Origin of the sequence: Roseivirga sp. (assembly GCF_965216855.1) — a bacterium.
Lineage (GTDB): Bacteria > Bacteroidota > Bacteroidia > Cytophagales > Cyclobacteriaceae > Roseivirga.
This window is the reverse complement of record NZ_OZ244204.1, coordinates 4,312,572-4,543,257: the sequence shown is the minus strand read 5'-3', so window position 1 is coordinate 4,543,257 and position 230,686 is coordinate 4,312,572. Positions and strand designations below refer to the sequence as shown.

Annotated in this window: 196 protein-coding genes and 1 pseudogene (2 of these 197 only partly in view); 102 read left to right on the top strand and 95 right to left on the bottom strand. The window is 43.1% G+C overall.

Translation table 11 applies throughout. The features are described from left to right. Positions 1-363 carry the 5' portion of a sterol desaturase family protein gene (locus ACOOEY_RS20005; RefSeq protein WP_420386503.1) on the bottom strand. 540 nt of this gene lie to the left of the window's left edge, so 363 of the gene's 903 nt are visible here — the first part of the coding sequence; its start codon is at positions 361-363; the stop codon falls past the left edge of the window. A gap of 112 nt (positions 364-475) precedes the next feature. Here ACOOEY_RS20005 and ACOOEY_RS20000 point away from each other — a divergent pair, with 112 nt between their 5' ends. Then, positions 476-2,959, top strand: coding sequence for a zinc-dependent metalloprotease (locus ACOOEY_RS20000; protein ID WP_420386502.1), 2,484 nt, complete (start codon positions 476-478; stop codon positions 2,957-2,959). 136 nt (positions 2,960-3,095) lie between these two features. On the opposite strand, the gene ACOOEY_RS19995 is transcribed toward ACOOEY_RS20000, so the two are convergent. The 4 genes from ACOOEY_RS19995 to aceK all read right to left on the bottom strand — a co-directional run bounded on the left by ACOOEY_RS19995 (position 3,096) and on the right by aceK (position 8,665). Continuing rightward, positions 3,096-4,046, bottom strand: a complete 951-nt coding sequence (locus tag ACOOEY_RS19995; RefSeq protein WP_420386501.1) for a LamG-like jellyroll fold domain-containing protein — start codon at positions 4,044-4,046, stop codon at positions 3,096-3,098. Positions 4,047-4,146: 100 nt separating this feature from the next. Further along, the gene (locus tag ACOOEY_RS19990) at positions 4,147-4,911 is read right to left on the bottom strand and encodes a LytR/AlgR family response regulator transcription factor (protein WP_420386500.1); all 765 of its coding nucleotides are present in this window, start codon (positions 4,909-4,911) and stop codon (positions 4,147-4,149) included. A gap of 6 nt (positions 4,912-4,917) precedes the next feature. Beyond that, the gene (locus tag ACOOEY_RS19985) at positions 4,918-6,831 is read right to left on the bottom strand and encodes a tetratricopeptide repeat-containing sensor histidine kinase (RefSeq protein WP_420386499.1); all 1,914 of its coding nucleotides are present in this window, start codon (positions 6,829-6,831) and stop codon (positions 4,918-4,920) included. 145 nt (positions 6,832-6,976) lie between these two features. Continuing rightward, a complete protein-coding gene (gene aceK, locus ACOOEY_RS19980; protein ID WP_420386498.1) occupies positions 6,977-8,665 on the bottom strand; it encodes a bifunctional isocitrate dehydrogenase kinase/phosphatase in 1,689 nt (562 codons plus the stop codon). Between the two features lie 197 nt (positions 8,666-8,862). Here aceK and ACOOEY_RS19975 point away from each other — a divergent pair, with 197 nt between their 5' ends. Genes ACOOEY_RS19975 through ACOOEY_RS19965 form a run of 3 tightly spaced genes read left to right on the top strand, consistent with a single transcriptional unit; the run spans position 8,863 to position 13,280 of the window. Beyond that, positions 8,863-10,554, top strand: coding sequence for an amidohydrolase family protein (locus ACOOEY_RS19975; protein WP_420386497.1), 1,692 nt, complete (start codon positions 8,863-8,865; stop codon positions 10,552-10,554). Positions 10,555-10,566: 12 nt separating this feature from the next. Next, positions 10,567-11,937 (top strand): amidohydrolase, encoded by a 1,371-nt coding sequence (locus tag ACOOEY_RS19970; protein ID WP_420386496.1) that lies wholly within the window; start codon positions 10,567-10,569, stop codon positions 11,935-11,937. 8 nt (positions 11,938-11,945) lie between these two features. Next, the gene (locus ACOOEY_RS19965; RefSeq protein ID WP_420386495.1) at positions 11,946-13,280 is read left to right on the top strand and encodes an amidohydrolase family protein; all 1,335 of its coding nucleotides are present in this window, start codon (positions 11,946-11,948) and stop codon (positions 13,278-13,280) included. Positions 13,281-13,430: 150 nt separating this feature from the next. Here the strand turns inward: ACOOEY_RS19965 and ACOOEY_RS19960 are convergent, their stop codons facing one another. Continuing rightward, on the bottom strand, positions 13,431-13,943 hold the full coding sequence (locus ACOOEY_RS19960) for a hypothetical protein (protein ID WP_420386494.1): 513 nt from the start codon (positions 13,941-13,943) through the stop codon (positions 13,431-13,433). A 79-nt stretch (positions 13,944-14,022) separates the two neighbouring features. Beyond that, on the bottom strand, positions 14,023-16,620 hold the full coding sequence (locus tag ACOOEY_RS19955; protein WP_420386493.1) for a WD40/YVTN/BNR-like repeat-containing protein: 2,598 nt from the start codon (positions 16,618-16,620) through the stop codon (positions 14,023-14,025). 189 nt (positions 16,621-16,809) lie between these two features. Here ACOOEY_RS19955 and mnmA point away from each other — a divergent pair, with 189 nt between their 5' ends. After that, positions 16,810-18,015 carry a tRNA 2-thiouridine(34) synthase MnmA gene (gene mnmA, locus ACOOEY_RS19950; protein ID WP_420386492.1) on the top strand — a complete coding sequence of 402 codons (1,206 nt, stop codon included), beginning with the start codon at positions 16,810-16,812 and terminating at the stop codon, positions 18,013-18,015. A 66-nt stretch (positions 18,016-18,081) separates the two neighbouring features. Continuing rightward, positions 18,082-18,495: a hypothetical protein gene (locus ACOOEY_RS19945; RefSeq protein WP_420386491.1), complete on the top strand. Its 414-nt coding sequence runs from the start codon at positions 18,082-18,084 to the stop codon at positions 18,493-18,495. Between the two features lie 141 nt (positions 18,496-18,636). Here ACOOEY_RS19945 and ACOOEY_RS19940 read toward each other — a convergent pair whose 3' ends face one another. The 8 genes from ACOOEY_RS19940 to ACOOEY_RS19905 all read right to left on the bottom strand — a co-directional run bounded on the left by ACOOEY_RS19940 (position 18,637) and on the right by ACOOEY_RS19905 (position 36,343). Continuing rightward, positions 18,637-19,248: a hypothetical protein gene (locus ACOOEY_RS19940; RefSeq protein WP_420386490.1), complete on the bottom strand. Its 612-nt coding sequence runs from the start codon at positions 19,246-19,248 to the stop codon at positions 18,637-18,639. Between the two features lie 114 nt (positions 19,249-19,362). Further along, positions 19,363-21,807: an ABC transporter permease gene (locus ACOOEY_RS19935; protein WP_420386489.1), complete on the bottom strand. Its 2,445-nt coding sequence runs from the start codon at positions 21,805-21,807 to the stop codon at positions 19,363-19,365. A gap of 26 nt (positions 21,808-21,833) precedes the next feature. Further along, positions 21,834-24,203 carry an ABC transporter permease gene (locus ACOOEY_RS19930; protein ID WP_420386488.1) on the bottom strand — a complete coding sequence of 790 codons (2,370 nt, stop codon included), beginning with the start codon at positions 24,201-24,203 and terminating at the stop codon, positions 21,834-21,836. Between the two features lie 22 nt (positions 24,204-24,225). Then, positions 24,226-26,637 carry an ABC transporter permease gene (locus ACOOEY_RS19925; RefSeq protein ID WP_420386487.1) on the bottom strand — a complete coding sequence of 804 codons (2,412 nt, stop codon included), beginning with the start codon at positions 26,635-26,637 and terminating at the stop codon, positions 24,226-24,228. 20 nt (positions 26,638-26,657) lie between these two features. Next, a complete protein-coding gene (locus ACOOEY_RS19920) occupies positions 26,658-29,075 on the bottom strand; it encodes an ABC transporter permease (protein ID WP_420386486.1) in 2,418 nt (805 codons plus the stop codon). Positions 29,076-29,090: 15 nt separating this feature from the next. Next, positions 29,091-31,541 carry an ABC transporter permease gene (locus ACOOEY_RS19915; RefSeq protein WP_420386485.1) on the bottom strand — a complete coding sequence of 817 codons (2,451 nt, stop codon included), beginning with the start codon at positions 31,539-31,541 and terminating at the stop codon, positions 29,091-29,093. A gap of 4 nt (positions 31,542-31,545) precedes the next feature. After that, positions 31,546-33,957 (bottom strand): ABC transporter permease, encoded by a 2,412-nt coding sequence (locus ACOOEY_RS19910; RefSeq protein ID WP_420386484.1) that lies wholly within the window; start codon positions 33,955-33,957, stop codon positions 31,546-31,548. A 1-nt stretch (position 33,958) separates the two neighbouring features. Beyond that, positions 33,959-36,343, bottom strand: coding sequence for an ABC transporter permease (locus ACOOEY_RS19905; RefSeq protein WP_420386483.1), 2,385 nt, complete (start codon positions 36,341-36,343; stop codon positions 33,959-33,961). A gap of 205 nt (positions 36,344-36,548) precedes the next feature. Here ACOOEY_RS19905 and ACOOEY_RS19900 point away from each other — a divergent pair, with 205 nt between their 5' ends. The 4 genes from ACOOEY_RS19900 (at position 36,549) to ACOOEY_RS19885 (ending at position 41,820) form a co-directional block, all read left to right on the top strand. Beyond that, positions 36,549-37,922 (top strand): sigma-54-dependent transcriptional regulator, encoded by a 1,374-nt coding sequence (locus ACOOEY_RS19900; RefSeq protein ID WP_420386482.1) that lies wholly within the window; start codon positions 36,549-36,551, stop codon positions 37,920-37,922. Positions 37,923-37,989: 67 nt separating this feature from the next. Further along, entirely contained in the window at positions 37,990-38,460 is a 471-nt protein-coding gene (locus tag ACOOEY_RS19895; protein WP_420386481.1) for a hypothetical protein, read from the top strand. Beyond that, positions 38,460-39,815 (top strand): sensor histidine kinase, encoded by a 1,356-nt coding sequence (locus ACOOEY_RS19890; RefSeq protein WP_420386480.1) that lies wholly within the window; start codon positions 38,460-38,462, stop codon positions 39,813-39,815. The genes ACOOEY_RS19895 and ACOOEY_RS19890 overlap by 1 nt, the downstream gene beginning before the upstream one ends. A gap of 103 nt (positions 39,816-39,918) precedes the next feature. Continuing rightward, positions 39,919-41,820: a peptidase M61 gene (locus ACOOEY_RS19885; RefSeq protein ID WP_420386479.1), complete on the top strand. Its 1,902-nt coding sequence runs from the start codon at positions 39,919-39,921 to the stop codon at positions 41,818-41,820. A gap of 139 nt (positions 41,821-41,959) precedes the next feature. On the opposite strand, the gene ACOOEY_RS19880 is transcribed toward ACOOEY_RS19885, so the two are convergent. Next, a complete protein-coding gene (locus ACOOEY_RS19880) occupies positions 41,960-42,382 on the bottom strand; it encodes a hypothetical protein (protein WP_420386478.1) in 423 nt (140 codons plus the stop codon). A gap of 324 nt (positions 42,383-42,706) precedes the next feature. Here ACOOEY_RS19880 and ACOOEY_RS19875 point away from each other — a divergent pair, with 324 nt between their 5' ends. From ACOOEY_RS19875 to ACOOEY_RS19845, 7 genes are all read left to right on the top strand, one after another. Further along, entirely contained in the window at positions 42,707-44,425 is a 1,719-nt protein-coding gene (locus ACOOEY_RS19875) for a phospho-sugar mutase (RefSeq protein WP_420386477.1), read from the top strand. Continuing rightward, the gene (locus tag ACOOEY_RS19870) at positions 44,422-44,874 is read left to right on the top strand and encodes a DinB family protein (protein WP_420386476.1); all 453 of its coding nucleotides are present in this window, start codon (positions 44,422-44,424) and stop codon (positions 44,872-44,874) included. Before ACOOEY_RS19875 ends, ACOOEY_RS19870 begins: the two co-directional genes overlap by 4 nt. Before the next feature lie 5 nt (positions 44,875-44,879). Then, positions 44,880-45,887: a UDP-N-acetylmuramate dehydrogenase gene (gene murB / locus ACOOEY_RS19865; RefSeq protein ID WP_420386475.1), complete on the top strand. Its 1,008-nt coding sequence runs from the start codon at positions 44,880-44,882 to the stop codon at positions 45,885-45,887. A 94-nt stretch (positions 45,888-45,981) separates the two neighbouring features. Further along, a complete protein-coding gene (locus ACOOEY_RS19860) occupies positions 45,982-47,229 on the top strand; it encodes a TCR/Tet family MFS transporter (protein WP_420386474.1) in 1,248 nt (415 codons plus the stop codon). A 64-nt stretch (positions 47,230-47,293) separates the two neighbouring features. After that, positions 47,294-48,166, top strand: a complete 873-nt coding sequence (locus tag ACOOEY_RS19855) for a dimethylarginine dimethylaminohydrolase family protein (RefSeq protein ID WP_420386473.1) — start codon at positions 47,294-47,296, stop codon at positions 48,164-48,166. A gap of 44 nt (positions 48,167-48,210) precedes the next feature. Continuing rightward, positions 48,211-49,227 carry a helix-turn-helix domain-containing protein gene (locus ACOOEY_RS19850; protein WP_420386472.1) on the top strand — a complete coding sequence of 339 codons (1,017 nt, stop codon included), beginning with the start codon at positions 48,211-48,213 and terminating at the stop codon, positions 49,225-49,227. Between the two features lie 77 nt (positions 49,228-49,304). Then, positions 49,305-50,870: a CRTAC1 family protein gene (locus ACOOEY_RS19845; RefSeq protein ID WP_420386471.1), complete on the top strand. Its 1,566-nt coding sequence runs from the start codon at positions 49,305-49,307 to the stop codon at positions 50,868-50,870. 112 nt (positions 50,871-50,982) lie between these two features. Here the strand turns inward: ACOOEY_RS19845 and ACOOEY_RS19840 are convergent, their stop codons facing one another. The 4 genes from ACOOEY_RS19840 to ACOOEY_RS19825 all read right to left on the bottom strand — a co-directional run bounded on the left by ACOOEY_RS19840 (position 50,983) and on the right by ACOOEY_RS19825 (position 55,945). After that, complete coding sequence (locus ACOOEY_RS19840) at positions 50,983-53,070, bottom strand: OmpA family protein (RefSeq protein WP_420386470.1); 2,088 nt, start codon at positions 53,068-53,070, stop codon at positions 50,983-50,985. A 120-nt stretch (positions 53,071-53,190) separates the two neighbouring features. Then, entirely contained in the window at positions 53,191-54,156 is a 966-nt protein-coding gene (locus tag ACOOEY_RS19835) for an ABC transporter ATP-binding protein (protein ID WP_420386469.1), read from the bottom strand. Between the two features lie 49 nt (positions 54,157-54,205). After that, positions 54,206-54,724 (bottom strand): hypothetical protein, encoded by a 519-nt coding sequence (locus tag ACOOEY_RS19830; RefSeq protein WP_420386468.1) that lies wholly within the window; start codon positions 54,722-54,724, stop codon positions 54,206-54,208. 51 nt (positions 54,725-54,775) lie between these two features. Continuing rightward, positions 54,776-55,945: a PQQ-dependent sugar dehydrogenase gene (locus tag ACOOEY_RS19825; protein WP_420386467.1), complete on the bottom strand. Its 1,170-nt coding sequence runs from the start codon at positions 55,943-55,945 to the stop codon at positions 54,776-54,778. A gap of 93 nt (positions 55,946-56,038) precedes the next feature. Between ACOOEY_RS19825 and ACOOEY_RS19820 the strand changes: the two genes are divergently transcribed. Beyond that, positions 56,039-57,955 carry an ABC-F family ATP-binding cassette domain-containing protein gene (locus ACOOEY_RS19820; protein WP_420386466.1) on the top strand — a complete coding sequence of 639 codons (1,917 nt, stop codon included), beginning with the start codon at positions 56,039-56,041 and terminating at the stop codon, positions 57,953-57,955. Between the two features lie 8 nt (positions 57,956-57,963). Here the strand turns inward: ACOOEY_RS19820 and ACOOEY_RS19815 are convergent, their stop codons facing one another. After that, the gene (locus ACOOEY_RS19815) at positions 57,964-59,322 is read right to left on the bottom strand and encodes a hypothetical protein (RefSeq protein WP_420386465.1); all 1,359 of its coding nucleotides are present in this window, start codon (positions 59,320-59,322) and stop codon (positions 57,964-57,966) included. Next, entirely contained in the window at positions 59,322-59,876 is a 555-nt protein-coding gene (locus tag ACOOEY_RS19810; RefSeq protein WP_420386464.1) for an RNA polymerase sigma factor, read from the bottom strand. Before ACOOEY_RS19810 ends, ACOOEY_RS19815 begins: the two co-directional genes overlap by 1 nt. A 95-nt stretch (positions 59,877-59,971) precedes the next feature. Here ACOOEY_RS19810 and ACOOEY_RS19805 point away from each other — a divergent pair, with 95 nt between their 5' ends. Next, on the top strand, positions 59,972-61,234 hold the full coding sequence (locus tag ACOOEY_RS19805; protein WP_420386463.1) for a type IX secretion system plug protein domain-containing protein: 1,263 nt from the start codon (positions 59,972-59,974) through the stop codon (positions 61,232-61,234). Here the strand turns inward: ACOOEY_RS19805 and cas6 are convergent. From cas6 to ACOOEY_RS19790, 3 genes are all read right to left on the bottom strand, one after another. Continuing rightward, positions 61,224-62,036, bottom strand: a complete 813-nt coding sequence (gene cas6, locus ACOOEY_RS19800; RefSeq protein WP_420386462.1) for a CRISPR-associated endoribonuclease Cas6 — start codon at positions 62,034-62,036, stop codon at positions 61,224-61,226. The genes ACOOEY_RS19805 and cas6 overlap by 11 nt on opposite strands. A gap of 122 nt (positions 62,037-62,158) precedes the next feature. Beyond that, positions 62,159-63,256, bottom strand: coding sequence for a redox-regulated ATPase YchF (gene ychF, locus ACOOEY_RS19795; protein ID WP_420386461.1), 1,098 nt, complete (start codon positions 63,254-63,256; stop codon positions 62,159-62,161). A 123-nt stretch (positions 63,257-63,379) separates the two neighbouring features. Further along, positions 63,380-63,712, bottom strand: a complete 333-nt coding sequence (locus tag ACOOEY_RS19790) for a DUF3276 family protein (RefSeq protein ID WP_420386460.1) — start codon at positions 63,710-63,712, stop codon at positions 63,380-63,382. Positions 63,713-63,899: 187 nt separating this feature from the next. On the opposite strand from ACOOEY_RS19790, the gene ACOOEY_RS19785 reads away from it, so the two are divergent. Together ACOOEY_RS19785 and ACOOEY_RS19780 are read left to right on the top strand one after the other, a co-directional pair. Beyond that, positions 63,900-64,805, top strand: coding sequence for a DUF58 domain-containing protein (locus tag ACOOEY_RS19785; RefSeq protein ID WP_420386459.1), 906 nt, complete (start codon positions 63,900-63,902; stop codon positions 64,803-64,805). Positions 64,806-64,823: 18 nt separating this feature from the next. Then, positions 64,824-65,510, top strand: a complete 687-nt coding sequence (locus ACOOEY_RS19780; protein WP_420386458.1) for a hypothetical protein — start codon at positions 64,824-64,826, stop codon at positions 65,508-65,510. 118 nt (positions 65,511-65,628) lie between these two features. Here the strand turns inward: ACOOEY_RS19780 and ACOOEY_RS19775 are convergent, their stop codons facing one another. After that, on the bottom strand, positions 65,629-65,973 hold the full coding sequence (locus tag ACOOEY_RS19775; RefSeq protein WP_420386457.1) for a 4Fe-4S binding protein: 345 nt from the start codon (positions 65,971-65,973) through the stop codon (positions 65,629-65,631). A 144-nt stretch (positions 65,974-66,117) separates the two neighbouring features. Here ACOOEY_RS19775 and ACOOEY_RS19770 point away from each other — a divergent pair, with 144 nt between their 5' ends. The 6 genes from ACOOEY_RS19770 (at position 66,118) to ACOOEY_RS19745 (ending at position 72,942) form a co-directional block, all read left to right on the top strand. Then, positions 66,118-67,125, top strand: a complete 1,008-nt coding sequence (locus tag ACOOEY_RS19770; protein WP_420386456.1) for an acyl-CoA reductase — start codon at positions 66,118-66,120, stop codon at positions 67,123-67,125. Between the two features lie 58 nt (positions 67,126-67,183). Then, positions 67,184-68,527, top strand: a complete 1,344-nt coding sequence (locus ACOOEY_RS19765; RefSeq protein ID WP_420386455.1) for a short-chain fatty acid transporter — start codon at positions 67,184-67,186, stop codon at positions 68,525-68,527. A 3-nt stretch (positions 68,528-68,530) separates the two neighbouring features. Then, positions 68,531-69,280, top strand: coding sequence for a hypothetical protein (locus ACOOEY_RS19760; protein WP_420386454.1), 750 nt, complete (start codon positions 68,531-68,533; stop codon positions 69,278-69,280). Positions 69,281-69,388: 108 nt separating this feature from the next. Then, positions 69,389-71,650, top strand: a complete 2,262-nt coding sequence (locus ACOOEY_RS19755; protein ID WP_420386453.1) for an aconitate hydratase — start codon at positions 69,389-69,391, stop codon at positions 71,648-71,650. A gap of 186 nt (positions 71,651-71,836) precedes the next feature. Next, a complete protein-coding gene (locus tag ACOOEY_RS19750) occupies positions 71,837-72,550 on the top strand; it encodes an ATP-binding protein (protein WP_420386452.1) in 714 nt (237 codons plus the stop codon). 44 nt (positions 72,551-72,594) lie between these two features. Beyond that, positions 72,595-72,942 carry a VOC family protein gene (locus tag ACOOEY_RS19745; RefSeq protein WP_420386451.1) on the top strand — a complete coding sequence of 116 codons (348 nt, stop codon included), beginning with the start codon at positions 72,595-72,597 and terminating at the stop codon, positions 72,940-72,942. Between the two features lie 76 nt (positions 72,943-73,018). Here the strand turns inward: ACOOEY_RS19745 and ACOOEY_RS19740 are convergent, their stop codons facing one another. Both ACOOEY_RS19740 and ACOOEY_RS19735 read right to left on the bottom strand, forming a co-directional pair. Further along, positions 73,019-73,993: a cyclase family protein gene (locus tag ACOOEY_RS19740; RefSeq protein ID WP_420386450.1), complete on the bottom strand. Its 975-nt coding sequence runs from the start codon at positions 73,991-73,993 to the stop codon at positions 73,019-73,021. Positions 73,994-74,070: 77 nt separating this feature from the next. Further along, the gene (locus tag ACOOEY_RS19735; protein ID WP_420386449.1) at positions 74,071-74,676 is read right to left on the bottom strand and encodes a Crp/Fnr family transcriptional regulator; all 606 of its coding nucleotides are present in this window, start codon (positions 74,674-74,676) and stop codon (positions 74,071-74,073) included. A gap of 311 nt (positions 74,677-74,987) precedes the next feature. On the opposite strand from ACOOEY_RS19735, the gene ACOOEY_RS19730 reads away from it, so the two are divergent. From ACOOEY_RS19730 to ACOOEY_RS19675, 12 genes are all read left to right on the top strand, one after another. Then, entirely contained in the window at positions 74,988-75,956 is a 969-nt protein-coding gene (locus tag ACOOEY_RS19730) for a c-type cytochrome (protein WP_420386448.1), read from the top strand. Between the two features lie 102 nt (positions 75,957-76,058). Beyond that, entirely contained in the window at positions 76,059-77,195 is a 1,137-nt protein-coding gene (locus ACOOEY_RS19725) for a Re/Si-specific NAD(P)(+) transhydrogenase subunit alpha (RefSeq protein WP_420386447.1), read from the top strand. A 3-nt stretch (positions 77,196-77,198) separates the two neighbouring features. Further along, positions 77,199-77,510 (top strand): NAD(P) transhydrogenase subunit alpha, encoded by a 312-nt coding sequence (locus tag ACOOEY_RS19720; RefSeq protein ID WP_420386446.1) that lies wholly within the window; start codon positions 77,199-77,201, stop codon positions 77,508-77,510. Positions 77,511-77,516: 6 nt separating this feature from the next. Then, entirely contained in the window at positions 77,517-78,926 is a 1,410-nt protein-coding gene (locus tag ACOOEY_RS19715) for an NAD(P)(+) transhydrogenase (Re/Si-specific) subunit beta (protein WP_420386445.1), read from the top strand. 94 nt (positions 78,927-79,020) lie between these two features. Continuing rightward, positions 79,021-79,770 carry an HNH endonuclease gene (locus tag ACOOEY_RS19710; protein ID WP_420386444.1) on the top strand — a complete coding sequence of 250 codons (750 nt, stop codon included), beginning with the start codon at positions 79,021-79,023 and terminating at the stop codon, positions 79,768-79,770. 204 nt (positions 79,771-79,974) lie between these two features. After that, positions 79,975-80,778, top strand: a complete 804-nt coding sequence (locus ACOOEY_RS19705; RefSeq protein ID WP_420386443.1) for a hypothetical protein — start codon at positions 79,975-79,977, stop codon at positions 80,776-80,778. Between the two features lie 116 nt (positions 80,779-80,894). Beyond that, positions 80,895-81,116, top strand: a complete 222-nt coding sequence (vap15, locus tag ACOOEY_RS19700) for a type II toxin-antitoxin system VapB15 family antitoxin (RefSeq protein ID WP_420386442.1) — start codon at positions 80,895-80,897, stop codon at positions 81,114-81,116. Positions 81,117-81,268: 152 nt separating this feature from the next. Beyond that, entirely contained in the window at positions 81,269-82,297 is a 1,029-nt protein-coding gene (locus ACOOEY_RS19695) for a serine hydrolase domain-containing protein (protein ID WP_420386441.1), read from the top strand. A 54-nt stretch (positions 82,298-82,351) separates the two neighbouring features. Further along, positions 82,352-82,690 carry a n-acetylglutamate synthase gene (locus ACOOEY_RS19690; RefSeq protein WP_420386440.1) on the top strand — a complete coding sequence of 113 codons (339 nt, stop codon included), beginning with the start codon at positions 82,352-82,354 and terminating at the stop codon, positions 82,688-82,690. After that, entirely contained in the window at positions 82,690-82,884 is a 195-nt protein-coding gene (locus ACOOEY_RS19685; RefSeq protein WP_420386439.1) for a YwbE family protein, read from the top strand. Before ACOOEY_RS19690 ends, ACOOEY_RS19685 begins: the two co-directional genes overlap by 1 nt. Positions 82,885-84,077: 1,193 nt before the next feature. Further along, positions 84,078-84,389: a GIY-YIG nuclease family protein gene (locus tag ACOOEY_RS19680; protein ID WP_420386438.1), complete on the top strand. Its 312-nt coding sequence runs from the start codon at positions 84,078-84,080 to the stop codon at positions 84,387-84,389. A gap of 107 nt (positions 84,390-84,496) precedes the next feature. Beyond that, positions 84,497-85,210, top strand: coding sequence for a pseudouridine synthase (locus ACOOEY_RS19675; RefSeq protein WP_420386437.1), 714 nt, complete (start codon positions 84,497-84,499; stop codon positions 85,208-85,210). On the opposite strand, the gene ppk2 (ACOOEY_RS19670) is transcribed toward ACOOEY_RS19675, so the two are convergent. From ppk2 (ACOOEY_RS19670) to ACOOEY_RS19660, 3 genes are all read right to left on the bottom strand, one after another. After that, on the bottom strand, positions 85,164-85,958 hold the full coding sequence (gene ppk2 / locus ACOOEY_RS19670) for a polyphosphate kinase 2 (protein WP_420386436.1): 795 nt from the start codon (positions 85,956-85,958) through the stop codon (positions 85,164-85,166). The genes ACOOEY_RS19675 and ppk2 (ACOOEY_RS19670) overlap by 47 nt on opposite strands. Then, on the bottom strand, positions 85,955-86,854 hold the full coding sequence (gene ppk2 / locus ACOOEY_RS19665; protein WP_420386435.1) for a polyphosphate kinase 2: 900 nt from the start codon (positions 86,852-86,854) through the stop codon (positions 85,955-85,957). Before ppk2 (ACOOEY_RS19665) ends, ppk2 (ACOOEY_RS19670) begins: the two co-directional genes overlap by 4 nt. A 94-nt stretch (positions 86,855-86,948) precedes the next feature. Beyond that, on the bottom strand, positions 86,949-87,971 hold the full coding sequence (locus ACOOEY_RS19660; RefSeq protein WP_420386434.1) for a DUF1573 domain-containing protein: 1,023 nt from the start codon (positions 87,969-87,971) through the stop codon (positions 86,949-86,951). Positions 87,972-88,087: 116 nt separating this feature from the next. Between ACOOEY_RS19660 and trpS the strand changes: the two genes are divergently transcribed. After that, a complete protein-coding gene (gene trpS, locus ACOOEY_RS19655) occupies positions 88,088-89,059 on the top strand; it encodes a tryptophan--tRNA ligase (protein ID WP_420386433.1) in 972 nt (323 codons plus the stop codon). Positions 89,060-89,139: 80 nt separating this feature from the next. Then, positions 89,140-89,664: a hypothetical protein gene (locus tag ACOOEY_RS19650; RefSeq protein ID WP_420386432.1), complete on the top strand. Its 525-nt coding sequence runs from the start codon at positions 89,140-89,142 to the stop codon at positions 89,662-89,664. 50 nt (positions 89,665-89,714) lie between these two features. Here ACOOEY_RS19650 and ACOOEY_RS19645 read toward each other — a convergent pair whose 3' ends face one another. Beyond that, the gene (locus ACOOEY_RS19645; protein ID WP_420386431.1) at positions 89,715-92,720 is read right to left on the bottom strand and encodes a T9SS type A sorting domain-containing protein; all 3,006 of its coding nucleotides are present in this window, start codon (positions 92,718-92,720) and stop codon (positions 89,715-89,717) included. Positions 92,721-93,113: 393 nt separating this feature from the next. Between ACOOEY_RS19645 and ACOOEY_RS19640 the strand changes: the two genes are divergently transcribed. Beyond that, positions 93,114-95,153 carry a M3 family metallopeptidase gene (locus ACOOEY_RS19640; protein ID WP_420386430.1) on the top strand — a complete coding sequence of 680 codons (2,040 nt, stop codon included), beginning with the start codon at positions 93,114-93,116 and terminating at the stop codon, positions 95,151-95,153. Further along, entirely contained in the window at positions 95,154-96,338 is a 1,185-nt protein-coding gene (locus tag ACOOEY_RS19635) for an MFS transporter (RefSeq protein ID WP_420386429.1), read from the top strand. It begins immediately after the preceding gene. Positions 96,339-96,345: 7 nt separating this feature from the next. Here the strand turns inward: ACOOEY_RS19635 and ACOOEY_RS19630 are convergent, their stop codons facing one another. Then, positions 96,346-96,936, bottom strand: a complete 591-nt coding sequence (locus ACOOEY_RS19630) for a peptidylprolyl isomerase (protein ID WP_420386428.1) — start codon at positions 96,934-96,936, stop codon at positions 96,346-96,348. 68 nt (positions 96,937-97,004) lie between these two features. On the opposite strand from ACOOEY_RS19630, the gene mog reads away from it, so the two are divergent. The 4 genes from mog to ACOOEY_RS19610 all read left to right on the top strand — a co-directional run bounded on the left by mog (position 97,005) and on the right by ACOOEY_RS19610 (position 104,901). Continuing rightward, complete coding sequence (gene mog / locus ACOOEY_RS19625) at positions 97,005-97,553, top strand: molybdopterin adenylyltransferase (RefSeq protein WP_420388672.1); 549 nt, start codon at positions 97,005-97,007, stop codon at positions 97,551-97,553. A 90-nt stretch (positions 97,554-97,643) separates the two neighbouring features. Continuing rightward, positions 97,644-100,493: a TonB-dependent receptor gene (locus ACOOEY_RS19620; RefSeq protein WP_420386427.1), complete on the top strand. Its 2,850-nt coding sequence runs from the start codon at positions 97,644-97,646 to the stop codon at positions 100,491-100,493. Between the two features lie 13 nt (positions 100,494-100,506). Next, positions 100,507-102,003 (top strand): hypothetical protein, encoded by a 1,497-nt coding sequence (locus tag ACOOEY_RS19615; RefSeq protein WP_420386426.1) that lies wholly within the window; start codon positions 100,507-100,509, stop codon positions 102,001-102,003. Positions 102,004-102,054: 51 nt separating this feature from the next. Further along, on the top strand, positions 102,055-104,901 hold the full coding sequence (locus ACOOEY_RS19610) for a TonB-dependent receptor (protein WP_420386425.1): 2,847 nt from the start codon (positions 102,055-102,057) through the stop codon (positions 104,899-104,901). Here the strand turns inward: ACOOEY_RS19610 and ACOOEY_RS19605 are convergent. Continuing rightward, complete coding sequence (locus ACOOEY_RS19605; RefSeq protein ID WP_420386424.1) at positions 104,898-105,782, bottom strand: TolB family protein; 885 nt, start codon at positions 105,780-105,782, stop codon at positions 104,898-104,900. The genes ACOOEY_RS19610 and ACOOEY_RS19605 overlap by 4 nt on opposite strands. A gap of 115 nt (positions 105,783-105,897) precedes the next feature. On the opposite strand from ACOOEY_RS19605, the gene ACOOEY_RS19600 reads away from it, so the two are divergent. Next, the gene (locus tag ACOOEY_RS19600) at positions 105,898-106,914 is read left to right on the top strand and encodes a pirin family protein (protein WP_420386423.1); all 1,017 of its coding nucleotides are present in this window, start codon (positions 105,898-105,900) and stop codon (positions 106,912-106,914) included. Between the two features lie 73 nt (positions 106,915-106,987). Here the strand turns inward: ACOOEY_RS19600 and ACOOEY_RS19595 are convergent, their stop codons facing one another. Then, on the bottom strand, positions 106,988-108,115 hold the full coding sequence (locus ACOOEY_RS19595; RefSeq protein ID WP_420386422.1) for a PQQ-dependent sugar dehydrogenase: 1,128 nt from the start codon (positions 108,113-108,115) through the stop codon (positions 106,988-106,990). Between the two features lie 126 nt (positions 108,116-108,241). Here ACOOEY_RS19595 and ACOOEY_RS19590 point away from each other — a divergent pair, with 126 nt between their 5' ends. From ACOOEY_RS19590 to ACOOEY_RS19555, 8 genes are all read left to right on the top strand, one after another. Then, positions 108,242-108,745 (top strand): flavodoxin family protein, encoded by a 504-nt coding sequence (locus ACOOEY_RS19590; RefSeq protein ID WP_420386421.1) that lies wholly within the window; start codon positions 108,242-108,244, stop codon positions 108,743-108,745. A 57-nt stretch (positions 108,746-108,802) separates the two neighbouring features. After that, a complete protein-coding gene (locus ACOOEY_RS19585; protein WP_420386420.1) occupies positions 108,803-109,747 on the top strand; it encodes a formylglycine-generating enzyme family protein in 945 nt (314 codons plus the stop codon). A gap of 41 nt (positions 109,748-109,788) precedes the next feature. Further along, positions 109,789-111,087, top strand: a complete 1,299-nt coding sequence (locus ACOOEY_RS19580) for a Gfo/Idh/MocA family protein (protein ID WP_420386419.1) — start codon at positions 109,789-109,791, stop codon at positions 111,085-111,087. Between the two features lie 25 nt (positions 111,088-111,112). Next, the gene (locus ACOOEY_RS19575; RefSeq protein WP_420386418.1) at positions 111,113-111,559 is read left to right on the top strand and encodes a hypothetical protein; all 447 of its coding nucleotides are present in this window, start codon (positions 111,113-111,115) and stop codon (positions 111,557-111,559) included. Positions 111,560-111,638: 79 nt separating this feature from the next. Next, positions 111,639-113,996 (top strand): glycosyl hydrolase family 95 catalytic domain-containing protein, encoded by a 2,358-nt coding sequence (locus tag ACOOEY_RS19570; RefSeq protein ID WP_420386417.1) that lies wholly within the window; start codon positions 111,639-111,641, stop codon positions 113,994-113,996. A gap of 429 nt (positions 113,997-114,425) precedes the next feature. Further along, positions 114,426-114,989, top strand: coding sequence for a hypothetical protein (locus ACOOEY_RS19565; RefSeq protein ID WP_420386416.1), 564 nt, complete (start codon positions 114,426-114,428; stop codon positions 114,987-114,989). A 305-nt stretch (positions 114,990-115,294) separates the two neighbouring features. Then, entirely contained in the window at positions 115,295-115,594 is a 300-nt protein-coding gene (locus ACOOEY_RS19560) for a GIY-YIG nuclease family protein (RefSeq protein ID WP_420386415.1), read from the top strand. 572 nt (positions 115,595-116,166) lie between these two features. Beyond that, positions 116,167-116,328 carry a hypothetical protein gene (locus ACOOEY_RS19555; RefSeq protein WP_420386414.1) on the top strand — a complete coding sequence of 54 codons (162 nt, stop codon included), beginning with the start codon at positions 116,167-116,169 and terminating at the stop codon, positions 116,326-116,328. 1,350 nt (positions 116,329-117,678) lie between these two features. Here the strand turns inward: ACOOEY_RS19555 and ACOOEY_RS19550 are convergent. After that, positions 117,679-119,103 (bottom strand): glutamate synthase subunit beta, encoded by a 1,425-nt coding sequence (locus tag ACOOEY_RS19550; protein ID WP_420386413.1) that lies wholly within the window; start codon positions 119,101-119,103, stop codon positions 117,679-117,681. Continuing rightward, the gene (gene gltB / locus ACOOEY_RS19545; RefSeq protein WP_420386412.1) at positions 119,103-123,566 is read right to left on the bottom strand and encodes a glutamate synthase large subunit; all 4,464 of its coding nucleotides are present in this window, start codon (positions 123,564-123,566) and stop codon (positions 119,103-119,105) included. Before gltB ends, ACOOEY_RS19550 begins: the two co-directional genes overlap by 1 nt. Positions 123,567-123,763: 197 nt before the next feature. Here gltB and ACOOEY_RS19540 point away from each other — a divergent pair, with 197 nt between their 5' ends. The 4 genes from ACOOEY_RS19540 to ACOOEY_RS19525 all read left to right on the top strand — a co-directional run bounded on the left by ACOOEY_RS19540 (position 123,764) and on the right by ACOOEY_RS19525 (position 128,035). Further along, positions 123,764-125,308 carry a hypothetical protein gene (locus ACOOEY_RS19540; RefSeq protein WP_420386411.1) on the top strand — a complete coding sequence of 515 codons (1,545 nt, stop codon included), beginning with the start codon at positions 123,764-123,766 and terminating at the stop codon, positions 125,306-125,308. Positions 125,309-125,386: 78 nt separating this feature from the next. Continuing rightward, positions 125,387-126,223, top strand: a complete 837-nt coding sequence (locus tag ACOOEY_RS19535) for a glucosaminidase domain-containing protein (protein WP_420386410.1) — start codon at positions 125,387-125,389, stop codon at positions 126,221-126,223. Next, positions 126,207-127,235: a polysaccharide deacetylase family protein gene (locus ACOOEY_RS19530; protein ID WP_420386409.1), complete on the top strand. Its 1,029-nt coding sequence runs from the start codon at positions 126,207-126,209 to the stop codon at positions 127,233-127,235. Before ACOOEY_RS19535 ends, ACOOEY_RS19530 begins: the two co-directional genes overlap by 17 nt. Positions 127,236-127,240: 5 nt before the next feature. Continuing rightward, positions 127,241-128,035, top strand: coding sequence for a DUF6597 domain-containing transcriptional factor (locus tag ACOOEY_RS19525; protein WP_420386408.1), 795 nt, complete (start codon positions 127,241-127,243; stop codon positions 128,033-128,035). Here ACOOEY_RS19525 and ACOOEY_RS19520 read toward each other — a convergent pair. Both ACOOEY_RS19520 and ACOOEY_RS19515 read right to left on the bottom strand, forming a co-directional pair. Beyond that, entirely contained in the window at positions 128,032-128,583 is a 552-nt protein-coding gene (locus ACOOEY_RS19520; protein ID WP_420386407.1) for a sigma-70 family RNA polymerase sigma factor, read from the bottom strand. The two genes, ACOOEY_RS19525 and ACOOEY_RS19520, sit on opposite strands and share 4 nt — an antisense overlap. After that, positions 128,580-129,002, bottom strand: a complete 423-nt coding sequence (locus tag ACOOEY_RS19515) for an ArsI/CadI family heavy metal resistance metalloenzyme (RefSeq protein WP_420386406.1) — start codon at positions 129,000-129,002, stop codon at positions 128,580-128,582. Before ACOOEY_RS19515 ends, ACOOEY_RS19520 begins: the two co-directional genes overlap by 4 nt. 120 nt (positions 129,003-129,122) lie before the next feature. Here ACOOEY_RS19515 and ACOOEY_RS19510 point away from each other — a divergent pair, with 120 nt between their 5' ends. Both ACOOEY_RS19510 and ACOOEY_RS19505 read left to right on the top strand, forming a co-directional pair. After that, positions 129,123-129,599: a DUF6265 family protein gene (locus tag ACOOEY_RS19510; protein WP_420386405.1), complete on the top strand. Its 477-nt coding sequence runs from the start codon at positions 129,123-129,125 to the stop codon at positions 129,597-129,599. Positions 129,600-129,671: 72 nt separating this feature from the next. Beyond that, the gene (locus ACOOEY_RS19505; RefSeq protein ID WP_420386404.1) at positions 129,672-130,364 is read left to right on the top strand and encodes a hypothetical protein; all 693 of its coding nucleotides are present in this window, start codon (positions 129,672-129,674) and stop codon (positions 130,362-130,364) included. 502 nt (positions 130,365-130,866) lie between these two features. Here ACOOEY_RS19505 and ACOOEY_RS19500 read toward each other — a convergent pair. From ACOOEY_RS19500 to ACOOEY_RS19460, 9 genes and pseudogenes are all read right to left on the bottom strand, one after another. Then, positions 130,867-133,317, bottom strand: coding sequence for an ABC transporter permease (locus ACOOEY_RS19500; RefSeq protein ID WP_420388671.1), 2,451 nt, complete (start codon positions 133,315-133,317; stop codon positions 130,867-130,869). 42 nt (positions 133,318-133,359) lie between these two features. Then, positions 133,360-133,548: pseudogene (locus tag ACOOEY_RS19495) on the bottom strand (permease prefix domain 2-containing transporter); the annotation flags it as partial. Between the two features lie 3 nt (positions 133,549-133,551). Next, on the bottom strand, positions 133,552-133,878 hold the full coding sequence (locus ACOOEY_RS19490) for a PadR family transcriptional regulator (protein WP_420386403.1): 327 nt from the start codon (positions 133,876-133,878) through the stop codon (positions 133,552-133,554). Between the two features lie 339 nt (positions 133,879-134,217). Beyond that, positions 134,218-134,679 carry a phage tail protein gene (locus tag ACOOEY_RS19485; protein ID WP_420386402.1) on the bottom strand — a complete coding sequence of 154 codons (462 nt, stop codon included), beginning with the start codon at positions 134,677-134,679 and terminating at the stop codon, positions 134,218-134,220. A 3-nt stretch (positions 134,680-134,682) separates the two neighbouring features. Continuing rightward, positions 134,683-135,276 carry a phage tail sheath family protein gene (locus tag ACOOEY_RS19480; protein ID WP_420386401.1) on the bottom strand — a complete coding sequence of 198 codons (594 nt, stop codon included), beginning with the start codon at positions 135,274-135,276 and terminating at the stop codon, positions 134,683-134,685. Then, on the bottom strand, positions 135,276-136,262 hold the full coding sequence (locus tag ACOOEY_RS19475; protein ID WP_420386400.1) for a hypothetical protein: 987 nt from the start codon (positions 136,260-136,262) through the stop codon (positions 135,276-135,278). The genes ACOOEY_RS19480 and ACOOEY_RS19475 overlap by 1 nt, the downstream gene beginning before the upstream one ends. Positions 136,263-136,320: 58 nt before the next feature. After that, positions 136,321-138,726, bottom strand: coding sequence for an ABC transporter permease (locus tag ACOOEY_RS19470; protein ID WP_420386399.1), 2,406 nt, complete (start codon positions 138,724-138,726; stop codon positions 136,321-136,323). A 21-nt stretch (positions 138,727-138,747) separates the two neighbouring features. Then, positions 138,748-141,162 (bottom strand): ABC transporter permease, encoded by a 2,415-nt coding sequence (locus ACOOEY_RS19465; RefSeq protein WP_420386398.1) that lies wholly within the window; start codon positions 141,160-141,162, stop codon positions 138,748-138,750. Positions 141,163-141,165: 3 nt separating this feature from the next. After that, positions 141,166-143,556 carry an ABC transporter permease gene (locus tag ACOOEY_RS19460; RefSeq protein ID WP_420386397.1) on the bottom strand — a complete coding sequence of 797 codons (2,391 nt, stop codon included), beginning with the start codon at positions 143,554-143,556 and terminating at the stop codon, positions 141,166-141,168. Between the two features lie 242 nt (positions 143,557-143,798). Between ACOOEY_RS19460 and ACOOEY_RS19455 the strand changes: the two genes are divergently transcribed. Genes ACOOEY_RS19455 through ACOOEY_RS19430 form a run of 6 tightly spaced genes read left to right on the top strand, consistent with a single transcriptional unit; the run spans position 143,799 to position 148,994 of the window. Continuing rightward, positions 143,799-145,169, top strand: a complete 1,371-nt coding sequence (locus ACOOEY_RS19455; protein WP_420386396.1) for a sigma-54-dependent transcriptional regulator — start codon at positions 143,799-143,801, stop codon at positions 145,167-145,169. Beyond that, complete coding sequence (locus ACOOEY_RS19450; RefSeq protein WP_420386395.1) at positions 145,159-146,487, top strand: sensor histidine kinase; 1,329 nt, start codon at positions 145,159-145,161, stop codon at positions 146,485-146,487. Before ACOOEY_RS19455 ends, ACOOEY_RS19450 begins: the two co-directional genes overlap by 11 nt. A gap of 55 nt (positions 146,488-146,542) precedes the next feature. Then, positions 146,543-147,058 carry a signal peptidase II gene (gene lspA, locus ACOOEY_RS19445; protein ID WP_420386394.1) on the top strand — a complete coding sequence of 172 codons (516 nt, stop codon included), beginning with the start codon at positions 146,543-146,545 and terminating at the stop codon, positions 147,056-147,058. Between the two features lie 19 nt (positions 147,059-147,077). Beyond that, positions 147,078-147,812: a carboxypeptidase-like regulatory domain-containing protein gene (locus ACOOEY_RS19440; protein ID WP_420386393.1), complete on the top strand. Its 735-nt coding sequence runs from the start codon at positions 147,078-147,080 to the stop codon at positions 147,810-147,812. 51 nt (positions 147,813-147,863) lie between these two features. Next, a complete protein-coding gene (locus tag ACOOEY_RS19435; RefSeq protein WP_420386392.1) occupies positions 147,864-148,451 on the top strand; it encodes a YdeI/OmpD-associated family protein in 588 nt (195 codons plus the stop codon). A 42-nt stretch (positions 148,452-148,493) separates the two neighbouring features. Beyond that, positions 148,494-148,994 (top strand): DUF6265 family protein, encoded by a 501-nt coding sequence (locus ACOOEY_RS19430; protein ID WP_420386391.1) that lies wholly within the window; start codon positions 148,494-148,496, stop codon positions 148,992-148,994. 2 nt (positions 148,995-148,996) lie between these two features. Here the strand turns inward: ACOOEY_RS19430 and ACOOEY_RS19425 are convergent, their stop codons facing one another. Next, positions 148,997-149,158, bottom strand: a complete 162-nt coding sequence (locus tag ACOOEY_RS19425; RefSeq protein WP_420386390.1) for a zinc ribbon domain-containing protein — start codon at positions 149,156-149,158, stop codon at positions 148,997-148,999. Positions 149,159-149,185: 27 nt separating this feature from the next. On the opposite strand from ACOOEY_RS19425, the gene ACOOEY_RS19420 reads away from it, so the two are divergent. The 5 genes from ACOOEY_RS19420 to ACOOEY_RS19400 all read left to right on the top strand — a co-directional run bounded on the left by ACOOEY_RS19420 (position 149,186) and on the right by ACOOEY_RS19400 (position 156,334). Further along, positions 149,186-149,554 (top strand): glyoxalase/bleomycin resistance/extradiol dioxygenase family protein, encoded by a 369-nt coding sequence (locus ACOOEY_RS19420; RefSeq protein WP_420386389.1) that lies wholly within the window; start codon positions 149,186-149,188, stop codon positions 149,552-149,554. A gap of 10 nt (positions 149,555-149,564) precedes the next feature. Continuing rightward, entirely contained in the window at positions 149,565-150,020 is a 456-nt protein-coding gene (locus tag ACOOEY_RS19415; protein WP_420386388.1) for a nuclear transport factor 2 family protein, read from the top strand. A gap of 67 nt (positions 150,021-150,087) precedes the next feature. Continuing rightward, on the top strand, positions 150,088-151,629 hold the full coding sequence (locus ACOOEY_RS19410; protein WP_420386387.1) for a M20/M25/M40 family metallo-hydrolase: 1,542 nt from the start codon (positions 150,088-150,090) through the stop codon (positions 151,627-151,629). Positions 151,630-152,144: 515 nt separating this feature from the next. Continuing rightward, a complete protein-coding gene (locus tag ACOOEY_RS19405) occupies positions 152,145-155,408 on the top strand; it encodes a S41 family peptidase (RefSeq protein WP_420386386.1) in 3,264 nt (1,087 codons plus the stop codon). 656 nt (positions 155,409-156,064) lie between these two features. Then, positions 156,065-156,334, top strand: coding sequence for a hypothetical protein (locus tag ACOOEY_RS19400; protein ID WP_420386385.1), 270 nt, complete (start codon positions 156,065-156,067; stop codon positions 156,332-156,334). Positions 156,335-156,336: 2 nt separating this feature from the next. Here ACOOEY_RS19400 and ACOOEY_RS19395 read toward each other — a convergent pair whose 3' ends face one another. The 3 genes from ACOOEY_RS19395 to ACOOEY_RS19385 all read right to left on the bottom strand — a co-directional run bounded on the left by ACOOEY_RS19395 (position 156,337) and on the right by ACOOEY_RS19385 (position 160,278). Continuing rightward, on the bottom strand, positions 156,337-157,209 hold the full coding sequence (locus ACOOEY_RS19395; RefSeq protein ID WP_420386384.1) for a zinc-dependent peptidase: 873 nt from the start codon (positions 157,207-157,209) through the stop codon (positions 156,337-156,339). Between the two features lie 126 nt (positions 157,210-157,335). Further along, a complete protein-coding gene (locus ACOOEY_RS19390; RefSeq protein WP_420386383.1) occupies positions 157,336-159,945 on the bottom strand; it encodes an ABC transporter permease in 2,610 nt (869 codons plus the stop codon). Positions 159,946-159,948: 3 nt separating this feature from the next. Further along, a complete protein-coding gene (locus ACOOEY_RS19385) occupies positions 159,949-160,278 on the bottom strand; it encodes a PadR family transcriptional regulator (protein WP_420386382.1) in 330 nt (109 codons plus the stop codon). A gap of 118 nt (positions 160,279-160,396) precedes the next feature. On the opposite strand from ACOOEY_RS19385, the gene ACOOEY_RS19380 reads away from it, so the two are divergent. After that, on the top strand, positions 160,397-161,098 hold the full coding sequence (locus ACOOEY_RS19380; RefSeq protein WP_420386381.1) for an SGNH/GDSL hydrolase family protein: 702 nt from the start codon (positions 160,397-160,399) through the stop codon (positions 161,096-161,098). 1 nt (position 161,099) lies between these two features. Here the strand turns inward: ACOOEY_RS19380 and ACOOEY_RS19375 are convergent, their stop codons facing one another. Further along, on the bottom strand, positions 161,100-163,292 hold the full coding sequence (locus ACOOEY_RS19375) for a T9SS type A sorting domain-containing protein (RefSeq protein ID WP_420386380.1): 2,193 nt from the start codon (positions 163,290-163,292) through the stop codon (positions 161,100-161,102). 103 nt (positions 163,293-163,395) lie between these two features. Further along, complete coding sequence (locus tag ACOOEY_RS19370; protein ID WP_420386379.1) at positions 163,396-164,877, bottom strand: YfcC family protein; 1,482 nt, start codon at positions 164,875-164,877, stop codon at positions 163,396-163,398. Between the two features lie 134 nt (positions 164,878-165,011). Between ACOOEY_RS19370 and ACOOEY_RS19365 the strand changes: the two genes are divergently transcribed. The 5 genes from ACOOEY_RS19365 (at position 165,012) to ACOOEY_RS19345 (ending at position 167,652) form a co-directional block, all read left to right on the top strand. Further along, positions 165,012-165,428 (top strand): GNAT family N-acetyltransferase, encoded by a 417-nt coding sequence (locus ACOOEY_RS19365; protein ID WP_420386378.1) that lies wholly within the window; start codon positions 165,012-165,014, stop codon positions 165,426-165,428. 234 nt (positions 165,429-165,662) lie between these two features. Next, complete coding sequence (locus tag ACOOEY_RS19360; protein ID WP_420386377.1) at positions 165,663-166,223, top strand: Crp/Fnr family transcriptional regulator; 561 nt, start codon at positions 165,663-165,665, stop codon at positions 166,221-166,223. Positions 166,224-166,325: 102 nt separating this feature from the next. Beyond that, a complete protein-coding gene (locus ACOOEY_RS19355) occupies positions 166,326-166,520 on the top strand; it encodes a tautomerase family protein (RefSeq protein WP_420386376.1) in 195 nt (64 codons plus the stop codon). A 9-nt stretch (positions 166,521-166,529) separates the two neighbouring features. Next, positions 166,530-167,276 carry an SDR family NAD(P)-dependent oxidoreductase gene (locus ACOOEY_RS19350; protein ID WP_420386375.1) on the top strand — a complete coding sequence of 249 codons (747 nt, stop codon included), beginning with the start codon at positions 166,530-166,532 and terminating at the stop codon, positions 167,274-167,276. A 22-nt stretch (positions 167,277-167,298) separates the two neighbouring features. Next, positions 167,299-167,652: a nuclear transport factor 2 family protein gene (locus ACOOEY_RS19345; RefSeq protein WP_420386374.1), complete on the top strand. Its 354-nt coding sequence runs from the start codon at positions 167,299-167,301 to the stop codon at positions 167,650-167,652. A 1,034-nt stretch (positions 167,653-168,686) separates the two neighbouring features. Here the strand turns inward: ACOOEY_RS19345 and ACOOEY_RS19340 are convergent. Beyond that, the gene (locus ACOOEY_RS19340; RefSeq protein ID WP_420386373.1) at positions 168,687-172,178 is read right to left on the bottom strand and encodes an amidohydrolase family protein; all 3,492 of its coding nucleotides are present in this window, start codon (positions 172,176-172,178) and stop codon (positions 168,687-168,689) included. Positions 172,179-172,272: 94 nt separating this feature from the next. Here ACOOEY_RS19340 and ACOOEY_RS19335 point away from each other — a divergent pair, with 94 nt between their 5' ends. After that, positions 172,273-173,316 carry a DNA/RNA non-specific endonuclease gene (locus ACOOEY_RS19335; protein WP_420386372.1) on the top strand — a complete coding sequence of 348 codons (1,044 nt, stop codon included), beginning with the start codon at positions 172,273-172,275 and terminating at the stop codon, positions 173,314-173,316. A gap of 188 nt (positions 173,317-173,504) precedes the next feature. On the opposite strand, the gene ACOOEY_RS19330 is transcribed toward ACOOEY_RS19335, so the two are convergent. The 3 genes from ACOOEY_RS19330 to ACOOEY_RS19320 all read right to left on the bottom strand — a co-directional run bounded on the left by ACOOEY_RS19330 (position 173,505) and on the right by ACOOEY_RS19320 (position 175,672). Continuing rightward, the gene (locus ACOOEY_RS19330) at positions 173,505-173,900 is read right to left on the bottom strand and encodes a hypothetical protein (protein WP_420386371.1); all 396 of its coding nucleotides are present in this window, start codon (positions 173,898-173,900) and stop codon (positions 173,505-173,507) included. A 93-nt stretch (positions 173,901-173,993) separates the two neighbouring features. Continuing rightward, entirely contained in the window at positions 173,994-174,593 is a 600-nt protein-coding gene (locus ACOOEY_RS19325) for a tetratricopeptide repeat protein (protein WP_420386370.1), read from the bottom strand. Between the two features lie 266 nt (positions 174,594-174,859). Further along, positions 174,860-175,672: a 2,3,4,5-tetrahydropyridine-2,6-dicarboxylate N-succinyltransferase gene (locus tag ACOOEY_RS19320; RefSeq protein WP_420386369.1), complete on the bottom strand. Its 813-nt coding sequence runs from the start codon at positions 175,670-175,672 to the stop codon at positions 174,860-174,862. Between the two features lie 35 nt (positions 175,673-175,707). Here ACOOEY_RS19320 and ACOOEY_RS19315 point away from each other — a divergent pair, with 35 nt between their 5' ends. The 6 genes from ACOOEY_RS19315 to mnmE all read left to right on the top strand — a co-directional run bounded on the left by ACOOEY_RS19315 (position 175,708) and on the right by mnmE (position 182,962). After that, entirely contained in the window at positions 175,708-176,826 is a 1,119-nt protein-coding gene (locus tag ACOOEY_RS19315; protein WP_420386368.1) for a glycosyltransferase, read from the top strand. Between the two features lie 127 nt (positions 176,827-176,953). Continuing rightward, positions 176,954-177,613: a metal-dependent transcriptional regulator gene (locus ACOOEY_RS19310; RefSeq protein WP_420386367.1), complete on the top strand. Its 660-nt coding sequence runs from the start codon at positions 176,954-176,956 to the stop codon at positions 177,611-177,613. Beyond that, entirely contained in the window at positions 177,610-178,620 is a 1,011-nt protein-coding gene (locus ACOOEY_RS19305; protein WP_420386366.1) for a DtxR family transcriptional regulator, read from the top strand. Before ACOOEY_RS19310 ends, ACOOEY_RS19305 begins: the two co-directional genes overlap by 4 nt. A 4-nt stretch (positions 178,621-178,624) precedes the next feature. Continuing rightward, the gene (locus ACOOEY_RS19300; RefSeq protein ID WP_420386365.1) at positions 178,625-179,395 is read left to right on the top strand and encodes a FeoB small GTPase domain-containing protein; all 771 of its coding nucleotides are present in this window, start codon (positions 178,625-178,627) and stop codon (positions 179,393-179,395) included. Continuing rightward, entirely contained in the window at positions 179,395-180,816 is a 1,422-nt protein-coding gene (locus ACOOEY_RS19295) for a nucleoside recognition domain-containing protein (protein WP_420386364.1), read from the top strand. Before ACOOEY_RS19300 ends, ACOOEY_RS19295 begins: the two co-directional genes overlap by 1 nt. Positions 180,817-181,579: 763 nt before the next feature. After that, complete coding sequence (gene mnmE, locus ACOOEY_RS19290) at positions 181,580-182,962, top strand: tRNA uridine-5-carboxymethylaminomethyl(34) synthesis GTPase MnmE (RefSeq protein WP_420386363.1); 1,383 nt, start codon at positions 181,580-181,582, stop codon at positions 182,960-182,962. A gap of 70 nt (positions 182,963-183,032) precedes the next feature. Here mnmE and ACOOEY_RS19285 read toward each other — a convergent pair whose 3' ends face one another. The 9 genes from ACOOEY_RS19285 to ACOOEY_RS19245 form a co-directional block, all read right to left on the bottom strand. Next, entirely contained in the window at positions 183,033-184,313 is a 1,281-nt protein-coding gene (locus ACOOEY_RS19285; protein ID WP_420386362.1) for a type II toxin-antitoxin system HipA family toxin, read from the bottom strand. A gap of 2 nt (positions 184,314-184,315) precedes the next feature. Beyond that, complete coding sequence (locus tag ACOOEY_RS19280) at positions 184,316-184,627, bottom strand: helix-turn-helix domain-containing protein (RefSeq protein WP_420386361.1); 312 nt, start codon at positions 184,625-184,627, stop codon at positions 184,316-184,318. A 237-nt stretch (positions 184,628-184,864) separates the two neighbouring features. After that, complete coding sequence (locus ACOOEY_RS19275) at positions 184,865-186,787, bottom strand: ATP-binding protein (protein ID WP_420386360.1); 1,923 nt, start codon at positions 186,785-186,787, stop codon at positions 184,865-184,867. A gap of 444 nt (positions 186,788-187,231) precedes the next feature. Further along, positions 187,232-187,567: a GIY-YIG nuclease family protein gene (locus tag ACOOEY_RS19270; protein ID WP_420386359.1), complete on the bottom strand. Its 336-nt coding sequence runs from the start codon at positions 187,565-187,567 to the stop codon at positions 187,232-187,234. Continuing rightward, entirely contained in the window at positions 187,564-187,983 is a 420-nt protein-coding gene (locus tag ACOOEY_RS19265; RefSeq protein WP_420386358.1) for an ester cyclase, read from the bottom strand. The genes ACOOEY_RS19270 and ACOOEY_RS19265 overlap by 4 nt, the downstream gene beginning before the upstream one ends. Positions 187,984-188,196: 213 nt before the next feature. Next, positions 188,197-189,276 (bottom strand): NAD(P)H-dependent flavin oxidoreductase, encoded by a 1,080-nt coding sequence (locus ACOOEY_RS19260; RefSeq protein WP_420386357.1) that lies wholly within the window; start codon positions 189,274-189,276, stop codon positions 188,197-188,199. An 88-nt stretch (positions 189,277-189,364) separates the two neighbouring features. After that, the gene (locus tag ACOOEY_RS19255) at positions 189,365-190,216 is read right to left on the bottom strand and encodes a hypothetical protein (RefSeq protein WP_420386356.1); all 852 of its coding nucleotides are present in this window, start codon (positions 190,214-190,216) and stop codon (positions 189,365-189,367) included. A gap of 19 nt (positions 190,217-190,235) precedes the next feature. Continuing rightward, entirely contained in the window at positions 190,236-190,646 is a 411-nt protein-coding gene (locus ACOOEY_RS19250; protein WP_420386355.1) for a DoxX family protein, read from the bottom strand. A gap of 101 nt (positions 190,647-190,747) precedes the next feature. Further along, on the bottom strand, positions 190,748-191,311 hold the full coding sequence (locus tag ACOOEY_RS19245; RefSeq protein WP_420386354.1) for a Crp/Fnr family transcriptional regulator: 564 nt from the start codon (positions 191,309-191,311) through the stop codon (positions 190,748-190,750). A 289-nt stretch (positions 191,312-191,600) separates the two neighbouring features. Here ACOOEY_RS19245 and ACOOEY_RS19240 point away from each other — a divergent pair, with 289 nt between their 5' ends. Further along, positions 191,601-194,771, top strand: coding sequence for an AsmA-like C-terminal region-containing protein (locus ACOOEY_RS19240; protein ID WP_420386353.1), 3,171 nt, complete (start codon positions 191,601-191,603; stop codon positions 194,769-194,771). 31 nt (positions 194,772-194,802) lie between these two features. On the opposite strand, the gene ACOOEY_RS19235 is transcribed toward ACOOEY_RS19240, so the two are convergent. The 3 genes from ACOOEY_RS19235 to ACOOEY_RS19225 form a co-directional block, all read right to left on the bottom strand. Further along, positions 194,803-195,285 carry a hypothetical protein gene (locus ACOOEY_RS19235; RefSeq protein WP_420386352.1) on the bottom strand — a complete coding sequence of 161 codons (483 nt, stop codon included), beginning with the start codon at positions 195,283-195,285 and terminating at the stop codon, positions 194,803-194,805. Positions 195,286-195,304: 19 nt separating this feature from the next. Beyond that, a complete protein-coding gene (locus tag ACOOEY_RS19230) occupies positions 195,305-196,339 on the bottom strand; it encodes a hypothetical protein (protein WP_420386351.1) in 1,035 nt (344 codons plus the stop codon). A 64-nt stretch (positions 196,340-196,403) separates the two neighbouring features. After that, the gene (locus ACOOEY_RS19225; protein WP_420386350.1) at positions 196,404-196,925 is read right to left on the bottom strand and encodes a lipocalin family protein; all 522 of its coding nucleotides are present in this window, start codon (positions 196,923-196,925) and stop codon (positions 196,404-196,406) included. A 423-nt stretch (positions 196,926-197,348) separates the two neighbouring features. Here ACOOEY_RS19225 and ACOOEY_RS19220 point away from each other — a divergent pair, with 423 nt between their 5' ends. Next, positions 197,349-198,473, top strand: coding sequence for a DUF2911 domain-containing protein (locus ACOOEY_RS19220; RefSeq protein WP_420386349.1), 1,125 nt, complete (start codon positions 197,349-197,351; stop codon positions 198,471-198,473). A 108-nt stretch (positions 198,474-198,581) separates the two neighbouring features. On the opposite strand, the gene ACOOEY_RS19215 is transcribed toward ACOOEY_RS19220, so the two are convergent. Further along, the gene (locus ACOOEY_RS19215) at positions 198,582-198,983 is read right to left on the bottom strand and encodes a hypothetical protein (RefSeq protein ID WP_420386348.1); all 402 of its coding nucleotides are present in this window, start codon (positions 198,981-198,983) and stop codon (positions 198,582-198,584) included. 394 nt (positions 198,984-199,377) lie between these two features. Here ACOOEY_RS19215 and ACOOEY_RS19210 point away from each other — a divergent pair, with 394 nt between their 5' ends. The 5 genes from ACOOEY_RS19210 (at position 199,378) to ACOOEY_RS19190 (ending at position 203,933) form a co-directional block, all read left to right on the top strand. Further along, on the top strand, positions 199,378-199,662 hold the full coding sequence (locus ACOOEY_RS19210; protein WP_420386347.1) for a DUF1330 domain-containing protein: 285 nt from the start codon (positions 199,378-199,380) through the stop codon (positions 199,660-199,662). A gap of 51 nt (positions 199,663-199,713) precedes the next feature. Then, positions 199,714-200,214: an RNA polymerase sigma factor gene (locus ACOOEY_RS19205; protein WP_420386346.1), complete on the top strand. Its 501-nt coding sequence runs from the start codon at positions 199,714-199,716 to the stop codon at positions 200,212-200,214. Further along, a complete protein-coding gene (locus ACOOEY_RS19200) occupies positions 200,204-200,824 on the top strand; it encodes a hypothetical protein (RefSeq protein WP_420386345.1) in 621 nt (206 codons plus the stop codon). The genes ACOOEY_RS19205 and ACOOEY_RS19200 overlap by 11 nt, the downstream gene beginning before the upstream one ends. A 336-nt stretch (positions 200,825-201,160) precedes the next feature. Beyond that, positions 201,161-202,021, top strand: coding sequence for an alpha/beta fold hydrolase (locus tag ACOOEY_RS19195; RefSeq protein ID WP_420386344.1), 861 nt, complete (start codon positions 201,161-201,163; stop codon positions 202,019-202,021). A gap of 244 nt (positions 202,022-202,265) precedes the next feature. Further along, positions 202,266-203,933 carry a hypothetical protein gene (locus tag ACOOEY_RS19190; protein WP_420386343.1) on the top strand — a complete coding sequence of 556 codons (1,668 nt, stop codon included), beginning with the start codon at positions 202,266-202,268 and terminating at the stop codon, positions 203,931-203,933. Positions 203,934-204,130: 197 nt separating this feature from the next. Here ACOOEY_RS19190 and ACOOEY_RS19185 read toward each other — a convergent pair whose 3' ends face one another. Further along, the gene (locus ACOOEY_RS19185; protein WP_420386342.1) at positions 204,131-204,568 is read right to left on the bottom strand and encodes a hypothetical protein; all 438 of its coding nucleotides are present in this window, start codon (positions 204,566-204,568) and stop codon (positions 204,131-204,133) included. Between the two features lie 197 nt (positions 204,569-204,765). Here ACOOEY_RS19185 and ACOOEY_RS19180 point away from each other — a divergent pair, with 197 nt between their 5' ends. Continuing rightward, positions 204,766-205,107: a hypothetical protein gene (locus ACOOEY_RS19180; protein WP_420386341.1), complete on the top strand. Its 342-nt coding sequence runs from the start codon at positions 204,766-204,768 to the stop codon at positions 205,105-205,107. A gap of 94 nt (positions 205,108-205,201) precedes the next feature. Here the strand turns inward: ACOOEY_RS19180 and ACOOEY_RS19175 are convergent, their stop codons facing one another. From ACOOEY_RS19175 to ACOOEY_RS19125, 11 genes are all read right to left on the bottom strand, one after another. Further along, positions 205,202-205,915 carry a class I SAM-dependent methyltransferase gene (locus ACOOEY_RS19175; RefSeq protein ID WP_420386340.1) on the bottom strand — a complete coding sequence of 238 codons (714 nt, stop codon included), beginning with the start codon at positions 205,913-205,915 and terminating at the stop codon, positions 205,202-205,204. Further along, complete coding sequence (locus ACOOEY_RS19170; RefSeq protein WP_420386339.1) at positions 205,912-206,556, bottom strand: hypothetical protein; 645 nt, start codon at positions 206,554-206,556, stop codon at positions 205,912-205,914. Before ACOOEY_RS19170 ends, ACOOEY_RS19175 begins: the two co-directional genes overlap by 4 nt. Positions 206,557-206,630: 74 nt before the next feature. Beyond that, a complete protein-coding gene (locus ACOOEY_RS19165) occupies positions 206,631-207,197 on the bottom strand; it encodes a Crp/Fnr family transcriptional regulator (RefSeq protein WP_420386338.1) in 567 nt (188 codons plus the stop codon). A gap of 158 nt (positions 207,198-207,355) precedes the next feature. Next, positions 207,356-208,267 (bottom strand): AraC family transcriptional regulator, encoded by a 912-nt coding sequence (locus tag ACOOEY_RS19160; RefSeq protein ID WP_420386337.1) that lies wholly within the window; start codon positions 208,265-208,267, stop codon positions 207,356-207,358. Between the two features lie 376 nt (positions 208,268-208,643). After that, entirely contained in the window at positions 208,644-209,729 is a 1,086-nt protein-coding gene (locus ACOOEY_RS19155; RefSeq protein ID WP_420386336.1) for an NmrA family NAD(P)-binding protein, read from the bottom strand. A 4-nt stretch (positions 209,730-209,733) separates the two neighbouring features. Beyond that, on the bottom strand, positions 209,734-210,294 hold the full coding sequence (locus ACOOEY_RS19150) for a carbonic anhydrase (RefSeq protein ID WP_420386335.1): 561 nt from the start codon (positions 210,292-210,294) through the stop codon (positions 209,734-209,736). A gap of 76 nt (positions 210,295-210,370) precedes the next feature. Next, positions 210,371-211,216 (bottom strand): helix-turn-helix transcriptional regulator, encoded by an 846-nt coding sequence (locus ACOOEY_RS19145; protein WP_420386334.1) that lies wholly within the window; start codon positions 211,214-211,216, stop codon positions 210,371-210,373. Between the two features lie 100 nt (positions 211,217-211,316). Continuing rightward, positions 211,317-211,514: a helix-turn-helix transcriptional regulator gene (locus ACOOEY_RS19140; protein ID WP_420386333.1), complete on the bottom strand. Its 198-nt coding sequence runs from the start codon at positions 211,512-211,514 to the stop codon at positions 211,317-211,319. Continuing rightward, on the bottom strand, positions 211,492-211,923 hold the full coding sequence (locus tag ACOOEY_RS19135; protein WP_420386332.1) for a hypothetical protein: 432 nt from the start codon (positions 211,921-211,923) through the stop codon (positions 211,492-211,494). Before ACOOEY_RS19135 ends, ACOOEY_RS19140 begins: the two co-directional genes overlap by 23 nt. Before the next feature lie 20 nt (positions 211,924-211,943). Then, complete coding sequence (locus ACOOEY_RS19130; protein WP_420386331.1) at positions 211,944-213,077, bottom strand: alpha/beta hydrolase; 1,134 nt, start codon at positions 213,075-213,077, stop codon at positions 211,944-211,946. 221 nt (positions 213,078-213,298) lie between these two features. Beyond that, a complete protein-coding gene (locus ACOOEY_RS19125) occupies positions 213,299-213,805 on the bottom strand; it encodes a GyrI-like domain-containing protein (RefSeq protein WP_420386330.1) in 507 nt (168 codons plus the stop codon). Positions 213,806-214,047: 242 nt separating this feature from the next. On the opposite strand from ACOOEY_RS19125, the gene ACOOEY_RS19120 reads away from it, so the two are divergent. The 4 genes from ACOOEY_RS19120 to ACOOEY_RS19105 all read left to right on the top strand — a co-directional run bounded on the left by ACOOEY_RS19120 (position 214,048) and on the right by ACOOEY_RS19105 (position 217,338). Further along, positions 214,048-215,163 carry an alpha/beta hydrolase gene (locus ACOOEY_RS19120; protein ID WP_420386329.1) on the top strand — a complete coding sequence of 372 codons (1,116 nt, stop codon included), beginning with the start codon at positions 214,048-214,050 and terminating at the stop codon, positions 215,161-215,163. Between the two features lie 120 nt (positions 215,164-215,283). Further along, entirely contained in the window at positions 215,284-215,736 is a 453-nt protein-coding gene (locus ACOOEY_RS19115; RefSeq protein ID WP_420386328.1) for a nuclear transport factor 2 family protein, read from the top strand. A gap of 185 nt (positions 215,737-215,921) precedes the next feature. Further along, a complete protein-coding gene (locus tag ACOOEY_RS19110; RefSeq protein ID WP_420386327.1) occupies positions 215,922-217,019 on the top strand; it encodes a serine hydrolase domain-containing protein in 1,098 nt (365 codons plus the stop codon). A 1-nt stretch (position 217,020) separates the two neighbouring features. Beyond that, positions 217,021-217,338, top strand: coding sequence for a DUF1905 domain-containing protein (locus tag ACOOEY_RS19105; RefSeq protein WP_420386326.1), 318 nt, complete (start codon positions 217,021-217,023; stop codon positions 217,336-217,338). Positions 217,339-217,341: 3 nt separating this feature from the next. Here ACOOEY_RS19105 and ACOOEY_RS19100 read toward each other — a convergent pair whose 3' ends face one another. From ACOOEY_RS19100 to ACOOEY_RS19050, 11 genes are all read right to left on the bottom strand, one after another. Next, a complete protein-coding gene (locus ACOOEY_RS19100) occupies positions 217,342-219,978 on the bottom strand; it encodes an ABC transporter permease (protein ID WP_420386325.1) in 2,637 nt (878 codons plus the stop codon). Further along, entirely contained in the window at positions 219,971-220,306 is a 336-nt protein-coding gene (locus ACOOEY_RS19095) for a PadR family transcriptional regulator (protein ID WP_420386324.1), read from the bottom strand. The genes ACOOEY_RS19100 and ACOOEY_RS19095 overlap by 8 nt, the downstream gene beginning before the upstream one ends. A gap of 93 nt (positions 220,307-220,399) precedes the next feature. Next, positions 220,400-220,795 (bottom strand): DUF5367 family protein, encoded by a 396-nt coding sequence (locus ACOOEY_RS19090; RefSeq protein WP_420386323.1) that lies wholly within the window; start codon positions 220,793-220,795, stop codon positions 220,400-220,402. 63 nt (positions 220,796-220,858) lie between these two features. After that, on the bottom strand, positions 220,859-221,437 hold the full coding sequence (locus ACOOEY_RS19085; protein ID WP_420386322.1) for a Crp/Fnr family transcriptional regulator: 579 nt from the start codon (positions 221,435-221,437) through the stop codon (positions 220,859-220,861). Between the two features lie 67 nt (positions 221,438-221,504). Next, positions 221,505-222,674, bottom strand: coding sequence for an alpha/beta hydrolase-fold protein (locus ACOOEY_RS19080; RefSeq protein ID WP_420386321.1), 1,170 nt, complete (start codon positions 222,672-222,674; stop codon positions 221,505-221,507). Positions 222,675-222,721: 47 nt separating this feature from the next. Continuing rightward, positions 222,722-223,498, bottom strand: a complete 777-nt coding sequence (bla, locus tag ACOOEY_RS19075) for a subclass B1 metallo-beta-lactamase (protein ID WP_420386320.1) — start codon at positions 223,496-223,498, stop codon at positions 222,722-222,724. A gap of 47 nt (positions 223,499-223,545) precedes the next feature. Further along, positions 223,546-224,460, bottom strand: coding sequence for an alpha/beta hydrolase (locus ACOOEY_RS19070; RefSeq protein WP_420386319.1), 915 nt, complete (start codon positions 224,458-224,460; stop codon positions 223,546-223,548). A 79-nt stretch (positions 224,461-224,539) separates the two neighbouring features. After that, on the bottom strand, positions 224,540-224,962 hold the full coding sequence (locus ACOOEY_RS19065) for a hypothetical protein (RefSeq protein ID WP_420386318.1): 423 nt from the start codon (positions 224,960-224,962) through the stop codon (positions 224,540-224,542). Further along, the gene (locus tag ACOOEY_RS19060; RefSeq protein WP_420386317.1) at positions 224,955-225,932 is read right to left on the bottom strand and encodes an NAD(P)-dependent alcohol dehydrogenase; all 978 of its coding nucleotides are present in this window, start codon (positions 225,930-225,932) and stop codon (positions 224,955-224,957) included. The genes ACOOEY_RS19065 and ACOOEY_RS19060 overlap by 8 nt, the downstream gene beginning before the upstream one ends. A gap of 9 nt (positions 225,933-225,941) precedes the next feature. Next, a complete protein-coding gene (locus ACOOEY_RS19055) occupies positions 225,942-226,130 on the bottom strand; it encodes a hypothetical protein (RefSeq protein WP_420386316.1) in 189 nt (62 codons plus the stop codon). Between the two features lie 79 nt (positions 226,131-226,209). After that, complete coding sequence (locus ACOOEY_RS19050; protein ID WP_420386315.1) at positions 226,210-226,533, bottom strand: DUF1330 domain-containing protein; 324 nt, start codon at positions 226,531-226,533, stop codon at positions 226,210-226,212. A gap of 316 nt (positions 226,534-226,849) precedes the next feature. On the opposite strand from ACOOEY_RS19050, the gene ACOOEY_RS19045 reads away from it, so the two are divergent. Then, positions 226,850-227,830: a metallophosphoesterase family protein gene (locus tag ACOOEY_RS19045; protein WP_420386314.1), complete on the top strand. Its 981-nt coding sequence runs from the start codon at positions 226,850-226,852 to the stop codon at positions 227,828-227,830. A gap of 53 nt (positions 227,831-227,883) precedes the next feature. Here the strand turns inward: ACOOEY_RS19045 and ACOOEY_RS19040 are convergent, their stop codons facing one another. Continuing rightward, positions 227,884-228,732: a helix-turn-helix transcriptional regulator gene (locus ACOOEY_RS19040; RefSeq protein WP_420386313.1), complete on the bottom strand. Its 849-nt coding sequence runs from the start codon at positions 228,730-228,732 to the stop codon at positions 227,884-227,886. 93 nt (positions 228,733-228,825) lie between these two features. On the opposite strand from ACOOEY_RS19040, the gene ACOOEY_RS19035 reads away from it, so the two are divergent. The 3 genes from ACOOEY_RS19035 to ACOOEY_RS19025 all read left to right on the top strand — a co-directional run. Continuing rightward, positions 228,826-229,434 (top strand): Crp/Fnr family transcriptional regulator, encoded by a 609-nt coding sequence (locus ACOOEY_RS19035; RefSeq protein WP_420386312.1) that lies wholly within the window; start codon positions 228,826-228,828, stop codon positions 229,432-229,434. A gap of 269 nt (positions 229,435-229,703) precedes the next feature. Next, entirely contained in the window at positions 229,704-230,357 is a 654-nt protein-coding gene (locus tag ACOOEY_RS19030; protein WP_420386311.1) for a DUF4386 domain-containing protein, read from the top strand. 118 nt (positions 230,358-230,475) lie between these two features. Further along, positions 230,476-230,686: the 5' portion of a nuclear transport factor 2 family protein gene (locus tag ACOOEY_RS19025; RefSeq protein WP_420386310.1), read on the top strand. 245 nt of this gene lie beyond the right edge of the window; 211 of the gene's 456 nt are visible here — the first part of the coding sequence; it begins with the start codon at positions 230,476-230,478; the stop codon falls past the right edge of the window.

Genomic DNA, 230,686 nt, shown 5'->3' with positions numbered 1-230,686 from the left:
CAAAATAACCGGCCAGCTTCCTATTTCCAGTGCCACCACATTCGTAAGGCCAAACCAACCGAGGAATTCATTGAAAGCATTCACCACAACTTCGGAAAGCGCATTGAACACAATCAGTGAGAAGAGAAAGAAATTGAAAAACATATAGAAAGCATCCAGCCAAAAATCCTTCCTGAATTTAGGCTGATCTTTCCGCCAGGGTCTCAGCCATTCCCAGGCCAGAAAGAACAATGAAATCAGCACCAGTGCCCAGAAGTAATTCTGCCACCATGGTTTGTAATCGTATTGAAATGTGATTTCCTGCCAGAGATAATTGGCATAGCCTTGATAGGCGTTCTTTATTATTTCTATATATTTCTCCACTCTAAGCTACTTTATAGCTACCACTAACATAATGAATTACCCATTGTCTGAATAACTTTTTTTCATTCGAAGGAATTCCATTTCATTCACAGAATTTATAATTGAACTGACTATGAAATACACATCTTTAAAAAAGCCTTTGTTGGCTGCCATTGTTTTAGGACTTACCGTCCTGGGCGGTGAGCAGGCCGATGCACAAAGGCGTAACAGGGGGCAGCAGGACCAGCCTGCGGAGACTCCCAAGCAGGAAACACCAAAGAAACCCGAGAAAACCTACGAATCGCTCATCAAAGACATGAAAGTCGATGAAGGCTTGTTCAAAGTCTATCAGAACGATTCGAAAATTATGTTCGAGATTCCCAAGTCCGAACTGAAGAAAGACATGCTTTGGGTGACTCGCCTGGTGGCCAGTCCTGAAAACCTAAGCCCCTTCCTGGGTTCCGGTTGGAAAATGAATGAGCAGGTTGTTCAGTGGGAAGAAATCCAGGGCAAAATCTACCTGAAATCCATTTCCTACAACAATGTAGCCGACAGTACTGACGCTATTTTCAAATCTGTGGCCGACAACAACTTTGCCCCCATCATTGGATCTTTCAAGGTAGAAGGTCAGCCAAAAGACTCTTCTGCTTATTTAGTAGATGTTACCGGTTTCTTCAACCAGGACACCCGAGCCATCAGTGCTTTGGGTTCAGGCCTGAGGAACCAGTTACAGGTAAGAAGACTGGACAATGACAAGAGTTATGTAGAGTCAACCAAGTCCTTCCCTATCAATATTGAAGTGCGCCAGGTAATGACCTACGATGCCGGCAGACCTCCTTCAAACTCTCAGACAGGATTGGTCTCCATGAAAGTGAGTCAGTCAATGATTAAGCTTCCGGACAACCCAATGATGCCAAGACTGGCTGATGAAAGAGTGGGTTGGTTTACCATCAACAACATCAACTACAGCTCAGATGAGCTAAAAGGCGATCAGGTTACTTTCCTGAAACGTTGGAGATTAGAGCCTAAAGATCCGGCTGCCTATGCAAGAGGTGAACTGGTTGAACCGGTGAAACCTATCGTTTACTATCTCGACCCTGCCACGCCTGAGAAGTTCAAGAAATGGTTTAAAATGGGTATTGAAGACTGGCAGGTAGCTTTTGAAGCAGCTGGTTTCAAAAATGCTATCCTCGCGAAAGAGCCACCAAGCCCTGAAGAAGATCCTGACTGGAGCCCTGAAGATGCTCGTTACTCAACCGTGCGCTACATTGCCAGCATGACCAGAAATGCTGTAGGTCCAAGTACTGCTGACCCTAGAACCGGTGAAATCATAGAGAGTGATATTGTCTGGTTCCACAACCACCTGCGCTCTTACAGAAACTGGTACATGATTCAAACAGGTGCTGCTAATCCGAAAGCCAGAACATTGAATACCCCTGAAGAGGAAATCGGTGAAATGATGAGAGCTGTAATTGCTCACGAAATCGGTCACGCACTGGGCTTGCCTCACAACATGAAGGCCAGCTCTTCTTATCCGGTTGAATCGCTGAGAAACCCTGAGTTTGCTGAAGAATATGGTGTAGCACCAACTATTATGGACTATGCCCGACTGAATTACATTGCCCAGCCGGGTGATGGTGTCACCCGTTTCATCAGAAAAATCGGTCCTTACGATAAATACTCTATCAATTGGGGTTACCGTGTTATTCCTGGTGCTAACAGTCCTGAAGAAGAAAAATCTACACTGGATGAGTGGATTCTGGAAAAAGCGAATGATCGTATGTACCGTTATGGTTCAGGTGATGGCTCTAATCCTGAAGCACAAACTGAGGATTTGGGTAATAACTCCATGAAAGCTGATGCTTATGGTATGGAAAACCTGATGAAAGTGGTGCCTAACCTACTGGAGTGGACGACTAAACCAGGTGAAGACTACTCAGATACTGAAGAGATTTACGGTGAAATCATTGGTCAATGGAGAAGGTTTGTTGGACACGTAATCACCAACGTAGGTGGTATTACCGAGAACTATAAGTCAACAGACCAACCGGGTGTGGTATATGAAGTATTGCCGGAAGCACAGCAGGTTGAAGCCATGAACTGGTTAATGAAGTATGCCTTTAATACCCCGGAATGGTTACTGGATGAAGAGTTGTTAAGAAAGATGGAGAACTACGGTGCTGTTAACCGCATCAGGGCCACCCAGACTTCTTACTTAAACTCACTACTGGACCCTACCAGAATGCAAAGACTTATTGAGGCTGAAGCATTTAAAGGCAGAAATACCTATACCATCTACCAACTGCTGGCCGATACCAAGAAAGGTTTATTCTCTGAATTAGCTTCCGGAGCTGAGATTTCAACTTACAGAAGAAACCTGCAAAGAGCCTTTGTTGAAAGATGTGAATACCTGATGACCAATGAAGCCAGTAGCTTCCAGGCCAGACAGGTGAATATTTCTCAGTCAGACATCAGACCTGTCATCAAAGGTGAACTGAAGACCCTTTTAAGAGAGGTGAATACAGCCATTGGAAGATACAGCAATGACAGAGCAGGTAATCTGCACCTGATTGATCTGAAAGACAGAATTGAAGAGGTACTCGATCAGGACGATTGATCATAAAAACAAAGGAGAATCCCGTCTGGACTCTCCTTTCCTCATTCTAAGAATCAACTAATTAGTTTCAAAAACAGGGTCGCGTATCGACCCTGTTTTTGTTGACACAACCAAAACATTAAAGACCGTAGTTGAACTAATGACTGGCTAGTTCTACCACCTCTTGCATGTTTAATGCTTTATTAAAAATTTTCAGATCGTCAATTGCACCTTCCAGTGGAGTCGACTCAGACCATAGGGAATATCCCAGGGTTAGAACTCCATCATTCTCAAGCTCTGGTATTGTGTATGAATAGTTGGTATTGGCTTCCAAGGCGCCATCTACCCATAGTTGATATTGACTATCAGCCGTGATTATGGCAGTAATGTGATGCCATTGGTTGTCATTAACAGTGTTCGTTGATAAGCCGGAACTTCTCACCTCTCCGCTACCATCTGCCCCCTCCAGGTATAGTTTACCCTCCTTCATTTTCAGGCTGAAACCTACCTGATTATCCTTTTCAGTGAAGCGCTCAAGAACTACCCCGTTTTCTTGAGACGACTCCACTGTTCTAAACCACAGACTAGCTGTTAATTCATTGGTAACCAATGGCTTTTGGTTCATTTCTAAAGAGAGGCAAGGACCCAGAGAGAGTGCCCTTTGAGAGGCACCCTTTCTGTCTCTGGTCAAAGACCATTTATTCAGACCCAACGATAAACTCAAATTGACCTCATCTCTGACCAACCCATCAAAACGAAAGTGATGCATAAGCCCTTTCACTTTCACATAGTTCTTCATCACTTTAGTGTCGTATGTTTTACCATCTGTTACAGTAACCACGACATCGTAACTTCCAGCCTTGGGGTAATAGATTTCAGGATTAGATATAGTAGCTCGGTTAGGTAAGCCATGTTCAAAACTCCAGTTCCAATAGATGGGATCACCTTTAGACTTGTCGAGAAATTTTACTTTCTCTCCCTGATTGATCTCAATTGTTTCAGCTTCAAAATCAGCAAAAACCCTTTCTAAATTTCGAGACTTTTGTGTGGATTGTCCGGGGCAGAATAGTCCCGTTAAAATCAGTATGGAAAAGGCCACTTGTTTCATTCTCTTATCATCACAACGCTGAGTTTAAATTGCGCAGAATGAATGAGTTGAATGTCTCCCGCTTAATGAGTGTAGCCCATCAGGGTACAGTCGTAGTAGTCTATTTAATAAGTGTATTATTCCAGTTTTTGAGGAGTTGCATGAGATTGTCTTTCTTACGTACTGAAACTGGCAAGATCCGCTCATTGTCCATCACTAACACACCACCCTCACTACGCTCAAATCGCTTAATGTGATGAATATTCACCAGATAGGAATGATGAATTCTGAGAAAGCGGTCTCCCTCCAGAATCTCTTCATAAGACTTCAGGTTCTTTGAAACCAATATCTCTGATCCACTTTCCAGACAGAAACGCGTATAGCTTCCCTCTGCCGCACACCATAGAATGTCACTCACTTTAACCAGATAGATACTTTCAGAATCACTCAATACAATCTTGCTCGGCTCCCTGTGTACATCATTCAGACGCTCCTCCAGTACCTTAATCTGCTGGTCCAAATCCTGAACTCTGGTCAGTTTTTCGGCTTTACGAACAGCATCCGTAAGGTCTTCAGGGTCAATGGGTTTAAGCAGAAAATCCAGCGCACTACAGGCAAAAGCATCGATCGCATATTTATCATGAGCGGTGATAAAGATTACATGAGGCTCAAAGTTCCTGAATGACTTGACCAGTTCAATGCCGGTACCATCGCCCAACTCCACATCAAGAAATACCAGGTCGGGACGTTCCTTCAGAATGGCTACTTTGGCACTGGCCATACTATCGGCTTCACCAGTCACTTCAATTTTGGGACAATAGAGCTCCAGCAGCTCTTTCAAGCCGTCTCGCACGCTCTTTTCATTATCGATAATCAGGGTTCTCAAGGCTAATCAATATTGAATGGGAATTTCAAAAATGACTTCGGTACCAATAATCTCATTGGCATCGCTGAGTCGGTCTTTAATGTTGAATGAAATATTCTTTTTAAGCTGTCTTTTCAGCACTTCAATCCTGTCTGAGGTGATCTTTGTGGCCATAGATTCATGTCCTTTCTTATCCTTCATAGCTGCGGCACGGGAAATACCTATACCATTGTCCTCCACCTTAAACCTCATCAGGTCATCATGCTGCTCAAAGCTGATGTTTATTTTTCCGTTTTGAATAGAGGCTATGCCATGTTCTAGGGAGTTTTCAATGAAAGGCTGAGCGAACATGGGTGGTATCTTAATTTCACTCATTTCATCTTGCACATCTACCTGAATACTGTATTCAAAACTATGGTCGAAACGGACCTTCTGAAGATCAAGGTAATGCCTCAGCGTGGCAATCTCTTCCTCTAACGAAACGAAATCCTTCCGGCTATTATCCAGGATTCTGCGCATGAGCTTAGCGAACTTAGAGAGGTATTCCAGGGCCGGAGCCCCCTGCCCTTTGTTAATCAAAAAGAGCTGAATCGATGACAGGGCATTGAACAAAAAATGTGGATTTAACTGCGTACGGAGCAATTCATTACGTGTTTTCTGCCGGGCCAGCCTCTCCCGCTCTACCCTTCTTTTGAAGAATACCACCAGAGCGATCACCAATAGAACAGCGCTGATAGCTACAAACAGAAAGGTCAGGTTTCTGAACTTCAGCTTTTGTTCCGTTTCAGCCTGTAGGGTCTTTAATGATTCAATTTCATCGAGACGCTTCTGTGTTTCATATTGAACCGTCAGGTTCTCCAGTCTCTGATTCACCTCTACCTTAGCCAGGCTATCCTGCAGAAAAGAAAGCCGCTCCTGATGCATCAGGGCAGATTTATAGTCAGGAATTGACTTTTCAAGATCTACCAACCAGGTCAGTGTCCTGATTTCATTATCGGTGGCAATAAACTCATGCGTTATTTCCAGGCTCTTTCTGGCATATTCGAGTGCTTTATTGAGTACTCCCTGGGCCTTAAAGGCTTTACTTCTGGTAAGGTATGAAGTCATGAGATAGCCATTCTCTCCTACCTGCTCCACTTCCCTTTCCAGCTCTTCAGACCGGGCAATGGCCTCCTGGTAATTTCTCTTTAGATAATGAGCTAAAGAAAGCGCATTAAGTGAGCTCCACTTCATGGTAATATCGTCCTGATTAAGAGCGCCTTTGTAGGCCAGCTGCGAGAAGTACAAGGCAGAATCGGCCATTTGAAGTCTTCCGTAGGCATTTCCAAGATTCAGTTCAGCGGTGGTTACCTGTGTCTCCGCACCTATTTGACCGGCTAGTGCTCTGGACTCCTTATAGTAGCGAATTGCATCGCGATCTCTTCCCAATTGGGCATAACAGACAGCCAGGGCATTGATGGAAGCGGCCTGCTGACCGATGTCTTCAATGGCCTTACCCATTTCCAGCGAGGTTTTGAAGTAGTATGCAGCAGAATCCAGCTCATCGAAACGAAAAGACAGCGTGCCTTTGAGATAAATGAAACGGGCGATTTTGAGTGAATCAGCCTGCTGTTCGGCCAGTCTTAAGGTGTTGTCCAATACCTCTAGCGCTTCGGGGCGCATTAACTGGTATTTGTAATGATTGAAGAACATATTATTCGCCCGATAAACAGGTTCATACAATTCATTCTCCAGCCCAAAAGTCTTTATCTCGGCCAATCGCCTCTCGAAGGAAGCAAAGTCATTGGCATCGGTTGTATCATCGGCATAATTGAAGGTATAGATAATCTGCTGTAAGCTGTCCAATTCACTCAGCATGGCTTCTTCAGATAAAGCCTCTTGCGCATTGGCCTGCATGACCATTAAGGTAAGGGCCAAAAAACCGATCATCTTAGCTTTCATTCAGTCGTATTAACCAATGAATTTAAGCTATTCCTCTTAAAAGAGCACCTACCCCTATTTTAGACTTGATAAGTGTTGGCTTTGGGTTGATAAGTGAAGTTCTACCAATGTACTAGACTTATGTTTTGATTCACTTAAACATCAGTCATAAATCCACCTGAACCGTATCATAAGGAGGAATATCTATCAAGCCACCTTTGCTATAGAAGTTCTTCCAATAATTCCAGAATTCCACTTGAAAGATTTCCCCATGATTCTTTCGGAAAAAGTCTCGAAATGGCCCCTTCGGAATCATGAATTTCTCAAGCTCTTCGGGAAATATATCATTCTCATTGACCACCAGCCAGGACTCATTGTCCCATAATTCCTCGTCATTTCTTGGAGGAGGTAGCTTACGGAAATTACATTCTGCCAGTAGCGTTACTTCATCATAGTCATAAAAAACTACCCGATGGTCTGGCGTAACGCCAAAATTCTTCAGCAGCAGATCACCCGGAAAGATATTGGTCATTGCCATTTCTTTAATCGCATGGCCATAGTCTAAAACCACCTCGCTAACTAATTCATATTCAGCCGTTTCAATGAATAAGTTGAGCGGATGCATTTTGCGTTCAGTAAATAATTGTCTAAAGACCACCTCGTGCTCGTTAATAGACAAATATGGGCCTGTGCATTCCTCTAATTCCTTCAACAGGTCACCTGAGAAGAGCTTCTTTGGAAAAGCCCAGTATTTAAAAAGCTGAGCATCGGCCAACCTTCCTACCCGATCTTGTCGAGCCACCAAGTCATATTTTTCAAGTACCAGTTCTCTTGTAGCAGATTTGGGAGGTTTTATATTATTCTTGACAATTTTGAACACCAGAGGATAGTCAGCCAGTGTAAAAACGATCATCACCATGCCTTTAATTCCTGGTGCATGTTCCAATTGGAAAGAGGTACTTTCTAAATATCGATCGAAGTTGCTCTTCATCAGCATTTTACCCCATTCCTGAAAACCTAGGTTAATAATCAACTGATCTGCACTCTTATTGGGCATCACTCTTAGCAAAAAAGAAATGAGTCCTTCGGGGTCCTTAGTGCTTACCATGAAATTGGACCTGGTGAATTCAAAAATTCGAATTATCTCTGGTTCGGTAAAGAAGAAAGCATCGGCCTTAATACCCTGCTCATCATTAACAAAAGCTGTAGCGAAGGGAGTTATGGTATGTGATGAATGAATCAAACCTACCATGTAGGCGTGTTGATTTCTGAAAAAGAGATTTTTATACAAACACAGCTCTAACGAACAGCTAGAGAATAAATCTTCAAGCCTTCTGCTCAACTGATCTACATCGAATTGAAGGTCGCGATAATCGTTACTAAATTCCGGTATATTCAACGCTCCCAAACCCAAGTCATGATAGTCTGTGGTACAGGCAATCCTTCTAAGTTCCTTCGATTCCTTATTGAATTTTGTTTTTAGTGTGGAATAATCCTGAGTTGGCTCAATTAGGTTGCTCAGATCCTGTTCTATGCTAAATAAGAAGCTTTCAATAATAGGTGCTGGTACTGCTGCTCCTTTGAGCTTAACTTTCGTTTTTACCTGATTCCATATTTCACTAGCCTGTTCATCGCCTTCCAGCCAATGAATCATTGATTCAACTGAGGTAGCAACGCTTTCATTAATCACATCTAATCTTCTTGTACTGGCTTCTCTTTGAGCAAGCCACTGCCTTTTGCAGAAATGACTACTGGCCGCATCAGACAATTGACAAAATGACTGATAATAGGATTGGCACTGATCCACAATAAGCGATGATATCTCCTTGATCACTTCAGAATGCTGTTTTTGCATAAGTATATAAACTTACATCGTAATTAGCGATTACGCTATATAAATCCCTTTGGTCCGGTATTACATGGAAACTAACTTTCTCGATATTCGAGCCCCTGAAAACATTATGCAACCACTCTCATATTAGATTTTGAATTCAAGAGGCTATTGCAGTATATTTTCTCCTTGTTTTAAAACACTAAACTAAATTGCTAAATATGAAATCACTCAGAAAGTTAAGCCTTCACGCAGTGTTGCTACTTTCCTTGTCGGTGATCACATTAAGTAGCTGGGCACAAAGTGATCCTACCGGGGAATCACCTGTAACCAGAACTTATGCGCTGACGAACGCCACGGTTATTACCAAGCCGGGAACAGAATTGAAAGAGACAACGGTCATTATTAAAGATGGCCTGATTCAAAGCGTAGGCAAAAATGCCTCAATTCCTGCAGATGCGCAGGTGATTGATGCATCAGAGCTGTACATCTATGCAGCCTTTATAGATGGAATGTCTAACACAGGGGCCAAAAGACCTGAAAACCCTGAAAGACCTCAAAACCTGTTTACTCCGGATCCGCCAAACTTCTATGCCGGAATTACTCCAGAGAACAGTGTGATTGAGCAATTAGACATTGAAAGCTCATCTATCTCCAGCCTGAGAGAAGCCGGTTTTGCCATTTCCAACGCAGTGCCTTATGGTAGAATGCTGCCGGGCTCTAGTGCTTTGATCTTATTGAAGGATGGTAATCACCCTGATGACATCATCATGAAACGTGATGTTGCTTTATTCGCTCAGTGGGTTGGTGCTCCGGGAGCATATCCTGGTAACATTCTGGGTATGATGGCCAAGTGGAGAAACCTTTACAGAAATGCTGTTCAGGATAAAAGACATGCTGAGCTTTATGCTCAAAACCCAGCCGGGATGTCAAGACCTGCCAACGATAGAGTAAGCCAGGCTTTCTTCCCTGTTATTTCTCAGCAAAAACCGGTGATGTTCAACGTTGACGGTGTGCTGGATGTAAGAAGAGCCATGAGATTAAGAGACGACCTTGGTTTCCCGCTTATGGTGGCTAATGTTGAGCAGGCATGGGAAATCATTGATGAGTTGAAATCTACTAATACCCCTATCTTCCTTTCACTGGATGTTCCTGATGAGCCTAAAGCTTCTGACAAAGATGATAAGTCTGACGAGTTACAGGCCATGGAAGACAGAAGAATGGAGTTCTACAAGATTCATGTGGGTCAGGCTGCTAAACTGGCAGAGGCTGGCGTAAACTTCGGTTTTGCCGTAGGTAACGTTCGCTCTAACTCAATCATGAAAAACATCCAGACTTATGTAGACAATGGTTTGAGTACTGATGCTGCTTTAGCTGCATTAACTACTAACCCTGCCTCCATTCTGGGTATATCTGAGGTAACTGGTACCATTGAGCCGGGTAAAATCGCCAACGTAATGGTAACCACTGCACCTATTTTCACTAAGGATTCCAAAGTGAAAATGATGTTCGTTGATGGCGACAAGTTCGAATACGAAATCAAGGCGGCCAGAGGTAACAGAGGTGGTGGAGACGCTGGTCCTGCTGCTACTTCAAACGACCCAATTGTTGGTACCTGGTCTTATGTACTTGAAACTCCTCAAGGTGAGCAAGGTGGTAAAATGATTATCAGAAGAGAAAACGGTGCTTATAGCGGTACCTTAACCAGTGAAGATGGATCTCCTGATAATGATATGAACAACATCAATTTCAGAGATGGCGAACTGGCTTTCGACTTTACAGTAGATGCCGGTGGACAATCAGTGGAAATTGTAGTGGTTGGAACTGTAAGTGGTAAGACTTATGATGCTCAGGCGTCTGTTGCCGCTTTCAACGTAAATATTGCATTCACCGCTACTAAAGATGAGCAATAAAAGATGAAGACTATGAAAACTAAAAATATACTTCTTTCAATCTTGCTAGTGCTGTGTACTTCAGCATTTGCACAGGAAGTGCCGAAAGGCGATGTGCTTTTCAAAGGTGGTACCGTACTGACTATTACTAACGGTACACTTGAAAACACCGATGTATTGGTAAGAAACGGTAAAATCTCCCGAATTGGTAAGAATCTAAGAGCACCAAACGGAGTAGAAACTGTAGACATTACCGGTAAATTCTTAATGCCGGGTATTATTGATGCTCACTCTCACATTGCGGGTTCTGCTATCAACGAAGGTACCAGCCAGGTAACTGCTGAAGTGAGCATGGAAGACGTGCTCGATCCTTATGATGTATCTATCTACAGAGCTTTGGCCGGTGGTGTGACCAGCATTCACCTGATGCACGGTTCTGCGAATGTTATTGGTGGACAAAACGAGACCATGAAGCTTCGTTGGGGACTAACTAACCCTGACCAGTTAAGATTCGAAGGTGCTCCAAGAACCATCAAGTTCGCTTTGGGTGAAAACCCAACCAGAGGCGCAAGAGCCAGAGGTATTCAGCCTCAAAGCCGTATGGGTATCGAAATGATGTTGAGAAACTCTTTCGACCAGGCCATTGAGTACAGAAAGAAATGGGATGCTTACAATGCAAGCAAAGACCCAAGAAAAGTAGCTCCTGAGTACGATCTCAGAATGCAAACTTTAGTAGACATCATGAATGGTGATGTTTGGGTGAACTGTCACTCCTACAGAGCTGATGAGATCTACATGCTCATGAAAGTATTCAGCGATTACAATATCCCAAGAATCAACTTCCAGCACGCTAATGAGGCCTACAAAGTGGCCCCTGAGTTAGCTGCTTTCGGTGCTACTGCTTCAGTATTTGCTGACTGGTGGGCATACAAACTTGAGGTATACTACTCTACTGCTTACAACGCAGCTATCCTTACAGAAAACGGTGTGTTGACTTCAATCAACTCTGATTCAGGAGAATTGATCCGTCACCTTTTCCACGAAGCTGCCAAGACTCAGAAATACGGAAACCTTTCTGATGATGAAGCACTGGCCATGGTTACTTTGAATCCGGCCAAGCAGTTAGGTATCGATGGCCGCGTAGGTTCAATCGAAGAAGGAAAAGATGCTGATATCGCCATCTTTAATGCTCACCCTCTTTCAGTATATGCCATTCCTGTAATGACATTTGTTGATGGTGTGAAGTACTTTGACAAAGAAAATGACAAAAAAGATCAGAGGTTATACGTAGATCCGGAGTCTAGCATCGAAGCCATTACCATCTTCAACAGAGAAGATATGGACAGATGTATGGAGGGTGCCGAGTTCTTGAACTTCGAACAACTATTCTCTAACAAAAAATGATAGAAGACATGAAGAACATTAAAAAATTGTTTTCTGCATTGTTAATGCTCACGCTGATTCCACTTCTTTCATTTGGACAAGAGGATGATCAGGTGCTCAAGGCCGAGTATGGCAAATTTGCATTGACCAATGCCAAAATTTATACAGTAACCAATGGAGTTATTGAAAACGGAACCATTGTCATTAACAATGGTATCATCGAAGCAGTAGGTGCCAATGTGCAAATACCTAACGATGCGCAGGTAATTGACTGTAACGGTAAGGAAATCTATCCAGGTATGATCGATGGTGGTACCACCCTTGGTCTTAATGAGATAGGAAGTATTGCTGAAGCTCAGGATTTCAGAGAATTCGGTCAATTGACTCCTCAAATGGAGGCTTTGACTGCTGTTAACCCTAATGCAGTGACTATTCCGGTAACCAGAGTAAGCGGTGTGACTACAGTATGGACTATGCCTCAGGGAGGTGTTTTACCAGGTACTGCAGCGGCCATCAACCTATTCGGTTATACGCCTGATCAAATGTATGCCGGTCAAAGAGGTATTGTCATGAACTACCCTTCTACCGGTGGTGGCAGAAGATGGAGAAGACTTTCTGAAGAAGAACTGAAGAAACGTCAGGAAAGAGCTTTGAAAGAAGTAAATGACACCTGGGATAAAGCTGAGCTTTATGCTAAAATCGAAAACTCAGGAGATGTGAGAAACTACCCTGAAATCGAAGCTTTAGTACCAGTTGTAAAAGGTGAAATGCCTTTGTTCATCGAAGTGAATGCTGCTGATGATATCCTTAACGCGATTGAGTGGGCTAAAGGAAGAGAGTACAAGCAAATCATCTTAACAGGTGTTGCTGAAGGCTGGAGAGTTGCCGAGCAAATTGCTGAGTCAGGCTACCCTGTCATTGCAGGTCCTGTTCAGGCTATTCCAACCAGACAATCAGATAGTTTCGATGCTGCCTATGCGAACCCTGGTATCATGTCAAATGCTGGTGTCAAAGTAGCTTTGAGAACAATGGATAACGAGAACGCCAGAAACCTACCTTACCATGCCGGTTTTGCCGCTGCATACGGAATGGGTAGAGAAGAAGCTTTGAAAGCCATTACTATTAATGCTGCTGAGATTCTGGGTATCTCTGATCAGGTTGGATCAATCGAAGTAGGTAAGAAAGCTAACATCTTTGTAGCTACTGGCGATCCTTTCGAAACTGCTACCAAGATTACTGAGTTGTTTATCGATGGTTATAAAGTTCCAATGACTTCACGTCAGATCAGACTTTATGATGAGTTCTTAAACAGAAACCCTGGTGTGGATAAAACCAAGCCGGTGATCGATATCAAGAAGAAATAAATCAACCTCGACTTCTAATCATTAGAGGTTGTCTCAAATTGGCCAGATCACGTCATTCTGAATTTATTTCAGAATCCATTGAGACCCTGAAACGAGTTCAGGGTGACGCAGAACAGGCCTCTGAGACAACCTCTTTTTTTATGCCTTATGCTAAAGCTTTAAGCCTAGTTTTAAAATAAGAACCTCTGTATTCTCTATGGCAAAACCAGTAATAAGTCTTTTGCCTTCATAATAGGTACCCACTGAATAGCCCACATCAGGAAGTACTCCTGAATAATCATCTGCCGTTTCGAGTTCCAATGCGAAACCAGCAAGGAAATTGACAAAGAAGCTGGCTCCCTTCTCGTTTTTCACATAATAGTACCGGCCACCTCCAATAGCCATAAAAGCTGTGTTGGTTTCACTGGAATTGGTAGTACCAGTAATATTCACACCTACTTGAGCATCCCACCCCAATCTTTTGCTGTTAACCTTATAGATATTAGCACCCAGGTGAGCGCCATAGCCCTTGTCATAAAATGTGTCTAATCTTGATGTCCCTCCCACAGTGATAGTAAATGCAGACCTTTTTCCAGGATTTTGGGTGTCCTGACTATGCAAAACATCTGGTATTGACAGAATGAGTAATAGAAAGATGATTGAGGTGGTTGATCTCTTTATCATATGATTAATCTATTATCTGAACTTTCTAAAGTATAGAATATTCAGAATGAACAAATTAAGCATGTGTTAATTTTCACCATTAGAAGTCCAACACCTCAAAAGCCTTTGTCAGTTTGGTATCACCCACCATAAGATTCATGGTATAACTTCCTTTAGGAATAAATTCATTGAAGTGAATAAAGTAAGCCTGATCGCTGGATACCTGTCTTAAGATCAAATCCCATCTGTACTGATTCAATCCTGACTCACCCTCCTGCTCCTTCTTCCATATTACTTCACCCTTAGCATTCTCTATGGAGAGTGTTACTGTTTGTGCAGAAGGCAGATAATAGCTTATAGTGGTTTTCTGCATGGTTTCAAATTCCGGTTGTCTGTGGGTATCGCCAAAGGCAGGTCTTCTAAACTCAGGCAAGTCAAAAAGCATGACCTGTTCGGGTTTATTCTTCATTTCTCTCACCGGATCGAGGTTAAGTTTATAGATACCCCGACCATGTGTGGCCACAACCAGGTCATTGGCCCTTTCCTGAATTTCCAGATCAGCCACGCTGACTGCAGGCAGGCTCGTTCCCAAAATTGACCAATGCTCTCCCCTGTCCATACTGATATAAACGCCTCTGTATAAACCTGCATAAAGAATATCTTCATCAGTGGGATCTTCTCTGATCACATTGGCTGTTTCATTGGGCAGATCTTCACTGATCGATCTCCAGTTGGCTCCATAGTCATCAGAGACAAAGACATGCGCTCCCAGATCGTCATAATTCATACCGCTCAGGGTCACGTAAACTCTGGACTCTTTAAATGCTGATGGCTCAATGCTGATCACATAATTAGTCGGTAAACCAGTTGAATGTTCGGTCCAGGTTTTACCATCATTGCGACTTACCCAAAAAGCACCTTTATCAGTCCCCATGTACAGCAGACCTGGAGTCATGGGCGATTCCGCTATTGCTCCCGCTGCTGTTGAGGCTCTCTTCTCATCGGCCGACACGGATAAATCCTTGCTGATCACTTCCCAACTATCCCCCATATCTGTACTCTTGAACATATAATTTCCGGCATGGTAAAGTGTATGTCGATCATGCGGTGAGATGAAATAGGGCGTCATATAGTTAAACCTCAATCTTCCCTCGTGCCCTCTGGGAAGTCTGGGTCGAATGGAAGTAGATGTATCAGCTGCCATATCCTTTCTTCTGGCAGAGCCATTCTGCATACTGAAGTAGACGATATTAGGGTCTACCGGATCGACACAGGTCACGCAACCATCACCTCCACTCCAGGCATCAATCCAGATGTATTTCCAGTCTTTGGCATAACGTGGGTCGTATTCCAGTGAAGGTCCGTAAACGCTGGCATCATCCTGAACTCCTCCATAAATCTTATAAGGTTCCTGATTATCTACGGAGATATCGTAGAATTCACCTGCCGGAATATTGTTGTGATGCTGCCAGGTTTTGCCCTTATCCATGGTAGTGTACAAACCACCGTCATTGACCAGAGCCATATGGTTCGGATTAGTTGGGTTGATCCACATCTCGCAATTATCCAGGTGCAGAAAGTCTGCCGCCATGGGGAAAATATGGTAAATATCGCCTCCCAGGTAATCAAAGGTCATTCCACCATCCTGACTATGGGCTACTCTTGGCCCCAGTCCGTAAATCTCATTGTCGTTCTGTGGATTCACATACATATCGGCAAAGTACCAGCCTATAGTAGAGAAGAAAGGCATTCCCTTCTCATGGGTCATCTGCCAGTTATTTCCTCCACTGAATGTACTGTAGAACTTCGCCCATCCTTCACCATTCTCTCTGTTTCTATGGTCGATCAGGGCATAGGCCTTATTAGGATTGGAATAAGAAACAGCCAGACCAATGCGACCCACGTTTTCATCATTTGGCAGACCATTGCTCGCCTTTTTCCAGGTTTTTCCACCATCCTCACTCTTATAAATACCACTGTTTTCTCCATGTACCTGTGGGCTGTGCTGCCACATAGAGGCATAAACAATATTCGGATCTGATGGTGCAATGACTATATCATTTGCACCGGTCTGTTCATTGACATACAGTACGTGCTGCCAGGTTTTACCACCATCTTCCGTTCGGTAGACTCCGCGGTTTTCATTATCTGACCAGAAGTGTCCCAATACCGCTACCAAGGCAATATCAGGGTTGGTAGGATGTACAGCAATTTCTCCGATGTGCCATGAGTCGTTCAGGCCAAGGTGTCTCCAGGTGGCACCCGCATCATCCGATCTGTAGACTCCCGTACCGGGCATGGTAAAGTTTCTTGGCTTCTTCAGGCTTTCTCCAGTACCCAGATAGATAATATTGGAATTAGATGGCGCCAGGGCTACATCGCCAATTCCCAGGGCTGCCTGATTCTCAAAAATCGGTTCCCAGGTCAATCCATTGTTGACAGTCTTCCAAAGGTTGCCAGAACCAAAGGCCACGTACATAGTACCTGGTCTATTAATATCTACCTGAATAGCATCTGCCCGAGCTGAGTTGATGGTTGGCCCAATGGGAATCCATTCAGCATGCAACTGAGTCTGGGCCTTCTTCTGCTCATATTGCCTGAAAGAATTCATTAATGGTGATTCAGGTTGTTGGGCATGACACCAAGCAGACATGAGCAAAATGACCGGCAGAATAGACAATCGGAATGAGCGCTTCATAAGTAATAGTTTTAGCTATGGATTAAAATAGTCAATTGTTGCTGTTCCGATTCCAATTCATTTGTCTACGGCAAAATATTTCTTTCAAAACTGACTCATTTCGACTCAATTAAGTCTGTTCTACATTTTCCCGTTCAATTCAACTATTTTTGCAAAACTGTTGTTAGCCCATGTAATTGGCGAAAAATCATGAGAAAAAGAGTAGTTGTTGGTTTATCAGGAGGTGTTGATTCTAGCGTAACCGCCCATTTATTGGTGGAGCAGGGTTATGAAGTGATTGCCATGTTCATGCGCAATTGGGTGGATGATTCCGTGATTATCTCTGACGAATGCCCATGGGTAGAAGACAGTAACGATGCCCTGGCGGTGGCAGAAAAGTTGGGTATCCCCTTCCATGTCATCGATCTTAGTGAGCAGTACAAAGAACGTATTGTCGACTATATGTTCAGAGAATATGAGAAAGGCAGAACGCCTAACCCTGATATTCTCTGTAACAGGGAAGTGAAGTTTGATATCTTCCTCAATGCTGCCATGAAGCTTAAAGCTGACTATGTGGCTACTGGTCATTATGCTCAGAAAGAGACCTTTATTAATGAGGAAGGTAAAGAGATACACAGGCTTATAGCCGGAGCCGATCCGGGCAAAGATCAAAGTTACTTCCTTTGTCAATTGAGTCAGGATCAACTGGCAAAAGCGCTTTTCCCTATCGGACATTTACAAAAATCTGAGGTCAGAAAAATCGCTAAAGAGCAAGACCTGATTACCGCTGAGAAAAAGGACTCTCAGGGGCTTTGCTTTATTGGTAAGGTAAGACTGCCTGACTTCCTTCAGCAGCAATTGAAGCCAAAGGCGGGTGAGATCAGGGAGCTGGATGCTGAGGCGGATAACTTTGAAGCTTTCAGAGTAAATGGTTCAGCCAGTTATGCTTCTAAAAAAGAAGAGTTGGTGGCCTTAACCACGCCATATTCATTTCAGCCAACGGATGGCAAAAAGGTAGGTGAACATAATGGTGCTCATTATTATACTATCGGCCAGAGAAAAGGCCTGGGTGTTGGTGGTACACCAGAACCTCTCTTTGTCATAGAAAAGGACACTGAGCATAATGTGATTTATACAGGTCAGGGTGAAAATCATCCGGGATTGCTCAGAAAAGGACTTTTTGTACCTAAAGCAGAAGTACACTGGGTAAGGCCTGACCTTCAGTTAGAAGAAGGAACCTCTCAGGAATTCTTGGGCAGAATCCGTTACAGACAACCCTTGGAGAAGGTGGAGGTATTTGCCGAACCTGAAGGGCTTTACTTCATTTTCGAGAACTATCAGAAAGGTATTGCCCCCGGTCAGTTCGTAGCCTGGTACAGCGATAATGAGCTGATTGGTTCAGGAGAGATCGCCTGATTATTTTAACTTTCTTTTACTTAAACCTTTCGAGGGGTTGAATGTCAAAGGACCAAATTTCAACCCATGAGAAAGGTATCATTATTATTAAGCATGCTGTTGGTGTTCGGACTGATGGCAGCGCATGCCCAGGGTGGCGGTCAAAGAGGTGGTCAGAGAGGACAAGGTGGTCAGCGTATGGCGCCTGAAGCAATGGCCAAACAAAGAGCAGAACTTTGGCAGGAGAAGTTCGGATTGTCTGATGATCAGTACAAAAAGACTTATGACCTGTTACTGGCCAATCAGAAAGAGGTTAGAGAGAAAATGCAGTCTCTGATGCAGTCTGGAGATCGTTCAGGAATGAGAGCTGCTATGGAGAAAAATCAGGAAGAACTTGATAAGAAATTAAAGGATGTTTTCACGGCTGAGCAATGGACTAAGTACGAAGCCTGGAAAAAAGAAAATCCACCAATGCAGCGCGGCAGAGGTGGACGCAATTGAGTTTGCATAGTATGTTATGGTTGACATGAGAAGCGCCTCAAGACACTTGCCTGTCGTCACCCTGAACTAGTTTCAGGAGCTCTTCTGAGATGCTGAATAAATTCAGCATGACGAAACAGAGGGTTTTGAGGCCGCTTCTTTTTACTTATAGACCTCTACAAGCTGATCCCAAACAGATTTCAACCATTTTTCTCCTTCTCCCTTAAATGGCAAAAGTCGTCCTCGCTTGTAATAGCTAAACACAACCTCATCACTTTCGGCATCTCTTTCGATATAAACCTCCTGTCTCGTTTCTCTATTCTTTACAATCAGATATCCGTTTTCGGTAATAGATTCAATAGACGAATAGTCTTCCGAAAACCTCACCCTTCCTTCAGATTCAAAGTATAAACCTGAATCTTTGAAGTACATAGACCTGTTGCCATTGATTGAAATGGAACCAAAATCACTAAAGTCCGGCAATTCGGGTAACTCTGGAAGTTCAGGCATAGCAGGCATTGCCGGCATTACCGGTAGCTCCGGCATAGGCGGAAGCGATGGTAAATGAGGCTGAACCGGTGGAACCGGAGGCACGGGAGGTACAACGGGAACCGGTGGTACTGGCGGAACCGGAGGTACAGGAACAGCAAATTCCAGTTGGTACTTTTTCTTTGATTTCTCTTCCTTCTTATCCTGCGCATGTACAGAAATAATGGAAAGGAACATGACTGCTCCAAAGAGCAGACTGAAGAATTTTCTTGTTGATTTAAGCATATCCATGAGTTTTAGACAGTTTGAATATGACCATGATTCTATTCAAATAGAATTTGTAAGAAGTGAATTGTTAGATTAATGCACTGAATCCATCGATCGATTCACTCAGAAGTTTTACTCATCTCTTAAAGCCTCTACAGGATTAGCCTGTGCTACTCTTAAAGCCTGTATTACAATAGTAGATAAGGCTATCATGATGAGGATTGCTGCCGGAATAAGGAACAAGGCTATACTGATGTCTATTCGATAGGCGTATCCCGATAACCATTCGTCCATGCTTAGGTAGGCAATGGGTATTGCAATGACAATCGAGATGGCAATCAACTTTAAGAAATCCATTGAGAACAAACGGATGATAGAACCGACTGAAGCTCCTAAAACCTTTCTTATACCAATCTCTTTAATTCGCTGCTGTACTTCATAGAGCACCAGTCCAAACAAACCCAGAATAGCCACAAAAATGGTAATGGCCGAGAAACTGGTAAAGATGGTTCCAAACTGCTGATCTGCTTTGTATTGCTGATCAAAGGCCTGATCTAAAAAGTAATACTCAAAATGGCTTTCCTGATAGAGCGAATTGAACTTTGCTTCTACCGAATTCAACACCCCGCTATAGTCATCAATTCCTTTGGCTAGTTTAACAGAGATAAAACTGGTAGAAGCCAGATGCTTATCGAACATCATAAACAAAGGATCTACTTTTGACTTGAGGGAGTTGTGATTATAATCGTCAATCACTCCTACCACTCTCCTTTCTTTACCCCATAATTTGACCGGACTATTGACAGCCTCTTCATTGCTACTAAAGCCCAGCATTTCTCTTCCTGTTTCATTCAGGATAATCCCACTCATCAGGTTAGAATCATCAGCAAAAGCCGGTGCATCGAGACTAGCATTGAAATTTCTACCCGCCAGAATTTCAATCCCCAAAGTTTTCAGGTAAGCTGTATCTACGCGATACATGTAAAAATTGAGGTTATTCCCAAGATTCGTTTCAATAGAGGAAAGACCTGTTGTACTGTTCAGGTCAATCGTTCCTCTTCCTACCATAGTCTCAGAAAAACCAACGCTGGTAATTTGGGGTATAGAGTTAAGTTCAGCTCTCAGTAAGTTCAATTTATCGGAAATCACCTGATCTGACTCGGGCAGTAAAGGTGCTCTGATAACTAAAACCTGATCTTTATCGAAACCCAGTTTTTGATTCCTCATATGATCTACCTGCAGGTAAATCACAAAGGTACCAACCAACAGGACCATGGTGATCAGGAACTGAAAAACGACCAGACCTCTTCTTAAGAAAGACCCTTTCTTAGAATCCCGCAGCTTACCTCTTAGAACCTCTAATGGTCTGTATCTTGACAGCACAAAGGCCGGGTACATACCTGAAGCAAAAGAGCCCATAATATAAAAGGTAATAACCTGCCAAATCAACTGCTGATCGTTAAAGAGATTGATCTCAAGTGCCAATCCTGAAAAGCTATTGAAAATAGGCAGTACCCCTTGCAGACAGGTAAATGTAAGTACTAAGGCCAGCAGGTTAATAATGAATGACTCCATCAGGAATTGGAAAACCAGAGTGCCTCTAGTCGTTCCCAGTACCTTTCTTACTCCTACCTCTTTCGCCCTCTCCAGTGATTTGGCTGTAGATAAGTTGATGTAGTTTACCCAGGCCACCAAAAGCACGAAGCCTGCTACAATTAAGAGAATGTTCACGATCATGATATCTCCATTGGCCTCCGCTTCAAAGGATTTATCAGAATAAAGGTGAATATCTTCCAGGGATTGAGTGACCAGCTTTTCTTCACGGTCGCCCTTTACCCTTTCTGCCACGGCAGCATTTAACTTATCATCGAAGCTTTGGTCCAGGGCAGTGTTGGAAAGCAGGTACACAAATTCATTATTTGCATTCCAGTTTTCCTCAGTCCAATTCAGGTATTTCACCCCTGACTGCCACGATACCAGTATATCAAATTTGAGATGAGTGTTTTGGGGTACATCTTTTACTATGGCCGTCACCTTCATATCAACTTCACCTCCACCGGGCACCAGGGTGATGGTTTGTCCCATGGGGTCCTCGTCTCCAAAGAGCTTCCTGGCAGCTGACTCAGTCAGTACCACTTCATCGGGCTGATCAAGGGCTTCATCTGGATTACCCTGAACCACCTGCCAGTCGAATATCTCCAACCAACCAGGACTGGCAAAGTAAACCCGATCTTCATTGAAGGCCACATTTTCATTCTTGACCAGGACTCTACCAATATGTCTGGCCATAGCGAAGTTTTCTATCTCAGGGAATACTTCCACAGCCATAGGGCCTACTGAAGGATAGCATTGAGCATCTTGTGTATGACGGACATCACCAGTGTATAAGTCTACCGTAACCCGGTAAATCGAATCCGATTTTTGGTGATAGGCATCGTAACTCAACTCATATTTGGTATAGGCCAGAATGAGCAGACAAACCGTCATACCCACTGTTAAGCCAAGTACATTAATGAGCGTAAATGCCTTTCTCTTTTTGAAGTTTCTTAAGGCGAGGTAAATATTATTTTTAAGCATGATTTGAGTTTTAGCCGATTAAAGAATTATTCCTGTCGTAGCATTGAGGCAGGATTCACCCTGGCCATTTTCACACTGTGGAACAAGATTACAATAAATGCCAGGGCAAATACCAGTAAGAGTGGCAATACCAGTTCTGTAAAGGTGAGGTCAATGGCATAGGCGTAATTATTAAGCCATCCATCCATTACCCAATAAACCACAGGAATGGCTATAACTGCTGAAAGCAGTAGAATCAATATTATCTGTTTTGAGAAGAAAGTGTGAATCTCCAGTGAACTGGCCCCCAGTACCTTTCTGATACATACCTGTTTTTGGTTTTGCAAAGCCCTGAATGAAGCCAGCGCAAACAATCCGGAACAGGCAATAAATATCGCTACCGCGGTAAAGAGAGTAGACAAACTATACAGATTGCTCTCTTTGATATACTGAAGCCTTAATTCTTCTTCAATAAAATGAACAGAGAAAAACTGCTTGGGATACAGGTTAGCATAAATATCCTCAACAGCGTTCACTGTTTCTCTCAACTGATTGGCCTGAATGTTCAGGTTCACATAGCTATAATGGCTTGTTCCTTCGGAGTAGATCAGCACCAACGGCTCAATCTCTGTTTCCAGTGATTTAAAGTGGAAGTTTTCTACCACTCCCACTATTAGTCCGTCTTCGAACCGCTTGCCCACCGGGTCTTCCAGGCCCATCATTTCAGCAGCCTTTTGATTGACTATGTAGGAAGTGGTTGCGCTACTTTCAGGCTGAGGAATGAAGTTGGTTCCCTCCTTCACTTCTATCTCATAGGCCGATAGAAAAGACTCATCAACCATCATAAAGGAAATCATGAAATCTTCTGTTGTTTCTTCCTTGCCTTCCCAGCTCCAGGAACGACCATACCAACCCATATTAATCGGTATACTGGTAGACATGGATACTTCATTGACCTGACTTAAGGCTGACAGTTCTGTTTTCAACGTCTGATAGTCTTTCTCCGCACCGGGAGAAACATTGAGATAGAGCGTAGAACTCTTATTAAAGCCCAGGTCATTGGAATTGAGGAAGTTCAACTGCTGACTCACGACATAAGCACCTACAATGAGCATGATACTCATGGTGAACTGCACCATAACCATAGCATTCTTAAGCCAATTTCTGCCTCCAGCCATCTTCAGGTCCTCCCCTTGTCTCAGTGATTTGAGCCCGTTACTTCTGGCTGCTGAAATGGCAGGGAATAATCCGGCCAAAATACCGATACCCAGGGTTAAGCCTACAGTCAGTAATAAGAGTGTGGTGTTTGTTATACTCAGGTCTATTTCAACCTGTAGCACCGCATTCAATGTATTTTTACAGAGTTGAAGTATGGTTAAGGCAATGGCAGTAGATATAATGGCCTGAAGAAAGGACTCGGTAAATACCTGTTTGAATAGCACCGCAGGTCTTGCACCGATGATCTTCTTAACACCGATTTCTTTTCTGCGCTTTCCTGCAATAGAGGCACTCAGGTTTACAAAATTGATAATAGCAATCAATAGAATTACCAATCCGATAACCAGGGCTATTTGAACAGAGCGCATGTCTCCATGCAATGTCGTGTCGCTGCCAAAAGCAAATGAACGGCCAAGGTAAATATCTTCCAAAGGCTGCATATACACTTTAGGAGTCCATTCCTTCTCCCCTGCATTTTGGGCAATTACATTTTCAATGGACCGAGTAAAATCAAGGGGATTGGTTTGTTCATTGAGCTTTATATAGATGTAGAAGCGATTAGACATCCAGTTCTTTAACCCACCCATTCTTTTGGCCAGGAAGCCTCTTGACATGAGAAAGTCAAATTCCAGATGAGATTTACCCTCAGGTTCCTTCACCAGGGCTACCACCTTCACCGGAAATCTATTGCTGTAGTAAAGAGTTTTCCCAATTGGATCTTCCTCTCCGAAATATTTTCTGGCCATCGATTGGGTGATGACCACTGCATCATTGTTCTCAAAATCCTCAAGACTTCCCTGTACCAGGCTAAAGTTGAAGAGCTCGAAAAAGGGTTCATCAACAAAATAGACACCCGATTCTTCAAACTGAGCTACCTTATCTGCAGAGAAAACGATGTCGCCTCCAAGTGAAATAACCCCTGACACCTTTTCCAGCTCAGGGTATTCGGTTTTAAGGTGATCTACCAATGGACCTGGCATTTTAGCTACCTGATAGGTCTGTCCTGCCTGAACTTGCTCCTGAGCCAGTCTGTAGATACGTTCAGAGTCCTGATGAAATTTGTCTACGCTGGTTTCTTCATGGATGTAAATACTCACATAGAGTACCACGGCCATTCCAAGCGCCAGCCCCAGAATGTTGATCAGTGAGAATACTTTGTACTTCAGTAAATGCCGAATGGCGTAATTAATGTTCTTCATTGATGAGTTTTTAACATTTGTGTTAGTCTTGTCTTAAAGAGTTGACCGGATTCTTAAGACTGCTTCTGATAGATAGTATGGAAGTAGTGGCCAGGGTGAGTCCTACCAAAACAAGCACTGGTATGACAAATACATAAAGCTCCAGAGATGTAGCAAATGTATAGTTAGACAACCAACTGGTTACCGCATAATAAGCCACTGGAATACAAACAATTACAGCTATAACATTCAACCAGATCATTTTACCAGAGAACAGGGAAACCAAGCTGAAAACACTCGCTCCCAACACTTTCCTGATTCCAATTTCCTTTGTACGCTGCGCTAATGATAGCGAGGTCAGCCCAATCAGCCCCAGGCAGGAAATCCAGATTCCCAATAGGGTGAATAAGTTGAACACTTTCGCAAAATTCTGGTCCTCTTCAAACTGACGCTGAAAGAACTCGTCCAGGAAGAAGTAATTCTGTATGCTCACCTGAAAGCTGGACTGAAACTCAGTCTCCACTTGATTAACCAGTTGAGAAGGATTTTGCGAATCGTAACGAATAATAAAGTAATTGTTGGCCCAGGGTGCATACAGGTATCCTGTTGGATTATAGTTCTGTTTAAATGATTCCTGCATATAGTCATCAACTACTCCCACTATGGTTAACCTGGGCGTCATACCCACGAGGTTTTGACCAATGGCTTCTTCTGGCGAATTGAAACCCAGTGACTTAATAGCTGATCGGCTTAAAATAACACTGGTACTATCTACATTCCCCTCTACCCTGAAATCACGCCCTTCAACCAAACCAATATCGAGCGTATTGAAAAACTTCTCATTCACACCAAGGAAGTGAATTGACCTGCCTTCCGTAACATCAGCGCCAGCCCGTCTGACACCATTATTAATCCAGGTATTTTCTCTGCCCGGAATATTGGTGCCGTGTGCCACTGAAACTACTCCGGGAATGGCCTCAATCTGATTGAAAAAGCCCTCAAAACGGTCTGAAATATTATTGCCGGCTGCAGGCCCCTGAACCACCAAAACCTGCTCCGAATTAAAGCCCCAATCGGCATGAACCATATAGTCAATCTGGCTTCTTACCGCAAGACTACCAATGAGCAGGAAACACAGAATAACAAACTGTAACACCATCAGGCTTTTGTGCAGTAAACCAGTTTTAGCAGAACCTGATGATTTACCCTTGAGAACCTGCGCCAGATTGATTTTAGACATAATCAATGCGGGATATATCCCGGAGATCAGCGTACCAAAAACAAGCACTGACAGCATCACAGGCATCAATTCAGCACTAAAAAATGTATCAGTCCCTGCTACGCCCATTACATCCTGAAAAAAGGGTTTGCTGAACTGCATGAGCGTAAAACCGAGTAGCAGGCTCAACGAGTTAAACACAAACGACTCAGTCATAAACTGACGGAAGAGTTGTTGCTTTGTGGCTCCAGCCACTTTTCTTACCCCAATTTCCCTTGAGCGTTGCAAGGCTAATGAAGTGGTGAGGTTGATGTAATTGAAGTACGCCAGACCCAAAATGAAGATAGATACTACGATCAATACCTGCACCATCTGATAGTTACCCGTTGCTCCTACTTCAAACCTGACATCTGAATGCAGGTAAATATCTCTCAAAGGCCTCAGGTGCAAACTGGGTTGAATACCTGACTCTATCACACCCTGATAGTGCGACTCTACAAACTCAGGCAACTTTGCCTCCAATGCTTTTACATCGGCATGCTCAGAGAGCAAGAGATAGGACGGAAAAGCATTCCATCCATAGGATGAGGCCGCACTTCCTCCTGACTGGCTGATGAGTGTTTCAAAAGACATCAAGACTTCGAATTGAATATGGGAATTAGCCGGAAGATCTTCTACCACACCTGTAATTCTTGTGTCTCCTGCAGACATCCCATTTCTAAAGTCGACCACCTTACCTACGACATCTGTGGTATTAAATAGCCTTTGAGCCATTGAGCGGGTAACCACCATGGCATTCGGCTCTGATAGTACATTTTCCCGGTCTCCGAAAAGCAGTTCAAAATCAAAGAGCTGGAAGAAATGCTCATCGGCATAAAATACCTCTTCAGAAATAAAAGACTGATCATCGAACCTGATGAGGTTCACCAGGCTATTGGTAGCCCATAGTTTAGAGAATTGCTCAATTTCAGGATATTCAGCCTTAAGATCCGGAGCGGCCCCAGCGGCAATACCGGCACTTTGATCCAGATGATCTGAACTTTGCTTGTCATACTGCAGCCTGTAGATACGATCGCCTTTGGTGTGAAAGTCATCATAACTCTTCTGGAAAGCAATGAAGTCCAGAATAAGCAGAAAAGCACAGATACTGATCCCCAAACCGAAGATGTTGATGAAGGCCAGCGATTTCCGCTTAGCCATATTCCGTAAGGCAACCTGAAGGTGATTTTTAAACATAATCTTGAGTTTTTGAGGACTTATTCATGGCGAAGTGTATCTGCCGGGTTAGACAAAACGGCTTTCATTACCTGGTAACTGACCGTAATGACCGTAAGCAATAAGATGATGGCTACAGGCACTGAAAAGACCGTAAATGACGGATTAGCTTTGTTCGCAAAACCATTCAGCCACTGTTCCGACAAATAATAGCCCAGCGGAATAGCGATCAGCGAGGCCACAATGAGCAATACTATATATTCTTTCGTCAACAGGTAGAAGACATGTCCTACTTTGGCACCAAGCACTTTACGAATACTCATTTCCTTAGCGCGCTGAGTGACATTGTACAACGACAGGCCAAATAATCCCAGCGAAGTAATGACTATCGCCAGCATGGAGAAGAGCTTGAAGATCTTCCCGAACAGGCGGTCAGCCTTATATTGCCTGTCGAAATAGCCATCGAGGAAGAAGTAATCGAAATGACTTGCCGGAAAGCTGGATGAAAAGGCAGCTGATAACGCTTCAATTTCCTTAGTCCCGGCTCCGGCTGATAATTCTACCGCATAATACTTAACCCGATCGTGGTTGGTATAAATCAACGGGTCAGAATCAGCCCTCAGAGACATTTGATTCACATCGGCCACAATACCCACTAGAGTATAAGGCTCCGCACCATAATAGATTCGCTTGCCTACATGCTCACTAGGATCTTCCTTTTCATAGAGATTCTGTGCGGCTTTCAGGCTCAAGATAATACTGTTCTCATCTGACCCGTCAGGTCTGAAAGTCCTTCCGTAAAGTACTTCTATGTCGAACAAATCGAAGAACTGATCATCTACTGCCACATCTTTGCAGTATTCGGCTTTGTCTTCTTCTCCCGGACCTAAGGCTATATACCTTCTTCTTGTAATTTCATGGCCCGGTATTTCGGTGGTTTTAGATATTCTTTCAACACCGGGTATCTGACTGACCATATTTTCGAACCTGGAACGAGTTACATCTCTGTTCTCCTCTTCAGTAAAAGGCTTCTTAATGACCAGCCTCTTGTCAAGCGTGAGTCCCAGAGATTGTTCCTGCATAAAATTCAATTGCTTTTGTACAACCAGGGTACCGATCAACAGAATTACGGCAATGGCATACTGAAAAGCAGTCAGCACTCTTCTCAGGCGCAGACTCGATTTGGTGGTTCTGGACTTGCCCTTAAGCACTTCGGAGACCTTGTGTCTGGAGAACAGAAAAGCAGGGTATAGACCAAAACTGATTGAGCCCAGGGTAAACGCCAGGACAAACACTAAGGTGGTTTGAATTTCGGCCGCACTGAATGGGTTTACCGCAATCCCCAATAAGCTTCCGAAATAACTTGAAAAGGCCTGCAATAAGGTCAGGGACAACACCATGGCCATCAGGTTCATGAGTGATGTTTCATACAGAAACTGGAAGATCAGGTGCTTTTTATAACTACCTAATACCTTTCTGACTCCTGCCTCTTTGGCCCTGTCGAGTAGTTTGGCCGTGCTCAGATTGATATAGTTGACCCATGCCACCAGCATAATGAACACTCCAATGATGGCCAGGAAATTGACGGTGGTTTTGTCTCCGTTGGCCTCTATTTCAAATGAGTGATGGGAATCCAGGTGAATAGAAGGCATCGGCTGAAGACCAAAGGTCATTCCTACTTCTGCAAACCAGGCTCCTTCTACATCGATGAAGATATCATTGACTTTCTGTTGAACCACTTCCCAGTCAGCTCCTTTGTTCAGCTTCAAATAGGTGTAGAAGTTACCCCAACCAAAGTTTTGATCCAGTTCCCAGTCTTTAGGCAAAGATGAGATGGGAAGTAAAACATCGAAGTGCACGTGCGAATTGTCGGGCACATCTTCAAATACCCCACTGACGGTAAACTCAAGCCCCATGTTTTTGAATTGAAGGACTTTACCTAAGGCAGATTCACCATCAAAGAATCTTTCAGCATATGATTGAGATATGACTATCTGATTCGGTGAAGCTAATGACTCAGGTCCACCTCCGGCCTGCCAGTTTAGGGAGTAGATATCCAGAAAGCTGTTGTCTACATAATAGCCTTCCGACACATTGAATGTCTTATCAGAGCCATCGGTATTGTAATGGGTCAGCGCAAAGCTTGAAAACATTTTATCATAGCCAATTAGCCTGGAAACACTTTCTACTTCCGGCACCCGGTCTCTGATGATTGGGGTCATGGCCGGAAATACTGAGGCGACACCATCCTGCCAACTTTCACCTTCTTCGACCCTGAAAATTCTATAAGCCTGATCTGCATCGGTATGAAACTGATCAAAGCTCTTTTCAAAGCTCACGTAGTTAAAAATCAGCAGGCAGGCCATCATAGACATAGCCAGACCGGTAATGTTAATCAGACTAAAAAGTTTCTGTTTTCTGAGCTGTCTGAAGGCAAAACGTAAGTTGTTTGTAAACATGAGTTGTTGAGTTTTTTATTCTTGTCTTAAAGAATTGACCGGGTTAATGCGCGCCACTTTCATGGTTTGCACGACAATAATACTGACCGATATAATGGCCACTATAAGCACGGGAAGGGCAAAGAAGAACAGACCGATAGAAGTCTGGTAGGCATAGCCATTGAGCCATGATTGTGCGGCCAGATAGATTAATGGTAGTCCAATGACATTGGCCAACAGAATCAGCACCAGGAATTCCTTGGAGAGCATTTGCAGAATGTCTGCAATAGAAGCCCCCAAAACCTTTCTGATTCCAATTTCTTTGGTCCGCTGTATGGCGGTATAACCCACCAGGCCGAACAGACCTAAACAGGCAATTGAAATGGCGAGTAGAGAAAAGAGGTTGAATACTTTTCCAAACTGCACATCAGACTTATAGAGCTGACCATAACGATCATTCATAAAGCCATACTCGAATAAATCTCCCGGGAAGAACTCATCGAAGGTAGTTTCTATATAAGCCATGGTTTCTGGCAGGTCATCGGTACTGACTCTGATGTGATAGGTATCTTCTCCACCATCGTAGAAAGGAAGCAGAATCAGTGGTTCAATCTCATCTTTCAGTGAACGCTGATGGAAATCAGTCGTAATTCCCACAATAGTCCATTCCTGATTAAAAAACAGTATTTTCTTGTTCAGAGCTTCTTCAGCATTGGCAAAACCAAGAATTCGGGCGGCCTTCTCATTAATAATAGTCTTGTCTATAAACTGAGGGTCTTTGTTATGATCACCCGGCCTGAAATTTCTTCCAGCCAGCAATTCGATCTCATAGACATCGAGAAAGCCATAGTTAGCACTCATTCGGTTGAGCATATGACCATCTGTTTCTCCAGGGCGCTTCACGTTGAATACTCTCGGCAAACGGCTTCCGAATACATTGGCTGAAGCACCAGCTTTGAGAATCCTTGGGTTCTGTTCCAGTTGGTTAATAAAAGCATGGATATGTGTAACAAATGTGGTGTCCAGGTTAGTCAGCGAAGGGCCTTCAACCGTTATTACCTGCTCTAAATTGGCCCCTATGTCCTGATTCTGCATGTATTGGGTCTGCTTCATAACCAGGTAAGTACCGGCAATCAGCGCAGTGGAAAGAATAAACTGGAAGGTCACCAGAGACTTACGTAGAATTCTACCCTGAGCACTGGTACTGAACTCTCCTTTTAGTGTCTGCGATGGCTTATAGGACGATAATGCAAAAGCCGGGTAGAGTCCTGAACAAAGCGTACCAACCAGTACGACTATAACAGCCCATACAGCCAGCGGAATTCCTCCCAGACTGGTCGAGGCAAAACTGATCAGACTTAATGGCTCTTCTACCAGGTTATTGAATTCCGATTGCAGAATTTGTACGAGGGTGATGGCCAGCACAAAGGCGACCAGATTCAACACCAGTGATTCCGTCAGGTATTGATTGATTAACTGAACTCTTGTGGCGCCAACTACCTTCCTTACCCCTACTTCTTTGGCTCTTTGAATTGATCTGGAGGTAGTCAGGTTCACATAATTCACCCAGGCCATTACCAGTATGAATACCGCAATAATGACCAGCACCCAAACCATTTTACCATTAAAGGTATGATGGTTTTCATACTCATAATCGGAGTACAAATGTACATCCTCAAGTGGTTGCAGGTGGAATTTTTCAATGGTGCCTGTCACCTCATCGCCTCTGAAATGCTGATCAGAGAAAGCATCGAATTTCTTTTGGAACTCCTTGTAGTCTACCCCATCTGCCAATTGCACATAATGGAAGTAGTCTGAGCTTTGCCAGCCAAACCTGGCACTTTCGCCCCACAGAGTAAAGAGGGTCGAACGGGAAAGGATTGCTTCAAACTGTAAACTCGATTGATTGGGTGGATCTGCCAAGATACCCACCAACTGGAATTCCCTTTGTGAGGCACCGAGTTCTACTATTTCACCCAGGTAATCATTCCAATTACCTTCGGTTGTCTGAAATACCTTCTCTGCATAAGACCGGGTGAATACCACCTGATTGGGTTGACCCAGTAAATCCTCATCGCTTCCCGCCAGTAGTTCAAAGTCGAACATTTCGAAGAAGGTAGGCTCAGCCAGGAAAAGAGATGGAATTTCTACCGGATGATTATCATAAACGAAAACATTGTCTACGAAGAAGTTGAGCGTGGTCTGATTGACAATTTCGGGAAAGTCTTCCTTCATTTGCGGACCGACTGCGGAATAGGTAATCTGCCCTCTCTGAATCAACTGATCACCTTCGAATCGCTCATTCATTACCCTGAAAATACGATCTGATTGTCCATGAAACTGATCGAAGCTCAGGTGAAAGAAGGCATATTGTAAGATGAATATGGAGGCAGCGATCCCAACAGAAAGGCCCAATATATTGATCAGGGCAAAACTTTTGTTCTTCCTGAATGATCTGAGTGTTGTTTTGAAGTAATTCTTTAGCATGTTCTTATTCGTTTCTGAGTATGTTAGCCGGATTGGTCAGGATTACTTTTACGGAGTGGTAGGTAACGGTAATCAGTGTGATGACTACTAAGAGCACCACTGCAAAGGCAAAGAGATCAGCCGTAATGCTCACGTGATAGGCGAAACTACCTAACCAGCTTTCCATGAGATAATATGAGATAGGAATGGATATCACTGAAGACACAGCAATCAGCAGAAAAGACTGCCTGTTAAGCGTGTAGGTGATTTCCTTGTGCCCCGCTCCCAATACCTTTCTGATTGAAAGTTCCTTGAGTTGATTGACCATACCTATTCCGGTAAGACCGAACAAACCAATACAGGCAATCAATACCCCAATAGCCGCAGCTACATTGACCATCTTTTGCCAACGCTGGCTGTCTTTATACCTTGAGTTTAGATAATTATCTAAAAAGCTTATTTCCTCCAGAGGTTCTTCGGTGAGCTTCAAATAGGTCTCTCTAATGGCCGCAAGGCCATCTTCTGTCTGATTGGGTGCTATCTTTACGAAAAGGGTTGACAGACCACCTGTGGTTGATTTTCTAAAAGTGATATCGCGAATTTCACGTTGTAGAGACTCAAAGTGGAAGTCTTTCACCACACCGGCAATCTGAGGTAGAGTTTGTCGGAACATGGCCGTGTCTTCCTTCAGCGTATTGTAGTAAGTCTCATTGTAAAGGGCCTTATCTTCGGGTAAATCAGCGATATCGATTCCCGGTATGCCATCTACGTCAATTAGTTCCAGCCCCAGCGTACTGAACAGATCCTCATCCATTCTGACAGAGCGAACACTATGCTGTACCCCATTAATAACTGTAGAACCGAAGCTGCTGGAGCCTACAAAAACCCCGGTACTACCTGCTGAATTGACAATAGAAGGATATTTGGCTAATTCCTCTTTGAACAGGTGAGTTTTACCCCACACCCCATTAATGTACACTACCTGCTCCTTATCGAACCCAAGGTCCTTATTACTGATGTAGTTGAACTGCTTGCGCATCATCAGGCCTGTGGTAATGAACACAAGGCAAATAGTAAACTGAAACACCACCATGCCACGAATAAGCCCTGGCTTGATCCTGTGCGTTCCCTTGCCCTTCAGTCCACTAATCACTTTAAATCGGGATAATATCTGCGCTGGCAGGCCACCAGCCAATAAGGTCAATAACAAGCCAAAAGCCAATCCATACAGCAGTAGCTGAGCATTGGCCATTACTGACAGTTCGAATTCCTTTCCTGCTAATTCATTGAAAAGCGGCATAAGGCCCTGTGTGAGGGTAAAACCCATTAATACCGCCAGCAAAGTGAGCACTAATGACTCAGCATAAAACTGACCTTTGAGGTGAAGTCCACGAGCACCCACTACCTTTCTGATCGCTATCTCCGACCTTCTTCCGGCTGAGGAGGCTATACAGATAGACAGGTAATTAATACAGGCGATTATCAATATGATAAAGGCAATGCCTGCCAAAATCAGGGAATAAGCAGGAGAAGAGCTTCTGCCATAAGGAATGGTCGGGTCCAGGTAAATACCTGAAATTTCCTTGAGCTCATAGTCAACCACGGGATTATCCTCATTCAACTTGAGCATGTCCCTTTGGGCATTCATTCGTTCCGGGCCTCTGTAGTCTACATCGAGTTGTCTGATCTTCTTACCTGCTTCATCTGGCTGATTTGCCTCATTTAACAAGACAAAGGCGCTCACTGCATTGTAGCTTCTGTTATCCTGGTTGTTCTTGAAATAGTAGGAGTTTTCAATTCTGACTAAAAGATTGGTATTAATCACCGACTTATGAGCGGACGATATTACTCCTTTAATGATATAAGTCTTGTTGGGCTCTCCAGCCACAAGCAGTTCTTGACCAACCACATTGACTTCACCAAATTGCTTCATGGCAAAGTCCTCTGATACAACCGCATAGCCCAATTCACTTAAAGCTGTTTTTCTGTCACCATAAAGAAATTCAAAGCCCATGACATCGAAAAAATCCTCATCTACGAACTGGGTGTATTCAAAAGAGCTTTTACCCTCTTTCAATACACTGCTGTAGTTCGTCTCAATTCTTACCAGCTTCTCTATTTCAGGAATAGAGCTCTCTACCTCATCAAAAAAAGGAAGATTGAGCACAGGCGATTTGCTAATGCCCTCAATGTTTTTGGTAGTGAGCATTCCAGCTCTGGTATTGTCAATGTTGTCTTGTGAATAGTCAACTCTGTTGATGAGATACAGTCTCTCAGAGTTGCTGTGGAACTGATCATAGCTATACTCATCCTGAATATACAGGTAAGCAAAGAAACACATCATTAAGGCTAGTGAGAGCCCCACCAGGTTAATGATGGAATAAACCTTATTTCGGGCAAATAACCTGATGGCTGTTTTGAGGTGGTTTCTAAACATTTTATTTCTCTTTTAAATAGTCAGTTGGATTCTTCCTGAGTTCATTGCTGGAACTCACATAGAGTACAATTACCAATATAACCAGTAGTAAAAGTGCCGGTACGATATACTTAATGTCCATTTGAATTCTATTAGCATAGTCTTTCAACCAATTCTGCATAAGCCAGTAGCTCAATGGAAAGGCTATCATGCAAGCCAGTACATATCGTTTCACGCTACTTATTCCTATTTTATAGAACAGATTTGATATACTGGCTCCCAGCACCTTTCTGATACTGAGGTCTTTCATGCTCTTCCCTAAATCCAGCAAAGTCAAAGCAACAACGCCTACTATGCTAAGTATAATGGCGATCAGACCAAAAGCTGATAGTAAGGATGAAAGCCTTTCCTCGGTCTCCCGGTATTCAGCATAAAAATCATTCAATAAAAAGCTGTGGAATATATTTCCCGGAAATTGCTCTGCATACAGTGACTCAATTTGTTGTAGAAGAGCCTGAAAGTCATTCGTGGTATAATGAACAGAATAAAACCCACGACTTTCAGGGTCAAACACAAAATTCATTGGGAAATGAGCTACTTCTGGCGATTGATGATAGTAGTCTTCAATGACACCAATTACTGTTCGGATGTACTCTGATTCGGGACTGGTAATTCGTTTGCCCAACACATCATCTAAGGCAATGTCTCCAAATAAGGCCTTTACTGCTGAAACGTTAAGAATGGCCGCTGAAGAATCTTCTATTCTTGAAGCATCAAAATTTCTACCAGCCAAAAGTCTGTGATCATAAACATTGATGTAGTTGGCATCGACCTGATGCTCGGGTATGAATACGTTGGCAGAGAAGGGCTTACCTTCTTCTCTTATTTCATAAGCATAAGGAGTATCTCCGGGTACTGCGTAGGAGGAAGCCACGGAATTCACCCCGGGAAGCAACTCCAACTGATGCTTGATGATGTCAGGATTGGTCGAGAAACGGTCATAATCAAATAATCTTGGTCCCTTAAAGACTAGAATGCCTTCGGTCCGAACCCCTCTTTCCACCTCATTTAAAAAAGCCAGTTGATCTTGAACAACAAATACAGAGAGAATCAGCGAAATGGAAACCACCCATTGGAAAACCACCAGAGCTTTCCTCATAAACGGAGTTCCTGAGTTAGAATCACCCAGCTTTCCTTTAAGCGCATGGAGTATACTGATTCGCCTGCTTTGAATGACAGGAGCAATAAACGTCAGAAGTACTCCAATTAAGGAAACCCCAATCAGAACCAAATAGAACTTCTCATCAGGCTGATAAGTCGGATTTATTTCTGCCAAACGATCAATAACTGGCTTAAATATCTGCCAAAAGCTCACCGCAAGCGCTAAAGCGAGGGTATTAACCATAAGCGATTCCGTAAGTTGCTTTTTGACAAAATAGCTAAACCCAGCCCCCAATGATTTCTGCACTCCTATTGCTCTTAGGCGCTCAAATCCAAGTGATAGGCTAAAATTGATGAAATTGATCCAGGCAATAATCAGGATAACAGATCCGATCAGAAGGAGGCCATACACCCTGTTACTCTTTTTGGCTATAAAAGAACTGGTTTCAAAATCAGAATGCAGATTGATTTCATTAACCGGTTGAAGACTGATAAATTCCTCAAGATCTGTCTCCACCTCGACAGGCTTATTTCTGACAATTATATCTTTAATCTTTTCCTCAATACCTTCCTCACTAACATCCTTGTTAAGAAGAACATATACCTTCATTCTATCCCAGTACCATGAAGTTCTATGTAAATCAGCATTATGCCTTGCCCCAATCGATTCGAAAGATTTAATTAGGTCGAAATCCAGGTGTGAATTTTCTTCCCATGGCTTAAAAACTCCGATAATCCGATAGGTAGATCCATCGTCCTCGGTCCAGGTTTGACCTACTGGATTTATATCTGGAAAGTAAAGATCTGCCAGTTGTGTAGAAATCAGGCCAGTAAAGGGCTGTGTCAGTTCCTTTGTTCCTCCCACAGTCAATTCAAGGGAGAAGAGGTCAAAAAAACCGGGGTCTACACTCAAAACCTTCAGGTCATCTCTCAACTCCGATTCACCTGAATGACCAAAATCCATTAGAGTTCCTCCCCTAAAAGAGTACATCATTTGTTGAGCATAAAGCTCTGGTATCTGTTCATTTAATGCCGGAGCCAGCATGGGGTAAGTATCAGATCTTTCAGATACCCTCTCGCCATTAACAAAGCGGGTCATGACTACCCTGTAAAGACGGTCAGCCTGGGGATGAAACTTATCAAAACTGGTTTGGAATTGGAAGTAATAGAAAATCAAGGCAAAGGCAGTTAGCCCTGAACTAAGGCCCAAAAGTATCACAGCATTCAAGCAGGCATTTCTTTTCATAAGCCTAAGAGATATGTGTAATAAATGTTTGAGCATGATCAGGAATAGGCCACATTTGTGCCATCTTTATAATTATCTATTTTTCAGTCACTTATAAAGTCTTACTCTCCGCTAATCAATTATTTCGTCTCAATCTGAAACGTTTGCTTGTCTCATAATGACACAATTTATACATTCGCCCCCGAACTCACTATTCCCCTGAAGCATGTCTAAAATTGACGGTAAAATCCTGGTTCTTGACGATGATCAAGGTGTACTCTACACAGCCAAGATGATCTTGAAGCAACATTTCGAAACAGTCGTCACAGAGAAGGATCCACTCAAATTAGACTTTCTGCTGAATCAGGACAAGTACGATGTCATTGTTCTGGACATGAACTTCTCTTACGGATTGACCAGTGGCAAGGAAGGCATCAAGCTGCTGCGTAAAGTACTGGAGAAAGATCCTTCTGCTCACGTACTCATGAACACGGCCTATGGCGATATAGACATTGCTGTTGAAGCCATGAAAGAAGGCGCTGTCGACTTTCTGGTGAAGCCCTGGCAGAAGGAAAAGCTATTAGCTACCGTCAAGGCTATCTATGATCTCAGTCAAACCAGAAAACAGCTGGAAGATGTGAAAGCCAGCCAGAAAATAGTGGTTCAGGATCAGCAAAGGGAATTCAATGATATTATCTCGGTCAGCTCGGCCATGAAGCCTGTTTTCGATGCCATCGATAAGGTAGCAGCAACAGATGCTAATGTCCTGATCCTGGGTGAAAACGGAACCGGTAAAGAACTCATCGCCAGAGCCATCCATAATAAGTCTCCCAGGGTTGATGAGAACTTCATCAAAGTAGATTTGGGTGCTATTACCGAAAGTCTCTTTGAATCAGAGTTATTTGGCCATGTGAAGGGTGCCTTTACTGATGCCAGGGAAAACCGTCCCGGCCGATTCGAAATGGCCAATAAGGGTACGCTCTTCCTCGATGAAATTGGCAACCTGTCTCTTTCCATGCAGGCCAAACTGTTAACTACCATTCAATTCAAGCAAGTAACCCGTGTAGGTTCCAACAAGGCCCTCCCACTCGATACCCGTTTGGTTTGTGCTACCAACATGCCGCTTTACGAAATGGTGGCCGACAAAGAGTTTCGTCAGGATTTACTTTACCGAATCAATACAGTTGAGATTAAGCTTCCCCCTTTGCGAGATCGCGTTGAAGACATTGAGCCACTGGCCCGTCACTTCCTCAAAATGTATGGCAAGAAATACAAGAAGGAGAAAATGAGGCTGAATGAAACTACCCTGACCAAACTGAAAGCCTATTCATGGCCGGGAAATGTGAGAGAGCTTCAACATGCGATTGAAAGAGCCATTATCATGTCAAATTCGCATTTATTGGCTCCTGAAGACTTCTTGCTGGTAGAAAGACCAGACCAGAATATAATCGCTACAGACTCTTTCAACATGGAAGATATGGAGAAGCAGGCCATTCAGAATGCCATCAGAAATGCCGATGGCAACCTGACCAAGGCGGCCAAAGCCCTCGGATTGGGTCGTAGTACGCTCTATCGCAAAATGGAAAAGTACAAGCTCTAATTTTTTGTTCCCTGAGTTTTCATTTTAGCATTTCTCCCTATTTTAGAGCCTTCTTCACAAAGCATCAATGAAGCTCTTTGTTTCTTTTTTCCTTCTGACCCTGAGCCTGTGCCTCTCTGCTCAGGAAAGTAATATCGATGAGGTAGCTCAAATGATTAAAGACAGTCAGTTGAAGGATGAAACCAATGACTGGGTCTTCTTTGGCAAGTATAGCTCCTCTTTAAAAGGTATAGACAATGCCGTCTCGGCTCATTTGAGAATTGAAGACAATACCACGGTGCGCATGTATCTGCTGGCCAAAACAGACTGCTACATGTTCTTTGATGTACGTGATCAGAAAGAAAAGTACATTTTCGGCACCAATGACCCCATTAGCCTGGAAACCGAACTCATGGGCTACAAAGCAGCCACCTCTATTTATACCTATGAGGAATCTTCCCTGATGAACATCAACTTTGGTATCCGCTGGGGATGCGCCAATATGCTGGATACTGAACTTCGTTTGCTGGTATTCTATGTGAATAAAAACGCGAAATAATGGAGTATAAGTACTTCAGGTGGAATATCATCATACGCATAATACTCCTGCTAGCTCTTGGTTATACTGCGGTTTATGTGCTCACCTCAACACATTTCTGGCTGGTTTCCTTTTGGCTCTCATTGGCCTGGGTCATTGTGCTGATTAACCTGATTCGCTATGTTGAGCGCTCCCGCAGAGAACTGGCTTATTTCCTTCTGGCCATCAAACAAGGCGATTTCACTAATACTTATCATTTCAAAAAGACGTCCGACCTTAACTATGCATTCCATGAAATCAATCAGGTTATGCAAGAGCTCAGTCGCGAAAAAGCCTCTAACCTTCTCTACTTGCAAACCATTGTAGAGCATGTAAGAGTGGCGGTTATCTGCTTCGATCAGGAGTATAAAGTAAAGCTGTTCAATCAGGCCGCCAAATCATTATTCGGTAAACGACAGGCCAGTTCTATCAAGAACATTGAAACCATATCAGAACCCATTGCCAGGGTCATTATGAAGATGGGCAATGGAGAAAGAGAGCTGATTAAGGTGAACCTGAATGGCCAAATCTTCAACCTTTCCATGTTGGCCACCGAGTTCGTACTGCAAGACCAGAAATATAAACTTGTATCATTCCAAGATATCAAGAGTGAGCTGGAAGCTAAAGAGATTGAGTCCTGGCAGAAACTTATCAGGGTACTGACCCATGAAATCAAGAACTCAGTCATTCCCATTTCTACACTCTCGGAGGTGATTCTCCAAATGCTCAGATCAGAAGATGGTTCAGTCGACCTTTCCAAACTCGATCAGGAATCAGTAGAAGATATAGTGGGTGGTATAGAGACGATTGAGAGCCGAAGCAAGGGACTGGCACACTTTGTTTCCACTTATGATCAATTGACTAAAATACCTAAACCTAAACTTAACAACCAAAATATTAAACCCCTGATTAATAATACACTAAAGTTATTCAAGGCAGACACTGATAAGCACAACATAGAAATATGTGCTATTTTAACCGATACCCAAATAAACATCGATTCTGACCTAATAGAGCAGGTTTTAATCAATCTCATCAAAAATGCCATCGAAGCCATCAGGTCACTTGACAAACCTTCTCTCACTCTGCAAACGGAAGAGTTGGATCAGGAAATTCTGGTGACGATTAAAGACAATGGAGAAGGTATTCCTGAAGAAATTCTCGACAATATTTTCGTCCCCTTCTACTCTACCAAGGAAGGAGGATCAGGCATTGGGCTTTCCTTGTCAAGACAAATTATGAGGCTTCACAAAGGGCAGCTTTCTGTGGAGACCTCCCCTTCAGGTACCAGCTTTACATTGCACTTTCCTAAGAGCATGATAATTAACCAGAAATAGGCAACATCCAACAGCCAAATATTTTTTAGCATTTGTTAACATCGCATTCAGAACAAAGCCTTTTCTTTGGCGTCCATTAAATAATCACTAAAACTAATCTTGAATGAAGCGATTGAATCTTGTGCTGATGGCGCTGCTGCTATCTACCAGCATTTACGCAGCCAACCCCTACAAATATACAGTCGACCTGACCCGCGTCTCTGATGACAAGGTTTTCGTTGAACTGGAAACTCCAAGAATCAAGGAGAAAGAAATTAAGTTCTACATGCCGAAAATCATCCCTGGCACCTATGCCATTGCTGACTACGGCCGTATGGTTTCTGACCTGAAAGCTTATGATAAGCGTGATAATCTGATGGAAGTTGAGCGCTTAGACGACAACACCTGGTTAATCAAAGATGCCAGAAAACTAAGAAAGATCACCTACCTCGTTGAAGATACTTACGACACTGAAAAATCAGGACCGTCTATCTTTCAACCAGCCGGAACGAACATTGAAGACGATAAGAACTTCATCATCAACAACTCCGGTTTCTTCGGTTATTTCGAAGGCATGAAGAAAGAGGAGTTTGAATTGAACATCGTTCGGGAATCCAGCTTCTATGGAGCCACCGGTATGATCCCGGATAACAATCCTCCATTGATTGGTAAACTGGATATTGAAGGTCCAACTGCTGATCTGGCTGTAGATCGTTTCATAGCAGAAGATTACGACAGACTGATTGATTCTCCACTCATGTACAGTGAAGCAGATACAGCTATCATTAAAGTAGCCAATACAGATGTGCTGATTGCCAGCTACTCCCCTAACAAGATGGTCTCGGCTAAGGAGATCGCTGAAAGTATCAGAGAAGTATTGGCAGCACAAAATCAATTCCTGGGAGGTAAACTACCTGTAGACAAATACGCTTTCATTTTCTACTTCACGGATCAACCTGTTACTTCTTATGGTGCACTGGAACACTCGTACAGCTCTGTTTACTATATGCCTGAGCAGACTATTGAGCAAATGAATCAGCAGTTGAGAGACTTCGCGGCTCATGAGTTCTTCCACATTGTAACCCCTCTGAATATTCACTCTGAGGAGATTGGCAGCTTCGACTTTAATGATCCTAAAATGTCTCGTCACCTGTGGATGTATGAGGGCATGACAGAATACTTTGCCGGAAGCGTACAGGTTAAATATGGTTTGGTTACTCCTGAAGAGTATCTCGGTATGTTGCAGGAAAAACTAGTGATTTCACAGCAATTCAAAGATCAGTTACCATTTACTGAGTTAAGCCTTGGTGCACTAGACGAGTACGCAGATCAGTACTATAATGTATACCAGAAAGGTGCGCTTATTGGTGCTGCATTGGATATCCAGTTAAGAGAGCTATCAGATGGTGCTTATGGTGTCCAGGATATGATGTCTGACCTGTCTAAGAAATATGGTAAAGACAAGTCGTTCAGGGATGAAGAGCTATTCGATGAGATCGTGAACCTTACATACCCTGAAATTGGTGAATTCCTGAATACTTATGTAGCCGGAGATCAGTCGTTACCTTATGATGAAATCTTTGATAAGGTAGGTGTGAACGTGATCAACAATGGCACTGTGAAGCAGCACTCACTAATTTTCAATCAGAGCAACGTAACGCTTGGTCAATACGAAGGCAATCAGATGCTGGCCATTTCTAACGAAGCCGGGCTGGATGCTATGGGTAAAGCCCTAGGCCTGAAGTCTGGTGATATTGTATTGAAGATGAATGGCAAGGACTTCCCTGTTTATGGTCCTGAGTTGAATGCTTTCCTGGGTGAGCAGGTTCAAATGATCCCTGGTCTGGAAACTTTCACCATGACGGTTTGGAGAGAAGTGGATGGAGAAGGTCAAAAAGTTGAGTTATCAGCTCCTAATCAGCAGATAGAAGTACCTGTTCCATTGGCATTAGTCTTCAACGAAGAGGCCTCAGAGCAACAACTAAAATTAAGAGACTACTGGTTGAAACCAGCAGAACAGAAATAAAAACAGAAGAGGTTGTTTCAAACGCCTGCCCAGCGTCACCCTGAACTTGTTTCAGGGTCTCAGTAGATTCTGAAATAAATTCAGAATGACGTAATCCGGCAAACTTGAAACAACCTCTTTATTATACCTGGTTTTATACTTATTTCGCTCTCCAGGCCACGTGCTTGGCACTCTCCCCTACAGTTACTATCAGCCTGGTTGGACCTGGCACCAAAACCAGCTTCACTTCCTGACCAGCAAACTCTTCTACCTGAACAGGTACTCCCTCTCCAAACTCTATGTCGTAGCTGTACCGTCCCTGATTATCTTTCTGATTTCTGATATAATTCTTGGCAAAATAGGCTATCGGCAGTAAGACATCATTGTCAGGGCAAAACTCATCATGAACAGCTTCAATGGCTTCTTCCAGGTAATCTCCGAACTCCTCAATGAAGTCATCTTCCAAATCGTGCAGTTCCTCTTCAAGCTCGTCATAACGCTCATCGCTGTAGCTCAGCTCATCCAACTCATTGATCTTATCTGCAATTACTGCGAAGTCCTTATTCAGTTTATCTATATCCATGAATTATAGTTTTGTGCAAAGCTGTTGAGTTCAATTTTAAGTTCCAAATAATAAGATGATGGTTTTGGCGATTGTCTTGAGACAAGGTGAAAATTCATGAATTGAGCTGCGAATTCTCATATTTCTTCGCTTGTTTCTCCCCAAAGACTCCTTACAAGCCCGTGATTTTAGTTTTTACTCGCAGAAAATCGTATTTCATTTTCAACAAATGAAAGGGACTTCTATTTTTGAATTCCATATGACATTGTTCTTGAAACATTTCTCAAAAGCAATTTCAATTGCCGAAAAATTCAATCATTTTCACTTAAGGAATTATCCTCTCTTATGATAGACCAAGCAATTCAGCAGAAAGCCGACCAGTGGCTCAACTCAGCCATTGATGAGGAAAGTAAAGAAGCCATTAAAGCATTGAGCGAAACCGAACTGGCAGATTCCTTCTATAAAGACCTGGAGTTTGGGACTGGCGGACTGAGAGGAGTTATGGGCATCGGTTCAAACCGAATGAACAAATACACCGTGGGAATGGCCACTCAGGGACTGGCTAATTACCTGAAAAAGTCATTCGCTAATGAAGAAGTTAAGGTGGCCATTGCCCATGACAGCCGTAACAATAGTCGCTTCTTTGCCGAAACGACAGCTGCTGTATTCTCAGCCAATGGTATTAAGGTTTATTTATTCGAAGATTTAAGGCCTACTCCCGAGCTTTCATTCGCGATCAGAAAACTAGGCTGTAAGAGTGGTGTTGTGCTTACTGCTTCTCACAACCCTAAAGAATACAATGGGTACAAAGCCTACTGGGACGATGGTGCTCAGGTAATAGCCCCACACGATAAAAACATTATCAAGGAGGTCCAGGCCATTTCCGGAGTAGAGCAAGTGAAGTTTGAAAAAGACGATTCGCTTATCGAAACCATCGGAAGAGAGCTCGATGAAGCTTACATTCAGGAAGTGCTGAATCTCACCCTCTCCCCGGAGGTAATCCAAAAGCAGCACACCCTCAAAATCGTCTTCTCTCCTATTCATGGTACCGGTATCACGCTTGTGCCTGAAGTTTTGAAGCGCAAGGGGTTTGAAAGTGTGACAGTGGTGGAAGAACAAGCTATCCCGAATGGTGACTTCCCTACGGTCGTCTATCCTAACCCGGAGGAAAGAGAAGCCATGAGTCTGGCCCTGCAGAAAGCCGGGCAAATTCATGCAGACCTGGTAATGGCTACAGACCCTGATGCAGACCGTGTAGGTATAGCCGCCAGAAATGCCAAAGGGGAATACGAAATACTCAATGGTAATCAGGCAGCTTCATTGCTTATCTACTATTTGCTGACCAAATGGAAGGAAAACGGTAAACTGAACGGCAATCAGATGATTGTTAAGACCATTGTTACCACCGATCTGCTTGATAAAATGGCTGCCAGCTTTGATGTTGATTGCCCCAATACACTAACAGGCTTCAAATTTATTGCAGCACTTATTAAGGAACTGGAAGGCAAAAAGGAGTTTATTGGCGGTGGTGAAGAAAGCTACGGCTATATGATCAGCGACTTTGTGCGCGACAAGGATGCAGTGGCTTCCTGTGCTATGCTGGCTGAAATGTGTGCCTGGGCTAAAGATCAGGGCATGACGGTATTCCAGCTGCTCAGCAAGATCTATCAGGAATTTGGCTTCTTCCTGGAAGACCTGGTCTCTATTACCAAAAAAGGCATGAAAGGTGCCGAAGAAATTCAGCAAATGATGGCCGGCTTCAGGTCAGCGCCTCCTCAAACCCTGGCAGGGTTGAAGGTGGTCAAATTAATGGACTATCAATCTTCGATAGCCAAAGATTTAGAGAGCGGAAAAGAATCGGCAATAGATTTACCCCAATCGAACGTTCTTCAATTTGTACTGGAAGACGGCTCCAAGATTTCTGCCAGACCATCAGGAACAGAACCAAAAATAAAATTTTACATCAGCGTGAACCAGCCTTTAAAGAATGAGGTTGAATATGATCACGTGAAAGAAGAATTGCTGGGTAAGATCAACCAAATAAAACAAGAACTAGGGCTATGAATAACGCAATACAATCATTATCCGACCTTTTCGAAAGAGACCTCGATCGACTACTTCAGGAAGTAAAGGCTTATAAGAAAGAAGAGAACCTCTGGATTCTCGAAGGTGAAATCGCTAACACAGCCGGAAACCTGGCCTTGCACCTTTGCGGTAACCTTCGCCATTTCATTGGAGCTATGCTTGGTGGAAGTAGCTATATCCGTCAAAGAGACGATGAGTTTGGCTTAAAGGATGTAAAACGCTCAGAATTGATCAGTCAAATCAAAGAGACTAAAAAATCTGTGCTCGATACACTGGCAGAATTACCGGAAGAAAAGCTGGATGAAATCTATCCTGTTAATGTATTTGGAAAAGAGATGACTATCCTTTTCTTTCTCATACATTTACAAAGCCACCTCAATTACCACCTGGGCCAGCTAAACTATCACCGAAGACTGCTAGATCAATAATCTGAATGTTTCAACAGAACGTCTCCCTTAAACCCTTTAATACTTTTTCATTAGAAGCTAAGGCCGGGCACTTCAAGGCCTTCAATTCTGTAGAGGAACTCAAGGAGGCTTTAAATCATCGTAAGGGTTTAGAACTGCTGGTTTTAGGTGGCGGAAGTAATATACTCCTCACCAAAGACTTCAATGGATTGGTATTGAAGAATGAGCTGAAAGGCATCGAATTAGTCAGGGAAACGGAAGAACACTATTTTGTTGAAGTACAGGCCGGAGAAAACTGGCATCAGTTTGTGCTGACTGCCATTAGCAATGATTGGGCTGGTATTGAAAACCTATCTCTCATTCCGGGTACTGTGGGTGCTGCACCTATGCAGAACATTGGTGCCTATGGAGTAGAAATTGAGCAGGTATTTGAAAAACTGAAAGCTGTAGAAATTGCCACTGGTGAGGTGCATACCTTTTCTCATGCAGACTGCCAGTTTGGTTACAGGGAAAGTGTCTTCAAGAAAGAACTGAAAGGGAAATACATTATCACCTCCGTTACCTTCAGACTGAATAAAGAACCTGTCTTTAATACCTCTTACGGAGCCATTAAAGATACCCTGGATGAAATGGGAATTGAAGAACTCAGCATCAAAGCTATCTCTGATGCGGTTATCCAGATCAGGCAAAGTAAGCTCCCCAATCCGGAAGAAATTGGCAATGCCGGAAGCTTCTTTAAAAACCCGACTGTCGATAAAATCGACTATGAAGGTTTAAGGGCAGAATTCCCCGGCATACCGGGATATCAGCAACCCGAGCAAAAGATGAAAATCCCTGCCGCCTGGCTTATTGAGCAGGCCGGCTGGAAAGGAAAAACCTTTGGCCCTATTGGTGTGCATAAAAACCAACCCCTGGTATTAGTCAACTATGGAGGTGGTGAAGGCGCTAAAATCAAGGAACTGGCTTTCGAAATTCAGCAATCCGTAGCCACTCAATTTGGTGTTGAACTCACCCCGGAGGTAAACATCATCTAGTTGTCAAGATCTTAAACCACTCTTTTAATTCTTTATTCTTTTCCTTTAGGCATTTGATTTCAAAGCGGCTAAATTCACAGCTGCTTTTTCAACTATGTCCAAAAGAACCCCAGCTTTAGGCTTCATTTTTATTACTGTCCTGATTGATATTATCGGGCTTGGACTCGTTATTCCAATCTTTCCCGATTTGCTAACGGAATTAGGCGGGTTCACCTATGGTGAAGCCTCCCTAAAAGGAACACAACTGGTCGCTGTCTACGCCATCATGCAATTTATCTTTGCCCCCATTCTTGGTGGCTTAAGTGATCAGTATGGCAGGCGACTCGTGCTCCTGATTGCATTATTCGGATTAGCTGTTGATTATCTGTTTCTGGCATTAGCTCCAACCATTGCTCTCCTCTTTATAGGAAGAATCATTGCAGGTATGTGTGGGGCAAGTTTTACCACCGCGTCAGCCTATATTGCCGATGTAAGCCCACCGGAGAAGAGAGCAAAGAACTTTGGTCTTCTGGGAGCCGCTTTTGCGCTTGGTTTCATTATTGGTCCTGCTCTTGGTGGCTTTCTGGGAGCATTGGGGCTTCGTGTACCGTTCTTTATTTCCGCGGGACTCACCCTGCTCAATTTTCTATACGGTTTCTTCTTCTTACCCGAGTCTTTACCCAAAGAGAGCAGGAGAAAATTTAGCTGGAAAAGAGCTAATCCAGCAGGATCATTGAAACAATTGAAGAAGAACCCTATTATTGTTGGCCTTGCTTCCGCTCTTTTCTTTGTCTATATAGCCGGGCATTCAGTTCAGTCGCAATGGTCTTACTTTGGAGCCGAAATGTTCGAATGGGGCCCCAAAGAGATTGGTGCCTCTCTTGGTGTCATAGGTGTTATGGTAGCCATAGTCCAAGGCGGATTGATTGGGGTGATCAGCAAGAAGCTTGGTAACAAGAAAACTATCTACCTGGGGCTGTTCTTTAATTTTGCCGGCTTGGTTCTCTTCTCATTGGCTCAAACAACCACCATGCTATATATCTTTCTCGGTGTATATGTTTTAGGTGGACTGGCTGGCCCAACGGTTCAGGCCATTATGGCTGGTCAGGTACCCAATAGTGAGCAGGGAGAGCTACAAGGTGGACTTACCAGTCTTATGAGCCTTTCATCTATCTTCGGGCCTATTATGATGGGAATTACCTTTAAGTTTTTTACTACTGAAGAATATTATTTCCCAGGGGCACCTTTTGCTCTGGGCGCAGTCTTCTCTCTGGTTTGTGCCATTCTCTGCATTAGAACCTTGAGAAAAGTAGAGGAGCCTAAAGCCGATGAGGCCACTACTCCGGCAAAGACTATGGCATAAGCTTTTAGAATTAGGTTGATATCTAAATCTGCATGGCTAACTTTGGGAGCTAAAAAATTAAGATTTGAATTACCTACCTCTAAACATCACCAGCGAAACTAACCCACTTAAAACTGTAATTCTTGGCATTGGTACCGATCAGGGAAAACCCTATGAAATCAACCCTGTGGCTAAGATGCATAAGGAACAAGGCACCTATCCAACCCCTGAAGCCATTCAGGCTGAAATTGCAGAAGCCAAAGCCGCACTGGAGAAAGCCGGAGTTGAAGTTATTCAGCCAGATAACCTTTCGAATCAGAAACAGATCTTTACCCGCGATATTGGTTTCGTTATCGATGATAAATTCGTGGTGGCCAACATGAAGGAGCCTTTGAGACAGGGCGAAATCGAAGGCATTAATGAAGTACTGGATCAAATTAAGCCTGAAAAAATTGTTCGGATTCCTGAAGGTGCAACTATTGAAGGTGGCGATGTACTCATTTGTGGTGACCATGTGCTTGTTGGTATCAGTAAAAGGACGAATCGAGCAGGTTTTGAATATGTTCAAAGTCAGTTTCCCAATAAGCAGTTTCATGCTTTGGAATTAGTGGTCAGTGATGATCCGGCAGTGAATATTCTTCATCTCGATTGTGCTTTTCAGCCGGTGGGTGATCGCTATGCTATTTTCTATGAAGAGGGCTTTGCCGAGCGCCCTGAGATCATCTTTCATCTTTTCGAAGAAGAAAACCTCATCAGGGTAAATCAGGACGAGAAAAACAGCATGTTCCCGAATGTGTTTTCCATCAGCCCCAAAGATGTGCTTATTGAAAAGGACTTCAGCCGATTAATTAAAGAACTTGAACTAAGGGGAATTCAGTGTCACCCTGTTAAGTACAGTGAGACATCGAAGCTCAGTGGTTTACTGCGATGCTCTACGCTGCCATTGATCAGGGAATGATCTTTATTGCGGATATTCCGTAAGCAAGTTAAAGCCAAAGTTAAATGCCAAGTTTCTGGATAGTTCTGTTTACTGCCACCGTCTCTCAGGGCATCTTCCTGAGTATAGTACTGGGAATGAAGCAGCAATGGAAAAACAAGGCAGTTAACATTCTCAGTCTCCTGGTGCTGAGTTTTACACTTACCCTGGCTTACTACTTATCGTTCTGGCTACAGATTGTTCATTACCTGCCACCGATATTCTCCTTGAGCATGCAGTTTACCCTGCTGTTCGGCCCATTGTTATGGATTTACTTCTGCAAAGTTCGAAACAAGCCTGCCCCATATGTTTGGCTGCACTTTATCCCCTTTCTTATGGCAGTAGTAGCCCTTGTCATCAGCAATGGCACTCAATATATCAGAACCGTAGGCTTTAGTGTTATTCTGCTTCAGAATGCACAATTGGTGGGTTACGCGGTAGCTATGTTACTCATAGTGAAGGACTCTGCGCTTCGTGTATTGGTGTACGCTTTTGCCGGTTATGCTGCCTGTTTTCTAAGTTACTATGTGCTGGTCTGGACAGGAACACTGCAATTACAGTATGACTATATGGTATCTCTGGGTATGGCTGTATTTATTTATAGCATTGGTTACCGGGGCCTGAAAACAGAAAGTTTCGTTCCCGCAGAGAATGGAGAAAAGTATTCAAACTCAGCGTTGACCAGCGATGCACTCCAATACATCATTCAGAAACTCGACCAGGTAATGGTGCAGGAAAAACTCTACCTGAATGGCGACCTGAAATTGCAAGACCTGGCGGACGAGCTGGATGTGAGTATTCATTCTCTTTCTCAGGCTATCAATGCAGGAAAGCAGAAAAAGTTTAATGACTACCTCAATGAGTTGAGAGTTCAGGAAGCCAAAAGGCTGATGTCTTCTGAAAGTCACCGCGACCTTAAACTCATTGCCATTGCTCTCGATTCTGGTTTTAATAATAAGACCAGCTTCTTGAATGCCTTTAAGAAACATATAGGTGTCTCCCCTTCAGCCTATCGCGAAAAACTTTTAGCCCAAGCCTCCTGATTCGAGGAAAATATTATCGGATTTACCGCATAACATAAAGTAATGAGTGTATTTCAGGTATCACGACTTGAAATACTATGACAACAAAACGATTAAAAACTCAAAGATTATTCTTACTCCTTAGTCTCATTTCCGGGCTCTCCTTACAGGCTCAGGACTTTAAACTGATTGACAAGGGAGCCTTTACTCAGGACCGATTGAATACCAACGGTGCCTCATTTGTAGACATCGACAATGATGGTGACCTCGATCTGTTCCTCACCAATGCCAACCTGCCCTTTGGCGCCAATACCATTTACCGGAACGATGGTGATGACATGTTTACTCAGGTAGAAGCTGGTGAACTGACCGCCCTCCAGGTAGCCAGCTTCGGGCATAGTTGGGCCGATTATGACAATGATGGACTAATGGATGTATTTATAGCCAATGGGTTTACGCGCTTTGGTTCGCTGCTTTACAAGAACCTCGGCAACTTTCAGTTCCGAAGAATTGAAAGCTATAATACAGCTAATGTCGGGACCCTCGCCTTCGATGCCGCCTGGGCCGACTATGATAATGATGGATTTGTCGACCTGGTCACTATTCATCCCGCTAATTTCGTGGGCAAACCTGTGGAAAGTAATGGCTTGTTCAGGAATGAAAACGGTCGCTCCTTTTCATATCAGGCCGGATACCCTATCACCGGTCCTACCGCTCCCTTTACCAATGCCACCTGGACTGATTATGATCTGGATGGAGATATGGACCTCTTTATTGGAGCGGGTCCTGCCAATGGTACTGTCGCACCTGATTTCCATTTCAGGAATATGCTCAAGGAAAGCGGTCAGGTTAGCTTTCAGCGTATCACTAACCAACCCATCGGTACCGATGGTATGGACGGTCAGACCTGGAACTGGATTGATTATGACAATGATGGTGACCTGGATGCCTTTATGACCAATTACTCCGGCTTACCCAACCCACAGGGAGCTCCCGCTGGTATGCTCAACTGCCTTTACAGGAATGATGGAGATACACTCATCAAAATCACTGAAGGTCCTTTGGTTGAAGAGCTTTCTGTTTCTCTAGCCAATGTGTGGGCAGACTTTGACAATGATGGCTATCTCGATGTCATTGTAGGCAACGCACAGAATACTAATAAGCTATACCATAACAATGGCGATGGCACATTTACTTATGTCAGCACTAGCGCCATTGAAGCTCCCGGACCAAAGAATACCTGGGGAATAACTTATGGAGACTATGACAATGATGGTGATCAGGACTTATACATCACCTGCAAAAATGGCTATGTAGCTCCTGCTCCCAGCGGAGCAGAACTCAACTACCTATATAGAAATGACCTAAACAATGGTAATCACTGGCTCACCATTAAATGTGTGGGTAGTCAATCCAACCAATCGGCCGTTGGAGCCATTGTGCGACTAAGAGCAACTATTAATGGACGGACTATGACTCAGACACGGGTAATCGGCAGCAACAACACCTTCCTTGGTGATAATGACATTAGGGCTCATTTCGGGCTCGGAAACACTGCCACAATTGAGCGCATTGAAATTCAGTGGCCTTCCGGAGTAGTTGATCAAATGACTAATGTACCAACTGATCAAATCATGACCATTACTGAGGGACAGACCAACTAGGCACTACACGCGTGCAATCGCCAGGGCTGATTTCCATTCTTTTACAGTTCCTGGCAAAAAAAGAGGTTGTGCCTTAATGGACACAACCTCTTTCATTTGAATTTATTGAATACTAGTACTCTACCTTATTACCGTTTTCATCGATAAAGTACAGTTCTACCCTTCTGTTGAATGCTCTACCCTGAACGGTTCTGTTAGAAGCAATAGGAATGTCTTCACTAAAGGTTTTAGTGGCCAATTGACTTGGATTCACTCCTTTGTTAATCAGATAGTTGTACACTTCCGTATACCTTCTTTCTCCAAGCGCTACGTTATATGGGTTCGTACCATAAGCATCGGTGTGACCTGCCACCATAATTCTCAGGTCTCTTCTTCTTACCAGCAATTCAGCAGCTTCATCCAGTCTTTCGAAGAATTCTGACTTGATATTATGCTTATCGAAATCGAAGAATACGTTCGGTAGCTCAATGGTTTCTTCAGTCACAGCAGGAACAACAGCAGCTTTTACTTCCACTTCTTCCGGCTCCTCTTCTTCTGTTACTTCTTCCTGAACTTCCTCAACGGCCACTACTTCTTCAGCTAGCTCTTCAGCTTCTTCTTCCTCAGTTACAGGCTCAATTCCTTCAATAGAAGGATCTTCCACCGGAACGTTGGTCGGGTCAAGATCGAAGCTATTGATCATTTTCACATAGATGTCTTTTTCAACCTTGTCACAGCCTATATAGAAGTCTTGCTCTACATCAAACTCATCTCTAAAGAGCACTCGAATGGCATGTACCTTCTCATAAACAACCTCATCGTCTTTAGTCACTGTTAAGGTGAAGTCACGTTCAATCGGCATAGTCATTTTATAGACACCGTACTCATTAGTCATGGCAGTGAGTTCTTCACCATCCTGAGTAGTTACTTTAACCTCTGCGAAAGCTACCGGAGATTCATTGTCACAGTCCAGTAGTTTACCCTGAAGCTGGGACTTGTTGAACATGATGATTCTGTAAATATCTACCTGGCCATAGCCATCAGGACGGCTTGAAGACAAATAAGCATTCTTACCATAGAGTGTAAAGAAAGTATCGTCATTGGGCAGGTTAATGGGTGCTCCCATATTTTCAGGCTCTGAGAACTTACCGGTTGCACTATCCAATCGTGTGGTGAAAATGTCATAACCACCCATAGAGTCATGGCCTTGTGAGGAGAAGTATAATGTTCCGTCTTCAGCTACAAAAGGAGCATCTTCACGCTCAGGTGTGTTCAGCTCCTCGATGAAGTAAGGCTTAGACCATTTTCCATTTTCATCTTTATGGACAATGTAGAGGTCTGAATTCTCCTCATCATTACCAAAGCTCGATGCGTAAATCATGGAATTACCATTATTGTACAGGTAGGCATGTGAATCCCATTTATTGGTATTGATAGGAAGAGGTTCTCTCTTGCTCCAGTTGCCATCGGCCTCTTTGTAAGAGATAAACAGATCTTCATCGTAGAATGTCAACAGGGTGCTATCACCATTGGTCAGCTGAATAGGTGCCTCATTAGCATCTGTTGCCGAGAAGCCATCGAGCGGCTTGTCTTTCTTCCACTTATCCAGCTCATCCATCTCAGCCGTCATTACCATTTCATAGTTCTCACCATCATCGGCAATCTTACCCAGGCCAGATCTTCTGGCGGTAAAGAATATCCCCATCTGATCCGCTGTAACCACCTGAGAATACTCATTCCCTTCAGTATTCACATTAGGTCCTAAGTTCTTAATAATAATATCCTTGGGGTTAGAGAGGTATTTTCTGGCATTCTGAATTTTGTTAAAGAGGGCGTACCAATCTGCCTGATCCTGCTCCTCAAGCGAGCTGGGGTTAAGCCTTCTTAGTGTGCGCTCGGCATCATCTACGCGTTCAGCCACCAAATAGGCTTCAGCGTAAGGAATCCAATAATAAGGGAGTTCTTCTGCCAGAGGGGCAGATTCCTGAAATAATTCGAAAGCCTTGTCCATCCGGTACCTCTTGGTATGACAGATACCGGCCAGCCACATGGCTTCATAGCTTTTTTTCTTCTTGGCAAGTATGGGTTCCAGCTCTTCTAAAGCCACTTCCCAGTCCTCTTCAGCCATAGCTCCATATACTTTATTCAGGTTTTGTGCATGTAACTCAGATAAAGTAACGGATAGACTGCAAATCATTAGAACAATGAATAGTCGTTTCATAATAAGTCTGATAGTCGTCTTGGTTAAAAAAAATCGACAGGTTAGTCCTGGAGTTGATGGAAGTTGAGGGAGTGCTGCATGCAACACAGTGCTAATATATTAAAAAACCAACAGTTGTTGTTAATCCTCAGTAAAATGTAGTTCATAACACTTTAAAAAACCTAATTCTACTGACTGCTCTATGGAGATTTGGTCAGAAGTATGAAAAACGACCTGACCTTCAGTCTCTGTCCTTCCTCTGCATAAATAATAATTTCCCATAAATGTGCACGACTCCACATAGACCTCAAAAGCATGCTCTTGCTCCTTAAGGCTTAAATGCTCTGCCCGTATATAATGGACCTTGCCAGATAAGTCTTTTACGGTATTTACACGCCCAAAAAACTGAGCAATATCAAGAGTTTCAGGGTGGTTGTAAATCTCACTGGGTGTATCGATTTGCAACAATGTACCTTGATCTACATAGGCAATCCTGTCAGCAATTAACAGAGCATCGCGTACATCATGACTAACTAAAACCAGAGAAATCCCCTCCTTCCTGACAATATCTGTCAGTTCAATGAGCAGGTCTTCTTTAATGATAGGGTCCAGATTGCTGAAAGGCTCATCCATTAAAAGGAGCTCAGGATCATCTGCCAGTGCTCTGGCTAATGACAGCCTTTGCTGCTGTCCACCAGATAATTCTCTGGGCTTTTTAGAGGCGAACTCCCGAAGTCCACATAGATTGAGAAGTTCATCGCAGCGTTCTTCCTGATATTCTTTATTGAAGTGAAGTAATTTATACCTGATGTTCTCAGCTACAGTCATGTTGGGTTTCACCTGAAAATCCTGAAAGACCATTTTGATCTTGTCATGACCAGCAATCAACTGCTCCTCAGGATCCTTGAGTGGCTCACCACGGAACAGGATGGAACCGGAATCAGGTTTCATTAAACCAGCTAACATTCTAAGCAAGGTACTTTTTCCCGAACCACTCCTACCTACAATGGCCAGTACTTCGCAGTCAGACAGTTCAAAAGACATGTCTACTACTGCTCCGTAGTGTTCACCCGGGTACTTCTTAAATAGCTTTTGTACTTGCAGCATGATAATAGAAAGGACTACACCTTTTATTGTATAGTCCTTCTCAAAACCCCTATTCGGGTGTGCATAAAAAATACAGAGTACAATCCTGAGCCGTGTAAGGATCAACACACTGATAACTACAGGCACCAGGCAACCCTTCTATTTCCTCCTGTTGATCACAAAGTGATAAGAATCCTGGTGCACCAATCCATTCTCCACTACAAGTCTGAGACATAACACTCTCAAGTGACAATAGATTAATTAAATTGAAATAACTTTCTACAAGTTCAGTTTGATTAGAGAAACCTCCATTAAGGAAGCTTTCGCCAAAATTTCTTACCTCAAAAGTTTCAGTCATCGACAATTCTCTATCAGCCGCCATTGATAAGGCTGAAAGATAATTTTCTATAGATTCCTCTTTTTCTTCACAACTTAGTTCACTTGCGATATCCCTAATGTGATCAATAAAAAGGTCTTCGGAAGTTGCAACACTTAAAGGAGTGATCATATCAGAACTCATTGCCTGTAAGTTTAACGCTAGACCAATACCTAGTATTAGTGTAGTTTTTAATATGTGATTATTTTTCATAATTGAATATACAAAACACAGCTCTTACTTAAGCCTAGGAAGTACATTCACTTAACTACCCCTAAAACTAATCCGGTAAATACAGTGATTAACATCGTCTGAAACCAAAATAGAACCGTCAGGCATTTCCATTATATCCACCGGCTTACCCCAACCCTGATTCTTTTCTTTATCCAACCAACCATCAGCAAAGATTTCACTCTTTACTACTTTGTCATTTTCGATTTGAACAAAACGCAATTGATAACCACTATGTCCAGCTTCTGGAGTTCGATCCCAAGAACCGTGTTGTGCCACTAGTATATTCCCGTTATATTTTTCAGGAAACATATCTCCTTGATAAAACCTGAGCCCAAGCGGAGCACTATGAGGCTCAAACTTATAAGCTGGTTCAGTGAATTTTTCTCTTGGATACTTATTGCCAAACTCTTTGTCTGGTATATCTCCCTGGTGCCAGTAAGGAAAACCAAAGTGCATACCAGCTTCTGGAGCAAAATTCAGCTCACAAGCAGGTTTATCATCACCAAGCCTATCTCTTCCATTATCAGTAAACCACATATTACCTGTTTTTGGATTCCAGGTGAAGCCAACAGAATTTCTCACACCCTTTGCATAAATCTCCATGTCAGAACCATCAGGGTTCATTCTGGTAATAGAAGCATAAACAGGGTTTTCATCTTCCTTATCGCATACATTACAAGGAGCACCTACCGGCACATACAGTTTACCATCAGGACCAAAGGCAATGAATTTCCAGCCATGATGACCATCAGTTGGGTATTCGTCATAAATCACTTCTGACTTAGGGTCGGCCAGGTTCGCCATAATATTGGGGAATCGATGAATCCTGTTGATTTCGGCTACATAGAGGTCACCATCTTTATAGGCCAGACCATTTGGAGAGTTCCATCCGGTCAGGATCGTATCCACCTTATCAGCCACCATGTCACCATTCGTATCAGTCAACGCGTAAACATTGCGTCTTCTTCTATTGCTTACGAAAACTGTCTTACCGTCTTCGGTTCTGGCCAAAGACCTGGCATCAATCACATTAGTAGCATAGTAGGATATCTCGAAGCCTTCTGGCAAATTGATTTTCTCCAATCGCGCGTTGTACTCATCCATTGACTTATCCTGTGCCTGACTGTTGCAGCTAAAGAAGCCTACTGAACAGATAATAATTACCGCGTAGACTGCACTGTTTAAGGTTGATCTTTTCATAATTCAAATCTATCAAATTGTGTCCATACACATAATAACTATTTTATCAGAGGTGAATGTTTGTTTTGTCTCTACGGAAGCTATTTTTGCGACATGATTGCCATTAACAACCTCTCTTATTATATCGGTGACAGGCCTTTATTTGATGAAGCCAGCCTCCACATTAAACCCAATGACCGTATTGGCCTGATTGGATTGAACGGACGAGGTAAATCTACACTACTCAAGTTGATTATTGGTGATTATCAGCCGACATCTGGTGAAATTTCCATGAGCAAAGACTGTAGCATTGGTTTCCTGAATCAGGACCTACTCTCCTATCAGTCTGACGACAGCATTTTGTCTATCGCCATGGAAGCTTTTGAAGAGGCCAATGCCCTTCAACACAGGATTGACAAGCTCCTTCACCAAATGGAGGTTGACTATAATGACGGACTGGTTGACAAGTTGTCTAAGGCACAAGAGCAATTCGAAGCTTTGGGTGGATATACCATGCAATCAGAGGCTGAAGCCATACTGGAGGGAATCGGCTTTAGAACCGAGGACCTGAAAAGGCCACTGAGAGAGTTCTCCGGAGGTTGGAGAATGAGGGTGATGCTGGCTAAACTCCTGCTACAAAAGCCGGCCTTACTCATGCTCGATGAGCCTACTAACCACCTCGACTTACCTTCCATTAAGTGGATTGAGAACTATTTAAGGAATTATGAAGGGGCCATCATTGTGGTTTCTCACGACCGTTACTTCCTGGATAATGTCATTACTTCAACCGTTGAAGTATCGGGTTTCAAGCTGACCCAATACTCAGGCAACTACTCTTTTTATCTGGAAGAGAAAAGCATGAGGGAAGAAATCCAGAAGAATGCCTATGAAAATCAGCAGGCGCAGATCAGACAGACCGAACGCTTCATAGAACGCTTCAGAGCTAAATCTACAAAGGCAAGACAGGTACAGTCCAGAGTGAAGGCACTGGAAAGAATGGACTTGATTGAAGATGTGATCGATGATAACATCGCCATGAATTTCCAGTTCGGCTTTAAGCAGAAGTCCGGCAGGTTCATCATTGAGCTTAATGACATTTCTAAGAGCTATGGCGACCTTCAAATTCTGAAGAATACTACCGCTCAGGTAGAGCGAGGAGATAAAATTGCACTCATCGGAGCCAATGGTAAGGGAAAGTCTACCCTACTAAGAATCATTGCAGGAACTGAAAAAATTGAAGGTGACCGTAAAGAAGGTCATAATGTACTCACAGCATTTTATGCCCAGCACCAACTGGAAGCATTGAATGTCGAAAACGAGATTCTGCAAGAGCTTCAGCAGGCCGGATCCGGAAAAACGGAGAGAGACCTGAGAGGTATTCTGGGATGTTTCCTCTTCCAGAATGAAGAAGTATTTAAGAAAATCAAGGTGCTCTCAGGAGGTGAAAAATCGAGAGTTGCCCTGGCTAAAACCCTGTTATCGGAAGCCAACTTCCTGATGATGGATGAGCCGACCAACCACCTCGACTTTTTATCTGTGAACATACTGATTCAGGCTTTACAGCAGTATGAGGGCACTTTTGTTATCGTTTCTCACGACAGACACTTTGTATCTCAGATCGCCAATAAAATCTGGTATATAGAAGATAATGAGATTAAGGTATATCCGGGTACTTATGATGAGTATGAGTATTGGCAAGCCAAAAGGGAGAAGGAAATGGCCAAAGCCACTGCTCCGGAACCTAAGGCAGAGAAACCAAAATCAACCGGCAAGAAGGTCAGAAATAACCAACAGGAGCAGGAACTGAAAAAACTACGTCAGAACCTGTCAGAGATTGAGACCAACATTGAAAAGGTTGAGGCCAAAATAGCTCAACTGGAGAAGGAAATGGCTGAACCTGAAGTATATGGTAATCCAGAAACTTTAGCCAGCAAAACGCAGGAGCATAATGAGCTCAAAGAAAAACTGGAAGAGACTCAGGAAAGCTGGGAGAATATTTATCTGGAAGTAGAAACCCTGGAAGCGGAGTAACTTTCAGCTTAATCTCTCTTCAGGAAATAATTCACTGACAGACCAAATCCCAATACAGAAGCTCTTCTCTGCGTATCACTACTACTGGTCGGTACAAAGTATCGGTAATTGATATCGGCCGATAACCCCAAAGAAGGATTGATTCTGTAATTCACTCCCAACCCGGTAATACCACTCAGGTTAAAATTCTTGATGAAATCTGAATCATTAAGGTTGGCCTTTCGAACTGAAAGAAAGTTAAGGTCGCCTTTCACCCGATAAGAAAAGAAGTAATCCACTCCTACACCACCAATCACCGATACATCAAACCTACCAAACTGTGCCATTTTATAACTCAAGGTAGGCTGTACCGAAAGCCCCTGAATGGTATTGGTAAGATTATACCTGCCAATGAAATTGACATTGGTTGGATCATAGCCTAAGGGTAGATAAATTGGATATGACACTCCGTTTACTTCTGAATAGGCATTAGAAGATGACCTTACTCTTAATTCAGTATACCTTAAACTCATATTCAATTGCAGCCTGCGACTCAGTTCAGTAGCAAAGCCAATACCTGCACTCACTGAGCCAAGAGCCTGCTCCTCCTCATTGTTAATACTGGAGTATGCATTAAACCTGGAATCAACAGCCTGAGTAGATAACGACTCAGTATTACCAGGCATAGTAGCAATGTTAAAGCTGTTATTACCCAGCCTGCCATTCAACATCTGCTCTCCTTTAAAGTCGGGAGTCATAACAGCCGGCTCAGCATCTGCTGTCAAAGAAGATAAATCGACTCCCAGGCTATTCAACCATCGGGCCTGAGTCGCGGCAATACTCTGTCGATAAGCCTTAGGTACAGCAAGTTGTAATCTCAGTGAGTTGGTTTCAACCGGCACTGCCAGTGTTGATTCAGTTACCTCTGTTTGATTTACCTGAGCTGTTAACAATTGATCCGTAACCAATACCTGATTATCTATTCTGGCTAACTGAGTCGGATCTACAGCATCCGGTTCATTAGCATTTAGGTTAATTGTCTCGTCTTCCTGGCCTTCAGTAGTTCCTGCCAATTGCTGACCGGATACTGAATTACTGGAAGGCTTCTGTATACTGGTGGAGTCAGTAGTGCTACCTTCTGTCTGCGTTAATTTAGGCTTATTATCAACAGGGCCCGGAGTACTTTGGAAGTACCCGTTTTTATAAAGCATACCTGCGGTGATGAAGAAAACAACTGCTGCGGCAATACCATAAGTCTGCCACATCATAAAGATGCCTTTCTTCTTCTTTTGTGCCAAAGCAGACTCCACTCCTGCCCACACTTGTTCCGATGGCTGAAATTCAGCCCCATCGAACATATCTCTCAATTCACTTTCAAAATTGCCCATTACATTGACGCATTTGATTTAACTATTTTACTGGCATCTTCCACCATCACTTTCAGCAAGGCTCTGGCCCTGGCATATTGCGATTTGGAAGTACCTTCAGTGATTTCCATCATTTCGGCTATCTCTTTATGACCATAGCCTTCAATGGCAAACAGGTTGAAGATTGTTCTGCAACCCACTGGCAACTTTTGCATCATTGCCATTATCTCGGTGAAATGTAAATGCGATATCACCAATTCATTTTCTACATAGAGCGGTGTCTTTTCTATATCGAGCATTGGCTGCTGATACAGCTTCTTTCTGTTGTGGTTGATCGCTGTATTGACAACAATCCGCTTTAACCAGGTCAGGAATTGTGCTTCCTGTCTGAACGACTCAAGGCTATTGAATATCTTAATGAATGCATCCTGAAGAATATCCTCCGCATCGGCCTGCGATTTTGCATATCGCATAGCCATAGGCATCAGCTTAGCCGCATAGCGATCATACAATTCACGCTGGGCCTTGCCATCTCCTTTAATGCACTTATGGATTAATTCTATATCTTGAATCATTAACCTTAAGAAGATCCTGTCTCCTTGTTTTTAGACACTCTGGTATATTAATTGGTTGTAAAGCAATAAAATATTTTCGCTTCGTTTCCCAACACATGAAATTCAAGCCCCAGCAAATTCTAAGCCTTGTATTGACACTTGTTTCATTTACCGTTTTCGGACAAAAAGAACTGCAATATGATAATGCTGTTTATGAGCCCGATATCAAAACGGTACAAATCAACATAAAAGGTGGCTCTGTTGAAAATGCAATTGCTCCACCAGTGACCCGAAAAGGTCAGAAAAGCCTGATCCTTTCTTTCGATGAGCTGAATGAAGACGCAGATTACTTCTATGTATATTTTATTCATTGTAATGCGGATTGGACTCCCTCCTCTGTGCGCCCCAATATGTATCTGAATGCCTACAATGAGTTTGAAATAGAGCAATTTGAATTCAGCGCAGAGGCCAAGAGACAGTATGTCAACTATCAGTTTGAGATACCTGCATTTAAAATGTCAGGCAATTACCTGGCGGTTGTTTACCGCGACAGGAACAAAGAAGACATTGTGCTCTCACAGCGATTCTATGTGTTTGAAGAAAGTGCAGCGGCCGGACTCAGCATAGTCAGGTCAGCCGACCAAGCCCAACGGTTAAGTAACCAGCGAGTAGAAGTAACCCTCAATTACAGCAACCTGAAAGCGGTTGATCCAAGAGAGCAGTTCATTACGGTAGTCAGACAAAACCAGCGACCTGACCTTACCCATTACAATCTTTCCCCCACTTTTATTGATGAGAACAGTAAAATGATCCGCTTTCAAAACCTGGATGAACTCAATGAATTTCCGGGAACGAATGAGTTCCGAAGTTTTGACCTGGGTATTGTCACCTTTACCGGAAGGAATGTTCAGGACATTCTGATTGGCGGAAATGAAGTTAGGGCTCAACTCCGGCTCGACAGGCCTTTGGGGCAGAACTACCTGCAAGCACTCGATATCAACGGACAGTTTTACATCAGGGACCTGGAAAGCAGGCCCGGGCAAACTACAGCAGAATATATTGACACACAATTCAAACTGGATTATCCCGAGACTGACCAGTCGATCTACGTCATAGGTTCTTTCAATCAATGGCAGCGAAACGAAAATTCGAGACTACGATTCAACCCGGCAACCGGTTTTTACGAAACTAACATACTGGTCAAACAAGGCTGGTATAATTACGCCTACATGCTTTCAGGAAATGATCCCTATGCCATTGATGGTAATTTCTGGGATACAGAAAATCTCTATGAAGTGTTTGTGTATTTCAGGCCTATGGGCGCCCGGGGTGATTTACTTGTAGCTTACGGACAGGTACCCTACAACTCTAGGCGGTAACCTCTTCTTTAACAAAGTGGTATTTCTCTGTTCTTGAAGTTGGATCGGCATTGGCAATGTCGAGCATTCCAAAACCTTTGTAGGTATAATTGCCCATACCACAGTGGAATAGAAACTCTTGTACCTCTTTTTCAGCATAGAGTTTAAACGGCAGGGTATAGCCTCTCACTTCATACTTTACATCATTGTCGAAGAGAGAGTAAATGCGGGCAAATTTCTTATCATTCTCCTTCATTCTGTTCAGGTAAGCCTGGTCTGGAACCACCTGAAATTTCTTGAATCTTTCGAAGTCTGCATGATCGAATTGACCTGTTTTCTCCATCCTCTGAATGGTGGACTCATACAAGAGGTCTGAAAACTCATCAGTATCCGGTTGAAGGAATCGCTTAGACTGATCGTCATTAAACCTTGCTTTAAACGGCACCAAAGGAGAAATACAGATGAACTTGGTTTCGTCTTCCAACTTCACCGGTTTTTCAATTTCAGTAAATAGCGGACTGACCTGAAGGTTTCCTAAATCGATTTTCTCAAAGTCGAAAATTTGCTCCAGTAAATAATCGATAAATTCCTGATTGGCTGATGAAACAACCAGAGTTACCAGGTTTGAATAGAAATGCAATCCACTTCTGGATATCTTGGTTTGCCCTTTCAGGCCTGAGAAATTGTAGTATTCATAATTGAAGAAGTCTTCATTCCCTCCCTTTACCAACACGCCCTTAATGAACTGAGCCAAAATATGCTGATGATGAAATGGTAGGTAAGCGCCTCTGTTATGCAGCTTAAAAATTACCCTAATTCTCACTGTCTTATCCTTTTAATCACAATCTATGATGGGTATTTACCCCAGTTAGCAAAGGCATAACCCTTTGCTCAAAAAGATTGTTCAGTACTGCCTAAAAAATTAAAGGGAATTTGACAGTCGGCTTATACATTGAAGCGGAAATGCATAATATCTCCGTCTTTCACGACATATTCTTTTCCCTCAACAGCCATTTTACCGGCTTCCTTTACAGCTACTTCTGTTTTATATTGTTGATAGTCATCTAATTTAATGACTTCTGCACGAATAAATCCTTTTTCAAAGTCGGTGTGAATTACCCCAGCAGCCTGAGGAGCTTTCCATCCTTTTTTAATAGTCCAGGCTCTTACTTCTTTCTCACCTGCTGTGAAGTAGGTAATTAAATTCAGGATAGAATAAGAGGCTTTGATCAGTTTGTTGAGGCCTGATTCTTTCAAACCATACTCTTCCAGGAACATGGCTTTTTCTTCCGGATCATCAAGCTCAGCAATTTGCGATTCGATGGAGGCTGAAATGACCAATACTTCTGAGTTTTCATTGGCAACTGCTGCTTTCAAAGCATCTACATGCTCGTTACCTGTGTGAATAGATGCTTCCTCCACATTAGCGGCATATATAACCGGCTTCAGTGTCAAAAGAGAAAGTTCTTTAACAGCAGCCAATTCGTCATCGTCAGCTTCGATTGATCGGGCATTCTTGCCAGACTCCATTTCAGACTTGAACCTTTCCAAAGCGGCCAGTTCTTTCTTGGCTTTGGCATCGCCTGACTTGGCTACTTTAATCAGTCGTTGAATTTTCTTTTCTATAGACTCAAGATCTTTCAGTTGAAGCTCAGTATCAATGACTTCCTTATCGAAAACAGGGTCTACATTACCTGCCACGTGTACTACGTTATCATCTTTGAAGCAGCGAATCACATGTATGATAGCATCTACTTCGCGAATATTGGCCAGGAATTTATTTCCCAGGCCTTCACCTTTACTGGCGCCTTTTACCAGGCCGGCAATGTCTACAAATTCAATTACTGTGGGTAATACCTTTTGAGGATTCACCAATTCTTCCAAAATGGTCAATCTTTCATCTGGAACTGTAACTACACCAACGTTTGGTTCAATTGTACAGAAAGGAAAGTTGGCAGCTTCAGCCTTGGCACTGGAAATCGCATTGAAAAGTGTTGATTTTCCAACATTTGGTAAGCCAACAATACCACATTTTAAACCCATAATCGTAAATGAATTTGCTTCTTTTAAAACAGGCGGCAAAGATAGCAATAAATGCATTTCTGCCTCAGTCTAAAATCAAAAAAGGGGCCTGAGCCCCTTTTGTATCTTTATCGTGAATTCTGATTAATCCCAGCTCAAATCGCTGTCGTGATCAGAGTTTGAATTCATACTATATTCCTCCTTATCGAACTGTGTGAAGTCCACATCTGGTAGAAGTTCATCTTTCACATGACTTACGGCCTCATTCAAGGCATCTACAAACTTGCTGAAATCTTCCTTATAAAGGAAAATCTTATGCTTCTCATAGCTAAAACCATCGTCCTTAAACTTTCTCTTACTTTCCGTAATGGTTAAATAATAGTCGTTGGATCTTGTGGCTTTGATATCAAAAAAATATGTTCTTTTTCCTGCCCTTACCCGCTTCGAAAAAATCTCATTCCTGTCCTTGTCTTCCACTTCTCAAAGAATTTAGTCTTATTAGTTTTTAGTTGATTTTGGAAAAATAGCTGACTAAATATAAACTAATTAAAGTCACTATTGCAAACACCGTAAAAATAAAATACGTAACGTAATAGTTAAATTTAAGTAGTTTCAACAGGGTCTTAAAGGTGTTTCGGACCTGTTTTACTTAGCACTAAGAGATATGCAATTTACATTGGAAGACATTAAAGGACTGGGCAACATAGAGTTACTGGCCAAACAAATGGTTGAAGGCTTTATCACCGGTCTACACAAATCTCCCTATCATGGTTTTTCAGTTGAGTTTGCCGAACACCGATTATATAATAATGGAGAGAGTACCCGACATATCGACTGGAAACTCTTTGCCAAAACTGACAGGCTTTATACCAAACGTTATGAGGAAGAAACTAACCTGAGATGCCAACTGGTCATTGACCAGTCTTCCAGCATGTATTATCCTGAAGTGAACTTCGGTAAAATGCGTTTCAGTGTCATGGCTGCTGCTGCCCTCACCTATCTTTTCCATAAACAGCGTGATGCAGTCGGCCTGCATACTTTCAGCGATCAATTGGAAATCGAAACCCCGGTTAAATCTTCAGCCTCCCACGTTCACAAGTTGTTTCTCCAGTTCAATGAGTTACTCGATAAACCCAAGAGTGAGAAAAGAACCAATGTGGCCTCCATCTTGAATCAGTTGGCCCAAAAGATACATCGCAGGTCACTGGTCATCATCTTCAGCGACATGTTCGACAATGAAGCGAATGAAGAAGAGCTGATGTCTGCCCTGCAACACCTGAAACATAAGAAACATGAGGTACTCCTATTCCATGTAACTGACCACCACACAGAGCTGGATTTTGACTTCGAAGACCGACCCTATGAATTTATCGACTCGGAAACACAGGAAAGAGTCAGGCTTAATCCAGCCACCATCAAAAAGTCATTCCGTGAACAGATGGATTCATACTATCATGAACTTTATCTAAAGTGTGCCAAGCTTAAAATTGACCTGATTGAAGCGGATATTAATCAAGGGTTTGATCAGGTACTCAAATCTTATTTGTTAAAGAGACAGAAGATGGCTTAATTGACTAAAATAATAGACATGTACTTTGACGCATCAAAACTACCATCTCCTAAGAATGAATATGTTCTTTGGGTTGACATTATGGGTACCAAAAACATAATGTCAGACTCTGTAAATACAGCGGCAAATTTCATTTTCAAATTTCATGGAGCAATTCAAAGCTCCAAAGATGCTCATGCCAAGTATTACCCTTTAATGGATGGTGTTTTTATTACCACGCCAAGCCAAATAGTCTTGAAAAGAGTGATAAGAAAAATCTTCGTTTGTCTGTTTGAAATCTATTCCAAAACAGAACTATGTAAGTATCGGTTTTTGGCTAAGGGCTCAATATCCTTTGGCCCCGTCATTCATGGAAGAGATGTCCCTAAAAGTGCATCCACTTCTTTAGAAAATGATTTGAATTATAAGACGTCCATTTTGATGGGAACTCCTATGATACAAGCTTACTCTATCGAGAAGTTAGCTCCTCCATTTGGCGTATTCATTCATGAATCTGCAAGAACCTTTGCCCCAAAGCAATCAATACCGTTCTCCGGGAAGTATTTTCAGTGGTTCCCAGATAATTTTGACAAAGCACAGTTTGAGGTGGAAGTCAAAAAATATTTTGATTGGGCAATCAAATATGAAAAGTCTTTGGAATTAGATGCAGAAAAGTCAAAATATTACATGAAGATATTTGGAGAATATGTTGGTAACTATACTTGACAAGTATTAGGAAATTAATAAAACTTCTTATGGCTAGTTGCCCAGGTTCTTGAAATTTTTTTTTAAAATAAAAAAGCCTCTTCCGAGGCCTTCATTCATCATTTAAAATCCAATATAATCACACGTGAAGCCACTCTTTTTTAGCTTCCAGTTCTTCTGTTGTTTCTCTATAATCAGGATCATCCACACAGCAATCAACAGGACAAACAGCAGCACACTGTGGTTCTTCGTGGAAACCAGTACACTCCGTACATTTTCCTGAAACGATATAATAGAATTCGTCTGAAACTGGTTCTTGTGGCTCATTGCCATCAATTACGGTTCCGTCTTCCAGCTCAACTTCCTTCAGGTCGGTACCACCACTCCAGGTCCATTCCATTCCACCTTCGTATATAGCTGTATTTGGACATTCAGGTTCGCATGCACCGCAGTTGATGCATTCGTCTGTAATCATTATCGCCATAGTGCTTCGTCTTTATTAGGTATCCTTAGTGCAACAATATTAAGCTGACTAAGTTTCAGAATTTCTCAATATTTGGCGCAAAACTAATCAGATATTGTTCTTAGGCGCAATCATATCATGTATTTTTGCCTCTGAATTATGGAAATGAAACTGCAGCAAAGAATAGAGGCCCTTATTGCACTGGGCACTTGGTTTGAAAAACAAGATCCACAGGAATTCAATGAACTCTGCCTGACCGCGGCCAATCAGAACAATTGGTTTACTCAGGAAAGTATAGAAAAAGCCTTTTCTGCCTGGGCCGAATCGCTCAAAGCGGACAAGATTGAGCAGTGGCTGAATGGCTATCAGTTTTCAGATGATGGAAAACAGATCGGATTAGTACTGGCCGGCAACATTCCACTGGTTGGCCTGCATGATGTTCTTGCTGTATTGGTTAGCGGCCATATAGCCTGCATTAAGTATTCTTCGCAAGACACTATTCTGATGAAAACAGTGCTCCATGCACTCATAACTATTGCACCTGATTTCAAAACGCAGATCAAGGAAGTAGAAAGACTCAATGACATGGATGCCGTAATAGCCACCGGCTCTGATAACTCGGCTCGATATTTCAAAAGTTACTTTGGCCAAAAGCCTCATATTATCAGACAAAACAGAGTCTCTGTGGGTATTCTGAATGGTGAAGAGAGTACTTCAGACTTTGAAGCCCTGGGAGAAGACATCTTTACCCACTTTGGACTGGGCTGTCGAAACGTAGCCAAACTCTTTATACCGAAAACATTTGAACTTCCACAATTCATCGGATCGCTGGAGAAATTCCAGTCCACACTGGAGCACCATAAATACCGCAACAATTACGACTATAATAAGTCCATTTATCTGGTCAATAAAGAGCCCCATTTAGACTCAGGCTTTTTCCTGATGCGGGAAAGTGAAGAGCTGGTTTCTCCTATCTCAGTCATATTCTATGAAACCTACTCCTCAGAAGCAGAACTGTCTCTGAAGATATCGGCACAACAAGATAAAATTCAGTGCCTGGTATCTAAAGATGCCTGGTATGAAGGCAGCCTGCCATTCGGCACAGCCCAATGCCCGGAGTTATGGGACTATGCTGATGGTGTTGATACGCTGGAGTTTTTGAGTGAATTATGATCAGGTAAAGTCTTCACCCAGTGTTCTTCGAATTCACTAAGAATTCGCATCTTTAAGCATGAACAAAAGATTCAGGCAGCTCTTTTACCACCTCTTCCCCTCCCCCTTTGCCATTGCTATTATGCTGACCGTTGTGGTCTTTATACTGGCACTTATTTTTACGCAAAGGCCTGAAAATGCAGTATCAGCCTATCCGCTGAAAATTCTGGAGTACTGGCAAACCGGATTCTGGGAGCTCCTGGCCTTTACTATGCAAATGGCTTTGATACTCATCCTGGGTCACGCACTGGCACTCACACCTCTGTTCAATCGGCTGATCGGACTTTTGACCCGTTACTGCAACTCTACAGCCCAGGCAGCACTTATGGTCAGTCTCTTTACCATACTGCTGAGCTTCTTTAACTGGGGTCTGTGTCTCATCTTCGGAGCCATCTTTGCCCGTAAGGTAGCCGAAAGAGCCAAATCACTCAATATGCCCTTGAACTACCCGCTCATTGGCGCTGCAGGTTATGCGGGTATGATGTGCTGGCATGGAGGCTTTTCAGGCTCAGCTCCATTGACTGTTTCCGGTGCAGATCATTTTCTGCAAAGTCAGATAGGCATCGTTGGTATAGACCAGACTTTACTCTCCGGTATGAACTTTAGCACTTCCCTGTGCCTGATAATACTGATACCTACAGGCCTCTTCCTGCTAGGCAAATACAGTAAGCCTTCTGCTCTGGATATCAAAACAAAAGCCTCAAGCCGGTCTAAACCAGTAGAGGTTATTGGTGCAGAGAAAATAGACCATCTCAAATGGCCCGCCATCACCCTCGGACTCATCATTTGTTTCATAGCCATTCGACAAGCCTGGAATAATCCTTCTGGGGCTGGTTTGGGCTTTATAGACCTCAACTACATTAACTTCCTCCTCTTTGGTCTGGGGCTTATGCTACATGGCACTTTAGATAATTTTCTAAAGGCTATTCAGAAAGCCATTGGCGGAGCAACCGGAATTATTATTCAGTTTCCGCTCTATGCGGGCATCATGGGTATTATGAAGTATTCGGGCCTGGGTGCCGAAATATCCTATGCCTTTGTAGCCATATCCAACCAAACCACCCTACCCATTTTCACATTCTTCAGTGCGGGACTGGTCAATATTTTTGTACCCAGCGGTGGTGGACAATGGATCGTACAAGGTCCTATTGTTACAGAAGCTGCCCAAACTTTGGGCGTTTCCATTCCCAAAACTGTTATGGCCTTGAGCTATGGAGACCAGCTCACCAACATGCTTCAACCCTTCTGGGCTTTACCTCTTCTCGGAATCACTCAATTGAAGGCTAAAGACATACTTCCCTACAGTGCATTAGTCATGCTCATGGGAATGCTTATCTTTATAGTCAACCTATTGATATTCTGACAGATGAGCAACAAGTACAGACTTGAAGGAGAACCAAGAAGAATTTCGTTAAGAGGCCTGGGTAAAGTATTCCTCGAGCTGATCATCATTGTCATAGGTATTTATCTGGCCTTTGCGCTGGAAGAATACGGACAGAAAAAGAAGGAAAGGCAACTCGAAGTTAAATACCTGAAGGAACTCCTTTCAGAAGCCAGAGCTAATCAAACGGAACTCAATGCGGATCAGGATGCCAGACGGGAACAAAGGGCACTTTTTGGCGAGTTGCTGGATGCTGTAAACCGACAGGTTGGTGACGATACATTGAGAAGTGCGGTGAGAGAACTGACCGTCAATCGCCTCTTCTCCCCTACAGATGCAGTTTATCAAGACCTGGTTTCATCAGGCAACCTCAAACTGATTCAATCAGACACTATCAGAAAAACCATTATCAGTTACAAACAGAGACTTGCCCGTGCACCGGTGACGGAGGCCGTTGAAGAAAGACTGATTGAAGAGAAAATCGAGCCCTACCTGCTACAAAGGAAAGTTCTTTCATTGATTGAGCCTTTGACTGATGTCGATCAGATCAGTATATCTGATCAACAGATTGACAGAATTATAAGGGTATTACTCAATGACCGGGAATTCATTGACCTGGTTTACCTGAGATACAGCAGACTGGATGATGTCATATACTTTGAAACGCCTCTTCAGTGGTCATTACGCGACCTGATTCGTCTGATAGAAGATGAAGTGAAGAGATTAGAGGAATAATCCTATCAACTATTCCTTCTGCGGCACACTCAATTCTTCGATTTTTGATAACTTAGCGGCCCCTAAATGGTTATCTAATTAGAACTATAATCACAAAAAATACTTTTCATGGCTTTTGACATTGATATGATTAAGGCTGTTTACGAGAAAATGCCTTCTCGCATTGAAGCAGCTAGAAAATCTGTGGGAAAACCGCTCACCCTTTCAGAAAAAATATTGTATTCACACCTTTGGGACGGAAACGCCACTACTGCCTATGAGCGAGGCAAATCATATGTAGACTTTGCTCCTGACCGCGTAGCGATGCAGGATGCAACAGCGCAAATGGCACTATTACAATTTATGCAGGCTGGTAAACCAACTGCTGCCGTTCCTTCAACTGTACACTGCGATCACCTGATTCTTGCGAAACAAGGTGCTGAGCAGGATCTTAGAAATTCATTGACTGCTTCCGGTGAAGTTTTCAACTTCCTGGAATCAGTTTCTAATAAATATGGTATTGGCTTCTGGAAACCCGGAGCTGGTATTATTCACCAGGTAGTTTTGGAAAACTATGCCTTCCCTGGCGGTATGATGATCGGTACCGATTCACATACAGTAAATGCCGGTGGTTTAGGTATGGTAGCTATCGGTGTTGGTGGTGCTGATGCTGTTGACGTAATGGCGGGCATGCCCTGGGAGCTTAAATTCCCGAAACTGATCGGTGTAAAACTGACCGGTAAAATGAATGGCTGGACTGCCCCCAAAGATGTTATCCTGAAGGTAGCTGGTATTCTGACCGTAAAAGGCGGAACCGGTTGTATCGTAGAATACTTCGGAGAAGGTGCTAAAAGCCTTTCAGCTACAGGAAAAGGTACTATCTGTAACATGGGAGCTGAAATTGGTGCTACCACTTCAACTTTCGGTTATGACGATGCCATGGAACGTTACCTGCGTTCTACTGACAGAGCAGATGTAGCTGACATGGCTAATCAGGTAAGAGAACACCTCACTGGTGATGCGGAAGTATATGCCAATCCTGAGCAGTATTTCGATCAGGTGATTGAAATTGACCTGAGCACATTAGAGCCACACGTAAACGGTCCTTTCACTCCGGACAGAGCCACTCCGGTTTCTCAAATGAGAGCTGAAGCCGAGAAAAACGGATGGCCTACTAAAGTGGAGTGGGGATTGATCGGTTCATGTACCAACTCTTCTTATGAAGACCTTTCAAGAGCATCATCTATTGCACAACAAGCTGTAGACAAGGGCTTAAAAACTAAAGCTGACTTCGGTATTAACCCGGGTTCAGAGCAAGTAAGATATACAGCAGAGAGAGACGGTTTACTTCAGATTTTTGAAGACCTGGATGCCACTATCTTTACCAATGCCTGTGGACCTTGTATCGGTCAGTGGGAAAGAACCGGTGACAACAACAGAGTCAACACCATTGTACACTCTTTCAACAGAAACTTCTCTAAAAGAGCTGATGGTAACCCAAATACGCATGCCTTTGTAACTTCTCCTGAAATGGTAGCAGCTATTGCTATCTCAGGTGATCTGGGCTTCAACCCAATTACAGATACTTTGACCAACGAAAAAGGTGAGCAAGTGAAGCTTGATCCACCTGTAGGTGAAGAATTGCCTTCTAAAGGCTTTGCTGTTGAAGACAATGGATATCAGGCACCTGCTGCTGATGGCAGCAATGTGGAAGTTGTGGTGAAGCCAGACTCTAAGAGACTTCAGCTGCTAACTCCATTCGAACCTTGGGATGGTAAAAACATCACTGGCGCTAAGCTTTTGATTAAAGCTTTCGGTAAGTGTACCACTGACCATATCTCTATGGCAGGTCCATGGTTGAGGTTCAGAGGTCACTTAGACAATATCTCAGATAACTGTCTCATTGGTGCTGTGAATGCTTACAATCAGGAAACCAATAAGGTGAAAAATCAACTCACCGGAGAATATGGTCCTGTACCGGCCACTCAGCGTCAATACAAGGCTGAAGGTATTCCTACAATCGTTGTGGGTGACCATAACTATGGCGAAGGTTCTTCAAGAGAGCATGCTGCCATGGAACCGAGACATTTAGGTGTTAAAGCTGTTTTGGTGAAGTCATTTGCGAGAATTCACGAAACCAACCTGAAAAAGCAGGGTATGTTGGCCCTTACTTTTGCCAATGAGGCTGACTATGATAAAGTTCAGGAAGATGATACCATCAATTTCCTTGATCTAGATCAGTTTGCTGATGGCAAGCCATTGAACATTGAGTTTGTTCATGCCGATGGTTCCAAAGATGTGATTGTGGCTAACCACACTTACAACGAAGCACAAATTGGCTGGTTCAAGGCAGGTTCTGCACTTAACCTGATCAAGGAGCAAAATAAATAAGCCGATAAGGCCAAATAGATTTTAAAGAGGCTGTCGCGAAAGCTAGCTGAACGTCACCCTGAACTTGTTTCAGGGTCTTTAAGTGATTGATTGATCATTCACTTGGATTCTGAAATAAATTCAGAATGACGAACTCGAGCGCTTTCGAGACAGCCCTTTTTTATGAACTCTCTTTAAGTTTGATTCATGCAAACCCCATTATTCTTCAACTGGAGTACAGGAAAAGATTCTGCACTGGCTTTGCACAGATTACAGAACAATCCTGATTTTTCGGTTGAACACCTCCTGACTTCCATCAATAGCCATCATAACCGGGTCAGTATGCATGGCTTGCGCAGAGAACTCTTTGAACAACAGATGGAAGCGTTGCGAATTCCGTGGTCAACACTGGAGCTGCCTGAGCAACCCTCTATGGAGATTTATGAAGAGCAAATGACCAAAGTACTGAATCCACTGCTGGAAAGTGGATTTCAGAATACAGCTTTTGGCGATATCTTCCTGGAAGATCTAAGGCAATACCGTGAAGATAAACTGGCTCCGCTAGGCATAAACGCCCACTTTCCACTCTGGAAAGAGGACACCAAACTATTGATGGAGGAATTCTTCAAGCTTGGCTTTAAAGCGATTGTCATTTGCGTCAATGGTTCACTGTTAGATGAGTCCTTCGTGGGTTGTGACATCACTCCTGAATGGCTGGAACGCCTTCCCGATACTGTTGATCCATGTGGTGAAAATGGAGAGTTCCACACCTTCTGCTATGATGGTCCTATATTCAAAAGCTCCATCTCATTCTCTGTAGGAGAAAAGGTATATCGAGAATATGATTCACCTGGTGGGAATGGAGAAAAATCCGGCTTCTGGTTTTGTGACCTGCTCCCTGCCCGAAATGCTACATCCTAAAAGGAATAATTGTAACTTCTCATCAAAAGTCAAAACTCACCGATATGCAAGATAACCTCATCAACTACGTAGAATTCAAAGCTAATGACCTGGAAGCCGTTAAGACATTTTACAGCAAAGCTTTTGGCTGGGAATTCACCGATTATGGCCCTAATTATGTCGCTTTTAATGCCAGTGGCTTAGAAGGCGGATTTGAAAAGTCTGCAGAGCCTGTGGTTAACGGGGCACTCATTGTCCTTTACCATAGTCAACTGGAAACTGTTTTGGAAACAGTCAAAACCAATGGTGGACAAGTTGTAAAGGATATTTTCTCCTTTCCCGGAGGCAGGCGTTTTCATTTCAAAGACCCTGCTGGAAACGAGTTGGCTATTTGGTCTGACCAAGGACTTTAATATCACTTCTACATGACAGTCTCCAAACCTGACTATACCAGATTTGGAGACTATTATTATCAACCACCTTTCTACATTACCTGATAGGAATAGCAATAGGTCTCAATGGAGCACCACTGGCACCTTTCAGTTTTAATGGTGTAGCTATAAAAGCAAACTCATAAACTGAATCTGCAGCCAGCTCTTCCAGATTTAAGTTCTCTATAAAAGACACTCCTCGCTGAGCCAGCAAGTAAGTATGTACCGGTACCCAATTACCAGGCTCCTCTGATGGGAAAGCTTCCAGACCCAGATTATCGGCACCCAGCAACATAATCTGTTGATCTTCTGCCAACCACTTCGCAGCCGCAAGGCTCAGTCCGGGAAACTGATTAAGATATTGAGAGGCATTTTGAAAATAAGCCCCCTGCCCTGTTCTGATTAATACAATATCTCCCTTTTTAATACTTACCTGCTGTTTGCTCAGGGCTCCCTTCAAATCGTCAACTGTTATCATGTAGTTCGGATCCAGTGTGCTTTTTCCTTTAAAAGCGGCTACATCAATCAACACGGCCCTGGAGATAATGGGTGGAATCTTCTCCGCTCCACCTTTATGCCATCCTTTGTCACCCAATTGCTCATTGACCTTATACCCGTTGTATATCTCACCATTAAGGCCAAAATGACTCAATGCATCGATATGTGTTCCGGCATGGGTCAACATTGAAAAGGCATCAGAGGTGTAGCTTACCTTTTGATTCATAGCTTTCCCCGCTCCATTTGGATTGTCAACAACAGTACCCTGTGGTGTATGGGTTAACCAAAACTGATAAGCAGGATCGCCAAAAAAGTTGAAGGAGGGCATTCCGATAAAGTATTCCACACTCAAATCATAGACCCGGGTGCCAGTAGTCGATTGAAGAGCCTTAAGCTGTGAAGCCGTGGTCATCATATTCAGTGTACCAATCTCGTCTTCAGTACCCCAGGGGCTTTTACCCACCCGTTCCTGAGCTTGTAAAAGCCCGCAAAAACCAATGCAAATGGCCATTAGCCAAAACCTGTTTTTCTTCATGATTACATTTTTTGATTTCATGAAGCGAAACTGGCCTATCGAAAAGTCCAAAAAGTTAAGCTAGCTTAATAAAACACTCAGTTCTTTGACCTAAGGTGGCTTAGGAATTCTTTGGTAATTCCCAGATATGAGGCCACCATATACTGAGGTACGCGTTGTTCAATTTCTCGGTACTTCTTACGGAAGAGCTCGTAACGCTCAGAAGCAGATAGCAGAATACTCTCCAGATGACGTTCCTGCAAAACCTGATGAGCGCTCTCAAACTTAAGCCTCATAAATCGTTCAAATGGAGGTACCGCATCATTCAGCCTTTGCAATGCATCTCTATGAATTTGCAACACCACCGTGGGTTCAACAGCCTGAATAAACTGTCTTGCTGGTTTCTGTTCAAGAAAGCTTTGTAAATCATTGATACACCACCCTTCAATGCCGAACTGTGTAGTGATTTCCTTCTCAGCATCCTGGTAAAAAACCCGCATACACCCCGAAGCAATAAAGTATAGATGATTGGAAACAGTACCGGGAGCAATCAACATCTCCCTTTTGACCAGTCTTTTCACACGGAAATGTTCCCGCACTGATTCTACCTGCTCTTCCGTGAACTGAGTGGCTGATGTTAGGCGATCAATCAAAGGACTGTAATAGTCCTGATCTTTATTAGACTTTACTGCTACCTGTTGCATGTTGAGAAGATTATGAAGGACTAACAGTACTTGAAGTGATCGGGTTCTGAAGAAGTATGGTATTGTGATTCAGGTATCAGACAAATGACAACACAGATCAATTCACAGTGCGTATTTCCATTTGCTTTCTCCTCATTATCAAAACAAGGCCTTCAGGTAGATTTACTTCCTCATTCAGAATAATCATCGCTTTGGTAAAAGCCGGGCATTTTGTGCAGGCTGCCTTAAATGAATTTTGACCGGATAAGAACCACATTAAGAATTAAATCATTAACTTACTTACAGTCAATTGATTAACATTCTTCAACCCAATGAAAAAAGTACTTAAAGTCCTCGGCTTTGCGGTGTTGGCTATTGCCATAGTAGCCACAGCAGCAATCATTTATGTAAACAATGCTTTCCCTAAGGTAGACCCTGCAATTGAACTCACCGTTAACTCAACTCCTGAATTGGTAGCGAGAGGTGAATACCTGGCCAACCATGTGGCCGTCTGCATAGACTGTCATTCCACCCGTGATTTTTCTCTTTATTCCGGGCCTCCGATGGACGGTACACTGGGCAAAGGCGGTGACAAGTTCGATCAGAGTATGGGAATGCCCGGAGTATTCTATGCCAAAAATATTACACCTTACGGGATCAGCCGATACACTGATGGTGAGCTGTATCGTGTCATTACCACAGGAGTGACCAAAGAAGGCCATGCACTCTTCCCTATTATGCCATACCCTTATTATGGGCAAATGGACCCTGAAGACATTCAGGCGATCATAGCCTACCTGAGAACGCTTCCATCTATTGAAAGCGATATTCCGGATGCAGAACCTGATTTTCCTTTCAGTATAATCCTTAAAACTATTCCTCAGAATGCTAATCCGCAAAAACGGCCTGATCAAACGGACATCATTGCCTACGGAAAGTATATGGCCACTTTTTCAGGTTGTGCAGAATGCCATACGCCTGTAGAAAAAGGACAGATTATTCCAGAGAAAATGTTCAGTGGCGGAAGGGAATTTCCGATGCCGGGTGGTCTGTTGAGAACCCCCAACATTACGCCACATAATACCGGTATGGGTGCCTGGACTGAAGATATGTTCATCGCCCGTTTCAAAGGCTATGAAAACAGCAGGCAACCTGTTGCCATGGGCGAATTCAATACGCTGATGCCCTGGAACATGTATGCCGGAATGGACACTACAGATTTGAAGGCCATCTTCGCCTATTTACAAAGTGTTGAACCTATAGAAAATGAGGTGACTCGTTTTGAACCTGCAGGTGAATAAAGAAACCATAATCGGAAAAATGACATAAGTACCAACACAGATCATTTTTATAAGAGCGAAAAAGTTCTAATTTGAGAAACGAACTTTTCAACCTGTAGAACTATGACAATAGGCCTTTTAAAGGAACCCGATGGTGAAAATCGGGTAGCACTTTTGCCCGAAAGTGTAAAAGCCTTAATCGCTCTGAAAGCAGAAATTATTGTTGAATCCGAAGCCGGTCTTAAAGCATTTTCTCCCAATGCATTATATGAAGATGCAGGAGCTAAAATTGGTCAGCGCGAAGATGTTCTTCGCGCTGATCTTGTTTTAGGCATTAACCCTCCTGATGACCATGAACTGAAAACATTAAAACCGGCCCAGGTACTAATGTCTGTCTTTCAACCTCTCTCCAATAAAGCCCTGGTAGAGCAACTGATGTCTCAGCAAGTTACCAGCTTTAGCATGGATAATGTACCCCGAACCACCAGGGCACAATCAATGGACGTCTTATCTTCCATGGCCACTGTGGCAGGTTACAAAGCTGTACTACTGGCAGCATCCAACTCTCCCCGCTTCTTCCCTATGTTTATGACCGCAGCAGGAAGCATTGTTCCTTCCAAGGTGCTGGTACTGGGTGCCGGTGTAGCAGGTCTTCAGGCTATTGCTACAGCCCGCAGATTAGGGGCAGTAGTAGAAGCCTTCGATGTGAGAACAGCGGCTGAAGAAGAGGTGAAGAGTTTGGGAGCCAAGTTCGTGAAAGTCGAAGGTGCCACCGATGATAAATCGGCCGGTGGTTATGCCGTGGAGCAATCAGACGAATACAAAGCTAAGCAACAGGCCTTGATACAGGAGCATGCCAGCAAGGCGAATATCATTATCTGTACCGCACAGATTCCCGGAAGGAAAGCACCTGTACTCATCACAGCAAAAACAGTGGAAGCCATGGCCCAGGGCTCGGTAATTGTAGACCTTGCCGCATCTACCGGAGGCAATTGTGAGCTGACTGAAAATGATAAGAACGTTCAGCAACATGGCGTCACTATTATTGGTGATTCTAATTTAGCCTCCACCATGCCATTGGATGCCAGTAAAATGTATGGCAAAAACATGGTCAACTTCCTTAAACTCATGATTGACGAAAACGGTGATCTCAACCTGAACTGGGAAGACGATATACTGGCCAATACCTGCGTGACGCATGCCGGAGAGGTAATGAGTGAACGCGTAAAAAACATTCTTTTTCAAACCGAAACAGCCTAAGCCATGGATCAACTTTTACAACTGTTCATCGATAACCGGGAGTTTATCTTCCTCATTATCGTTTCTGTTTTTTTAGGAATAGAAGTCATTTCCAATGTCCCTGCCGTGCTTCACACCCCATTAATGTCTGGCGCCAACGCCATTCATGGGGTCGTCATCATTGGCTCTATTATTATTATGCTGGAGGCTGATCCTACCAATTACTTCGCCCTGATTTTGGGCTTTCTGGCTGTAGTGCTGGGAACACTCAATGTAGTGGGAGGCTTTGTGGTGACCAACCGCATGTTAGAAATGTTTAAGAAAAAGGAGAAGTAAGCAGCCATGAATGAACTACTAGGACTTTCGATACTGGAGCTATGCTACATTGCTGCTTCCATTACTTTCATTTTGGGCTTGAAAATGCTTTCCAGTCCCGACAAAGCCAGAAAGGGAAACCTAATTGCCGCTTACGGCATGGGAATAGCCATCCTGGCCACTATTCTCTTCAAAGAAGAACTGACTGCCGACAAATGGCTGAACTATACGTTGATTCTCGCTGGTTTAGTCATTGGTACTGTAATTGGTACACGCATGGCCCTGAAAGTGAAAATGACGGCCATGCCGCAAATGGTCTCCTTCTTCAACGGTATGGGTGGTGCCTGTGCCGCGGTTATTTCTCTGGTTGAATTCGACCATATTATGCGTGGCGGTGAGGTGGAAACCGGAATGCTGATTGTGATCATTCTCGGTCTGATCATTGGATCAGTCTCCTTCTCAGGTAGTATCATTGCCTATGGTAAACTGGAAGGTAAAATCGGAGACAAAGCCCTTCCTGCAGGACAAATACTCAATATTATTTTGCTGCTGGGTATGCTCGGCATGGCCATTTTCATAGCCACAGCGCCTGAACCACAAGCTTTATATATCTATATCCTGTTAGCAGTATCCCTCCTATACGGAGTCCTGTTTGTGATGCCGATTGGAGGCGCAGATATGCCTGTGGTGATCTCTCTCCTCAACAGCTTTACCGGTATGGCAGCTGCCTTTGGTGGCTTCCTCTATGGCAACCAGGCCATGTTGACTGGTGGTATTCTGGTGGGATCTGCCGGAACTATCCTCACCGTGTTGATGTGTACCGCAATGAACCGCTCACTCACTAATGTCATCATCGGTTCCTTTGGTGGCGGTGGAGCTACTGCTGGTGCTGATGGTGAGCAAGGCACCATTAAAGAAGTTACGGTTACTGATGCCGCTATCTTATTGGCTTATGCGCAAAAAGTGATGGTGGTGCCGGGCTATGGTTTGGCCGTGGCTCAGGCACAACACACGGTACATAATCTGGAAAAAATACTGGATGAAAAGGGAGTCGAAATGACCTATGCCATCCACCCTGTAGCAGGCCGGATGCCCGGGCATATGAATGTACTCCTGGCTGAAGCAGACGTGCCCTACCCCAAGTTACTGGAAATGGAAGAAGCCAATGATGCCATGTCTAATGTAGATGTGGTACTGGTGATTGGTGCGAATGATGTTGTGAACCCTGCCGCAGAGAGTGATCCCTCCAGTCCGATCTATGGTATGCCGATTATCAAGGTGCTGGACGCTAAAAACGTGATTGTGATGAAGCGTTCCATGGGTAAAGGTTATGCCGGTATTGAAAACAGCCTCTTCTTCCACGACAAAAACCGTATGCTCTTTGGCGATGCCAAAGACTCATTGGAGAAGTTGATTAGCGAGGTGAAGAGTTTGTAGGGGCTCGAATCAGAATGCCGAGTTTGCCCCTAGATTAACAAAAGAATGACACAAAGTTGTATTAATAGTTAACCCGAGCCTCTATCCTTTCAAAATGGAGACAATTAATTCGCTTGACGAACTTAGGAATAACCTAAGAACCATTGAGGACTACTTGACAAGTGATGACATAGGCGAAGCTAAATTTGCTGAGGATTTAATTAGACGCGGAACTTGCTTTGTAGCATATAAAGCTGGAAACCAACTAAGATTTGCCCCTAGCCGGTTTATTGGTTATCTGAACAACTCAGTAACAGAACATTTGGATAACCCCACCAAACATGGCAACGTAACAAACAGAGCTATTCGGCAATTGCTTGGACATGAACAACCAAATAAAAAGCTCGATGAAGACTACAGAAAGTATTGTTCCACACTAGGAATTAATCCACCAATAACAGGAGCATTTGGAAACCAGCGTAAGTTTTGGACAGCTGAAATTGGAATTACTGATTTTGCCGAAAATATTGAAATGGATGATGAATTTCCAGAAGGAAAACTCGTAGAACGATCTCACAGACGAAGAGAAAGAAATAAAAAAATCACCGAATTAAAAAAAATGGAATTCCTCAAAACTCACGGAAAAATATTCTGCGAGGTATGTGGCTTTGACTTTCAAGATAAATACGGTGAACGAGGAGCCAACTTCTGTGAAGTTCATCATACAATTCCAGTCAGTGAAATGCATCCAAGTCACAAAACTTCTATTGACGAACTAGTCATCGTATGTGCAAACTGTCATCGCATGATTCACCGAGAACGACCATGGTTGTCAACGAGTCAACTCAAGAAAGTTCTCAAATAATGGAAATCAGGATAACAAATGCTATAAATGAATGCGGTTCTATCGGGCGGAATATTTCCGTAAAATTTGAAATCCAAATAAACTATAAATTTAGATAAAGGTGTGGCTCTATACTAGAGAAGGGTTAGCACTTTTCTAGCCTTCTCACCATGATGAATTAAGTGGCTATAAGTTTATAATTTCAAATCCTAACAAAGTTCGATAATGTCAGATTTCAAAGTTTATTTTCAGAATACTAATTCCCATTTCTCGCCTGCTGAAAAAGTGACGGCAGATGATTGGTTTGATACTTCATATCACAAATCTTCACATTCAATTGGAAGTCTCCGGTATCCTATGGTAGACAATGGCAGATATCAGAACAAACATCCTATATATGATACACATGGGGAAATTGTAGGTTATCTTGTTGATGCTGAGACTCAAATTGGTTATACATGGAGATGTGTTTATGCAGGAGCTGGATTTTGGCTAACGCATCAGACTTTCTCTGCAACTATGGGTGGAGGTGGCTGCAACATCTCCCTAATAGCTGATGTTGGGAATCGTCTCTTTTCATCAAAAAGGAGATTTAAGCTTATTAAATCATTCAATTTTAAAGAACATAGTTGGACCTCTCCAGATGCGTTTAAATTATTAGAAGATGGCTGTGAATTGTTTGTCATAACCCATCATGGCTTCTGTGTTTTCGAAACCTTCAATAAAGTATTAAAATCGAGAAATCACTTTCAGCCCTTTGTAGATAAATATGACTTTACTATTTCACCCAAAGTCAAAATTCTAGCCGTAGTATCTAGCTTTAATGGAACAAAAGATCCTATTGATGGGGAATATAGATATAAAAATGCCATCTGGCTTTACAATCTTGATACTGGAAATCTAGTTGGTGAAAAGCAATTAGAAATAGATAAATCAGTGAATTGGTATATCGACTTTAGTGAAGACGGCCGGAAAATAAGAGTTTCATCCAACCAGTTTACGACTCATTTTGAACTAGTATCATCGTGACATTTTCAACGATAAATAATTTAGAGCTATTAAGAACTTACCGAATCGTAAAATGTAACACGCACTATCTCCACTAAATCAACAACCAAAAGCATGGATATTCATAAATTTAATTTATGGAATCGAATATAAGCCTTTCCCTATCTCAGATACTTGAGTTAGTTAGAAACTTGCCTGTCGATCAAAAAATCAGGATTTCACAGGAACTGGAAAAAGAGACTATCATGTCTAAACTAACTGAATTTCTAACTGCTTTTCGAACGGATAAACTTTCAAAGGAGGAGATAACAACAGAAGTAGAGCAGGTCCGACAGGACTTTTATAATAAGAGACGTTAAATTAGGAGCATTATTAGTGAAAGGCGTATTTCATGAATGTTAATTCTTGTTACTACATGATCAACTACAACGACAAACGATTCAGAGCCGTAGAAAACTCGCCTAATGGTGAGGTTTCGGGAGATTTGTTCTGATTAATCCTCGGAGTAAGAATGAGAAAGAAACGAGCCAAACAGATATTTAGAGTTGTGTTATTGCTAGGTACGGCCATTTCATTGTTCTTTGTGCCTTGGCTTTTGGTAAAGGCATGGATACTCCCATTACCGGATACAATTCAGGAGCAATTGGATCAAGCCATTGGTCATGGATTTGACGGAATGATCGTTTATGTAGACCAGGCTGGCAAACCACCTCAGTATTATGCAGCAGGCTGGCATAATCGAGATTCTAAAATACCCGCCAAGCCTGAAGCACTATTCAAGATTGCCAGCATCAGCAAGCTATATGACGCTGTAGCTGTTACCAAACTGGTAGCGGATGGACGACTTTCTCTGGATAAAACAATCGCTGACTATTTACCCGAACTCGTGGGAAGAATTGAAAACGCTGATAAAATCACTTTGAGATTAATGATTCAGCATAGAAGCGGTATTCCCAATTTTACGGACGCTCCAAATTTCTGGGCTGATCCAACAAAGAGCTATGAAGAAAGTCTTGCATTAATCCTTGACAAACCGGCCAACTTTGAACCTGGTGAAGACTACGAGTATTGCAATACGAACTACCTATTAATCAATAAGATAATGGATGACGTATTAGGATATAATAACTTTCAATTCATACAGGAAGAAATTCTAATGCCACTGAATCTTAACAATACCTTCGGTTCTCTGAGTGAAGTGGATATTGAAGATTTGATGAGTGGATATCATGAAGGATATCCCTATGATTTAAAAGAAAATGATCATGGCATGCATGCCACTGCTGAGGATGTAGGTAATTTCGTAAGGGCCTTGAATGACGGATCAGTGTTTGAACCAGGAGAAAAGGAAATCTATTCGTCCATTTATGAGTTTGAGCATGGTGGTTGGGTGCCTGGATACCAGAGCTTCGTAGAATATCACGAAGATATTGATGCTGTTGTTGTTGCGTTTTACAGTACGACTGACCCTAAACTGTACAATTGGAACCTGTCAGAAATCATCAATAATAGAATTGTTAAGATTCTAAGAAGACAATAGGCTCATAGCAATGTATCAGGTATATTTTAATGGCATTTACACCAAACCTTAATTGTGATCAACTACAACGATAAAAAATTCAGAGCCATTGAAAACTCACCTAATGGAGAGGTTTCGGGAGATTTAGTTTTCCATTATAAACAGGAAGGCAATCAATTGGTTTGTCAGTACTTTGGCGGTAAAATTCTGGAAGGTTGGCTGGAAGGCACAGTGGATGAGAATGGAGTTATTGAAATGAACTATACCCAGGTGAATACAGAATTGACACAAAATACAGGTAAGTGTACTTCTACCCCGGAAGTCCTTCCCAATGGTAAAATCAGGCTGCATGAAGACTGGCAATGGACATCGGGAGACCTGTCTAAAGGCACATCAATTTTAGAAGAAATCTAATGGACGGAACAAGAAGAGCAGACATTAAACCAGGCATTGAGGTTAACATCGTCCTCAAACAGGATCAGAGAAGCGGTAGACTCACCCACGGCTTTGTAAAGGATGTACTTACAAATTCTCCCTCCCATCCACATGGCATCAAAGTAAGGCTGGAAGATGGTCAGGTCGGCAGAGTGAAGGAAATCCTCTCTTAGTAAGTCATTACCCCATCCTCTTCGTTATTCAGAGCGAAGTGCAACGAAGCGAAGAATCCCCTGGATTGTGCAACAAACATGGAGATTCTTCGGTCTCATTATCCTTGATATACATCAGGATAATGCTTCCTCTGAATGACGCATCAAAGGTATATTTCAGCATCTCGGAGACCGCTCCATTTTAGTCAACCAACATTACCATAGTTCCTGAAACAAGTTCAGGATGACGGTTACGGGACATTCAACTTTCATAGTAACACCCAATTAATCCATCACAGAACAGTAGATAGTAAGCTTCATAACTCCGCTTCATGCATCAAAACGAATACGCCTATTGCACCCTGTCGTCATGCTGAACTCGTTTCAACATCTCAGAGGCCGCTCCATTTTAGCCACACAACTTTACCATAGTTCCTGAAACAAGTTCAGGATGACGGTTACGAGACTTTCGGCTTTCATAGTAGTACCCAATTAATCCATCACAGAATAGTAGATACTGAACTTCATAACTCCTCTTCACCTATCAAAAACGAACTACATGTATTGCACCCTGGCGTCATGCTGAACTCGTTTCAGCATCTCGGAGACCGCTCCATTTTAGCCACACAACATTACCATAGTTCCTGAAACAAGTTCAGGATGACGGTTACGGGACTTTCGGCTTTCATAGTAACACCGATAAATCATCAAAGAAAGGCAGATAGATAATGATCTTGCCCCCTTCACGTATCAAAAACGAATTACGTCTATTGCACCCTGTCGTCATGCTGAACTCGTTTCAGCATCTCGGAGACCGCTCCTTTTCAGTCAACCAACATTACCATAGTTCCTGAAACAAGTTCAGGATGACGGTTACGGGACATTCAACTTTCATAGTAACACCCAATTAATCCATCACAGAACAGTAGATAGTAAGCTTCATAACTCCGCTTCACCTATCAAAAACGAATACATCTATTGCACCCTGGCGTCATGCTGAACTCGTTTCAGCATCTCGGAAACCACTCCATTTTAGTCAGCCAACATTACCATAGTTCCTGAAACAAGTTCAGGATGACGGTTACGAGACATTCAACCCTCATGGCAAACTTGATCTGATTCGCTTAAGTCTGACAGAATAAATCAAACAACTCCTTTCAGCCAAAAACGCTAATTCCGCTTCCGCATCATTCTAGAAACTTTTAAATTACTTTATGGCGAAAGGTGGATCCATCTACATTATGTCTAACCCAAGCAGAACGGTACTCTATATTGGTGTTACCTCCAACCTCATTGCAAGAGTCATTGAACACAAAACGAATAATGGATCGACATTCACGAAGAAGTATAATTGTATTGACTTGTTGTACCATGAAGAGTTCTCCTCAATACAAGAAGCGATCATTAGAGAAAAGCAACTAAAAAATTGGCACAGAGAATGGAAATGGAACTTGATAAAGGCATTCAATCCTTCATTAAATGACCTCTCCGAAGCAATAGGTATCGATTTGAAACACGATTTATGAAATACCACTCGAGGAATTAGCTAAAAACAGCAGATCCTGAAACAAGTTCAGGATGACGTATATTTGGGCATTCGCCAGACACGGTGCGCAATACTCAATACGATTCAATGCTCGAAATCCTCTACCAAGACAAAGACCTGATAGCTATTAACAAACCTCATGGGCTCTTAGTACATCGTTCGCCTATAGCTACCAATACGGATACTTATGCGGTACAAGAGCTCAGAAATCAAATCAACCAACATGTCTACCCTATTCACAGGCTGGATAGAAAAACTTCAGGAGTACTTTTATTCGCCTTGAACAAAGAGTTGATTACGGGTTTGATGAAGCAATTTGAAGAGCATACTGTCACCAAAACCTATGTGGCCATTTTGAGAGGTTATACAGCAGATGAGGGCACAATAGACTATGCCCTGACTAATGACAAAGGCAAAACGCAGGAAGCTGTAACTCACTACAGGACGCTAAAAAGAACCGAAATACCAGTTCCCTTTGGAAAGCATGAAACATCGCGCTATTCATTGGTGGAAGCCAGACCTGAAACCGGAAGGATGCACCAACTCAGGAAACACTTTGCTCATATTCTACATCCAATTATTGGAGACAGGCCTCATGGCTGCAATAAGCAAAACAAGCTGTTCCTTGAAAAATGGGAAATGGGGACTATGTTACTTCATGGTCAGCATTTGAGCATAAAACACCCCGTTACCAAAGAAAGCTTATCATTTAAAGCCAATGTGAGTTCGGAGTTCCAGAGGGCTCAGCAAATACTCAACCTTCAGTTTCCCGATAAGGAATACGCTTCAGAATATGTTTAATCACTGATACCCGAGCGGTAGTCTTTCTGTTAGCCCTTAGTATGATCCATGGATTTTTCTCGGTATTGGTATGGGCAAACATATGTTCTTTGTACTCGGTATAAGTATCCCAAAGGTCCTGAGCTACTTCATCTACCGGAGACATCTTCCATCTTTTCAATGGGTTTGAAGCAATGTCATCAAAGCGATCAGCTTGCTCCTTTTTGGTGATGGAGAAGTAAAACTTCATCAGGATGATTCCGTCATTGGTGATCATATTCTCAAAGTCATTGACTTCTCTCATAAAGCGGTCATACTCTTCCTGTGTGCAGAATCCATTCACTGGTTCAACTACTGCACGGTTATACCAGCTTCGGTCAAAGAGCACTATCTCACCCGGATTAGGCAGCTTGTTGATGTATCGCTGAAAATACCATTGTCCTCTTTCCTGCTCTGTAGGCTTTGGTAAGGCGACAACCCGGTAGTTCCTGGGGTTCAGGTGGTGAGTTACCCTTCGAATAGCGCCACCTTTACCCGCTGCATCACGCCCCTCAAAAAGAAGACATACTCGCTGGTTATTCTTAATCACCCACTGCTGCATTTTGATTAGCTCAACCTGCAGATCTTCCAGCGTCTTTTCATACCGCACGTAGCGCAAGACTTTGTCCGGGTTAATATCATCACCCTGGGCTAATAGAAGCTTAATGGCCTTATTAGAATTGAGCAGTTTGAGCTCCTTCTCGGAAAAGAAATATTTCTTCTTCATCATACCAGGTGATAGATTGATCGGTGAAACCTCATAACCACATTCGGGTCGGGTAATACTGTAGTATTAGCGCTTTCCTTACCCTCATATTCGAATTTGGAAAGCACGTGCCTTATGCTTTCGAGACGAGCGATTTTCTTCTTATTGGTTTTAATGATTGTCCAGGGACTGAAAGTGTTATGCGTTCTGGCAAACATCTGCTCTTTGTAGTAGGTATATTTTTCCCACATTTCCTGCCCTTTCTCATCCACCGGACTCAATTTCCATTGCTTAAGCGGATTACTTCTTCGGGCATCAAATCTCCGTCCCTGTTCCTCTTTATTGATAGAAAACCAAAGCTTGATAACATGCACTCCATCTTCGAAAAGCATATGCTCAAACTCAGGCACCTGTCTCATAAATTGCTGATACTGTTCCTCAGAACAAAAACCCATAACAGGCTCAACAACCGCCCTGTTGTACCAGCTGCGATCAAAGAAGACTATTTCACCGGCATTAGGTAATTCCTTGATATAACGTCTGAAATACCACTGTCTCTTTTCAAGATCAGTTGGTTTATTCAATGCGACTACCCTAAGTGAACGTGGGTTCATATGTTCAATGAACCTCTTGATGGAGCCTCCCTTTCCGGCAGCATCACGACCTTCAAAAATGATAGCAACACGTTGCCTGGTATCGGCTATCCATCGCTGCCACTTAACGAGCTCAATCTGTAATTGCTCCAGTTGATGCTCATACTCAATATTAAACAAGGCTTTGCTGTAATCCCGGCCTCTTTCCTGAAGAATAGCCTCCAGATCGGCACGAGACTTTATATTCGAAAAATCATCATTTGTTAACCTCTTTGACTTCTCGAGGTTATTCTGGATGGAATCATCGGTGATTAAAAATTCACTCATAACGGTGCTTTCAGGGGCTTCTAAGATAGAAAATTCTGTTAAAGTAGTAGGCCTTGAAGCACTATTGATTAACTACATTTTTAAGATGGCAGATTTACTTGACATGTGCTTTGAAAGTCAGCACCATGGTCGGGTTAGAGGGATCGTTGGAGAAAACCGCCAGGGTCTTTCTTTCTAAACCTATTCTGTTGGTCGCATCAAAGGTCACTGTCATTCTAATGCTTTCACCACTACCCAGGTTCATTTTAGGTATTTCATAACTCAAACAATCACAGTTAGACTGAATTGATTCTAACTTTAACGGGGCCTTCCCCAGGTTGGCTAAAGTAATATCTACTGACTGCACCTCTCCTACTTTCATGACCTTAAAGTCATGGTTAATGATGCTACTGGTTATGTTGGGTGCACCTGACACCTGCTCTTCACTATCGTATTGAACAGCTGGCAGTAAGGTATACTGAACTGGTAATTTTCCTATCAACTTCTCATTGATCATCAGGTCGAAAGTTGTTCGCTGAAATCCTGATGTTGCTTCATCGGACGCTACCATATAGAGTGTCATATGTCCAAACTGATTGTGCTTGATCGTAGACGGAGTAAAGCTCACCCAGGTACTATCACTGATTTTCACATCCTTCAAGTCCAGATCTTCGCCACCGAGATTATAGACATCGAAAGTGGCCTGGAGTGTATCACTTTTATACCCTGCTCTTAGATTAAAGACTCTCTCTTTAGCTCTAAATGGCCAATGTGTATTTCTGTAAGCTTCAAACACATCAATCTCAGGTGCTAATATTTGTAAGCCTAACTGAAACTTCTGCAAAATCAGTTCACTGGTACCCAGTTCAATCTCATACTCATAAAAACCCGGAGTTTGGGCAAGCTCTACCGTGAATGGGATTACAAGTGTATCATTGGGAGCCACGGTTTTCTGCTTGAAGTCCAAATTAATTGTTTTAGACTGACTACTCAGCTTCAGTTTCACCGGGTTATTGGAATGATTAACCCAGGCAACCTCTCTTTCAAGTGATTTAAACTCTCCTTCCACTACTCCCATATCGACAAACCTGACTTCTTGCGCTGTCAGCAAATTGGTCAATATGAGAAGTAGGAACATGATACTACTTCTATACATCTACGAAAACCTTCTTTATTCTTGATTCGGTCAAAATTAAACGAACTAAGATTGATTTGAGCCTGTCAGTTTTATTTAATTTGCCCAAAATTTTACTAATGGCAAGAATACTTACAGGAATACAGAGTTCAGGCAAACCGCATTTAGGAAATATTCTCGGAGCCATTCAACCGGCTGTAGCGCTTTCTAAAGATGAAAAGAATGAATCGTTCTTCTTCATTGCCGACCTTCACTCATTAACCACAATAAAAGATCCGCAAACCCGCATTGAGAATACTAATGCTGTAGCGGCCGCCTGGCTTGCCTTTGGTTTCGATACCAAGAAGAATACATTCTACCGTCAGTCACGGGTACCGCAAGTTTGCGAATTGACCTGGTATATGAACTGTTACACTCCATTTCCTATGCTGGCGAATGCTCACAGCTTTAAGGACAAGTCTGACAGGCTTTCTGATGTAAATGCAGGCTTATTCACTTATCCTGTATTAATGGCCTGTGACATTCTGCTTTATGATGCCAACATAGTTCCGGTAGGTAAGGACCAGAAGCAGCACCTGGAAATGACCAGAGATATTGCCAGTACAATCAACCACCAATATGGCGATGTATTCGTATTGCCTGATGCCCGAATTGACGAGAACGTTATGACTATCCCTGGGATCGATGGACAAAAGATGAGTAAGTCTTATGGTAACACGATAGACATCTTCCAACCAGATAAGGCACTTAGGAAGAATATCATGAAGATCGTAAGTGACAGCACACCGCTGGAGGAACCTAAAAACCCTGATACGGACAATACTTTTGCTTTATATTCTCTTCTGGCATCAGCTGAACAGACTGAAACCATGAGACAGAACTACCTGGCAGGCAACTATGGTTACGGCCATGCCAAACAGGCTCTATATGAACTGATCATCGACAAATTTGCCAGAGAGCGCCAATTGTACAATGATTACATGAACAACCTTGATGAATTGGAAAAAGAACTTTCCATCGGAGAGGAAAAAGCATCTGCCGTTGCTGAAGAGGTTTTATTGAGAGTTAAGAAGGCTCTTGGATTTGCTTAAGGTAACTCTTGTTACATTCACAATATTTTTTGCACCATAATTGGTTGTAGTGCGTTAAATTAGAGTCAAATCCAAGGAATATGAAAAAGCTACTCTTTCTTTCTCTCATATCATTGTTAGTACTCGGTTGTGATAATCAGTCAGGTGAAGCCGAGTTCACCGGGAATGAAGTAAGTTTTGATATGATTCCCGGCTCAGTCAATGGTAATGAAACCAATGGTACACTAACCATCAGAGAAAAGTCGAACGGATTAGCTCAAATAGAAATAAACCTTGAAGGAGTTCTGACTAATGCGAATCACCCTGTACACCTTCATTATGGCAGTCTGGCTGACGATGGTAATATTGCCACTTTATTGAACCCTATTGAGGAAGTAAATGGAATAGGCAAAAGTATTACCATACTGAACGAATTTGAGAATGGAACAGCCATTACCTATGCCGATTTAGTTGGCTTCAATGGTAGCATCAAAATTCACTTTGAAGCCTCAGGCCCCTTAGAAAATGAAATTCTCGGGTCGACCAATATTGGATCTAATTCTACAGAAAATGCAGCTTATCTGAGTGGTGAAAAGTCAATCACCATCTGCAACTCAGATTATTAACGAATCACTACCTTTCTGGTCGTCTGAATGGCTCCCTGATAAAGTCTAACTTAGTTAACTAATAGACGCTTAGTCAACCTTTGGTCGGATTTTGTAAGAATGATCAAATAAGTTCCTTTTGGCAAACCGGGAATAGACAATTGATCGGTATTGAATGATTGTGATGCACTAGTCCAGACAACCTTCCCTAAAGAATTCAATACAGAGATATTAAAGTGCTCTTCAACTTCAGTAGACAGTTTAATGGTCATTGGATAACCTGAATTTGAAGGATTAGGATAAATAGTCCATTCAAGTTCTTTTTCCCTGGGTTGAAAAAGAATAGAAACAACTTCCGAATACTCTATCAATCCACTGAAATCTGTCTGTTTCAATCTGTAGAATGATCGACCTGCCACAGGTGTCTTATCTTCATAAACATAATTCTGAACAGAATTTGAATCTCCAGCTCCCTCAATTACGGCTACTCTCTCGAAAGTTTCTCCATCGGTTGATCTTTCGAGTGTAAAGAAGTTATTATTAATTTCTGAGGCTGTCTTCCAACTGATCTGTACCATATCCGATAGCACCCTGGCCTCAAAGCTTATTAACTCAACCGGTAGTCGATCGAGGTTGTTATCCATCGCATAGAGATCTCCCCAATTATCTCCACCAGTAATAGTAGCTGTATTGTTAGTGGCATTGACAGTCCCATTGTCTTTCCAGTCAAAGAAGGACTCTCCAATCGGCTGTCTGTAAAGAGCTGCAATCAGGTTAGCCTCTGTACCTGTAATATCTCCATCGATGTATTGATAACTCACATCAAACTGAGGAGAAGTAATATCGTTTCCGGTCAGCGTCCAGTATCTGGAGATGTAGTCTGTCGCTGTTACTCCATCATCGTTACCTCCTGCGCCCAGGTTACCTGTATTCCTGTTGGGGTGATTGGCATCAGTAATGTCCATTTCGACATAAGGATTACTGCCTAATGTGCCGGAATTGATAGTGAAAGAAGTGATAGGCGAATAGTCATTACTATCGCCAATTGGAAAACTATTAGTAGCTCCAACCGAAGTGTAGTATTGGCGTAAAACCCCTGTACCGTTAATACGAATATAATTAGAAGCATCACCTCCCGATATAGTAGCACCGGCAGCCATTTCAAGGTCAAAGCTTCCTAACTGAACAAAGCCTTCGGTAATGGTGAGGGTACCATTTACCCGAACATCAGCCGCCAGATTGACTGTCTGATAGTCTCCTGTATTGGTTTGAATAACCACATTATAATAATCATTGGCAGAAGAGGTAGTGGTCCTCCATTGTTGATTATAGGTTTGGGCAGCATAAACAACTGTATTACCAGTTGCTGAAGCCGTAAAATTGGCCACAGAGAAATTAGTACCTCCACTGTTATTACCCTGATAAATCAGTGTAGCATTGGCACCATTGGTAAATGAACCGGTTCCATTAAATGTACTTCCAACCTGAAGCGTACCGGTATTAGTATAATTACCTGGCGAGTTGATTTCAATATCACGAATTGTCAAAGTATTACTTCCTCCAATAGTTCCTGAAGATCCTGTGAGTGTGTATAGGCTTGTGCCGTAACCCGGGTCTCCAGTAAAAACTCCGTTATTGGTGATATCTCCATTAACAGTGACATTATTAGGCTGAGTGACATTCCAGTTTCCAGAGGCATTAACCAGTATTGAACCGATTGATTTGGTTCCTCCGGTATTATTAAACGTCATGGTTCCATCCAGTTCTACTGTACCACTTACATACAAGTTTACCCCATTAATGAATATCTCATTTCCTGTGGTTACATAAAATCCGTTTGTAATGAAATCTCCTCCTTGAAGGTTGGCTGTGCCCCCATCATATGTGAAAGTTCCGGATATATCCAGAGTGGAACCTGTACCACTAAAAAGCACTTCTCCTGCCGTCATGCTCACATCACCGGTCACATTAACTTCTCCATTGTTATGATCGTACTGCCCTCCGGTAATGTTGAAATCACCACCAATATTAACAACTGCTGAAGCATTATCCGGAGTAAACTCTCCTCCCTGAAGGTTCAGGTCGTTACCTATACTGGCAGTTACAGCATTGACCTGAAGAATACCACTTTGAATAGTCAGATCATTACTAACATTGATGCTTCCTCCAAATACCAGAGAGCCGCTCGATTTATTGAGTACCAGGTTAAAGTATGAGCCGGTAAAAGCTGTTGGACTGCCATAACCGGTATAAGTAATTGTATTTCCGGTAGCTGCAGCATTGAAAGAACTCACACTAAACGGACCTCCATTTTGCAACTCTAATTGCCCACCATTGCCATTGGTGAAAGTACCGGTTCCTGACATGTTATCTCTAATCTGTAAGTTACCTTCATTTGTATAGTTGGCTGGAGAGTCAAAATTGGCTTCAAACAGACTTATTAGGCTGGCACCTCCAAAGGTGCCGGAAGAACTGGTAAAGTAGAATGTCTGACCAAAACTAGTGGCTGTAAAGACCCCATCGTTCACAAGGTCTCCATTGAAGTAATAGGTATTCCCACCGGAAAGTGTAAATGATCCGGTCGCTCCAATGTTTACATCTCCAAAGTTTCCTGTTCTTCTGTTACCATTAATAGCAAGAGTTCCCTGAACATCTACAGACCCTGTAAAAGTATAGGTAATCGATGGAATACTAAGTGATGCACTCGAACTGACGGATGTACTACCTGATACAGTAAAAGTCTGATTTGCCGAATATCCATTGAAAGTAACACTACCATTGACCACCACATTGCCACCCACATTCAGACTTCGGGTTCCTCCATTATAGGATATACCCCCACCACTAAAAGTGAGGTTATTACATTCCTGATTGGCAATGAGTGTAATGGTGTGACCGGATTGTATAATGACATTGTCGTTGATATCCGGAATCCCATCAGCGTCCGAACCACTAACCAGCGTCCATCGTGCCGAAGTATTCCAGTTCCCTCCACTGGCCGATTGGAAAGTAGCCTGACCGTAAACCCCCGTAAATGAAGAAATTACAATAAAAAAACTGATAAAATAAGATTTCATCGTTTAGGTGACTGTTAGTTGAATCGCGCAGACTTACGAAGCTTATCGCTTCTCGGATCTACCGTCCACAAAATTTTATTCGTTTTTTTAATTACAAATTTATGTATGTGAACAACGATAATAATTATACATGTGACCTAACGATGTCCCTACTTAAGGGTAGGTGCTTATTGCTCTTTTTATGTCAGCAGTAAATACAGGCTACCAATGGCATTTAGTCGTGAGCCAGCGGTCGCTGTTTATGGACAAATGGTCTTACATAAACACATCAAAGAACAGGTTCAGAATATGGAGGTTGATGAAACATTTTATTCATCTATGCATGTTCATTAAACCGACTGAATTAGGCGCATTTCCACCAGAACAATTAGTTTTGACACAAAGACAGATTATATGAATCCATTACTCTCTTTTTCAGGAGATATCAATACTCCTCCAAAGTTTTCAAACATCAAAAACGAGCATTATAAGCCGGCCATTGAACAACTCATAGAGGAAGCTAAAAACGAAATAGAGGCTGTTGCTAATCAGAAGAATACCCCCACTTTTGATAATACTATCGCGGACCTCGAGTTTGCGGGTAAAAAGCTGGACAGAGCTTCTGCCATATTTTTTAACCTCAACAGCGCAGAAACCAATGACGAAATGCAGGCCATTGCCCGTGAGGTTTCTCCTCTGCTTACAGAGTTTTCAAACGACATACTACAGAATGAAACTCTATTCAAACGGGTACAAACCGTTTACGATACAGTGGACAGGAACGAGCTGAGTGAAGAAGATAAAACCTTGCTGGATAAAACTTATAAGGGTTTTGTCAGGAATGGGGCATTACTGGACAAGTCCACGAAAGATGAGCTTAGAAAGATTGATGTAGAACTCGCTCAACTCTCATTAGAATTTGGAGAACATGTATTGGCAGAAACCAACAAATATGAGCTCATCCTTGAAAATGAAGATGATCTGGAAGGTTTACCTGCATTTGCCAGGGAACAGGCATCTGATACTGCTGAAGCTAAAGGTTACGAAAATAAGTGGGTAATCACACTGGAGTACCCCAGCTACGTTCCTTTCATGACTTACTCTGCCAAACGCGATTTAAGGGAAAAACTAGCCAAAGCGTTTGCATCAAAAGCCTTCAAAGGTGACGAATTGGACAATCAGCAAATTGTTAAAAAGATCGTTGAGCTCCGGAACAAAAGAGCTAACCTGCTGGGCTATAAAACGCATGCACATTTCATTCTGGAAGAACGTATGGCAGAATCGCCTGAAAAAGTGATGGAATTCCTTGGAGAGATTGAAAAATATGGAAAGCCAGGAGCCAAAAGAGATGTGGAAGAAGTGGCTGATTTCGCCAGGAGAATTGATGGCTTGGAGAAGCTCGAAAAGTGGGATTTCGCTTACTATTCAGAAAAGCTGAAAAAAGAGAAATACAATGTGGACGATGAATTACTGAAACCATACTTTCAGTTAGAAAAAGTCATTGATGGGGTTTTCCAAACAGCTGAAAAACTCTATGGCATAAGCTTCATTGAGAACAAAAGTATCGACCGATATCATAAAGACGTTACTGTTTATGATGTTAAAAATGAGAATGAAGAAGAAGTAGCTATTTTCTATGCTGACTTCTTCCCCAGGGCGGGAAAAAGAGCCGGTGCCTGGATGACTTCATATGCCGGCCAGTTTAAAGACGCTTCAGGTAAGAATCACATTCCATTGGTATCAATAGTCTGTAACTTTACCAAGCCGGGTAAAACCACACCCTCCCTCCTCACTTTCAATGAAGTCACTACTCTTTTTCATGAGTTTGGACATGCACTGCATGGTATGTTAGCCAATGGTAAATACGAAAGCCTTTCTGGCACGAGTGTCTATTGGGACTTTGTGGAGCTACCTTCTCAGATTCTCGAAAACTGGTGCTATGAGAAAGAATGCCTCGACCTTTTCGCAAGACATTATGAAACAGGAGAAACGATTCCTGAGAATTATATCGAGAGAATTAAAGAATCAGCCAACTTTATGGAAGGCTACCAGACTATGCGCCAGTTGAGCTTCGGCATGCTTGATATGGCATGGCATGGTACAGAAAACTTACAGGTTGAAAGTGTAGCCAATTTTGAGCAGGAAATCATGAGTAAAACTGATGTACTCCAGCCTATAGAAGGCACCAATATGAGCTGTTCATTCTCGCATATCTTTCAGGGAGGTTATTCAGCAGGCTATTACAGCTATAAATGGGCAGAAGTGTTGGATGCTGATGCGTTTGAGTATTTTAAAGAAAACGGCATCTTCAACCGTAAAGTAGCCGACAAATTCAAGAAACATGTACTCTCTGCCGGAGGTTCTGAACATCCAATGACACTATACAAAAGATTTAGAGGTCAGGAACCGGATGTAAAGGCTCTTTTAAGACGAGCAGGTTTGCTGGAAGAATAGTTGAAAACAACACCGAAACATATATTACCAGTCATTGTATTTGCACAGTTTGCCGGCACCTCACTATGGTTTGCCGGCAATGCTATACTTCCGCAAATTCAACAGACATGGCAATTACCTGAAAACAGCATAGCTCAGGTAACCTCCAGCGTAATGCTGGGTTTTATTGCCGGAACATTACTTTTTGCCCTCACTTCTATAGCTGATAGATTTCAGGCTTCAAAAGTATTTTTTATTTCGGCTGTTTTAGGAGCAGCATTGAACTCTTCGGTGCTTCTGGCTGGAAATTCCTTTACTGCTTTACTCATCTTCCGATTTCTCACGGGTATATGCATTGCAGGAATTTATCCGGTAGGAATGAAAATCGCTTCCGACTGGTTCGATGGCAGGCTTGGCAAAGCATTGGGCTTTCTCGTAGGTGCTCTGGTATTGGGTTCAGCCTTTCCTCATCTCCTGAATCATTTCGGGGCTGGCTATGATTGGAAGCCGGTCCTGATTGGTACATCAGTTTTGGCCGTAATTGGCGGGATGCTTATGCTGTTCTTTGTTGGTGATGGCCCGGCAAGAGTCAAAACATCCGTATTTTCTCCGCGATATGCCTTTCAGGTTTTTAAAAAGAAGGAGTTTCGATGGGCAGCCTTTGGCTACTTCGGACATATGTGGGAGCTCTATACCTTTTGGGCATTTCTTCCTCTAATACTCACTTACTTTGCCAGGCAAAACGACCTGGATTTACCTGTCAGTTTGTGGACCTTCATCATCATGGCTTTGGGAATGGTCGGTTGTATCTCAGGTGGTTACTTCTCTATTAGAAAAGGAAGTGCTAAAGTAGCTTTTGGCTTCTTGCTCACCTCAGGGATACTGTGCCTGATCTCTCCTTTTCTCTTTCAACTACCTCCTATTATCTTCCTGATTGCTTTATGTTTATGGGGACTGGCTGTTATTGGAGATTCAGCCCAGTTTTCCTCCCTGAATGCCCAAACAGCACCCGTGGAGTTAAAGGGAACCGCCCTGACTATTGCTGTGAGTATCGGGTTTTTACTTACCATTCCGAGTATTCAATTACTTCAGTACCTGACTGAGTTTCTACCCGAAGAATGGCTTCTGTTTACACTGGTACCTGGTCCTGTATTTGGTCTAATGGCTACCAAAAAGCTATTTAAAAAGCAATCACTCACCACCTGATTCAGACTTAGTAATCCATTACCTGATTCAACTCAAACCCAAGCGCCTTAATTTCCTTCTCCGTCATCTCAATAACATTGACATCCAAAGGAATAGATTGAATAGGTTGGTTAATACTATCCTTCTCCACTTTTACAATCTGACTGACTACATCCATTCCCTTAATGACATGACCGTAAATCATATAGTCTCCATCCAGTCGCTTGAGTCCCTTTTCATTCTGAACAATATAGAACTGACATGCCGCAGATAGTTTGTCCGGGTTATTATCCCTGCCTGCGCCAAATGCACCGTAGACATGTTTATGTCCTGCCTCAAATTCAGGTTCCAGCAAATGAACAGAATAGGCAAAACCTTCGGGAGTATCGGGACAACCTCCTTGAGCCACAAAATTCTCAATCACACGATTGAAAGTGTAATCGTCATAATAGCCTTCTTCAGCCAGCTCGAGAAAAGCCTCCTTGTGCTTTGGCGTATCGTCATAAAGCCAGATAAGTATTTCACCCAGACGGGTATTGATTTGCCCCACCTGATAAGTAGGTTCAGGAGAACAGCCTACAAAGAGAATAATGACAAAGAGTAGGAATAGCTTCTTCATGGCCGAATATAAACAGATAATCTCTTATCTAACATTGGATATGAATTCAGACCATTGTTTCTTTGAGTATGGATTTGGATGGAATTGCACCAGTTAAAATAGGCATTATTACAGTATCGGATAGGGCCAGTAAAGGCGAATATGAAGACCTTTCGGGTCCGGCCATTATTGACACGCTCAATGACTACATCAAAACCCGTTGGGAACCCGTCCACCAGGTTATTCCAGACGAACAATATCTGATTGAGAGCACCTTAAAGCAAATGGCCGATAAAGAAAAGTGTTCCCTGATTGTCACCACCGGAGGTACAGGTCCGGCTCCAAGAGATGTCACTCCTGAAGCAACCGAAGCAGTCTGTGACAAAATGATGCCTGGCTTTGGAGAATTGATGAGACAAGTGAGCCTGCAGTACGTCCCTACTGCCATCTTATCCCGTCAAACAGCTGGTATCCGTGGTAACAGTCTGATTGTCAATTTACCAGGAAAACCCAAGTCCATCAGAGAATGTCTCGAAGCTGTTTTCCCCGCTATTCCCTATTGTATTGACCTGATTGAAGGGCCTTACATCGAAACCAACGAAGAAAAGATTCAGGTATTTAGACCAAAGGGAGTATAACTACACAGGCGGTAATTACTTTTCCTATACAACCCGTTTTACTTTTATTGATAATACTAGCTATAAACTAAAACTAACCGACCTATTACATTGAGAAAATCTACTATAAGACTCTGTCTTGTTCTCCTCACACTTTTCACCTTATTTAATTCTTCTGCCTTTGCACAGGTAGTTGCTGGTAAGATTGTGAACAGTGCAACGAACAACCCTATCCCATTCGTTAATGTGACGATTGTTCAGGAAGAGGGCTCAAAAAAACAAATTGGAGTAGCCTCCGATGAAAACGGGATATTCCTGATTGGTATTTCGCAACCGCTTCCCATAGAGCTGGAGTTTACCGCTGTGGGATTCCTAACCAGGAGAATTAAAATTGAAGAATACACCAGAGACCTGGAGGTACGCCTTTCAGAAGACTATATGCAACTGGGCGATGTCTACATCACCAGTGACAAAACTTCAGAGCAGGATCTCAAAGCTCCGATTGAAACGATCAAAGTCGGACTGGTTCAGCTTCAAAGTACTCCCTCATTCAACTTTTATGAATCACTGGGTAACCTTAAAGGAGTTGACCTCACAACGCAAAGTGTGGTTATTAACACAGTGAATACCAGAGGTTTTAACTCCAGTACTAACCAACGATTTCGTCAGTTTACAGATGGTATCGACAACCAGGCACCAGGTCTCAGTTTCTCCCTTGGAAACATCGTAGGGCCCAGTACGCTAGACATTGAGTCTGTACAACTGGTACCAGGTCCCTCTTCTGCCTTCTATGGTCCTTCCTCATTCAATGGGGTACTGGAAATGACAACGAAGAACCCTTTCGATTATCAGGGTTTCTCCTTTACAGCCAAGGCAGCTACCGTTTCAGTAGAAAAGGATAAGTCTAAGTTCTTAAACTTTGGAGATAACTTCATTTCTGATTTCTCAGCCAGATATGCAGTGGCTTTCAAAGATAAGATCGGTATCAAGCTGAATGCCTCCATACTCGAAGGGGTTGACTTTAGAGCCAATAACTACGACAATATCGGTCCTGGAGAAGTATATGAAGACACTCACTCCATTGAAAACCAAAGTATTAATCTGGTCAACGTTTATGGAGATGACCGTGCCGCCTTGTTAATTGTACCAAGAGCTATTGTTCCTGCTGGTGGTGAGGGTGGAGGATTTTCTTCCTCCGTATTGGATACCGCTCTTTACGTAACCCGTCAGGGATACAGAGAAGAAGACCTGGTAAACTACAATGCCAGGAACCTAAAATTGAATGGTGAAATCCAGTTCAAACTGAATGAAGACATCGTTTTTAGTGTAGCGGCATTCTATGGACAAGCCGATGCGATGATTACCAGTGATGATCGTATTGCACTAAGAGATTTTGATATTTTCCAGCAAAAGGCAGAAGTGAAAGGTAAAAACTTCTTGCTCAGAGCATATCAAACACAGCAGGATGCCGGAAACACCTACAACGTAGGTCTACTGGGAGAGCGAATCGTTCAGGCAGCTAAGCCTGATGAAGTATGGTTCGATCAGTATAGAAGACTGTATCTGGCCGGCCGTGGATTCGTTGGCGCCCGATCATTTGCCAATTCACAATTCCCAGGTAACTATATCAGACGTTTCGAGCCCGGAACGGAGCAATATGATTCTGTAAGAACAGCTGTTATTAACCGTGAAGTATCAGATAATGGTGCCAGAATCTTTGATAAATCAGAGTTAAAGCATGTTGAAGGTATGTACAACCTTACCGAAATGCAGGACTTTTTCAGCAAACTAACTGCAGGAGGTAGCTACAGACTATACGACCCGGAATCAAATGGAACACTGTTTACCGATACTTTGGGCAATGATGTCACTAATTACGAGTACGGTGCTTTCATTGATTTCGCCAAAGAATTATCAGATAAAACTGAAGCTTCTGCCTCATTGAGGTTCGATAAAAACGAAAACTTCGAGGGTAAATTCAGTCAGAGATTATCAGTTGTTCATCAATTGAAAGACATTCACTACATCAGAGCATCATTCCAAAGAGGTTTCAGGTTCCCGAATGTAAGAGAGCAGTTCTATAACCAGGACTTAGGTGATAAGATCATTATAGGTGGTTTGAGTGAAGTAACAGACTACTATCAGTTGCAAGGCAATGCTTTCCTTCAGAATGCACTCAACGATTATAATGATGCAGTGGCACAAACTGTTTATGATGAAGATGCCAAGCTTCAGGGAGCTAAACTACAGCACCTCAATATTTTAGCGGATGGCATTGTAAGTCAGGAAAGATTCAGAGGCCTTGAGCCAGAGCAAATCACTTCATTCGAGTTAGGCTACCGAAGCCTTGTTCAGGATAGAAGAATCTTTGAAGTGACTTACTACAGAAACTACTACAATAACTTCATTGGTAACCTTAGGGTAGTGAAGCCAAGAACCAGTCCTTCTTCCGACCTGGCCAGAGCGGCTGAACAAGCGAACAGCCCGGGTTCAAGTGACATCTTCTTCGTTACAGCCAATGCCGATGAGCAAATCATCACTCAGGGATTAGAGCTGCTTTACGATATTTCAGGTAGTAGCGGAGTGAATTTTGCAGTGAATGCTACTTTCGCAGATATCATTCAAAATTCCAGTGATCCATTGGTTCCAGGCTTCAACACTCCTCCTTTTAAATTCAATGTAAAGGTTGGACACAGAAGAATCAGCCGAAACTTTGGAGCAGAGTTCACCTGGAGATCCAGAACAGAGTTTGAGTGGCAAAGTGCATTTGTCGATGGAACTGTAGCTGGATTTAGTACATTCGATCTTCAAATGAGTTTAAGAATGCCAAGCATTAACTCTTTCATCCGTGTAGGCGGTACCAACCTTCACAATATTGGACAGTATAACAGTTTCGGTGGTCCCGAAATCAATGCTTTCTATTATATCAGTTTCACATACGACCCATTCCAATCCCGTTAATATTTAGAGCATCATGAGAAGTAAAATATATTTATTCGTTTCATTCTTCGCACTGGCACTGGTATCATGTGAATATGAATTTCCAACCCCTGCCGAAGAAGCTCCTCAAGAGGCACAAAATGCAGACTTGTCGCAAATGACTTTTGTTGGAGGTAGCCGCTTTGCCGGAACAATAGACGGAGCCTATTCCGCTAACACTGCTCAGTTTAACTTGCCATACCTAATGTTACGTCAAGGTAATTTCGTAGAGCAGGATGCTCTGGTAGGCCCTAATGCTAATATCACCAGTAGTTTTAATGTTTACCTTAATGCTGACGTTAATGGAAGCACCGGTGCCTATGAGGCCTTTTATCCAAGTTTGGATACTACTCTTTTTAAAAGAAGAACCATTAGTGGCGCGGCTTTAACATTTGGTAATGGAGGAGCTACTGACCTCAGGTCTTACAGTTTTCCTGGTATGAGCCTGGGAGATATTACAGGAACATCGCCTAACAATAGCTACCTCAATGCCTTCTACCCCTCTCTGTCTGGTTCTTTGATGAGCCAACTTGATCAGAGCACATCAACGTTTATGATCATTGATGCGGGATATGAAGATATTATCAACTTTGCCATGAATGGTGCAGCCGGCAATGCAGAAGTAGCCACCACCAATGCTTTAACATTCGGTGATCTTCCTTCCGAAGCACTTTTCAGATCACAACTGGAAGACCTGGCTAATACGCTGATTGATGGTAACAGAAAGGGTGTCTTATTAAATATTCCTTCAATCTTGCAATTCCCTGTTTTCTCAAGAATTGAGTATGACCTTACACCATATATCGATGGAACTCCTGCTCTTAGCACCGCAAGATCACAAGCCAGTACACTGAATAACAAGCTTTTAGCCTATTACGCCCAGAATCCGAATATTCCATCTGAAGACAGACGTCCTTTATTCGATTTTGCTGGTGACAACAGAGGTAACTGGGGTATTATTAATGAAGACCCAACCCTTGCCGATGTCAATTATAATGGTGAAGAACTGCCGAAAATCAGACATGCCATGAGTAATGAGTACTTCATTTACGAAAATGAAAATGCTCTGAGAACAGGATATGGTTCAAACTTCGACAACCCGGTACCTAATAATAGGTTCATCACCGCTGCCGAAGCTGAACTGATCAACCTCAAGATTGCTGCATTCAATCAGATCATTTCTGATGTAGCTGCTGCCTCTAATGGTAACCTGGTAGTAGTTGATACCAAAGCATTCTTCGATACCCTGTATGAAGGTTACGACAGAGTGCTCAACAACTCGCCTCAGGGTACTACCATAGATGGTGTATTCTATGAGCCTTTGATTAGTGAGTTTGGTATTTTCTCAGCCGATGGACTTAATCTGAATCCTGCAGGTAATGCCATGTTAGCCAATGTAATTATCAACGGTATCAATAATGGCTATAATGGTAATTTAAAAGGAGTTAACCCTAACGCTTTACCGGGCACCAACTTTAAATTAGGTCAATGATATAATTTAGAATTAAATTGTCGAGCTAATCACCAATACAACCTTTAAAACATGAGGACATCTGATCAACTGATAAAGCTCACTGGCAAAGTCAGCTTTATCTTATTGCTTACTTTCTTCACAAGTGGACTATATGCTCAGGGGATCAGGGGAAAAATTGTTGATGCAGTCACTAAGGAGCCTGTGGGCTTTGCCACCATTGCTGAAATTGATGCACAAGGCCGTAGAACCAATGGTGTTTCAGCAACTGAAGAGGGTGAATTCTTCATAATTGTCAAAACACAGGCTCCTTATAATCTTGAAGTTTCACGAATAGGCTACATGACCAAAAGAGTACAGGTAGAAGCCCTGACGAACAACCTGGTCATTGAATTAAGAGAAGAAATCTTCAATGTAGAAGGCTTTGAATTCACAAGCCAGAAGCTCACCGAAGAAGAGCTTCGTATGCCTATTGAAATGGTCAGAATGAGTTTAAAGGAGATTCAATACACTCCTTCCTTTAACTATTATGACGCTATTGGTAACCTGAAGGGTATTGACCTGACAACTCAGAGTACTGTCATTAACACGGTAAATGCCAGGGGCTTTAACTCCAGTACAAACCCAAGATTCAGACAATTTATTGATGGAATAGACACTCAGGTGCCAGGACTCGGTTTCTCTTTGGGAAATATTATCGGACCAAGTTCATTAGATGTTGAAAGCGTGGAAGTACAGCCGGGACCTTCTACAGCCCTTTATGGTCCCTCCTCTTTCAATGGTGTGCTTCTCATTAATACCAGAAGCCCAATCGACTATCCCGGATTCAGCTTTACGGCCAAAGGCGCAACAGCAGCCATTGAAAAGACCAACAAAGACTTCTTTAGACTGAACAACTTTATCTCAGAGCTATCTGCACGTTATGCCGTTTCTTTCAACGATAAATTTGGTGTTAAAGTAAGTGCTACGGCCTGGCAGGGAGTAGACTTTCATGCCAGAAACTACCGAAATAAGGGCGCTGGTTTCCCCTATGAAACAGAATACAATAAAGACAATCAAAGTATTGACGGAATCAACGTTTATGGAGATGACCGGGCAGCCATTGTATCTCTACCCATTCCCGCGAATGGCGGTACGGGTGGCTTTGTCGATTCAGTTTTCTATGCTACCCGAAACGGCTATAGAGAAGAAGAACTGGTGGACTATCAAGCCAGTAACCTGAAGTATAATGCCGAATTGGAATATAGAATTACCGACAAGCTCAGAGCCTACCTCCTGACTCAATATGGTAAGACCAATGCCATGATTTCCGGTATTGACAGGTTCAAGCTCAGAGATTTTGAAGTACAACAACATAAGTTTGAACTGAAAAGCCCCAACTTCCTTTTCAGGGCTTATACAACCATCCAGGATGCAGGAACCAGTTTTAATGTAGGTGCTTTAGCAGATGCTATGAATCAGATTGCTAAACCCGATAATGTCTGGTTCAACCAGTTCCAACAATTTTATCGCTCCAACCCAACAGGTATTTTTCGGTACGAAAGAGCCAGAGACTTTGCCAATACCAACACTGTAGGTGGGTACTTGCCAAGGTTTGAACCGGGAACTGAGCGTTTCGATTCTCTGAAGTCCGTACTGACAGAAACATTCGATCAAAGCCGTGGAGTAACCTTATTTGATAGATCAAAGCTCTATCATACCGACATTCAGTATAACTTTAAAGACCAACAGGAGTTCTTCAAAGATTTGTTGATTGGTGCCAGTTACAGGCTTTACGATCCAGATACCCAGGGTGCTGTCTTCCCGGATAGTGACATGAATGACATAACCAATTACGAATACGGCATCTATGGGCAAGTTCAGAAGGAAGTGGCACCAAGACTGGAGATGACCGCCTCATTACGTTATGATAAAAATGAAAATTTCGATGGAAAACTCAGTCAAAGATTATCGGGAGTTTACCAACTGCAAGACATTCATTACCTGAGAATCTCTGCCCTAAGAGGTTACCGCTTTCCTACTGTGTTAGAACAATTTCAGGATCAATTCCTGGGTGATAAGCGTGTTGTGGGTGGCCTTGGCTACATCACTGATCCTTTAGATTTAGGAGGTAATGCCTTTTATGATAATGTGATCAGAGAATATAATGAAAGAGTATTTGAGGAAGTAAACACAAATGGCTCCAGCGTAGAAGCTGCGAGAATTGACCTCTTGCCTACTGTGACTGATGGCATTATACCGGAGAATATTTTCAGTGGAATTAAGCCTGAGCAGGTCACTACTTTCGAAATTGGTTACAGAAGCCTGGTGGAAGAAAAAAGGATTTTTGAAGTAACGATCTACAGAAACTACTATGAGAACTTCATAGGGAACATTAGAGTCATTAAACCACAAACCAGCCCGCAGGTAGACCTACAAAGGTCGGTAGAACAGGCCAGCAGCCTGGGTTCTAATGACCTAATCTTTGTAACAGCCAATTCAAGCAAAACAATTATAACCCAGGGAATCGAGTTCCTGTATGACATCACCGGATCGACCGGATTGAACTTCTCTGTCAATGCAGCCTATGCTGATATCATCAGAGAAAAAGATGATCCTGTTGTGCCAGGCTTCAACACCCCTCCGTTCAAATGGAATGTGACAGTAGGTCATACCAGAATAAGTCGTGCTTTAGCAGCTTCATTGACCTGGAGATCAAGAACTACCTTCGAATGGCAAAGTCCATTTGCAGATGGCTCCGTAGACGATTTCTCTACTTTCGATTTACAGTTGACCTATAGAATACCGGAAATTAAGTCAGCGATCAGACTAGGTGCCAACAATGTCCACAACATCGATCAATACAATACTTTCGGTGGACCGGAGATCAATGCCTTCTACTATTTGAGCTTTAGTTACGATCCCTGGCAAATTCGTTAGTGACTAGCCGGTAACCAGGCTGGTTCTCCATGATAGAAGTCTCCTGAAGTAATTTTGGTAAACTTACCATCAGCTATATCGATGGTGTAAATCTGATCCCCATCGTTTTCGGATGTGCCATGAAAAGCAATCTTCTTTCCTGATAAAGACCAGGAAATCTCTTGTTCTGCATACGGGGTAGATGTCAAGCGAGTTATATTTCCGGATTCCAGTTCAATAATGTAAATATCCTCTTTGGTATCTTCTCCCTCCTCGCGCATCGTCACCGCTATACGCTTTCCATCAGGCGACCATGTATTATACTTTTCTATGAGTTGATTATCGGTTAACTGCTTTAACTCTCCTGAAGCAATATGTAATGAATACAGCTCATTAGAACCTGTTCGATCGGAAATAAAGGCCAGCTTTTCACCATCAGAAGAAATGGAAAAACGACCATTGTAACTGTTAGTATTGGTCAGCTGAAAACGGTTATTTCCATCCAGGTCACACTTCCAGATATTACTCACATCACCGTCAGCCATGGTGTAGAAGATGGTCTGTCCATCGGGAGAAAGCTTGAAATTGGGTAGCTGGCTATTAGGCAGTGTATCCGTCTGTCCTGAACTTAGGTCACGTGCCACTACCGAAAAATGACCAGAAGTATCATCCGTATAATACACCATCTTGCCCAAACCTGCATTCCAGTAGGGTTGCCAGTCAAAACCGGGATTGGTAGTTAGCCTTTCTTCCCATTGGCCCAAAACATCAGATGAATAGAGGTCAAAGTTCCCATTGGCCCTTTTTAAATAGACCAGTTTTTCAGCAAGAGTCTTATCACCTGATGCACAAGCAGCCAACAGCAGAGCCAAAAGAAGAATACTTACCCACTTATTTTTCATGAAAGCAAAACCAGACAAACCCAAAACTGTTTTATGACAGAAGATTTCCGCAATTTTAAACAAATGCTAAAACTTTCCTCCATTTTTACATGTTGCGACATATAAAGAATTCACCATGAGCAATTCCATCAAAAGAATCGAGAGACTTCAGTTTCCCTGGCAAACACAAGACCCATTTCTTTTCTGTGCTTTTCACAACGACCTTTACCCCAAGGGTAATGGTCAATTAGGCCCATCGACCGGAACATCAGGCCGAGCCATTGGGTCAGACTTTAGTGGAAAAGATGGGTGGAGTATGTATCACGGTGACACAGTACCTGGATTCCCTGCGCACCCTCATGCAGGTTTTGAGACGATTACTATTGCTGAGAAAGGATTGGTAGATCATTCAGACTCTCTTGGGGCAGCCGGAAGATTCGGTAATGGTGATGTACAATGGATGACTGCCGGAGCTGGTGTTCAGCATAGCGAGATGTTCCCGCTCTTGAAAGATGATGAAGACAATCCCCTGCTGTTATTCCAGATATGGCTCAATCTTCCAAAAGCCAGTAAAAAGGTCGATGCTTACTTTGGTATGCTTTGGCATGAAGACATCCCATTCTATCATCACACCGATGATCAGGGCAAGAAGACCTCTGTAAAGGTAATTTGTGGAGAATTGGGTGATATAAAACGCTACGCTCCCGCTCCGGATTCCTTTGCTGCTCAACCAGATAATCATGTGGCAGTTTGGATGATTGATATGGAAGCTAACGCTGAATGGACTATACCAGCCAGTAGCGCTGAAGCCAACAGAAGTCTCTACCTATGGAGCGGAGATCATATTGAAATTGAAGGAGCTGAAGTACCCAATATGCATGTGGTTAAACTCAACGCAGAAGAAAGCACTACCATTAAAAACGGAAATCAGTCTGCTAAATTCCTGTTCCTGCAAGGTAAACCCATCGGTGAGCCGGTAGCTACTTACGGCCCTTTTGTGATGAATTCGAATATGGAGATCCAGGAGGTAATGATGGAATATCAGCGCACGCAATTCGGTGGCTGGCCCTGGCCGTCACATGCCCATACGCATGATCCTGCTAAAGGTCGCTTCGCCAAACATGCCGATGGCAGAGTTGAAGAAAGGGGGTAATTCGGTGATTTGAAATTTGACCAATGTTCATAAAAAAAGCCCTTGAAAAAGGGCTTTAAAGCTTTTTAATAGATTACTCATTGACCAATCGGTAGAGTCCTCCTCCTTCTACCCCTACATACAGATAGCCATCGTTGCCCATTTCAACATTACGCACGCGGCCAATACCTTCAGCAATCTTTTCTTCCCTAACTACCTGATTATCTTCCAGAACTAATCTCACCAGATAGCTAAACTTCAGTGAACCTACAATCAGGTTGCCGTCCCAACCTTCATATCTGCCATTCTGAACGAAGGCCATACCACAAGGCGCAATGGAGGGTACCCAGTAGGTCACAGGCTGCTCCATCCCTGCTCTGGCAGTTTCGTTAGTAATGGGAGAACCACCATAGTTCACACCATAAGTGATTACCGGCCAGCCATAGTTCGCCCCCTTCTTAATCAGGTTCACTTCGTCACCACCCTGTGGGCCATGCTCATGCTCCCAGATATCTCCTGTTTCCGGATGAGTAGCCAATCCCTGAGGATTTCTATGTCCGTAGGAATAAACAGCTTCCTTAGCTCCGTTCTGACCCACAAAGGGATTGTCTGCCGGAATACTGCCATCATCATTCAATCGGTACACCTTGCCCCCGTCACGGCTAATATCCTGTGGATTGACATCGCGATTACCCCGATCACCAATAGAAAAGTAGACATGATTCTCACGATCGAATGCAATGCGGCTACCAAAGTGTTGACCTGCTGTGGAGTTGGGTGAGCCTTTGTAGAGCTGTTGCAGGTTTTCAAACGAAGTACCGTTCCACTGTGCTCTGGCTAATGCTGTCATAGCACCACTGCCTGAACCTTCATCACTGGCATAAGTAAAATACACCCATTGGTTGGATTCAAAATCGGGATGTAATTCAATATCCAGCAAGCCGCCCTGACCACGCACTACGCTTTCAGGACCTCCTGATACATCATCATTGATAATCACACCATCCTCCAGCAATACAATTCTACCTTCTTTCTCTGTAACCAGTATTTTACCATCAGGCAAAAAGGCCATTCCCCAGGGGTTCTTCAGGTCTCCATTGACCAGCTCAGCCTTTACTCCTGCAGCTTGTTCTGGATTCTTAGATGGGGTATTTACCGATTCTGCCGAGCATGAGAGGCTCAGAAATGACAGACCGATACAAAATGTTGCAAGCTTTTTCATGACGATACAATTTATCACTAAACACGTCAAGCCCCGGTTTAGGTTTGAGAAATTACAGGAAAAACATGAACCATTGGAACTATAAGGACACTCAATGACCTCTATTCCATAGCTAAGCAAAAGTAAATGGTCAGGGATACAAAGAATACACTGGTTATACTGGGAAGCGCAAGAGGCGATGGTGACACCTTCGATTTGGTGAATACGCTTTTAAAGGATATAGATTTCAAACTGGTCAACCTTCTCGACTGGCGGGTTGAAGAGTACAACTATGATGAAGAGTACTCAGAAGAAGATCAATTCCCGGAAATCATCGAACAGATGAAAGAAGCAGACCTCATCATTTTTGCCACTCCCGTTTACTGGTATAGCATGAGTGCTCAGCTGAAAGTTTTCTTCGATAGAATGACTAACCTGACCGATCTTTACAAGTCAACAGGTAAAGCATTAAAGGGGAAGTCTACTGCGCTTATCTCCACCGGATCCAGCGAAGAGGTACCCGAAGGTTTTTATGTGCCCTTCAGAGACACCTCCCATTATTTTGGAATGGAGTTCAAAAGAGGCTATTACCAAAGCTCAAAAGCAAACCATTTTCCAAAGGCAGATCAGTCTTTTATAGATATACTCTGACCACTGTAAAGGCAGGACATTTCTACAGTTTTGTTAATTTCAGGAGAATCAACCTGAATGAAACAGCTCATTTACTTTTTTAGCCTGCTGGTACTCACTTTTTCAATCAGAACTGACCAGCCATTCGAAAACTATCATCAGTCCATTCCCGGCACCGACATGCAAGTGGAAATGATTGCAATTCCCGGTGGCTCCTTTACTATGGGAAGTACTAATAAGCCGGATGAACAGCCTGTACATCAAGTTGAGGTATCTCCTTTCTGGATGGCGAAGTATGAAACTACCTGGAATCTTTATCGACTGTATCGTGAAAGAAACCTGGATACTGAGCAACCTCAGCAATTGGAAGGCACGGAGGTCAAAATCAAAGTCGATGCGGTTGCCAGAGCAACTACCCCTTATGTAGATATGAGCTTCGGTATGGGCACAGATGGGTACCCTGCCATTGGCATGACTCAACTGGCCGCTGCCAAGTTCTGCGAGTGGCTTTCAGCCATGACCGGTAATTTCTACAGGCTTCCCACCGAAGCTGAATGGGAATATGCTGCCAGAGCGGAAACAACAACCGATTATTCATTCGGCAATGACACCGGCCAACTCAGTGAATATGCATGGTTCAAAGACAACAGTGAAGAGGCCTACCATCCGACAGGTGAAAAGAAGCCTAATCCATGGGGTCTGTACGATATGCATGGCAATGTAGCTGAATGGACGTTGGATGCTTATCAATCAACTTATCAGACCAGCGAGCGACAGAACCCCTGGGTAGTTCCTGTAAAAACTTACCCGAGAGTAGTCAGAGGTGGTTCATGGGTAGATGAAGCCGATGCCCTGAGAAGTGCCGCCCGCAAAGCCTCAGATAAATCATGGAAGAAAAGAGATCCTCAAATTCCTAAAAGCCTGTGGTGGCACACCGATGCGCCTTTTGTAGGCTTCAGAATTGTAAGACCACTGTACACCCCTTCTGAAGAAGAGCAGCGTCAGTATTGGGGATATCAATAGAGGATCAAGTAAATAAAATACAAGACAAATCAACCTGAACTATGGAAAATAAATCGAGAAGAAACTTTTGTAAAGCAGCCGCTCTCAGCACTGGCGGGCTGCTCATCCTCCCTACTGGGATGCACGGTAAAATCTACGGCAGTGGAAGCGACAAACTAAGGCTGGCACTGGTGGGCTGCGGTGGACGCGGTACTGGTGCTGCCGTACAGGCCCTCACAGCCGATGCAGACGTAGAACTGGTTGCCATGGCCGATGCCTTCGAAGATCGTCTGAATGGAAGCCTTTCCGCCATTACCGATCACTTTGATGGAGAAAAGGAAATCAATGTACCGGAAAAGAATCGGTTTGTTGGGCTCGATGGTTACCGCCAGGCCATAGATCAGGCCGATGTTGTCATTCTGGCCACCCCTCCCGGGTTCAGACCAACTCACTTTGAATATGCCATTGCTAACGATAAGCATGTGTTCATGGAGAAACCCGTGGCTACTGATGCCTACGGTGTTCGTAAAGTGCTGAAGTCAGCCAAAATCGCCAAAGAGAAAAAGCTGAATGTGGTTGTAGGCTTGCAAAGACATTATGAAGACAAATACCTCCAGTTGCTCAATCAGGTAAAAAAGGGAGCCATAGGTCAGATTACCTCTGGTCAGGTATATTGGAATAGCGGTGGTGTGTGGGTCAGACCTCGTCAACAGGGACAAAGCGAGCTGGAATACCAGATGAGAAACTGGTACTACTTCAACTGGCTTTGTGGTGATCACATCCTCGAACAGCACATTCATAATATTGATGTAGCCAACTGGTTCATTGGCGACTACCCTGTTTCTGCCCAGGGAATGGGTGGTCGACAGGTGCGCAATGGAAAAGACCATGGTGAAATTTATGACCACCACTTTGTGGAATTTACCTATGCCAGTGGAGCCGTAATTGCCAGCCAGTGCAGACATCAACCAGGTACTATGTCCCGCGTCAATGAAGTATTGCAGGGTACCAAAGGCTCCGTAAATACCGGCCCTGGAGAAATTAAAACGCTCTCCGGTGAGACCAGCTATAAATATGATGGCGACAATCCTAACCCTTATCAGGTGGAACATGACAAACTCTTTGCTGCCATACGCAATGGCGATGTAATCTCTAATGGCGAATATGGTGCTAAAAGTACCCTAACAGCTATTATGGGACGAATGGCCACCTATTCCGGACAGGTAATCACATGGGATCAGGCACTCAATGTAGACATGCAAATCATGCCCGATGAACTGACATGGAAGGATAATCCTCCAACTATGCCGGATGCCAATGGAATGTATCCTATTCCTACTCCCGGGGTAACGAAGTATTGAACAAACAGAATCCAGAAGTAAGAAAATGATTAGATCGAAAGTGTATTTATTGGCAACAGCGATACTCCTGTTAGCTTCTGTTAATGGCTGTACCAATGCTTACAACCGATTAAATACAACAGATAGAGCCAATCTTAATATAATTTCAGAAATACTTGAACAAGGCAAATGGCGATACGAGGATGAGGACTGTAGTACAGCCTTTCTTTCCCTCACTTTTGATAAGCCAAATATGACCCTTTTGGCGGACTCGAAGCTATCAGATTCAGACACTGTGAATCATTATGTATATGATATACATTCAATCACGGAAAACAGTCTGTTTATGGGTATCAGGGACGAAAAAAGATCAGATGATCTTGGCCATCCAGTAAAATGGCATCTCATACTGGTAGATAGACAAACTTTCTACTGGCGCAGGGGTGACTGGAACCCTAACAGCGGCACTAAAAACTTGGTATTATGTCAGTAAGCAGGTATCAGTTATTGCTCCATCTCTGTCCTTTGCTAACGCAAAACCTGACCCTCGACCGATAGATTAAAACTCAACCATGCATAGATTCACCATAGCCCTATTAGCCAGCCTTTTCCTGTCAGCCTGCAGTTCTAAACAGACATCTCCGGGAATCGAAGTGGCTCAACCCGATGACTCATCTGTCCTTTGGTACAGGCAACCAGCCAAAGAATGGATAGAAGCACTCCCTCTTGGTAATGGAAGGTTCGGTGCTATGGTATTTGGTGACCCTAACCGAGAAAGGCTTCAGCTTAATGATGACAGCCTATGGCCGGCAGAGGATGGCTGGGATAACCCGGACGGCACACCAGAAGACCTTGCAAAAGTACGTCAGCTGATTATTGAAGGTGAAAATGTAAAGGCCGATGCGCTTTTCGTTGAGAAATTCCTCACCAAATCTGTCACCAAGTCACACCAGACCATGGGCGATCTGTTGATAGATTTCGGTTCGAATGAATACTCAAACTACACACGTTCGCTTGACTTAAGAACTGCCCTATTCGAATCATCCTACAAACTGGAAAATAGCTCAATTCGTCAGCAGGTATTTACCTCCAATCCGGATGACGGGATTTTTATGCAATACACAGCAGAAGGAGAAGAAGGAATTTCTGCGGTAATCACCATGACCAGACCCGAAGATGAGGGACATGCTACGGCTATTTCTTTTGTTGAGGATAACACCCTTGTGATGCAGGGAGAGGTCACTCAGTATGGAGGGCAGTTCAAGGGAAAGGCCACGCCTGTTCTTCATGGGGTGAAGTTCGATACTCGTGTCAAGCTTAGGCACGAAGGTGGAAAAGTTATTTATCATGATGCTTCCATTGAGTTGAAAGGGGTGAAAAAGGCAACTTTCTATATTGTCAGTGCCACCAGCTTTTATCATGAAGCTTATTCAGAGCATAACCAGAAACACCTGACAGAAGTAAGCGCCAGATCCTTTGATGATTTACTTTCTGCTCATGTAGAAGACTATCAATCGCTTTATAACAGGATGCAGCTAAACATTGCTAATCCGTCACAAAACCTGCCAACGGATGAGCGCCTCCAGGCTGTTATTGATGGAGGTGTTGACATTGGCCTTGAAGAGCTACTCTTCAACTATGGCAGGTACCTTTTGATCAGCTCTTCCCGCCCCGGAGCCAATCCTGCCAATCTTCAGGGCATTTGGAACAAAGACATCGTGGCGCCATGGAATAATGACTACCATCTGAATATCAATCTGCAGATGAATTATTGGCCTACGAATGTGACTAACCTCGATGAACTCAATAGTCCTCTATTCGACTTCATCGACAAATTAGTGGAAAATGGAAAGCAAGGAGCCATGGAAAACTTTGGTTGCAGAGGATCCTTTATTCCTCATGCTACGGACTTATGGGCACCGACATTCCTCAGGTCGAACCAGGCCTACTGGGGAGGTTCAATGGGTGGCGGTGGCTGGTTAATGCAGCACTACTGGCAGCATTATCTCTTTACGCAAGACAAACATTTCCTGAAGGAACGAGCATTTCCAGCGATACAGGAAGTAGCCAAGTTTTATAGTGACTGGCTAACCGTTGACCCACGGGATGGCTCTTTGGTGTCCGCTCCCTCCTCTTCACCCGAAAACAGCTACATCAATGCAAAGGGCGATCATGCCGCCTTGGTAATGGGCAGTGCCAAAGATCAGCAAGTCATTCATGAGGTATTCACCAACTACCTGAAGGGTGCCAAAATTCTTGGAGTAGAAAACGAATGGACTGAAAAGATTGCCGGGCAAATTACTCAACTCCGACCAGGTATCAGGTTAGGAAGTGACGGACGTATACTGGAATGGGATCAGGAATATGAAGAGCCGGAACCGGGACACAGACATATGTCCAACCTCTATGCTTTTCATCCGGGCAACCAGATTACCAATCAGAGAACTCCTGATTTAGTAGCCGCAGCCAAGAAAACCATGGACTACCGCATGGAGCATGGTGGAGGGCACACCGGCTGGAGCCGTGCCTGGCTGATCAACCTGCAGGCCAGGTTTCTGGAAGGTAATCTGGCTCACGAAAACATATTAGCTTTGCTTCGTAAGTCCATGGCTTCCAATATGTTCGACTTGCACCCTCCTTTCCAGATCGATGGTAACTTCGGGCTCACAGCCGGAATAGCGGAAATGCTGATTCAATCGCATGAGGACCAACTCATTAGAATTCTTCCGGCATTACCGGAGTCCTGGCCTTCAGGGCAGGTGAAAGGACTCAAAGCCAGAGGAAATATCACAGTAGATATTGAATGGCAGGATGGCAAAGCCAGCAGCCTTGTTCTGCTTTCACCCGTATCACAACACGTTCAGGTAATGGTGAATGGAGAAACTAAAGAAGTGATACTTGAAGCTGGAGAGTCTTTGGAGGTGCTCTAGATCTCGATCAGCTTCATTATTGCAAGAAGAAAGGCTCAGTGAGCAAGTGCATTACAACATCGTTACAAACCTGGCATAAGCATCTAACTGAGGCCTTTATTAATAGCCCCACCCATATATCCCTCCCCACCGGAGAGGGACAGCACATGCTGCAAGTGTTAAACGACATTGGTTCTAACAGCACTTGGTACCGTCTTCCACCCATGGAGGAAGACAGGAGATGAGGGCTCTTTTGGCTCAGTGCAATCCGCTAGAGATTCCCGCCTGCGCGGGAATGACGTAGAACCATAGGGAATAACATTTCAGTTAAAACGAGAGGAAAGTACATTTCCATATTAATCCATCTAGCCGTTCACCAACAGGCTCTCCCTCAGGTCGATTTGTACACGGTACCATATTTGGCTACTTTAGAATAAACATTCACTTCCAATGATCATTCAATTTATAGTCTGGACCTGCGCTATTCTATTTGCGGTAACAGGAGTTGTTACAGTATTGGCTCTTGTAGGAGTTCTCAAAATTAAAAAGGAGTACATGAATAAGCTTTTCTACTCCCTGATCTTAGAGGTAGTAGCTGGTTGTATTTTCGGATTTAACACCTATCTAAAGAATTACTCCCAGTCTGATAACTGGAATTTTGTAGCCATTACCACCCCTCAAATTAATATTGCCAATAATGACATTGACACGATCATTGTCGATACCAGCTATATGAACATGCTATTCAATGGTGTTGTGCAGTTCGATAAGTCTAAAGACATTAAGTCCATGTTTGAATACAAGGAAGGTGATCAGGTGAAGTACTCTTCTGAATTGACTGTAAATCCCAGTGGAATATATAGTCTGAATATCCCGGTTTCAACTTTTACGGATAATACCAACTGTACCATTAAGGCCTACTTGTTAGATGGAGATGAAATAGTTAAGGACTATTTGATCAATGGGTATATTGTTAAAAGGCCAGGGCCTAATAATACTTCTGGTGGAGAATAGATGGGGTTTGAACCCGTCTCATTCCATACCTGCTTCTAAAGATTAAAACAAGGGGACTCTGTCATTCAGAGCGAAGCCAGACTTCCTGCAGAAAGCTGGGAATCCCTTTGTTAGGTGTAAAACTCTGGGAGATTCTTCAGTCGCACATTTCTTATTTCATGGAAATGTTCTCCTTCTGAATGACGCGGTTAGCAAGGCTACATCGGTCAGCGTCATTCAGAGGAAGTATTATCCCGATGCATATCAGGGATAATACGACCGAAGAATCCCCTACTTCATTAAATTAGTCTTTTAAACCATCTCAAATGGCATTCGGAGGATCTATATACATACTCACGAACCGACATAATACAACCTTTTATGTAGGTGTAACTTCTGAATTACAATCCAGAATTATACAGCACATAGAAAAGGTCTATCCCAAGAGTTTTACGGCCAAATACAACTTGAACAAGCTCGTGCATATGGAACACTTTGGATTTATAGAAGAGGCTATTCAGAGGGAGAAGTACATCAAAGGAAAAAGCAGACAATGGAAAATTGACCTGATCAATCAACACAATCCTAATTGGCACGATTTGGCTCCTGAAGTTTTAAGTTGGTAATCACATCATTCAGAGCGAAGCGAACCTGCCTGCGGCAGACAGGTAATCCCTTTGTTAAGTGCAAAACTCCGGGAGATTCTTCAGTCGGCTTAAGGCCTCCTTCTGAATGACGCGGTGAGCTGAACGACATCGGTCACCGTCATTCAGAGGGAGCATTATCCCGATGTATATCAAGGATAATACGACCGAAGAATCTACAACGGAAACCACCGGGCTTTGGGGCTTTAAGCCCTCCTTTGCCTTCAGACAGTTAGGATCTTCTGCAATGCATTGTCATCTAGAATCTAGAGGAATGAGAAGAACCTCTATGTTAGGTGTAAAACTCTGAGAGATTCTTCAGTCGTACATTTCTCATTTCATGGAAATGTTCTCCTTCTGAATGAAGCGGTGAGCTGAACGACATCGGTCACCGTCATTCAGAGGGAGTATTATCCCGATGTATATCAGGGATAATACGACCGAAGAATCCCCAACGGAAACCATCAGGCTTTGATATTTTAGGCCCTCCCTTGCCTTCCGACAGATGGGATCTTCTCCCCTCTGCAATGCAGTGTCATCTGGAATCTAGAGGAATGAGAAGAACCTCTATGTTAGCTGCAAAACTTCTGGGAGATTCTTCAGTCGCACATTTCTCATTTCATGGAAATGTTCTCCTTCTGAATGACGCGGTTAGCGGAGCTGCTTCGGTCACCGTCATTCAGAGGAAGTATTATCCCGATGTATATCAGGGATAATACGACCGAAGAATCCCCAACGGAAACCACCGGGCTTTGGCACTTTAAGCCCCTTCCTTGCCTTCAGACAAGTGGGATCTTCTCCCATCTGCAATGTATTGTCATCTAGAATCTAGAGGAATGAGAAGAACCCCTATGTTAGCTGCAAAACTTCTGGGAGATTCTTCAGTCGCACATTTCCCATTTCATGGAAATGTTCTCCTTCTGAATGACGCGGTGAGCTGAACGACATCGGTCACCGTCATTCAGAGGAAGTATTATCCCTATGTATATCAGGGATAACACGACCGAAGAATCCCCAACGGAAACCATCGGACTTTGATACTTTGAGCCCTCCTTTGCCTTCAGATAGGTGGGATCTTCTCCCCTCTGCAATACATTGTCATCTGGAATCTAGAGGAATGAGAAGAACCTCTATGTTAGCTGCAAAACTCTGGGAGATTCTTCAGTCGCACATTTCCTATTTCATGGAAATGTTCTCCTTCTGAATGACGTGGTGAACGGAGCTGCATCGGTCACCGTCATTCAGAGGAAGTATTATCCCGATGTATATCAGGGACAACACGACCGAAGAATCTCCAACGGAAACCACCGGGCTTTGATACTTTAAGCCCTCCTTTGCCTTCAGACAAGTGGGATCTTCTCCCCTCTGCAATGCATTGTCATCTGGAATCTAGAGGAATGAGAAGAACCTCTATGTTAGCTGCAAAACTCTGAGAGATTCTTCAGTCGCACATTTCTCATTTTATGGAAATGTTCTCCTTCTGAATGACGCGGTTAGCGGAGCTGCATCAGTCACCGTCATTCAGAGGAAGTATTACCCCGATGCATATCAGGGGTAATACGACCGAAGAATCTCCAACGGAAATCACTAGACTTTGATACTTTAAGCCCTTCCTTGGCTTCCGACAGGTAGGATCTTCTCCCCTCTGCAATGCATTGTCATATAGAATCTAGAGGAATGAGAAGAACCTCTATGTTAGCTGTAAAACTCCGGGAGATTCTTCAGTCGCACATTTCTCATTTCATGGAAATGTTCTCCTTCTGAATGACGTGGTTAGCGGGGCGGCATCGGTCACCGTCATTCAGAGGAAGTATTATCCCGATGCATATCAGGGATAATACGACCGAAGAATCCCCAACGGGAACCATCAGGCTTTGATATTATAAGCCCTCCCTTTCCTTCCGACCGATGGACTTTATCTCTACGCATACTGTAAGAGTTAAACTACAATGCTCCTCATAGCACTTGGCCCCGTCTTCCTCCTACGGGGGAACCTGCCTGCCGGTAGGCAAGGGAGGCCAGATGGGGGCTCTTTGGGTTAAGTGCAATCCGATAGAGATTCCCGCCTACGCGGGAATGACGCCCAACTGGAACACTTTCTCAACCGCCTTCGCTGCTCTTCTCCCCTCCGCTATCGCCCAAACCACTAAGCTTTGGCCTCTACGGCAGTCGCCAGCAGCGAAGATATTGGGTTTGGAGGTTTGAAAGCCTGTGGTTTTGAAGTTACCCCGAGGATCAAGTTCCAGTCCAAACTGGTTAGACAGGCCGTGTTCCGGGTTGGAGAAGCCAATGGCCAAAAAAGCCATGTCGCAGTCTATTACTTCTTCAGTACCTGCTATCTCTTCGTATTGGAATTTGGCCTTATCGGTCCAGCGGATTTTCACGGTTTCTACTCCTTTTAGCTGACCAGCTTCACCAATAAAGCGTTTGGTCAGAATGGACCAGTCTCTATTAGCTCCTTCTTCATGTGAAGTAGAGGTATTGAGAGTCATTGGCCATTCGGGCCATGGATTGCTTTCCAAACGGGCAGTCGGTGGTTTGTCCATCAGTTCTATCTGGGTAACAGAGGTAGCACCCTGGCGGTTGCTGGTACCTACACAATCGGCTCCGGTATCTCCACCGCCAATCACCAGTACCTTCTTATCTTTAGCGTTCAGTTCTGGGCTTAATTCAGCAATTTGACCTGAAATCAATCGATTCTGATGGGTTAGGAACTTCATGGCAAAGTGTACCCCTTGCAGGTCTCTTCCCGGAATGGGTAAATCTCTCGGTACAGTAGAACCCACGCAGATAACTACAGCATCGAATTGAGCTTCCAGCTCTGCAGCACTGATATCTTTACCGATTTCCACATTACACTGAAAGTCGATACCTGCCTTTTCCATCAGGGCCACCCTGCGGGCCACCACTTCCTTATTCAGTTTGAAATCAGGAATTCCCAGGCGTAACAGGCCCCCCGGCACTTCATCTCTTTCATAGACCATCACACTGTGACCCTGCTTTCTTAACTCTTCAGCTGCTGCCAAACCAGCAGGACCAGAACCCACTACCGCCACAGACTTACCCGTTTCGAAACCTGGTACAATGGGCTGCTCCCAACCTTCGCTAAAGGCCCTTTCGCTGATCTCTCTTTCAATATGCTCAATATTGACGGCTGCATTGTTGATACCCAGCACACAGCTGGCTTCACAAGGTGCAGGACAAATTCTACCAGTAAACTCAGGGAAGTTGTTGGTGCTTTTCAGCACTTCCCAGGCTTCCTTCCATTCCCCTCGATAGACGGCATCATTAAAGTCCGGTATCTTATTGCCCAACGGACATCCATTATGGCAAAAGGGAATGCCGCAATCCATGCAGCGGGCTGCCTGCTCAGTGTATTGGCCTTCATCCCATGACTCCACAAATTCGGCAAAGTGATGTACCCGCTCTTCCGGAGCCTCCATGCTTTTCTTTGCCCTGTCGTATTTCAAAAATCCTTGTACGTCTCCCATTATGCCATTACATTTTCAAAGTCCCTCTTCTTCGCCATTACACGCTTGTATTCGGTAGGAATCACCTTTACAAAGTGTGTTTTGGCAATTTCCCATTGGCTCAACAGCTCAATGGCTTTTACACTGTTTGTGTATCGGTGATGCTTTTCCAGCATCATATGCAGGAAAGTGAAATCATCCTCTTCGGGATATTCCAGTTCCACCAGATCCATATTGCATCGCGACTCAAAGTCGAAGTCGGCAGCATAGATATAGGCAATACCTCCTGACATACCTGCCGCGAAGTTTTTACCCGTTTCACCCAGTACCACGACACGGCCACCAGTCATATATTCGCAGCCATGATCGCCAACGCCTTCCACTACCGCTTTGGCACCAGAATTACGCACAGCAAATCGCTCACCTGCCTGTCCGTTCACATAGAGACGACCCCGAGTGGCACCATATAGGGCCACATTACCAATGAGCACATTATCTGCGGCTTTGCATTCGCTTTCGGGGCTTGGGTAAATTACCAGTTTTCCACCGGAAAGCCCTTTACCTACATAGTCATTGGCTTCGCCTTCCAGGTTGAAGGTGATACCGTGAGCGAGGAATGCACCAAAGCTCTGCCCTGCCGCGCCATGAAAATCTACGGTAATGGTACCATCGGCCAGGCCTTCAGGACCAAATTGTCCCGTAAACTGTCCGGCCAGCATAGCCCCGGTAGTTCTGTTTTCATTATGAATATGTTGCTCGAAGCGAACACGTTCGGAATGCTTAAAGGTCGGCTGTGCCAGTTTGATCAGCTGATGATCGAGCACCTCGGTGATTCTCGAAGGCTGAAGCTGTGTTTTGTACTGCTCCTTCCCTTTTTCACTAAACGGATTATCAAGTATTGGTGTGAGATCGATATCTCCTGCACGCTCCGTTGCCTTCGCCTTATTGAATTGCAGCAGATCAGTTCTGCCTACCAGCTCACTCACCGTTCTAATACCTAATTCAGCCATGATGAGGCGCATTTCTTCAGCCATCATGGTGAAGAAGTTCACAATATGATCTACTTCTCCGGTGAATAATCTCCTCAGTTCTGGTCTTTGTGTGGCAACTCCAACGGGACAGGTATTCAGATGGCATTTACGCATCATAATACAGCCTTCCACCACCAGCACTGCGGTGGCTACTCCCCACTCCTCAGCCCCCAGCATAGTGGCTATGGCCAGGTCGCGAGCGGTTTTAATCTGCCCGTCAGTTTGTAGTTTAACACGTTTCCTGAGTCCGTTTCTCAGCAAGGTTTGATGTGCTTCTGCCAAACCAATCTCCCATGGAATGCCGGCATGCTGAATGGAGCTGATGGGTGAAGCACCCGTTCCGCCATCATGTCCCGAAATGAGGATATTATCCGCATTCGCTTTAGCTACCCCGGCCGCAATAGTTCCTACTCCTGCCTCAGCCACCAGCTTTACATTGATCTCGGCCTTGGTATTCACATTTTTCAGGTCGAAGATGAGCTGAGCGAGGTCTTCAATAGAATAGATATCGTGGTGAGGTGGTGGGGAAATAAGTGTTACTCCTGGCGTGGAATGTCTGATTCGGGCTATATTCTCATCTACCTTCAATCCCGGTAGCTGACCTCCCTCTCCGGGCTTGGCTCCCTGAGCAATTTTAATCTGAATTTCATCTGCATTGATCAGGTAATGAGTGGTGACGCCAAAACGACCACTGGCCACCTGCTTAATGGCAGAGCGCGCCAACAGGCCATCCGCATCGCGTGTGAATCTGGCCGCATCTTCTCCCCCTTCACCACTGTTTGACTTACCGCCAATCTTATTCATGGCTTTGGCGATGGTGGTATGCGCTTCTTCTGAAATGGAACCGAATGACATGGCTCCGGTAGCAAAACGCTTCATGATTTCTGAAGCGGGCTCTACCTCATCTACAGATATAGGTTCTGCCTTTTTGAAGTCGAAGAGGCTGCGCAGAGTTACATTTTCTTTCTCCTGCTCATCTATTAGTTTAGCATATTTTCTAAACAATTCGAGATCATTCAAACGGGTTGATTTCTGAAGGAGATGAATGGTCTGAGGATTGAACAGGTGCTTCTCACCCTCAGCTCTCCATTGGTAGATTCCACCATCAGCTAAACGCTTGGTCAAACCCTTTTCATCATAGGCTAATTGATAATTGGCTTTGATTTCCGCTTCCAGTTGATCGAAATTCTTTCCAGATATTCTGTTAGGTGTTCCCTTGAAACAGAGTTTGACAATTTCATCACTCAGGCCAAGCACCTCAAAGATTTGTGCGCTCTCATATGACTGAAGGGTCGAAATACCCATTTTTGAGAGGATTTTACGCAATCCATAGCCAATAGCCTTAATGTATTGATCAATAGCCCTGGTGGCTTCATCAGGCTCAGTCAGGGAGTTGATGGTCTCGAAAGCGAGGTATGAACAAACGGCTGAAGCTCCATAACCAATCAGCGTAGCATAGTGATGTGTTTCTACGACATCGCCTCCTTCTATCACCAAACTGACTCGTGCCCTAATGCCCTGATCGATCAGGTAATGGTGAACTGCTCCGGTAATCAGCAGCGATGGAATGGAAAGTTTTCCGGCTTCGGGGCGGTTGCTCAATACTAAAATATTAGCACCTCCTCTTACTAAATCGGCAGCTTGTTTAGATAATTCTCTAATAGCTGTTTTTAGCTTTTGCTGAGTGGGGTCATAGGTGGCAGATAGTGCCACCGTACGATAATCTTTTTCGTCCAGCTGTTTAATGGCTTCCAGCAGAGCAGGCTTTACCACAGGTTGGTCGAGTAAGATCTTTCTGGAGGTTGGGTCATTATCTTCAAGCAGGTTATTGGACTGCCCAAGGTATACAGCGAGTGACATGACGGCTTTCTCCCTTATCGGGTCAATGGCCGGATTACTTACCTGAGCAAACAGCTGTCTGAAGTAGTTGGAGATATGGGCATTTCTTCGGGCAAATACGGCCAATGCTGCATCATTTCCCATAGAACCGATCGGCTCTGTACCCAGGTCTGACATAGGTTTGAGTATGTATTTCAGATCTTCTCTGGAATAACCAAAACTCAATTGCTCTTTCAGCAATTCCTGTTTATCCAGTTCGAAGTTTAATGTGGTATCCCTCGCCAGGTCTGATTCATGAGTGATGAGTTCATCGTTCCATCGCTGATAATCAAACTGAGCACTCAGTCTGGTTTTGATGGATTCATCTTCTTCGAAGGTATTTTCAACCAAATCTACCAGAACCATCTGCCCAGGCTTAAGCTTCCCTCTTTTCAGTACTTGCCCGGGTTCTATTTCTACGATACCGGTTTCAGAGGCAAAGACTATTCTATCGTCTTTGGTAATGGTATATCGGGTTGGTCTCAGTCCGTTTCTGTCAATGCAGGCTCCTACCTTGTTGCCATCGGTAAAGCAAACCGCAGCGGGGCCATCCCAGGGTTCCAGGAAGGTAGCGTGATAGTCATAAAAAGCTCTTAATTCTTTACTGAGGGTAATATTCTCTCGCCATGCCGGGGGAATGAGCATGGCCATAACGCGCTCAATTTCTCTTCCACCCATAATCAACAGCTCAACAGCCATGTCCAGATTGGCAGAGTCAGAGAACTCAGTATTGCAAATAGGCAACAACTGGTTAATCTCTTCTTTAGTGAAATGGGTTGAATTGAACAATGCCTCTCTGGAACGCATCTTATTGATGTTTCCCTTGATGGTATTGATCTCACCATTATGAGCAATAAAACGGAAAGGTTGGGCCAGCCTCCATTCTGGTAATGTATTGGTTGAGAATCGGGAGTGAATTATAGCGAATGACGATACAAGCTGATGATCTTTCAAATCAGGGTAATACTCATCAAGCTGCCAGGTGCGTAATTCTCCTTTATAGATAATGGAATGAACGGAGCAGGAAGACATATAGAACTCCCTGGCAGAATCCAGTCCACGTGCCTTATATTCAGTAATCTTTCTAAAGAGGTAGAGTTTTCTATTGAGGTCGAGACCGGAAAGTCCTTCGGTACTCTTAATGAAGTATTGCCTTACATAGGGTTCGTTGCTTTTGGCAAAGTCTCCTATTTCATCGCCAAGGGTTGGTACCCAACGCGTCCAGCAAACTTCCAGATCACATTGCCTGATGACAGCATTCAATATACTTTCAAACAGGGCCGTATTTTCTTTGGGAAGAAAAACCATAGCCACACCATAATGTTCTCTCTCCGGCAAGGCAATCTCCTCTTGTTCGGCCAGTTGCCTGAAGTACTGATGTGGAATTTGAATATGCACTCCTGCACCATCACCAGTCTTGTCATCAGAAGCTACTCCACCCCTGTGCTCCATGCGGTGCAGCATTTTCAGGGCATCGGCTACAATCTGATGTGACGGCTGGTTCTTGATATTGGCAATGAAACCAATACCGCAGGCGTCTTTCTCATATTCTTCTCTGTATAATCCTCTTGTCATTTGTTATATTGAATGTAGTAGTTGGGGCAGCAAACGTTTACATCGATTCTATACCCCATTGTAAAGTCAACCATTCTGAAATTACCTAATTTGGTAGGATTGAAAGAATGTAAAACAGTGGGAAATATGAATTCCACGAGATTACAAACTCAATACAATACACTGACATTCAACTACTTAAACTCAATAGAAATCACATGTCCAAAACTCCTAATGAGCAGCTACTTTTTGAGTTGATCCAGTCTCTGACCAAGTCTGAGAAAAGGAGTTTCAAGCTCTACGCCAAGAGATCGGGCGGAGCCACTGAAACGAAATACATCAAGCTTTTCGACATCATGGAAAAGATGGAGGTCTACAATGAAGAGCTCATTCTGAAAAAGCTTCCCGGAACCAGCAAGACACAGTTTGCCAATCTTAAGTCGCACCTGTATCAACAGATACTGGGTAGTCTTCGTCTTTCCGGACTGAAGGACGATATAGATATTGATCTACGGGAGCAATTGGACTTCATCAGAGTACTTTATAAGAAGGGACTGTATTACCAGAGTTTAAGGTTATTGAACAGGGCCAAGAACATTACGGGTGACTACCGCAAAGACTTGTTCCAACTGGCTCTGCTGGATTATGAAAAGCAGATCAGGTCGCAACAGGTATTTGACCTGGAAGAAGATCAGGCCTTCGACATTGATGTGCAGACCGATCAGGCCATGAAGCGCTTTATGAATGTGCAGAAATTCTTCACCCTGGCGACCCGACTGAAAGCCCGCTTTGTACAGCATGGCATGGTGAAATCGGAGCGCGAGATGAATAACCTCAAGGCTCTTTTCTATACCAATTTGCCTGAGTTTAAGGAAAGTGAACTGGCCTTCAACGAGAAATTCTACCTCTACAGGGCCTATTACTGGTTTTCTTACCTCACCTATGACTTTGACAATTGTGTGACTTATGCTGAGAAGTGGGTGGATATTTTCCACGAAACCGGACTACACAAGAAACGAAGATCGGCTTACCTCAAAGGGCTCAACCGATTGCTACAGTCAGCCTTCAGAGTGAACAGCATTTCCAAGTTTGATGAGTATTACAAACTGCTCGATGAATTCGAAGAGGTGGAAGGTCCTACTTTGGCCAGTAATACGCAAGTGCTGCTGCTGAAGTACAAGGCCATTCAGGCCTTCAATTATGTCTTTCTGACTACCGAATTCGAAGCGAATGAAGAGCGCATCGGTCAGGTACTCAAAGAGATTGAAGCCAGCAAAAACGTGATCGATAAGCATAATATGGTAGTTATTTACTACAAGGCCTCTGTCTTCTACTTTGCTTTGAAGAAATACAATGAGTCGAGATACTACCTCAACAAGCTACTCAATGATGGTGACCGCCTGAGAAGCGACCTGAAAGGTTATGCGCGTATTATCAGCATACTGATAGATTATGATACAGGCGAAGAGGAGTACATGGAGCAGAAGCTTAAAGCAGCTTATGACTATATCGTATATGAAGAAAACCTGGGCAAGGTACAGCAGGTCTTCCTCGACTTTATGGGTAAGATTGGCTCTATCTATCCGCAAGACCTGAAAAAGGGCTTCCGCAGTCTCAAAGCAGAAATTGAGAAGGTAAATGATGGCGATTTCTCCAGAAAGACCCTGCTCTATTTTGACTTGATGAGCTGGATTGAAGCGAAGATCGAGGGAAGAAGCTTTGCAGAAATGGTAAGAGAAAAAACAAGGCTCCACTATAAGTAGAGCCTGTTTTCATTCTTATCACCAGCTTTCCATTCAAAGATAAAATCAGAAATAAACAGGAAAGTTTATATTTGCGCTATGTCAGATGAGCGGAAGGTTGTACTCGTATTACTGAGTATTTTCTTTGTGGTGATGATATTGAAACCCTATAAGCCTGAAAGTGATCATCAGCTTATTGAACAGTTTCGATTAGATACCAAAGAAGTCATTGCCCAGTCACCGGATGACATTGTTCCTATTGACAGTTCTCTGGTAGAACCTGTACTCTACAGTAACATCTATTTCCTCGACTCACTCCCCTCTGATGAGGCCAAACAGAAGTTTATTGATGTGATGATGCCTGCCATTCTTATTGTGAAATGGCAATTGGAAAAGGAATTGGAAAGACTGGATCAAATCATCCAGGACGGTATTCTCGACCAGGGTGACAGTATGCTGGTGGCGAACTGGTTCGATCAGTACAAAACGGACAACCTACCCACCCTGAGACGCAGGTTACTCACCCACCCCAATAGCATAGTATTGGCGCAGGCTGCAGTGGAATCCGGCTGGGGAAAATCCAGGTTCTTTATTGAAGCCAACAACGTATTTGGTGTATGGAGTTATAATTCCGATGAACCGAGGATTCCTGCCAGTATCAGACGGGAAGATTATCAGGTGTACCTGAGAAAATACGGCCATATTGCTGAGTCGGTAATGGATTACTTTAAGACCATTGCCCGTGCTCCGGCCTATACCGGATTCCGAAGAAAAAGGGCTGAAACTTCTGATATTCGAGAGCTTCTTCCTTATCTTGATAAGTATTCTGAGCGAGGACAGGAATACGTTACTCAGTTAATGACTATGATCCGTTACAACGACCTTCAGCGATACGATAATTATCAAATAGACCCTGCCTATGTGGTTATGGACTAGGTCTCTGACATGTCTGACTTTATTGCTCATTGCTGCTACCCTCACCGCACAGGAAAGCAGCATCAGTACTTTCGTTTATCATCGCTTTGGAGATGATCGTTTCCCCAGCACCAACATTAAGCTCGAACAGTTCGAGGCACACCTGAAGTATCTGAAGGAGAATGACTATCAGGTAGTTACCCTGTCCGAAGCCCTGAAAAGGCTGCAAAAGAGAAAGCGCTTCCCCAAAACAGCTGTCCTTACGGTAGACGATGGTTACCTCACCTTTTACCAAAATGCTATCCCCTTACTTCAGCAATATGGATTTACCGCCACTGTGTTTGTGAATACAGAAACGGTAGGTGGTTCTGATTTTATGGACTGGAAGCAGCTTCAGGAAGTTCAGGAGTTAGGCATAGAAATCGGAAATCATTCCCACAGTCATGCCTATTTCCTCAATACAAGTCAGGAGGAGTTTGAATCTGATCTGGAATTAAGTGAAACAGAGTTTTCGACACATCTCGGCAGAGTGCCTGTAGTTTATGCCTATCCTTATGGCGAATGGAATCCTGAAATGGCCGCTCATTTAGAAGCTAAAGGTTATTTGGGGGCAGTAGCTCAGAATTCAGGGATTTTATACAAAGAGGCACCTCAGTTTCACCTGCCGCGGTTTCCTATGTCTGAGACCTACGCCAGGCTGGAAGATTTTGTTTCTAAGCTGAAAACACTTCCACTTCGGGTTGAAAAGTATGAACCTGTCAGCTCAGGCTATATGGGTAGTACAGAAAAACCAAGGGTGAACCTGGAGTTCAAGGAAAGTAACCTGAAGCTGGAACAATTACAGTGCTTCATTCAAGGTGCCGATTGCCAGAAATCTATTCAGATCGTGAAAGATGGTCAGGTGAAGCTCAATGTTCGCCCAGACCGTGACCTGAAACGCAGGCGCACCTTGTTTACCATTACCGTACCCGATGCCGATGGTCACTGGCATTGGTTTAGCTATTTGTGGGTCATTCCTTCCATTGAAGAATAATTGCTATGATCTACCTGAAAGAAGAACCCTCTCCTGCCTTAAGCCCCTGGATTGATTGTCTCTGGTTGATTGATAGTGAAGGAGAGTCAACAGTACACGAAGAAAAGATTATTCCCGATGGCTTTACTGAAACGATCTGGCACTATGGCGATGCCTACGAAATCAATATCAACGGGCAGTGGGAAAAGCAATCTGACTTTCTGCTGGCCGGTCAGTTGACCAATCACTTCTACCTGAGAAATACAGGCCGTTCGGGCATGGTCGGTATCAAGTGGAAACCACAGGCATTACATGCCCTTTTCCAGACTGACATGCCTTCCCTGATTGATCGGGTCATTCCTTTAGGCGATGACTTACAGAGACTCTTCTGTCCATACGATCGCTCCGACCCCACTCTCTACCTGAAAGAGCTCAATAACCATTTAACCACGATGCTGGCTGAACACAGTGCTTCATCGCCAATGGCTCAGGTCATTGATTGCATATTCGAGTCGAAAGGTAAGGCTGATGTGGAGCAACTGGCGGACCTGGCGCATATGAGTACCCGTAATCTTGAGCGAACTTTTAAGCGGACTATTGGCCTAAGCCCGAAGTTCTACAGTCGCATAATCCGACTCAGGCATGTCTTTGAGATGATTGAATCAGGCAACCGAAACTGGTCAGATATAGTCTATGAATCTGGTTTTTACGATCAGTCACATTTCATCAAAAACTTCAAATCCTTTATTGGAGAAGATCCTGGAAAATATGGTTTTGACGCCAACAACATGGCCAACTTCCACCTGAGACAGAAGTCTTAGCAGGATGAAGAGCAGTCGTTACAGCCCATTTCGGCAACCAAATGACCACAATGCTCTGTAAACAACTCTTTCAGCATTTTCCTGCCCCGCTGCACTCTCGATTTCAAGCCTGATTCACTCATGCCGTATTGAACGGCTAACTGTTTCTGTGGAATTCCTTTCAGCTCATAGTCGATTAGTGGTTGCGCATACTTCGCGGGAAGTTTCTTCATCAGCGAAGGCACACACTGCTCCAATTCTTCATAGATATCGTTGAACATCTCTTCGGGAGAATTCTCTAAGCTTGACTCTGAACTGGTCTTCTTCTGCTGACCCTTGAAGTAGTCTACCACTGTATTTCTGGCAATGGTAATCAGCCAGGCTTCTATGTTTCGCACATGGTCGAGCTTTTCACAGTAGTCATAAATCTTGAGCATTACCTGACTAATGAGCTCTTCGCTATCAATAGGATCACTCACCCTGCTCTTAATGAACCGGGTGAGTGTATCTCTATATTCCAGAAATACCGGTGCTACAACTGCACAGCTTGGATTAATTGGATTGCTCATTCTTCGACACAACAATTATCGTCACAACAGGCTGTAGTTGCAATTTTGTTCACATCTGATTCACCATAAGTATGGAACATCTCCCACTCCACACCCTGAGGATCATGAATCCACGACTTATGAGATTTGGCATAACAGCAGACGGTATCTCCTTCCTCTCTGACCTGACCCTCAGCCTTGTCCATATTGAGGTAGAGTTGATTGAGCTCTTGCTCATTCTCCGCCTGAATCCCCAGGTGTTCTATTCCGGCTGTCTTTTTCTGACTCAGAGAAATGGAGAAATTCACCCTTGGGTCTTCCAGCATCCACTTGGCATAATCATTTTTCTGAACTGTGGGGACTTCATTGAACAAAGCGGTATAGAAGTTCACAGATTGTCCCAGATCGTTTACATTCAGGTTTACATGTAGTCTTTTCATGTTTTTAAGTTTTGTTTCACCCTGTAGACTGCGAGGCGCAAAAAAGACGCAAAAATTCTGTCGGATTTTTACAATAGCATTCTTTACCACTGTGCTACTTTTGTTTTAAGTCCAAAGCGTATGAAACTCAAATCACTCATTATCTCACTGGTTGTCTGCCTGTTAGCCTTAACCTCTCTACCAGCTTCACCACAAAATACAAGCGACATTGAAAAGCTTAGCTGGTTGCTGGGTAAATGGCAAAGAACGAATGTATCTCCCGGCACCACAGCCTTTGAAGTATGGTCAGTCAATTCCGTAGGCGTGATGGAAGGGAAAGGCTACAGCCTCAGAGGTACGGATACCACTTTTGTAGAAAAACTACGGATTGAGGCCAGGGATGGTGACCTCTACTATGTGGCTGATGTTAAAGAAAATACACAGCCCGTTTACTTTAAATTCACTCAAATGCAATCCAATGCCTTTGTGTCGGAAAATCCTGAACATGACTTTCCAACCATGATCAGCTATGAATTGAAAGATGGAATATTGACCGCTATTATCTCCGATGGTGGCAATAAGAGAATGGGCTTTGTCTTCAAAAAAGTAAGTGAATAAGTATCCTTTCGGCCAGCCTAAAGGTGACCCTATCGATTTAAAATGTATGTTTATAGTACTAACGCTATAAACATGAACCTGAAATCAACCTTACTAAAACCCGCCAGACTTCTATGCATAGTGATGGTGCTGGGAGGTCTTTCATGGCAATTGAAAGCCCAGGAAAGTATAGACATGGACGAACTGATTAATGAAACTCAGTTCTTATCTGACGATCCTGATGCCATGCGCCTGGTATGGTACATCCCCATTGAATATTGGCATGCCGTCTTCGCTAATGATCCAAGTATTAGTGAAGCAGAAATCAAGGAGATTATAGATGTACTCGATGAGTATGAAATGTTCGCTGTACTGGATGGCACCATGGGTGTATTTGGCAATGTGAAGTACAAAGAGAAGTCTGAGACGAAGCGTGGCCTTACTCTTGCCGACCAGAACGGAGCCATTTATTATCCTTTAGATGAGTCAGAAATCAATGAAGAAACTAATACTTTGATGACTCTAATGCAGCCGATCCTTTCCAGTATGATTGGTGCCATGGGTGAAAACATGCACTTCTTCATGTTCAAGAGTAAAACTTCTGAAAGACTAATCAATCCGAAAGAAGCAGGACAATTTACACTGACACTGGCTGAAGAACCTTTTGTGTTTGAGCTTCCATTATCTGCTCTTTTACCAGCCAAGTTCTGCCCGGTAGATAACAAAACCATGAAGGGCACCTGGAAATATTGCCCTTTCCATGGTACTGAGCTAAAGGACAATTAGGACTGTAGGTATCCTACCCTTTCTATCCCGAGTGCAGCGAGAGACCTAAACACTGCGCTAAGCAGAGACAGATCTTTCGCTACACTCAAGATGAAAAACATACAAATTCATCGATCTGATACACTAGCCCCCCTTTAGGGGCTAGGGGCAAAAACCACCACAATCAGTGAAGACACCCTGACTGGCGATAGTATACTACTAGTATCCCGATCCTTTCAATCCAGAGTGCAGCGAGGGACCTAACTACCGCAACAAGCAGAGACAGATCTTTCGCTACACTCAAGATGAAAAAGAAGATAGTCAACGGATCAGGTGCAGTAATTCCCCTTTAGGAGGTAGGAGGAAAACTGGCATCGTCTCTAGAGAGATTGCTTCGTCATAAAACCTTGTTATCACAGGTTTCATTTCTCGCAAAGACGGTACCGGGGCGGTCTTGGGTACCTCTTTCATTTCACCCAGGATAGAAAACCAAACGAGTCAGGTGTCTTCACCGATTGGCTGCCTACTCCACTCTCAATGCATTCACAGGATTGATTCGAGAAGCTCTGATGGCATGGTATGCAATCACCACCATCATTAACAGGAAGGATAGCAAACCACTGATCAGGAATACCACAATCCCTATATCGATACGATAGGCAAAATCACTTAACCACTGATTCATGAGATACCATGTAATCGGAATAGAAACGATAAAGGCTATGATCAGTTGAATGCCAAACTGTCTCACCAGAATATTCATAATGGTCATAGGAGAAGCTCCGAGTACCTTACGAATACCGATTTCCTTCACCTTGGTATTAACCACCAGTATGGTCAAACCTAAAAGACCGAAAGAAGCAATGAGAATACTGATCACTGTAGCGACCCCGGCAATCTTATTGACCCTGGCTTCATCTTCATACATCAGTCTCAGACGTTCATCAACGAAGCTAAAGTTGAGCTCTTCATTTGGGAAAGTCTCACCCCATACTTCTTCCAGTATGTCTTGAATGCCCAGCAGGTTCTGTCCATTATATTGGAAGAAAACCTTAGGAATCGGGTTATTATTCATAGTGATATCGCTGATTCCCTGCAAAATAGGTTCTCCGTTTTGCGCAATGATCAAAGGTGCAACATCGGTATGCAAAGACTCAAAATTGAAGTTTTCAGTCACTCCAATGATGTTATGTTGGCCAAACTCATCACCCGGTAGTTTCTTGCCAATGGGATCTTCCGAGCCGAAGAAATATTCAGCAGCCGCCTTATTAATAATGATGGATTCGCGTTTATCAATCTCCAGATCAGGATCAAAATCACGCCCCTCTACAATGTTGATATTGAATCCGGAAACGAAGTTCGGGTCCGTCAGTTCCAGGTAGAACTGTCTGAACTGTCCATTCTTATCGCTAAAGCCTACATTCGTCCACCCCGATGAACCGAACATATGTGATGCTGCTCCAAGGTTTGAAATTTCAGGATACTGCGCTAAACTGGCTTTAATAAGTTCAGCATTTTCAAAACCACTATTAATACGACCAAAAGTACCAGATACACCTTCTTTAGGATACATACCTACATAGACCATGGCCTTTTTATTGAATCCGACATCGGAGTTCTGCAGATAACTGAGCTGTTGCCTCATGACGAGGGAACCAGAAATCAGGAAGATAGTCAGTAAGAGTTGGAAGACGACCAGGGACTTTCTGAAAAACCCTGCACTTCTGCCTCCTGTCTTGCCTCCCCTGATGATGGAAATCAACTTCAGATTAGATAGTACAAAGGCTGGATATAAACCCGTTGCCACTCCTACCAAAAAGACAATAATGAGATAAATACCTATACTCTGAGCATCAACAGGAATCTTAATTTGAGTTCCGGCTAACTGATTGAATGTAGGTAACAGGAAATAAGCCAGACCAATACCTACCAATGTGGCACAGGCGGTAATGAGTATACTTTCTGACAAGTATTGCCAGATCAGACCACCTTTCTGGGCACCAACTACTTTTCTGATCCCAACTTCTTTAGCCCTTTTAATCGACTGACCAGTAGAAAGTGTGGTATAGTTAATACAGGCCATCACTAGGACCAAAAGCCCGATAGTGGCCAAAACATAGACATAATTAGGGTTACCCACAGGATAACTGGCTGAAGGGAAATCGGGGTTCAGGTGAATATCTTCCAAAGGCTGAATCCCCAAAACGTACTGTCCTTCTTCTACCTGATCTCCCAATACTTTATTGATCATGTCAGGAAACTTAGATTCCACAGAGGCCTGAGTGGTGTTTTCCTTCAATAGCACAAATGTCTCCGGAGCTATGTTGAACCAGGCCTGCATAGCACGTGGATTGTAGAATCGCTCCATGTCTTCATTGGAAACAATCATTTCCATCTGAAAACCGGTGTTTCGAGGCATGTCCTCCATTACTGCTGAAACATTGTAGGCAATCTTCTCATTGTTGACCTGAAGGGTTAGTGTCTTACCCACAGGTTCCTGCTCACCGAAGTATTTAGTGGCATAGGCCTGAGAAATAACAATATCGTTTCTTCCCAAAGGCTGCGTTTTATTGCCTTTAAGGATATTAAAGCTGAATACATCAAAAAAGTTAGGGCTTACAAACGCGACCCTTTCATTGATTCGGTTCTCGCCTTCTCCCACCAGAAAATTGGAGTAGTCGACCAGTGTCGTGGCTTCTACTTCGGGAAGGTTCTCTTCCAGTGTTGGTGCCAGTGGCAAGGGTGAGGAAGTGTAGAAGAACACCTGACCTTCGCCATAATCCTCTTCTGTCCAGGTACGGTAGATTCTGTCTCCCTTTTCATGAAATTTATCAAAGCTGAGTTCCTGACTTACATAGAGTGAAATCAAGATAAAACATGCCATGCCAATGGCTATACTCCCCACATTGAGCAGCGTATTCGTCTTCTGCTTCCAGAGTACTCTGGCCGCAATTTTAAAATTGTTCCTTGTCATTTGAATGATATTTGAGTTTGATCCTTTGAGTTGTTTAATATTCGATGGTTTGAAAAAACGGAGTACATCCCAGAAGAAGAACAGCCTTGCTTTTGGCTTGCTTTCTTCAACCCTCCGTTCGAAGAGTTCATAGACATCCCCTTCAATTTCTTCGAGGTATTCTTCCCGACAATAGCAGCGCAGAAACCAGTTGGCTAAGCGAGGGGGCGATATAGGTTGCTTATCCTTCAAGCCTTAACCAAAATTGATGTCTGTGATACGGTTGTATAGCCTCATACGCATTGACTGTACCTCATCCAGGGCCTTTTTACCGAAGGATGTTAGTTCGAAGTAACGCTTACGCCTGCCACCGCGGGCATTGGTAGCACCGCCCATATTGCTCTTAACGAAGCCCTTTTCTTCCAGTCTGCGAAGTGCGGTGTGTATAGCAGAGATATTGACCGACCTGCCTGCTTCCTTCTTGATTTCATCCATAATGGCCACACCATAGGCTTCAGGATACATGGCCCCTACTGTAAGCAGTACCAGTTCTTCGAATTCTCCGAGATATGTTCCTTTCATACTGTGAACGATTAGTTACACAAACATAAAAGAAATATTTCTTTCATATATGTACAACTAATTAAAATTAGTTAACAGTTATGTTGAACTGAGTTGTAGAATCTGTGTAGTGAAGTTGAAGTGGGATGTACGATTTTTGATTTACGATATAAATGATGTAGAAGAGTTCTCGGTGGTATGGTTTAACCGCTAAGTGCGCAAAGAACGCAGAGGTAACTTCAAGTTCATGACTTTCAGCTCCTAAAATACTCTTTGCGCTCTTTGCGTGCTCTGCGGTTCAATCCATCTTAATTCGTAAATCAAAAATCGTAAATCGTAAATCCTCAGCGGTGCCATGCCTTAGGAATTCTTAATGCTGAGACCCTCGTGCGCAATTTCCATAGTCTCGACCGCCACTTCATTGCCATCGGACTTCAAGTCTACGGCAGAGATCCTGGTCGGCCAGGCATTCATTAATGTCCATGTCATAACAGGCTGACCTTGCTCATCTAGTAACTTAATGACCACTGTCGTTCGCTTGATGGTGTTCATTTTCACCTCGTCATACCAATTCCAAAAGCGATTGTCATTGACAAAAATCCCTCTTTTCAAGGTAACATTTCCGGTCTTAGCCAAACCCGGCATTTTAATCGTACTGAAATCGGGACTATTACTATGTCGGTACTCAATCACCTGAGTCTCCGTTTCCAGTCCACTTACTTCCTGAAAAGCGATACCATTAGTCAAACCTTCCCAACTTACTTCAAATCGAAATTTGGGCATGGGCCATGCATTATCTTCAATTGATCCGTCTGCTGCCATATTTTATGATTTAGCCATTTCCTGTTCGAGTTGAATAATGATAAATTCTGCCGGATGTACTACTGCTATTTTGACTGACACCCTCATTATACCATTTAAAATATCCTCAGCCGTCATGGTAGAGCCAAGTCCGACTGAAACACTGAAAGCATCGGCTGCTGTAGCTCCTTGAAGCCCTCCCATCTTCCAGACATTTGTAAGAAAGCTGCCAATCATAGCATTTACGGCTGCCCAGGTATTGGCTGTATTCGGTTCAAATACATAGGCCCGCATGGCCAATTTGCAGGATTGCTCAATCATAGTCACCGTTCTTCTCACACTGATATATCTCCAGTCCTGACTATTACCATCTAAGGTTCTTGCTCCCCAAACCAGAATCCCCTGGCCATTGAAGAATCGAATGGCATTAATGGATTTCCCGGATATCGCATCAACATTCAAGCTTTCCTGCATTGATGAACTAATGGCAAGGGTTAATCCACTAACGCCAACCGGAATAACATTGGCCGGAGACTTCCACACACCATCGGTATTGTCATTGACCGTATAGATACCAGCCATTGCTCCGCTTGGTGGCAAGACATTCGCTTTATCCATCACAATATTGAGTATTTGACTGTAGGTTTTACTTGCTGTATGAGCGCATTATTGAGTTGAGCTGTAGTCAGACCGGAGTTACCTGCTTCTATCTGAGATAAAATGGTAGCTGCTGCTTCATTGGGATTCTGCGGAGGATTGATTATTTCGGAAAGTGCCTTTACGTCACCCCCATTCAGGTTCAAATAGGTGATTTCTCCTGGCTGAGTTATAGTAGTCTTCAAAAATGGATAGTATGCAGCTCCATACATCAGGCCATCCGCACCCGTACTGTTTCTGAAGTTCTCAATATCCTGAGTGTACATAATCGGATCAGGTTCATTGCCCCCGATCAGGTCCAACAAAGACATGGCAGTTTGTACCGAAGCATTCTGAGAGAGCATGGCCTGCATTAAAGTGCCATTATCTTCCGGTTTTAATAAGGTAGCCTCAGGAACCACATATAGAGTGATTTCCTCTTCGTTAGCCACCAGGCTGAGGCCATGCAATAACTCACTCAACTGAACATTAGGGTTGACAATCGGGGCTCCCGGAGCTTTCACCTCCTTCATTTCCGGCCCATAGGTTCCTATCGAAACAATGTAAGCATCCCCACCACCATTCTGGTAAAATAGTCTGACGCTGTTGTAGAGGTAGTATATGGTACTCTGGTCAGGTTCAATGGTGTAGTAATCTCCATTGAAAGTAAAGTATTCTCCCTGAGCCGGTTTTGCCTTTACCTTATTTGTATGGTACTGCGGGCTATACTGGCTTGCCGGTGGTGTCGGTGCGGGTGGGTCAGGATTACAAAAAATAGCTTTGAAATCAGCAAATGAAGTGATTTTGGTGGGAATGTTGGTATAGGACTTCCCTTCATATATGGCTTGCGGTGTATAGCCTATAAAAACAGGAACAGCCGTTGCAACTTCAACGACTGCATTGGGGAAAGCATTGACTTCATCAATGTAAACTCCCGGGGTTTTAAAACCTTCTGATTTGGCCTTCATGCGATGTTTAGTGGTTACCTGACTAAGATACTACAATTAATCAGGTAACCATTAAAGCTTACTCGCTCCTGAGTGAGTTCACGGGGTTTGAATTAGCAGCCCTCAGTGCTCTGTAACTCACAGTCAGCATAGCAATGAAAAGCGTACCTAAACCGGCCAGAATAAAGACATCGGCCCCAACACCTACCCGATATTGGAAGTTTTGCAACCAGTTGGTCATGAACCAATAGGCCACAGGGGAAGCGATGAGAAAGGCGAGTAATATCTGCTTAGTGAATGAGCCTGAGAGCAGTAGGAATAGCCTCCATTCACTGGCTCCCAACACCTTTCTGATACCCAATTCTTTGACTCGTTTTTGAATGGTGAAAGAAGCCAGACCAAAGAGCCCCAAACAGGCAATAAAGATGCTCAGCCCTGCTCCTGCTTTAAAAATCACACTGGCCTGACGATCTGACTCATAGAACACTTCCAATTGCTGATCAAGGAAATGGTGTTCCATTACAGTTCGGGTATCGAACTTGCCATGTACCTCCCGGGCAGCTTCTATGGTCTGAGCAATGTTCTGATCCGAAACTTTAAGAATGAAGTAATCAATTACCGCAGCTCCGTTATTCCAGGCACGCACAATCAAAGGCTCAATTTCAGTATGCAATGACTGAAAGTTGAAATCTTCAAAGACTCCGATAATTGTGTATCGGCCCTCTGCATCTCTTATCTGAAGTTCAATGGTTTCACCAATTGGATCGGTTAAACCTAAAGCTTTCACTGCCGTCTCATTCAAGATGATTTTGGTAGAGTCTGACTGATCATTACCGCTAAAATATTCTCCCTGAGCCAATTCAAGATCGAATGTTTCCATCATACCTGTATCAAAACTCATATAAAAGAACTCTGTGGAATCAGTCATGGCACCTTGCTCATTATAGAAGTTTACCTCTACGCGGTTGATGTTTTTCCATTCTCCCGGAATTCGGGAAGCAACACCTACGCTCTGTACCCCCGGAATCTGGGCAAACTCGTTCTTCATGGTTTTGAAAACAGGCCGAACGGCTCCGTTATTAATATCAATAACTAACAGGTTTTCATCATCAAAGCCCAGGTTTCTTTCTTTGATATAACCCATTTGCTGTGAAACCACCAGTGTACAAATAATCAGCACCGTAGACAATACAAACTGAAACACCACCAATGCCTTACGCACATTGAATGATCCACCTTTAACCTGCTCACCTTTCAATATGCTCACGGTCTTAAAGCTGGTCATAAAGAAGGCCGGGTAAATGCCGGATAGAATACCTATGAGCAGCGTAATGACAACAAGAATATCGGCATACTCCAGTAGATGCATCCAGCTGAAGTCATAATTTCTGCCCGTCAATTGATTGAAGAAAGGCATGGTTAAATCAGTCAAAGCCACTGAGATAAGTAGTGCCAAAACAGCAATCAGCAGAGATTCGATAAGAATCTGGGTAACCAATTGTGTCTTCTCCGCTCCCACCACTTTTCTGATACCAATTTCTTTGGCCCTGAATACCGCCTTGGAAGTAGCCAGGTTCATATAGTTAACTGAGGCAATAACAATGAGGAATACAGCAATGAAAATGAAGACCATAGTATAGGTTCTGTCACTTTTAAATCTTGCGATATCGGATTCAATATGGGCCGAACCAAAGTGAATATCCGCCATGGGTTGATATTCAAACCTCACCAGTGCAGCAAAATTCTCAGGCATTCTGGACTTGGCCAATTCATTCGCTTTCTGCGAAAAAGCCTCCAGATTCGTTCCCTCCGCCAACAACAAATATGAGGTAGAGTTAAAGTCCGTCCAATTGGTTCTGATGGACTCCATAAATTGTGGTGGAAGTAATTCACTCATCAGCAATTCGGCAAAAATGTGCGAGTTATCTGGCATGTCTTCCATGATACCCGTGATCTTCACATCGCCACCTTGCGTTTGCAGTGTGTTACCTAAAACATCGTCATTCCCGAAGATGGCGATGGCTTTTGATTGCGACAGTACTACCGATTTTGGTTCAGATAAAGCAGTGGCCTCATCTCCTTTCAGGAGCTTGAAATCGAAAACTTCAAAGAATTCAGGCGTGGTAAAGAAAAAGTCACGATCAGTGAAATTTTCTCCGTTGTAAGTGTAATTGATCTGGTTGCCATACCTGTATAAAGTCACCTGATTTTCCACTTCAGGCAATTCATCCAGAAAGGTGGTTGCCATAATCATTGGGTTTGAGCCAAAGTATCGGTCTTCCTCCAGGTTCTGTTGTACAGTGACCGGTCTCACAATTTGCTCATAGTTGGCATGTAACTTATCGAAGCTCATTTCATCTTTCACAAAAGTGAGGAAGAGTGTAGCTCCGGAAATACCTATAGCCAGGCCAAGGATATTGATAAAGGCATAGCCCTTATTTTTCCAGAGTGTTCTAAATGCAATTTTGAAGTAGTTTTTAAACATGTTGATTCATTTGAATTTGACCTATTCTGTTCTAAGTGTGCTGGCAGGGTTACTCAATGCCGCTTTAAAAGCCTGAATACTCACCGTTGCGAGGATGACCACCAAGACGATCAACCCGGCCAGCAAAAAGCTCCCGATACCAATACTGATGTGATAAGCAAAGCCTTCCAGCCAGCTATTCACAGCATAATAAACCACAGGGATAGCTATTAAAGAGGCCACCAGAAAGATTTGAACAAACCTCTGATTGACCAGCCATACCAGTGTACTGATTTGTGCTCCAAGCACTTTTCTAATTCCTATTTCCTTGATTTTTCGTTCGATGGTGTAGGCCGTCATACCATACAAGCCGAGACATGACAGCACAATACAAATGAAGGCAAAGACTTCGATGGCACTTTGCAGCCTGCTTTCCTCATCGTAGTAAGAAGCAATATTATCTTCCAGGTACATATACCCGAAAGGATAATCTGAATCCATTTCCTCCCATAAACCTCTGGCATACTCCACCACTTCGGCTCCTTTACCCGGCTGGATTCTGACAGACATAAACCAGTTGGCAAATGGGTTAATGAGGAATAGAGCCGGTTTTACTTCATTATGAACCGACTGAAACTTAAAATCCTCTACCACACCAATAATAGGCCTGGCATCTGATTCAGGACCAAAGAGCCTGACCTTCTTACCGAGAGGGTCTTGCAAAGCCGTAGCTTTCACAAAAGCCTCATTGACAACAATAGAGGTACTGTCGGTCGTTAGTTCTGGGTTAAATGTCCTTCCTTCAATAATATCCAGGTCATAGATATCCATAAAGTCCATCTGGGTAGTAAAGAAGGTGGCGAGTGTACCTTCATCCTGAGGCAGACCTTCAATACTCACATAACCTGAGTTATTCGTGTACTGGAAGCCCAGTACGTCCATAGAAGAGGAGACACCCAAAACATTCGGATTCCTTTCCAGCTCATTTTTATAGGTCTGCAGATTCTCGTTGACTTTATCTGAATTATTGGGAATAATGATAACATCTTCCTGGTTAAAGCCCAGGTCCAGCTGATTGATATACTCTGTCTGCTTCATCACCAACACCACCGCACTAATAAGCATCATGGTGAGCATCACCTGAAAGCCCACCAGAGCCGACCTTACCCTATTGCTCTTAAAAAAGCCCTTGGAATAATGACTATTGAAAGCTTCAGTTGGCTTGAAGGCGCTCATGATCAAGGCAGGATAAAGGCCAGAGAAGAGGCTTACTATAAGCAGTAAAGTCAGTAGCATCCGGATGTAGAAACCATTTTCCAGAAGTTTGATTTCCAGATCCTTACTCATTAAGTGATAGAATTTCGGTAGTAGGATATCTGTCAGCAGTACTGAAAATAAGATAGCCACGAGGGAGACCAAAAAGGCCTCACCCATAAACTGAATAATAAGCTGTCGCTTGTAAGCTCCGAAAACCTTCCGCACACCTATTTCCCTCCTGCGGTTCAGCGCTTTGGCTGTAGCTGCATTGATATAGTTCATACAGGCAACAATGAGAATAAAGAGGCCTATGGCCCCCAAAATCATGGTGCTTTGCTTATTGCCCTGGCTGAAGTTATCGTCAAAATTGACATGACCGGAACCGAAGTAAATGTCATAAATAGACTGGAAGGTATAGCTCTCTCTTTTCAGTGATTCAAGCACCTGTGCATCGTCCTTGTAAAAGTCGAGATAGTAATCCTTAACAGAAGCGGCCACCTGCTCGGGCGTCACCCCATTGGTTAGCTTAAAATAGCCATACATGCTGCGAACGTAGCCGTCACGCATCACCTGATATCCCCTTTCATCTCTAACCTCAAATGGGAGTATAAACTCAAAATCGAAGTGAGACTGTTCGAGGTCTTCAATTACTCCTGTTACCTGCAGACTAAACCTGAAATTACCAAAGAAGCGAACAGTTTCCCCCATCGGGTTTTGATCACCGAAAATGCGTTTAGCTGCCGACTCGGTAATTACGAGTCCTTTCGGGTCAGCCAATGCAGTTTTCGGATTACCCCTGACCAGGTTGAACGAGAAGAAGTCAAAGAAACTGCCCTCGGCAAATAAAAGCTTTCGGCTCTTGAACTTCATGTCTTTATAAGTCACCGCCAAGGGACCTGCTCCCAGGTCTCTCAACATAATCTTATCCTCAATTCCTGCTACATTCTCTTCAATCTGGTTCAGTACGTCCAGACTGACAATACCGGCTGTTCTAGTGGTTCCATTTCCACTTTGTTCATTGTAAAGAAAGCGATACGTCTCCTGCTCATGGAACTGGTCATAACCCATCTCATGATGCAGAAACAAGGCTATAATGGAGAAACAGGTAATACCCAGCGTTAACCCGAATATATTCAGGGCTGAATAAACCTTGTTCCTGATCAGGTTTCGGTATGCTGTTAGTAGATAGTTTTTAATCATGCTTTATTCTGCTCTAAGTGAATCCAACGGATCAGAAATGGCTGCTCTGTATGCTAAAGTCGTAATGATGGTTGAAATGGCCAATAAAGTAATTACACTTGAAATCAATATCGGCCAGACAGACATATCAATGCGGTAGGCAAATCTGTCGAGCCAGGAGCTTCCCAGGTAATAAACCAAAGGTGAAGCAATAACAATGGCTATCAGTAAAATCAGCAAAAACTCTTTATAGATCAATGCAAACACATGATTCATCTGAGCACCTAATACTTTTCTGATGCCTATTTCTTTCATTTTCTGGCCGATGGAAAATACGGTCATAGCGAACAGGCCAAGTAAGGTCAATACAATGCTTACCAGAGAGAAAAAGCTAATGGATTGCAGCATCCGCTGTTCTTCGGCATAGAACCTTTCAAACTGCTGATCTACAAACTGATAGCTAAAAGGCTTTTCAGGTTCAAAGGCATTCCACTTATCCTCAATAAAACCCAGAGTAGCCTCCATATTCTCAGGTGCAATTCTTACAGACATTTGCCAGATATTCCACTTGGCAATACGCATCACAACAGGATTGATCTTCTGATGAAGTTTCTGAAAGTGGAAGTCTTCCAGCACACCAATAATTTCATAGACAGGGCCCTGTGACTGATATAGCACAATTTTCTTCCCTATGGGATCAGTAATACCTAAGGCATTCACCAAAGCCTCATTCACCAGAATAGCGTTAGAATCGGCCGCTACTTTCAAATCGAAGTCTCTCCCCTCCTTTATACTGAGCTCATAAGTATCCATAAAGGAATGGTCTACTCCGAAAATCGTAGCGCTGGAAGAAGTCTCCATATCCAATTGAGGGTAAACAGATCCTGAATTATTAGTGAATCCGGTGCCAAGGATATCAGTTGATGTCGAGGTAGACAGGATATCCGGGTTCTGGTCAAGTTCACTGCGGAAAGCCGACAGACTGTTTTCAATATTAGGACTACCAATGCTGAAAGTAATGACCTGTTCCTTGTTAAAGCCCAATTCCTTTTTGTTGATGAATTGGCTCTGCTGAAAGATGATGAATGTGATGGCAATCAGGCAGATGGAAACACCAAACTGGATCAAGAGCAGACCCTTTCTAAAACCGCTGTTTTTCACTCCCTGAGATGAAGAGCTTTTCAATACCCTTGAAGGCTGGAATGATGAAAGCACGAAGGCCGGGTAAATACCTGACAATAGAGAAGTAAGGATAAAAATAACCACCAGCCATTCAAACAGGCCGTTTTGGGTGAGCATGGTAATGTCGAATGACTTACCTGTAAGGTTATTAAAGGTAGGCAAAACCACATCAATCAACAGCACGGCAAAAACAGAAGCCACCAGGGTTACGGCTACAGATTCTGATAAGAACTGCAATACAAGGTTATTTCTGGAAGCTCCCAATACCTTCTTCACTCCCACTTCCAGACTTCTATTGCGTCCTTTAGCCGTTTGTAAGTTCACATAGTTAATACAAGCAATGAAGAGTATAACAATGGCCACGATAAAGAGTGTATTGACGGTACTTGAATTACCCGTTTCAAAGGCCAGAAAGCTGATATCACCTGAGTTTAGGTACATATCAGACAATGGTTGTAAAAAGTAAGCTATATCAGCTTCAGGGTTTTCAGACTTGAGCCTGTCATTCATTTCCTGAGTAATCGCTTCAGCACTGGAGCCTTCACCAATGACTACATAGTTGTAGAGCGATCTGCTGAAAAAAGCATCTGCTATCTTCATTCCATCAGGGTTCGTCATATTCCAGGGAATCACAGCTTCGAACTGAATATGAGAATTGTCCATATTCCTGGCTACAGCAGAAATTACCAGGTCCTTTTGATAAACGGAGATGATAGTAGCATCTACTGTAATGGTCTCACCAATTACATCAGTTCTGCCAAACATCTTCATGGCCAGATCCTCTGTAATGACAATAGATGAAGGATCACTCAACACCAGTTCAGGTTTTCCTTCCAAAAGCGGAAAGTCGAAAACACTGAAAAAGTCTTCAGAAGCAAATAAGAAGTCAACGTTGAGGCTTTTGTCAGAATCACCTGCCGGGAACATATCATAGCTGAAGTTCCTCAACTTGATGGCCTTTTCTATTCCGGCATAATTGGTTGATAAATCTTCATAGTCAGCATTGCCGGAAAGAGCTATTTTCCGTCCATTCTGACCTGTTTCTTCCCCTATCAGTCGGTAGATACGCTCTCCCTTTTCCATAAAGGAATCGTAGGAGTTCTCGTATTTCACATACATGAACAACAAAAGACTAAAACCGATACCTATGGTCAAACCCAACAGGTTGATACCTGTTACCAGTTTGTTCTTCCAGAGATTCCGAAGCGCTAGTTTCAAATAATTCCTGAACATAATCTTGAGTTTTTGACTCCCTAGGTCCTAAACATCACACCCAAATGTTATTTGATGCTACTCAGGACTTTCAGGCTTGTGCTGACTGTGCCATTACTGACCAACATAATACCAAAGACATAAATAACTACATATCAGATACTTACGATTAATAACCTACTCAATTAACCGGATAAATGTCCAACCTTAAAACATAAGTGCCCAAAAATGGGCACTTTTCAATAACTTGAAGGCCAATACGCATGAAACAAAAGGCCAAAATACTCATACTCGATGATGACAATTATGTATTGTTATCACTGAGGATACTTCTTGAACAACATTATACCGATGTCAGAGGCATTAATAACCCGGCTCAGCTCAGTTCTGCGTTGGAAGAAAATGTCTTCGATATTGTAGTGTTGGATATGAACTTTACTGCTGGTGATACTTCCGGTAAAGACGGTCTGAAGTACCTGCAACAGATTAAAGAAGCCAATCAGGACACAGCCGTTCTCTTATTAACAGCCTATGGAGAAATAGACCTGGCAGTGGAAGCCATGAGATTGGGCGCCTTTGATTTTCTGGTAAAACCCTGGGAAAATGAGAAGTTATTAGCTTCAGTAAAAACGGCTTTTGAGCTCAATTCATCGGCCAAGAAAATCAGACAGCTTGAATCGGGGAAGTCCATTCTGATGGAGCAGTTGAATGCGCCATTCGATGACATTATTGGTGAATCGAATGCGATTCAACAGGTTTTCCGACAAATAGAAAAAGTGGCAGGCACCAATGCCAATGTATTGATTACGGGTGAAAACGGCACAGGTAAGGAACTGGTCGCCCGAGCCATTCACAATGCTTCCTCCAGATCAGGAGAAGTCTTTCTTAATGTTGATATGGGGGCCATTAGTGAAAGCCTCTTTGAGAGTGAACTCTTCGGGCATAAAAAAGGATCGTTTACTGATGCCCGGGAAGATCGCATAGGTAAATTTGAAGGCGCTCAGGGAGGTACACTTTTCCTGGATGAGATAGGTAACCTTCCCCTCTCGCTTCAGGCCAAGTTACTCAGGGTAATTCAGGAGCAAAAAGTTACCAGAATTGGTGAGAACAAAAGCATTGACCTGGATATACGTCTGATCTGTGCCACCAATGCTCAGTTAGATGAGTTGGTTAAAAACGAAGAATTTCGTCAGGACCTCCTTTTCAGAATTAATACCATAGAGATTCATCTCCCCCCGCTTCGCGAGAGATCAGATGACATTCCGTTACTGGCTAAACATTTTCTGGATCAGTATAAACAGAAGTATAAGAAAGCAGGGCTCTTTATCCCGGATTATATCTTTGCAAGACTTTCCAAGTATGACTGGCCCGGTAATATCCGGGAACTTCAACATGCTATTGAAAGGGCTGTTATCATGAGTGATGGCAAGCAATTACAGGTTTCGGACTTCAACCTGAAAGAAACCAACGAAGCAGAGCTTGGGCAGTTAGACTCTTTCAATCTGGATGACCTGGAAAAATGGGCGATTGAATCTGCCATTAAAAAGCATCAGGGTAATGTAAGCCATGCAGCTAAGGAGTTAGGCCTCAGTCGGGGTGCATTATATCGTAGAATGGAAAAGCATGATATTTAGAGGCTTTAAATTCCAGGTCATTATCAGGCTGATGCTGGTCACCGCCATGCTCTACGGCCTGCTTTACTATGCTTTTTTCGAAGTCAACTACATTCGCGTCTTCTTCCTGGGCCTTTTTGCTTTGCTCACGCTCATCAGCCTTTTCTACTTCATTACCAAAACACAGAAGCTGACTTCCGGCTTTCTCAATGCCATTCTTAATAATGACTTCACCATTAAATATCCGTCAGAGAGTAAGAACAAACCCCTGGCTGAACTTTACGACAAGTTCAACGAGGTGAATGACAAATTCTCTCAGAATGTTCAGCATGAGGCTAACCAATATCAGTACCTCATGGCTCTGATTAACCAATTGAAAATTGCTGTGGTGGCCTTTGATGATAGAGGTCGGGTGCACGTTTCCAACCAATCATTCAAAGAATTGGTCAGAGAAAAAGAGGTCATTAAAATGTCGGTACTGCAAAAGACATCACCAGAACTATATGAGGAGATCATTGCGCTTCAGCCCAATGAGCAAAAAGTGGTCAAAACACTTATTGACAACGCTGTGCATAGGTTTTCAGTAGCTGCATCGGTATTTAAACTCAGGCAAAACCAATACACACTTGTCTCATTACAGGACATCCATGCCGAACTCGATCAGAACGAAATGCAGGCATGGCAACGACTGATCAGGGTATTGACCCATGAAATCATGAACTCCATCTCTCCCGTAGTTTCACTTTCCGGTAGTCTGGAACATGTTATCAATCAACTCGATGAATCTACTGTGGCATCGAGTAAGCAAACTTTAAATGAAGGTATTGACGCCATTAAAGTACGCGGGCAGGGTCTTATGAACTTCACTCAAGCCTACAGAAAGCTCACCCGAATTCCGAATCCGGTATTGCAGCCTGTAGAGGCCAAAGACTTTCTTCAACATACGGCCACCTTGTTCAATCCGACTTTAGCAGACACGCGGGTGAGCTTTAAAATCAATCAGGTCGAAAACGGTCAACTGCTCATCGATCGTGACCTGATGCAACAGGTGATCATTAACCTATTGAAGAATGCTCTGGAGGCTGTTGATCTTCAAACAGGTCAGATAGAGCTGACCTACAGCAAGGAGGACAGCGGACGCACAATATTAGAAATCCAAGACAATGGAAAAGGCATACCTGAAGAGATTGCCGAACAGATATTTGTGCCATTCTATACAACCAAACAGGAAGGTTCCGGTATTGGTCTGAGTCTGGCCCGTCAGATTGTTCAGTTACATGGCGGAACATTAAACTTTAAAACCGGTTCAGAGGGTACTACTTTTTTCATCAAGTTATAAGCCATGCTTTCTGCTTTGCCCGTTTTAATTAGTTTTGGAGAAATTTTGTGAGTAGATGAAGAAGATACCGAGAATAGCACTCATTCTGATAATCATATTTGCCAACATTGGCTGCGACCAGATTACCAAAGATATGGCCAGAAAAAACCTGGAATATCATGAGTCAGTCGATGTCATTGGTGATTACCTGGTTTTCATTAAGGTAGAGAACGAAGGTGCCTTCCTCGGCATGGGTTCATCTCTTTCACCAGCTTTAAGAACTACACTCCTGCTTATATTACCCTGCGTGGTGATGATAGCCGTTTTTGTTTACCTGATCCGAAACAAGAATATGAGCATGATTAACCTCTGGGCCCTTTCCTTTATAGTAGGAGGCGGAATAGGTAATATCTATGACAGGCTTCTTTATGGTCAGGTGACAGACATGTTGTTCCTGGATTTTAAATTTGCTCATACAGGTATATTCAATATGGCCGATGTTTCCGTTATGGTTGGAACAGGTTTGATTTTACTCGACCAGTTTTTACCGAAAAAGAAGAATGAAAATGAAGCTGAACTTCAGCAATCATAATTGCGGTTGACCTATGACTATGAAAAAATTAAGCTCCCTCCTTTTATTGGCAATACTTCTCATCAGCAGTTGCGGTTCTGATGATGGAGGTACCGATCCCGTTGTCGAAACCAGCGGTCCCATTTCAGGTTCTGTCAATCTCTTTGACAGCCGCGGTTTGGCAGTGCAATACGATCAAATGACAGTAAGCATTGTCGGTACCGAACTTACTGCCCAAACCAATGCGCAAGGCGCTTTTAATTTCCCTAGTGTTCCCTTTGGAGATTATGTACTGGCTTTCTCAAAAGATAACTTCGGAACGCACATGAGAGAGGTGGAGCATAATAAAGGCTTTAGCCAGAATGGCACCAACCTGATTACCATCTCACTGGGACAAATTTCTCAGACCGATATTTATGAGACTATCCCTCAGAAAGATGGAGGCAATATTAACCTTCGGGTAGTTACTACCCCGGTAGGCACAGCGACATCACCGGTTTATGTAAGCGTATTTTTCTCTTCAGAGATCAGCGTATCGAACAGCGAAAATCAAGGAGTGATTGGTCCGGTTCGTTTCTTCTCAGGCAATTCAGCGAATACCATTACTATTACCGCCTCACAGCTTTCGGAAATGGGTTTTAATTCAGGAGACAATGTTTACTTCAAGGTGTATGGAGATTCTTTCCACACCAATGAATATGAAAGTGACAATGGAACAGTTCACCCGAATGTAAAAACACCCGGCTCAGGCATTATGTCTGTAGTACTTCCGTAATTTTCGTTGAGCCATCCATCAGGCTTTTCCCTTTTCTGCTAAATTGAAAGTATGAGCTTTCAGGATAAGGATAATGCTGTTGAAGCCAGGGATGAAAAGGCCTGGAGAGCATGGCTTTTGAAGAATCATCAGCAAAGTGAAGGCGTTTGGCTCATCTTCTACAAGAAAGAGAGTGGGATTGAAAGCCTAAGCTACAATCAGGCTGTAGATCAGGCCCTTTGTTTTGGTTGGATTGATAGCCGTCCTAATAAACGAGATCATCAAAGCTCATATCGTTACTTCTCTCCCAGAAAGCCTAAAAGCAACTGGAGCCGCATCAACAAACAGAAAATTGAACGACTGACAAAGGCTGGATTAATGCACGAATCGGGTCTCAGACTTGTACAACTTGCCAAAGATAATGGCACGTGGGATGCGCTGAATGAAGTAGAAAATCTGGTGGTACCCGATGACCTGCAAAAGGCTCTTGACCGATTTAAGGAAGCTAACCTGCATTGGACTCACTTTCCAAGATCAGTGAAAAGATCGATTCTCGAATGGATTCTCAATGCAAAGAAAGCCGAAACCAGAGCCAAAAGAATTGAAGAAACAGCCCAACTGGCCTCTGAAAACATCAGAGCCAATCAATACCGACCATAGCTTGTCCCCTATCGCCTGGTTCTCACGTCATCCACAAAAACTATGAAAACACAACTCACATTCGCGTTCCTCTTCCTGATAAGCTTCAATCTGGCTGCTCAGCAAACAATTCAACTCGATGGAAAGACATCGCCTCCAGCTACCCTTAAAGATATCGCCTGGCTGGCCGGTGACTGGGTGGGCCAGGCATTTGGTGGTGAAACACAGGAATTCTGGGCTCCTCCCTTGGGTGATTCTATGATGGGTGCTTTTAAGTTGGTTAGTAATGGCAAGGTTGAGTTCTATGAACTTTGCCAGATCAGGGAAGAAAACGGCTCACTGATTCTGCGACTCAAGCACTTTCATGGCGACCTGAAAGGCTGGGAAACCAAGGATGAAACGGTCGACTTTCGTCTGGTAAAAATGGAGAAAGACGCAGCATACTTCGAAGGATTCACGGTTCGGAGAATCAGCAAGAATAAAATCAATATGTATGTCATGATTGGTGAAGAAGGCCGGGAATCGGAAGTGGAATTCAACTACACCAGAAGTGGCAAACGCTAGCTTCAGAATATAAAATAGAGCAGGAACAGAATAATCAGGAACACGGCCACCCAAACCGATACTTTAGATTGTTTAGGAAACTCATACTGACATATTGGGCAAACTTGCGCATCTGCATCTATTTCCATGGCACAGGAAGGGCATTCCTTCGTTTTTTCGCTCATCCGTTAAGTTTTGCTTAAATTAACCAAATGCACGCAGACCCCAACATCAAAGGTATTGAACCTGTCTTGCCCACTACAGATATCAAAAGAGATTTGGAGTGGTATGAAAAATATACCGGCTTTGTCCGCGCCTTTGGCGATGATATGTATGCAGGCATGGTGAGAGATCAACTCTGTATCCACCTCCAATGGCATGCCGATACACCTGACGACCCCTTATTAGGTGGTTCAGTCATCAAAATCTTTGTGCATGACATTATGCCCTGGTTGAATGAGTTTGTAGAGCGGGGAACCATCAAGCCTGAGAAGCTTAGAAAAAACACTCCCTGGGGTACTCATGAGTTCGGTTTTTATGACTTGAATAAAAATGCCATATTCATAGTTCAGGACGCTTAACCCGATTCTCTTGAAAGATATAATCAATCAGTTCTACACAGCTTTTAATGCGCTCGATGCCGAGGCCATGGTATCTCTCTACCATGATGACATCACTTTTGAAGACCCTGCTTTTGGTGTATTAAAGGGAGAAAGAGCCAAAAATATGTGGCGAATGCTTTGTGAAAGCCAGCAAGGCAAAGATTTTAAGGTAGAGCACAGTGAAGTAACCGACAACTCAGCCTTTTGGCAGGCTCATTATACCTTCAGCAAGACCGGAAGAAAAGTACACAATAAGATTCACGCCAGGTTTGAATTCAAAGATGGTCTGATTTATAAGCACACGGATTATTTCGACTTACATCGCTGGGCCAAACAAGCCCTGGGCTTTAGTGGAGCCGTACTCGGTTGGTCTGGTTACTTCAAAAAGAAACTCCAATCCCAAACCAACCGCCTGCTCGACAAGTACGAGCAATCCAAAGCCTGATTTTCCATTATCGGTTAAGGATTCACTTTCCTCTTCTGTATCTTCAAACTTCAATAACTATTCAAGCATGAAAAGACAACTACTTTTGATGGCTGCTGCACTTTTTCTCTGGTCAGGAACTGCCCTGGCTCAGGATGTAGTAGACCAAATGGTAAAAGAAGCCAATGAGAACTCCATGTTGGAGGATTTAGCCTATGAACTACTGGACCTGACTGGTCCGCGATTGGTGGGTACACCACAAATGCAGAATGCACACGACTGGGCTGTGAAAAAATATGCCGAGTGGGGTATTTCAGCCAAAAACGAAAAATGGGGTACCTGGAAAGGTTGGGAAAGAGGTATTACTCACGTTGACCTGATCTCTCCAAGAGTAAAAACACTGGAAGCTATGCAATTGGCATGGAGCCCTTCTTCCAATGGCATTCAGGAAGCTGAAGTAACATTGATTCCTGATGTTCAAAACGAAGCCCAATTCAAGCAATGGCTATCTACCGTCAAAGGTAAATATGTAATGATTGATATGGCTCAGCCTACCGGCCGACCTGGTTATAATTGGGAAAAATTTGGCACGGAAGAGTCTATCAAGAAAATGGAAGCGGATAGCCGTGAGGCCAGATTAGCCTGGAACAACAGAATCAGAGCTACAGGTTACTCATCAAGAGAATTACCAACTGTTTTGGAAGAAGCTGGTGCTGCCGGTATCCTTATGTCTTACTGGTCAAGAGGTTTTGGAGTGAATAAAATCTTCGGAGCGAGAACTTCTAAAATCCCTACTATCGATATCGGATTGGAGGATTACGGAACCCTTTTCAGAATGGTAGAGCATGGTGATATTCCAAAAATCAGAGTGGAAGTAACCAGTGTAGATCATGGTACGGTGCCTACTTACAATACCATTGCTGAGATTCCAAGTACTGTTAACCCTGATCAGTATGTGATGCTTTCTGCTCACTTCGATTCATGGGATGGTGGTACAGGTGCTACTGATAATGGCACAGGTACACTCGTAATGATGGAAGCTATGAGAATTCTCAAGAAGTTCTATCCTAACCCAAAAAGAACCATTATGGTGGGGCACTGGGGTAGTGAAGAGCAAGGATTGAACGGATCAAGCTCTTTTGTAGAAGATCATCCGGAAGTAGTTAAAGGACTTCAGGCACTATTCAATCAAGACAATGGAACAGGCCGCGTGGTAAACATCAGTGGTCAGGGATTCCTTCACGCCTATGAGTTCATCAATCGTTGGTTAGAGCCGGTGCCGAGAGATATCAGAGGTGAAATCGAAACTAACTTCCCTGGCTCACCAGGAAGCGGTGGATCTGACTATGCTTCTTTCGTAACTGCTGGTGCTCCAGGCTTTAGTTTAAGCTCTTTGAGCTGGGACTACGGTACTTACACCTGGCACACCAACAGAGACACTTATGATAAGATTGTTTTCGATGATGTAAGAAACAATGCTATTCTGACTGCAATTCTGGTTTATATGGCTTGTGAAGATCCACAGTTCTTCCCGAGAGATAAAGCAGTATTGGGCATTAACCCAAGAACCGGTGAGCCAAGAGAATGGCCATCACCTAGAAATCCTACCAGAAATGGTGGCAATGACTAAATAATAGAAATCAGACTTAGAGAGTCTGTTTTGGATTAAGCAGCTGCTCGTCACCCTGAACTCGTTTCAGGGTCTCTGTACTTCATAGAGATTCTGAAATAAATTCAGAATGACGGAGCCGAGAAGCATCCAAAACAGACTCTTTTTTATTCATCCGGTCTTTGTTTACAGCAACAACAAGTTCCTCGTTTGTGACCAGAACCAATGACTAAATCCCCTCCATAATTCATAAGAAGAGATCCAGGAAATCATAACTGAATCCTTTCCTATCTTGAGTGAAACGAAAGATCTGTGAGATCCCCCTTTACAATCGGAAAAAGAAACTCAGAGCATTACGCTATTTCTCTAGTCCTCGTTTGTAACGAAGACTAATTAACGAACTCTCAACTCCCACCTCTCTCAGCTAACTGACCCACGTTTATAATGAGAGTTACTCCTGCAACTGTAACTCACTCCCCCTTCTGTTTGTCGATAAATATGATAATTCATTACATTGACTTATAAACCAAAACCAAATGAAAAACTCAAACCGACAGTGGGCACTGATCTTCTTTGCCTTGCTTCTCAATTGTACACTCACACTCGCTCAGGGTACGCGACTTTTGCGCGAACCTTCCATGAGCAATCAAAACATTGTTTTCACCTATGGGTCTGACATCTGGATAGCCGATACTAACGGACAAAATGTTCGCAGAATCACCAGTACCCCGGCTATCGAATCGAACCCTCATTTATCTCCTGACGGTAACTGGATAGCCTTTTCTTCCAACAGATCGGGCAATACAGCAGTCTACGTAGTGTCTAAGAATGGAGGGACTCCTACCCGACTCACCTGGCATCCTGCCAGTGCATTGGTCAGAGGCTGGTCACCTGATGGCTCAAAAGTACTTTATGCCAGTTCAAGAGATACTGCTCCAACCGGTTATGCCAGATTATGGACTGTATCTGCTCAGGGTGGCCCATCGACCTTACTCTCACACCAATGGGGTTTTGATGGATCTTATTCTCCTAACAGCCGACAAATGGCCGTTGACAAAATGGATCGTTGGGATGAAGAATGGAGGAACTACAGAGGTGGGCAAAATACTCCACTGATTATTCTTAACCTCAATAACCAAAGTGAAGAACTGATCCCTAACCCGGACAGAACTTTTGATATCAAGCCACTTTGGGTAGGTAATACAGTCTACTTCCTTTCTGACAGAGACTGGACGATGAATGTTTGGGCCTATGATACCCGAAGCAAAGCATTGCGCCAGGTGACCCAATTTGAGGGAACCGATGTAAAAGACCTGAATGCAGGTGCACAAGGTCAATTGATCATTGAGCAGAATGGCTACCTCCATCTGGTTAACCCCGCCAATGGCAATACCACACAATTGAACATCAATGTTGTAGGCGATTTCCCTTGGGCTGAAACCAAATGGGAGAATGTGACCAATAGAGCTACCAGTGTTTCACTGTCAGCTACGGGCAAAAGAGCTGTGATGGAAGCCAGAGGTGAAATATTTACTGTGCCGGTAGAGTTTGGTGATCCAAGAAACCTGACACAGTCTTCAGGCGCTGCAGATCGCAGACCTATTTGGTCACCTAAAGGAGATAAAATAGCCTGGTTCTCCGATATGGATGGAAATGGCTACAGATTGTACTTTACCGATCAGGATGGACTTTCAGAACCCACCAGCTTTAGCATTGGTGAATCAAAGTTAGGCTGGGAAGCTACCTGGTCACCTGATGGTCAGCACATTGCTTTTGTCGATGATGATGTGCGTATCAGAGTAATCAACGTAGAAAACGGAAACATCATCACAGCAGATACCGGAGGAAGTAATCTGGAAAGAGGTTCAACCGGATTGGTCTGGTCTCCTGACTCTAAGAAACTGGCCTATTCCAAGGCGGGTGATAATAACTTCAGAAGAATCATGATCTGGGATAGTGAAACCAACTCAGTACAGCAACTGACCAATGATTTCGCCAATGCCTTCTCTCCTGCCTGGGACAATGATAAAAAGCACTTCTACTTTCTCGCCAGTACAGATGTAGCTTTAGGCTCCGGATGGGCCAATACCAGTGCCATGACAGCCAATCCATCTTATGCTGCCTATGTGGTGGTACTTCAAAAAGACCAGGACTCTCCTTTCATTCCAAAAAGCGATGAGGAGAAAGTAAAGGAAGAAAAGAAAGAAGGAGAAAAAGAAGAGAAGAAGCCGGAAGAAGATAAAGAGAAGTCTGATGCCATACAGATAGACTTTGACGATATCGACAGAAGAACCATTGCCCTTCCCCTGCCAACTGCCAATTATACCAGTATGGTAGCCGGACCAGCAGGTTCAGTGTTTATCGGAGAAAGACCAGCAGGTTCGTTCGCCATCACCCTGCATAAATTCTCTTTGGAAAAGAGAAAAGCAGATGAGTTCCTGACCGGAGTAAGACAATTTTCAATCTCTGCCGATGGTAAGAAAATGTTGGTCAGAAGTGGCAGCAGATGGACAGTAACCAATACCGGAGGGCCAAGTGGCAAAGGAGGTGACAACCTGAACGTGAATCTTCAGATGAAACTGGACAGGTCTGAAGAATGGAAGCAAATCTTCGAAGAAGCCTGGAGATACGAAAAAGACTACTTCTATGATCCAAACTTACATGGCAGAGACTGGGATGTGGTCTATAACCGTTATGCTCCACTTATTCCATTTGTAAAGCACAGAGCAGACCTGAACTACGTACTGAATCAGGTAAATGGCGAATTATCAGTTGGTCATAGTTTTGTGGGTGGCGGAGACTACCCTGATGTGGAAAGGTCTAATATGGGTCTACTCGGTGCCGATCTGAAGATAGACAAAAACAGGTGGCAGATTGGTAGAATATATACAACGGAAAGCTGGAACCCCGGATTAACCAGTCCGCTTGACCGACCTGGCATCAAGGTAAAAGAAGGCTACTATCTGGTAGGTGTTAATGGAAACGAACTGAACGCTTCGCAGGATCCTCAGGAATTACTGGATGGAACCGCTGGGCAGCAAACTGTACTCCATATCAATGACAAACCCGTATTTGAAGGCTCATGGACAGAAATTGTAGAGCCAATCAGAAGTGAAAATGCCTTACGTCAACGTGCCTGGGTAGAAGATAATAGAAGAATGGTTGATGAACTTTCTGGTGGAAAGCTGGCCTATATCTGGGTTCCTAACACCAGCGGTAACGGATTTGTCAACTTCAACAGGTACTTCTTTGCCCAACAGGATAAAGAAGGTGCCGTGATTGATGAGCGATTTAACGGTGGTGGCTTACTGGATGACTATATGGTCGATTTAATGACCAGAAGCCTGAGGGCCGGATTGACCAATGAAGTACCTAATGGCAGGCCTTTTAGGTTGCCTGCAGGTATCCTGGGACCCAAAGTATTGCTTATCAATGAACTGGCCGGTTCGGGTGGAGACTTTTTCCCATGGGTTTTCCGTCAACAGAATGCAGGTCCACTTATTGGCGCCAGAACCTGGGGTGGACTGGTGAAGTCCTCTACGCACTATGCTATGGTTGATGGTGGCTCATTGACCGCTCCTGACAATGCCGTGTTCGACCCGATTAATAATGTATTTGTGGCGGAAAACGAGGGTGTTCCGGCAGATATCGAAGTAAGACAGGATGCAAAATCTCTGAGTGAAGGTAAAGACCCGCAACTTGAGAAGGCCGTTCAGGAAGCTTTAAGACTTCTACAGGCTAACCCTGTACCTAAGGTTACTGTACCACCGTACAATAGCCCCGCCAAGAAGAAAAATTAATCCCTATCTTATCCCTGTCAAATGTTTTTGACAGGGATAATTTTACCCGCTTGACGCGATCACTTTTAGTGAACCACTGTCCTGAACCTCCGCGTCACCCTGAACTTGTTTCAGGGTCTCGGATAATACATATGATACTCACTGGCCCTCGTTTGTAACGAGGGCCTCTGATGATCCGAAGGATTCTGAAATAAATTCAGAATGACGTGTCCGAGACTAAACCGGTCCGATCCATCCTGATTCATAGAAAGTAAACAGCAAGAGAACATCATCAATCAATCGGTGATGACACCGATTGTGGCAGCTACTGCTGCTCCTGCCTCCTAAATGGGCTGTACTCACTGGTCCTCGTTTGTAACGGGGGCCTCTGATGATCCAATAGGATTCTGAAATAAATTCAGAATGACGTGTCAGAGGTTAAAGCGGTCCTATCTATCCTGATTCATGGGAAGTAAACAGCAAGCCAACATTATCAATCAATCGGTGAAGACACCTCTGCGTCACCCTGAACTTGTTTCAGGGTCTCGGATAATCCAAAGGATTCTGAAATAAATTCAGAATGACGTATCGGAAGCTGAAGCAGTCTCATCTATTGGATTTTATCCTTAAATTCATAAGGCTTAAAACCGCATCATTTCAACCAAAATTCTACGACCATGGCATCGAAACAGCTGAAATTCATCTTTACGGCCGATGAAGGTCTTCTGGATTCAATAGAAAGAGGACTAAGAGAACACCCAAAAGTCACCAGTGTTTCTCAAGACTCCGGATTTTGGTACACAAATGGCGAAACAGGTCCCGAATGGTTTTCAATGCATGTTTGTTTTCTGGAGAATGATAAAGATGAAGTAGAACGACTGATTCAAAACACTTTAGCTGCAAAAGGAAGTTCTGCCAGGTTAATACTGGAAAGGGTCTATTCCTAAGTCTAATCTTCCCAGCAACACTGCTTAAACTTCAATCCGCTGCCACAGAGACAAGGAGCGTTCCGGCCAATCTCTCTGCTCTTATACTGATCACTCATAAAGGCAGCAGTGTCCTGATTAAAGACTTTGACCAGCAGAGCATATAGCTTGGGGTGGTTTTCTTTCAGCAAATCCGGTCGCTCAAAGAAGTACTCTCCCGCCACAGCAAAAAACTCCATGGGATTCGTAGTTGCATAATCCCGTATATCCGAACGGTCTGCCACAATATCGGCAATCTTATGATGTACCAGCTGCAACCAGGGTAAGGCGTAAGTTTTTTTCTCCAAGCCCGGAGGCACGCCATCAATAAAGCCATTCTCCTTATCGAACAGATGCACAAACTCATGAATGGCTGTATTCTCTCGATCGGTATTGATATCAAAACCTGCGTGTAGTGCTGGTTTGGAAAGTATCATCTTCCCTTCCATGACTCCGGCTCCCACCATGCCCGTTATCAGTTCGTCAGGATCATCAAGCTGGAATTGACGATTGAAGGTTGTCGGATAGAGAATGACTTCTTCCAGGTTCTTATAGGTACAGGCCGGAAAACCAAAAAGTGGAATCACTCCACTGCTGGCAATTAGCACCCTGTCTTCCAGTGTCACTTCGCACCGGACTCCTGTAATCTTAACACTGGATAAAAACTCAATTACATCCCGCTCAAAACGAATTTTCTGCTCGCCATTCAATTGCTGATAGAATAGCACCCTTTCCATCAATATGGTCTTCCAACGGGCTGGCATATTGACCGGAATACTCTGTTTTTTCTTTTTAGGTGAAATATCAAAGGTGAAGTAGATAACCAGCAATAGAGCGGCTAACAGTATCCAGGTCACAATCATTAGTCAGAAATAAAAAGACCAAAAAACAGAAAAGGCACCGATTCTTCAAACTAAATCTGAGAATTGGTGCCTTTGCGGTCAACCCTGTTCAAACCAGGGTGAAACCAGGTGATATTAACGCTATTCTTCTTTCAAACTCTTGACCGGGTTTACAGAAGCGGCCTGGTATGATTTCGCAGCCACAATGGCCACTCCAAGAACAAACACGATTAAACCTGCCATCAGAAAAGTGAATAGGTCCAGGTTGGTTCTGAATTCAAATTGATTCAGCCAATCCTGAGTGAAGTAATAGCCAAATGGAATGGCCAATAAGAAAGCCAGGAAAATCAGCTTACCATAGTCTTTTGAGAGTAACAGTAGCACCTGGCTTACAGAGGCTCCATGCACTTTTCTCACACCAATCTCCTTCGACCTTTGTTCTGCGGAATAAGAGGCCAAACCCAGTAGCCCCAAACCTGAAATCACAATAGACACCAGAGCAAATATATTGGCCAGGGTGCGCATTGTTCTTTCATTGGCATAGCTTTCTGCGTAGGCCTGATCAATAAACTGATACTCAAAATCCTGTCCGGGATTTACCTTTTCCGTCACCTCTTCAATCGCAGCCAAAGCGGCTGTGGCACTTTCGTCAATTCTAATCAGGGCAACAGGTGGATCGAATTGCTGGTAGCAGGAAACAATCAGTGGAGCAATCGGCTGGTATAAGTCCCTCATGTGGAAGTTCTTCACCACACCAATAATTTTACCATCAATTCCCCAGAATGATAGCTTTTTACCTATAGGGTCGTCAAAGCCCATAAGTTTAGCTGCCACTTCGTTGATTACAAAATTCGTTGAATCCTGAAGTTCGCCAGAGAAACCTCTTCCTTCCAGAATAGTCATACCCGTGGTAGAGAAAAAGTCCTCATCCGTCAACATCACATTCACTTCATAACCCTCTTCCGGATTCTTGCCCTCCCAGTGGGCAGAGCTGGTAGATCGGCCATAGTTCAGTGGATTTCCAGAGGCTCCTGCCACATGAGTAACCTGAGGCAAACGCATTAATTCACTCTTATAGGTCTCTATTCTGGTAGGTAAGTCACCTTTGAGTTCAACAGCCAATAAGTTATCCTTATTGATACCCAGGTCCTTATTTAATACATAATCAATCTGTTTGTAAATGACAGTAGTACCGATAATCAGCAGCGTGGATATGGCAAACTGAAAAACTACCAGTCCTTTGCGGAATAAGACGGCAAAACCGGACTGCTTCATCACACCGCCTTTAATGGATTGAATTACACTGAATGCCGGCAGTAATATGGCAGGATAAGTACCCGAAAGAATACCTACAGTCAGAATAAGACCTCCAATAAAATACCAGGTGTTCAGCTCCAGAAAATTCAGTACCAGTGACTTACCTACAATCTGATTGAAAGTAGGCAGTAAGAGTACTACACAAAGCAAGCTGATAGCGACAGCGAAAGTGGTCAGCAGCATGGCCTCAAAATAGAATTGTGTTCTGATCGACTTTCTTGGTGCACCCATAACTTTTCTGAGACCAATTTCTTTAGAGCGCCTGCTGGAACGGGCTGTTGTCAGGTTCATAAAGTTGATGCAGGCTACCAGGAGGATGAAAATGGCTACAACAGTCATAATCCTTACATAGTCTATTCTTCCACCAGCCACAACGCCATTTTCAAAATTCGAGTAGAGGTAGGTATCTGTAAATCGCTGGATGATCAATTCTTCATCTCCGGCATTTGGATTACCTTGTGTGTGATCCTTGATCTCCATCAGAATACGATCTGCTACTGTTTCTACCTGTGATTCTTCAGGAATGAGCAGATAGGTATCAAAAGCCCCGTTTCCCCAATCTTCTACCCATGGGTTTGCAGCATAATAAGCCTGAGCTGAAATAAGCCAGTCAAAATCCAGCGTTGAGTGCTTATCAGGATCTTCAAACACACCGGTTATTTGCACATCGAAAGCATTTTCTACTTTCACCATGGTACCGGGAGCTTCTTCTCGCCAATCCTGACCAAAATACTTTTCTGCCACTGATCGGGAAATAAGCATACTATTAGGCTCATTCAAAGCGGAGTTCCTATCTCCTACCAGTACATCGAAAGAGAACATGGTAAGAAAAGCAGGGTTGGCAAATCGGCCTGCCTCTGTAACGGCTTCATTTTCCCTTTTAATGTCCAGATTTAATAACCAGCTCAATTGAGCCATGTCCTTCACCTCGGAATAGGTCGATTTCACAAAATCACCGAGTGGTTTGGGAATAGAAGTGGCTGTATTCACCTGCCCTCCGGACTGCTTCATATTCCTGAAGACCTGATAAATCTGGTCTCCTTGTGTGTGAAACCTATTCATACTTACTTCATCTTCTACCCATAGAAGAATCAGTATACTGGAAGCAATACCAACCACCAGACCCAGCAGGTTGAGTGAGGTATAGCCTTTGTAGCGTAGCGCATTTCTCAATGCAATTTTAAAGTAGTTGCTAAACATAACCGTGTTGTTTTGACCTTTGAATAATTTGAATTGTCTGATAATACCGGGACGAAAAAGCAGTAAGACGTCCCAGAAAAAGAGCAGCCTGGCTTTGACCTTATTGCCACTGCTCCTGATTGCGAAAAGTTCTTTCAAATCTCCCTCAACATCTTCGAGTAGTTCCGGGCTACAGAACAAGCGAAGAAACCAGAGAGGGAATTTCGGAGGTGATATTTGAGTTTGACCGTTCATAGCTTAAAAATCAAATGCCATTGATGGAATGGCTTCCCACAGCTTCTTGCGGGTTTCCATTACCTGCTCCAGCACCTTCTTGCCGTAGGGAGTCACCTTATAATATCGCTTACGTTTTCCACCACGCATAGCTGTGGCTTCTCCAAATTCGGATTTCAGAAACCCTTTCTTTTCGAGTCGGCTCAATGCGGTACGCATAGCTCCAACACTCACTTTTCGATTGAGTCGCTGTTCTATATCCTCCTTAATTGAGATTCCATAGGCATTTTCATAAAGGATGGCAACTGTCAGCAACACCACTTCTTCAAACTCCCCTATTGATTGTTTTCCCATTGGTAAATATTTTAATCCTAAATGTAGCCATAATATATAAAAGTCCTAAATGTATCTTTAATAAGATTGACTACCTGAAAGTTCCTTAGGGGTTACATTCTTGTCAGGTGTTTGATACTTGATGGTCAGAAAAACGACACTGCTTACGCTATGCCTGCTGATGAGTTGCTGCCTTACGAAGGCACAAAACATTCTGTTTGTTGGTAACAGCCTGACTTACTCCAACGACATGCCACAGATGCTGGAAGACCTGGCTGAAATGAATGGTCTATCTGTTCAAACCATGTGCCTTTGCCAGCCCAATTATGCCTTAGAAGATCACCTGAATGAGGGAACGGTACTATTTGAACTGGCCTCCAAGCCTTACGACTTCATGATTCTTCAGCAAGGTCCTTCCTCCCAGGACTATGGGCGGAAAAAACTGTTCGATATGGGTGGAAAACTAGCCGCTTTGGCTCGTCAGAATAAAGCCAAAACAGCCTTTCTGATGGTCTGGCCAGCTAAAGACTACTACCAAAGCTTCGATGCAGTAATCGAAAATTATACGGACGCTTCTCATGCCAGTCGGGCTATTTTGATACCACTAGGCGCTGTGTGGCAGAAGCTCAACCTGGAACATCCGGAGTATGAATTATATGGTGAAGATGGTTTTCACCCTTCACAGCTGGGAAGCTTTCTGGAAGCGGTGGTCATCCTCAAATCAATCCACCCTAAACTTGAGGTGACAACATTAAAAACAGACTTCAGAACTGAGGGCATCAAAGACGATGAGAGTATGCAACAGTTCCTGAATGCTGTGAGTAAATACCTGAAAAAGTAATCTATCTCACCACAAACCGGATACTCTCTCCCACATAGCCGTTGCTCATTCTAAGTACATAAAGGCCGGGAGCCAGATTCTGCGTGTCGAGTTGAACGGTCTTTTCGGAATAGCTGATGTTAACATCTTCTACAATTCCCCCATTCATATCTACCAGTTGAAACTGCATCTGATCTATATCTCTGAAAACGCTCACATTCAGCATATCCCCGCTAAGCACCGGGTTAGGAGCGACTTCAATATTGAGTTGATTAAGCCCAAACTCATCAGGCACTTTACCAGTAAAGAATTGCTCTGCAAAGGCGAAGGCATCTACTCCTACTTCAATGCCCATTTTACGACCAGGAATATCATCAACAGGTGGATGAATTCCTCCCCAGATTCTTGACAAACTGGTCTGGTCTGACGCATCGCGGTAAGTAGCCCACTGCAAGGTCACATCTACTGAAGGGCCTTCCTCAAAAACCAGGAACTGATTTTTTCTGGCAATGAACTCTCCCATACCTCCCGGGAAAAATTCATCACCCGTAAAAAGGGTCAGTACTTCGGCAGCAGCCCGGGAAAAGGTTGAATGGCCTGACACATAGCCAGCAAATGGAGGTGTTACAAAGGTCGGACGTTGGTATGGCCACCAGTTTTCCGCCAAAATCCAATCTACTCCTGCCTGTTCAACAGCCGGATTGAAAATATAGGCTGGACCTCTCCAGGCCTTTATTTTGAGTTTGTCTATGGCTTCATTGTTGAACTGGGTTAAGGGGTCACCAAACCTTACCACATCTATATAGTCCATTTCCTGTCCGAAGCTATTCGGGTCGTAGGTCGGTAAAGCTGAAGATACAGCCTGCCCCAAATCGCTTAAGCCCCGAATGGCTGAGACGGGTCTGATATAATCGTAATAGCCCTTCACACTCCAGGCAGAAACGGCAGCATCATGCATGGCTCCACCTAATACAAAGTATGACTTAATATCCCATTCGAGATCGCTCAAAACAGGGCCTTCACCCTTAAACTTTTTAACCACCATAGGGTGATCACTCACATAATTGAGAATGGTAAACCAGTGGCCGGGTGGTGTTTCTGAATCAGGTCCATCTGCCCAGAATTCGGCCAGTACCCTGGTGAAATCACCTCTGGGAACAATATTGGGCTCATAGGGCTCTCCTGTTACAGGATTAATCGCATGGCCCCGGCTGGCATCACCTCCATCTCTTCGGTTGTAGAAGTCTGCATATTCTGACCAGTCTTCAGGGAGCTCCGGATTATTTCCGATTGTAGCGGGTGAGATATCCCACATGACATTATCCCATGGAGATAAATGCCCGCTCCAGACAGCAACTGTACTGAAATTCCATTTATAGAATTCATGGCCACCATTCTGAAAGTCATCGAAACGCGGTGGTGCTCCCGGATCATGATAAATCCAATAATCATGACCATCTCTTCTTTTCTTTACCCTATCCTGCTCATTCATAGCAAAGGGATAAACATTGCCCCATTCCGGGCTGAGGAAGGGCTGTAAGTCTCCACTGACGAATCCACTTTGTCCGATAAAGACCTCTAGTTGAACCTGCTGCCATCGGTTGAGGTCTTTTAGATCGGGGTTACCGGAAAACAGCGGTGCAATTGGAGGGTTGACAGGTTCGTAAAATTGGTTAGCATATCGTTCTTTCTCATTAGAGCCATCAGTCCAGCCATATTCAATGTAGCATTGACCTATAAACTGACCCAGAGCGGCTGATGTGCCATCGCTGATATTGGTTTGGTAAGAGAACTCATAGCCCAGTTGCTCCAGTAAACGTGAATATCTCAATGAAAGAGTCGGATACCTCTCCGCATTACGGAAACGATGGTTCAACAAGGTAAATGCAGCAAAACTGATCACCTCTTCCTGATCAAGATCCGCCTTGTTAATTGAGTTTAGGAAGGGTGAATCACAACTGAAGCCGTTGACGGTCTTGCCCAGCATGTATGTTTCTGCCTGATCGTCAAAAAAAGCCCAGGCATCGTACATGGCGGCCGACATATGAAAAAGGTTTCTGGCATGTACTGTTGGTCGGGCCAGGTCATTTCTAATGGATGTGAGTAGCTCCTCCATCCAGTCCCTGGCCACCGAATGATCTGATTGTGCCTGGAGATTAGTGCACAGCAAAAAGTGGACAGATAAAAAGAAAAGCAGCGCGTAAGCCTTCTTCATAGAGTTTCTCAGTTTTGACCTAATTCAATATAAAAATGTAAGAAATAATGAGTGAACTTTATAAGGTCAATTGGTAAGAGGTTCTATTATTTGAGGAAAAGAGCTAAAGCAGATATCCTAAGATCAATACAACTGCTCCTATTGGAGCAATGATTAATATCAATTTCATGTTGAACTTGAGCCAGACATTGTAGGGCACATTCACCATAGCCAGAGAAGGCAGGACTAATCCTGAAGGTGTTATCAGCTGCATCATTCCAAAACCAAAAAGATAGGCATTGACAATTTCTTCCGTTGGTACTCCCACCACGTTGCCCAACGCTCCCATGATGGGCATACTGACTAGGGCCAGACCGGAAGAAGAGCTAATGAAGAAGGCCAGGACAAAAAACACAATCATCAGCACCGGGAGAAAAATTAATGCTGAGGTACCACTGACCATTTCACTAGCCTGATTGAGAATGGTGCCGGAAATATTGCCCTCATTCATCACAATGGTAATACCACGGGCAATCCCTATGATCAATGAAACTCCCAGCAGGTCTTTAGCCCCTGAAACAAAGGCTGAAACAAAATCACTTTCCGAGATTCTCTGCAAAACGCCAATGATGAGAGCAGCAGCCAGAAACAGTGCTGTCATTTCCTCAAACCACCAGTTGAGCATGGAGACACCATAAACCATGGTGGCAAAAGTGAGTGCAAAAAGAGAAAGTAGTATCCAGGTAACGGGTTTCATTGGTCCGGGTGCCTCCACCGTCTTCTTTTCAAAGGGGTTCTTTACACCCAAGCCGTAAAGAAGGGACTTAGTCGGATCGGCCTTAACACGCTCAGCATAGCGCACTACATAGCTAATACCTACGATTCCGGTTAACACCAGCATGATCAGCCTGCTATACACACCCACTGTCCAGCTAACACCTGCTGCATCAGAGGCGATGATGGTTCCGAATGGATTGACTGTAGCGCCAATCAACCCAATACATGAACCGATATAAACCGCTGCCACGGGCACTAATAAATCATATCCTGCTGCAATGAAAATAGGTACCAGTATAGGGTAAAAAGCAATGGTTTCCTCCTGCATACCGAAAGTGGTTCCTCCCAGGGCAATCAACAGCATGGTCAGAATGATCAGCCATTTCTCTCTTCCTCTTAGCTTCTCTGAAAGGAAGCCTACTCCTTTTTCCAAAGCACCGGAATGCTGAAAAACGCCAATAAATCCGCCTATGATAAGCACAAAGAGGATGATATCCATTGACTCATAAATTCCTTTAAGCGGTGCAAATAAGATGGCTTTTAAGCCTTGTGGATTGGAGTCCATTTCATGATAAGTATTGGGGATTGAAACAGGCTTCCTGATCTTTCCCTCCTGAAACTTACTGAGCTCCATTTGTAGCCCCAGACTATCGAGGGCTGGTTGAGAAGCGGGTATAGTAGCCGCATTCTCTCCTTCAATGACAAACTGACCATCAGCATAACTGAGCGTATCATAGCTACCCGCAGGCATAAGCCAGGTAGCCAGGGCTGATATGATAATAATAACGTAGAGTGTGGTATATGCCGAAGGGAACTTGAGTTTGCGCATTGCTGTGGTTGAAAAGTGTAAGATAGGGAAAAAGAGGGAAGCATGGCACCCGCTTTGGATGTGCTAAGTGCAAGGCCATTGGTGATGTATTGGTAATAATAGTTGATATTAGCCCCTGACATCGATTCATTTTCATGAAGAGCATCAAACCCATTACCGCTGAAATGACCTGGGCCATCCGCCATCAGGTACTCTGGCCTAATGAACCTTTCGACTACGTCAAAATCTCTACTGATGAGGAAGGTATTCATCTGGGCTGCTTTGTGGATGATGAACTGGTGGCGGTAATCTCTGGCTTCATCAATCATGAAACGAAAGAAGCCCAGTTTAGAAAATTCGCTACACTGCCGGAAGAACAAGGCAAAGGTTATGGAACTCTACTCCTCTCTCATCTCATAAAGGAGATGACCGAACGAGGAGCCAAAAGAATCTGGTGTAATGCCAGGCTCAATGCTACTTCGCTTTATGAACGACATGGTATGCACAAAACGGACCAATACTTCGAAAAAGGCGGTTTTGACTATGTGGTGATGGAGATGGTGGTTGATTAGCTAATTTGAAAATGAGTTGATTGGGGTGATGATGTCCTCCCCCTGCCCCCTCCAAAGGGGGACAACTAAGTCCGATGCTATCGGCTACTGCAACTAGTCCTCGTTTGAAACGAGGACCAGGAACGGTCGAACCCCTCAAGGCCACTTCATCGATTATCTAAATTTTAATATCTAACACCTATTATCTCGCTACTACCGGAACTCTTTAAGTCAAAAAGTATTTAATTGCCGTGGATGCATCCGCTAAGAGTCCATATTGAAGAGCTGATTCCATTGACTGATGAGGAATTCGAGTTTATTCTCAGTCATTTTGAGCCCATCAAAAGGCGTAAACATCAATACCTTGTTCAGGAGGGTGAATTAGTGAACAAAGAGTTCTGGATAATCAAAGGCTGTGTAAGAAGCTCTGTCCTGAGTGATGATGGCAAAGAACATATTCTTCAATTCGGAATGGAAAACTGGTGGATCACCGACTATGAATCTTTCGTCAAAAGAACTCCCTCTAAAATATCCATTGACTGCCTTGAAGACACAGAGCTATTCGCCATCAGCCATAGTAACCGCGAAAAGCTAACGGCAGAAATGCATAAAATGGAACGTTTCTGGGCCAAAAAGAGCAAACTCGGTCGCATTTCACTTCAGAACCGATTGTTGAGCATGATGACTCAATCGGCACAAGAACGATATGAGCAATTACTGGAGCAGTATCCTCAACTGCTTCAACGGGTCCCTAAGAAATACATCGCTTCTTATCTGGGTGTCTCCAGAGAAACCCTCAGTCGTTTCCATCAATAGTGTGATCTACATCACTTCATAATAGTGATGTACCTCCTCCTCCAGCCCTTCCCTCTTCCAGAACTTTGTAATCAAATAAGTTCTAACAAAAATTATTAAGCAATGCCTTATGTAAACATTCAGGTTACAGATGAAAATGTAACCAAAGAGCAGAAGCTGCAATTAGTGCAGGGAGTTACGCAATTACTGGTAGATGTATTGGACAAAAAACCGGAAACGACTCATATCGTGATTCAGGAAGTACCAACAGATAATTGGGGCGTAAAGGGAAATCTATATTCAGAACTCAAAAAGTAAAAGGTCATTATGGAAACTAAAAGAGTAATTATCACCGGTGCTTCAACCGGAATTGGAAAATCTATCGCTCAGCACTTTTTGTCCAAAGGTCATCAACTGGTTATTAATTCTGAAAACGAGGATAGACTGGACGCTACCGCTCGTGAATTGGGGCACTCAGATCGCCTGGTGGCTATCGCTGGAGACATCAGCCAGAAGGCTGTAGGTGAACAATTGGTTCAGGCCGCAATCGAAGCCTTCGGTGGTGTCGATGTATTGATCAACAATGCTGGAGTATTCGCTCCAAAACCATTCCTTGAAGTTGAGGAAAGCGATATTGATCGCTATATGAACATTAACCTGAAGGGTACTTACTTTGCCTCGCAGGCTGCTATCAGACAAATGGTAGCACAGGGTCAGGGTGGTACTGTCATTAACAATGGTACTGTGTTGGTAGATCATGCCATTGCAGGTTTCCCTTGTTCAGCGCCACTCGCCAGCAAAGGTGCCATTCATACACTCACAAGACATCTGGCTGCCGAGTTTGGTAAAGACAATATTAGGGTGAATACGATCGCTCCCGGTATTATCAGAAGCCCATTACAAGGTAAAATTGGTGTGGAAGATGCCGATAGCCTGGCAGGGTTACACCTGGTGAACAGAATCGGTGAACCGGAAGAAGTGGCCGAAGCTGCCTATTATCTGGCCTTCGCCTCGTTTGTTACGGGTGACACGCTCCATGTAGGTGGCGGTCATGCAATTGGTCACAGCCTTTAAGCCTTGAGTGATGACTGAGAGCATGAACAAAATCGCTGAAATGATCAGCATCTATTTCGATGGACTCTTTTATGGTGATACAGATAAACTGGAGCAGGTGTTTCTCAAGGGCAGCTATCTATATGGCGACATCAAGGGTCAGCCTTATGCCAAAAGCCTGGATGAATACCTTGAAGGTGTGAAGAACAGGAAGAGCCCAAGTGAAATGGATGAGACGCAAAACATGCAGATTCTATCTATTGAAGTACTCGGCCAAATGGCTACTGCTCGTCTGCGGGTACCCATGCTGGGGTTTAATTACTATGACTTTCTTTCTCTGGCTTTAATTGATGGAGAATGGAAGATAGTGAACAAGCTTTTTGTTCACGTTGATTAGAGAAAGTTAGGTTTCTTTGTTGTGCTAATGGCCCTCCGGAAAATGCTCAGGCAGACTTCGGAGGGTTTTCTTGTTGATATCAGTGTGTCTTGTCCTCCCCCTCCCCCCTCCAAAGGGGGATAACTAAGTCCGATACAGACCTGGCTTGCACGAATGTCCTCCGCTGGCGGAGGTGTCCGAAGGACGGAGGTGGACATTCTTCTATACTCACTCTGAATAACGGTGAACATGACCGCTCCAGTCCCGTCTTTGCGAGAAATAAAACCTGTGATAACAAGGTTTTATGACGAAGCAATCTCTCTGCAAACTTTCCCCTGGCCCCTAAAGGGGTATTACTGTATCAGATCCGTTGACTCGTCCTAAAATAAGTTTACAGTTTTGACTTATAATTTTCTATTTTGAGTTAAACGAAAGACCTGCCAATGCTATGACTTAATGTTAGATCCCTCCTTGCACTCGGGATGGAAAGAACCGATACAGTGCATGACTGATTACTCTTAAAATAGTACTCACCATAACGGGTTTAAAGCACAAAACCTCCAACATGGTCAGTCAATCGGTGGGGACACCAATTGTGGCAACAGTAGGTGCAAATGCCCCCGGTCGCTAAAGGGGTATCATTGTATCAGATTCGTTGACTCAGCTGGTTTTCTATCTTGGGTGAAAGGAAAGAGCCACAGAAACCGTCTCTATAACACGTCATTCCCGCGCAGGCGGGAATCCCTATAGTATCTCAATCTCAGACCATAAAGAGTATTGTCTACTTAACGATCCGTAATTAGACTGCCGTTAGGCATGAATGACGGTGAGCATGACCGCACCGGTACCGTCTTTGCGAGAAATAAAACCTGTGATAACAAGGTTTTATGACGAAGCAATCTCTCTGCAAATTTTCCCCTGGCCCCTAAAGGGGTATCATTGTATCAGATTCGTTGACTCATCTGGTTTTCTATCTGGGCTGAAGTCGACATCAACAAAAAACCGATGAGCAATGCCCATCGGTTTTCTAAATTCTTATCGCTAAATACTAGTTCTTACTTCTTCAGTCCTGGTAAACCTTCTGGTTTAGCCTGATGCCAGTAGAAGGTCTCTGCCTTTTTCTTGCGAGGATATACTTCATCCAGCGTATTGGCATCGTAGAGTCTACCATTCTTCATCACCTGATAGATCTTGTTGGTGTTTCTGATGTTATTCAGTGGATTGTCATTGAGGATCACCAGATCAGCCAGCTTACCGGCTTCAATAGATCCGATGTCACCTTCAAGGCCTAAAGCAGTAGCGCCTAAGATAGTGGCTACTTTAAGGGCATCATGTGCTTTCATTTCAGAAGCTACTGACCAAAGTTCCCAGTGATAGCCCAAACCTTGTAACTGGCCGTGGCTACCTACACCGGCTAAACCGCCCTGAGTCACAATCTTATTCACTCCTTCACTATGCTTGCGGAATACGTGCTCTTCGTCCATGAACCATCCCGGTCTACGTCTCGACTTGGAAGCCAATTCATCGTAAGGAGTGAAATACTGCATTTTAGCATCATGGTAAGGATTCTCACGGCTGTAGAAGTAATTCTCAGCCCATGGACCACCATAAGACACCAATAATGTTGGTGTGTATGCCATCTTCGATTCTGCTACGGCATGCGTTACATCATAGTATAATGGCGCAATTGGTAATGAATGCTCATGTCCCGGGTATCCATCAATCAACTGAGTCATGTTCATCTTGAAATCAAGACCACCTTCTGTAGTAGGCATCAATTCCTGTTCTTTAGCAGCTTCAATCACCCATTGTCTTTGCTTACGATTACCCACCAGGTACATCTTGATGGTTTTGGTGTTGTAGTACTCACTGTATTGCTTCAACACTCTTCTTGTGTGATCAAGGTCTTTCAGGTTATACATCCAGTAACCTACACCCGGTCCGGTTGAATAAACTCTTGGGCCATAAAGGTCACCAGTTTCAACAAGGTCAGCGTATGTCAATACGTCTGTAGTAGCAGTCTGAGGGTCACGGGTAGCGGTTACACCATAAGCCAGGTTAGCAGCATAAATCCACACCTGATTTTTGTGTAAGCCCCATGCCGGCCACATGTGGGCGTGTGTGTCGATAAAGCCTGGAACAATAGTCTTACCTGACATATCGATGGTTTGTGTACCACGAGGCACAGTCAGTGAACCGCTGGTACCTACCGCTTTAATTCGGGCATTCTCGATCAGAATATCTCCGTTTTCGATTACCTCATCACCATTCATGGTAATAATTCGGGCACCTTTGAGCAGGGCTCTTCCTTCAGGAATATCCTTTTCTGCCATTACCTTCACTCTGAACTCTTCAGGCTGATAGCCTTCATCTTTCTTCTCTTCTTTCTGGTCGTCTTCTTTGGCTTCCGCTTCGTCTCCTTCTTCCTTCTCTTCATCATCCTTGGCTTCTGCTTTGGCCTTGGCTGCTTCTTTCTTAGCGGTTTTCACGCTATCGGCATAAGCCTCAGCTTCATCCAGGTCATAGATGAAATGAGCATTACCGATAGACCAGTGTACCTTTTTGGCATCTGATGACCAGGCAGGGAACTGTCCACCGATTTCCGTCAATTTCATTGAAGGGAACTGGGAAGAAGCGGGGTTAGACACTGAAATGGTTGGTGTTTGTCCAAGCTTTGGCACTGTAACCACATAGATATCATTGTTGATCAAAGCTATGGCTTTATCTCCTTCAGGAGCCATGTAAATAGAAGTTGCTCTGGTAGGAGGATTATTTTCTCTCCAGCCATCGCCTTCCTCTAAAGAAGTTCCACCACTGGTAGTTTGGTTTTCTACTGACCATGGATCATATATCTCATAAGGAGACTCATGATGATCAGCGATCGATCCGTAGGTAGTGATACCGGTTATTCTTACAATTTGCTTCTCGTCAGTTCCATCCCAACGCACAGAGCTCAGGCCATTGAAACTGCTGAGATAGATTCTGTCGTCACCTTTAACAAAGTGTGGTCCGCTTCTACCCTGAGTTTTCATAATAAAGTTTACATCTCCACCATCGGCAGAAATCCAATTCAGGTCTTCAGAAGCTCTGGCGGCACCAGGTCCTGAAGCATCTTTAAGGTTCTGGGCACTTCCCTGAGTGAATACAATTCTGTTATTAGATGCCCAAACAGGGGTTTGATAGATCGCAGGTTCCTTTGTGAGTTTAACCGGACGTGGTCTGCCTTCTACATTCACTTTGTAGATTGAACCACCTTCGGTATCTGACCAGGTCACGAATGCTACCATTTTACCATCAGGTGACCAGGTAGGCATGGCTTCGGTCATATCGAATTCAGTCAGTCGTCTTGGTTCACCGTCAGGAATGCTCATCACATACAGTCTGTTCAATGCAGTAAAGGCCAGTTGCGTACCATCGGGAGAAGGTACTCCGTCACGGATTTGATTGACAACCATTTCCTTATCGTCAGAAATCGGGTATTCGAACTTCAGCCTTGGTCCCATTTCCAGCTTCACATCAACATCCAGAGGAATCTCAGTGACTTTACCTCCCTGGATGGCCACTCTGTAAAGCTTTCCACCCCATGAAGTGATTACCTCTTTTGAATCGGGAGTGAAAGACATTGCAGGTAATACACCTAATGGAGCAATTGACTCCTGCTCATCGCGCTGAATCGGATAGGCCAACCATCTCTCATCACCGCTATTCATATCGCGCAATACTAAGCCGGTTTCATCCTCATAGCGAGAACCATAAACCATCCATTTGCCATCAGGTGACAACGTTGGAGTAAAGGCTGATCCATATCTTGAAGTCACTGTAGATCGGTTTCCATTTTCACGATCATACATACCAATCTGATACTGTGGTAGTTGTGCATTGTAATTCCATGCACCATTTCTCTGAGAGAAGTAGATATAACGTCCATCAGGAGAGAAAGCCGGTTCAATCACTTTCAGGCCGGAAGGACTGCTGATGATCTGGAAACCTCCACCCCCATCTTTATGGTACATGAATAGTTTGTGATTACGTCTTCCTTTGGTCACTACAATATAGTCCCCATCAGGTGACCATTCAGCTGACTGTACCCATTCGTTATTACTTTTGGTGATCTGGGTGAACTCTTCCGTCTCAAGGTCCATGATCCAGGCATTGTCTGAGCCACTTCTGTCTGAAGTAAACACAATGCTCTTGCCATCAGGGCTGTAACGTGGATGTGTGTCATAGGCCATACCATCAGTAATTCTGGTGGCTTTACCGCCAGAGATCGGCATGGTATACAAGTCGCCCAACATATCGAAGGCAATAGTTTTACCATCAGGTGACACGTCTACTGAAATCCAGGTACCCTCCTTGGTATTGAACTCCAATAGCCTTTCCGCTTTAAGCGGCAGGTCTTTATAGGTTTTCTGATTGAATTTAGAGGTATCTGATTTTTCCTCCTGCCAGGCATTGGCCTGGTTCAGTCCCGTAGACCAAAAGACTCCGGCAGCCAATGCCACCGCCAGCCATTGGCGCAGGTTCCTTGGTTTGATCAAGTGTATCATAGTTTGCTTGGTTAATTCGCAATGTAGCTTTGAATTTAAGAATTATCAGCTACGGTCTAATCTGAATATTGGTTAACATTGCGAAAAAAGCAGCATGGCTCAGAAGAGAAAGTCGAACTCACGATCAGCGAAGAGAGGAAAAAGCAGTAAGCAGCAAAGATCTAAGGGAGGTTCATCCTTTGGCAGAATCCTACTGGGCTTATTCATTTTACTGGCTTTGGCCTATGGTGCTCTGGCTTTTAAGGAAGGCAAACTGGTTCCTGAGGTTTTAAGCGAATTAAAGCTGAAACTACCTGACCTCGACCAATCTGAAGTAGCAGAACCAGAAACAAAGCAAGAGGCTCCGAAAGAGGAAAAGAAAATTGAAGCTCAGCCCGTTGAGGAAAATATCAGTGAAGAAAGCCCTGAAGAAACTCCTTTCGATTATGATGCCTTCGACTTGTACTTTACCGCTGCTTTTGACTTCATGTGGCCGGCCTACACGGCCAATGATGCCATTATTGAAAGACCCTATTACACCATCCGCTATAACGAAGAGCACGAGCAAGCTGCCTGGGTAGCGTATAAGCTGGTGGCCGATTCACTGAATCAAACTACCTATGAGCGAAAAGACAATTTCCGAGAAGACCCCAGGGTAAGGTCAGGCTCTGCTTCCCTGGATGATTATAAAGGCTCAGGTTACGACAGAGGCCACCTCGCTCCCGCTGCCGATTTCTCATACGATGAGTTTGCCCTCTCTCAAAGCTTCTACATGAGCAACATGAGTCCTCAGAACCCCAGCTTCAATCGGGGTGTATGGAAAAAGCTGGAAGATCAGGTTCGTGACTGGGCCAAAGCCAATCAGGCTGTCTATGTTGTAACTGGTCCTGTACTTAATAAGCGTTTCAAGACCATTGGTAAGAATCAGGTGTCTGTTCCTGAATACTACTACAAGATTGTGCTGGACATAGAAAAGCCGGAGGTTAAAGCCATTGCTTTTCTGATGAAGAATGAAAAGTCATCGGCCGATTTGAGCACCTTTGTAGTGACTATCGATGAATTGGAGAAACTCACCAGTCTGGACTTCTTCCCTTCTATGCCGGATGAATTGGAAAATGCTCTGGAATCGTCAAAAATGACTTCGAGGTGGTTTAAGTAGTAGCGTCACAGCATGTTCCACACCAGATTAATTAATAGAGAGATTCTGAAATCAATTCAGAATGACGAGAGATACAGAAGACGCAGGGTGGAAAGACTACCAGCGAGTCTATTTTATGTGCTCAATATTTCAGGCATAAAAAAACCCTGAATAAGTTCAGGGTTCGATCAAAGCTTTTTAAAGGTGGTTTATTGATCCTTTTTTCTGGTGGCGGTAATTTCGAGACTACCATCATCTGTGTGCGCATAGCCTTCCAGATCATCTCCATCGAATTTCCATTCGAAATCAACCATTCCACCATCTACTTCAGAAGAGCCTTCAAGAATCATGTCCTTAAAAGTCACATCTTCCAATTCAATGGTACCATAAACGCTGCTTTTAATCACTACTTCATAACCTTCAGCAGTTTTTGAAATAGTCAGCTCACCGGTTAAATCACCTTCGGGGGTTGGTACCACGTACTTCCAGACGCCTGAAGGATCGTATTCAGTTTGCGCCATAGATTGGTTCATTGAAAATAACGATAACAGCATGGCCATTACGCTAAACATCATGGTTCTTTTGAAAATTTGCATTGTTTTCATGATTGAGTTTTTGATTTGCGTTTGATAGATGCATCAAAATACTCAAAGGTTGCTTTGGTGAGAAGCAATTCACGAGAAACTATTGCATATGTCTTAATTACAATACTTTTTCAGGGCATCATTAGCTTCTTCGGCACCCAGTGCTTTGGCCCTGGTGAAGTCATTACAGGCACTTCTGCTTTGATTCATGGCAATTTTGAGTGCACCTCTGTAGAGAAACGCTTCAGCGTTCTTGTTATCGAAATTAATCGCCTGATCATAATTCTCACGGGCTTCCGGAAACTCACCCTGCTGGTGCAAAGATCTGCCTTTCAATAAATAAGCGGTAGATACACGGCCATCTACTTCAATTACCTTATCGAAATAATAAATGGCTTTGGTAAAGTCTTTCTGATTGTACCAGTACTTACCCATACTCAGGTTAGCATTGAGATTATCACCATCCAGGTCAAGCACCTTTTCGAAATCGGTTTTGGCATTGCTCAATTGACCTAATTCTTCATAAGCCCTGCCTCTGTTGTACAGCGACTTGACATCCTTTGGTTTGGTGGCGAGGTATTCGTCATAAGCCTGAATAGCCTCTCGATACTTTCCATCTTTAAATAATTGATCGGCTTCCCTGGTAACGCTATCATTACAGGCAGAAAATCCCACGGTCACTAATACCAATAAAAACCAGCCTAACTTCTTCATTCTTCCTATTCCTTCCAAAATGATCGGCAAAGGTAATGTATTCCCATTCTTTATAAAAGAAAAAGGGGCACAAGGCCCCTTTCCTCAGGTAGGGTGAAAGAACTACCCTTAAAGCAGGTCAAGCCTGCTACCCAATGTCAAAAACTCAAACAACTACTGATTAAAGGCCAAAGGCGGTACCAAAAAAAATAAACCACTGATTATCAGTGGCTTACATTATTTTATTCTCATGAAGAACTCCCAATGTGGGAATAATACTGTCAATACTAGACCGCTACGTTGTTTTCACGGAGGGCATCGTTGAGCGAAGTCTTCTTATCGGTGCTTTCCTTACGCTTACCAATAATCAGCGCTGTAGGCACCTGGAATTCACCGGCAGGGAATTTCTTGGTATATGAACCTGGAATAACAACAGATCTTTCAGGCACATATCCTTTATATTCTACTGGTTCAGAACCTGTTACATCAATGATTTTGGTACTTCCTGTCAGGGTAACATTCGCGCCTAAAACCGCTTCCTTACCTACTCTCACCCCTTCTACCACAATACATCTTGAACCGATAAAGGCATTGTCCTCAATAATTACCGGAGCAGCCTGAAGCGGTTCCAATACACCACCAATGCCTACTCCACCACTGAGATGCACATTCTTGCCAATTTGAGCACAGCTACCCACAGTCGCCCAGGTATCTACCATAGTACCCTCATCTACATAAGCACCTATGTTTACATAAGATGGCATCATAATTACACCCCTGCTCACGTAAGAACCATAACGTGCAATAGCATGAGGAACCACGCGAACTCCTTTTTGTGCATAGCCCGTTTTCAACTTCATCTTGTCATGAAACTCGAAAGGTCCCACTTCAATGGTTTGCATTTTCTGGATTGGGAAATAAAGGATCACTGCTTTCTTCACCCATTCATTTACGATCCAACCCTCTGGTGTAGGAGTAGCTACACGCTTATCACCATGGTCCAGATCTTCGATAATGGTCTTGATTGCAATCACCACTTCCTTGTCGTTCAATAAAGAACGATCGTCCCATGCTCTTTCAATAATGTCCTTGAGTTCCATTTATACCGTAGAAAATTTTATATTTAATTCAATTGATGAAAAAGACCAAAGTAGTCGTTGCCTCGCTGCTTAAGCCAATAGATGACACCCGGATGTACGAGAAGTTCGGCCTTTCGATGGCTGAAACAAATAAATATGATATTAATATCATAGGCTTTGATTCAAAAAATGTCAGATCGTCTCAGGGTATCAGCTTTTATCCGCATGGGCCGTTCACCCGGACCAGCATGGCGCGTATTTTTCAACCCTGGAGAATCTTCAGAAAACTAGTTAAACTTAAACCTGAAGTAATTATAGTTAATACACATGAATTACTGATAGTTACGTTTTGGTACAAAATTTTATTTGGTGGCAAATTTATCTATGATATCCGGGAGAATTATGCCAAAAACATCAGAGAAACTAATGTCTTCCCTGCTCTTCTCAGGTGGCCATTGGCTACCTGGGTAAGGCTAAAAGAGTGGTTGTCCAGGCCCCTGATAGACCATTATATTTTGGCCGAAAGGATATATGAAAGACAACTCCCCTTCCTTTCTTCCAGCCGAACCATTATCGAAAATAAGTACGCACCGCAACCAGAGGAATCTACTGCATATCGCGATCCGGACCCCAGTCATATCGACTTGCTCTACACCGGAACTATCTCTGAGTCTAATGGAATTTTCGATGCCATAGACATCACCAAATCCCTCCACCTGATTGACTCCAAAGTTAAGCTGCGGATAGTCGGTTACTGTGCGCTGAAGAAAGACCTGATGCGGCTGCATAAAGAGATAGAAAGCCACGACTTTATTGAACTCAATGGAGGCGATCATCTGGTGCCACATCGGGAGATTGTAGAGGCCATTCAAAAAGCAGACTTCGGCTTTGTTCTGAAAAAGCCGAACAATGGCACCAATGACGAGAAGATTCTCACCAGATTGTTCGAGTACACCGCCAATCAGCTCCCTATACTCCTGCTTAATAATCCTACCTGGATAGAATTCTGTGCACAATACCAGGCCGCTATTGAAGTAGATCCACAGGACTTCGATGCACAGACATTGCTTGAGAAGATGAAAACCACTGACTTTTACACGCAGGGCAATACCAATGACAGCCTTTGGTACAGTGAAAAAACACGCCTCCTCGACCTTATGGGTCAATTTTCTTAATCATCCCCTGCCTATCTCTCTTTATTCCATCATTTGACAAACCAAGTGTTACTAATTTTATAATTAGCTTTGCTATATCTTTTTTTTAGGTAAAACTAAATTTATATTTGCATTCAAATTGAGTGCTGTGTATAGTTTATCTGAAGAAAATTACCTGAAAGCCATTTACCACCTTTCCAACCAGGGAGAGGACAGTGTCAATACCAATGCCATTGCTGAAGAGATGAAAACAGCACCGGCATCGGTAAGTGATATGATCAGAAAGCTTTCTAAGAAGAAACTGGTAGAATACCAGAAATACAGAGGTGTAAGAATTTCTAAGAAGGGTAAAGAAATAGCCCTTAAAGTGATTCGTAAACACCGATTATGGGAGGTATTTCTGGTGGAGAAGCTCAATTTCAAGTGGGATGAAGTGCACGATGTAGCCGAGCAACTGGAGCATATCCAGTCCGGCCAGTTAATAGAGCGACTCGATGAACACCTTGGCTTTCCTAAGTTCGATCCGCATGGCGACCCAATACCCAATGCCAACGGAGAGCTGGCCCCTATTCCCACCACCACACTCAGTATGTTAAAGCCTGGTGATAAATGTCGGGTAGTATGTGCTAAAGACTCTTCCAGCGACTTATTGCTTTACCTCGACAAGATCAATATATCATTAGGTGCCAAGCTGGAAGTGACTGATTTCCATGACTTTGATGCTTCATTTTCTATTCAGATAGACGGAGCTAATCCCATTACGCTTTCCAGCAAAGTAACAGAACACATTATTGTAGAAGAGCTATGAACCCTGCACTGATTAACTTATTGGTTTTTGCTGGCGTGGTAATCGCCATATGGCTGGCCTATCGGTTTTTCAGCTCCAGAAATCCGTTGGAGAGCAGAATCAATCAGCAGAAAACCATTACTGAAGATATTCTCAAACAGCTTTACCATGTAGAGCAAAGTAAAAGCAGCGCCAACCTCGATAATCTGGCCGGAGCCCTTCAATTAAGCAGAAGAAAGATCTATCCGGTCATAGAGACTATGACTGGCTCCGGGCTGATCAACCTGCACGACAACCAGATTGAGCTGACTGAGGAAGGAAGACAATACGCCCTGAAAATCATACGGATTCACCGGTTATGGGAGAAATACCTGGCCGAACGCACAGGACACAAGGCCAGTGAATGGCATCACCTGGCTGAAAAGATGGAGCACAAGATCAGCGAAGAAGAAGCTCAAAAGCTGGAATCCTTCCTGGGCAACCCCATGTTCGACCCGCATGGCGACCCTATTCCCAGCGAGTCCGGTGAAATGAATAAAGTGAAGTGGGTACCTCTCCCCTCATTTGAAATGAATCAGCCCTGCAAAATCACACACATAGAAGATGAGCCGGGGGTGATCTACCAGCAAATACTGGAAAATAAGCTCTTTGTGGGCTCACATGTGATGCTACTACAAAAGGACAACAATGAAGTCAGCTTTGTCTGCGAAGGTGAAGAACATCGCTTTTCAACCATTGTGGCCGCCAACATTCATGTGGAAGCCTTGAGCGAAGATGAAATCTTCGAGGAAAATGCAGTGAGACTGTCAGCACTGCAATATGGAGAGACAGCCGAAGTGATTGGCCTGTCGAAAGAATGTCGAGGCGCCAATAGAAGGCGCTTACTAGACCTGGGCATACTTCCGGGCACCAAGGTAGAAGTAGACCTCAAAAGTCCACTACAGGACCCTGTAGCCTACAGGGTGAGAAATACCTCCATAGCCTTAAGAAATACACTGGCAGATTTGATTTTAATTAATAAAAGCTAAGCCTATGACAACGCATAGTTCCGCATGTGATGATTGTGCATTTCATAATGTGAATAGCCTCAAAAAACTGGGCATAGATACAGCTGATGTAGACTATGTCATTGCCCTGGCAGGCAACCCCAATACCGGTAAAAGCACTGTATTCAATGCCCTCACGGGTCTAAGACAGCATACAGGCAACTGGCCGGGTAAAACCGTAGTTCGGGCCGAAGGCGCCTATCAGTTCGATGAAAAGAAATACAAGATCATCGACTTACCGGGTACCTATTCCCTGCTCTCTACTTCTCAGGATGAAGAAGTGGCCAGAAACTTTATTCTTTTCGGCAAGCCGGATGTAACGGTCATTGTAGCCGATGCTACCCGGCTGGAGCTCAACCTGAACCTGGTATTGCAGATCCTTGAAATTACCAGCAAGGCCGTATTATGCCTGAATCTGGTCGATGAGGCCAAAAGACACAATATCAAGATAGACCAGCGTGAGCTGGCCAAAAAACTGGGCATCCCCGTGGTTGAAACCGTTGCCAGAACGCAGAAAGGTATTCCTGAGCTACTTTCCACCATCAGCGATGTGGCTTCCGGCAAAATTATCTGCAAACCCCGCAAGGTGAAAAACCTCTCAGGCCAGGTGGAAGAATCAGTTAACCAACTTTCAGCCGAAATAGAGAAGCAATTCCCCGGTTTGCCCAATAGCCGCTGGGTAGCCTTCAGGCTGTTAGAAGGCGATGAAAGGATAACGGAAGCAGTGCTTAACAATGAATTGAAGGAGTTAGTCTAATGGATAAGAAATCGGAAAACAGCATTGTGCAATTAGCTTCTGAGCTACGCTGGAAATTGGGAGACAATTTCCACGATAAGCTTACGGAAAGCCTTTATACCGATGCTTCTGAAATAGCCTCGAAGTCAATTGAAATGCCCGGCAAGGAAAGAAACTATACCCTTGACAGCAAAATTGACCGAATTGTTACCAGTAGAAAGTGGGGATTCCCGATCATGATCGGTATCCTGGCCGTGGTGCTGTGGCTAACCATAACGGGAGCCAATTACCCCTCTGGCCTGCTCTTCAACTTATTGATTGACTCGGCCTACCCTGCGCTGAAAAGCTTCTCAGACAGTATCAATCTGGTCTGGTGGCTCGATGGTTTGTTGATTGATGGCATTTACCTGGCGGTTGCCTGGGTAGTTTCCGTGATGTTGCCTCCTATGGCCATCTTCTTCCCGCTGTTTACCCTGCTGGAAGACTTCGGTTATCTGCCCAGAGTAGCTTTTAACCTCGATGCACTCTTCAGAAGAGCCGGAGCCCATGGCAAGCAGGCCCTCACCATGAGTATGGGCTGGGGATGTAATGCCGCAGGCGTAATCGCCACGCGGATCATTGATAGCCCAAGAGAACGATTAATCGCCATCATCACCAATAACTTTTCCCTTTGCAATGGCCGCTGGCCAACACAAATACTCATTGCCACCATCTTTATTGGCGCCCTGGTGCCCGCCTCTCTTTCAGGCACAATAGCCGCTTTCTCAGTGATCGGCATCGCCCTGGTCGGTGTTGGCTTTATGTTCCTGACTTCCTGGTTATTGTCCAGAACGGTATTGAAAGGTGAAGTATCCACCTTCACTTTGGAGCTTCCTCCCTATCGACCACCACGATTCTGGCAGACCATCTATACCTCCATTATCGACAGAACACTGATAGTCCTTTGGAGAGCTGTGATATTTGCAGCCCCTGCAGGAGCAGTGATCTGGCTCGTTTCCAATATTCAGGTGGGTGAACTTACTTTGGCCAATCAGTTGATTGACTGGATGAATCCATTTGGTCTGTTTTTAGGTCTGAATGGAGTAATCCTGCTCGCCTATATCATTGCTATTCCTGCCAATGAGATCATTATCCCCACTATCCTGATGCTGACAGTGGCTAACCTTAACCTGATTGGTTATGGTAGCGGTGATGGCGTCATGTTCGAACTGGATTCTACCCTTGACACGGCCAATGTATTGATGGCTGGTGGCTGGACCGTGCTCACAGGAGTTAATCTGATGCTCTTTAGTCTGCTTCATAATCCGTGTAGTACAACCATCTACACCATTTATAAGGAAACTAAAAGTGTCAAGTGGACGGCAGTGGCCAGTATACTTCCGGTTATTATGGGTTTTGTCGTGTGTTTTCTGGTTACCCAGTTTTGGCACTTGTTGAGCTAAGAGATATCCCACTCTTTCCATCCCGAGGATACGAGGGATTTGCTTTCGCCTACTCAACCAGCAACCGCATGATTAGCCAGATGAAGCAGATGCTTCGGCTTCGCTCAACATGAAAAGTTTGTCCCTCTCTTTCCATCCCGAGGATACGAGGGACCTATCTTCGCCTACTCACCCATCAACAGCATGATTAGCCGGCTGAAGCAGATGCTTCGGCTTCGCTCAGCATGAAAAAGTTTGTCCCTCTCTTTCCATCCCGAGGATACGAGGGATCTACCTTCGCCTACTCACCCAGCAAAAGCATGATTAGCCAAATGAAGCAGATACTTCGGCTTCGCTCAGCATGAAAAGCTTGTCCCACTCTTTCCATCCCGAGGAAAAGAGGGATTTACCTCGCCTACTCACCCAGCGACAGCATGATTAGCCAGATGAAGCAGATGCTTCGGCTTCGCTCAGCATGAAAAGCTTGTCCCACTCTTTCCATCCCGAGGAAAAGAGGGATTTACCTCGCCTACTCACCCAGCGACAGCATGATTAGCCAGATGAAGCAGATGCTTCGGCTTCGCTCAGCATGAAAAGTTTGTCCCACTCTTTCCATCCCGAGGATACGAGGGATCTGCCTTTACTCAATAAGCCAACAGAAGCACGGTTAACCCACTATGGCGGATACTTCGGCTTCGCTCAGCATGGAAAGGGTAAGTAAGAGATATCAAGCATTTGCCCCGATTCATAAGCAGCTATCCAATCGAAAACTTATCTTTGCCCCATGCAACATCTCCTGCAAAATGAAGACACCATTATCGCACTGGCTACCCCTCAGGGTATTGGTGCTATTGGGGTAATCCGCCTGAGCGGAAAAGATGCGATAAACCTTACTAATCAGGTATTTAAAGGAAAAGACCTGACTCAGCAGGAGTCGCATACGATTCATTTTGGGACAATCCGGGATGAGGACAATCGCATCCTCGATGAGGTATTGATCTCCCTTTTCATAGCTCCCAAGTCCTTTACCAAGGAAAATGTGGTAGAAATCTCCTGCCATGGATCGAGCTTCATTATTAAGCAAATCATACAGTTGCTGATCAGAAAGGGAGCACGTCCCGCTAAACCCGGTGAGTTCACCAAGCGCGCCTTTATGAACGGGCAATTCGACTTAGCCCAGGCAGAAGCAGTAGCTGACCTCATCAATGCCGATACCGAAGCAGCCCATAATACCGCACTCAATCAGATGCGTGGTGGTTTCTCCGGAGAGATTAAAAGACTCCGCGATGAGTTGATCCACTTTGCCTCCATGATTGAACTGGAGCTCGATTTTGGCGAAGAAGATGTCGAATTCGCCAGCCGCGATGACCTGAAAGACCTGGTCAACAAGTTACTGGTTGTGGTGAATGCCCTCATCCAAAGCTTTGACCTGGGCAATGTGATCAAGAATGGTGTGCCTACCGTGATTGCGGGTAAACCCAATGCCGGTAAGTCTACCCTGCTCAATGCACTGCTGAAAGAAGAAAAAGCTATTGTCTCCGATATTGCCGGTACTACCCGCGACTTTATCGAAGATGAGATCGTCATCGGTGGTGTAGCCTTCCGTTTTATCGACACGGCCGGACTGCGGGAAACTACTGATGCCATCGAGAAGATTGGTGTGGAACGCACCCAGGCTAAGATGAAGACCGCCTCTATGATCATTTACCTGTTCGATCTTTCGCAGGTGGATATTGTAGAGATGAACAAGGAAATTAATGTGCTGGAAAACACCGGAGTGCCATTCCTGAAAGTTGGCAACAAGCTGGACAAGGTGGATGAGAGCCTGGTTGAAAAGCTCCAGGAACAACATCCGGATATGCTTTTCCTCTCTGCCAACTCTCCTGAACAGGTAGAGCTTTTAAAAGACCGCATCCTCGAACTCGTCAACCTGGACAAGTTCAAACGGGGAGATACCGTAGTCACCAATATCCGTCATTACGACTCCCTCCTGCAAACCAAAAATGCCCTGATGAATGTCATCGAAGGCATCGACAACCAGGTGACTAATGACTTTGTCGCCATGGACATCCGCCAGGCCCTGCACTACTTAGGTGAGATCACAGGAGAAATCACAACAGATGATCTGCTGGCGAATATTTTCTCGAAATTTTGTATCGGGAAGTAAGTAACTATCTATTCCGTTGAAAATCTGAGCTTGTTCGAGTAAAACTTCCTTGAATTTTATTCAGAGATCTTTATCCATTGACCAACCTGAAAGCATTGGCCTTTAATTCCATTTCATTTCTCGATATCCCTGTTTCTTCGGCCAATACTCTCCAGTTACTCACTACTCTTTTGGTGCCGTTAATTATTTCCAAACTTTCTTTTTCTTTCAATCCAAAATAGGGTGCCACTTCTAAAGCCAGATCAAAGTCTATCGCATTTTCATTTTCAGAAACATTCAGTTTCAAACCTGCACCTGTTTCAACCGGATTAATGTCATAGGCCGGAGACAACTTCCAGCCTCTGTTGGTCAATATAAAACCATGGTTCCTCAAATGGTCATCTGTATTGCAAACACACATGCTAAAGACAATTCTTTTCCAGAGTTGCTCCAAATCGGCCTTCACACTGGCACCATGGGTACTGATGAATTCAACCAACTCAAGATAACTCACACCATCATGAAAATCATTGCCGTCTGCATAACCGAGCATAGTCATGGCTGAGGCAAAATGTATTCTTCCACCCACAGCGCTTCTGTCAAATCTTTTGGCCAGGAAGGTATGATGGTTAGAAGAAAAAGTTCTGGCCTGAGCTTCTGCCATATTGATACCCGATTCAATGGCCAATTGATAGGTAACCCATTCCCAGGCGCCTATATTCCCTTCATCGTTTTTACTTGGGAATTTGGCAATCCATAAATGCCCCTGAGGATCAACCACACTGGCCTTTGGTCTGGCACCGCCTAAGGAAGAACCAGGTGCAATGAGCATGTTTAACCAATTCAAATACTCCGGATCGTCCACCACATCATCTTCTTCCAGTTTTAAGCTGATCTCCTCTAATTGGCGGATGGAAGTCCATGGAGGTGACGCCAGGTTTCTGTCATCGCTCAAAAATGGCTCTTCTTCTGACAGTTTAAATCGTAAAGCTCCCATTCGGTGCTCATCATAAACACCTAATAAATAATCTGTTTCGAAAAGCGTTAGTGCAGCCCTTTGCTCCTGTCTGGCCATGGCAGCTTCCCTTCTACGCATGAGCACACGGCCCCATCTGTCGGGAGATGAATCTGTGAAGACGCCAAAGTTGGGTTTAGCGCCCTCGGCAAGGTATTGTCGGCCTGAAAAGAGTTGCAGATCGGGATCGATCACCTGAGCATATCGGTTATTCAGCCAGTCTTGATGATAACTAAATGAAAATACTTCATTCCCCCTGACCCGATCAGAGCTCAATACCCCAACCAATTGAGGACCTTCCAATGACTCCCAATGGGCATAAACCAAAATTTCTCTATGATTGGAAGGTTGAGCCATGTCTATTTCTTAGGTGCTCTGCTTTTGGTCTCTAAATTGGCATCCTGTATTTTTCTGCCTAACTCGTCATCCTTTGCTAAGAGCAGAAAATCCTGTTCAAGCCCCAGTACTCTTAGTACATTCAGCACATTACCGATACTTACACCAGCATCTCCTTTTTCTATGCGCACCAAGGTAGATCTGCTTATAGCAGCTCTTTCTGCCACCTGCTCAGCACTGAGCTTCCGTCTGAGTCTAGCCAGTTTTATCTGATCGCCAACATCCGCTAAAATACGTACCAGCTTAGGAAGTAATACAGGACCACTGTTTGTCATAATATTTTAAATATGAGACAAATATAATATTTTTTGTATCATATTTGAAACATTAAAAACTACTATCTCTATCGGGAACTTTTATAATTACTCCTGCCTTCAGATCAGAAGATCTAAAGGCATCTACTACAATTCTTCCACCTATCTATTTATATTCTAGCTGATGCCACAGAATATCCTGTATATCCATAGCTGTACCGCAGTTGGGACAGTTGATTTGGTTCGAATTAGCCATAATTAGTTAATAAATGAGTTTATAGTTTCTAGCCATTCAATTATTTCACCTTTGACTCCTCTAGAATCTATTCTCTCTATGGTCATTTTATCAATAGCTTCCTTATTCAGTAATCTTTTTGCCCTAGACACCTTCCTTTTCTGTTTCTCTTCTCTCTTAACTGGGTCTTCGTCAATGTCATCCCAAGCAACAACGCTTTGGACTTCGTGCACTGTTCTTGCAACTAAAAGTGGTACATCTTGTGCATCAATCTCTTCAAGCTCAATATTGATTCTTAAATCTGCGTAAGCCTCTTGTATTGCTTCATGATGTAGAAAGTTCTCCATTTCATCCATCGAAGTATTGAACCCAACTTTTCTAGGGTCCTCTTCTGCATTTAATTCCTCAACCGCTGCTATGTATTCAGGCTTATCAGAGTCATAAATATGTACCTGTGCCTGTAACAAGCCATCCAAATGTTTCTTTTCGATATAATGTTTCAATTGGGAACCACCAGTTGGGATAAAAGCCACAGCTTCATTATTCTCTAAGTATAGAACATCATTGTTCTCTTCATGAAGTATTCTACTATATCTGATTAAAGCATTGATATCATTTTCACCCTCAACGAAGACTAGAACCTTAACCTTATTTTTTGGGTCAGGCAAAGCCCCTAATGTCTCAATTATTTTGTCAATAATCTCCTCATTATCAGTTCCATCTGCATTCGTTCCATTTTCAAGATGAATATTATCATCTAGATCTTTATAGATATATCTGAGAGCTTTTCTTGGTATTTCCTTTGCCAAGTTTGAATTATGCGTGGTAAATAGAACTTGAGCATTATCTGTTTCCGAAAGCTCCTTTAAGGCATTCACAATCATCAATTGAAAATCAGGATGCTGTGAGGTTTCAGGTTCCTCTAATGCATAAATAATATCTGGAGCAGAGTCGCTTCTTCGGTTTTCTACCTGCGCTCGAAAGAAACTCAGAAGAACAAGTCTTCTTAATCCACTACCTCTTTTGTTTAATGGAATTCCTCTTTCATCCTCTAATGCCAACTTAAAAATAGTATTCCAAGAGGGTTCTTTTGGAAAACTAGATCGCAGAGTTTCAGCTAATCCAGAATCTAGTTTATTAAGCTCGGTTATCGTATCATCAGCGAGAGCACTTGAGGCTTCTTGCACAGCCTTTTTCAAACCATTCAAAAGAGGTAAGATTTCTTCTCTCTTCAGCACCTCTTTTATAATCTCCTTCATGGGGTCTTGAATGTCCGAGTCTTGATCATTCAGTGGCTTATCAACAAAAAAGAGAGAATAAAGTGGCAAGTATTTTTTAAGATTAGACCAAATCTTTTTTCTGTTATCCTCATTATCGAGTCGACCTTCTATCTGTAAGTCCTTGGGCGCGGTAATCACATTGCCATCAGGGTAATAATGATCTCTTATGGCCTTTCTAAGTTCAGCGTTATTTCTCTTATCTACACCTTCTTCTTCTAACTCCAACCTATAGAAAAGAGTCTTTAAAGGAGTGTTTTTCATCTCCATCAGTTTATTTAGCTCTTCTTTGTCTGGATAATCACAAACAATAAAGACCTTTTCGGATACAATCCCCGTTGCAGTAAATGAAAACTGTTTCTTAATTTCTAATTCGCCCCTTGAATTGACCAAAAACTCTGATTCGAGACTTGTAGGTGAGGTTTGGTCAAGAGTAATTGGGGAAGGAATTTCATTAAAAATGCATGTTATTTCTATTTCACTAATGCCATCTTCAATTGATAGGTCATTGCTATCTGGCTTGTTATTGAAGAATATATCTAATGCTTCTAATATTGTAGACTTCCCGACATCATTTCTTCCAATGATGACATTTAAGTCTCCTACATCAAATACAGTTCTTTGACTGTAACTCCTAAAACCACTAATAACGAGTCTTTTAAGCTTCATATGTGTTTATAATTAATTGTTGAATTTTTTACCTAAATCTATTTTGTCATTTCCTACAACACCCTCACCTTCCCACTAATCAATGCGGCAATAAAGTATCTCGCAGTTGGGTGAGGGTTTCAGCTTCCCTTTCATTTGCTTCCTTCTTATTGAAGTACTTAGTAACAAGTGAATCAAATGATTCCAAAACTGTCTGAATGGGCAATAAAATATCGATGCTGTTTAGTTGAGCACTAGTTATACTAGGAACTGCTGAATCTTATCATCCAGCTTACCTATATAGGCACTGGCCTTTTGTTCGGAGACAGGTGGAACTCGAATATTTAATTCATTCAATTGGTCTCTGCCAACATTACGACACTCTGGCATTTTTGGAAAAGGTGTTTATCTACAAAGAAATGAAGATAAACATATTCAATTGAATTGAACCAAGAAACCAATGACTTAGTAAGTATTTTCCATACCATACTCTTCCGTAATCAGGCTCTGAAGTGTTTTTAATTCCTGGTTGTAATTGAGATGTTCGTCTTCACTTCTTTCAAGTTCAGACAGTACCTTAAACACAAATTTATCCTCGCCATATGCATTCCAATCGTTTTGTAAAGCCTTATTCCGATGGCTTCCAAACCGAAGTTCTGTTTTATGGCGATTCCATTTCGACTCCATATTAGTACTATGGTCTATCAACGACCTCTGATTAACCGTGCAAACTACCTGAAAAACACCCATTGGGAATTTCATCAGCTTGTACTCGTCCCTAAGCTCCTTCTTTATACTCATGGCATAAATCCTAATTGTTGCATAACTGTTCTTCTATCGAAGATTTGGGTATGTCCATTGATCAGGCCATCCTTGAAATGGTAGATAGTCATTCCCCTGGTATTAATGGATCGTTTGGTGGGAGGATATCCCCCAATCTGCCCCAGGTTAGTCCCTGTTAATATCCAGGTGGCAGCCACATAATTCTCCTCTTCTATAGTGGAAGTAATTTCAAAATTCATGTCAGGGAACGGCACAAAAGACCCTAGTTCCATGCGCTCCCTGAATTCAGAATGCGATAATGTTTTCCCTTCCCAGGAGTCTCCCGGATCGAGATGTATTTTGTATTCTGGATGCAGGTAGTGCTCAATTTTCTCCAGATTCTTCTTATTCCAAACCTCACCCATGAATTCCCTGAGGAACGATGCTTTGTCCATTTCTTATTTCATCTAATATTTAACCGATCGCTATTCCCCCTATTTTACCCCTCAATTCAAGGGTTCCAAAAATTCAATTATCCGGAAAAAGAGCCAACCCGCTTCGAAAGTATTAAGATTGAGCATAAAAGACATCACGATCATTAACATTGGTTAATGATCGTGATTAAGGCGTATGTTTATCAAGAAGTAATAACTTGTCTCACGCCCCTGTTAAATTTGATGTTCCCAGTCAATCTCATGGAGCAAAGACTTAAATAAGCCTGAGGTAGTTTTATGCCTGATAGGCTGAGATGGCTGACCTGACCAAAAGGCCTCATATTGAAAATTGCCCTGCTGCTTTGCGGTTTCCCTAAGGTCACTCAAGAAATTACTCTGGATAGGAAAAGGGGCAATTTTATAAGATAAATCAATTTCTCTTACAAAATCGGTTTCAATAACTCTGGCCATTCTACCAGTAAAAACATTGGTAAGCTTTGTTATAAACAAGTCTTCTGACAAGAGCTTTGCCTTATGTTCTTCCGTAGCATTAGATTCTTCTGTAGCCAGAAATGCTGTACCCAACTGAACTGCATCTGCTCCAGCATGAAGGGCTTTAACAATATCGGAACCGGTGGTTATCCCCCCTGCTGCGATAACAGGGATATTCACTTTACTCCTAATCCTAGCCACCAATGCATTAGTCGAGTCCAGGTGATTGATGTCTACCGGAAGGTCCAAAAAGGAAGCACGATGACCACCCGCTTCCTTTCCTGAGGCTATGACAATATCTAACCCGGACTTTTCAATCATCAGGGCCTCATTAACGGTGGTAGCAACAGCCATCACCACAATACCCCGTCTTTTAAATTCGCTGATTATATCAGCCGGGGGAATGCCATAAATGAAACTGACTACGGGAGGACTAGCTTTTAGCAGTGCTTCAATTTTCTGCTCAAAATCCCGCTCCTTTCCAAGCATCTGGTCAGGAAGTGTTGCCCCTACATTGTCAAAGTGCTGACTGAAGCTATTTCTGACTTCTTCAAACTCATCTTTGGTATAGGTATCAGCAGGATCATCTTCCAGCGGCACCCATATATTCAAGGCATAGGCATTTGAAGTCTGGGAACGGATGTCTTCATTAATCTCCAGAATCTCCTCCGGAGAATAGGAGTTTAAACCGAAGGATCCCATCCCCCCCAAATTAGAAACTGAGGAAACCAGTTTGACGGAGGAAAACTTTCCGCCAAAAGGTCCCTGAATAATCGGATATTTTATTTTTAGTAATTGAGTAATTCTTGTCTTATTCCACATTAGAAATTGCTTTAATATTCAACTCATTGATCTTAATCATACTTGATTGTTCCTCGCAAATCTCTTTATTGATATGCATGTGTATCGATCAGATATGTAAGAAGAACCCGGCCTGAAACTGCTTTCTTAATTGATTATAGCTCAGCGAGAAAAAGCCTTCAACGAGGCCCTCACTCAAAACATATTTTCTCATGCCCCAGGTACCTGAGATCTTTTTATCTCCTTCAACAGCGTAAACCAAATCGGTATAGAAGCTGACAGAATCAAACACATTGAGAAAGCCTGAAAAGGCAACTGAGTCATTATCATAAGTCACCACTATATCTGACAGGCCGTCTTTCCATTTCATCGCCAGGAAAGAGTCATTAGCCGATATAAAGCCGGATAAAGTGAGAGCTTTATAGGCCAGCTTCAAATGATAGGCCGGCTCTTCATTTTGTATATGAACCCCTGAAACCAATTCCAGATGATTCATGAAAGTGTATCTCACCTTAACACCCGGCCTGCCTCCAAGAATGGTGCTCTCAGCATGGGTTTCCACCTGACTTTGCCAGGTGGAAGGATTGGGGCGTAACTCTGTAGTTGGAGTAGCCATAACACCAACATGTATGTTCCACCTCTTACCCGGTGATAAGATTGACTCAAAATTGGTAAAGCTCTTAACCTCCTGTCCACCAACCAGTTGAAAGACCCCAAAAGATCTGATAACCAGCCTGTCAGGAATCAATGACCATTTTACCCTGGTTCCGGCCTGAACAGTGAGATGACCTGACTGCTTCAGGTCTTTGGTCTGAACCAGGGCTTCAGAGAGAAGCCCGAAATAGAGCCTGTCTATCGTGACATCTTCATTGACAGGTATATTTTGAATTTGTCCGCGGCATTCCACCGCATTCAAAAAACCAATCAAACAGATGATTGATAGGAACGTCTGCCTACGCATAAACAAAAACCGACTTTGGCTAATCCCAACGGTTTGTTTTCGAGATGGCATAAGCACCTGCACCTGAGAAGTAAATGGATAAACCGGTAAAGAGATAAAATGCCTGCAACTCAATGGCCCATCCGCCAAACTGATTGAGTGCCAGTATATCTCCTGCATGAGCTAAGACTATTGCTACAAACATGGTAAAAACCAGAGCCAGACTGGCCATTCTGGCTCTGTAGCCTATAATGATCAGGATTGGTGCTATGATCTCACCTATGAATGCGCCAAATGCAAAGAATCTGGGAAGGCCAGCACCTTCCATAACGCTTCCGATAAAGGCATATCCGGAAGATAAGTTTCCAATTCCATGAAGGATAATTAAAAGACCTACTAATAGTCTGAGCATTAGTAAGGCAATGTCTTGTTGTTTTTCTGTTTTCATCATTTTGTCTTTTTGATTCGTTTTGATGATGCAAAAAGAATAAAATGACGAGCCAGCTAACAGGAGCTATATCACCAATTTGGAGTGACCTATATCACACATTTTCAGGACTGAAATCTGCTCAAAGTCTCCCTTGAGACCCCCAGATAGGCAGCAAGTAGTTTTTTGGGGACATGCTGAAATAATTGAGGGTATTCCCTGTACAATGTTTCATAGCGTTCCTGAGCAGTATTCTTCAATAATGATAAGACTCTGTTCTGTAGGGAAATATATCCCTGTTTGGTTTTATAAGCCCAGAATTTATTCCATAGAGGCATCTCACGGAGTAACTTCTCTTTGTTCTGGAAATCAATGCATAACAACTCACAATCTTCTAAACAGTCAACCGATATCTTGGCTTCTGATTGATTGGTGAAAGCATCATAGTCCGTAACCCACCAGTTCTCCATGCCGAACATGAGAATGTGTTCCTTTCCGGCATGGTCAACAAAGTAGGACTTGACCAGCCCCTTGACAACCCAATACTCTTTATCTACAGGCTCTCCTTGTTGAACTATATATTGATGTTTACGCTTCGTGACGATTGAGAAATGTCCGAGCAAATAGTCAAAGTCCTCTTCTGAGATGGGAGTAATTTCTTCGATGTGCTTCTTTAAAGGATGATCCAAAACTGTTCAACTTATAAACCGCTTAAAGAAAGGCTTTAATTGCAAAACTGCAATGGAGAAACCATGTCCATTTTACTGATCGCTGAAAGATAAAGCATCATTCACTCCATTGCATCAGGCCTCAAGACTCCGTTGACCAACCTTTACCTTAGAAGGCTCTCATCTGGCATTATTCAAAATCCATTATGGAGACATCCCACACGGGAACTTCAAATAGTTAAGAATGATACAGACATTTTTATAACCTGACATTAGCCATTCTGGAAGCTGTGCTTTATTTTCAAAACGTATGGTAAGGTCAGCAAAAACCAGGCGGTGGTTAAAAGCAATCAGTATTCTATTGGTCATTCTGTTATTACTCATTGCTACAGTCACCGGCATTGCCTACAACCAGCAAGACAAGCTGATACAACAGGCCCTGAGCAGCCTCAATGAAGGCTTTAGTGGTCGGTTTAGTGTAGAAGACTCCCACATCTCCCCTTTCGCGAACTTCCCCTATGTATCCATCGACCTGGAGAACGTTGCCATATACGAAAACAAATCAGACAGTAGCGAAGCCCTGGTGAGTATTCAGGATGTCTATGTGGGTTTCGACATCGTCTCCATCATCAAAGGAACCTATGAGATTCATAAAGTCAAATTGAGCGATGGTTTCATCAAGTTGATTCAGCATACGGATGGCAGTTTCAATGTAATGAATGCCCTGAGTGTGGAAAGTGAAGAAGAAGCACCCGAAACTTCGGGGGAAGCATTGCACCTGAGTCTCGATGCTTTTGAGATGAACAACATCGACCTGCTCAAGATCAATGAGTCCAATAATATCCTTGCAGAAGTATTTATAGAAAACATCCAGTCCAGCGTCTCTACCTCAGACAAGCATATCAAAGCCCGGTTCGACAGCAAAATGCTTTTCAACCTGATACTGGATGGCGACACTTCCTTCCTGCATCACAAGCATCTGGCCCTTTCTACCGGAATTGACTATGACCTGACCACTGGCATCCTCGACCTTGACCCTTCGGAATTAATGATCGAAAAGGCGGAGTTCTTAATGGATGGAACGGTGCAAGTGAACCAGGACATGGAACTTGACCTGCAGTTCAGCGGACAGAAACCGAACTTCGATCTGTTCCTCGCCTTTGTTCCCGAAGAGTATAGTCCCCTGCTTAGCCGATATGACAACGGTGGAAGTGTATTCTTTGATGCCCAAATCAAGGGCCCTTCAGCTAATGGACAGATTCCTCATGTGGAAATCGACTTTGGCTGCGAAGAGGCATTTGTGGAGAATGTAGCCGTCAGCAAAAGTGTGGATGAGTTATTCTTTAAGGGTCATTTTACCACGGGAGAACTGAATACTCCGGAAACCATGTCGCTGAAGATTTCCGATTTTCGGGCCAGGCCGGAAACGGGTACTTTCAGAGGTGGCGTAAGCATCGAAAACTTCGACTCGCCTGATATTCAAATGACCCTGAACTCTGAGTTCAACCTGGAGTTTCTGGCGGACTTTCTGAATATTCAAAACCTCCGGGAGCTTAAAGGGAAAGTGGCGCTGGATATGAACTTCCATGATATCATAGACCTGAATGATCCGACCAAAGCCATAGAGCGTTTGAATGAGAGTTACTACACCGAACTAAAAGTTGAGGATCTCAATTTTGTAAGTCCTGATCTGGACTTCCCTTTTAGAGATATCAATATTCATGCGGCCATGGACGGGCACAGGGCGGTTATCGACCAATTCAGCTTAAAGGCTGGTAATTCCGATGTTTCATTGTCTGCCAGTATTTCAGACCTTCCGGCTATTCTGCATCATACGAATCTACCGGTCGATGTGCACCTGAAGGTTCAATCATCACTGCTCGACATTCAGGAACTCACCCGCACAGCTGAGGATACAGTGGGTTTCAATGAGCAAATAAAGGACCTTTCCATGGGTTTTAAGTTGACCAGCTCTGCCAGGGCTTTTACTGAGTCGCCCTACCTCCCTCTGGGTGAATTCTTCATTAGCGAACTGAATGCTCAACTTACTCATTACCCCCATCGATTGCACGATTTTAATGCCGATGTGTTGATCGATTCCACCGATTTCAGGGTCATCGACTTCACGGGTATACTCGATGAGAGCGACTTTCATTTCAATGGTACTTTGGAAAATTATAACCTGTGGTTTGAAAATGAGCCCGAAGGAATTACCAGTATAGATTTTAATCTAAACTCTTCTCTGATTCAGCTGGAAGACCTGTTTTCTTATGGCGGGGAAAACTATATGCCTGAAGACTACAGACATGAATCTCTAAAAGACCTGAAGGTGCATGGTTTAAGCCGGATGAAGTTTGAAAATAAGCTGCAATCTGTTGAGCTGGCCTTAGATAAAATTGAAGCAAGAGCAGAAAAACACAATATGCGGCTTCAAAATTTTAGTGGCAACATCTATGTAGACAGTACTTTACTTGAGGTGAAAAAACTGGGAGGAAAACTGGGAAACACTGACCTGGAGGTTGACCTGGTCTATCATCGGGATAGTCTTACGGATGCTTCTCACCAGTTCTCGCTGAGAAGTCAGAGGCTGGATTTCGATCAGCTCTTTGCCTTTGCTCCGCCTTCTGAAGAGTCGGACAGCGTTACAGTAGATCATGAGGCCGGATTTAACATCTTCGACCTGCCATTTGCCAATATGGAGTTCAATCTGGATGTAGATCATTTGAACTACCATCGCTATTTGCTGGACAATTTTAAGCTCAAGGGTAGAATGCAGTCGGATCACTACATCTATGTCGATACACTATCGCTGCAGGCTGCAGGGGGCCAAATGGACCTAAATGGCTATTTCAATGGCTCTAACCCTGATGAAATCTACTTTAGTCCAAACATGAAATTGAAGGATGTTGATCTGGACAAACTGCTTTTCAAGTTCGACAACTTTGGCCAGGACCAGCTGATCTCCAATAACTTACACGGCAAATTGAGTGGAACGCTGACAGGCAAAATACACATGCACCCTGACCTGATTCCTGCCACAGATGTTTCGGACCTGGAAATTGACATCGAAGTACTGAACGGGAGTCTGGTTAACTTCACTCCTTTTGAGGCGCTTTCCAGTTACTTCACAGATAAAAACCTCAACCTCGTCAGGTTCGACACCCTGAAAAACAAGCTAAGCCTGAAAAATGGCGATCTCATTATCCCTAACATGAATATCAACACCTCGTTGGGTTACTTTGAGATATCAGGAAGGCAGGGTCTGGATCTGAACATGGATTATACCATGCGCATTCCATTTAAGGTGGTCACCAGGGCTGGCTTCAAAAAGCTATTTGGCAGAAAAAACCAGGACAATTCAGATCAGGTAGACGAAATTCAGTATCGCGATGAGTCAAGGCGAACGACCTTTATCACCGTGAATATTTCCGGTACCACGGAAGACTATAATGTCTCCTTAGGCCGTAAGTCCCGGAATTGAATAATCAATCTCCGACCATATCATATGCTGTTTATTTCTTTTTAAGAAACATCTGAATAGCAACATTCTGTCCCTCTGTTTTAGGCCAGTGAAGCCAATCCATTGTTTTGGCTCTCTTTTCAGAGTTTCTGGTGTTATCACCAAACTCAACAATAAAATCGGTAAGATCAATAATGGTAATTTCAAATACTTTATTCCTGTTGAAACCATTTCGTTCCTTCTTTACAGTTAAGAACCATTCTGAACTGCCTTGATAAAGCGTTCCATCCCGAAATAGACTGTAATTGACTACATCATCTTTAAACTCAAAAAAGCCGGGGTCATTTGTATTGACCACTTCATCTAAACCATCATGACCTCCATCCTCGTAAAAATAACCATGAGATGAAACTACCTCTTCAACTTCCCAATAACCAATAAGTGACTCTCTGCCCTGTTCCTCATCGGAGCAGGAAGCCAAAAACACCATTTGACTGAAAATCAACAGTTTAATCAATACATTTTTTGTTTTCATATCTTATAACTTTCAATTTCTAATTAGACTTTCCATCAATTCCTTTACGCAAAAAAGGTTTCAGATACAGGTTCTCCCCCATATTCCACCAGTCTATGAATGAACTTCCCAATAGATCTAATGTATAGCTGCTCTTTACTTCATTCTGTAAGCTTTTAAACTGCCCGGAACGGCTCCTTATTCTTATGATTTGTCTTGTTTGATCTTTAGAAATAAAATAGAACTCCTCGGCCGGAATCATGTGACCCAATACCTTTGTGGGAGGAAACACATCATTCGGATAGCTTACCTTTACCTTGTTCACATACCTTATCCCTCCAGTTTCGACCAGTTCTTCCTCTCCCATCAGAGTGATCGTTACATCGAATTTGTTATCTCCGAAAAACAACCTGGTCACTGCTGATTCACCTGAGCTTATATTCACTATAGGAAAACTGTATTCAGACTGCTTTGAAAAATCAAGTGCTCTGACCAAAAGAGGAATTTGTTCAATAGAATAATAGTTCTGATCCAGATTATACTGAGCATCATACTTCTTTGCTCCATCTCCAACTGTTACCTGCTCTATCGTCCCGCTCCTGAATCTTTGCTCGTTAAAAGAATTTCCTTCTAAGCTATATTCAGCTATAGAGACCTTGACCGGCATCAGGTTCTTCTTGAGTAAATGTATGCTACTACTCGCGCTTTGGCCTGAATATAAGGGCCCCTTGATCCTTCTTTGTATCACACTGAAGACTTCAGCGGTATTGTTACCCGAGCCCATACTTTTTTTAAAATGAGTAAAGTCATAAAGCTGTTTGACGATTGAAATTTCGAATGTATCGGAGTGTCTGCTTATATGAAGTTGTCCATTTTGATACAGGGTGTCTATTCGGTTCAATAAATAGTATGCTATCTCTGCCTTGCCTTTATCCCATACCTCACTATTAATAAATTCACTTGAAAATTGGGAGGAGGAATAACTGCCCTCATCCATATTCTGATCTTTATCGCAACTGGACAGAAAGAACAAAAGGATGGAGAGGACCATGTATTGGATGAAATACGACTTCATTTAGGCAAACTCTAAGGCCATTTCTGTGATTTAACAATGAATAAAGCCAAGTCCGGTAATTCAACTATCGAGTGAATGTGAGGCTTAGTGAAGAGTTTAAATTCTCTTCGGTTCCGTCACCATTAAAATCTGTTTTTTCATTTTCCTGGAATTCAAATACCAGGGTTCCTGATTCCAATTGTATTATCTCCAGTTCTATTGAAGATCCTGTGGCAGGACTAAGCGAAAGTGTTGAGCCGGCTAAACTCCAAACTCCCGTTTCGCGCTCATCACCCATATCCGATAAATATGTCATGTCTTCATTAAAGCTGATCGTACCCCGAAACTCATCAGTCAATGACGCTATGAATAGGTTTTCAAACTCATCGGCTTCATCATCTGTAAGTCCCATATCATTCTTCAACCAGTCAAAGAGCGGAGAATCATTAATTAACACCTCAGCCGAAAGCCTGGAAAAAGTCCACACACCAGCCAAGCTCACCTCTTTATCAGAGGGGTCATCATCATCACATGATACCAGAAACATGGAAGTTAAAAGAACGGCAAACAACAACAGCGCACTACCCGGATTCAATAGTTTTTTCATACACAAGATTTTAAAGAATCTCTTTTGTTGATATCTGTATAAACAAACCTTTCTAAATCACATGTTGAGTGAGTTTTATTTTTAACTCAACCAGAACCACCTCACCTGGAAGGTGGAATCAGTACATGTTCTTACCAAAAGTCAGTCAAGGGTGCACTAAGAGATGAAGATGGCTTTTTGAACTCATTAGTTGTGAATGCAAATGTTTCCTCAGCCGACAAAGCCTTTAAAGTGACAACGAGTAGGATATGCAGACATCACTGACTCACAGATCGATTAGTATTGAAAAATCACAATGACCATCAAAACGAACAATATACCGCTATCCTCCTCAAAAAGGCATTCATAAAAAACGCTCTATTCATGTGTGCTTTATCTATTTGTCGGGCTACCAATCAACTAGTTGAATCAAAAAACAGAATTATGAATTTGAAGAAAGTAGCTTTAATTTTTCGAAAAGAACATGTACTGATCACCTTGTTTTTGCTTTGCTCAGCCACCGGATTATCTCAGGATTTACCAAGACCGAGTCCCCAGGCCAGTATCACACAAAGAATAGGTATAACAGATGTTTCGGTTGTATATCACCGCCCTAGTATGAGGGGCAGGACAGTATGGGGACAAGTAGTTCCATATGGTTATAATTCACCCAGTTCAGATGGTAGTCCTTCCGCGCCATGGAGAATGGGCGCCAACGACCCTACCACAATAGAATTTACTCATGATTTAAAGGTTGCCGGAAAGGAGATTAAAGCAGGCAAATATGCTCTATTTGGAGCCATCTTCGAAAATGGTGTAGCCGACATTATATTTTCCAGAAACTTTAATGGATGGGGATCCATTCACTACGCAGAAGAAGATGTCATACTGAAAGTAAATGCTGAAGTGAATTCATTGGAGCATCCAGTTGAACAATTAACATATGCATTTGATAGTGTAACCAACAATACATCAATACTTAGTGTGACGTGGAGTGATAAACAGATTTCAATACCTCTCGAGGTCAACACAGAGGAACTAACTTATCAGAGTTTACTGGATCACGAACTATCGTTTGATGCTATAAATTTCGGAACCAAGAGTAACTGGCATCAAAACGCAGCGCTGTATTTGTTGAACAATAGAATTCATCTTGACAAAGCACTATACTGGTCAAATATTGCTGTAAACGAACAGAATGGAGGAATCAGGAACTTCCCTAACCTAACAACAAACGTTCTCCTATTAGCTCTAAACAATCAACAAGAAGAAGCACAGAGCTTATTGCCAGAGGCCTTGAAATTGGCTCCAAACCTAAACATGATGATGTTCTTTGGCCGTCAGGCTAATACTTTCGACCTGAGAGAAATAGAAAAAAAGAATTACCTGACAGCTTTAGATATGTTTCCTGAAAACGCAAATACATGGTGGGTTCATTTCCAGCTTTCGCAGGTCTATCTGGCCGATGGTGAAAAAGATGAGTTTCTAAAATACATCGATATGGCTATTCAAGATGCTCCAGAAAGTTTCGTTGACAGAATAAAGAATTTTAAGTCACAAAATACCTAAGGAACAACTTCTGAATCGCATTTCTTTATGAGGTAGAAATGCGATTCATTAATTGTTTAATATACCTGTGACTGAATTAAAAAAGTCTGGTTGAATAGCCACCTCAGGTCATTGCTTGTTCCGCACATTTAAGAACAATCCCAACGCCAGTAAGAGTACAGCTATACCGAAACCTAAAACTCCAATATTAACTCCAAACAATACTTTTTCGCTTCCATCAAGGTACTTCATAGACCCTCCATAAAGATTCTTAATCAAGTATGACAATAAAAATCCTCCTGTTATTAATAAACTGATAATTGAAGGAACCAGGTACTCTCCTTTTTTCCATGTAAGCCATAAGCATAAAACTCCTAGCGAAGAATTTGTGATCAGTTGCCAAACCTCATGAATCCTTACATGTGGCGTCCAATCAGAATTGAACACGTGGGTATCATTAATTTCAAGAACTGGAACTGCTATTGTATAGAGCAATACACTCAAGGTGATCGCGAATCGGGTAAATCTCATGTTTTCATCATTTTAAATTCAAGGTAATTAATGACTCACTTTCAAAGTTGCCCTCCAGAATACGAATCATTGGCCACAGGATTGGTTAAATCATTTACTAAAGAATAAAGACTAGTGATTTCAACCGTGCCGTTTTGTGACCCTGCCGGATTAGTATCTACATCTTATTAAAAATCACAGAAACGCTATATCAGTTTTACCAAACTCCATTATTCATAAATGGCTTAGTGCAAAACCAGATAAGCGATGTACGAATTATTCAAACAACTGATCAGACGGTCGTGCACTTCTATTTCTAAGCTGACCATAATTCTTGCTATAAAAATTGTCTCAAATGTGATTTTTCAGAAGCATTCCATACTGATCCAATAAAAAGATGAATCTTAAAATTTTCATGATAGTTATAGCCTTTGTAAACCCTGCAGAACCAAAGGCCTTTGATCATTATGCCAGCTCAATGAGAGAGCTATATACCTCGGTAGGTGCAGAAATTGTGGACAGATACCCTGTTTCACACCTGTCCATTGGAGAGGACAAGCCAGACTTTATCTTGATAGTCAGCTTTCCCAGCGAAGAAGCATTAAGAAAACTATTTGAGTCAAAGGAATATCAAGAGTTGATTGCATTTAGAGAGAAGGCATTCAAAAAGCTAACGGTCTACCTGTCAAAAGAACAATGACTGTAAGAAATCCGAAGTCAGATCGAACTAATAGAGCAGATCGTTAAAAAAATGTCTCTGGAAAAAGATTTTTTAGCCCTACTCAGAACGCATGAAGGATTAATTCACAAGGTAACCAGGATATATACCGATACAACAGCAGATAAGGAAGACCTTTATCAAGAGATAATCTATCAATGGTGGAAATCCTTTCAATCCTTTAAAGGAGATTCTAAAATATCTACCTGGTTATATAAAGTAGCACTCAACACCGCAATAGTTCATCTGAAGAAAAGGAAAAAAAGAAAAGGCACAGATAGTATCAATGATCAGGTATTGGATATTCCTGAAACTGATGACTCCGTGAAGGAAGAACAATTAGACTCTCTTACTAAATGTATCAAAAGGCTTAATGAGATAGATAGAACAATCATACTTTGTTATCTAGATGGCAAATCTCATGAAGAAATAAGCCTCATAGTGGGATTAGGAAAATCTAATATTGGTACAAGAATAGGTAGAATAAAGAAGCGAATTAAGGAAACACTTAAGTTGGATGAAGATGGAATTTGAACAACTAAGAAGTACATGGAAAGATATTAACCAGAAGTCAAACAACAGCTCAGAAATTGACGGGAAGCTTATATTTCAAATTATTAAGACTAAGCAGAGGAATCAGATTAACTCGGCCTTCACTTATGAGTTTTGCGGCTCACTGGTACTGATTACCGGAGCCATTCTCACCATCTTGAACATTAAGTACTTCGATACAATGGGCCTTCAGATAAGTGCTGCTGTCTCAATTACCATTATGGTATTTCAACCTATCTATACGCTTTCAACAATGGTTAAATTGAGAAATCTTAAAATGGATGAATATAGTGTTACTGAAACGATAATTGAATATTCGAAAAGAAGCAACAAGTTTCTATTTGCACAACGTTTGGGAATAGGACTTTCCTTCATCCTTATGCTTTCAATCATACCTGTTACCTTAAAACTGGCTTCTGGAAAAAACCTCTTTGAGGGAAGGAACAATCAGGTTCTCTGGTTTATCCCCATTGCGCTGATTGGCCTAATCATAACATCCAAATGGGTATTCAATCATTATAAGGCTATAACAACAGAAACGAAGAACGACTTAAAAGAACTCAGAAATCAAATTACATCCAATAAAAACTAACCTATGAGCAATAAGGCATCATATATTGACACATTATTGGTTAATGACAGGTACCAGAACAGGCCTATTTCAATAGCATATTTCAACTGATAAGGGTTAAAACAACACTAATTTCACAATTGACAGATCTTCACACTTTTGGAAAAAGTATATTGAGTACGATCCCTACACTATCGGTCAGGGAATATCCAAGTAAATAGTTAAAGACATGAGTAAAAAACTGCTGAAGAATATTATATTCTTCATTATCACCTCAATAGCTTTTGCCCTCTGGTATTGGCTATTTATCTAAACAGATTCACATAATAGCTATACACCACTATCTATTGAAGCATCTTGGACCTAATTGACACCAGTGAAATTATAATTGATACAATTGATGGTTATCAAATTGTAGGAACCAAGAGGTCTAATAAGCAAAAATGTAAGGGCGTAATAATCATAAATTGCGGAACAGGTATTCCACAGCTTGTCTATGGCAACTTTGCTGAATTTCTTACACAAAATGGTTACGATACAATTACCTATGATTATAGAGGTATTGGAAAGTCGGCTCCAAAATCTCTAAGGGGATTTAAAGCGACATTGGAAGATTGGGGCAGATATGACATGACTGCAGTTTTTGACTGGGTAATAAACTCTTACCCAAATGATAAGAAAATTGTAGTCGGCCATAGTATGGGAGGTCAGCTAATTGGATTGATGCAGAACAATCACCAAATAGACCAGATATTCCTTATCGCATCGTCAACAGGATATTGGCTTGACATGAGTTTTCCCTATAAATTAATCTGGCCACCCATTTGGTTTATTTTCATTCCATATTCCATCTTCCTATATGGGTATGTTAAAGCCAAGAGCATGAACCAGGGAGAAGACTTACCAAAGGGAGTAGCCCTACAGTGGAAGAAATGGTGCACTAACCCGAACTATTTTGACCTTGATTTAGCTTCATCTGATTCTCCTCTGTATTTCAATCAGATTAAAGTTCCCTTAAATTCCATTCAGATTTCAGATGACCCAATAGCCAACAACATTACCGCCAGCAAAATTTTAAGGTACTATAAAAATGCCATAAAAAGGATTGAGGTCATCTCCCCAGAAGACTTAGGAGTATCCCGGATTGGACATACAGGCTTTTTTTCCAGAAAGGTTAAAAACCCACTTTGGCAAAACCTATTAAGCGAAATAATCTGAGTAAAAATCATTCATTAAGAATTCGTTTTGTTTATCCCCTGTTCTGGGCCTGGACGAAATCTCAACCAATAGCCATCTCATGGAAAAAGGCTGGGTAAATCAGTTATTCTCGAAATAACTATCAAGTGAACTAGTCATCCATATAACTGATCATATCATTGATTACCTGAGTTTGACAAAAGGCTTTGAAAATCAACTTCCAGGCCTTAGCTTCATCAGCTTCAAATTCTAACCAAAAACTAACATGTCTACAGCATCTGATTTTACTGCTGCTTCTCAAGCAATGAATGGTCTATCAACATTGACCAAAAAGAGTTATCCTGGAGCCTCCGCTCTCTTTACTTTAGGTTCAACCGTCACCGGAGTTTTAGGGACGTTATTTGGTTCTAGTGCCGCAAAGCGTAAAGCAGATGCTACTGCCAAATTTCAAGGTGAAGTATTGAATGACTTAAAAGCCGCATTAAATGATTTGAGTGATATTGATCAACAACTAAAAGTAATTAGTGGTCAATTATCAGATATCGAGAGTGAACTCAATAGTGTTTATAGCCAATTGGAAGAAGGTAATGACCTAAGGCTTGCCGAGCTTTTTGGTTACATTGATACAGACTTTGGCAACTTAAAGAGTTATGATCTTACTACTGAAAATGGCATTACCAGTATACAAAGCTATGCACCTCAGGTCTTTAACTCATCAGCCTCTACCTATTACACCATGAATACACTTGAGGAGTTCATCAACTTTAGTGGGTTTAAAAACGGTCAAACATTGCTTGAGGGGAATATCAGTATTCCTGCGTACATGTATATTAGATCCAAGTTGCTATTAGGCCTATCTGTTCTTGGATATGCTTGCCAGTTTATTGAAGGAAGAGATTTTGGTACAGAATTTAAAACCTGGTCGCAAAACCTGGCTAATCATTTGAAGACCATAATTCAATACGGGCAGTCAAACCCTAACAAGGTCGACTATAGTACAGCTCATTTTAAAGCAAATTGGTATGGAACCTGGATAACCAATACCCCTCAGACAAACATTCCATTGTATTGTACCGATAGTCTTTGTTTTTCAGCAGCAATTACTCCCATTATGCCGCAAAAAATTTGGATGGGACAATTAAACCCAACCAATGACAGCTTGTACGATACATTTTTAGGTGGTGATGTGCCATTCGTTAATACCTTCACTGCTCCTGGTCCAGATCAACATCTCAACTCTGTATGGTTTTATAAAAAAGAGCAATTAGTGAATAAGACCATTACCGACAACGATGGAAATCAAAAGAACTATGGCTTCTGGGTTAACCCAATAAACCCAAATGATCTTGATAATCCTACTAACTATAATCTTATAACCGCGCAAGATTTTGCTGCGAGTTATCTCAACAAAACTGTACTTCTTATTCCATATACACACCTTACCTCAGCAGATGGAGATTTATACCTTGGTTCAGTTGATGGTATGTTGAATGTGTTGCCATACGTGAGTGAAAACAACTATTCACCAATCATTGCCTTCTTATATGATGGCACAACCAAAGAAAAATTACTTCAACCTGTTCAAAATGGCTATGCCGTTAACACAGTACTACTCGACAATCTGAATTCATTGACCGACTGTACAGTCCAAATTAACTTCGAATCCTTCGTAACTGAAAACTCCAAGAAAATTTACATACCGAATATTTCTATTCAGTTCCTTTCAAGCGGACTTTATTTAGGCATCTCGCCATCTGGAGACTGGTATGTTTCCGGAGATAAAAAGACTTTGATGCTTGATTATGGCCCTACATTAAACCAGCAACCCATTCAATCTCCTCTGGAAATGAAACCGGTTTCTCTCTATCTGACCGAGAATTCTCCAAACGGAGGAACCAGGAACCTTATAGTTCATCAGTCTCCATTTGAATAGGTTCATGTAGATTGTCACGCTTAAAAATTGCTAGTTAACTCAGAGCTTCATTGAGAATGTAGGACTTAGTCAGGTGCTTTCTTGTTAAGTCCTTATCCATTGTACCTTGGGATTAATCTTAGGAATGATCGACAATGGTGTTGGTTACCATAAACAATAAGGGCACCCTTCTACTGAATGATGTTTATTACCGTAATCTATTTATAAGTTATCTGAATAGGGTCAGATGACGTTTCATTACCCAGTTCGTCCTGTACTGTTACCATCACAGTATAGTCACCAGCCACATCAGGAGAGAACATATCGGCCTGTGTGTATTCTTCTGCATCCCAATAAGATAAATCTACCGTCTTGTTATGCACCACTTCATCATTGTCGTTTTTGACCATAAAAGTAATGGTTGAAAGCCCGTCTTCATCTTCCATTTCGGCCTGCATCGTCATGGCTTGCGTTAATGGCCATGCTCCTCCCCAGCCAAACACATATATGCTGTTGGGTTCGGGGAGTATCATAGTTACTGTAGGGGCAGATTCAGATTTAGTAATTAAATCCTCATCGATAGAAATGTCTTCATTGTCGCATGCAAGTAAAAGAAGGCAGAGTGCTCCTAATAAAACCTGGATTCTCGTTTTCATGATTATGGTCTTTATTTAGCATTTTCATCTCCGCATGAAAAATGAGGTGTAGAACTATTAATTATCAACTCTTCAAACCTAACCTATCCTGACAAGAGAATTATTCACTTTAGTTAAGATTGTTTTCAGAATAAGCCTCAGAAATCAACCGGGAACTTCAGAAATTTCCGCCCTCAAAATCAATGAAAAACATTCCCATGAAAAACATAGATATCGATGACAAGAAGTTTGTCACCGTGGAAAATACCAAAGGCCTTTCTTCAAGTGAGACCATATTTCATTACAAAAGATCAGGTCAGGTGATTACCGGAACTTATCAGGGAGGTGCCATAATAGAAGGCTTTGTTGTAGGCAAACAGCTTAATGAAGATAGCATCGAACTACTGTTTCAATGTTTGACCAATACTGGCGAACTGAAGGCGGGTCATTCCCGGGGTAAGATTTTTATGCGAGAGAATGGCAAGCTCGGACTTAAATTTGACTGGGCCTGGCTAAATGGAGATCTGTCAGGAGGAAAATCTGAATATATAGAAGTTTAACCGGGCATTGCTCAGTTTCCGCTGCAGGCTAACAATACTGTTGAATCACTCCGGGCTCAAAAGTCAGGGATAACCTATTGAGCCCGGGTGTTTATTAATCCCTTTTAACCGCACTGATACAAATGAACAGCGGAAACCTGTTGAGTTTCTCATAATTTTTAGGGTCCAGATGCCTGAATTGTTCTACCGGTCTGGGTTCAATGATCTGGTCAATGAAATATCTGTTTGCAGCCAATGGCCTCACCATGTCCATTAATGATCTTCTATAAGAATACATGTCCAACGTAGGCCCAAAGCCTGTCCATTCGCACTTTACAGCCTCAAGCTCAAAGTACTGTTCTGACTCAGATTCATTGAACTTGTGAAAAGGGTGTTCCATAGAAATTACCAACCTCCCCCCTGGCCTTGTTACCCGATTGAATTCGCTCAAAGGTTTATTCCAGTCTTCCACATAGTCCATGGCCAAGGCTGAGATGACCGTATCAAAAGTGTGATCCTTAATAGAGGATAATGGTTCTTCCATATCATGAACAAAGAAGTGTCCATCTCCCCCATTCCTCTTGATGGCCAGGCCGATCATTTGCGAGCTCATATCGAATCCGGTTACAAACGCTCCATTACTGATGAGCTCCTGGGCGTACTTGCCTGGGCCACAGCCGGCATCAAGTACTTGTTTACCCTTACAGTCACCAATGAGCCTGAGCATATTGGGTCTATCGTAATAGGCATTATGTGGTTTATGATCAACCTGCTCGTCATAGCCCTGAGCAAGCTGATTATAGGTATCCAGTATTTTACTTTTCATCATTCAGGCTGTGGCTTTGTTCTGAAAAGTAAAACTCCCGTAGCCAGAATCCAGGCAGACAGGCTAAAGGTAAAGAACCTGAAACCGATCAGACTGGTAAAAGCAAACTTGAAGATCAGTCCGGCAAATGCCAGTACCAAAAGTGACAATCCAATATATCCCAGCCATTTAAAGGTATTTCCAGAACTAATCATCAGTATGGAATAGATGCTTATGGACAGGCAGCAGGCGACAATAAAGATGTAGTCGAAGGCCCAGTTAAGCGTAAAGTTGTAGGAGACGATTATCTCCAAAATCTGGATATCCTCATTTAAGCTCGATTGAAATTTACTCAGGAAGGTTGGAAGGATTACTCCATTCAACAGGGCTGCCAACATACAAGCCAAAAGTCCAAAAGCGATAATAATAAATGCCAGAGTGGATAACCTCAGCTTGTCTTGAAGCGCTTTGCTCAATCCATAAAAACCGAAAAGAGCCACGGGTACACTAACTATTCCGATAGTATGAGATGTCTTCAGCATTTTCGCAATGCTTATCAAATAAGGAATATCACCCCCTGCCGGGTGTAAGACCATGGTGGCAATAATCAGCAATGATCCCAAAGCCAGGCAAAGTCCGGTACTTCTGTAAAGTTGTTTCGTCATATCTCATTTTGTTTAATGGGCACAAAGATGAGAATGACCATCCGCCAGGTCACTTGATTGAAATCAAGAAACGGCTAGAGTTCAGTTATTTTCTTTCGTACTCTGCTCAGTGTCTCTGGCGAAATCCTCATGTAAGAGGCGATCAGTTTCAAAGGAAAGCTGCTGATCAGTTCAGGCCTGGCGTCAATCAGATGCAGGTATTTTGCCTGAGGGCTGGTCATGCTATTCAACTTATCAGACTCTGATTTGCCAGAGTCAAGTATGGTTCCCAGTTGGAAAAAAACAGGCGATTGAGAGATGAGAGCATGCAGTGAGTCAATATGCAACTCGTATAATGTAGTGTCTTCAAAAGCCTCAATCACTGAATCTGAGGGACTTCTGGAAATAAAGCTTTGATGTTGAAGTATCCAGTCGTTTTCAATCCTCAGGTCTCTGACCTTCAAATCACCCTGATCATCCATCAGATACTGATACATGGCTCCTTTTTGAATCAACCCGATGGAAGAACAAACCTGTCCTTTCTCAAGCCAAATTTCTCCCTTTTTGAGTTCGCGGAAGGTCATTTTACCTGCAAGGAGTTGAAGGTCTTCGCTGGAAAATGTACCGACTGTACTAAGCTTCTTGATAACTGGATGATCCATAAAATACTATTTACTGAAGAAGTCGCTTCAAATAAACTCCAAAATTCAGATTGATTGAAAGTTTAATGACCAAATTCTAAAAGGATGAGCCTATAGCCATATACAGGAATTATCCTGCACATGACTTTAGGTTGCTCAGCGAGCTATAGGTCACTGAATTATACAATCGGAATGAAGAATTCTACTTCCATCTTCTGTTCCGGATGCTCCCGGTAGTCAGTATGATAGATCTCGAAAGCTTCACTATCTGCCTTTTGATGTCCATTCTCATTCATCCACAGAAAAAGCCCTGTCCATGACTTCTCAAACTCATCTGGAGCTATTTCGAAGCGCGCCACTATATACTTCCCCGAGCTTAGTTTGAGGGCAATAAATTCATTCTCTGCCAAAGCAAGTTGATCGGTAGTTAGAAAGACATTCATTCTGACCTTACTGGGTTCTGTTACCTTAAAGCTGTCGTAAAAGACTCTGCCTATTTTATGCTCAGGCTTGTCAAAAAGCCCTTTCTGACCGGCCCAATGCATGAGTTTACCAAAAGTGGCATCAAGACCATCAACCCCAATATGGGTAAGTCCAATAGCTCCTGTTTCATCGATCTGTTTAACTTCAATTTCTGCATTCATCATTATCCATTTTTTTAATTCCATGATGATGCAAATGTATTCCTGCCTGTCTGGATAGTCTTGTCCAATCTTGCTCTGCAGTTGCTGAATCTTACTGTGTCGGTTGGGGTTTTGCTCTTTAAATGTTGAAGGACTAACACCGAAGTACTTTTTAAAAGCCTTTGAGTAGGCTGCACCATCACTAAAACCATAAATATGAGCTATCTCCGATACTGCTAAAGCCTCATGCAGCAGTCTTAGTGCCGACTTCTCTATCCTCTGTCTTACTATGTATTGATTCAACGTTTCACCAGTCATAAACTTGAAGACCCTGTGAAAGTGAAAAGGAGAAAAAGAGGCTACTTCAGCAACGTCCGTCAAACTTATATTGGATTCTAAATGACCGTCAATAAACTCAAAAACGAGGTTAATGCGCTTCAAATAGTCAGCCTCAATTGATTGGGTCATTTTACTGGTGGTTTGAATGATCAGTCTGGTAAACAATACGAGTATAATCAATCATCATTAGGAGTCAATATATAAAACCAAGAATGCCGGCATTTCTACCGGCATTCTATCCTATCAGGTTTATTTGACGCTTGAAAAACAAAACTCCTAATAGAAGACCAACCCAACTCAGTGTTGGTATTATCCACATAACAAACAGTCTATAACCTCATTTATGCTAACTGATATGACATTCTCCAAGGGATAATTACCTCCTGTTCCTAAGGGCTTCAAGAACCTGAGTCAATGCGTCAAAAGTAACCGGATGGTAGAGTCTGATCATTCACTATTGTTAATGATTAATTGCCTATAATTCTCTTTACATCAAGTGGGAAGACTAAACATTGTAGTTTCCGGTTTTTCGAAGCTCAAGCCATTCCTCGTTGTCAATAGCCTGGCTCATTCCATTGATAAATCTTGGATAGTATTGACTTCTTTCGAAGGCTTCCATATCCGGTGCTTTGGTTATCAGCACTTTCATGAAGTTGAAAACAGCCTTTAGCTTATTCCCAAAACTAATTTTGGCTTCCGGCATTTGGGAGAGGTACCCATTGGCAATTACCTCGAAACTATCGGGTTCTTTACCCACCAGTTCTTTCACTACATTGGTAGTACCGCCAATGGCAAACACATTTTCTTCAACATCTTTGATATAGTACCTGATGTTGGAGTAATCATATATGGAATACTTTCCTGCCTTTAAAGACTTGAGTAACATCTTCTCAGAAATCTCCATCACCTTGACTTTCCTATTGAGTAATCGGCTAAAAGTATCTCCTACCTCTTGTTGCGAAATCACTTTCGGTCCCGTTGGCCTGTAGGTTTTCTGATGATGTCTTGCCGGGTCTTTAAGTATATGGGCCACTACCTTCCCCTGATCTTCCTCTGAAGGTGGAGCATTGAGCCCCTCTCCTTTGATTGCCGTAGGCATTAGCCCTAATTGGGCAATCATCTCCACCGTGAAAAAGTAGGTGAAAGCGAACAAGCCGGGATTAACAAAAGTGTATTGAGTGGTCTTGTGCTTTTTGATCAACTCCTCTCCCAGCCATTGCATCTTGGTATTAATGGCATAGTGATTCTGATTAAGAAGCCACTGCGACATGTAAACTACATGCTTCAATTCTTCAGATTCTTCTGCAGCCAGAAAAAACACGTTGGTCTGAAAAAGTGTATTCCTTCCGAATGGCGGACAGAAATAAGCTCTTTCAACTCCTTGCAGCGCCCTTCTCACATCACGAATATCATCCAAATCACCCCTGAATATTTCTGCACCCCTTTTCTCCAAATCTCTGGCTTTCGGGCTATTAACATTTCGAACCATAGCCCTTACTTCAAAGCCGAGCTTGAGCATTTCTTTGGCTGCCGGATAACCTGTATTACCATTAGCAGCGGTGATCAGGATCTTAGTCGAAGATTGACTCATACTGTTACTGTTTTGGTTGAGCTAAACTTTTTCTCATTTCACCGATGGTCGTTGTACCAATGCTTTCCTGCACACCACCAGTCTTCACGTCATAAATACAGCCGGATACCTTAAAGAAATCAGGAAGAACAGGGTTACGTGCTAAAGCCTCAACATCCTGCTGTAGACAAGTCTCTAAATCGTGATTGGCATATTCAGCAATATCTAATCCGGTCTTATGATGGACGGCTTGCTGCAAATCTTCCTTGACGAAACTCTGCGTACCGCAATGGGTATGATGCATAACAATCACTTCAAAGTTGAACGACTTTCCTTCATTCATTTTCAACATGAGTACCGTTAGAATCGATAATTCATCTTGAATTTTCTGCGTGACCCTTCCCCCCAGGTTTCTGGAAACCAATAGCTCTCCAATTTTCAGATTGAATATATTGGCCGGGTCTACCCTGGCATCGACACAGGTGATGACCAATGCCTTCAGTTCGGGAAACATCGTCAAGTCTTGTTGGTCAAAAGACTCTGCAAACGCCTCATTCTTATGGATTAATTCTTTTAATGCTGACATATTACTTTGGGTTAAATATGTCAACAAAGCTAGATACCGGGCGACCGCCTCAGTTTTGACTGAAGCTCAAAAACTGTCAATTTTGGCTCAACCTGTATTCTTTGGGACTCAGGCCATACTTCTTCCTGAAAGCGGATATGAAGTGAGAAGACGACTTGAACATACAATCCATAGCAATCTGAGATACCTCTGAATCACTGACTTTCAACAGCTCTGCAGCACGCTCAAGGCGTTTGTTCCTGATGTAGCTGGCCGGACTTTCATTATATACCCTATGAAACTCTCTTTTAAAAGAGGCCAGGCTCAAATGGGTCAGATTGGCCAGATCTGGAATGCTTAGGTCTGAGAAGATATGTTCAGCAATAGTTTGCCTGAATGAATATGTTCTGGGGGTAAACAGTACGCTTAGAACCTCTTTGAGTGATGAAGAGCTGGCAGTATGTAGTAATAACAGTATAACCTCTCTCAGCTTAGTAGCAATCAGTTCCTCATTACGAATCAGGCTGGTAGTAAAATATGGTCTTAAGGAGTTGAAGAAAGTCTCTACCAGCTGGTTTCTTTTCACCAGAACACTACTCTTGCTGGTATCCGCAGCATCCTCATTGATCACTTTATATAGAGATGCTCCGAAAGCATATTCCAAAACATCGGGATGCAGGTGGATGGCTACCATTTCTGCAGTTCCAGAATCAGCCTTTGGATTCAGGTCGAAGAGATAGTTTCCACATTTCATCAGGACACCTTCCCCATCTGACATATGTATGCTACCAGATTGAGAGTAGGAAACGTTGGAGCCATTCATTAGATAAAGAAAGCAGGCTTCGTTTTCCAGATAGTTGGGTCTCTTGAATTGATCTGATACCACGACCCTTTCAAAAACCTTTTTACCCATAAGATGTATTTCCTGATGCTCCAGAATCATTGTTCAATGACTTTGACCCACTCTATAAATCCAAAATGACTAGATCAACGACATTTCGATCGAGATTAAAGTTCCCTAAGTTCAGGGCTTAGACCTGGGTCTACTCCAGAATAAACACCTCTTCTATGCTCATAGCAAACACTTTGGAGATATCATGGGCAAGTTTAAGGGAAGGATTATACTTCCCCTTTTCTAAGAAGACTATCGTTTCTCTTCTCACCCCAACCTGTTGTGCAAGGTCAACCTGTGTGAGGCCATCTCTGGCTCGTAACTCTTTAATCCTGGTTTTCATCGTCAATACCTACCTTTGAAAGGTACAGCCAAATAAAAAGGAAGATGAGCACCATGGCCATCATTCCAAAGGCAATAAAAAATTTAAACTCCTTAACCGACTCAATTGGAATCCAATCAACCGCGAATAAAAGGCTAAATAACCACATATAAATTGACACAGTAAAGGTCTTTGCGGCCGCTTTCTCTCTAATTCTCCTTGAAAGCTCATCATCGCTGCTCAAACCGGCTCTTTGATTTCTGAGGTCATTGATTCCTCTGTAAAAGGAAATAAAGGCTGCAAAGATCATGATCCCCAACAAGGTGTAGGCCAATGCATTAAAGGGTTGACTGGTAGTCATTACCCATATGGCAGCCAGGCCAAGTATAATGGCTCCGAAGATAAACCTGATCACCGCTGTATTACCTCTTTTCATATCCGTGATAATTTAAATGTTCAGTTCTGTTTAATAGAGGGGTAAATATTGGTGAGAAATGAGATCAGTGCTTTCCAATACTCTTCAGCACCTGTCTGGCTCTCCCACAAAGACCTTGACCCATGAAAACCATTCACTTCAGGAATATAATGTATTTGGTTTGTCCCTTGTGTGGTAAGCTTCATTATTTCGGACAACTGTGTACTCTCTCTTTTCGAGGAGGTAATGAAATAGGGCTTATCAATATTGCTGATAATCTGGGCCAGAGGTGGTCTTTCATCCTCAAAAAAGTCACTTGGACTAAATGAAATTACCGCCTCCACTTCATCCTCATTGGCCTGGAACAGCACCAAAATGGACGAATAAGAACTTCCCCAAATCGTCACTTTTTGCTGATATCTTTCGCTCAGGTATTTGATAGCTGCGTTAATATCCTGCTCGGCTTGCAGAAAATCAGTGTCTCTCTCTTCTTCAGTGGCTTTTAGAAAGGTTTGATTCTCTTGACCTGCAAAGGCTCCTCCAGACCTCTGATCAATAGCCAGACAATTAAACCCTAACTCATTCAGCTTCGGAGCGATATCGGCATACTCGAATTTATTGTAGCCTCCTTGATGACAAAGCAGTATTACGGGAGCATTCGGGTCAATCTCGTATAAATTTCCCGTAACCAACAGACCGTCATTAGATTGGAAGCTTACTGACTGAGCCGGGTATTTGTTGGCCATCTCACCTGGATTAGGCTGATGAACACTTTTGCTTTGTTCAATCTCTCTTTCAATTACCTGCTCAATCAACTCAATCCGGGTAATCTTTCCCTCATCATCAAAGCGTACTGCTGACTTTGTTCCTCTGGAGCCTTCGAAGTAGTACTTCAACAACGCATACTTGTCCCTGACCTCCAAAATCTCAAGTGAATTAAGTTTTGGAAATCTGCTGAAAACCTGGCGTAAAATCCCTTTAGACTGCGCTGCAGGAAAGGGAGGAAAAACCAACTCAGAGCTGAGCATGGTCGATAGACTATCTATGCTTCTTTGATTAAATCCAGCTTCCAAGGCTTTGATCTGGCGGTTATAGTTATCATTCTGCGCGACAACTACTTTCCCATTCATCAGGAGTAACATCAACAAGACTCCTAAGATTTTGAGTAAATACATTTCTTTCATTTGACCTTTTTGATTTGTTAATTAATTCTAACACAAAGTTATTTATTTCTAACATACATTGAATCAAAAAGGTTAATTATTTCTAACATTAAATTAAAGAGACCGAATCAATGCCATCAGGCCAATATCAGTACACCTACCCCCTAAAGCACAGAGAACTATTGTGTATGTTCACACAATAGTTCTCATCATTATCAAACTCCTATTGAAACCTATCTCTTAATGGAGATAAAGGTATTCACCTTAGCCTGGTCGCCCATATAGTACTCTTCTCCATGGACGGTGAAATCCACATGATATGTTCTTTGAAGGGTAGTATCGGCCCAAATCTCAGTCCAGGTTTTGACAATAGCTTCAGGCATTTTTCCCTTGGACACAAACTCCTGATAGCGGTCCTGCCCTACTTCAAGCGTTACAAAGCCCTCAGGAACCTGGTCAAAAGCACTCACCTGCATGCCTATGATAAAGGTATAGGCCCCGGTGAAATCCGACTCGTAATCGGTATAAAGTGCATAAATATCACTACTGAGTTTATTCGGTACTTTTTTCATCAATTCTTCAGACCAGAACTTTGTCCAGAGGGCTTCAATAGCCTCCACAGCTTTGCCATCTGTATTTTGAATTCTGGCTGAAATACCGATGATCTTAAACCCCTCTAGTTCATGAATAGATGAGCCTTGATGCTCATTTTGTGCATTAACAACTGATGTAATCGACATAAGGCAAATAATTAGTATTAGTGTTTTTTTCATGTTGTGAATTGTTTCCGATCGCAAGCTTAGTCCAGCAGGGTGACAACCCTATGTCAGTAGAGAATCTGTGAATTGAATTTCGTGCAGAATTTAATCTGGCAGGTAAAGCATATGAGCTTTATGTGCAAGGATTCAGAACAGATCATCAAGACTCTCCGTTAATGATTGCTTTAGTTTGATCATCAGGCTGTAAACAATAATCCCTATTCATGAAATTTCTTCGCCTCATTCCAATACTCCTACTAATAACGGCTTGCAACAATACCCAACAGTCAGTTCCGGAAAATAAGTCAGCGAGCGATATCATTATTGGTGAAAAGCACAGTATTTATTCGGAGAGTCTGGGAGAGAACAGGGAATTACTCATTTCCTTACCCCCCAACTACAAGCGCAATCAGCATGCTTATCCTGTTGTTTTTGTGCTGGATGCAGAGTATCTGTTTGAAGTAACTCATGCCATTGTCAAAATAAAAAGCTCCAGGAATGAGATGCCCGAGAGCATCATTGTTGGTATACCTAATACTACGGACGCCCGCTACGATATGGCCTTGGCATTGCACTATTCCAACGGCAATACTTTTTTTGGAGATGCTACAGGTGAAAAAATTCAGAACTATCTGAGTTTCTTCAAGAAAGAGTTAATGCCTTTCGTCCAGGACCAATATCGCGTAAACGATCATCACACTATCATTGGCATGTCTCCTACCTTCGGGCCTGTACTCACTGCTTTCTGGGAAGAACCCGAACTATTCGATGCATCTATTATTTTGGCGGCTGAACTGACCTTAATCACTGATTCTGGAGAAACCATTGCTGAAAGGACGGTAAAGGCTATACAAGATCAATCGAGAAACAAAAGCGCTATCTACATCGGTAAAGCGGGTGACGATTTGCTAAGACGTCCGGAAGAAGAGGCACTCGCCTATGAACAAATGAATCAACAGCTCGAACAAAGCGCCAATCCTAACATCAGCTATACCATCGAAATACTTGAAGAGGAAAACCATTACGGCATGGCGCTAAAGGGTATTGAGAATGGACTGGAAACCCTTTATCCTTTTGAAACATGGAATATCCCATACCGAGAATTCTGGAATTCAGAAAATCCTGCACAACAAATAAAGCGACACTATCAGTCTCTTTCTCTGAAGTATGGTTTTGAAGTGCTTCCTCTTGAAGACTCTTTTTATGCCGCCCAAAACCTGATAGGTACTTTAAGAAGGCTGGAAAGAAACAACAGACCAAAAGCTTACAATGATGTACTGAAACTGGCCCTGACCTACTACCCCAACTCTCCTGCTTTGCAATCGCTTGAGTTTCGTTAAAGGTTGAGCTAATCGGTCAACTCTTTGATCTGCTGAGTCAAATGAGAGTCTCTGATACTATCGAAATTTGCAGAACAGCATATAATACCGGAGGCTCGATTCTAAGATTAAAGACTATTCATGAAAGCTCTATTTAGCATACTAGCCATTTTAACTACTACCCTTTCTTTGCAGCATTGCAGCCCATCCAACAAAGCGCTTCAGTTAGAAAAGGAGGCTCTTGAATTATTAGCTCAGGACTATATCAGCTGGACTAAGACAGGCGATCCGAAATTGGGTCAGGCTATTTTCGCTGATCAGGTTGACATGACTTATGAGTTAGACAATGGTACTTTTGAAGCCTATGGTTTTCAGGAATACAAAACCAATATTGACGATAGGGCCAGGTCTATTGAAAGAGATATGAATCTGGAGCAAATAGAAGAAAGCGAAGAGAATTATGTTATCAGTATCTCGGATAAGGCTCCAGATAATGATCATTCACTGATACATTTGCTGACCTTAAAGAAAATTCAGGACAAATGGGTGATTATAAAACTCTCAATCGAAGACGGAAGCACACCGCTGAAGTAGGCGCCTGATGACTATTTCATAAAAGGCATTTGGGAAGCGCTTCATTAAGAACTCCATGAACTTTTTAATAATATTCCCAACATAATGTCGCTTTGCAGCCATAATTATTGTCAATAGTGAAGAGTTTTGTACCCTCTGGCCAGTAGCTTTGTATTCTACTGTTCGCTCTACTCAAAAGATGGCAAATGAAGTTTTTCACTAAGATCATATGGCTATTGTTCATTATTCAGACCTGCTCAAAAGTTCAGGCTCAAGACAGGAAGGAAAAAGTAATAGAACAAATTGATCGTATTGTTGCGGCCAAAATGGACGCCTATGACCTGCCGGGTCTGTCTGTGGGCGTAGTTTCTTCCGACAGCATCTTTCTGGCTAAAGGCTATGGGGTAAGAAATATAGAAACGGGCAATGAGGTCAATCAATACTCGATGTTCCATACAGCTTCAGTTAGTAAATTATTCACCGCTCTGGGAGTTGTTCATCTGTTGAATGAGTCTAATATCTCTTTAGATACCAGGTTGAACACCCTATTACCTGAAATTGAAATAAGTGGTGAAGGTGCAGAAAAGATCACGGTTAAAAACCTCTTGAATCACACCTCCGGACTGCCTGATGTTTCAAGTTACGCATGGTCAACACAGAACGACAGTGACCGGGGCCTAAGTGAATACTTCAACCATAAATCACTAAAAACGACAGCAGCTCCCAATACCCGCTTCTATTACAGCAACCTGACTTATGATTTGTTAGGCTATCTTATTGAACGACTTTCGGGAAAACCCTTCGCTCAATACATGAAGGAAGAAGTACTGCTAAAGAGTGGTATGAAACAGAGTAGTTTCCGATATACACAAATCCCTGACAGCCTTAGGGTTTCACCCCATTCCCGCAGGTACATCGGCAAGAAAAGATACGTCAGAAAGATTTACCCATATAACATAGAACACGCTCCCAGCAGTACATTGAATGCCTCTGCTTTTGAACTTTCTCTCTGGATGATGGACATGCTTCAGGAACTCCGGGACACTAACAATGGCTCTGTTCTTCACTCTATGGTTCAACCTTCTACTCCCTTAAGCTCAAATATTGGACTGGGTTTTCAGCGTTTCTCCATTGTAGACCATCAGGCTTATGGTCACTTTGGAGGAGACACAGGATTCAGAAGTCTTTTGGTCATCATCCCTGATCAAAATATTGGCATTGTCGTATTAGGTAATTGCGACTATGAAGAAGACTTCAGGCAGGAAATTGTCAGAGACATTGCCGCCATACTGATCAACGACTGAAATGAACCCTAAAGAGGAAAGCTACACTAACAAAATCACCTACCGGTTTGAAGCCGAAATCTGGCAACATGGCGGTGCTGGATGGTTTTTCGTCACATTACCCAAAGACATTTCCCACGAAATAAGAACCCACCTGAAGTGGCAGGAAGAAGGCTGGGGACGGATGAAGGCTTCGGCCACAGTGAAGAAAATAGAATGGGATACCGCCATTTGGTTCGACACCAAGGCAGATGCTTATTTACTTCCTGTTAAAGCGGATATCAGAAAAAAGGCAAGGCTCCAATCAGGTCTGCCTTATCAATTTTCAGTTCTTATTTAGTGGCTACTCGTCTTTCAATACCTGAGTTGGATTAGACATAGCTGCCCCCACTGTTTTAAAGCTCATAGTTAAAAGAGAAACCACCAGGCTGATCAGTGCTGCGAAGACAAATACCTCCCAACCGATTGAAGTCTGATAAGCAAAAGACCCCAACCAACTGGACATTGTAAAGTACGAAACGGGTATGGCCAGCAGCAATGCAATACCAAACAGTTTGATAAAGTCCAGAGACAGTATGCCTACGATTCGCTGTATAGAAGCTCCCAAAACCTTTCTGATTCCAATCTCCTTCGCCCTTTGGTTAGTCGTATAAATGGTCAGACCAAAAAGTCCCAGACAAGCCACAAAGATGGCCAGTACAGAAAAGGAGTAGAAGATCATTCCAAAACGTTCATCGGCTTCATACTGATCATTAAAGCTTATATCATTGAAGTGAGCATTGAAGGGGTAACTCGGTACAGCTTCTTTCCAAATGGCCTCAATATCGTTCAGGGCTCCTCTCATATCTTTTGATTTCAGCTTTACGGAGAATTTCTCAGTAGACCACCAAATTGAATACCGTAAGGTTAAAGGTTCGACATCGTTGTGTAAAGAGACATAATTGAAGTCTTCAATCACACCAACCACTTTACCTTCACGTCCCCATTGGCTGAAACTCTTGCCAACAATGTCTTCCGGATTGCTGTAGCCATAGAGTCTTGCTGCGGCTTCATTCACCATTAAGGCCATAGTGGTGTCTGTAGGAAAGTCTTTTGAGAAGTTTCTCCCCGCTACCATTTTCATATCATAGGTAGGTACAAAGTCTTCATCAATCTCATAAATAGCTGGTGACTCACTTACCTTCTCTCCGGTAGGACCTTCGATCGTGGTGCCCGCATTCGGGAAAAAATCACCTGGAGTTGCTCTGGAAAGAGCCACAGATTCTACAGCACCATGCTTCTGTAGTTCAGTTTTTATGTACTGAAGATCTCTTTTGACCTTAGGATCTCCGCCAAAGTCAATCACCAAAACCTGCTCTGACTCAAACCCTTTGTCGTAATCTCTTATATAATTGAGTTGCTGGTAAACAATTGCTGTACCCGCCAGCAGCATAATAGACAGGGCGAACTGGATCACCACAAGAGATTTCCTTAACCATATCCCTTTTGACGAATTCTTAAAAGAGCCACGCAATACCTGTATAGGCCTGTAATTCGACAAAACAAAGGCTGGGTAAAGGCCGGCCAGTACTCCCAACACAAGCACCAATAGTATACCAACCAGAAGATTGCCTGGAGCGAACAACCAGTCTACCAAAAGTGGTTTACCAATCAGTATTTCAAGATACCTGTACCCAAAGGAAACCATGGCTATGGCTAACAAACCAGCAAAAAAGGTGATCATCACAGATTCAATGAGGAATTGAGAGATCAATGGGCCTTTGTTTGAACCCAGGGTCTTTCTTACGGCTACTTCTTTTGCCCGATCAATCGACCTGGCGGTTGAGATGTTGATAAAATTGATGCAGGCAATCAACAGAATAAATACCGCCACTGAAATAAAGAGGTAAATATTGTTCTTGCTCCCTACTGGCCCGGGCTGACGGCCTGCTTCAGAATTGAGATAAGCATCTCCCAAGGCCTCAAACTGGAGAGTATAACCGTAATTATCGGTATAATGAGTTGCTAAAAATTCAGGAATTTTCGCACTAAGCGCCTTAATGTCTGCCTGTTTATTCAGCGTGAAATAAGTATAGAAATCAACATATCCCCAGGAATCAAAAATCTGTGGTCTGAATCCGTGGAAAGTAGACATGGAGATAATAGCATCGACACTGAAGTGAGAGTTGGAAGGAATGTTGTAGACTCCGGTCACTTCATAAAGGTCTTCACCATCCATTAAAAGAGATTCCCCTACCGGATTCTCATTGCCAAAGTATTTTTCAGCCAGTTTCTTACTCAGAATGATGGTATTTGGTCGGACCAGCGCTGTCTCGGCATTTCCGCCCAGCCAGTCCCATGAAAAGACTTGATAGAAAGTAGAGTCACCGAAAACCACATTTTTCTCCTGAAAACGGTTCCCTTCATATTCTACCAGCCAATTGAAACTGCTGGTAAAGCGAAAAACACTTTCTATTTGAGGATAGAACTCCTTCAGCGCAGGTGCTACCGGTGCATTTCCCCACACCTGGTATTCAGAAACGGGCAGCACTACGTCTCTTAAATCCCCTTCACTCCCACCAAAGTGTTGTATGACCCTGTATGTGTGATCGTAGTTGACATTGTAAGTATCGTAAGAAAGCTCATTCTTCACATAAATAAGAATGAGAAGACAGCTGGCCAAGCCGACACTTAAACCTGTGACATTAAGAATTGAGAAAACCTTGTTTCTCAGTATGCTGCGCATACTAATTTTGATGTTGTTTTTGATCATACCGTAATTATTGAGTTTTTGAGTTCCTTCTAAGCTTCGGACTATACCTGGTCTGAAAAACCTCAGGATAGTCCAGATATATTTCCATCTCGCCTTCAACAGACCTTTAACCTCTGCTTCATAATAGAAGGCTTCCTGCAAGTCGCCCAGAATACTCTCCTGCAATGGCGCCTTACAATACCATTTAAAAAACCTGGTAAATAAGCGAGGTGGTCTTATTTCAGACATGGCTGAATTTCAGCTGAGGGGTTAGCTCCCATAGTTTACTTCTGGCATCTTTCATTTCCTGAAGCATGGCTTTACCGGCATTGGTGATTTTGAAGTAGCGTTTCTTTCTACCTCCTCTCACCTTGGTCGCTCCGCCATAGTAAGACTCCAGATAACCCTTATCTTCTAATCTGTAGAGGGTAATATGCACCGAGCTCAGGTTGACCTCCCTGTTCTGGTGCTCCTTGATTCCATTAACGATGGTGTTACCATAGGCTTCCTCCTCGAGAATCAAAACCATTGTTAGTATCAGCTCTTCGAATTCGCCTAAATAAGTTGTTCTACTCATTATTATTGAATTTGTAAAACAAATGTACGAAGCATTTCTATATATGTTGTAAAAGAAATAAAACTAATTCAGATTTTCGGCTCGATTCAGAACTCAATCAGTCCCATTAATTAAGAAAGTAATACACAGGCAACCACTGCCCAAAACAATCAGATAAGCCCATAAAATCCAGGCTGCCAGAAAAATCACCTGTTCTTGATTAAAAGCCGGAAACGCCAGAGCATGAAACCTGATACATATTACATCGCTGAACATGCCTGGTAATGCCATTAACATTGTGCTTTTTAAACCTCGTTCTCGATTCAGTTTAAATCTTTTAATCACCCAAAAGACTAATCCAAAAAGCGGGGCAGTAACTCCAAGGAAAAGGCCTATTACAACAATGGAATTCTGAATATCAAAAAAGTAATTTCCCCAAAACCTGAAAACCAAACTGGCCAACAACCATATCAGAAAGCCAAAACCTATACTAAATCTTTTATAATCCATAAGTCTACATTGTTTTTAGCAAACGTATAGATATCTATTCGCAACAAAATTGATCTTGGTTAACTATGAAGACCGCAGAGCAATTCTCTTTCTGATTCTACTCAAGCTTTCAGGCTGAACGCCAATATAAGTGGCTAATTGTTTGAGCGGAATTCTTTGCAGTAGTTCCTTGTCTTCTCTTAGTAGTTTTAAATATCTCTGCTCAGCTGTTTTCAAAATATAGGTTGAAAACATATCCTGGTAATTGGCCACCTCTTGTTCCAAGACAATCCGGGCAAATCTTTCTATTTTCGGTATGGATTCAAGTAATCTTTTCTCAGTCTCATCGGATATAACGATAACTTTTACAGGCTCTAAGCACTCCAAAAAGTGATCTGACGGCACCTTTGCATGAAAGCTCCTGAAGGAGGCAATGAATTGACGCTCTTTGTAAAAACAGGTGGTTCTTTCTTCTCCATCAATGCAATGGAACCTTCTCACCAAACCACTGAGATTGAAATATGAACGTGTGGATACCTCTCCTTCATTTAAGAGCATATATCCGGTGGGAAAGTCTTTTACAGTCAACTCAGACTTGATCATATTGGCTTCCTTATCAGCTAGTTTCACGAATTGAGAGATATAATCAAGCAAAACCTCCATAATATTAACTGTAAATTAACACGGTTTATAAATTCGCCCTTTTTACTGCGCAATCAAACGATATACATTAGTTGTTTTTCGAGAGCACTTTTATCGTTTTAAAATATGATTGAGCTTGTAGATCATTTCCCAATAACTGATGGGTTTCGGCCAGTGCTTGTAGATACGGAACAGCATGAGGTTGTTTTTTAACCAGGGCATCGTAAAGTTCAACTGCCGCCTCTAGATTATTCTTGGCCTTGTAAAAATTAGCGATACCGAAGAGTCTTGGATTGGCCAGGTCGTCAGCAAACTCTACGGTCTTCAAGACTGCATCGAATTGACTAAACTGGTTATAATCATTGGCTCTGATAGCGCTTCTTAAAATGGTAAACTTGGTCCAGGTGGAAAGCTCTTCATCAAAGCCAAACTGCCTTGCCCTCTCCCTGGTATAGGTCAAAGCATAGTCAATTCCTCCCCTATTTAAGAAATCATTAAGGTCGTCTACCTGCAGTTCAGGATAGTATTGAAAGTAATCTTTTAACCCGTGGTAGATCGTGGCATATGGTGTAGACCTGTGCTCTTCATTGACTAGTTTTTGATAGGTCCATCTTAAGTCTTCAATGGGTTGGGCTGTCAGCAGGGAGTCTAGTCTGTCTACTCCATGGTTCACTTCATATTCATGAGGGCTCACCGAAAAGAATAGAGTGCTCTCCAGCTGATCTACTCCTTTCAGGAGATCGACCTCATCCTTAATTGGAAAAGGACTTGCCATCAGGTAGGAATCAAAAATGGAATTGTCATGAGCAAAGAAATGATAGGCCAGACTTCCTCCGTACTCCCAGCCAAAAAGTATTCGTTCGTCCGAGGCCCGGTATTTACTTTCCACTTCAGGAATTAACTCGTCTTTGATGAAGGCCATAAATTCATCCTTTCTGGAACTGAAGTAAGCAAACCGCTCCGGATAACCGGTGTAAATACCAACCACGACAAACTCTGGTGTCAGGTCGTATTGCCTGAAGGTATTCAAAAGGCTTGCTCCATACAGATAGAAGCGTTTAGCGTCTAGCAAATACAAAACGGGGTACTCTTTCTCCTCACTATAGTTTTCCGGCAGATAGACCTGATACTCCATCTGGCTCCCCATCTCGGCAGACTCAATAACATGAATATCTCCTGAACTCAGTGCCGAGTCTTGAGCATGTATCATTGTGGTAGCGAAACAAAAAATCAGGGCTTGAAAAAGACTTCTTCTCATAATTAAAAACAGACGCTTGTTAAATTCGATGATCAATACCTTCGAGTTTATTTACTGAATAATTTGATGGTATAGTCGAGCAGCTCTGTACCTCCTGGCGAACCATGGCCCGGTATGACCAGCTCGAGTGAAGGATACTTTTTCTTTAAGTTCATGACTGTAGTTGGCCAGGCCTCTACATTGGCATCTCCCAGATATCCTTTACCAGCCGAAACTGACTTGATCATACAGCCACCGAATAGTACCTGATCGGCAGGAACATAGGAGACAATGTTGTCTAAAGTATGACCTTCTCCAAAGAACCTGTTTTCCACTTTCAATTCACCTACCTGAATCTTGAGCTTCTTTCGAAAACTAACCTGAGGGATAATTAAACCCTGATCACTGGCCAATGCAATTGTCCTCATATGAGCATAGGAAGGAATACCTCTCTGATGAAAATCTCCTAATCCACCCAGACAGTCATTATGAAAGTGTGTGACCACAACCCCTACCACCTTGGCATCAGTATTCCCTTCTGTCCACTCGATCAGTTCTTTTGATCCGGCATCATCGGTTGGTGTATCAAAAACTAAAGCCTCTCCCGAGTCGATTACAATCATTCCATTGCAACTGACGTTGCCAAAATCTTCGGTAGACAGATAAGTGATATGGCGGTAGGTATGCTCTGTCAATCTGACGATTTTCAGGCTCTCACTTTCATAAACCAGACTATCCTGAGCCTTCATTTCAACAAAAAAGGTAAGCCACATAACCATGATGAAAACCGGGAGCCTGAGGTTGAAGAATTGAAGGGAGTGTGAAAAAGAGTTTTTTAATTTCATGTCAGATAGTAAGTCTAAAAAGTCAATGGGATTGATCTAAGTCTAAATTAATTTCCTTGTCCTGGTATTGAGTTCAACTTACCCATCAACCAATACAAGCTACGTACGGTGGTCATGGGAAAAGCACTACTATGGTCGGCAGAGTCAACCAACTCCAGTGTGGCGGAGTTTTTCAGAAGCCTTTCACGCTCCAGCATAGCTATCAGTCCCTCTGCCTGTTCTATCATTGTTTTTTCTTCCAGTTCACCGATAGAAATAAAGACGTTCAAATCCAGGTCTCGGGCCTCGCTGACTTTGAGTAATTCCTGATTATAGAGAAATGAATCGTCTAACAAAGTTGTCGGACTTCCGAGTATATAATTCCTGAACGTATTGGGCTGAGAAAGCAGAATATAAGCTCCAAATGCACCTCCCATAGAGTAACCGAAATAGGAACGTTGATTAGTATCGGTTCGGTAATGATTATCAATATATCCGAACACGTCTTTCTTAATAAAGCTTAAATGATTCGCAGCCTGACCACTTTCATACTTCTCGTGCATATCGGGTAACAGGCTAAAGTCTCTAAATCTGCTTACCTGAGGTATTTCATCCTTTTGCCAGGAAATACCAACCAAAATAATGTTATCCATCAGGTATTCGCTGGCTCCTGATAGCAGTTCAATATGCCAGAGCGCATCTGTAAAATACAGTACCGGATACTTTTTTTCTTCATCTTCAGAGTAGGCTTCCGGAAGCTTTATATACAACTCATAGGCCCTGCCTGTTGCCGAATCAGTGATAGGAGCTACCTGTATACGCGGGAGCTCCAATGACGCTAATGGCTCTGGCAAACTACTCCCACCAAGTGAGCCTTTTTGAGCCAGGACACTACAAGTAGAAAGGGTAAAAAAAGCCATTAATGAATAAGTGATAAGTCTTGATAAGGTATTATGCGAGTTAAGTCTTTCAGGGTTATTCATTTTAGATATAAGTTTCTTCTTCTATGACCGACTGCCATTATTCACCTATGTATGATAAAGGTGAGCTAAATTAACGAGGTCAAACATCACTTTTCGAAAAATCCTCCCACTCCAGCGGATTTCCTACCAGCCTTTGCAGCATGGCCAATTGTCCAATATGTGTCAGGACATCCGTTAATGGTCCCTGGATGAGTCTGTTGGAGTAGTTCATGTCCAATGGCTTTTGGGCAATTAACAGATCAAGGACATAGAGTTCAGCTTTAAAACGGTCGACCTCCTTTTCAAAACTCAACTTCTCCAGATCGCCCTTTGGCATAGCTCCCTCTTCAACAAACACTCTGGTAGAATGGATAACATCATACATATGATGGACTATTTCCCTCGGACTTCTGCTTCCATGGCCTAAACCAAAGTTCCCAAAGTCCATTGGGCTTCCTTCCACAGCCTTATTGAAACGATACTTGATTGAGGCGATCAGATGCCTCAGTATTTGATTATGCATGGTTGAATTTTAAAATAACGTTTCCCTTTTTGTGGCCCGCGTCAACATATCGGCTGGCTTCTACTATTTCTTCAGGAGGGTAGCACTTATCGATTACGGGCTGTATGGCTCCTTGTTCAGCCAATTGCTTTAATTCAACCAAATCTTGTTTCATACTTTTTGAAGAACGGGTGTAAGTAGTGGCCAGAATAGCCTTCTTTTTACCAAACATGGCTGTCCAAAGCATGTACAAAATAGTAGAAAACCCAGCGGCATTCAGATAAATCCCTTCCGGGTTTAAGGAAGCTTTACACTCAGGGAATGAGCGCTTGCCCTGTGTATCGAAGATGACATCATAGGTTTTTCCATTTTGAGTAAAATCAGATGCTGTGTAATCAATTACCTCATCTGCTCCTAAATCCTGAACCATTTTCAGGTTTGAAGTACTGCATACTCCGGTCACATGAGCCCCTAAATACTTAGCCAGTTGAACGGATGCCGTGCCTACAGACCCGGATGCTCCATAGATCAGAACGGATTGACCGCTTCTCACCTTCGCCTTATGTTTCAAAAAGTTGATGGCTGTTAAACCGCCTTCAATCACTGCGGCACTTTCTGAGAAACTCAGGTTAGCAGGCATATGGGTAATAGCAGCTTCCTCCGACAGGCTTTTAAACTGAGCATGAGCCCCCAGGCTCAGACCGGTCAAGCCAAAGACCTGATCGCCTGCTTTAAACTGAGTAACCTCTGGCGAAACCGCAGCTATCTCTCCGGCCAGCTCCATACCTAAAATGTTCTTTCTGGGTCGTAATAAACCACTGAATAAGCGGGTAAGCTTTGGTTCTCCTTTTCGTCCAATCTGCCCGGCTGTGGTCACCGCAGCCGCGTTAATTCTTATCAACACCGCATTATTCTCCAAAACTGGCTCGTCTACTTCCTGGCATTGAAGTACTTCGGGACCTCCGTACTTCGTACAAACAACCGCTTTCATAATACATCTTTAAATCAATTCTTCACATATGATCCCAAACTCTGACAACGCATTTGGGATTTCATGGCCAAAGCTCTCCTCTTCCATCTCAATTCTGAGTACCTGATCCGCATCTTCAAAATCCAGGTTCCAGCTCAAGACATTAGGTACATTGCTCAAAACAAAGTCTACTGAGGTTTGTCCGAGTATTGACTTCACATTTGTTTTAAAAACCAACACATTCATAAGTTTTACAGATTGTAGATATTAGTACTTAAGCCAGATAGGCATTCGGCATTCAGAGGTCGCGACCATAGAGTATATTCATATTGACAAAGCCTTTCTCTCTGATCTTGATCAGTTGCTGATATGCCTCACTCTCGAAGAGATTATTCAAAGATTCATCAGAGGGAAAGTCCATTACCAGCAGATAAGTAAACTGGCGGTCTCCATGAAAAACACGGGTAACCTCAGTTCTCTTTACCACCACTCCGCCCGCATTCAATAGCATAGGCATTACTCTGGTTACATACTCGTTCAAAAAAGACAGTCCTTCCGGGTCAGGAGTGGAAGTCACGATGAGGGTTGTTTTATCCTCTTTCTTTTGATCAGGTGTAATCATTCTTTGTATCTGTCCAATTAAAAAAACGGCCAAAAAGACTATCAGGGTGAATATCCGCTTAAGTATATGATGGCGTTATCTGAAACCAGTAATCCGTCAGTTATGGAAAGGCATGAACTATAGGTGTTGACCTGTTTGCCTCCCTGCAAAGGTTTCCAAACCTGCATAAACGCACTTGATCAATCAGCTCAAGTAGTTATCCAAAGGGCTCACATGGGTAAAAATGTAGAATAAGAAAGGTAAATTGATTACCCAAAGTGAAGATTGAAGTGTAAAGCTTTGCCTATTTTGGGCCTTCGGATTTAACGTGAATAAGATGATTTCTTCTAACCATATTGTGGCCGTCCTCATTGTTTTTCTATGCATTGGATGTAGTGAACAACCACCGAAACATAGCTTTCAACACACAATTGAAGAGGATGCCCAAAAGCCCTGGACAAGTGAGACTTTCGAGGACACGGAAACCGACTTTACCTTCGCCATTATCTCCGACCTCTCAGGAGGCGAAAGAGAAGGCATCTACTCAGAAGCAGTAGCAAAGATCAACCTGCTCGACCCTACTTTTGTCTTAAGCATTGGCGACCTGATTGAAGGTGGTACCAAAGACACGTCTCAATTGAAGAAGGAATGGGACTCATTCGATGCAAGAACCTCTAAACTAAATATGCCATTCTTTCACCTGGGAGGTAATCATGACCTGACTAACCCCACAATGCGCAAGGTCTGGCAGAACAGGTTTGGACCACGTTACTATCATTTCGTTTTCAACGACATTCTATTTCTGATGCTGGACTCTGAGGATTATACCGAAGAGAGAATGATTGAAATCTACGAAGCCCGGGAAGAGGCCATCAAAATGATCAATGGTGAAATTGAAGGCAATGTGGAAGAGTCGACCTACAGCCAAATGATCGAATCACGGGTGGGTGCCATAAGTCCTACTCAAACAGAGTATTTCAAGACCGTTCTGAATCAATACCCGGATGTTAAATGGACATTTCTACTCATGCACAAACCACTATGGATGCGAGAAGATGAAAAAGGCCTTGGTGATCTGGAAAAAGCACTGGCAGACAGAAACTACTCTGTCTTCAACGGACATTTTCATTCCTTCTCTCAAAGAATCAGAAATGGCCAGACATACACCATTTTGGGAACGACAGGAGGTAGTCAGAATCCGGAAGACAAAATGTCATTCGATCACTTTACCCTGGTCAGGATGACCTTCCCTCCTACAGTAACCCATCTCAAACTTGACGGCATTATCGATGAGCAGCATCTTCGGGAAGAACAGTGATTCAATCCGCTACCTGAAAGAGTCACAAGCCGATCATACTTCAACTCTAAACCCTATTCAACCTTCTGACTCCTATAATCACTTGGTGTTTGGGCATAGTGCTTTTTAAAAGCTCTTGAAAGGTGCTCGGGACTGTCAAATCCCAGGGAATAACCAATTTCACTCACCGGCCTGTCAGTATATTTCAGTTCCTGGGCTACCTTTTCCAGCCTCCTTTTGAGTATATATTGGGCGGGGGGCTCGTTATATATCTCCTTAAACTTTCTCTTAAAAGTAGAAAGGCTGCAATGGGTAATACCTGCCAGGTATTCAATCTGGATAGGAGAATAAATATGAGCATCGACTACCTCCTTGAATGAAAATTCCTTAGTGGAAAAAAGAGACTTAATAATTTGTCTGATCTCCTCTGACTGATCGGATTGCAATAACAGAAGTACCAGCTCTTTGAGTTTATTCTTTAGAATCTCATCTGTTACTGCTGCCCTGTGCTGGAAAAGCCTTTGCAGATCGTTGAAGTAACTCTTTACCAATTCACTGGCGGCTTGCTGTACCACATAGGCACTGACTGGCTTGTTTAACTCTCTCCACAGCGAAGGCTTTTCGTGTTCAAAAACCGTTTCAAGCACTTCCCTTTTTAAATGGACAATCAGGCTTTCCATACTTGATTTCAAACCCATATTCACAATACCACTGAAGGTGAAGCCACAGGCTGACAGTATTACTGTAGATTTTGTAGCATGCAGATTAAAGGTATCCGTCAGCCTCTCTCCTCCTCCTTTTGTGATATATACATAACAAGCCTCGGCAGGCAAGTTGAGCATGTCTGTCATTGGCGCTGAAACACCAAGTTTGGTAATCACCGGTTGACCTGCTAACTCCAAATGTTCTTTGTAATCAATCATATTATATAAGCCCTTTCAGCAACCCAATCAAATGAGTAAGCTGTTGAATCTTTTCACCTAATTTCTATTCATTATAACTAAATTGAAGCCTGAATGCCATTAACCCGGACCCCAGCTTCGCCAACCAAACAACAAGAACAGCTAAAAGCCTACCTCTTGAAGTTTCATCACGTAACTGACCAAATACTATCAGATTATGTGACGCTCTGGACAGCAATAAGTATACCGAGGAAAACCATTATTACCGCGCCCGGAGAAACTGAACAGTTTTTTTATTTCATCACAGAAGGCATTCACAAATCACACCTGCTCAACGGCAATAAACAGCACATTATCGCCTTTGCTCATGCCCCCTCATTTAGTGGTATCCCCGAATCCTTCTTCACTCAACAGCCTTCCAGATATTACCTGGAATCAATTACGGCTACTGAAGGATTGAAGATTTCTTCACACAATCATCAGATGATGCTTCAGAAGCATGAGGAAATCAATACCCTGTTCAGGAAAATCACCGAGACGTTTCTCACCGGTGTATTACAAAGACAGCATGAACTTATGTCTATGACTATGGAAACACGTTTTCGCACTTTCGTAGAAAGAAGCGCTTACCTCCTCCATAAAGTACCTCACAAAGACATTGCTTCCTATCTGAATATCGATGCCACTAACTTCAGTAAACTTATGAACAGCATCAGGATATAATCTTGGTTAATACCAAGATTTACAACATATCCCATTGGTATAATTGCCGTTTGTCTCGAAGAGTATTATTCCACGTCCGGCACTCACTTGTTGTTGGAAAGGTGAAATGATTATCCCTCTTTTCAGGCTGACTTTCGAAAACCCGAATCAATAAACATATAGATCGTGTACTGAGCGCTAAGATAACCATAAGGTCACGGCCTATGATTAACTAAGGTGAATGATCTGAAAGATTCAAATATCTACTTTTCACAGATTGAGCAAATACGATGGGTACCAACTTTAATAGAAATGCGAGGTTAGCCGGGGTGCTATTTCTGCTTACCATGGCAGTAGCCATTGCCGCAAATCTCATCATTGTTAATCTGCTGGCCCCGGATGACTATTTAGTGAAGATTGCCGCAAACCAAAACCAGCCGGGCTATGCAGGTCTTTTGATGATGATCAATTGCCTGGGTATTATTGGCATAGGGGCTCTGCTCTACCCTATCATTGCCTCCGCCAACAGGAGCGCAGCTGTTTTATATATGTCTGCCAGAATCTTTGAAGCAGCCTTGCTCACTTTGGGTATTATTTCCATACTCACGTTAGGCAGCTTAGCATCTGAGACTTCTGGAGAAACTTCAGGCTTGTATGCCATGGCTAATGTAGCGGTAAGGACTAACTGGTTTGCCTATCATGGAGCAATGGCAGCCCTTGGCCTGGGTAGTATACCTTTTTGCTATATCCTTTTCAAAAATTCAATGATTCCCCGAGTGCTATCAGGTTTGGGAATTGTTGCCTATCTCATCCTTTTTCTCAGCTCTCTACTGGCCTTTACAGGTATCGAAGCGGGCATTGCCTCTACAATAGCCGGGTTTGTATTTGAAGTCTCATTTGGTTTTTGGCTTGTATTGAAAGGAATCAGCCGTGAGAGCAGTTAATTAAGCCTTTCCATAGCACGGAAATTTCAAACAACATCTACAATACAATCTTGGTCAGCACCAAGATTCATTTCATGTCCTCACCCCACCTTTGTAGCATACATTTAAACATTAAACAATGAAAAAAGTAAGCGCAATTATTATCAGCCTATTCCTTATTTCTATTGGTCACACTTATGCTCAAAACATGAAAAAAGAAATGTCAAACACTCAAATCGTTGAAAAATTCCTGAACGGATTCAATAACCCTGCTGAAATCCCTGCATCTCTGGCCCTGCTGGCAGATGATTATCACTTCAAGAACCCTATGGTTGAATTGAAAAACAAAG

Coding starts and splice junctions, on each gene's coding strand:
- ACOOEY_RS20000 (WP_420386502.1), top strand. CDS start 476: ATGAAATACACATCTTTAAAAAAGCCTTTGTTGGCTGCCATTGTTTTA.
- ACOOEY_RS19995 (WP_420386501.1), bottom strand. CDS start 4,046: ATGAAACAAGTGGCCTTTTCCATACTGATTTTAACGGGACTATTCTGC.
- ACOOEY_RS19985 (WP_420386499.1), bottom strand. CDS start 6,831: ATGAAAGCTAAGATGATCGGTTTTTTGGCCCTTACCTTAATGGTCATG.
- aceK (WP_420386498.1), bottom strand. CDS start 8,665: ATGCAAAAACAGCATTCTGAAGTGATCAAGGAGATATCATCGCTTATT.
- ACOOEY_RS19975 (WP_420386497.1), top strand. CDS start 8,863: ATGAAATCACTCAGAAAGTTAAGCCTTCACGCAGTGTTGCTACTTTCC.
- ACOOEY_RS19970 (WP_420386496.1), top strand. CDS start 10,567: ATGAAAACTAAAAATATACTTCTTTCAATCTTGCTAGTGCTGTGTACT.
- ACOOEY_RS19965 (WP_420386495.1), top strand. CDS start 11,946: ATGAAGAACATTAAAAAATTGTTTTCTGCATTGTTAATGCTCACGCTG.
- ACOOEY_RS19960 (WP_420386494.1), bottom strand. CDS start 13,943: ATGATAAAGAGATCAACCACCTCAATCATCTTTCTATTACTCATTCTG.
- ACOOEY_RS19955 (WP_420386493.1), bottom strand. CDS start 16,620: ATGAAGCGCTCATTCCGATTGTCTATTCTGCCGGTCATTTTGCTCATG.
- mnmA (WP_420386492.1), top strand. CDS start 16,810: ATGAGAAAAAGAGTAGTTGTTGGTTTATCAGGAGGTGTTGATTCTAGC.
- ACOOEY_RS19945 (WP_420386491.1), top strand. CDS start 18,082: ATGAGAAAGGTATCATTATTATTAAGCATGCTGTTGGTGTTCGGACTG.
- ACOOEY_RS19940 (WP_420386490.1), bottom strand. CDS start 19,248: ATGCTTAAATCAACAAGAAAATTCTTCAGTCTGCTCTTTGGAGCAGTC.
- ACOOEY_RS19935 (WP_420386489.1), bottom strand. CDS start 21,807: ATGCTTAAAAATAATATTTACCTCGCCTTAAGAAACTTCAAAAAGAGA.
- ACOOEY_RS19930 (WP_420386488.1), bottom strand. CDS start 24,203: ATGAAGAACATTAATTACGCCATTCGGCATTTACTGAAGTACAAAGTA.
- ACOOEY_RS19925 (WP_420386487.1), bottom strand. CDS start 26,637: ATGTTTAAAAATCACCTTCAGGTTGCCTTACGGAATATGGCTAAGCGG.
- ACOOEY_RS19920 (WP_420386486.1), bottom strand. CDS start 29,075: ATGTTTACAAACAACTTACGTTTTGCCTTCAGACAGCTCAGAAAACAG.
- ACOOEY_RS19915 (WP_420386485.1), bottom strand. CDS start 31,541: ATGCTAAAGAATTACTTCAAAACAACACTCAGATCATTCAGGAAGAAC.
- ACOOEY_RS19910 (WP_420386484.1), bottom strand. CDS start 33,957: ATGTTTAGAAACCACCTCAAAACAGCCATCAGGTTATTTGCCCGAAAT.
- ACOOEY_RS19905 (WP_420386483.1), bottom strand. CDS start 36,343: ATGAAAAGAAATGCCTGCTTGAATGCTGTGATACTTTTGGGCCTTAGT.
- ACOOEY_RS19900 (WP_420386482.1), top strand. CDS start 36,549: ATGTCTAAAATTGACGGTAAAATCCTGGTTCTTGACGATGATCAAGGT.
- ACOOEY_RS19895 (WP_420386481.1), top strand. CDS start 37,990: ATGAAGCTCTTTGTTTCTTTTTTCCTTCTGACCCTGAGCCTGTGCCTC.
- ACOOEY_RS19890 (WP_420386480.1), top strand. CDS start 38,460: ATGGAGTATAAGTACTTCAGGTGGAATATCATCATACGCATAATACTC.
- ACOOEY_RS19885 (WP_420386479.1), top strand. CDS start 39,919: ATGAAGCGATTGAATCTTGTGCTGATGGCGCTGCTGCTATCTACCAGC.
- ACOOEY_RS19880 (WP_420386478.1), bottom strand. CDS start 42,382: ATGGATATAGATAAACTGAATAAGGACTTCGCAGTAATTGCAGATAAG.
- ACOOEY_RS19875 (WP_420386477.1), top strand. CDS start 42,707: ATGATAGACCAAGCAATTCAGCAGAAAGCCGACCAGTGGCTCAACTCA.
- ACOOEY_RS19870 (WP_420386476.1), top strand. CDS start 44,422: ATGAATAACGCAATACAATCATTATCCGACCTTTTCGAAAGAGACCTC.
- murB (WP_420386475.1), top strand. CDS start 44,880: ATGTTTCAACAGAACGTCTCCCTTAAACCCTTTAATACTTTTTCATTA.
- ACOOEY_RS19860 (WP_420386474.1), top strand. CDS start 45,982: ATGTCCAAAAGAACCCCAGCTTTAGGCTTCATTTTTATTACTGTCCTG.
- ACOOEY_RS19850 (WP_420386472.1), top strand. CDS start 48,211: ATGCCAAGTTTCTGGATAGTTCTGTTTACTGCCACCGTCTCTCAGGGC.
- ACOOEY_RS19845 (WP_420386471.1), top strand. CDS start 49,305: ATGACAACAAAACGATTAAAAACTCAAAGATTATTCTTACTCCTTAGT.
- ACOOEY_RS19840 (WP_420386470.1), bottom strand. CDS start 53,070: ATGAAACGACTATTCATTGTTCTAATGATTTGCAGTCTATCCGTTACT.
- ACOOEY_RS19835 (WP_420386469.1), bottom strand. CDS start 54,156: ATGCTGCAAGTACAAAAGCTATTTAAGAAGTACCCGGGTGAACACTAC.
- ACOOEY_RS19830 (WP_420386468.1), bottom strand. CDS start 54,724: ATGAAAAATAATCACATATTAAAAACTACACTAATACTAGGTATTGGT.
- ACOOEY_RS19825 (WP_420386467.1), bottom strand. CDS start 55,945: ATGAAAAGATCAACCTTAAACAGTGCAGTCTACGCGGTAATTATTATC.
- ACOOEY_RS19820 (WP_420386466.1), top strand. CDS start 56,039: ATGATTGCCATTAACAACCTCTCTTATTATATCGGTGACAGGCCTTTA.
- ACOOEY_RS19815 (WP_420386465.1), bottom strand. CDS start 59,322: ATGGGCAATTTTGAAAGTGAATTGAGAGATATGTTCGATGGGGCTGAA.
- ACOOEY_RS19810 (WP_420386464.1), bottom strand. CDS start 59,876: ATGATTCAAGATATAGAATTAATCCATAAGTGCATTAAAGGAGATGGC.
- ACOOEY_RS19805 (WP_420386463.1), top strand. CDS start 59,972: ATGAAATTCAAGCCCCAGCAAATTCTAAGCCTTGTATTGACACTTGTT.
- ychF (WP_420386461.1), bottom strand. CDS start 63,256: ATGGGTTTAAAATGTGGTATTGTTGGCTTACCAAATGTTGGAAAATCA.
- ACOOEY_RS19785 (WP_420386459.1), top strand. CDS start 63,900: ATGCAATTTACATTGGAAGACATTAAAGGACTGGGCAACATAGAGTTA.
- ACOOEY_RS19780 (WP_420386458.1), top strand. CDS start 64,824: ATGTACTTTGACGCATCAAAACTACCATCTCCTAAGAATGAATATGTT.
- ACOOEY_RS19775 (WP_420386457.1), bottom strand. CDS start 65,973: ATGGCGATAATGATTACAGACGAATGCATCAACTGCGGTGCATGCGAA.
- ACOOEY_RS19770 (WP_420386456.1), top strand. CDS start 66,118: ATGAAACTGCAGCAAAGAATAGAGGCCCTTATTGCACTGGGCACTTGG.
- ACOOEY_RS19765 (WP_420386455.1), top strand. CDS start 67,184: ATGAACAAAAGATTCAGGCAGCTCTTTTACCACCTCTTCCCCTCCCCC.
- ACOOEY_RS19760 (WP_420386454.1), top strand. CDS start 68,531: ATGAGCAACAAGTACAGACTTGAAGGAGAACCAAGAAGAATTTCGTTA.
- ACOOEY_RS19755 (WP_420386453.1), top strand. CDS start 69,389: ATGGCTTTTGACATTGATATGATTAAGGCTGTTTACGAGAAAATGCCT.
- ACOOEY_RS19750 (WP_420386452.1), top strand. CDS start 71,837: ATGCAAACCCCATTATTCTTCAACTGGAGTACAGGAAAAGATTCTGCA.
- ACOOEY_RS19745 (WP_420386451.1), top strand. CDS start 72,595: ATGCAAGATAACCTCATCAACTACGTAGAATTCAAAGCTAATGACCTG.
- ACOOEY_RS19740 (WP_420386450.1), bottom strand. CDS start 73,993: ATGAAGAAAAACAGGTTTTGGCTAATGGCCATTTGCATTGGTTTTTGC.
- ACOOEY_RS19735 (WP_420386449.1), bottom strand. CDS start 74,676: ATGCAACAGGTAGCAGTAAAGTCTAATAAAGATCAGGACTATTACAGT.
- ACOOEY_RS19730 (WP_420386448.1), top strand. CDS start 74,988: ATGAAAAAAGTACTTAAAGTCCTCGGCTTTGCGGTGTTGGCTATTGCC.
- ACOOEY_RS19725 (WP_420386447.1), top strand. CDS start 76,059: ATGACAATAGGCCTTTTAAAGGAACCCGATGGTGAAAATCGGGTAGCA.
- ACOOEY_RS19720 (WP_420386446.1), top strand. CDS start 77,199: ATGGATCAACTTTTACAACTGTTCATCGATAACCGGGAGTTTATCTTC.
- ACOOEY_RS19715 (WP_420386445.1), top strand. CDS start 77,517: ATGAATGAACTACTAGGACTTTCGATACTGGAGCTATGCTACATTGCT.
- ACOOEY_RS19710 (WP_420386444.1), top strand. CDS start 79,021: ATGGAGACAATTAATTCGCTTGACGAACTTAGGAATAACCTAAGAACC.
- ACOOEY_RS19705 (WP_420386443.1), top strand. CDS start 79,975: ATGTCAGATTTCAAAGTTTATTTTCAGAATACTAATTCCCATTTCTCG.
- vap15 (WP_420386442.1), top strand. CDS start 80,895: ATGGAATCGAATATAAGCCTTTCCCTATCTCAGATACTTGAGTTAGTT.
- ACOOEY_RS19695 (WP_420386441.1), top strand. CDS start 81,269: ATGAGAAAGAAACGAGCCAAACAGATATTTAGAGTTGTGTTATTGCTA.
- ACOOEY_RS19685 (WP_420386439.1), top strand. CDS start 82,690: ATGGACGGAACAAGAAGAGCAGACATTAAACCAGGCATTGAGGTTAAC.
- ACOOEY_RS19680 (WP_420386438.1), top strand. CDS start 84,078: ATGGCGAAAGGTGGATCCATCTACATTATGTCTAACCCAAGCAGAACG.
- ACOOEY_RS19675 (WP_420386437.1), top strand. CDS start 84,497: ATGCTCGAAATCCTCTACCAAGACAAAGACCTGATAGCTATTAACAAA.
- ppk2 (WP_420386436.1), bottom strand. CDS start 85,958: ATGATGAAGAAGAAATATTTCTTTTCCGAGAAGGAGCTCAAACTGCTC.
- ppk2 (WP_420386435.1), bottom strand. CDS start 86,854: ATGAGTGAATTTTTAATCACCGATGATTCCATCCAGAATAACCTCGAG.
- ACOOEY_RS19660 (WP_420386434.1), bottom strand. CDS start 87,971: ATGTTCCTACTTCTCATATTGACCAATTTGCTGACAGCGCAAGAAGTC.
- trpS (WP_420386433.1), top strand. CDS start 88,088: ATGGCAAGAATACTTACAGGAATACAGAGTTCAGGCAAACCGCATTTA.
- ACOOEY_RS19650 (WP_420386432.1), top strand. CDS start 89,140: ATGAAAAAGCTACTCTTTCTTTCTCTCATATCATTGTTAGTACTCGGT.
- ACOOEY_RS19645 (WP_420386431.1), bottom strand. CDS start 92,720: ATGAAATCTTATTTTATCAGTTTTTTTATTGTAATTTCTTCATTTACG.
- ACOOEY_RS19640 (WP_420386430.1), top strand. CDS start 93,114: ATGAATCCATTACTCTCTTTTTCAGGAGATATCAATACTCCTCCAAAG.
- ACOOEY_RS19630 (WP_420386428.1), bottom strand. CDS start 96,936: ATGAAGAAGCTATTCCTACTCTTTGTCATTATTCTCTTTGTAGGCTGT.
- mog (WP_420388672.1), top strand. CDS start 97,005: ATGGATTTGGATGGAATTGCACCAGTTAAAATAGGCATTATTACAGTA.
- ACOOEY_RS19615 (WP_420386426.1), top strand. CDS start 100,507: ATGAGAAGTAAAATATATTTATTCGTTTCATTCTTCGCACTGGCACTG.
- ACOOEY_RS19610 (WP_420386425.1), top strand. CDS start 102,055: ATGAGGACATCTGATCAACTGATAAAGCTCACTGGCAAAGTCAGCTTT.
- ACOOEY_RS19605 (WP_420386424.1), bottom strand. CDS start 105,782: ATGAAAAATAAGTGGGTAAGTATTCTTCTTTTGGCTCTGCTGTTGGCT.
- ACOOEY_RS19600 (WP_420386423.1), top strand. CDS start 105,898: ATGAGCAATTCCATCAAAAGAATCGAGAGACTTCAGTTTCCCTGGCAA.
- ACOOEY_RS19595 (WP_420386422.1), bottom strand. CDS start 108,115: ATGAAAAAGCTTGCAACATTTTGTATCGGTCTGTCATTTCTGAGCCTC.
- ACOOEY_RS19590 (WP_420386421.1), top strand. CDS start 108,242: ATGGTCAGGGATACAAAGAATACACTGGTTATACTGGGAAGCGCAAGA.
- ACOOEY_RS19585 (WP_420386420.1), top strand. CDS start 108,803: ATGAAACAGCTCATTTACTTTTTTAGCCTGCTGGTACTCACTTTTTCA.
- ACOOEY_RS19580 (WP_420386419.1), top strand. CDS start 109,789: ATGGAAAATAAATCGAGAAGAAACTTTTGTAAAGCAGCCGCTCTCAGC.
- ACOOEY_RS19575 (WP_420386418.1), top strand. CDS start 111,113: ATGATTAGATCGAAAGTGTATTTATTGGCAACAGCGATACTCCTGTTA.
- ACOOEY_RS19570 (WP_420386417.1), top strand. CDS start 111,639: ATGCATAGATTCACCATAGCCCTATTAGCCAGCCTTTTCCTGTCAGCC.
- ACOOEY_RS19565 (WP_420386416.1), top strand. CDS start 114,426: ATGATCATTCAATTTATAGTCTGGACCTGCGCTATTCTATTTGCGGTA.
- ACOOEY_RS19560 (WP_420386415.1), top strand. CDS start 115,295: ATGGCATTCGGAGGATCTATATACATACTCACGAACCGACATAATACA.
- ACOOEY_RS19555 (WP_420386414.1), top strand. CDS start 116,167: ATGAGAAGAACCTCTATGTTAGCTGCAAAACTTCTGGGAGATTCTTCA.
- ACOOEY_RS19550 (WP_420386413.1), bottom strand. CDS start 119,103: ATGGGAGACGTACAAGGATTTTTGAAATACGACAGGGCAAAGAAAAGC.
- gltB (WP_420386412.1), bottom strand. CDS start 123,566: ATGACAAGAGGATTATACAGAGAAGAATATGAGAAAGACGCCTGCGGT.
- ACOOEY_RS19540 (WP_420386411.1), top strand. CDS start 123,764: ATGTCCAAAACTCCTAATGAGCAGCTACTTTTTGAGTTGATCCAGTCT.
- ACOOEY_RS19535 (WP_420386410.1), top strand. CDS start 125,387: ATGTCAGATGAGCGGAAGGTTGTACTCGTATTACTGAGTATTTTCTTT.
- ACOOEY_RS19530 (WP_420386409.1), top strand. CDS start 126,207: ATGTGGTTATGGACTAGGTCTCTGACATGTCTGACTTTATTGCTCATT.
- ACOOEY_RS19525 (WP_420386408.1), top strand. CDS start 127,241: ATGATCTACCTGAAAGAAGAACCCTCTCCTGCCTTAAGCCCCTGGATT.
- ACOOEY_RS19520 (WP_420386407.1), bottom strand. CDS start 128,583: ATGAGCAATCCAATTAATCCAAGCTGTGCAGTTGTAGCACCGGTATTT.
- ACOOEY_RS19515 (WP_420386406.1), bottom strand. CDS start 129,002: ATGAAAAGACTACATGTAAACCTGAATGTAAACGATCTGGGACAATCT.
- ACOOEY_RS19510 (WP_420386405.1), top strand. CDS start 129,123: ATGAAACTCAAATCACTCATTATCTCACTGGTTGTCTGCCTGTTAGCC.
- ACOOEY_RS19505 (WP_420386404.1), top strand. CDS start 129,672: ATGAACCTGAAATCAACCTTACTAAAACCCGCCAGACTTCTATGCATA.
- ACOOEY_RS19500 (WP_420388671.1), bottom strand. CDS start 133,317: ATGACAAGGAACAATTTTAAAATTGCGGCCAGAGTACTCTGGAAGCAG.
- ACOOEY_RS19490 (WP_420386403.1), bottom strand. CDS start 133,878: ATGAAAGGAACATATCTCGGAGAATTCGAAGAACTGGTACTGCTTACA.
- ACOOEY_RS19485 (WP_420386402.1), bottom strand. CDS start 134,679: ATGGCAGCAGACGGATCAATTGAAGATAATGCATGGCCCATGCCCAAA.
- ACOOEY_RS19480 (WP_420386401.1), bottom strand. CDS start 135,276: ATGGATAAAGCGAATGTCTTGCCACCAAGCGGAGCAATGGCTGGTATC.
- ACOOEY_RS19475 (WP_420386400.1), bottom strand. CDS start 136,262: ATGAAGGCCAAATCAGAAGGTTTTAAAACCCCGGGAGTTTACATTGAT.
- ACOOEY_RS19470 (WP_420386399.1), bottom strand. CDS start 138,726: ATGTTTAAAAACTACTTCAAAATTGCATTTAGAACACTCTGGAAAAAT.
- ACOOEY_RS19465 (WP_420386398.1), bottom strand. CDS start 141,162: ATGATTAAAAACTATCTACTAACAGCATACCGAAACCTGATCAGGAAC.
- ACOOEY_RS19460 (WP_420386397.1), bottom strand. CDS start 143,556: ATGTTCAGGAATTATTTGAAACTAGCGCTTCGGAATCTCTGGAAGAAC.
- ACOOEY_RS19455 (WP_420386396.1), top strand. CDS start 143,799: ATGAAACAAAAGGCCAAAATACTCATACTCGATGATGACAATTATGTA.
- ACOOEY_RS19450 (WP_420386395.1), top strand. CDS start 145,159: ATGATATTTAGAGGCTTTAAATTCCAGGTCATTATCAGGCTGATGCTG.
- lspA (WP_420386394.1), top strand. CDS start 146,543: ATGAAGAAGATACCGAGAATAGCACTCATTCTGATAATCATATTTGCC.
- ACOOEY_RS19440 (WP_420386393.1), top strand. CDS start 147,078: ATGAAAAAATTAAGCTCCCTCCTTTTATTGGCAATACTTCTCATCAGC.
- ACOOEY_RS19435 (WP_420386392.1), top strand. CDS start 147,864: ATGAGCTTTCAGGATAAGGATAATGCTGTTGAAGCCAGGGATGAAAAG.
- ACOOEY_RS19430 (WP_420386391.1), top strand. CDS start 148,494: ATGAAAACACAACTCACATTCGCGTTCCTCTTCCTGATAAGCTTCAAT.
- ACOOEY_RS19425 (WP_420386390.1), bottom strand. CDS start 149,158: ATGAGCGAAAAAACGAAGGAATGCCCTTCCTGTGCCATGGAAATAGAT.
- ACOOEY_RS19420 (WP_420386389.1), top strand. CDS start 149,186: ATGCACGCAGACCCCAACATCAAAGGTATTGAACCTGTCTTGCCCACT.
- ACOOEY_RS19410 (WP_420386387.1), top strand. CDS start 150,088: ATGAAAAGACAACTACTTTTGATGGCTGCTGCACTTTTTCTCTGGTCA.
- ACOOEY_RS19405 (WP_420386386.1), top strand. CDS start 152,145: ATGAAAAACTCAAACCGACAGTGGGCACTGATCTTCTTTGCCTTGCTT.
- ACOOEY_RS19400 (WP_420386385.1), top strand. CDS start 156,065: ATGGCATCGAAACAGCTGAAATTCATCTTTACGGCCGATGAAGGTCTT.
- ACOOEY_RS19390 (WP_420386383.1), bottom strand. CDS start 159,945: ATGAACGGTCAAACTCAAATATCACCTCCGAAATTCCCTCTCTGGTTT.
- ACOOEY_RS19385 (WP_420386382.1), bottom strand. CDS start 160,278: ATGGGAAAACAATCAATAGGGGAGTTTGAAGAAGTGGTGTTGCTGACA.
- ACOOEY_RS19375 (WP_420386380.1), bottom strand. CDS start 163,292: ATGAAGAAGGCTTACGCGCTGCTTTTCTTTTTATCTGTCCACTTTTTG.
- ACOOEY_RS19370 (WP_420386379.1), bottom strand. CDS start 164,877: ATGCGCAAACTCAAGTTCCCTTCGGCATATACCACACTCTACGTTATT.
- ACOOEY_RS19365 (WP_420386378.1), top strand. CDS start 165,012: ATGAAGAGCATCAAACCCATTACCGCTGAAATGACCTGGGCCATCCGC.
- ACOOEY_RS19360 (WP_420386377.1), top strand. CDS start 165,663: ATGCATCCGCTAAGAGTCCATATTGAAGAGCTGATTCCATTGACTGAT.
- ACOOEY_RS19355 (WP_420386376.1), top strand. CDS start 166,326: ATGCCTTATGTAAACATTCAGGTTACAGATGAAAATGTAACCAAAGAG.
- ACOOEY_RS19350 (WP_420386375.1), top strand. CDS start 166,530: ATGGAAACTAAAAGAGTAATTATCACCGGTGCTTCAACCGGAATTGGA.
- ACOOEY_RS19345 (WP_420386374.1), top strand. CDS start 167,299: ATGAACAAAATCGCTGAAATGATCAGCATCTATTTCGATGGACTCTTT.
- ACOOEY_RS19340 (WP_420386373.1), bottom strand. CDS start 172,178: ATGATACACTTGATCAAACCAAGGAACCTGCGCCAATGGCTGGCGGTG.
- ACOOEY_RS19335 (WP_420386372.1), top strand. CDS start 172,273: ATGGCTCAGAAGAGAAAGTCGAACTCACGATCAGCGAAGAGAGGAAAA.
- ACOOEY_RS19330 (WP_420386371.1), bottom strand. CDS start 173,900: ATGAAAACAATGCAAATTTTCAAAAGAACCATGATGTTTAGCGTAATG.
- ACOOEY_RS19325 (WP_420386370.1), bottom strand. CDS start 174,593: ATGAAGAAGTTAGGCTGGTTTTTATTGGTATTAGTGACCGTGGGATTT.
- ACOOEY_RS19320 (WP_420386369.1), bottom strand. CDS start 175,672: ATGGAACTCAAGGACATTATTGAAAGAGCATGGGACGATCGTTCTTTA.
- ACOOEY_RS19315 (WP_420386368.1), top strand. CDS start 175,708: ATGAAAAAGACCAAAGTAGTCGTTGCCTCGCTGCTTAAGCCAATAGAT.
- ACOOEY_RS19305 (WP_420386366.1), top strand. CDS start 177,610: ATGAACCCTGCACTGATTAACTTATTGGTTTTTGCTGGCGTGGTAATC.
- ACOOEY_RS19300 (WP_420386365.1), top strand. CDS start 178,625: ATGACAACGCATAGTTCCGCATGTGATGATTGTGCATTTCATAATGTG.
- ACOOEY_RS19295 (WP_420386364.1), top strand. CDS start 179,395: ATGGATAAGAAATCGGAAAACAGCATTGTGCAATTAGCTTCTGAGCTA.
- mnmE (WP_420386363.1), top strand. CDS start 181,580: ATGCAACATCTCCTGCAAAATGAAGACACCATTATCGCACTGGCTACC.
- ACOOEY_RS19285 (WP_420386362.1), bottom strand. CDS start 184,313: ATGGCTCAACCTTCCAATCATAGAGAAATTTTGGTTTATGCCCATTGG.
- ACOOEY_RS19280 (WP_420386361.1), bottom strand. CDS start 184,627: ATGACAAACAGTGGTCCTGTATTACTTCCTAAGCTGGTACGTATTTTA.
- ACOOEY_RS19275 (WP_420386360.1), bottom strand. CDS start 186,787: ATGAAGCTTAAAAGACTCGTTATTAGTGGTTTTAGGAGTTACAGTCAA.
- ACOOEY_RS19270 (WP_420386359.1), bottom strand. CDS start 187,567: ATGAGTATAAAGAAGGAGCTTAGGGACGAGTACAAGCTGATGAAATTC.
- ACOOEY_RS19265 (WP_420386358.1), bottom strand. CDS start 187,983: ATGGACAAAGCATCGTTCCTCAGGGAATTCATGGGTGAGGTTTGGAAT.
- ACOOEY_RS19260 (WP_420386357.1), bottom strand. CDS start 189,276: ATGTGGAATAAGACAAGAATTACTCAATTACTAAAAATAAAATATCCG.
- ACOOEY_RS19255 (WP_420386356.1), bottom strand. CDS start 190,216: ATGCGTAGGCAGACGTTCCTATCAATCATCTGTTTGATTGGTTTTTTG.
- ACOOEY_RS19250 (WP_420386355.1), bottom strand. CDS start 190,646: ATGATGAAAACAGAAAAACAACAAGACATTGCCTTACTAATGCTCAGA.
- ACOOEY_RS19240 (WP_420386353.1), top strand. CDS start 191,601: ATGGTAAGGTCAGCAAAAACCAGGCGGTGGTTAAAAGCAATCAGTATT.
- ACOOEY_RS19235 (WP_420386352.1), bottom strand. CDS start 195,285: ATGAAAACAAAAAATGTATTGATTAAACTGTTGATTTTCAGTCAAATG.
- ACOOEY_RS19230 (WP_420386351.1), bottom strand. CDS start 196,339: ATGAAGTCGTATTTCATCCAATACATGGTCCTCTCCATCCTTTTGTTC.
- ACOOEY_RS19225 (WP_420386350.1), bottom strand. CDS start 196,925: ATGAAAAAACTATTGAATCCGGGTAGTGCGCTGTTGTTGTTTGCCGTT.
- ACOOEY_RS19220 (WP_420386349.1), top strand. CDS start 197,349: ATGAATTTGAAGAAAGTAGCTTTAATTTTTCGAAAAGAACATGTACTG.
- ACOOEY_RS19215 (WP_420386348.1), bottom strand. CDS start 198,983: ATGAGATTTACCCGATTCGCGATCACCTTGAGTGTATTGCTCTATACA.
- ACOOEY_RS19210 (WP_420386347.1), top strand. CDS start 199,378: ATGATAGTTATAGCCTTTGTAAACCCTGCAGAACCAAAGGCCTTTGAT.
- ACOOEY_RS19205 (WP_420386346.1), top strand. CDS start 199,714: ATGTCTCTGGAAAAAGATTTTTTAGCCCTACTCAGAACGCATGAAGGA.
- ACOOEY_RS19200 (WP_420386345.1), top strand. CDS start 200,204: ATGGAATTTGAACAACTAAGAAGTACATGGAAAGATATTAACCAGAAG.
- ACOOEY_RS19190 (WP_420386343.1), top strand. CDS start 202,266: ATGTCTACAGCATCTGATTTTACTGCTGCTTCTCAAGCAATGAATGGT.
- ACOOEY_RS19185 (WP_420386342.1), bottom strand. CDS start 204,568: ATGAAAACGAGAATCCAGGTTTTATTAGGAGCACTCTGCCTTCTTTTA.
- ACOOEY_RS19180 (WP_420386341.1), top strand. CDS start 204,766: ATGAAAAACATAGATATCGATGACAAGAAGTTTGTCACCGTGGAAAAT.
- ACOOEY_RS19175 (WP_420386340.1), bottom strand. CDS start 205,915: ATGATGAAAAGTAAAATACTGGATACCTATAATCAGCTTGCTCAGGGC.
- ACOOEY_RS19170 (WP_420386339.1), bottom strand. CDS start 206,556: ATGACGAAACAACTTTACAGAAGTACCGGACTTTGCCTGGCTTTGGGA.
- ACOOEY_RS19165 (WP_420386338.1), bottom strand. CDS start 207,197: ATGGATCATCCAGTTATCAAGAAGCTTAGTACAGTCGGTACATTTTCC.
- ACOOEY_RS19160 (WP_420386337.1), bottom strand. CDS start 208,267: ATGACCCAATCAATTGAGGCTGACTATTTGAAGCGCATTAACCTCGTT.
- ACOOEY_RS19155 (WP_420386336.1), bottom strand. CDS start 209,729: ATGAGTCAATCTTCGACTAAGATCCTGATCACCGCTGCTAATGGTAAT.
- ACOOEY_RS19150 (WP_420386335.1), bottom strand. CDS start 210,294: ATGTCAGCATTAAAAGAATTAATCCATAAGAATGAGGCGTTTGCAGAG.
- ACOOEY_RS19145 (WP_420386334.1), bottom strand. CDS start 211,216: ATGATTCTGGAGCATCAGGAAATACATCTTATGGGTAAAAAGGTTTTT.
- ACOOEY_RS19135 (WP_420386332.1), bottom strand. CDS start 211,923: ATGAAAAGAGGTAATACAGCGGTGATCAGGTTTATCTTCGGAGCCATT.
- ACOOEY_RS19130 (WP_420386331.1), bottom strand. CDS start 213,077: ATGTATTTACTCAAAATCTTAGGAGTCTTGTTGATGTTACTCCTGATG.
- ACOOEY_RS19125 (WP_420386330.1), bottom strand. CDS start 213,805: ATGTCGATTACATCAGTTGTTAATGCACAAAATGAGCATCAAGGCTCA.
- ACOOEY_RS19120 (WP_420386329.1), top strand. CDS start 214,048: ATGAAATTTCTTCGCCTCATTCCAATACTCCTACTAATAACGGCTTGC.
- ACOOEY_RS19115 (WP_420386328.1), top strand. CDS start 215,284: ATGAAAGCTCTATTTAGCATACTAGCCATTTTAACTACTACCCTTTCT.
- ACOOEY_RS19110 (WP_420386327.1), top strand. CDS start 215,922: ATGAAGTTTTTCACTAAGATCATATGGCTATTGTTCATTATTCAGACC.
- ACOOEY_RS19105 (WP_420386326.1), top strand. CDS start 217,021: ATGAACCCTAAAGAGGAAAGCTACACTAACAAAATCACCTACCGGTTT.
- ACOOEY_RS19100 (WP_420386325.1), bottom strand. CDS start 219,978: ATGTCTGAAATAAGACCACCTCGCTTATTTACCAGGTTTTTTAAATGG.
- ACOOEY_RS19095 (WP_420386324.1), bottom strand. CDS start 220,306: ATGAGTAGAACAACTTATTTAGGCGAATTCGAAGAGCTGATACTAACA.
- ACOOEY_RS19090 (WP_420386323.1), bottom strand. CDS start 220,795: ATGGATTATAAAAGATTTAGTATAGGTTTTGGCTTTCTGATATGGTTG.
- ACOOEY_RS19085 (WP_420386322.1), bottom strand. CDS start 221,437: ATGGAGGTTTTGCTTGATTATATCTCTCAATTCGTGAAACTAGCTGAT.
- ACOOEY_RS19080 (WP_420386321.1), bottom strand. CDS start 222,674: ATGAGAAGAAGTCTTTTTCAAGCCCTGATTTTTTGTTTCGCTACCACA.
- bla (WP_420386320.1), bottom strand. CDS start 223,498: ATGAAATTAAAAAACTCTTTTTCACACTCCCTTCAATTCTTCAACCTC.
- ACOOEY_RS19070 (WP_420386319.1), bottom strand. CDS start 224,460: ATGAATAACCCTGAAAGACTTAACTCGCATAATACCTTATCAAGACTT.
- ACOOEY_RS19065 (WP_420386318.1), bottom strand. CDS start 224,962: ATGCATAATCAAATACTGAGGCATCTGATCGCCTCAATCAAGTATCGT.
- ACOOEY_RS19060 (WP_420386317.1), bottom strand. CDS start 225,932: ATGAAAGCGGTTGTTTGTACGAAGTACGGAGGTCCCGAAGTACTTCAA.
- ACOOEY_RS19050 (WP_420386315.1), bottom strand. CDS start 226,533: ATGATTACACCTGATCAAAAGAAAGAGGATAAAACAACCCTCATCGTG.
- ACOOEY_RS19045 (WP_420386314.1), top strand. CDS start 226,850: ATGATTTCTTCTAACCATATTGTGGCCGTCCTCATTGTTTTTCTATGC.
- ACOOEY_RS19040 (WP_420386313.1), bottom strand. CDS start 228,732: ATGATTGATTACAAAGAACATTTGGAGTTAGCAGGTCAACCGGTGATT.
- ACOOEY_RS19035 (WP_420386312.1), top strand. CDS start 228,826: ATGCCATTAACCCGGACCCCAGCTTCGCCAACCAAACAACAAGAACAG.
- ACOOEY_RS19030 (WP_420386311.1), top strand. CDS start 229,704: ATGGGTACCAACTTTAATAGAAATGCGAGGTTAGCCGGGGTGCTATTT.